General features: G+C 48.0%; 179 protein-coding genes and 5 pseudogenes (1 of these 184 cut by a window edge). 72 read left to right on the top strand and 112 right to left on the bottom strand.

All coding sequences use genetic code 11. The features are described from left to right. The 3 genes from UF06_RS21320 to UF06_RS21310 form a co-directional block, all read right to left on the bottom strand. Positions 1–922: the 5' portion of an SgrR family transcriptional regulator gene (locus UF06_RS21320; RefSeq protein WP_045572234.1), read on the bottom strand. The gene continues 782 nt to the left of window position 1, outside the view; the window shows 922 of its 1,704 coding nt (coding positions 1–922); the start codon lies at positions 920–922; the stop codon falls past the left edge of the window. A 76-nt stretch (positions 923–998) separates the two neighbouring features. After that, entirely contained in the window at positions 999–1,232 is a 234-nt protein-coding gene (locus UF06_RS21315; RefSeq protein ID WP_045572233.1) for a DUF3389 domain-containing protein, read from the bottom strand. A 2-nt stretch (positions 1,233–1,234) separates the two neighbouring features. Beyond that, the gene (locus tag UF06_RS21310) at positions 1,235–1,669 is read right to left on the bottom strand and encodes a hotdog fold thioesterase (protein WP_045572232.1); all 435 of its coding nucleotides are present in this window, start codon (positions 1,667–1,669) and stop codon (positions 1,235–1,237) included. Between the two features lie 56 nt (positions 1,670–1,725). Between UF06_RS21310 and UF06_RS21305 the strand changes: the two genes are divergently transcribed. Beyond that, positions 1,726–2,529 (top strand): M48 family metallopeptidase, encoded by an 804-nt coding sequence (locus UF06_RS21305; protein ID WP_045572231.1) that lies wholly within the window; start codon positions 1,726–1,728, stop codon positions 2,527–2,529. Positions 2,530–2,626: 97 nt separating this feature from the next. Here the strand turns inward: UF06_RS21305 and UF06_RS21300 are convergent, their stop codons facing one another. Next, positions 2,627–3,709 carry a site-2 protease family protein gene (locus tag UF06_RS21300; protein WP_045572299.1) on the bottom strand — a complete coding sequence of 361 codons (1,083 nt, stop codon included), beginning with the start codon at positions 3,707–3,709 and terminating at the stop codon, positions 2,627–2,629. A 367-nt stretch (positions 3,710–4,076) separates the two neighbouring features. Here UF06_RS21300 and UF06_RS21295 point away from each other — a divergent pair, with 367 nt between their 5' ends. From UF06_RS21295 to UF06_RS21285, 3 genes are all read left to right on the top strand, one after another. After that, positions 4,077–5,324: a porin gene (locus UF06_RS21295; RefSeq protein ID WP_045572230.1), complete on the top strand. Its 1,248-nt coding sequence runs from the start codon at positions 4,077–4,079 to the stop codon at positions 5,322–5,324. Between the two features lie 22 nt (positions 5,325–5,346). Next, positions 5,347–7,821, top strand: a complete 2,475-nt coding sequence (locus UF06_RS21290; RefSeq protein WP_045572229.1) for a VolA/Pla-1 family phospholipase — start codon at positions 5,347–5,349, stop codon at positions 7,819–7,821. 215 nt (positions 7,822–8,036) lie between these two features. Further along, a complete protein-coding gene (locus UF06_RS21285) occupies positions 8,037–8,594 on the top strand; it encodes an alkylphosphonate utilization protein (protein ID WP_045572228.1) in 558 nt (185 codons plus the stop codon). A gap of 99 nt (positions 8,595–8,693) precedes the next feature. Here UF06_RS21285 and UF06_RS21280 read toward each other — a convergent pair whose 3' ends face one another. From UF06_RS21280 to UF06_RS21260, 4 genes are all read right to left on the bottom strand, one after another. Beyond that, on the bottom strand, positions 8,694–9,596 hold the full coding sequence (locus UF06_RS21280; protein WP_045572227.1) for a DMT family transporter: 903 nt from the start codon (positions 9,594–9,596) through the stop codon (positions 8,694–8,696). A gap of 132 nt (positions 9,597–9,728) precedes the next feature. Next, positions 9,729–9,920 (bottom strand): hypothetical protein, encoded by a 192-nt coding sequence (locus UF06_RS21275; protein WP_045572226.1) that lies wholly within the window; start codon positions 9,918–9,920, stop codon positions 9,729–9,731. 277 nt (positions 9,921–10,197) lie between these two features. Beyond that, positions 10,198–11,235, bottom strand: a complete 1,038-nt coding sequence (locus tag UF06_RS21270) for a TerC/Alx family metal homeostasis membrane protein (RefSeq protein WP_045572225.1) — start codon at positions 11,233–11,235, stop codon at positions 10,198–10,200. Positions 11,236–11,699: 464 nt separating this feature from the next. Continuing rightward, positions 11,700–13,460 (bottom strand): bifunctional UDP-sugar hydrolase/5'-nucleotidase, encoded by a 1,761-nt coding sequence (locus tag UF06_RS21260; RefSeq protein ID WP_045572224.1) that lies wholly within the window; start codon positions 13,458–13,460, stop codon positions 11,700–11,702. A 246-nt stretch (positions 13,461–13,706) separates the two neighbouring features. Here UF06_RS21260 and UF06_RS21255 point away from each other — a divergent pair, with 246 nt between their 5' ends. Next, positions 13,707–15,341 carry an ATP-dependent endonuclease gene (locus UF06_RS21255; RefSeq protein ID WP_045572223.1) on the top strand — a complete coding sequence of 545 codons (1,635 nt, stop codon included), beginning with the start codon at positions 13,707–13,709 and terminating at the stop codon, positions 15,339–15,341. 210 nt (positions 15,342–15,551) lie between these two features. Here UF06_RS21255 and UF06_RS21250 read toward each other — a convergent pair whose 3' ends face one another. Further along, complete coding sequence (locus tag UF06_RS21250) at positions 15,552–16,025, bottom strand: DUF1097 domain-containing protein (protein ID WP_039427557.1); 474 nt, start codon at positions 16,023–16,025, stop codon at positions 15,552–15,554. A 213-nt stretch (positions 16,026–16,238) separates the two neighbouring features. Then, positions 16,239–17,144: a LysR substrate-binding domain-containing protein gene (locus UF06_RS21245; RefSeq protein WP_045572297.1), complete on the bottom strand. Its 906-nt coding sequence runs from the start codon at positions 17,142–17,144 to the stop codon at positions 16,239–16,241. A gap of 261 nt (positions 17,145–17,405) precedes the next feature. Here UF06_RS21245 and focA point away from each other — a divergent pair, with 261 nt between their 5' ends. Further along, on the top strand, positions 17,406–18,857 hold the full coding sequence (gene focA, locus UF06_RS21240; RefSeq protein ID WP_045572222.1) for a formate transporter FocA: 1,452 nt from the start codon (positions 17,406–17,408) through the stop codon (positions 18,855–18,857). Between the two features lie 61 nt (positions 18,858–18,918). Here the strand turns inward: focA and UF06_RS21235 are convergent, their stop codons facing one another. Both UF06_RS21235 and UF06_RS21230 read right to left on the bottom strand, forming a co-directional pair. Next, positions 18,919–19,488: a YceI family protein gene (locus tag UF06_RS21235; protein ID WP_045572221.1), complete on the bottom strand. Its 570-nt coding sequence runs from the start codon at positions 19,486–19,488 to the stop codon at positions 18,919–18,921. Further along, positions 19,485–20,027, bottom strand: coding sequence for a cytochrome b (locus UF06_RS21230; protein ID WP_045572296.1), 543 nt, complete (start codon positions 20,025–20,027; stop codon positions 19,485–19,487). The genes UF06_RS21235 and UF06_RS21230 overlap by 4 nt, the downstream gene beginning before the upstream one ends. A gap of 412 nt (positions 20,028–20,439) precedes the next feature. Between UF06_RS21230 and UF06_RS21225 the strand changes: the two genes are divergently transcribed. Further along, on the top strand, positions 20,440–21,075 hold the full coding sequence (locus tag UF06_RS21225) for a hypothetical protein (protein WP_045572220.1): 636 nt from the start codon (positions 20,440–20,442) through the stop codon (positions 21,073–21,075). Between the two features lie 262 nt (positions 21,076–21,337). Next, a complete protein-coding gene (locus tag UF06_RS21220; RefSeq protein ID WP_045572219.1) occupies positions 21,338–22,141 on the top strand; it encodes an EAL domain-containing protein in 804 nt (267 codons plus the stop codon). Here the strand turns inward: UF06_RS21220 and UF06_RS21215 are convergent, their stop codons facing one another. Together UF06_RS21215 and UF06_RS21210 are read right to left on the bottom strand one after the other, a co-directional pair. Beyond that, complete coding sequence (locus UF06_RS21215; protein WP_045572218.1) at positions 22,142–23,404, bottom strand: DEAD/DEAH box helicase; 1,263 nt, start codon at positions 23,402–23,404, stop codon at positions 22,142–22,144. Positions 23,405–23,450: 46 nt separating this feature from the next. Continuing rightward, on the bottom strand, positions 23,451–24,053 hold the full coding sequence (locus tag UF06_RS21210; RefSeq protein ID WP_045572217.1) for an ACP phosphodiesterase: 603 nt from the start codon (positions 24,051–24,053) through the stop codon (positions 23,451–23,453). Between the two features lie 513 nt (positions 24,054–24,566). Between UF06_RS21210 and UF06_RS21205 the strand changes: the two genes are divergently transcribed. Continuing rightward, entirely contained in the window at positions 24,567–26,000 is a 1,434-nt protein-coding gene (locus UF06_RS21205; RefSeq protein WP_045572216.1) for a methyl-accepting chemotaxis protein, read from the top strand. 410 nt (positions 26,001–26,410) lie between these two features. Here UF06_RS21205 and UF06_RS21200 read toward each other — a convergent pair whose 3' ends face one another. Continuing rightward, positions 26,411–27,097 (bottom strand): HAD-IA family hydrolase, encoded by a 687-nt coding sequence (locus UF06_RS21200; protein WP_045572215.1) that lies wholly within the window; start codon positions 27,095–27,097, stop codon positions 26,411–26,413. A gap of 305 nt (positions 27,098–27,402) precedes the next feature. After that, positions 27,403–27,906, bottom strand: coding sequence for a hypothetical protein (locus UF06_RS21195; RefSeq protein WP_045572214.1), 504 nt, complete (start codon positions 27,904–27,906; stop codon positions 27,403–27,405). Positions 27,907–28,215: 309 nt separating this feature from the next. Here UF06_RS21195 and UF06_RS21190 point away from each other — a divergent pair, with 309 nt between their 5' ends. The 3 genes from UF06_RS21190 to UF06_RS21180 all read left to right on the top strand — a co-directional run bounded on the left by UF06_RS21190 (position 28,216) and on the right by UF06_RS21180 (position 32,046). Beyond that, positions 28,216–28,698, top strand: a complete 483-nt coding sequence (locus tag UF06_RS21190; protein WP_045572213.1) for a CreA family protein — start codon at positions 28,216–28,218, stop codon at positions 28,696–28,698. 116 nt (positions 28,699–28,814) lie between these two features. Next, positions 28,815–30,119 (top strand): inosine/guanosine kinase, encoded by a 1,305-nt coding sequence (locus tag UF06_RS21185; protein ID WP_045572212.1) that lies wholly within the window; start codon positions 28,815–28,817, stop codon positions 30,117–30,119. A 178-nt stretch (positions 30,120–30,297) separates the two neighbouring features. Then, the gene (locus UF06_RS21180) at positions 30,298–32,046 is read left to right on the top strand and encodes a formate--tetrahydrofolate ligase (protein ID WP_045572211.1); all 1,749 of its coding nucleotides are present in this window, start codon (positions 30,298–30,300) and stop codon (positions 32,044–32,046) included. Positions 32,047–32,151: 105 nt separating this feature from the next. Here UF06_RS21180 and UF06_RS21175 read toward each other — a convergent pair whose 3' ends face one another. Then, a complete protein-coding gene (locus UF06_RS21175) occupies positions 32,152–32,559 on the bottom strand; it encodes an ATP-binding cassette domain-containing protein (RefSeq protein WP_045572210.1) in 408 nt (135 codons plus the stop codon). A 100-nt stretch (positions 32,560–32,659) separates the two neighbouring features. Here UF06_RS21175 and glgC point away from each other — a divergent pair, with 100 nt between their 5' ends. After that, positions 32,660–33,874, top strand: a complete 1,215-nt coding sequence (glgC, locus tag UF06_RS21170; RefSeq protein WP_045572209.1) for a glucose-1-phosphate adenylyltransferase — start codon at positions 32,660–32,662, stop codon at positions 33,872–33,874. 77 nt (positions 33,875–33,951) lie between these two features. Here glgC and UF06_RS21165 read toward each other — a convergent pair whose 3' ends face one another. Next, positions 33,952–37,104, bottom strand: a complete 3,153-nt coding sequence (locus tag UF06_RS21165; RefSeq protein WP_045572208.1) for a glycosyl hydrolase family 18 protein — start codon at positions 37,102–37,104, stop codon at positions 33,952–33,954. Between the two features lie 363 nt (positions 37,105–37,467). Beyond that, positions 37,468–38,355 (bottom strand): AraC family transcriptional regulator N-terminal domain-containing protein, encoded by an 888-nt coding sequence (locus UF06_RS21160; protein WP_045572207.1) that lies wholly within the window; start codon positions 38,353–38,355, stop codon positions 37,468–37,470. A 128-nt stretch (positions 38,356–38,483) separates the two neighbouring features. On the opposite strand from UF06_RS21160, the gene UF06_RS21155 reads away from it, so the two are divergent. Beyond that, entirely contained in the window at positions 38,484–39,632 is a 1,149-nt protein-coding gene (locus UF06_RS21155) for an iron-containing alcohol dehydrogenase (RefSeq protein WP_045572206.1), read from the top strand. 117 nt (positions 39,633–39,749) lie between these two features. Here the strand turns inward: UF06_RS21155 and UF06_RS21150 are convergent, their stop codons facing one another. From UF06_RS21150 to UF06_RS21140, 3 genes are read right to left on the bottom strand one after another with little or no spacing between them, the layout of a single operon-like run. Then, positions 39,750–41,021 carry a sigma-54 dependent transcriptional regulator gene (locus UF06_RS21150; protein WP_045572205.1) on the bottom strand — a complete coding sequence of 424 codons (1,272 nt, stop codon included), beginning with the start codon at positions 41,019–41,021 and terminating at the stop codon, positions 39,750–39,752. Continuing rightward, positions 41,011–43,362, bottom strand: a complete 2,352-nt coding sequence (locus tag UF06_RS21145) for an ATP-binding protein (RefSeq protein ID WP_171816771.1) — start codon at positions 43,360–43,362, stop codon at positions 41,011–41,013. The genes UF06_RS21150 and UF06_RS21145 overlap by 11 nt, the downstream gene beginning before the upstream one ends. Before the next feature lie 10 nt (positions 43,363–43,372). After that, complete coding sequence (locus tag UF06_RS21140) at positions 43,373–44,671, bottom strand: ABC transporter substrate-binding protein (protein ID WP_139046429.1); 1,299 nt, start codon at positions 44,669–44,671, stop codon at positions 43,373–43,375. A gap of 279 nt (positions 44,672–44,950) precedes the next feature. Between UF06_RS21140 and UF06_RS21135 the strand changes: the two genes are divergently transcribed. Then, positions 44,951–46,330, top strand: coding sequence for an MFS transporter (locus UF06_RS21135; RefSeq protein WP_045572202.1), 1,380 nt, complete (start codon positions 44,951–44,953; stop codon positions 46,328–46,330). Between the two features lie 81 nt (positions 46,331–46,411). Continuing rightward, positions 46,412–47,881, top strand: coding sequence for a pyruvate kinase (gene pyk / locus UF06_RS21130; RefSeq protein WP_045572201.1), 1,470 nt, complete (start codon positions 46,412–46,414; stop codon positions 47,879–47,881). Positions 47,882–48,009: 128 nt separating this feature from the next. Here the strand turns inward: pyk and UF06_RS21125 are convergent, their stop codons facing one another. Genes UF06_RS21125 through UF06_RS21115 form a run of 3 tightly spaced genes read right to left on the bottom strand, consistent with a single transcriptional unit; the run spans position 48,010 to position 52,847 of the window. Then, positions 48,010–48,555 carry a GNAT family N-acetyltransferase gene (locus UF06_RS21125; RefSeq protein WP_045572200.1) on the bottom strand — a complete coding sequence of 182 codons (546 nt, stop codon included), beginning with the start codon at positions 48,553–48,555 and terminating at the stop codon, positions 48,010–48,012. Further along, a complete protein-coding gene (locus UF06_RS21120; protein WP_045572199.1) occupies positions 48,545–51,646 on the bottom strand; it encodes an efflux RND transporter permease subunit in 3,102 nt (1,033 codons plus the stop codon). The genes UF06_RS21125 and UF06_RS21120 overlap by 11 nt, the downstream gene beginning before the upstream one ends. 22 nt (positions 51,647–51,668) lie before the next feature. Next, positions 51,669–52,847, bottom strand: a complete 1,179-nt coding sequence (locus UF06_RS21115; protein WP_242402044.1) for an efflux RND transporter periplasmic adaptor subunit — start codon at positions 52,845–52,847, stop codon at positions 51,669–51,671. Positions 52,848–52,949: 102 nt separating this feature from the next. Here UF06_RS21115 and UF06_RS21110 point away from each other — a divergent pair, with 102 nt between their 5' ends. Then, complete coding sequence (locus UF06_RS21110) at positions 52,950–53,726, top strand: response regulator (protein WP_045572198.1); 777 nt, start codon at positions 52,950–52,952, stop codon at positions 53,724–53,726. Continuing rightward, on the top strand, positions 53,723–54,793 hold the full coding sequence (locus UF06_RS21105; RefSeq protein ID WP_045572197.1) for an ATP-binding protein: 1,071 nt from the start codon (positions 53,723–53,725) through the stop codon (positions 54,791–54,793). The genes UF06_RS21110 and UF06_RS21105 overlap by 4 nt, the downstream gene beginning before the upstream one ends. Positions 54,794–55,089: 296 nt before the next feature. On the opposite strand, the gene UF06_RS21100 is transcribed toward UF06_RS21105, so the two are convergent. Next, on the bottom strand, positions 55,090–56,013 hold the full coding sequence (locus UF06_RS21100) for a DMT family transporter (RefSeq protein WP_045572196.1): 924 nt from the start codon (positions 56,011–56,013) through the stop codon (positions 55,090–55,092). Between the two features lie 91 nt (positions 56,014–56,104). On the opposite strand from UF06_RS21100, the gene UF06_RS21095 reads away from it, so the two are divergent. Continuing rightward, entirely contained in the window at positions 56,105–57,025 is a 921-nt protein-coding gene (locus UF06_RS21095) for a LysR substrate-binding domain-containing protein (protein WP_045572195.1), read from the top strand. A gap of 166 nt (positions 57,026–57,191) precedes the next feature. Here the strand turns inward: UF06_RS21095 and UF06_RS21090 are convergent, their stop codons facing one another. Further along, complete coding sequence (locus UF06_RS21090) at positions 57,192–57,719, bottom strand: RNA-binding S4 domain-containing protein (protein WP_045572194.1); 528 nt, start codon at positions 57,717–57,719, stop codon at positions 57,192–57,194. Positions 57,720–57,897: 178 nt separating this feature from the next. On the opposite strand from UF06_RS21090, the gene UF06_RS21085 reads away from it, so the two are divergent. From UF06_RS21085 to UF06_RS21075, 3 genes are all read left to right on the top strand, one after another. Next, a complete protein-coding gene (locus tag UF06_RS21085; protein ID WP_045572193.1) occupies positions 57,898–58,704 on the top strand; it encodes an ABC transporter substrate-binding protein in 807 nt (268 codons plus the stop codon). A gap of 20 nt (positions 58,705–58,724) precedes the next feature. Further along, positions 58,725–59,657, top strand: coding sequence for an endonuclease/exonuclease/phosphatase family protein (locus tag UF06_RS21080; protein WP_226972730.1), 933 nt, complete (start codon positions 58,725–58,727; stop codon positions 59,655–59,657). Between the two features lie 377 nt (positions 59,658–60,034). Further along, a complete protein-coding gene (locus tag UF06_RS21075) occupies positions 60,035–62,221 on the top strand; it encodes a chitinase (protein WP_226972728.1) in 2,187 nt (728 codons plus the stop codon). A gap of 178 nt (positions 62,222–62,399) precedes the next feature. On the opposite strand, the pseudogene UF06_RS26520 reads toward UF06_RS21075, so the two are convergent. From UF06_RS26520 to cra, 3 genes and pseudogenes are all read right to left on the bottom strand, one after another. Continuing rightward, positions 62,400–62,566, bottom strand: a pseudogene (locus UF06_RS26520) (IS3 family transposase); the annotation flags it as partial. A gap of 4 nt (positions 62,567–62,570) precedes the next feature. Then, positions 62,571–62,687 (bottom strand): annotated as a pseudogene (locus tag UF06_RS25140) (transposase); the annotation flags it as partial. A 22-nt stretch (positions 62,688–62,709) separates the two neighbouring features. Next, positions 62,710–63,690, bottom strand: a complete 981-nt coding sequence (cra, locus tag UF06_RS21070) for a catabolite repressor/activator (RefSeq protein ID WP_045572191.1) — start codon at positions 63,688–63,690, stop codon at positions 62,710–62,712. Positions 63,691–63,983: 293 nt separating this feature from the next. Between cra and fruB the strand changes: the two genes are divergently transcribed. The 4 genes from fruB to UF06_RS21050 all read left to right on the top strand — a co-directional run bounded on the left by fruB (position 63,984) and on the right by UF06_RS21050 (position 68,708). Then, positions 63,984–65,111: a fused PTS fructose transporter subunit IIA/HPr protein gene (fruB, locus tag UF06_RS21065; protein WP_045572190.1), complete on the top strand. Its 1,128-nt coding sequence runs from the start codon at positions 63,984–63,986 to the stop codon at positions 65,109–65,111. A gap of 12 nt (positions 65,112–65,123) precedes the next feature. Beyond that, positions 65,124–66,083: a 1-phosphofructokinase gene (pfkB, locus tag UF06_RS21060; protein ID WP_045572189.1), complete on the top strand. Its 960-nt coding sequence runs from the start codon at positions 65,124–65,126 to the stop codon at positions 66,081–66,083. Between the two features lie 36 nt (positions 66,084–66,119). Next, positions 66,120–67,865 (top strand): PTS fructose transporter subunit IIBC, encoded by a 1,746-nt coding sequence (gene fruA, locus UF06_RS21055; protein WP_045572188.1) that lies wholly within the window; start codon positions 66,120–66,122, stop codon positions 67,863–67,865. Between the two features lie 270 nt (positions 67,866–68,135). Continuing rightward, positions 68,136–68,708: a porin family protein gene (locus UF06_RS21050; RefSeq protein WP_045572187.1), complete on the top strand. Its 573-nt coding sequence runs from the start codon at positions 68,136–68,138 to the stop codon at positions 68,706–68,708. Positions 68,709–68,781: 73 nt separating this feature from the next. Here UF06_RS21050 and UF06_RS21045 read toward each other — a convergent pair whose 3' ends face one another. The 9 genes from UF06_RS21045 to UF06_RS21005 form a co-directional block, all read right to left on the bottom strand. Continuing rightward, positions 68,782–69,594: a hypothetical protein gene (locus UF06_RS21045; protein ID WP_045572186.1), complete on the bottom strand. Its 813-nt coding sequence runs from the start codon at positions 69,592–69,594 to the stop codon at positions 68,782–68,784. Positions 69,595–69,623: 29 nt separating this feature from the next. Then, complete coding sequence (locus tag UF06_RS21040; protein WP_045572185.1) at positions 69,624–70,787, bottom strand: MFS transporter; 1,164 nt, start codon at positions 70,785–70,787, stop codon at positions 69,624–69,626. Beyond that, positions 70,781–71,617: a hypothetical protein gene (locus tag UF06_RS21035; RefSeq protein WP_045572184.1), complete on the bottom strand. Its 837-nt coding sequence runs from the start codon at positions 71,615–71,617 to the stop codon at positions 70,781–70,783. The genes UF06_RS21040 and UF06_RS21035 overlap by 7 nt, the downstream gene beginning before the upstream one ends. Further along, positions 71,617–73,065, bottom strand: coding sequence for a radical SAM protein (locus UF06_RS21030; protein ID WP_045572183.1), 1,449 nt, complete (start codon positions 73,063–73,065; stop codon positions 71,617–71,619). Before UF06_RS21030 ends, UF06_RS21035 begins: the two co-directional genes overlap by 1 nt. Further along, positions 73,065–74,339, bottom strand: a complete 1,275-nt coding sequence (locus UF06_RS21025) for a glycosyltransferase family 2 protein (RefSeq protein WP_045572182.1) — start codon at positions 74,337–74,339, stop codon at positions 73,065–73,067. The genes UF06_RS21030 and UF06_RS21025 overlap by 1 nt, the downstream gene beginning before the upstream one ends. Positions 74,340–74,391: 52 nt before the next feature. Then, positions 74,392–75,762: a glycosyltransferase gene (locus UF06_RS21020; RefSeq protein WP_045572181.1), complete on the bottom strand. Its 1,371-nt coding sequence runs from the start codon at positions 75,760–75,762 to the stop codon at positions 74,392–74,394. A 295-nt stretch (positions 75,763–76,057) separates the two neighbouring features. Then, positions 76,058–79,117: an efflux RND transporter permease subunit gene (locus UF06_RS21015; RefSeq protein WP_045572180.1), complete on the bottom strand. Its 3,060-nt coding sequence runs from the start codon at positions 79,115–79,117 to the stop codon at positions 76,058–76,060. After that, positions 79,117–80,178, bottom strand: a complete 1,062-nt coding sequence (locus tag UF06_RS21010; protein ID WP_045572179.1) for an efflux RND transporter periplasmic adaptor subunit — start codon at positions 80,176–80,178, stop codon at positions 79,117–79,119. The genes UF06_RS21015 and UF06_RS21010 overlap by 1 nt, the downstream gene beginning before the upstream one ends. Continuing rightward, the gene (locus tag UF06_RS21005; protein WP_045572293.1) at positions 80,178–81,251 is read right to left on the bottom strand and encodes an efflux RND transporter periplasmic adaptor subunit; all 1,074 of its coding nucleotides are present in this window, start codon (positions 81,249–81,251) and stop codon (positions 80,178–80,180) included. The genes UF06_RS21010 and UF06_RS21005 overlap by 1 nt, the downstream gene beginning before the upstream one ends. Positions 81,252–81,411: 160 nt before the next feature. Between UF06_RS21005 and UF06_RS21000 the strand changes: the two genes are divergently transcribed. After that, positions 81,412–82,125, top strand: coding sequence for a TetR/AcrR family transcriptional regulator (locus UF06_RS21000; RefSeq protein WP_045572178.1), 714 nt, complete (start codon positions 81,412–81,414; stop codon positions 82,123–82,125). Here UF06_RS21000 and UF06_RS20995 read toward each other — a convergent pair. The 3 genes from UF06_RS20995 to UF06_RS20985 all read right to left on the bottom strand — a co-directional run bounded on the left by UF06_RS20995 (position 82,071) and on the right by UF06_RS20985 (position 85,349). Beyond that, complete coding sequence (locus UF06_RS20995) at positions 82,071–83,219, bottom strand: trypsin-like serine protease (protein WP_082069799.1); 1,149 nt, start codon at positions 83,217–83,219, stop codon at positions 82,071–82,073. The genes UF06_RS21000 and UF06_RS20995 overlap by 55 nt on opposite strands. Positions 83,220–83,300: 81 nt before the next feature. Next, the gene (gcvT, locus tag UF06_RS20990; protein ID WP_045572177.1) at positions 83,301–84,434 is read right to left on the bottom strand and encodes a glycine cleavage system aminomethyltransferase GcvT; all 1,134 of its coding nucleotides are present in this window, start codon (positions 84,432–84,434) and stop codon (positions 83,301–83,303) included. Positions 84,435–84,725: 291 nt separating this feature from the next. Next, entirely contained in the window at positions 84,726–85,349 is a 624-nt protein-coding gene (locus tag UF06_RS20985) for an XRE family transcriptional regulator (RefSeq protein ID WP_045572176.1), read from the bottom strand. Positions 85,350–85,724: 375 nt separating this feature from the next. On the opposite strand from UF06_RS20985, the gene UF06_RS20980 reads away from it, so the two are divergent. From UF06_RS20980 to gcvP, 3 genes are all read left to right on the top strand, one after another. Next, entirely contained in the window at positions 85,725–87,020 is a 1,296-nt protein-coding gene (locus UF06_RS20980; protein ID WP_045572175.1) for a serine hydroxymethyltransferase, read from the top strand. A gap of 40 nt (positions 87,021–87,060) precedes the next feature. Continuing rightward, on the top strand, positions 87,061–87,441 hold the full coding sequence (gcvH, locus tag UF06_RS20975) for a glycine cleavage system protein GcvH (protein ID WP_045572174.1): 381 nt from the start codon (positions 87,061–87,063) through the stop codon (positions 87,439–87,441). A 119-nt stretch (positions 87,442–87,560) separates the two neighbouring features. Further along, complete coding sequence (gcvP, locus tag UF06_RS20970) at positions 87,561–90,425, top strand: aminomethyl-transferring glycine dehydrogenase (RefSeq protein ID WP_045572173.1); 2,865 nt, start codon at positions 87,561–87,563, stop codon at positions 90,423–90,425. A 166-nt stretch (positions 90,426–90,591) separates the two neighbouring features. On the opposite strand, the gene UF06_RS20965 is transcribed toward gcvP, so the two are convergent. The 3 genes from UF06_RS20965 to UF06_RS20955 all read right to left on the bottom strand — a co-directional run bounded on the left by UF06_RS20965 (position 90,592) and on the right by UF06_RS20955 (position 94,170). After that, positions 90,592–91,560 (bottom strand): carbohydrate porin, encoded by a 969-nt coding sequence (locus UF06_RS20965; RefSeq protein WP_045572172.1) that lies wholly within the window; start codon positions 91,558–91,560, stop codon positions 90,592–90,594. A gap of 504 nt (positions 91,561–92,064) precedes the next feature. Then, positions 92,065–92,415 (bottom strand): DMT family protein, encoded by a 351-nt coding sequence (locus UF06_RS20960; protein WP_045572171.1) that lies wholly within the window; start codon positions 92,413–92,415, stop codon positions 92,065–92,067. 219 nt (positions 92,416–92,634) lie between these two features. After that, on the bottom strand, positions 92,635–94,170 hold the full coding sequence (locus tag UF06_RS20955) for a methyl-accepting chemotaxis protein (RefSeq protein ID WP_045572170.1): 1,536 nt from the start codon (positions 94,168–94,170) through the stop codon (positions 92,635–92,637). Between the two features lie 459 nt (positions 94,171–94,629). Here UF06_RS20955 and UF06_RS20950 point away from each other — a divergent pair, with 459 nt between their 5' ends. Continuing rightward, complete coding sequence (locus tag UF06_RS20950) at positions 94,630–95,631, top strand: substrate-binding domain-containing protein (protein ID WP_045572169.1); 1,002 nt, start codon at positions 94,630–94,632, stop codon at positions 95,629–95,631. 43 nt (positions 95,632–95,674) lie between these two features. On the opposite strand, the gene galM is transcribed toward UF06_RS20950, so the two are convergent. The 6 genes from galM to UF06_RS20920 form a co-directional block, all read right to left on the bottom strand. Further along, positions 95,675–96,733, bottom strand: coding sequence for a galactose-1-epimerase (galM, locus tag UF06_RS20945; RefSeq protein WP_045572168.1), 1,059 nt, complete (start codon positions 96,731–96,733; stop codon positions 95,675–95,677). Positions 96,734–96,750: 17 nt separating this feature from the next. Continuing rightward, on the bottom strand, positions 96,751–97,911 hold the full coding sequence (galK, locus tag UF06_RS20940; RefSeq protein WP_045572167.1) for a galactokinase: 1,161 nt from the start codon (positions 97,909–97,911) through the stop codon (positions 96,751–96,753). A gap of 104 nt (positions 97,912–98,015) precedes the next feature. Continuing rightward, positions 98,016–99,068: a UDP-glucose--hexose-1-phosphate uridylyltransferase gene (locus tag UF06_RS20935; RefSeq protein WP_045572166.1), complete on the bottom strand. Its 1,053-nt coding sequence runs from the start codon at positions 99,066–99,068 to the stop codon at positions 98,016–98,018. A gap of 49 nt (positions 99,069–99,117) precedes the next feature. Further along, entirely contained in the window at positions 99,118–100,128 is a 1,011-nt protein-coding gene (gene galE / locus UF06_RS20930; RefSeq protein WP_045572165.1) for a UDP-glucose 4-epimerase GalE, read from the bottom strand. A 253-nt stretch (positions 100,129–100,381) separates the two neighbouring features. Continuing rightward, positions 100,382–101,755 carry a melibiose:sodium transporter MelB gene (gene melB, locus UF06_RS20925; protein ID WP_045572164.1) on the bottom strand — a complete coding sequence of 458 codons (1,374 nt, stop codon included), beginning with the start codon at positions 101,753–101,755 and terminating at the stop codon, positions 100,382–100,384. Positions 101,756–102,088: 333 nt separating this feature from the next. Next, positions 102,089–104,209, bottom strand: a complete 2,121-nt coding sequence (locus UF06_RS20920) for an alpha-galactosidase (protein ID WP_045572163.1) — start codon at positions 104,207–104,209, stop codon at positions 102,089–102,091. Positions 104,210–104,660: 451 nt separating this feature from the next. Here UF06_RS20920 and UF06_RS20915 point away from each other — a divergent pair, with 451 nt between their 5' ends. The 4 genes from UF06_RS20915 to mglC all read left to right on the top strand — a co-directional run bounded on the left by UF06_RS20915 (position 104,661) and on the right by mglC (position 111,663). After that, entirely contained in the window at positions 104,661–107,756 is a 3,096-nt protein-coding gene (locus UF06_RS20915; RefSeq protein ID WP_045572162.1) for a beta-galactosidase, read from the top strand. Positions 107,757–108,061: 305 nt separating this feature from the next. Further along, on the top strand, positions 108,062–109,036 hold the full coding sequence (gene mglB / locus UF06_RS20910) for a galactose/glucose ABC transporter substrate-binding protein MglB (RefSeq protein ID WP_045572161.1): 975 nt from the start codon (positions 108,062–108,064) through the stop codon (positions 109,034–109,036). A gap of 100 nt (positions 109,037–109,136) precedes the next feature. Next, positions 109,137–110,645: a galactose/methyl galactoside ABC transporter ATP-binding protein MglA gene (gene mglA / locus UF06_RS20905; RefSeq protein ID WP_045572160.1), complete on the top strand. Its 1,509-nt coding sequence runs from the start codon at positions 109,137–109,139 to the stop codon at positions 110,643–110,645. Positions 110,646–110,655: 10 nt separating this feature from the next. After that, entirely contained in the window at positions 110,656–111,663 is a 1,008-nt protein-coding gene (gene mglC / locus UF06_RS20900) for a galactose/methyl galactoside ABC transporter permease MglC (RefSeq protein WP_045572159.1), read from the top strand. Positions 111,664–111,786: 123 nt separating this feature from the next. Here mglC and UF06_RS20895 read toward each other — a convergent pair whose 3' ends face one another. The 4 genes from UF06_RS20895 to UF06_RS20880 form a co-directional block, all read right to left on the bottom strand. After that, the gene (locus UF06_RS20895) at positions 111,787–114,834 is read right to left on the bottom strand and encodes an SMC family ATPase (protein WP_045572158.1); all 3,048 of its coding nucleotides are present in this window, start codon (positions 114,832–114,834) and stop codon (positions 111,787–111,789) included. Between the two features lie 12 nt (positions 114,835–114,846). After that, positions 114,847–115,980, bottom strand: a complete 1,134-nt coding sequence (locus UF06_RS20890) for an exonuclease SbcCD subunit D (protein ID WP_045572157.1) — start codon at positions 115,978–115,980, stop codon at positions 114,847–114,849. Between the two features lie 185 nt (positions 115,981–116,165). Further along, a complete protein-coding gene (locus tag UF06_RS20885; protein ID WP_045572156.1) occupies positions 116,166–119,045 on the bottom strand; it encodes a ligand-binding sensor domain-containing diguanylate cyclase in 2,880 nt (959 codons plus the stop codon). A gap of 259 nt (positions 119,046–119,304) precedes the next feature. Then, positions 119,305–120,261, bottom strand: coding sequence for an AEC family transporter (locus UF06_RS20880; RefSeq protein ID WP_045572155.1), 957 nt, complete (start codon positions 120,259–120,261; stop codon positions 119,305–119,307). 334 nt (positions 120,262–120,595) lie between these two features. Between UF06_RS20880 and ylqF the strand changes: the two genes are divergently transcribed. Both ylqF and cqsA read left to right on the top strand, forming a co-directional pair. After that, entirely contained in the window at positions 120,596–121,540 is a 945-nt protein-coding gene (ylqF, locus tag UF06_RS20875) for a ribosome biogenesis GTPase YlqF (RefSeq protein ID WP_045572154.1), read from the top strand. A 273-nt stretch (positions 121,541–121,813) separates the two neighbouring features. Then, positions 121,814–122,992: an alpha-hydroxyketone-type quorum-sensing autoinducer synthase gene (gene cqsA / locus UF06_RS20870; protein ID WP_045572153.1), complete on the top strand. Its 1,179-nt coding sequence runs from the start codon at positions 121,814–121,816 to the stop codon at positions 122,990–122,992. Positions 122,993–123,030: 38 nt separating this feature from the next. On the opposite strand, the gene UF06_RS20865 is transcribed toward cqsA, so the two are convergent. Together UF06_RS20865 and UF06_RS20860 are read right to left on the bottom strand one after the other, a co-directional pair. Then, complete coding sequence (locus tag UF06_RS20865) at positions 123,031–125,076, bottom strand: hybrid sensor histidine kinase/response regulator (RefSeq protein WP_045572152.1); 2,046 nt, start codon at positions 125,074–125,076, stop codon at positions 123,031–123,033. A 276-nt stretch (positions 125,077–125,352) separates the two neighbouring features. Next, the gene (locus UF06_RS20860; protein WP_045572151.1) at positions 125,353–125,901 is read right to left on the bottom strand and encodes a GNAT family N-acetyltransferase; all 549 of its coding nucleotides are present in this window, start codon (positions 125,899–125,901) and stop codon (positions 125,353–125,355) included. A 166-nt stretch (positions 125,902–126,067) separates the two neighbouring features. Here UF06_RS20860 and UF06_RS20855 point away from each other — a divergent pair, with 166 nt between their 5' ends. Next, on the top strand, positions 126,068–127,192 hold the full coding sequence (locus tag UF06_RS20855) for a fatty acid desaturase (protein ID WP_193187271.1): 1,125 nt from the start codon (positions 126,068–126,070) through the stop codon (positions 127,190–127,192). 60 nt (positions 127,193–127,252) lie between these two features. Here UF06_RS20855 and UF06_RS20850 read toward each other — a convergent pair whose 3' ends face one another. The 7 genes from UF06_RS20850 to rbsD all read right to left on the bottom strand — a co-directional run bounded on the left by UF06_RS20850 (position 127,253) and on the right by rbsD (position 135,039). Then, the gene (locus UF06_RS20850; RefSeq protein WP_045572291.1) at positions 127,253–128,230 is read right to left on the bottom strand and encodes a chemotaxis protein; all 978 of its coding nucleotides are present in this window, start codon (positions 128,228–128,230) and stop codon (positions 127,253–127,255) included. Between the two features lie 838 nt (positions 128,231–129,068). Continuing rightward, complete coding sequence (locus UF06_RS20840) at positions 129,069–130,079, bottom strand: substrate-binding domain-containing protein (protein WP_045572148.1); 1,011 nt, start codon at positions 130,077–130,079, stop codon at positions 129,069–129,071. A 21-nt stretch (positions 130,080–130,100) separates the two neighbouring features. Next, positions 130,101–131,021, bottom strand: coding sequence for a ribokinase (gene rbsK, locus UF06_RS20835; RefSeq protein WP_045572147.1), 921 nt, complete (start codon positions 131,019–131,021; stop codon positions 130,101–130,103). A 155-nt stretch (positions 131,022–131,176) separates the two neighbouring features. After that, a complete protein-coding gene (rbsB, locus tag UF06_RS20830) occupies positions 131,177–132,055 on the bottom strand; it encodes a ribose ABC transporter substrate-binding protein RbsB (RefSeq protein WP_045572146.1) in 879 nt (292 codons plus the stop codon). A 54-nt stretch (positions 132,056–132,109) separates the two neighbouring features. Next, positions 132,110–133,093: a ribose ABC transporter permease gene (rbsC, locus tag UF06_RS20825; protein WP_045572145.1), complete on the bottom strand. Its 984-nt coding sequence runs from the start codon at positions 133,091–133,093 to the stop codon at positions 132,110–132,112. Further along, the gene (gene rbsA / locus UF06_RS20820; RefSeq protein WP_045572144.1) at positions 133,090–134,595 is read right to left on the bottom strand and encodes a ribose ABC transporter ATP-binding protein RbsA; all 1,506 of its coding nucleotides are present in this window, start codon (positions 134,593–134,595) and stop codon (positions 133,090–133,092) included. Before rbsA ends, rbsC begins: the two co-directional genes overlap by 4 nt. 24 nt (positions 134,596–134,619) lie before the next feature. Beyond that, positions 134,620–135,039: a D-ribose pyranase gene (rbsD, locus tag UF06_RS20815; RefSeq protein ID WP_045572143.1), complete on the bottom strand. Its 420-nt coding sequence runs from the start codon at positions 135,037–135,039 to the stop codon at positions 134,620–134,622. 278 nt (positions 135,040–135,317) lie between these two features. On the opposite strand from rbsD, the gene UF06_RS20810 reads away from it, so the two are divergent. Then, the gene (locus UF06_RS20810; protein WP_045572142.1) at positions 135,318–135,938 is read left to right on the top strand and encodes a LysE family translocator; all 621 of its coding nucleotides are present in this window, start codon (positions 135,318–135,320) and stop codon (positions 135,936–135,938) included. 7 nt (positions 135,939–135,945) lie between these two features. Here the strand turns inward: UF06_RS20810 and UF06_RS20805 are convergent, their stop codons facing one another. The 4 genes from UF06_RS20805 to UF06_RS20790 form a co-directional block, all read right to left on the bottom strand. Continuing rightward, complete coding sequence (locus UF06_RS20805; RefSeq protein ID WP_045572141.1) at positions 135,946–136,380, bottom strand: Mpo1-like protein; 435 nt, start codon at positions 136,378–136,380, stop codon at positions 135,946–135,948. A 20-nt stretch (positions 136,381–136,400) separates the two neighbouring features. Further along, positions 136,401–136,745 (bottom strand): MmcQ/YjbR family DNA-binding protein, encoded by a 345-nt coding sequence (locus tag UF06_RS20800; RefSeq protein ID WP_045572140.1) that lies wholly within the window; start codon positions 136,743–136,745, stop codon positions 136,401–136,403. A 132-nt stretch (positions 136,746–136,877) separates the two neighbouring features. Continuing rightward, on the bottom strand, positions 136,878–138,323 hold the full coding sequence (gene viaA, locus UF06_RS20795; RefSeq protein WP_045572139.1) for an ATPase RavA stimulator ViaA: 1,446 nt from the start codon (positions 138,321–138,323) through the stop codon (positions 136,878–136,880). Positions 138,324–138,332: 9 nt separating this feature from the next. Further along, on the bottom strand, positions 138,333–140,000 hold the full coding sequence (locus UF06_RS20790) for an ATPase RavA domain-containing protein (RefSeq protein ID WP_045572138.1): 1,668 nt from the start codon (positions 139,998–140,000) through the stop codon (positions 138,333–138,335). Positions 140,001–140,277: 277 nt separating this feature from the next. Here UF06_RS20790 and UF06_RS20785 point away from each other — a divergent pair, with 277 nt between their 5' ends. The 9 genes from UF06_RS20785 (at position 140,278) to UF06_RS20745 (ending at position 147,203) form a co-directional block, all read left to right on the top strand. Then, positions 140,278–140,793, top strand: a complete 516-nt coding sequence (locus UF06_RS20785; RefSeq protein ID WP_045572137.1) for an NUDIX hydrolase — start codon at positions 140,278–140,280, stop codon at positions 140,791–140,793. Between the two features lie 42 nt (positions 140,794–140,835). After that, positions 140,836–141,855, top strand: coding sequence for a low-specificity L-threonine aldolase (gene ltaE / locus UF06_RS20780; RefSeq protein WP_226972474.1), 1,020 nt, complete (start codon positions 140,836–140,838; stop codon positions 141,853–141,855). Between the two features lie 109 nt (positions 141,856–141,964). Further along, positions 141,965–142,960 (top strand): succinylglutamate desuccinylase/aspartoacylase family protein, encoded by a 996-nt coding sequence (locus UF06_RS20775; protein ID WP_045572136.1) that lies wholly within the window; start codon positions 141,965–141,967, stop codon positions 142,958–142,960. 104 nt (positions 142,961–143,064) lie between these two features. Next, a complete protein-coding gene (locus UF06_RS20770) occupies positions 143,065–143,781 on the top strand; it encodes an amino acid ABC transporter ATP-binding protein (RefSeq protein WP_277914548.1) in 717 nt (238 codons plus the stop codon). Positions 143,782–143,801: 20 nt separating this feature from the next. After that, the gene (locus tag UF06_RS20765; RefSeq protein ID WP_045572289.1) at positions 143,802–144,593 is read left to right on the top strand and encodes an amino acid ABC transporter permease; all 792 of its coding nucleotides are present in this window, start codon (positions 143,802–143,804) and stop codon (positions 144,591–144,593) included. Between the two features lie 20 nt (positions 144,594–144,613). Continuing rightward, positions 144,614–145,456, top strand: a complete 843-nt coding sequence (locus tag UF06_RS20760; protein ID WP_045572134.1) for a transporter substrate-binding domain-containing protein — start codon at positions 144,614–144,616, stop codon at positions 145,454–145,456. Between the two features lie 3 nt (positions 145,457–145,459). Beyond that, on the top strand, positions 145,460–146,353 hold the full coding sequence (locus tag UF06_RS20755) for an amino acid ABC transporter permease (RefSeq protein ID WP_045572133.1): 894 nt from the start codon (positions 145,460–145,462) through the stop codon (positions 146,351–146,353). 63 nt (positions 146,354–146,416) lie between these two features. Continuing rightward, complete coding sequence (locus UF06_RS20750) at positions 146,417–146,746, top strand: hypothetical protein (RefSeq protein WP_139046427.1); 330 nt, start codon at positions 146,417–146,419, stop codon at positions 146,744–146,746. Positions 146,747–146,807: 61 nt separating this feature from the next. Further along, on the top strand, positions 146,808–147,203 hold the full coding sequence (locus UF06_RS20745; RefSeq protein WP_045572288.1) for a DUF296 domain-containing protein: 396 nt from the start codon (positions 146,808–146,810) through the stop codon (positions 147,201–147,203). A 66-nt stretch (positions 147,204–147,269) separates the two neighbouring features. On the opposite strand, the gene UF06_RS20740 is transcribed toward UF06_RS20745, so the two are convergent. From UF06_RS20740 to UF06_RS25135, 4 genes and pseudogenes are all read right to left on the bottom strand, one after another. Continuing rightward, positions 147,270–148,175 (bottom strand): dienelactone hydrolase family protein, encoded by a 906-nt coding sequence (locus UF06_RS20740; protein WP_045572131.1) that lies wholly within the window; start codon positions 148,173–148,175, stop codon positions 147,270–147,272. Positions 148,176–148,288: 113 nt separating this feature from the next. After that, positions 148,289–148,744, bottom strand: a complete 456-nt coding sequence (locus UF06_RS20735) for an N-acetyltransferase (RefSeq protein ID WP_045572130.1) — start codon at positions 148,742–148,744, stop codon at positions 148,289–148,291. Positions 148,745–148,874: 130 nt separating this feature from the next. Further along, positions 148,875–150,764 (bottom strand): methyl-accepting chemotaxis protein, encoded by a 1,890-nt coding sequence (locus tag UF06_RS20730; protein WP_045572129.1) that lies wholly within the window; start codon positions 150,762–150,764, stop codon positions 148,875–148,877. A gap of 185 nt (positions 150,765–150,949) precedes the next feature. After that, positions 150,950–151,243 (bottom strand): annotated as a pseudogene (locus UF06_RS25135) (methyl-accepting chemotaxis protein); the annotation flags it as partial. A gap of 573 nt (positions 151,244–151,816) precedes the next feature. Here UF06_RS25135 and UF06_RS20720 point away from each other — a divergent pair. From UF06_RS20720 to UF06_RS20685, 8 genes are all read left to right on the top strand, one after another. Further along, the gene (locus UF06_RS20720) at positions 151,817–152,323 is read left to right on the top strand and encodes a cytolysin secretion protein (RefSeq protein ID WP_045572127.1); all 507 of its coding nucleotides are present in this window, start codon (positions 151,817–151,819) and stop codon (positions 152,321–152,323) included. A gap of 1 nt (position 152,324) precedes the next feature. Further along, positions 152,325–153,740, top strand: a complete 1,416-nt coding sequence (locus UF06_RS20715) for a leukocidin family pore-forming toxin (protein WP_045572126.1) — start codon at positions 152,325–152,327, stop codon at positions 153,738–153,740. Between the two features lie 348 nt (positions 153,741–154,088). After that, entirely contained in the window at positions 154,089–155,453 is a 1,365-nt protein-coding gene (gene glpT, locus UF06_RS20710) for a glycerol-3-phosphate transporter (protein WP_045572125.1), read from the top strand. A gap of 139 nt (positions 155,454–155,592) precedes the next feature. Next, positions 155,593–156,651: a glycerophosphodiester phosphodiesterase gene (gene glpQ, locus UF06_RS20705; RefSeq protein WP_045572124.1), complete on the top strand. Its 1,059-nt coding sequence runs from the start codon at positions 155,593–155,595 to the stop codon at positions 156,649–156,651. A 264-nt stretch (positions 156,652–156,915) separates the two neighbouring features. Further along, complete coding sequence (locus UF06_RS20700) at positions 156,916–158,301, top strand: TldD/PmbA family protein (protein ID WP_045572123.1); 1,386 nt, start codon at positions 156,916–156,918, stop codon at positions 158,299–158,301. Beyond that, a complete protein-coding gene (locus UF06_RS20695) occupies positions 158,301–159,644 on the top strand; it encodes a TldD/PmbA family protein (protein ID WP_045572122.1) in 1,344 nt (447 codons plus the stop codon). Before UF06_RS20700 ends, UF06_RS20695 begins: the two co-directional genes overlap by 1 nt. A 256-nt stretch (positions 159,645–159,900) precedes the next feature. Beyond that, complete coding sequence (locus tag UF06_RS20690) at positions 159,901–162,111, top strand: EAL domain-containing protein (protein WP_045572121.1); 2,211 nt, start codon at positions 159,901–159,903, stop codon at positions 162,109–162,111. A 275-nt stretch (positions 162,112–162,386) separates the two neighbouring features. Next, positions 162,387–163,640, top strand: a complete 1,254-nt coding sequence (locus UF06_RS20685) for an aromatic amino acid transport family protein (protein ID WP_045572120.1) — start codon at positions 162,387–162,389, stop codon at positions 163,638–163,640. A gap of 14 nt (positions 163,641–163,654) precedes the next feature. On the opposite strand, the gene UF06_RS20680 is transcribed toward UF06_RS20685, so the two are convergent. The 15 genes from UF06_RS20680 to UF06_RS28480 all read right to left on the bottom strand — a co-directional run bounded on the left by UF06_RS20680 (position 163,655) and on the right by UF06_RS28480 (position 179,327). After that, positions 163,655–164,839 (bottom strand): sel1 repeat family protein, encoded by a 1,185-nt coding sequence (locus UF06_RS20680; RefSeq protein ID WP_197541325.1) that lies wholly within the window; start codon positions 164,837–164,839, stop codon positions 163,655–163,657. Beyond that, the gene (locus UF06_RS20675) at positions 164,808–165,710 is read right to left on the bottom strand and encodes a hypothetical protein (protein ID WP_045572119.1); all 903 of its coding nucleotides are present in this window, start codon (positions 165,708–165,710) and stop codon (positions 164,808–164,810) included. The genes UF06_RS20680 and UF06_RS20675 overlap by 32 nt, the downstream gene beginning before the upstream one ends. A 26-nt stretch (positions 165,711–165,736) precedes the next feature. Continuing rightward, entirely contained in the window at positions 165,737–166,306 is a 570-nt protein-coding gene (locus UF06_RS20670) for an HD domain-containing protein (RefSeq protein WP_045572118.1), read from the bottom strand. 53 nt (positions 166,307–166,359) lie between these two features. Then, the gene (locus tag UF06_RS20665; RefSeq protein WP_193157871.1) at positions 166,360–166,959 is read right to left on the bottom strand and encodes a hypothetical protein; all 600 of its coding nucleotides are present in this window, start codon (positions 166,957–166,959) and stop codon (positions 166,360–166,362) included. Positions 166,960–167,018: 59 nt separating this feature from the next. After that, the gene (locus UF06_RS28070; RefSeq protein ID WP_052702608.1) at positions 167,019–169,247 is read right to left on the bottom strand and encodes a DUF1566 domain-containing protein; all 2,229 of its coding nucleotides are present in this window, start codon (positions 169,245–169,247) and stop codon (positions 167,019–167,021) included. A gap of 16 nt (positions 169,248–169,263) precedes the next feature. Next, positions 169,264–169,794, bottom strand: coding sequence for a tetratricopeptide repeat protein (locus UF06_RS20645; protein ID WP_045572117.1), 531 nt, complete (start codon positions 169,792–169,794; stop codon positions 169,264–169,266). Between the two features lie 112 nt (positions 169,795–169,906). Further along, positions 169,907–170,869: an ATP-binding protein gene (locus UF06_RS20640; RefSeq protein ID WP_045572116.1), complete on the bottom strand. Its 963-nt coding sequence runs from the start codon at positions 170,867–170,869 to the stop codon at positions 169,907–169,909. Continuing rightward, positions 170,862–171,935 (bottom strand): hypothetical protein, encoded by a 1,074-nt coding sequence (locus UF06_RS20635; protein WP_045572115.1) that lies wholly within the window; start codon positions 171,933–171,935, stop codon positions 170,862–170,864. The genes UF06_RS20640 and UF06_RS20635 overlap by 8 nt, the downstream gene beginning before the upstream one ends. Continuing rightward, positions 171,935–172,345: a hypothetical protein gene (locus UF06_RS20630; RefSeq protein WP_045572114.1), complete on the bottom strand. Its 411-nt coding sequence runs from the start codon at positions 172,343–172,345 to the stop codon at positions 171,935–171,937. The genes UF06_RS20635 and UF06_RS20630 overlap by 1 nt, the downstream gene beginning before the upstream one ends. Then, complete coding sequence (locus UF06_RS20625; protein WP_226972461.1) at positions 172,342–173,388, bottom strand: hypothetical protein; 1,047 nt, start codon at positions 173,386–173,388, stop codon at positions 172,342–172,344. Before UF06_RS20625 ends, UF06_RS20630 begins: the two co-directional genes overlap by 4 nt. Before the next feature lie 324 nt (positions 173,389–173,712). Then, entirely contained in the window at positions 173,713–173,853 is a 141-nt protein-coding gene (locus tag UF06_RS27005; protein WP_171816770.1) for a hypothetical protein, read from the bottom strand. Between the two features lie 188 nt (positions 173,854–174,041). After that, positions 174,042–176,645 (bottom strand): hypothetical protein, encoded by a 2,604-nt coding sequence (locus tag UF06_RS20620; protein ID WP_139046425.1) that lies wholly within the window; start codon positions 176,643–176,645, stop codon positions 174,042–174,044. Between the two features lie 10 nt (positions 176,646–176,655). Further along, positions 176,656–177,102, bottom strand: coding sequence for a hypothetical protein (locus tag UF06_RS20615; RefSeq protein WP_045572111.1), 447 nt, complete (start codon positions 177,100–177,102; stop codon positions 176,656–176,658). A gap of 165 nt (positions 177,103–177,267) precedes the next feature. Next, positions 177,268–177,804 carry a DUF1566 domain-containing protein gene (locus UF06_RS20610; RefSeq protein WP_045572110.1) on the bottom strand — a complete coding sequence of 179 codons (537 nt, stop codon included), beginning with the start codon at positions 177,802–177,804 and terminating at the stop codon, positions 177,268–177,270. Positions 177,805–177,938: 134 nt separating this feature from the next. Next, positions 177,939–179,327 carry a DUF1566 domain-containing protein gene (locus tag UF06_RS28480; protein WP_052702607.1) on the bottom strand — a complete coding sequence of 463 codons (1,389 nt, stop codon included), beginning with the start codon at positions 179,325–179,327 and terminating at the stop codon, positions 177,939–177,941. 369 nt (positions 179,328–179,696) lie between these two features. Between UF06_RS28480 and UF06_RS20600 the strand changes: the two genes are divergently transcribed. Then, complete coding sequence (locus UF06_RS20600) at positions 179,697–181,172, top strand: histidine kinase N-terminal 7TM domain-containing protein (protein WP_045572109.1); 1,476 nt, start codon at positions 179,697–179,699, stop codon at positions 181,170–181,172. Positions 181,173–181,238: 66 nt separating this feature from the next. On the opposite strand, the gene UF06_RS20595 is transcribed toward UF06_RS20600, so the two are convergent. The 6 genes from UF06_RS20595 to UF06_RS20570 all read right to left on the bottom strand — a co-directional run bounded on the left by UF06_RS20595 (position 181,239) and on the right by UF06_RS20570 (position 190,974). After that, positions 181,239–184,895, bottom strand: a complete 3,657-nt coding sequence (locus UF06_RS20595) for a leucine-rich repeat domain-containing protein (protein ID WP_045572108.1) — start codon at positions 184,893–184,895, stop codon at positions 181,239–181,241. Between the two features lie 37 nt (positions 184,896–184,932). Then, the gene (locus UF06_RS20590) at positions 184,933–185,913 is read right to left on the bottom strand and encodes a hypothetical protein (protein ID WP_052702606.1); all 981 of its coding nucleotides are present in this window, start codon (positions 185,911–185,913) and stop codon (positions 184,933–184,935) included. A 194-nt stretch (positions 185,914–186,107) separates the two neighbouring features. Continuing rightward, the gene (locus UF06_RS20585; RefSeq protein WP_045572107.1) at positions 186,108–186,905 is read right to left on the bottom strand and encodes a helix-turn-helix transcriptional regulator; all 798 of its coding nucleotides are present in this window, start codon (positions 186,903–186,905) and stop codon (positions 186,108–186,110) included. Between the two features lie 262 nt (positions 186,906–187,167). Then, entirely contained in the window at positions 187,168–189,207 is a 2,040-nt protein-coding gene (locus UF06_RS20580) for a TonB-dependent receptor (protein WP_045572106.1), read from the bottom strand. 55 nt (positions 189,208–189,262) lie between these two features. Then, complete coding sequence (locus tag UF06_RS20575) at positions 189,263–189,868, bottom strand: NBR1-Ig-like domain-containing protein (RefSeq protein WP_082069794.1); 606 nt, start codon at positions 189,866–189,868, stop codon at positions 189,263–189,265. Positions 189,869–190,629: 761 nt separating this feature from the next. Next, positions 190,630–190,974: a HopJ type III effector protein gene (locus UF06_RS20570; RefSeq protein ID WP_045572104.1), complete on the bottom strand. Its 345-nt coding sequence runs from the start codon at positions 190,972–190,974 to the stop codon at positions 190,630–190,632. Positions 190,975–191,083: 109 nt separating this feature from the next. On the opposite strand from UF06_RS20570, the gene UF06_RS20565 reads away from it, so the two are divergent. Further along, entirely contained in the window at positions 191,084–192,853 is a 1,770-nt protein-coding gene (locus tag UF06_RS20565) for a choice-of-anchor I family protein (RefSeq protein ID WP_045572103.1), read from the top strand. Positions 192,854–193,057: 204 nt separating this feature from the next. On the opposite strand, the gene UF06_RS20560 is transcribed toward UF06_RS20565, so the two are convergent. Next, on the bottom strand, positions 193,058–193,390 hold the full coding sequence (locus UF06_RS20560) for a 4a-hydroxytetrahydrobiopterin dehydratase (protein ID WP_045572102.1): 333 nt from the start codon (positions 193,388–193,390) through the stop codon (positions 193,058–193,060). Then, positions 193,383–194,174 (bottom strand): phenylalanine 4-monooxygenase, encoded by a 792-nt coding sequence (phhA, locus tag UF06_RS20555; RefSeq protein WP_045572101.1) that lies wholly within the window; start codon positions 194,172–194,174, stop codon positions 193,383–193,385. Before phhA ends, UF06_RS20560 begins: the two co-directional genes overlap by 8 nt. Before the next feature lie 227 nt (positions 194,175–194,401). Between phhA and UF06_RS20550 the strand changes: the two genes are divergently transcribed. Then, positions 194,402–196,384: an acetoacetate--CoA ligase gene (locus UF06_RS20550; protein ID WP_045572100.1), complete on the top strand. Its 1,983-nt coding sequence runs from the start codon at positions 194,402–194,404 to the stop codon at positions 196,382–196,384. Positions 196,385–196,464: 80 nt separating this feature from the next. On the opposite strand, the gene UF06_RS20545 is transcribed toward UF06_RS20550, so the two are convergent. Then, on the bottom strand, positions 196,465–197,073 hold the full coding sequence (locus UF06_RS20545) for a class I SAM-dependent methyltransferase (protein WP_045572099.1): 609 nt from the start codon (positions 197,071–197,073) through the stop codon (positions 196,465–196,467). Positions 197,074–197,227: 154 nt separating this feature from the next. Between UF06_RS20545 and UF06_RS20540 the strand changes: the two genes are divergently transcribed. Further along, a complete protein-coding gene (locus UF06_RS20540) occupies positions 197,228–198,106 on the top strand; it encodes a LysR family transcriptional regulator (protein ID WP_045572098.1) in 879 nt (292 codons plus the stop codon). A gap of 185 nt (positions 198,107–198,291) precedes the next feature. Next, positions 198,292–199,185: a cation diffusion facilitator family transporter gene (locus UF06_RS20535; RefSeq protein ID WP_045572097.1), complete on the top strand. Its 894-nt coding sequence runs from the start codon at positions 198,292–198,294 to the stop codon at positions 199,183–199,185. 36 nt (positions 199,186–199,221) lie between these two features. Here UF06_RS20535 and yddG read toward each other — a convergent pair whose 3' ends face one another. Continuing rightward, positions 199,222–200,109, bottom strand: coding sequence for an aromatic amino acid DMT transporter YddG (yddG, locus tag UF06_RS20530; protein WP_045572096.1), 888 nt, complete (start codon positions 200,107–200,109; stop codon positions 199,222–199,224). 136 nt (positions 200,110–200,245) lie between these two features. On the opposite strand from yddG, the gene UF06_RS27000 reads away from it, so the two are divergent. The 4 genes from UF06_RS27000 to UF06_RS20515 all read left to right on the top strand — a co-directional run bounded on the left by UF06_RS27000 (position 200,246) and on the right by UF06_RS20515 (position 204,177). After that, positions 200,246–200,395 (top strand): hypothetical protein, encoded by a 150-nt coding sequence (locus UF06_RS27000; RefSeq protein ID WP_171816769.1) that lies wholly within the window; start codon positions 200,246–200,248, stop codon positions 200,393–200,395. 86 nt (positions 200,396–200,481) lie between these two features. Continuing rightward, positions 200,482–201,132, top strand: coding sequence for an isoprenoid biosynthesis glyoxalase ElbB (gene elbB / locus UF06_RS20525; protein ID WP_045572095.1), 651 nt, complete (start codon positions 200,482–200,484; stop codon positions 201,130–201,132). Positions 201,133–201,453: 321 nt separating this feature from the next. Beyond that, the gene (gene yiaY, locus UF06_RS20520) at positions 201,454–202,602 is read left to right on the top strand and encodes an L-threonine dehydrogenase (protein ID WP_045572094.1); all 1,149 of its coding nucleotides are present in this window, start codon (positions 201,454–201,456) and stop codon (positions 202,600–202,602) included. A 486-nt stretch (positions 202,603–203,088) separates the two neighbouring features. Continuing rightward, positions 203,089–204,177, top strand: a complete 1,089-nt coding sequence (locus UF06_RS20515) for a PQQ-dependent sugar dehydrogenase (RefSeq protein WP_045572093.1) — start codon at positions 203,089–203,091, stop codon at positions 204,175–204,177. On the opposite strand, the pseudogene UF06_RS20510 reads toward UF06_RS20515, so the two are convergent. Both UF06_RS20510 and UF06_RS20505 read right to left on the bottom strand, forming a co-directional pair. Then, positions 204,174–204,428 (bottom strand): annotated as a pseudogene (locus tag UF06_RS20510) (LD-carboxypeptidase); the annotation flags it as partial. The gene UF06_RS20515 and the pseudogene UF06_RS20510 sit on opposite strands and share 4 nt — an antisense overlap. Positions 204,429–204,532: 104 nt before the next feature. Beyond that, positions 204,533–205,603 carry a beta-eliminating lyase-related protein gene (locus tag UF06_RS20505; RefSeq protein WP_045572091.1) on the bottom strand — a complete coding sequence of 357 codons (1,071 nt, stop codon included), beginning with the start codon at positions 205,601–205,603 and terminating at the stop codon, positions 204,533–204,535. Between the two features lie 105 nt (positions 205,604–205,708). Here UF06_RS20505 and UF06_RS20500 point away from each other — a divergent pair, with 105 nt between their 5' ends. Then, a complete protein-coding gene (locus UF06_RS20500) occupies positions 205,709–206,332 on the top strand; it encodes an HAD-IA family hydrolase (RefSeq protein ID WP_045572090.1) in 624 nt (207 codons plus the stop codon). Here UF06_RS20500 and glpC read toward each other — a convergent pair. The 5 genes from glpC to UF06_RS20475 form a co-directional block, all read right to left on the bottom strand. Then, positions 206,329–207,552 carry an anaerobic glycerol-3-phosphate dehydrogenase subunit GlpC gene (gene glpC / locus UF06_RS20495; protein WP_045572089.1) on the bottom strand — a complete coding sequence of 408 codons (1,224 nt, stop codon included), beginning with the start codon at positions 207,550–207,552 and terminating at the stop codon, positions 206,329–206,331. The genes UF06_RS20500 and glpC overlap by 4 nt on opposite strands. Continuing rightward, complete coding sequence (glpB, locus tag UF06_RS20490) at positions 207,549–208,862, bottom strand: glycerol-3-phosphate dehydrogenase subunit GlpB (protein ID WP_045572088.1); 1,314 nt, start codon at positions 208,860–208,862, stop codon at positions 207,549–207,551. The genes glpC and glpB overlap by 4 nt, the downstream gene beginning before the upstream one ends. Continuing rightward, entirely contained in the window at positions 208,856–210,523 is a 1,668-nt protein-coding gene (gene glpA / locus UF06_RS20485; RefSeq protein ID WP_045572087.1) for an anaerobic glycerol-3-phosphate dehydrogenase subunit A, read from the bottom strand. Before glpA ends, glpB begins: the two co-directional genes overlap by 7 nt. A gap of 167 nt (positions 210,524–210,690) precedes the next feature. After that, complete coding sequence (locus UF06_RS20480) at positions 210,691–211,590, bottom strand: sterol desaturase family protein (RefSeq protein ID WP_082069793.1); 900 nt, start codon at positions 211,588–211,590, stop codon at positions 210,691–210,693. 23 nt (positions 211,591–211,613) lie between these two features. Beyond that, positions 211,614–212,627, bottom strand: coding sequence for a DUF2804 domain-containing protein (locus UF06_RS20475; RefSeq protein WP_045572086.1), 1,014 nt, complete (start codon positions 212,625–212,627; stop codon positions 211,614–211,616). 155 nt (positions 212,628–212,782) lie between these two features. Between UF06_RS20475 and UF06_RS20470 the strand changes: the two genes are divergently transcribed. Both UF06_RS20470 and UF06_RS20465 read left to right on the top strand, forming a co-directional pair. Continuing rightward, positions 212,783–213,820: an AraC family transcriptional regulator gene (locus tag UF06_RS20470; protein WP_052702605.1), complete on the top strand. Its 1,038-nt coding sequence runs from the start codon at positions 212,783–212,785 to the stop codon at positions 213,818–213,820. Positions 213,821–214,034: 214 nt separating this feature from the next. Then, positions 214,035–215,612, top strand: a complete 1,578-nt coding sequence (locus UF06_RS20465; RefSeq protein WP_226972459.1) for an EAL domain-containing protein — start codon at positions 214,035–214,037, stop codon at positions 215,610–215,612. A 53-nt stretch (positions 215,613–215,665) separates the two neighbouring features. Here UF06_RS20465 and UF06_RS20460 read toward each other — a convergent pair whose 3' ends face one another. Next, on the bottom strand, positions 215,666–216,502 hold the full coding sequence (locus UF06_RS20460) for a pyruvate, water dikinase regulatory protein (RefSeq protein WP_039444940.1): 837 nt from the start codon (positions 216,500–216,502) through the stop codon (positions 215,666–215,668). A 155-nt stretch (positions 216,503–216,657) separates the two neighbouring features. Here UF06_RS20460 and ppsA point away from each other — a divergent pair, with 155 nt between their 5' ends. Continuing rightward, a complete protein-coding gene (ppsA, locus tag UF06_RS20455; RefSeq protein WP_082069792.1) occupies positions 216,658–219,045 on the top strand; it encodes a phosphoenolpyruvate synthase in 2,388 nt (795 codons plus the stop codon). 313 nt (positions 219,046–219,358) lie between these two features. On the opposite strand, the gene choV is transcribed toward ppsA, so the two are convergent. The 6 genes from choV to betI form a co-directional block, all read right to left on the bottom strand. Continuing rightward, positions 219,359–220,537 (bottom strand): choline ABC transporter ATP-binding protein, encoded by a 1,179-nt coding sequence (gene choV / locus UF06_RS20445; protein ID WP_045572083.1) that lies wholly within the window; start codon positions 220,535–220,537, stop codon positions 219,359–219,361. 2 nt (positions 220,538–220,539) lie between these two features. Further along, positions 220,540–221,382 (bottom strand): choline ABC transporter permease subunit, encoded by an 843-nt coding sequence (choW, locus tag UF06_RS20440; protein WP_039435335.1) that lies wholly within the window; start codon positions 221,380–221,382, stop codon positions 220,540–220,542. 44 nt (positions 221,383–221,426) lie between these two features. Beyond that, the gene (locus tag UF06_RS20435; RefSeq protein ID WP_045572082.1) at positions 221,427–222,365 is read right to left on the bottom strand and encodes a choline ABC transporter substrate-binding protein; all 939 of its coding nucleotides are present in this window, start codon (positions 222,363–222,365) and stop codon (positions 221,427–221,429) included. Between the two features lie 70 nt (positions 222,366–222,435). Beyond that, positions 222,436–224,136 (bottom strand): choline dehydrogenase, encoded by a 1,701-nt coding sequence (betA, locus tag UF06_RS20430; RefSeq protein WP_045572081.1) that lies wholly within the window; start codon positions 224,134–224,136, stop codon positions 222,436–222,438. Positions 224,137–224,158: 22 nt separating this feature from the next. Next, positions 224,159–225,619, bottom strand: coding sequence for a betaine-aldehyde dehydrogenase (gene betB, locus UF06_RS20425; RefSeq protein ID WP_045572277.1), 1,461 nt, complete (start codon positions 225,617–225,619; stop codon positions 224,159–224,161). Then, positions 225,612–226,235: a transcriptional regulator BetI gene (betI, locus tag UF06_RS20420; RefSeq protein ID WP_045572080.1), complete on the bottom strand. Its 624-nt coding sequence runs from the start codon at positions 226,233–226,235 to the stop codon at positions 225,612–225,614. Before betI ends, betB begins: the two co-directional genes overlap by 8 nt. Before the next feature lie 377 nt (positions 226,236–226,612). Between betI and proV the strand changes: the two genes are divergently transcribed. The 3 genes from proV to proX are packed head-to-tail and all read left to right on the top strand — an operon-like array spanning position 226,613 to position 229,894. After that, positions 226,613–227,800 carry a glycine betaine/L-proline ABC transporter ATP-binding protein ProV gene (proV, locus tag UF06_RS20415; protein WP_045572079.1) on the top strand — a complete coding sequence of 396 codons (1,188 nt, stop codon included), beginning with the start codon at positions 226,613–226,615 and terminating at the stop codon, positions 227,798–227,800. A 5-nt stretch (positions 227,801–227,805) separates the two neighbouring features. Further along, positions 227,806–228,885 carry a glycine betaine/L-proline ABC transporter permease ProW gene (proW, locus tag UF06_RS20410; protein ID WP_045572078.1) on the top strand — a complete coding sequence of 360 codons (1,080 nt, stop codon included), beginning with the start codon at positions 227,806–227,808 and terminating at the stop codon, positions 228,883–228,885. 1 nt (position 228,886) lies between these two features. Continuing rightward, a complete protein-coding gene (gene proX / locus UF06_RS20405) occupies positions 228,887–229,894 on the top strand; it encodes a glycine betaine/L-proline ABC transporter substrate-binding protein ProX (protein WP_045572077.1) in 1,008 nt (335 codons plus the stop codon). A 609-nt stretch (positions 229,895–230,503) separates the two neighbouring features. Here the strand turns inward: proX and UF06_RS27250 are convergent. Then, positions 230,504–230,686, bottom strand: a pseudogene (locus UF06_RS27250) (ISAs1 family transposase); the annotation flags it as partial.

Raw genomic sequence — 230,686 nt, 5'->3', positions numbered from 1 at the left:
ACGATTCATCGATCACCCACACCTCAACTTGGTCGAGCAGTGGACGAAATCCGAAGTAGCCATCGAACGCTCTTAAAATCAGTCGCTTATCGTCATTCGATTGCACCATGTATGGGCCCGTACCCACTGGGCGAATATGATAGTCTTCACTGCGCAGTCGCAGGGGCAAGAGAATTTTCGCCTGCGATTCACTTAGGGCCAGCGGCAAGTAGAGATCGTCTTTAAACAGCCGAATATCCACTACCCAAGGACTGGGCGAGCTCACCGATTGCACATGGGCAAAAAGGTTGAGGTGATGTAACTCTCGCAGGCTTTCAATCACCATTTCGGTGGTCAACAGCTCACCATTGTGAAAGCGCACTCCCGGACGAAGATAGAATCGCCAATGCGCTTTTGAGAGCATTTCCCACGTATGGGCCAGATCTGGCTGCAGCATATCGTTGTCGTCTAGCTTGGTTAAACCACTAAAAATTTGCCGAGCGATATGAATTTCGGTGCGGCGCATTTGCAGATGCGGGTTGAGCATCGACAGCGGACGATAATAAGGCAGACGCACCACCTGCTCGCCTTCGCGATGTGAGACACCAAGATAGCCTTGGATCACTTGCGTCAGCTTCGCCGCGTCACTGTCGAGCACTTCGAGCGCCTGACCAATTTTCCCTTCTTCGAGATACCGTCTGGCGAGATTTTCACTGACGTCGGCTTTGCTGCGCTTAAAGATCAGCGTCGAGAGCTTACCCCGCCCTGCCGCCGGATGCCATTCGATCCAACCTTCTTCTTCCAGCTTGTTAAGGACAATGCGGGCATTTCGGCGGGTACAGAAGAGAATGTCGGTGATCTCTTCCAGTTGCACTCCGCTGTTTTTGCCATCGAAGTGCTGAAAAAGGGTTTCGAATTGAACTCTAAGACGCGGGCTACTCATAAAAAGGGAAATCAAGTCATCAATTTTCGTGACTACCAGTTTCCCTATTTTTCAAAGTGAGTGCAAACGATTTTCTCTATTCGATAGCGATGCCAATTTGCGCTGAAATTTCAGCGAGTTGGCTTTCATCATCCAGTTTTACCGACCATTTACATTCCGCACCATTGGCAACGATAACATTCGCACCACGGCCAATTAACTGCAACGCGTCTACCTGAGCTTGTAGAGTGATACCGGAGTGGCAAGCCAATTTGATCACCACTTCGTGCAGCGTTGCAATAATCTTCCCTTGGCTAAATTCGACCACCATCGCTATACGCCCCGCTCTTTATGCTGTTTGACCGCAATCGTTAAACGGCTGGTGCACACCAATCTTTCCCGTTCATCGCTGATGTTAATTTGCCAAACTTGAGTCGAAACGCCTAAGTGCAACGGTGAAGCGGTACCGATCACCAAACCACTGCGCATCGGCCTTATGTGGTTGGCGTTAATATCTAGGCCGACACAGTAGTGCCCCGGACCAACACTGAAATTGGCCGCCAGTGATCCTAAGGTTTCGGCCAACACCACCGACGCACCGCCATGCAGCATGCCAAGTGGCTGATGAGTGAAACTGCATACGGGCATCGTCGCCGTGAGTGTTTGATCGGAAAAATCGGTATATCGAATTTGCAAGTGCTCGATCAAGGTGTTCTTAGAGGTCGCGTTTAAGGTTTCAAGATCAATCGGTTTTTTCCAGATACTCATCGTTTTACCTGATTTTGGTTATAATCGGCGCTAGTATATACCCAAAGTTCGATGATATGGAGATGGTGATGTCGACACGATTAAAAGCTGCCGCCCTGCTTGCTGTCGCTGGCCTTACAGCTTGCAGCTCTTCCCCGACCGGCCGTAATCAACTACTGATGTTTTCTGATGCGGAAATGTCTAACCTCGGGGCAAACTCTTTTGAGCAGATGAAAAAAGAGACGCCGATTAGCCAAGACAAAGCCCTCAACCAATATGTCCAGTGCGTGGCAAAAGCGATCACCAATACGATTCCGCCTCAGCCCAGTTTCAAAGAGTGGGAAGTGGTGGTGTTTGACAGTGAGCAAGTGAACGCGTTTGCTCTGCCCGGCGGGAAAATCGGTGTTTATACCGGGCTGCTCAATGTCGCGGTCAATCAAGATCAATTAGCCACTGTGATTGGTCATGAAGTCGCCCACGTGTTGGCAGAGCACAGTAATGAACGTCTCTCACAAAGCCAGATAGCGAATGCTGGCTTGCAACTGGCGAACGTTGCCATCGGCGCATCGGAATACAAAGAATATCAGAAGGTGACGATGGCCGCGCTCGGCGTAGGTGTGCAGTACGGCGTGATTCTGCCTTATGGCCGCACCCAAGAATCGGAAGCGGATTTGGTCGGTTTGGAGTACATGTCCAAAGCGGGATTTGATCCAAACCAGAGCATTGAACTTTGGAAAAACATGGCCAAAGCGTCTGGGGGTAAACAGCCACCAGAACTGCTTTCTACTCACCCTTCACACAACACGCGGATAAAAGATCTGCAAACCAAGATAAGCCAGCTCCCCAAAAGCAGCGTGGCTGCACCAAAATGCAAAGTGTAAGCTAATCGCAGCGCAGATAGACAAAGAGCTCCAAACTCGGAGCTCTTTGTTTTTGCATGCAATGTTTTTTGCAAGCCATGTTTTTTGCAGACATTGTTTAACTGCCGAGAATCAGCAGTGGCAGGCGCATCAACTCATCCCCAGTAGACGCAAAATGCCAAATGATGGCGACAAAACTCATTACCGACACAACATACCAAGTAAAAGCTATCGTCTGACCATAGCGCGTTAAGGGTAAAAGATGACTGTTATGCCGGCCTCGCCACTCAAGCACGATCTCCAACATCCCCATAACCAACAAAAAACCAAACAGGGTTAAGCCGAAAGTGTACGAAAGATAAACGCCAGCCGCCGCCGTCAGTACGCCCCCCGCCAAGCCGACCCAACTGTTCATCGAAAAAGTGATGCTCTTGAGCACATGTCCGCCATCCAAGGGTAAAATTGGCAGCAAGTTGAACAGGTTTAGCAAGGCGTTAAACATGGCTAAAGCGGCAAAAAACATCTCTCCGGTCAACCAATAGATCAACGTCAGCAGCACACTCAATATTAAGCCAAAGAACGGCCCCATGATGGAGATAACGACATCCTGCCAGCGAGTGTTAATTTTCTCATCACTGAGCGCCATGCCACCAAAAAATGGGATCAAATAAAACCCTTTGGTTTTCATGCCGAAATATTTCATCGCTCGCACGTGACCGTACTCATGGATCACCAAACAGGCAATCAATGCTAAGGCAAACTGAAAAGAGAACAGCCAAGAGTACGCCGCCAAACTCATCGACGCTAACGCCACTTTAATCAGCTTGGCACTCTTTAGCGCTTTCATTCCCAGCGAAACCAAGCCGATCAGGCTGAACTTACGCGGCTCTTGCCTTGGGGTAAGGGGCGTTTGCTGCTCGATGTCCTTTTCTGTCCGAATACCTTGAGCGCTTGTCTCGCCATTGACCAAGCAATGATAGTGAAACTCAAATGGCTGCCAATGTAACTCTCCCTTCACTTCACAACGCAGCTCCGCTTCACCCGCCATTAACACGAACTGGTGATGGAAAGCGGCATCTTGCCCTTGCGTCGCATCGATTTGAGACACTAATGCGTTATCCCAAAAAAGTTGCTGCCACCCAGCCATTGACCCTTCTAAACGTAAAGGACGGCCAAGAAATTCAATATGTAGTAGTTCCAAAATTAGACCTGAGATAAGCGAAGTCAATGGCTGGCATTATGCCTTTGTGCAGCAGAGGTGAAAAGAGATGAAATTGGCATAAACACCTCTCTGTCTGATGATTCTTATAAAAAAGCGCTAAACAATTCTGGTCGTACCATTCCTAGAAAAAAAATCTACATAATACAGCCCCTTATAAAATGTCATTTGACCTATGCATCAAATCTAATGCTTAAAAGAGCAGCAAACTTTGACAAGTTTATAAACATTCACTTAACATTACATTTACATTGCAGGTACATAGACGCACTCTTTGTATCTGCACTATACAACAAACAACAATTACAAGGACTTCGGTCCACGATTATGAACCCTAGGAGGGTCAAGGATGAACAAGAAGCACTGCTCTCTGCTTGCAATCTCCGTATTGTTTGCGTGTCATGCTAATTCCGCCGGCTTCCAAGTTGCGGAGCATTCAGCATCAGGCCTTGGCAGAGCATTTTCCGGTGAAGGCGCCGTTGCCGACAATGCCTCTGTACTCGCTCGCAACCCAGCAGCGATGACTCTTTTCGACGTAGCGCAGTTTTCTGGCGCTATCTCTATCGTTGACCCTGAAGTCAACGTCTATGACAAAACCAGCAAAGAGCAGTCTGACGACGTGGCTCCGCTACAGGTTGTACCAGCGGCGTACTACATCAGCCCAATAAACGAGAAATGGGCATGGGGTATTGGCCTGTTTACTAACTATGGCGTGGCAACCGACTACCCAGACGATATTTCAGCAGGAGATATGGCGGGTGACACGGCACTGGTTTCTGTTGGTCTCAATCCCAATATCGCCTATCGCGTCAACGAAGCATTGAGCGTCGGTGCTGGTGTTAACTTCGTTTATGCCCACGCGGAGCTGACACGCCATAAAGGTTCACTTGCTCCTCTATTTGGTTCTAATGATAAATCTGAAAACTTGATTGGTATGACTGGCACAACTTTTGGCTATGGCTGGAACGTTGGCGCGCTGTATGAACTCGGCGAAAGTACTCGTTTTGGTTTCGGTTACCGTTCTAAAGTCGATCTTGATTTCGATGATGGTGAATTTAGCAGCTACGATTCTGGCATTGCCACTTCCGCTAAAGTCGATGGGCGTTTGCAAATCAGTCTGCCAGCGATTATGGAACTCTCCGCTTATCATCAGCTAAACGATCAGTGGGCGATGCATTTAGGCTGGCAGCAAACCGATTGGAGCACGTTTACCGAGCTCAAAGCGACCTCACCAGACTGTAATGATGGTACACCTGGTCAATGCTTCTACAAGCCGGAAAAATACGAAGATAACAACCGTTACTCTATCGGCACTACCTATGTGATGAATGAAACTTGGACCTTCCGAGTGGGTTTTGCCTTTGACGAACAAGCGGGTAAAGCCACCTTGAGTATTCCTGATAGTGACCGTACATGGTACAGCGCAGGCCTGACTTACAACATGAGCAAAAACATGACGCTGGATGCGGGTTTTGCGTTAGTGAAAAGTAAATCAGGCCCATTTGAAGAGACCAACGCGGCGGATAGAAAATTTGAGTTCGACGCAGAAGGCACCGCGTACATCAGCGCGATTCAAATGAACTACACCTTTAACTAATCAGGATTGACGGAGTAACACAATGAAACACACATTTAAGCTATCACTGCTATGTTCGGCAATCCTGCTCGCTGGTTGTGGTGATAACACTGAAAGCTCAGGAACTACAGGAAAGGTTACTTTTGAACCAAACGTACAAACACTTCTGGGGCGTGACGCTTCAGTCAAATTCGTTCTAAAGGGTTCTTCAGCAGATGTGCCTTTGCCTTCCTTTTTACTTTTTGACACTAATGATCACACTTTGAACATACCTATAAGTGCTGGCAAATCTAGCAGCTTAGATAACCCCGAAGTCGCGATGGGTGAATCGGATGGTTGGAGTACCATCATGCCATTCAGCATCAACTTCAACTTCGCTGATGGTGTGACGTTACTGAACGATACCGTTGTGATCAATGGCTCGCCATTTAGCCAAAATCTCAATGCGGGAATTCGAGTTGCAAAGGTTGATGTTGACCTAGCGACTGGAGCAATGACTAACTTTACTGCACTAACTCCTGGTGTTGATTTTCTTGCCGTCACTACCGATTTGAAGAGCATTAAAGTCCTTCCTCTCAAAGGTCTAGATCCTGCATCAAACTACATCTATGCACTTACAGATTCGATCAAAGATAGCAACAACAACCCGTTGGGTACATCCAGTTCATATGCAAGCTTGAAAACTTCAACAGCTCAATCTGGATTATTGGCGGCACCACAAAAAATTATCTGGAACATTGAAAAAACCTTCGAAGATAACGATCAAGTCACCAGCAAAGATGAAATTGTTTACTCTTCTTGGTTTACGACTGCATCAGCAGGCAATGTAATGCAAGGAACAAAAGCAGCGATTGCCGCCTCAGTGAATCCTGCTGTTAAGCCTTCTGGTGTTTGGAAAGGAAGCGCGAACCCAAACAACCTCTCAGTTGACGAGCTCAACTCGCTTTACAGCATTGACGCAGACGATGCTGGTGCCGATTTCGGCGCAGCAGTCACCAATGATCCACTTTTCAAAGCGGCATTTGGTGATGACAAGGCCAACGCACTAAAAAACAGTTACGATGCGTTAGCAGCTGCCGCACCGACACTAGATTCCATTCAAGTTTTTCGTGGTACGGTCAAACTGCCCTACTTCTTGAGTGATCAAGTCAATGGTAAAGAGTGGAAAACACAACCTTGGCGCAGTGGTATGCCAAGTGTGTTTAAGATCCTAAAGACCTTGAGTTCAGGCTCTAACGCTGATAAAGCAGCGATTAGCCAGCAGTTAATCGATTTAGGTTTTACGGATCTGCCAGCTCAGCTCTACTCTGTTCAGCATCAAGCACTTCTTGTTGGTGCGAAACTGACATTGGCCGATGGCACTCAACTGGATACTGATCGAATTATGACCAGATACAGCGCAGTTCCACAAATTCGTGCAGTGAAAGAGGTTCCTTTCATCATGTTTGTTCCCAAGGGAACGGGTGCAGATAACGTACCACTACTGCAATATCAGCACGGAATCACCAACCTAAAGGAAAGCGCTTATGCATTAGCACTGAGCCACATCAGTACCGCTATTCAAACGGGCAAAACACCTTATGCGTTAATTGCTATTGATCAACCATTGCATGGACAACGTGCCTTGTCTGATGGCACCGTAACAACGCCAAGTACGCCTACAGTCTTTATGAATCTTGAATACTTGCCAGTGGCAAGAGACAACATTCGCCAAGGTGCTATTGACGGATTAGGGCTACGTTACGCATTAAACTACGTAGATCCAACGGAATTGGCTTTCCAAACGGTAAACCAAGCCAATGTTTCTCTTATTGGCCACTCTATCGGCGGCATTACTGGTATCAGTAGCTATGCTGTTGCTAATACATCAGTTAATCCAGCGATTGATTCAATGTTTAGTTACCAGACAGCAACATTAGCCAATCCGGGTGGCGGTATTGCACCGTTCTTGCTTGAATCAGGGTCATTCTCGCCAATCATCAAGCACAGTATCACGGCTACGGCAGTACCAAGTTACTTAAATTACTACGCGAATACATGTCCGACCAAAGATGACCCAGGCGCTTGTTTCAACAGCTTCTATAGCGATGCGGATGCCGAAACGAAAAGTGACATCGATAGTATATTGACCTCATTTACTTACGCGGCACAGACCGTGTTAGACAACGTTGACCCATTCAATATCGCTTCTCAAGTGAGCGGGTCCCTGTTGGGTATTCAATCCAATGGTGATGCGACTATTCCCAATAAGGTGTCGAACATTCCTACAGCGGGTACAGAGCCACTCTTTAAGAAACTAGGATTAGTGAATACGGCTACTGATGCCACTGGTACACGTGTCGCTTCGTACTTTGATGAGTCATCCAATGCAACCCACTCTACGGTAGTTGCTCCAGGATCGGGGGAAGAACTCGCTCATGGTGAAATGAGCTCTCAGATTGTTCAGTTCACACGCACCGAAGGAAACGGTGACGGTTCGTTAACTGTTAACGCAGGTTTGCTAGACGCGAGCAAGTAATCCAAAGATTACCGTGTTGAGTCAATGCCCAGTGTTCTCTATGACACTGGGCATTTTATTGGAGGATATATAAGTTGAGCATTTGTTACTTAACCCAATCCTCTTTTTAGATTGGAAAATCTGTAAAATACTCACTTTAATTTTCTAAACCCTTTTAATTCTCAGGATAAAGTGGATAATACCGCCTCAAATTAATACTACTAAGGTGAGTTCTCATGTCTATCGAAGCAACTCTGCTGGATCGTTGCCAGTCTAAATGTGAATTGTGTTGTTCTGATTCTTCGCTATCGGCCTACCCTGTACCACCGCACACTCACGTGACTGTGGATACTGCGATTATGGTCTGTGACAAGTGTTTGAGCGAAATCGATGAGCCAAAAGACATTAACCACTGGCGTTGCCTAAGCGACAGCATGTGGAGCCAAGTGCCAGCCGTTCAAGTGACAGCATGGCGCCAACTGACTCGCCTCAACACCGAAACTTGGGCTCAAGATGCACTCGACATGATGTACATGGAAGAAGAGCAAAAAACTTGGGCGATGAAAGGAATGTCTGCAGACGACAAAACCGTTGACTGTAATGGCGCTGAACTGAAAAAAGGCGACGATGTTACGGTTATCAAAGATCTGCCAATCAAAGGCACTAACCAAGTTATCAAACAAGGTACCGTTATCCGCGGCATTAGCCTAAGTGACGATCCTAAATTGGTTTCTGGTAAAGTGAATGGCGGTCAGTCAATGTACGTGATCGCAGAATACTGCCGTAAGAAATAAGCCTTGCTCGTTTCGAAAATCAGGCGTCTCAATGAGGCGCCTTTTTTTGTTTTTCGTTAGATGGCATAGCCCCAAATCGCCTCTTCGAGCAAGATCAGGTTACCGAGCACGTTGCCAAAAACCGCTCAATTTAGGCCCAAAAACATTAATTAGCGCACCGAACACAATCAATGCCCCGCCAAGAAAAGTCCAAAAAGAAGGGATTTCGTTAAATAGCCATACCCCCAGCAACGCAGAAAAGACAATTTGCACATAAGAGTAGGCAGACGCTTTCCCAGCGGTTTGCGTTTGCATTGCCTTAGTTAAACCAAACTGGCCAATTTGAGTAAAAATACCGACCAAAACCAGGGCAAAAACTAACCAGAGATCCGGAAGAACAAAGTCATCACCAATTAAAAGCGACGCTGTCGGCAAGGCGACCAGAGGAAAGTAAAAGATGATCACCGAACTGTCTTCGGTGCGGCTTAACTTTCTCACTATCACATACGCGATTGAACTACCGAACGCACCAAGCAAAGCGATAGCAACACTGAACATCGGTAACTCGCTTACCGCATGCTGACCAAGTGTTGGGTAGACCATGCAAAAAAGGCCGAGTAAGCACAGTCCAATGCAGGCAAGAGTGGATATCTGAACCCGCTCTTGTAAAAAGAGGACCGCCAAAAGCGCAGTAAACACCGGATGAACGTATTGCAAAATGGTGGCTTCAGCCAAGGGCAAGGTGGTCACTGAGTAGTAAACGCACATCAGTGCGACGGTACCGACCGTGCCACGGGCGAATAGCAGTCCTTTATTGTTGCCCCAAATCGAGATCCGTTTTCTTTTGACATCCGCGTAACTGAGGATAAGAGATACCAACGCACGTGCGGCGACAATCTCAAACAACGGAATACCATGCACACTGACGTATTTCACGCTGGCTGACATAAGCGCAAAGCCCAACGCAGACAAAAGCATATAACGCACGCCAATGGGCAGCCAAGATTCGAGTTTTGTAGACATAGGAGGAAGGAGTAAGAATAATTTGCATTACTGTATCACAGCGGGTTAGCCGCAAACTACGTCTTTACCACATCGGGAGCAGAAAAAATAAAAGCCGACATTGGCGTCGGCTTTTGTTTTCTTTGCGCGAGATTAGCGGTACATACCGATATCTCGTTGCAGATGTACTGGCAACTCTTCTGTGTAATAACTGCGCTGAGCACTGTTATCGACGAAAAGAATATCCAATAGGTGAGCAATCAATCCTTTGAAGTTAACCGAATAGGTTCTCTTATCCATAGAGGTTGGTAAAGCTACATTGTTGATGTGCATCGCTTGTGCCATGATTGCCTCTCTTAAAATCTTTCAACGTTCTCGTTTCGTTGGCTGAATAATAGGGCTTTTTTCCATGGTCAAAAAATGACTATTTTTAACAATTCGGATTATTTTTTCTAATAAAACAAACCATTAACACACCCTAAGACTAACCAATACTCTTTTATGCATTAAAATTCACAAATAAGCCAAAATAGCTGCATAAACTCAAAATCAGCACCTAGCCAAACGGACTAATTTCACATATTTTTCACATTAAATATTTTTAACTTCACTTTCAACGCCATCACTTCTCACTATTTTGATTAGTTATATTAAGGCTAATAAGCGCTTGCTTAGCCCTCTTTTGATTTACCTTGAGAGAAGCCACAATGGCTGATGTCATGACAAACAACAGAAAACTCAGCGACCACAATGTTGGGATCTCATACGCAGAACCGACAAGCAGCATTTTCACACCTATAAACACCATGATGATCGACAAAGCGGGTTTTAGGTAAACGAACTTATCCATCATGGCTTGCAGTACAAAATAGAGTGAGCGTAGCCCCAGCAGAGCAAACACATTCGCCGCAAGGACAAGAAACGGCTCTTGGGTGACAGCGAAAATAGCCGGAATAGAGTCCAAAGCGAACATCACATCCATCACGGCAATCACAGCGATGACAATCAGCATCGGCGTGGCAAACCACTGCCCTGCGCGTTTCACGATCAGCGATTGACCATGAAAGGTGTCAGTGACTTTGAAATAGCGTCGGAGCAAACGTTCTGGCAACGGGTTGAGCGACGTTTGTTCATCTTTCTCCCGAGCAAGTTGAATGCCCGTCCAAATCAAAAATGCCGCAAACAGATACAAAATCCAATGGTACTGTGCAAGAAGCTGCGCGCCGACGGCAATCATAATGGCTCGCAGTATTAAGGCTCCAATCACACCCCAGAGCAAAGCACGTGGACGCAGCGACTCCGGCACTTGGTACTGTGTAAAAATAATCGCAAAAACAAACAGATTATCGACACTTAACGATTTTTCCAGTAGGTAACCCGTTAAGAAAGCCATCGTCGCTTCTTGGTGACTGTACGGGCTGTTGGGAACGTAACTGTCCCAGCAAAGAAAAATGGTCGTGGCAAAGACAAACGCCAAGAGAAACCACATTAAGCTCCAGCCCAGTGCGCGGCGCATCGAAATAGAACCGCCGCGAGTTTGCCAAATATCAAGAGAGACTAAAACAAGGGTGAGCAATGCGAAGCTGCCATACATAGCAGCACTGCTGGTAAAAAACGGCGTAGATTCAGCCAATAGCGAAGTAGATACAATCGGGGACATGGTTTCCTCCAAAGCAGAAGGAACCTCATAGTTCGGGACCTTCCGCAAACAACAAATCTCGCCAAAGCCTTGGGCTTTGACACTCTGTGCATGCGTTGGTCTCGTTAAAGTGACTATCACAGCCGCAAGCCGATTGGCTCAACTGGATAAACACCTTTAATTGCCGGAAAGGCCTTAGCCTAACGGGATGACGACAAATAAACTTACGCTAACTACTCCCCAAACTAAGCTATTTTATTCCACTCTTGTTATTGGATCCAGAATGAATCTCTAAATAGTCTTCTTGGCCTAAAACAAAAGAGAGCCGAAGCTCTCTTGATCTGTTTGGGCTACATGCCGCCTAGCGGAACTAGATACACCAGCGTTGACCATATTGCGACCCAACCGACAACGACGGCAGTGTCCACCCAATCTTTATTCCACATATCCGTTTCCCCCATTTTCCGCAGGAAACACAGCAAACTCTATACCAGTTTTAACCTGTTGGACGAAACACTCACGGACTCATTTAGCACATTCGGTACATCTTGTAGGTATTCAATAAAACAGTCCGCCATCGATAGCGTACTGACAAAACCATCGCCTTTCATCTTACCCAACGCTTCGTAGCCCTCTTTGCCTTTCATGGTGTAGGCTGACGATGTGCCACGATACCACACATCCGCCTCGACATTCTGCCAATGACCCGAGTTCAAGATTTGTAGATTTTCAATCCGTTGTCCCATCGGGTTATGCGGCTGATAATCAAAGCGCAAGCCGTAAGTGTATGGATAGCTTCCAGACCCCGTACCTTCAACACCATTATTGATGGCGTTATTAATCGCGCCCTCAATAGCCGCGGCAATCGTCTTCCCCTGTACATCATAAAAACCGACAGGAACGGCAAAAGGCAGCAGTTTTCCGGCCACATCGGCCACCGAGACTTCTCCGGGATTTAGCGAGTTTCTTACGCCACCGGCGTTATGTAGCGCAAACTGAACGTTATGACGTCGCTTATTCAGTGCATGGACAAAAGACGCGGCCACGAGTGGCGCTAAGGAGCTCGGACCTTCGTCATCAGGAATTCGTACGTGACGTAACTTTTGCTCTGCGTTGGCGATGATCGACTGCTGCAGCTTTCTCACTCGAGGAATGTATTTGTTGTGCATAATATCTTGGATTTGTTCATCCTTTTTGCACACCACCACATTGAGCTGCCCATCAATAAAATCAGCCGCTTGATTATACCAATCGCAAGTCCCTTGTTGGTTAAGGCCAGGATCGAGGAACATACGCCGACCAATCAGCAGCTCATTGCGCCCCTGGAAGTTACTCACTCGACCATCGGCTTCAAACTGGATTTCACAGTGGCCCATGGTCATCGAGTGGTAACCTGCTTGCACAATGAATGTCTCGTTAATTTTCAAACCATAGTCGTCATCTTTTCCGAGTCCGACTGCGCTAAAGTCACCCTGTAACCTGTGGCTGTGTCCACCGATAATAAGCGCGATGCCATCCACCTGACGTGCCAGTTCAATATCGCCTTCATAGCCAAGGTGACTAAGCAAGATGATTTTATTGATGCCACGATGCTGCAACAGTTCAACCGTATTTCGCGCAGTATCTATTGAATTTTCAAACGGAGTATCCGGGTCGGGGTTGGCAATGTCGGCCATTTTATCCAGCGACAGGCCAAAAATGGCTACGGGTTCACCGTCGATCTCTTTGATGATGTAGTCTGCGGTGTGCGTTTCGCTTTGAAAACTCTTCACGTTGTCCGCATCACGTAGTGTTAATGCTTTGTCTTGCCGTTCATGACTCAAATTCCAGTTACCAGCGAGCAGAGGAAACCGAACCCGACGGACAAACTCCGCGACCGGCTCATTGCCCATATCCAGCTCGTGATTTCCCAACGCCATCGCATCAATGGCCAAGGTATTGAGCAGATCCGCATTGGCTTTGCCTTTAAATAGGGAAAAATAGAGCGTGCCTTGGAAACAATCTCCAGCGTGCAAGAAAAGAAACCCTTTTTTCTGTCTCTCCGCTTCTTGTTTGATCTGTTGGGCGCGAGTCGCGATACGAGCAAAGCCGCCTGCACTTACGTAAGGTTCAATGAGGTTCTCGCCGATTTGAATCGCGAGCTGTAATGACGTTGGCTCAAAATAGGAATGAGTGTCATTGATGTGTGCCAGTTTCAGCGTGACTGGCTTATGCGTTTTTATCATAGTCACTTTCTCTCTCTTCATTCCTTTATACTTAGAACAGAATGATGACAGAATCGTGAATTTTATGAAACTCCAATGCAAAAAGAAAAAGTGACTGAGTCGGTTGTCACAGCCTGTTGGTCATGAATGTTTAATAAATCGCCAAGCGCACGCAATTTGTGACTCCATAACAAACAAGCGCTTAGAAATTGACATATGCTTACTATCAGCACCTTTCACTTTACATTCAAATAATTAGTGGTGCAGCGATGTCTCAGGAGGATGCCTATGTTGTTAGAACGGATCGAAGTTGCTGGCTTTCGTGGTATCAAACGGTTATCCCTTGCGTTTGATGAATTAACCACTTTGATTGGCGAAAATACCTGGGGTAAATCGTCTCTGTTGGATGCCTTGTCGGTGGTCCTGCCTCCTAATGGCGTGCCATACCAATTTCAGATGTCCGATTTTCATGTCGACTACTCCATTTCTCATCCACAAACGCAGCATCTACAAATTGTGCTCTGTTTTCATTCTACCGACAGACACGAAAACAAAGCGGGCCGTTACCGACGATTGAAACCGGTTTGGTGCAGAGATGACAACGGCGATCACCGTATTTTTTACCGTATCAGCGCGTCGCGTAACGGCTACGACATTTCGACCAGTTACGCCTTTTTGAATCTTGATGGTTCGACCAGAAGCCTTCACCATTCGGAAAAAATTGCCCAAGAGCTAATGTCATTGCACCCGGTGATTCGCCTGCGTGACTCTCGCCAGTTTCCTGAACTACCAGGCTCAACAGCCAACGGTAAAAATGCACGGATTGAAAAACGTATCGACAATACCTGCCGCAGGCTGATGGCCATTCCTGGCCATGTGAACAAGGGGGAAATGCGCAGCAGTTTAAAATCGATGCATTCTCTGATTGAACATTACTTCTCTTTTAAAAGTGTCAGTAAAAATGACCCGCGCAAACCACGCGATGGCCTGTTCTACAATTCAACCTCTTCTGAAAAAAACCTTAGCCAATTTATTGAAGAGACGAACAACAAACAGACCAGACTCCTTTTGATGGGCTTGCTAAACGCCTATCTACAAGCTAAAGGACCGGGCGATTTACGCCGTTGTGCAAGGCCGATTTTGATCATTGAAGATCCTGAAGGTCGTCTGCATCCCACACATCTCGCTCGCGCTTGGAGCTTGCTGCAAATGTTGCCCATGCAGAAGATTCTCACCACCAACAGTGGCGCGCTGCTGGGTTCTGTGCCACTGGCCTCGCTTCGCCGCTTAATTCGTCAATCGGATCGCACCATCGCTAAATCGATTCAGTCGCACCGCTTTAGCGTCGATGAGTTGCGCAAGATTGGTTTTCACATTCGCTTTCACCGCTCTGGAGCGCTGTTTGCCCGTTGCTGGTTGTTGGTAGAAGGAGAAACCGAGGTATGGCTGTTTAACGAGCTGGCCAATCAATGCGGCTATAATCTGGCCGCGGAGGGAGTACAGATCATCGAGTTCGCACAGTCTGGCTTACGTTCTTTGATCAAAGTGGCTAAAGCATTTGGCATCGATTGGCATGTTGTCACCGATGGCGACGCCGCAGGGAAAAAATACGCAACAACCGTGCGTTCGATGCTCGGCCACGACCAAGCACGCCATCGCTTAACCGAATTACCCGATCACGACATTGAGCATTTTCTATATAATCATGGCTTTGATAAGTTCTTTAGGGACCTTATCAAAATTCCTTATGAACATCCGATCCCGGCGAAAAAAGTCGTCACGCGTGTATTGAAGAAACACGCTAAGCCCGATTTGGCGCTGGCGATTGTTTCTCACTGTGAGCTCAATGGCGTGGAATGTATCCCGGTGTTGCTGCGTTGGACACTGAAACGCGTGGTAACGATGGCCAATGGCAACACCTAGTTGCATGAAGAGATACCAATACATTTCAAATAAACATCAATGCGAATGATGACACATATCAACTTGGCTGCATCTCCCATCCAAAACACCGAAGAGAAAAAAAGCGCATCTGAAAAGATGCGCTTGTATCAAGTATCATATTGACTGATAGAAAGTATAAAGCGGGATTAAACTCTACACAGGGATACAAATAGATCGGGGGGGTCTACCTCACGCTTGCCTTGCAAGTGATGTAGTGACTGATTTCTGGTGAAGCCACAGGCCAGATGTTTTCATCAGGTAACCAAAGACGCCGCCCAACAACAGTGAAGGGACAACCAACTGCCAGTTACCATCCGCAGCAAATGTTGCACACGAACCGATGAACGTTCCGGGAATGTAAGCCAACCAAGTTTGTTTCGCTTGAATACACATAAGAAACGCCACTACAGCGGTTATCACATAGCCAAGAATCTCAAGGCCAGCGAATGTCGAACCGTAGATGATCACCATCGCCCAAAACACACCTGTCATATTGGTGAGCAAGCTTTCAATCAAGCCCTTAACACCAGCGTTAGGCGAGGCAAAATAGCTGGTGCATCCTAAGAAGCCAGCCCAAGATAAAAGCCCAAACGAGATGGCAATCCATCCCCAAATGCCAGACAGAATGCCTGTTGTCAGCGAAATAGCGACTAATGTACTCATAGTATTCTCGACCCAAACCGGTGAGTAACTGCATCTGCATACTCACAACTCAATCAGGAAACAATACTAAGTGAAACGCCTTCACCCCCTAGTGATAATGATCACAATAGGAAATAATAATTTTCACTTATTGCATTGATAATTTGACGCAACCGATAAATCAACAGATTTAGGTATGATTGTTTTGAGTCTAAAAACTGAACTGTACTCTGTTTACAACACCGTTGGACGCCCTTTCATCATACGTAGCCCCTCCCTCTTGATGCACTCAAGCAAAGGATTTTCTGCCATATCAGCGCGCCAGATGAAGGACAAGGTCCGTTCCATACTGAGCTCAGGCACATTCAGCGCAACCAGACGCCCCGCTTCGATGTGACGCTCAACGTCTAAATACGGCAAGCACGTCAGATATGAGCCATTTTCCACCAAACTTCTCAGCACTGGGACGTGTTCATACTCACGCCACACATCCAAGTCTTCCACCAAATGATGAATGGAACTATCAAAAACTTTGCGAGTGCCCGAACCATGCTCACGCAATACCCAGCGGGCCTGTTCAAGCTGCGCTAAACTGACCGTGTCACGTTTGGCAAAAGGATGGTTGGCCGAAGCAACCACCGTTAGGTGATCGCGGCACCAGATTTCCTGATTGAGCCGATTGTCATCACAGCGCCCTTCAATGATGCCGAGGTCATAGCGGTAATCCAGCACGCCCTCAATTACCCCTTTGGTACTTTTGACCCCAAGAGAAATGCGCATCTCTGGAAAGTCGTTATCAATAATACTGATGAGATCGGGAACCAAGTGTTCCGCTGGGGTCTGACTCGCGCCAAGTCGGATTTCACCACTGAGCAAATGCTGCTCATAAAACCCCATTTCGATTTGCTGCGCGTCTTGCAACAATCGTTTCGCTTTCGGCCGAAGCCACATTCCCCAATGTGTCAAAGCCATCTGCTTACCTTGGCGCTCAAACAGCGGGCGCCCAAGCATTTTCTCCAGTTGAGCTAACGACATACTCGTTGCCGATTGGGTGAGTGCCAATTTGTCCGCCGCCTGACTGACACTGCCAGAATCGGCAACGGCATCAAATACTGCCAACTGTTTTAACGAATAGCGCAAAATTTCCTCCCTAAATTCAAGCGTCTCATCAAATTGATGAGCAATGGGTTTCATTTTACGCTTCTCTTTTTACATATCAAAGAATTTGATGAGCTTTCTAAAAATTATCAATTTTACCTCTAGATAACCGCCCCTTAATCTGATTGTGCGGTTCGGGAACACCGCACTCACTAACAACGTCAGGGCTTATAACTTAAGGCTTGGACTAACAAATATAAATGAGCTAAGGAGCAACAATGAATTCAGAAAAAAGGAGTCGATATGTCAGTGGCTACCTCTGAAAACACACAATACTTTTCACCAAAAGAGATGATGGCAGAAGCAGAGAAATTCGCACTCAGCAAGGCGAATAAAACCAGCGCCATGACACTTGGGCTCGCCATTATGGCTGGTGCATTTATCGGCTTGGCGTTTCTTTTCTATATCACAGTAACAACGGGGAGCAGCAGTGCGGGCTGGGGATTAAGCCGCCTGGCTGGCGGGCTCGCATTCAGCATGGGGCTTATTCTGATTGTCATCTGCGGCGGGGAGCTATTCACCAGTTCGGTTCTATCAAGCATCTCTTGGGCAAATCGACAGATCAGCTTTGGCAAAATGCTCACTATTTGGGGAAAAGTGTATGTCGGCAACTTTATCGGCGCGATGTTCTTGCTGCTGCTGGTGACCTCTGCCGGGCTGTATCAAATGGATGGTGGTCAATGGGGATTGAATGCACTCAATATTGCCCAGCACAAACTGCACCACACCACGGTTGAAGCATTTTCGTTAGGTATCTTATGTAACCTGTTGGTCTGCTTGGCAATTTGGCTGACATTTAGCTCCGCTAACGCGATGACAAAAGCCACAATGACCATGTTACCCGTGGCCATGTTTGTCAGCAGCGGCTTTGAGCACTGTGTGGCGAACATGTTTATGGTACCGCTTGGAATAGTCATCGCCAACTTTGCACCGGACGCGTTTTGGTCGCAAATCGGTGTATCGGCAAGCCACTATACCGATCTCAACATTGGCCACTTTATCACGGCGAATCTCATCCCGGTAACGCTTGGCAACATCGTCGGTGGCGCGGTACTGGTCGGGTTAGCAAACTGGTGCCTCTATCGCCGCCCATCACTGAAGGCGGCCAACATCAGCACAATTACACAAACAAAAAATATTACGTCAGTTAAGGAATTTACTATGAAAAACGCTTATATCGTCAAGGACATCATGAATAACGCGCCCGTGGTACTAGGGGTTGAAATGCCGATTGCCACTGCACTCGACACCTTGTTAGACAATCAACTGGTCAGTGCTCCAGTGGTCGATATCGAAGGCCGTTTGGTCGGTTTCCTCTCCGCTCACGATGTGATGGTCGACCTATGGTGTCAAGATTATATTCCCAATGCCGAGCAGAAGGTGGTGGATCTGATGAGCCGTGATGTGATTGCAATTGATATCAATGACCGCTTAGTCGACGTGGTGGAGTTTTTTTGTATTGATAAGGAGCAGCTTTATCCGACCAGCAGTATGGGCATCGCCACCCGCATGACGTCTCTCTCTTTGGAAGAGCGCGCGAAAAGTATGAAAGTGAGTAAGCCACATGTCTTGCCCGTGCTGGAAAATGGCAAACTCGCTGGCGTGGTCTCGCGCAAAGAAGTACTTGCGGCGCTACGACCAATCTACGGCGAGCGACTAAACCTGGTGATGTCTCGCGAATTAGAAAGAGCTTAATACGCTCTCTAATACAGCAAAGCCTCCGAGATGGAGGCTTTGCTTTTTGTTGAATCAAACCTTACTTTTTGATCCCTTCAACATGCAATTCCATGTCCACGTAGCTAGACGCGCCCATGACCGCGATATTGAAATCGGCCAGCTCTAGGCGAGTTTGGCCAGTGAAACCAACACGCTCACCGCCCCATGGATCTTTACCTGCACCCACAAACTCTGCGGCAATCGTGATAGGTTTAGTGACACCGTGTAGCGTCAAGTCACCCATAACATCCAGTTTACCATTGCCTTTGTCCACCACTTTGGTACTGGTGAACGTTGCTGAATCAAATTTACCCGCATCGATGAAATCGCTGCTGCGGATATGCTTGTCACGCTCTGCATGATTAGAATCTAGGCTGCGAGTGTCAACGACAACCTGCACTTTAGAAGCGGCGATATTGTTTTGATCGTAGCTCAACTCACCAGAAAACTTATTGAAACGCCCTTTGATAAAACTATAACCCAAATGGCTAACTTTGAAGTTAACTGACGCGTGTGCCCCTTTTGTATCAATCACATAATCCGCCGCGTTGGCAGTAAATGGCAGTGCCATCGCAAACGCAAGCCCTGTAGCAAGCAGTGATTTTTTCATTTTGAAGCTCCTATCATTTTTCTTAACGTATTGTCCTTGTTGACAAAGTGATGTTTTAAGGCAGCAAGCGCGTGAAGTGCCGCTAAACCGATCAGCAGCCAAGCTGCGTAGAAATGGACCGTACCGGCGATGTCTGACTGGTTTGCAAACAACTCACCCAAACTCGGCACAGTAAACCAACCGAACACTTCAATCCCACGGCCATCAGAGGTGGAGATGAGATAACCTGATATGAAAATCACCATCATCAGAAGATAAATCGAATGATGGGCCGCTTTAGCTGCCGCAATTTCCAGCTTAGAACCTTCTATTTTTGGAGAAGCGGTAAGTGCTTTCCATAGCAGTCTAAACACAGTGACGAGCAACAGAAGAATGCCAACTGAACGATGCCAGTCTGGTGCAGTTTTGTACCATTCACTGTAGTAAGAAAGATCGACCATCCATAAACCGACAGCAAACATGGCGACAATCACCACCGCCGAAAGCCAGTGTAAGATCCGAGCCACCGCATTGTATTGTGTTACCTGAGTTTCCTTCATGTGTAGATCACCACCCATTGCGAAATAGTTAATAAGCATAAGTCTCGGACTTAATATAACTTTTTAAACAAACTAAACGAAATTATTTACCAACTTTTACCCATCAGCGACCTAGCCAGATGAATCAACTTGTTCGAAAATTTCGAAGGAACTTCAAACACCTGAGAATAGGTCATTTTTATACAAGTACATTGTGAGATACATAGCTCTTTCCATTTGATTTATCGATAGTTTTTTTCAATAGGGGCCAGATAACACAGTTGCATAGGATGACAGGTAAGAGGAGTTAACACTATGTTAAAAGGCGCAAAAATATGATGTTTTGATCAAGAACTTGTAAGCAAATGTTAGTTGGAGAAAATCAAACATGCTAACCTCACCCGCCGTGAAACGTATTTGATAGGGAAATGACTTGCTACTCGATTTGGTTATAAAAAGCGTCAATAACTTTCAGGATGATTGTTTGAAGCTTTGCGAGAAACACTATCCAGCAGTGCATAATCACGGGATGAATGAGCATCATCTCGCTTTGGCGTTTGCGCGTCGCATGCAAAACACCCTCAGACTGTTTAACCATGAGAGTGTGATTGAAGCGTTGGAAACCGTTGAGCAGCCCGATCTCCCCCATCAGTACCGAATCTCGTCGGATATCGGCACAGTGTGGGTGCTGTCGCATCACATGATCAGCGCGGGAAAAACATGTCGCGACAATCTATTGGCGTCCATCACCGAGTGGCAAAGTGAATATGGTTATGCTATCCAACCAAACGATCTGCTGTTTTTGGTAGGCGATCATTGGATAAGCCGCAGTAAAACCAGCCGTGAACTGCTCTATTGGTGGATGGGTTCATTGCCAGATCAAGTCACTGAGTACAGTGAACAAGGCATCTCTCTCTACACCTGTGATTCCCAGTTCACCCAAAGTCTAGAAGGGCGTTTTAACATTTCGCCCTGTTACCTTAAGTTTGGCCACCCGTTACGCCGTACAAAGAACCAACAAATGGTACGCAAATATATTCAGTTTTATGCGGTTTTACAGTGGCATTAAACCATATAAAACTGAGAGCACATCCGTTACACAACCGAGGTAAAATAAAGAAACTGCACGAATATCAAGGACGACAACAAAGTTTGACCTGCTTCGATAATCCTTGAGTAAAACCACAAGGGGGCTTGCTAAGTCTAAAACCTGTGGGGTAGAAAGAACGAGGGCGCAAAACCCGCTAGCATATTTTACGTTGTATTTTTGACAACTTTATTAATTTTGGGTGAGCCAGTTTCACCATATTGAATTTTGAGCCTTAATTAGAATGAATACGCTAACAGCAGAAAGACTGGATGAATACATTTACACCGCGTGTGATGGACAGTTCGTTGCTCACTACAAAGAGATGACTTTGCGCAGTGTTTTTCAGCCGATCTACAAGAAAGACATGACTTTGGTCGGTTTGGAAGCCTTAGTACGAATAGACTGCGCTGACGGTAGTACAATCAGGCCGGATCTCTTCTTTCATTGCGATGATGTGTCGCCAACTGACAGGCTCAATGTCGAAAGACTGAGCCGCATTATTCATATCCGCAACTTTGCCCTTTCCCGCTACAGAGATAAACATCTGTTTTTGAACGTGCTGCCGCATGCCATTGAACGACTGGCCAATGAAGAGCTCAGTTACAACTTTCTACTAAGGACAATCCAAGAGGCAAACTTACGACCCAGTCAAATTGTCATGGAGCTGATTGAAGTGCACGTTAACTGTGAGCAAGAGCTGCAATTTGCCACTCGGTCGCTCAGTCGTAATGGTTTTATGTGGGCAATTGATGACTTTGGCGTAGAAGCGTCGACGCATGAGCGAACTAGGAACATTCTGCCCAACATCATCAAACTCGATCGCTCTTTACTACAAAGATACGAGCAAGGTGAGACGGCATTGCTTCTGGCAGCGCTTGAATTTGCTGATGAAATGAATTCGATGACAGTGATCGAAGGGATTGAAACTGAACATCAGCTCGCTTTGATGAAGTTGCTCAATTTGGACATGTACCAGGGTTACCTGCTTGCCATGCCCAAATCGTTATCGGAAGAGCATCTGTTCAGCGCGGTTTGTTACGCTTAATCAGTTTTTCTTTCCGCGCCCTTGGTGAATTTTCAGCTTTGCCTTCAGTTTACGCTTGTCGGCCGAACGGCTTTTACGTTGGCCTGTTGCATTGTTATCAATAAAAGTGCTGGCAGGACTTGGCTCAAAGCCGGCTAACCACTCTTGCGGCAGACGTTGATCAAGTAAATTCTCAATCGCTGTCAGCAAATACTCTTCGTCGTGGGACATAAAAGAGACAGCTAAGCCACTTTGCCCTGCGCGTCCGGTACGGCCAATGCGGTGCACATAATCTTCCGCTTTGTATGGCAGGTCATAGTTAATAACTTGCTCAAGCTGAGCGATATCCAGCCCACGCGCGGCAACATCTGTAGCAATCAAGGCTCTCACTTTACCGCTTTTAAAATCATCCAACGCTTTCTGACGTGCGCCTTGCGCTTTATCCCCGTTTATCGAAGCTGCTTTAATGCCATCAAGTTTCAGTTCATTGACCAATTGATCACTGCCCTGCTTAGTTTTGGTAAACACCAATACCTGCTGCCAGTTGCGTGAACCGATCAAATACGCCAACAGTTCACTTTTGCGCTTTTTATCCACCGGATAAACCATCTGCCGCACTTTCTCAGCAGTGCTGTTTGCCGCCGCGACTTGGATCTCTACCGGCTCTTTCATCAAGCGATAGGCCAAGGCTTTAATTCGAGTGTCAAATGTTGCGGAAAACAGCAGGGTTTGTCTTGCTTCTGGCATACGCTTTAAAATTCGCTGAATATCCGGCAAGAAGCCCATGTCCAACATGCGATCGGCTTCATCGAGCACCAACAAGTGCGCGTTAACTAAAGTGGTTTTTCTGGTAAACAGGTGATCAAGCAGACGTCCTGGGGTCGCGATCAAGATGTCTACGCCATTGGCTAAGTTCTTCACTTGAACATTGATGCTGGTGCCACCGTAAACAGTAACGATTTTTAACGAGGTGTGCTTGGCGTATTGACTCAAATTGTCGAATACCTGCTGCGCCAATTCACGGGTAGGCACAACCACCAGCGCTCTTGGCGTTGCTCTTTCTTCTTTAGTATCCACATGATTGGCTAACAACATTTGGATAAGCGGTAAACCATACGCGGCGGTTTTACCTGTCCCAGTTTGTGCCCCAGCCAACACATCTCTGCCAGCAAGGACAGGCGGAATCGCTTGCTGCTGCACGGGTGTCGGTGTTGAAAAACCAAGTTCAGATAAAGTGTCGCTCAACGCTGGTTCTAAACCGAGTTCAATAAATTTCGCTGTCATGGGGCCCCCGTAAAAATGAGCGAGGATTTTATCAGAGCTAAGATGATTAGACTATCGATGAGACCAATTCTTTCTGCTGATTGAGCGCATACGTCATCACTTCAGGATACAAATACGCAAACTGCTCGGCGAAAAATGGATAGTGGCGAGCAAGCGTCGTACCACACTCACTTAATGGCGCCATACGTAGACTGCGCTGTGACATTCTTGACAAAGCAAATTCGATATTTTGCATCGACTGGTAGGACTGTAGCCAGCGTCCTGACCAAATTTTACCGTTAACCAAGACAAAACGATGCGGCAAGACCACTTGCGGAGCGTTATTGACCGCCCTTTGTGCTAGCTCGACAAAATCCTCCAGTGTTTGTGGGTGATAGTTCGACCAATGACGCGCTAGACAGTGATCCCAAAACACATCTAACGCGATAGGGGCAAAGCGCCTTAGTTCAACTGGAAAGTGCATTTTGCATTCTCTGAGTAAATCATGCTGATCAGTGAAGCTATCGATCAATCGATGTAAACGGATGCCGTCTGCAATGGCTTTCGGGTAGTGTGCATAGGGATCGCCTTTGACAAAATCGCCCAGCAAATTGCCTAACAGATTACTGCCAGCAAACTGGGCGAGATGCAGATGAGCAAGAAAATTCATTTCTAGATGGGCAATCAATGCAATGCGGGAGGCAAGTGTCGGCGTTTAAACACGAGATTATGCCTCGGATTCCGCCCCAGATTCTTGCTCTTGATAATCAGATAGGTCAAAGCCGATTTCCAGCGCATCCAACCATTCCAGAGATTCTTCATTCTTGAGATATTGGTCTGACATAAGACCTCCTTGTGTGTTGAGCAAATACACTCTGCTCTTTTATCTTTATCACGACAGCTGTTATAGGCCACATTAGTAACACAAGAAAGACGCAACTTCTATCTCCGAGACACAGCTCATAAGTAACCGTTTGCTTTAATTTAACTGCGCGACGTTGTACAAAAGCTTAACGGCAAGTGAGCAGCTCATTTGTCATGGAAATGACATAACAATGAGCTATTGTTCACAATTTTAAGAATGGGATGAATTGTTATTACATGATTTTCTAATCTATATCTCATAATCTCAGCCAATATATCGATAACTTTAGCCATGAATCGATCTCTAAACGGAGTTTATATGAGAGAAGTTGAATTCAGAACCATTGATCGCTTGTTTATCAAGATGTCCATCAATGACAAAATCTGGGTAATTTTCGCGCTGTTTATTGTTGCATTATCCGCCGTTGCGGGTAACCACTATTTAACCAGCTTAGAGCACATAGAAAGCAAAGCAAAATTGGCGGCTGAATCCCAACTTAAAGGGATACTCGCCACCAATGATACCAACGTGACCCTCGCGCAAAATGGGGTATCGCGAGTTAGTAGCGCCCAAGCGGCTGTTTACCAAGACGGCGTAACACGTGTCGTGCAGCAAGGTCGCGATGGGCAATACTATCAACTGACGATCAATAGCAAAAACGCAGACAATACTCAGCGCTCTTCTGCTCTCACGACATTTTTGCTGAGCTACCTGTGGGCGATTCCATTTGCCATTTTCTGCTATTGGGTAGCAACCTTCTTGGGCGGGGCTTTGTGGGTGCTCTACACCACCACACAAAAAATTGCTGAAGGTGACCTCACCTCTCGTTTGGGCTTTCACCCCGGTCGAGATGAGTTCGGCACTATAGGTTGTGCTCTCGATAAAGCGATGGATACCCTGACTCAGCTGGTAAAAAGTGTCAAGCAAAACGCCACCACTCTTAGTGAAACCAGTGCCTCGTTTGAAAGTGAGATGAAGCAAAGTGGCGTACAAATTAATAACCAGTACTCCTCTCTCGATTCCGTTGCCACCGCCATGGAGGAGATGACCGCTTCAGCGAAAGAAGTGTCAAACATTTCCCAGCAAGCCACGCACCAAACTGAGTTGGATGCCCAACACATCGAAGGTAGCCATAAACGCGTTCAATCTGCAATTGCTGAAATCGAAAGGTTGTCTGGCTATATTGAAAAAGCGTCGACATCGGTCTCCACGCTCAACGAGAACACCACGCAGATTAACGAGGTGATCACCACCATCAACGCCATTTCAGAACAGACCAACTTGCTGGCACTGAACGCTGCGATTGAGGCGGCCCGCGCGGGTGAACAAGGTCGAGGTTTTGCGGTCGTAGCAGACGAAGTTCGCACTCTCGCCAGTCGCACTCAAGCAGCCACGGTTGAGATTCAAGCGATGATTGAAAAACTGCAGACAGAGAGCCAGAACATTGCTTCGATCACCGCGCAGACAGTAAACCAAGCGAAAACCAGTAGTGGCTTGATTGCCGATATTGGCTCAGATGTGCAAGCCATCGCCAGTTCTGCACGTTCTTTGATGGACATGAGTATTCAAATCTCGACCTCAGCGGAAGAGCAAAGTGCGGTTGCTAACGACATCGCCGCTGAACTCAGTGATATCCGTACGCAGTCAAACGCGATTCGTCGGTTTGCTGAACAGTCTTCTCTGGGGGTTGCTAATCTGACCAAAGCCTCACTTTCATTATCACAAATATTGAAACAGTATCGTACCCAATAAGCCGGTTCAGTATAAATGGCACGAAAAAAGCTCCCTAGGGAGCTTTTTATTTATTGGGGAGATTTCACTGAAAAGACGTTCAAATACTCACTAAGTTGTATAATTAGCATGAAGCTCGTCTCAAGTTTTTGTTAATTCGCATGAAAAAGTGTCGTGAAGTTAAACATTTGACCTATCCTATCGATGCCAATTTTTTTGCTGCTGGTGACTAAAAATGACAACTTACAAATATATAAACACAACCGATGAGATCCTCTGCCCTCTCTGCCAGAACGATGAATACATGCTGTCATCGGACGGAGAGAAATTTACCTGTGCCGCCTGCGGGTTTCACACTAAAAACTTCAGCGCCGTTCAATCGGCACAAGGAATACCTGCTTATCATCGTAAACCCGTGCACATACACAACATCAGTACTGCTTGTCACTGATCTTGTTCGTATCTGCGACTAACGCTATCAACTCCTCCAGATGCTCAATTTTCGTTACCCGAGCATCTTGGATTTGATTTGGTTGAAAACCATTGGCCAAATAATATGTCCGAATCCCCGCACTTAAACCGGCTTTCACTCCTTTCGCCGTATCATCAACATAAATACATTCTTCGGGTAAAAAGCCCATATTGAAAGCGCTGTACATCACCAGATCCGGATCTGGCTTCCAGCTATTGGCATCAAATGCCGAGAAAATGCGCCCATGAAAACGTTCTAGTAAGCCTGTGAGCTGCAAAGAATACTCAATCTTGTCTTTAGGGCCATTCGAGATCACGCAGTACTCAATCCCCATTCCCGTAAGAAAATCAAGCAGCGCAACCGCCCCCGACATGGCCTTTAGATGGCGATAAAACAATTTATTGACTTCACTACGATAGAGCGGTTCTAGGACATCTAACGACACATTTAAGCCAAACAAGGATCTGGCGTCGTCGAGAATGTCCGCCAGTTTGCCCCCTTTAAATTGTGCGATCACTTTCTCAAGCGGTACATCAACATTAAAACGAGCAAAGACACGTACGAGCGCCTGGCAACAGAGTGTTTCACTGTCAACCAAGGTGCCATCACAATCAAAAATTACGCACCGGATTGGACTCATCGCCATCGTGCCCTCTCTTATCCCAGCCAAATTTGAATATTTTTGTCGCCATGATGGCAACTTAGGTATTCACTATAAGACGCGGTAATGAAGAGAAAAGGACACGCTCAGCAAAAGACGACAATGACTCGATTTAATTTGCCAATATTTAGGAGAGATCACCTATTTATTGGCACAAGCCAAGAATTTGCATGCTCTGCTTCCTGATGCAGATAGCGAGTTGTTGTTAAGAAAAGAGATCGAAAACTATTTGTTAATCAGTCACAAAGTTCACATTACCCCTTACTGATCGCTAGGAGCCAGAAACGCGATCAAACCTCGAGCAAAATTGGCGTTGGAACAGGGCTTTCCTTCTGCACGGTCACGATAAGATCTGCGACATATTTTTCTATCTCTTCCAACCTTGTTTTGTCTCGATAAATGACATCGGAGACCAGAAGCTGGTCGTCGCCATATGTCAACATGGCCGCCCCTACTGGCTCGCCAGCTGAAAAACTGACATAAAGCGCATGCTCTGGAGCAAGAATAATCTGGGTGAGAAACTCCACAATCAATGCTTGTTCCGCTTCACTTGTCCAACGCTTTGATTGCATTATGGAAAACAGAATGGTTAAACGGTGGAAATCGACCAGAAAATGTTCCAGTTCGTCACTGCTTCTGCCTGCTGAGCAGCTTAGCGGTAACAAAGTGCGCTCACTTAATGAGCGCTGATAAAGCGCCAGCCCTTCCAGGCTTTCTTTGGTTGGAAATTCACAGTCCACCTGGTTGTGGAGCCATTGATTCTTTATCTCAACCAGCGGCGATTCAATATGCATTAATTAATCCCAAATATCGCAAATTTTCGGAGTACAGATAGTAGACTTCGGCGAAGCAGTACAGCCAGCCAGCAACCCCAGCGTGATCACAACGACAATTAGTTTAGCTTTCATAACTGGTTCCCTTGGTGTTTTATGTTTCCCAGCAAGCTTTATACCATACCACGCACTATAGCCGCTGTTCTAACAAAAAATGGTCACTCCACAGCGTGAAAGACACCGCTGCACTTTTGCTGGCAACTTGGGAATAAACGCAAAAGCTGCTAAGGTAGCTAGGTTTACATTGGCTCGGTCAATAGGAAAAAGTATATGAAAACAAAGATGTTAGCCCTGCTGCTTTGTGCAACGCCACTGCTTTACGGTTGCGGTAGCGACGAAGTCGGTGATGTCTCTTTAGGCTTGTTTACCATGAAAGACATCAAACTTAATACGCTGGTGGATCCTTTGGTTCCCGGCGTAACCTGCCATATTGCGAGTATTGAGGCGGATTTTAGCTTGGCTGATCCCAGTGATAGCTCGATCGCATGCCGCCAAACTGGGGAAATCACCCCTGAGATGATCGCCGCCATCGACATATCCGATTCGGGCGAGGTGGTGTTTAAGAAATCAAAAAGTGTCTTTTTTAAGTCGATGAAGATTCGCCGCATCTTTGATGCAAAAAATCAGACATTAATGTACGTCTCCTATTCCACCAAAGAGACTTCCGGCAGCTTCAAGCACAGCTTATCAACGGTCCCACTTTGGGGAACAAAAGCTTATCAAGAGCCTGCAACTTCGACAAACAACCAATAACCCGAACTTCTGCTGTTCATTTCTTCATCGGCTAGGGTGAGTTGTAACAAAAAGGCGCTTGATTACAAAAAAATGTGATATCATGCGCCTCCTTTTTTTCTCAGTCATTAACTAGCATGAAGTTTCCTGGTCAGCGTAAATCTAAACATTACTTCCCCACGAACGATCGAGATCCTCTGGTCAACGAACTAAAGACCGCACCCAAAATGTTTCGCCCAACTGTGGTTGGCGTTGGACAAACTATCGTCGATATCGAAGCGCGTGTGGACGACGATTTCTTAGCCAAATACGAACTGAGCAAAGGACACTCGCTGGTTCTTGAAGAGAGCAAAGCGGATGCGCTGTACGATGAGTTGGTTGAATGCGGTTTAATCACCCATCAGTACCCAGGCGACACCATTGGTAACACGCTGCACAATTACTCCGTGCTGGCTGACAGCAAATCGGTGCTGTTGGGCGTGATGTCCAAGAACATTCAAGTCGGTTCTTACGCCTATCGCTATTTGTGCCGTACGTCGTCACGAATGAACCTCAATCATCTACAAACCGTCGATGGGCCAATTGGCCGCTGCTATACCCTTATTTCTCAAGATGGCGAACGCACTTTTGCTATCAACGAAGGCCACATGAACCAGTTGGCGCCAGAGAGCATTCCTGAAGAAGTATTTGAAAAAGCGTCAGCACTGGTCGTCTCCTCTTATTTGATGCGCGGCAAGCCCGAAGATCCGATGCCACAAGCGGTACAAAGAGCAATCGAATATGCGAAAAAGCACCAAGTGCCCGTGGTATTAACACTCGGTACCAAATACGTGATTGAAGGCAATCCACAGTGGTGGCAAGAGTACCTACGTGACAACATTACTGTCGTGGCAATGAATGAGGAAGAAGGCTTTGCGCTGACGGGGGAACGTGACCCGCTACAAGCGGCGGATAAAGCACTGCAGTGGGTCGACTTGGTTCTTTGTACTGCCGGCCCCGATGGTCTCTACATGGCGGGTTACACCGATGAAGATGCCAAACGCGAAACCACGCATGATATTTACCCTGGTAGCATTGAAGGCTTTAATCAATTCGAGTTTAGCCGTGCGATGCGACGCAGTGATTGTAAAGCGCCAATACGTGTTTACTCGCACATTGGTCCTTACCTCGGCGGGCCAGCGGAGATCAAAAATACCAATGGTGCTGGAGATGGCGCGCTCTCTGCTTTACTGCATGATATGGCAGCCAACGCCTTTCACCAAAGAAACGTGCCAAACTCGGTGAAACATCAGCATATTTGCCTGACGTATTCTTCCTTGTCACAAATTTGTAAATACGCCAATCGCGTGAGCTATGAAGTGCTTACCCAGCACTCTCCTCGCCTCTCACGTGCCCTTCCTGAGCGGGAAGACAGCTTGGAAGAAGCCTACTGGGATCGCTAGTAGGGACATTGAGCTAGATGGCTGCCAACGGGCAGCCTTTTATTTTTGATCTCAACCAATATTTACCGAAATAATCTAGTTTGCTCCCAATCAGGTTAGATATACTGCTTTACTACCATATTTAGATCCGTATTATTCGAACGCAAACGTTTGCTTTGGCGAAATCAAAAGGTTCAGCATGCTTTCAGATATCGATATTTGTCGCTCCACACCACTCCTTTCCATTGACAAGATTGCTCAGCAGGCCGGTCTGCTGCCAGATGAATTTGAGACTCACGGTAAATACAAAGCGAAAGTATCTGCAAAGTGTGTCTCTCGCTTAGCGGACAAACCCGACGGCAAGCTGATTTTAGTCACGGCTATCACACCAACACCTCTAGGCGAAGGGAAAACGGTCACGACCATTGGTCTTGCGCAGGGTTTACGCGCACTTGAACAGTCTGTCATGGCGTGTATTCGCCAACCTTCCATGGGGCCAGTCTTTGGTGTTAAGGGCGGCGCTGCTGGCGGCGGTTATTCGCAAGTCGCACCGATGGACGAACTCAACTTGCATCTGACCGGGGATATTCATGCGGTCACTGCAGCGCACAATTTAGCCGCCGCCGCCATCGATGCCCGAATCTATCATGAACAACGCGAAGGCTATGCGGCGTTTGAAGCTCGTACGGGCTTAACGGCACTGCGCATTGACCCGCATCGGGTGGTGTGGAAGCGCGTGATGGATCACAACGATCGTGCGCTGCGCAAAGTTCTTGTCGGTTTGAATGACCAGGGCAAAATCATTAATGGGTTTGAACGAGAAGAAGGCTTTGATATTTCTGCGGCGTCAGAGTTGATGGCCATCCTCGCTTTATCCAAGAATTTGCAAGATATGCGTACGCGGATCGGCAAAGTGGTTTTGGCGTACGATCTCGATGGCGCACCAGTGAGTGCCGAGCAGCTGCAAGTGGCCGGAGCGATGACGGTCACCTTAAAAGAGGCGATCAAGCCAACGTTAATGCAGACTCTTGAGGGAGTGCCTACACTGATCCATTCAGGCCCGTTTGCTAATATCGCACATGGTAACTCCTCGATAATTGCTGATGAGATCGCGTTAAAACTCTCCAGTTACGTTGTCACCGAGGCAGGATTCGGTTCTGACATGGGGCTTGAGAAAGCGTGCAATATCAAGTCGTCCACTTCTCACAAAGCGCCAGACTGTGTGGTGATTGTCGCCACGTTAAGAGGTTTGAAAGCCAACTCAGGATTATACGATTTGCGGCCGGGCATGCCTTTACCAGATTCCCTCTTTTCCTGTGACGCCAAAGCGCTCGAATCCGGTTTCAGCAACCTTAAATGGCACATAGACAATGTGCAAAAATATGGCTTACCTGTGGTGGTCGCGATTAACCGCTTTCCACAAGACAGTGACGAAGAGCTTTCACAGCTTGTCGAATGGGTACAGAAATTATCTCTGAATTTACGAGTAGCGGTGAGTGATGGTTTTGCCAACGGTGGCAAAGGAATGGAAGCCGTCGCACGTGAAGTCATTGAAGCGTGTGCAGAACAGGCTGATTTTCGCTCGCTTTATCAGCCTCAGCAAAGTTTGCAAGAGAAAATCACGACCGTATGTCGCAAAGGGTATGGCTGCGGCGAGGTGGAGTTCACTCCCTTGGCGCAGCAGCAACTGTCTCTGTACCAAGAACTTGGCTTTGGCGAGCTCGCGGTTTGTATGGCGAAGACGCCGCTCTCCATATCTTCCGACTCATCATTGAAAGGCGCACCCAGTGGCTTTCCCATCACCATCCGTGAAGTGAAGCTCTGCGCTGGTGCGGGTTTCGTCTATGCGCTGACTGGCAATGTAATGACCATGCCAGGGTTGCCAGACAAACCTGCGTTTATGCAGTTGGATATCAATGAGAATGGGGAGATTGTCGGCTTAAGTTAAGCTCACCGGACAAATACCTAAACTAACGCATTTACAGTGTAAATAGGCACCAAGTTGGCTTGGCGCCTATTTAACATTTGCCAGTTTAATTTAAATATCAGTAAGTTACTCGGCGTTTGTATTAGTTTGAAACGCTTGAACATCCACGTTTCTATCTGGCCAATCATCAACAAACTCGCGCTCGTGAGAAACCACAATCACCGCTCCTGAGTATTCGATCAACGCCTGCTTTAGTGCCGATTTAACATTGATATCCAAATGAGTGGTGGGTTCATCCAACACCAATAAATGCGTCGGTTGTAGTGCGAGGCAACACAGTTTCACTTGGGTTTGCTCGCCGCCACTTAGCGACTGCACCGCTTGTAATGCTAATTTACCGCTAAGGCCAAATCGAATCGATACGTCAATCAAACCGGCTATTTTATTGCCTTTCCACTGGTCAACAAAAACGACCCGATGCCCATTTATCGTGCAAAAACACTCAATGAATGCATGTTTTTTGTGCAGAATCATAGATTATCTAACAAAAAAATGAGCTTTTTAGGGCGATTAAATTGTGGCGTAATTCTTGTACTAATCTGATTAGGGATGCACTAATTCAGGGAGAAAATATATGCAAGATATCCTCGCTGTGATACTTGCCGGCGGTGTGGGATCGCGTTTGAGTCCGTTAACCGACAACCGAGCCAAACCAGCCGTACCATTTGGTGGAAAATATCGCATCATTGATTTTACGTTGACCAACTGCCTTCATTCCGGTCTGCGTAAGATTCTGGTGCTGACGCAGTACAAGTCTCACTCGTTACATAAACATTTGCGCGACGGCTGGTCGATTTTTAATCCCGAACTCGGGGAATACATCACGGCCGTACCACCACAAATGCGCAAAGGCGGCAAATGGTATGAAGGCACTGCCGATGCGATTTATCACAACCTTTGGTTGCTAAACCGTAATGACGCAAAGCATGTTGTTGTGCTTTCAGGCGATCACATCTACCGAATGGACTATGCCGCGATGGTTGAAGAACATTTGGCCAATCAAGCCAAGTTAACCGTTGCCTGTATGGATGTTGCCTGTAACGAAGCGTCCGCGTTTGGTGTTATGGGGGTTGATGATCAAAACCGTGTTCACTCATTTATTGAAAAGCCAGAAAATCCACCACATATACCGGGCAATGAAAGTCGCAGCCTAGTGTCAATGGGCATCTACGTATTTGAAATGGAAACGCTAAAAAGTGTTCTGTTGCAGGATGCTGAGAATGAACAATCCTCGCATGACTTTGGTAAGGACATCATTCCTAAACTGATTGAAACCGAAGGGGTTTATGCGTATCAGTTTTGCGGAGCAAAAGGACGTGTGGATCGTGACTGCTACTGGCGAGATGTCGGGACCATTGACTCTTTCTATCAAGCGAATATGGACTTGTTAGAGCCTATCCCGCCAATGAATCTTTATCAGAAAAACTGGGCGATAAGAACCTACGAACCGCAGTTCCCCCCTGCACGTACGGTCTCTTCGGGCACAGGCAATGAAGGGATATTTATCAACTCGATCATTGCCAACGGCGTGATTAACTCAGGTGGCTCAGTTCAGCACTCGATAGTCTCTTCCAACGTGCGCATCAACGACGGTGCCACTGTGGTTGACAGCATTATTTTTGATGCGGTCGAAGTTGGCGAAGGATGCCAACTGGTCAACTGCATTATCGACAAACATGTGAAAATTCCCCCCTACACTCAGATAGGTATCAACCGCTTCGAAGACGCCAAACGATTTAAAATTTCAGAAAGTGGTGTCGTCGTGGTTCCAGAGAGCTATCAATTTTAACCTCCCTCCTACTGGTATTAAAAACCCCCGTCTGACATTCAGACGGGGGTTTGCCTTTTGGGGCTATTGATAACTGGTTATGGACACGTTACTTCATCCCAGAACCAGTTCGATTGTGTTGGTGACTCCCACACGCCCGGGTTGTTTTTCGCCACGAAGCACTTCCCGTTATAGATGACGGTATCGCCGCTTTTCGCTTGCGTTACCCCCGGTTGCCATTGAATGACCTCACCCGATCCTGTGTTTCCACCAGTATCGCCGCCCGTGTCACCGCCTGTGTTGCCACTGCTAAGATCCGCGACAGGTAAATCTGGCTGCTCAAATTTGAACGCGTAGTCGACACCGTTGATGCTCACACTGTAATTCGCCGGTCCAGAAATCGGCAGATAGTAGACCATGTCCAGTTCATAGGTTCCGCCCGCTGGCAACTCTTTCCAAGCCGGAAGAGAGAACGCCACACGGTGCATCACACCATCCAGACCGCCGATATTGTTTGCGCGAGTATGACCAGAGGCAATCACTTTCAAACCGCCACCAGACTGATCTTTTGCGTTATCCGGCGCGGAAACAGGAATGTCAAATTGGAACTCCGTTCCACCGGGTATCGCGGTGCCAGTGTTGTTGGTAAAGGTCACTTTCGGGTTAATTGGGTAGTTTTGATCGCCGACTTTAAAGCCACCCACAGAAACCGCGATATCCACTGTTTGCGCGGGAACTGCACTGGTTGCGACCGCATTGCCGTAAAGCGTTGCTGACTTAAACTTATCGTAAATCGCTTTGGTCATGGTATTACCCATGTGGTATTCACCGTTGCCTGAGGCACAAGCTTGTTCCGTCTCGTCGATCGTGGTGCGCTTACCGTTTTCATCAAGCACATAACAGCTGTAGTCGCCCGCCAGTTCCCAGAACATAATGCCGCCAATCTCTTTGTCGATCACGTAATCCGCTTTGACATTAATCGAGGCTTTATCTTCCGTAGAGAGGAAGACCGATTTTTCCGCGTTCCACAACCATGGCGCGACTGCGACACTGTCATAGTGGCGGACATAGTTGCCGATCAGCTTGTCTTGTGGATCAGTGATAGGGTCAAGCTGATAGGCAGACGCGTACGAGCCGAAAATGCCATTCTCTAGGTTTTTCGCGTGCCACATTGGGTTGGAACCTGCCCCCATCTCATCACCAGCGGCGTTGACATCATGCCACATGTTATCGATACCGGTTGCACCATAGCCACAGTTGTTCTTCTCACCTTCGCCTGTTCCCGGCGCACATTCAGACTGATTTGGCAACGCTGCACGCCCCCACAGACCGTTGGTTCCGCCCTTCACACCTTGCCAGCCGCGCGTGTAGTACGGCACACCAATGTTAATGCGTCCTGCTGGCATGGAGCCGCGGAAGTAGTGGTAAGCCCAGTCAGTGTTGAGGTACCCAATACCGCCGTACTGCGCCGTGCCATACACATTCCACTGCGCCAACTCAGAGTCTTCGCCTGTGTCGAACAGCGCCGCGTTGTGACCAACGTGATCGTTCCACGCACCATGCAAGTCGTAAGACATGATGTTGACGTAATCGAGATACTTGGTGACATCGAACGTTTCCATACCGCGCAGCAGATAACCCGATGAAGGTGCCGCGATGGTCAACATGTAGTGGTGACCATCTTGCGCCGAGGCTTGATCGAGTTTTTCACGTAGAACACGCATCAACTCTTGGTAAGAGGCCCAGAGATACTTACGACGGGGTTCCATAAAGGCTTTATCGTCTGGGTTCCCCGCGCCAGCCATAGAGGTTGGGTATTCGTAATCGATGTCCACACCATCAAATTTGTACTTGCGGATCATGTCGACGGCGGACGCAGCGAATTTCTCGATGCCTGCGTGGTTAATCGAACCATCCGCATTCGTCGTCATGCTGTAGAAACCGCCATCGGCCACACGGCTGCCATCTTCAGCAAAGTGACCGCCTGTCTCGGCCCAACCACCAATCGAAATCAGCGTCTTAACACCATATTTCTGTTTGTAGGTAGCCAACGCACCAAAATGGCCTTTAAAGCCCAAGGTTGGATCAATTTCGACGCCCGGCCACTCTTTGCCCACCGCCGCATTATTGGGATCATTGACGTTACCAACGTTGACTTTGCCATCAGAGCCAATGCTGACAAACGCATAGTTGATGTGTGTCAGTTGTTCCCACGGAATGTCTTTGACCAGATAAGCGGCTTGCGGATCGTCGCCACTACGCCAACTGGTGAAGTAACCAATCACACGGCGAGGATGATCAGCGCCCATTTTTTCGCGGCCTTCCTCGTCATACACAGTACAGTAAGGCACGTTAACGCCCTCGGTCTGGTACAAACCATCCGGACGACAAGATGCCACGGTCGCCGCACCGTTTACTTTGAGCGTTTGCGCCACAGAGTCAGTCGTTGCGCCAAGATTATCGGTCGCACGAGCGAACACAGACAGGGATCCCGCTTGAGTAGTGGTGTAGTCGAGAGAATAAGGAGCGGTCGCCGCCGTACCGACCAGCACGCCGCCAACAAAAAAGTCAACTTTCTCAACCGTACCATCGCTGTCTGCGGCATTTGACGTTAAGGTCACCACAGCACCTTGCTCAACTGTCGTTGCAGACAGAGCCAGATCGACCGTTGGCGCATTGTTGCCCGGTTGCGCCGATTCGACCGTCAACGTAACTTTGCTTGGCTGGCTAGCGGCGCCTTTATCGTCATAAGCGACTGAGCTGAACGTGTGTGAGCCAGCTGTCGCCGTCCAGGTTGCAGAGAAAGGTGCTGAGCTGTCTTGACCAACAACCACTCCGTCGACGAAAAATGCCACTTTTGCCACCAAGCCATCTTGATCTGCTGCGTTGGCTGACAATACAACCACATCACCCTCTTTCACCACATCAGTAGAGAGTGGTGAGGTCAATGAGGTCGTTGGAGCTTGATTTACGGGATCCACCGGGCCACCATCACATGCGCCCAGCGCTTTCCATTGCGCCCAATCACCCGAAAATTCGGCAGGATTATTATTTTGTGTCCAGTAACGGGCCTCGTAAGCTTGCCCTTGGTGCTGTACTTTATCGCCTCCGGTATAAACCGTTGCAGAGTTCCATTCTTGCAATGGCGAGCAGTCAATGGCGGCGTAACTGTTGAAGGCCATCAAACATGACGCCGTGAGGGTACTGAGTGTAAAGACACTCTTGGCGGCTTTTCCATTCTTTAAGCGCATACTTGCTTTTCCTTAAGTGATTGTTTCAACGTGAATCTGTCAGCGAATTTTCGTTTCGGCGACTTATGTTTCATCGTGAAATAACTTAAGTACAAGATGGAATTTTCACACCTACCAATTGCGATATTTATAAATTCACTCGCAAGAAAGGAGTGCAAACGTGCAACGGGATCGATCTTATTTTGCACCGACAACTAATTTCTGATTAATTTCGCATACTTAAATAATCTGGAAAAATCGTTCCAAAAACGCGCTTTTGAGTATATCTCTCTGTGATAAAGCTCATTGCTAAAAGATTATTGCGCAATCTGTTTTATAATCGCTGTACAATAGATAAAACGTGGTCATAGGGATGACATATTTCTATGCAGTTGCACTGCCACTCGGCGTTTCATTGAAGTGTCTTTTGTATTCGCGGCTAAATTGAGAAGTGCTGGTGTAGCCGACCATTCTCGCCGCATCGTTGACCCGACGCCCTTCAAGTTTGATCAGTTCACGCGCCTTATTGAGCCGCACCTTTTTGATGTACTGGATCGGCGACTCCAAAGTAACGGAGCGAAAGGCGTTATGGAAGGCAGAAACGCTCATGTTGGCTTCGGCCGCCAAACCTTGCACCGTCATCGCGTTGGGATAATCCTGATGTACTTTTTCCAGCACACGGGCAATTTTTGAGTAGAAGCCCTCTTTTTGAGCCAGTTCAAACAACACGTACCCTTCTTGGCTAAGCAATGCGCGGAACACGATTTCTTCGAGCAAAGATTCACCGAGCATTTCACTTTCAACATCATCACACAGTGCGCGCATCAAACGTTTGCAGGCATCCAGCATCAAGTCATCCATCTTAACTGACTTTAAACCGCAAGCTTCTTGATTCACAGGTACGCCAGTACGGTAGTTGAGGCTTTCCAATTTATGCACCATTTTTTGCAGCAAGGGCAAAGGAATATCGACCGATATGCCCAGCAGTGGTTGATGCTCGGAAGCAAACGCCTCACACTCCAAAGGCATCGGCACGCCCACCACTAGATAGTCATTCGGGCCGTAGCAAACTGGCGTATCACTAATGTGGATATTTTTACATCCCTGACCAAGCACTATGATTCCTGACTGATAAACAAATGGCTGGCGCGAATTTCCTCGGCTACTGCGATAAAACCACACGCCGGGGATTGGCGTCTGTGTGATCCCTTCCAAGGCGCTTAATCCACGGCAATCTACATAGCGCTGCATTATCTCTGCCAGAGTTTCCATTTATCCCCCACACAATTTTTGTAGTAATAGGCAAAATAATTCGAGTTTTAGGCCTGCAAACATCCAACATTCTGGACTATTATGCAACAACAAAAGCAAGACAAGTCAAACCAAGCAAGAGGTGAAGCATGAAGTTTTCTTACTCCAACCCAACTCAGATCTTTTTTGGTCAGGGGCAAATTAGCGCCATTACTCGCGCCTTGGATCCGCAAGCGAAAGTTCTGGTTATCTACGGTGGCGGTTCCATTAAGAAAAACGGCGTTTATGACCAAGTGGCCAGTGCTCTAGAAGGATTTGACTGGGTGGAATTCTCTGGTGTTGAGCCCAATCCGACCAAGGAAACCTTGGACAAAGCGGTCCACATCGTGAAACAGCAGCAGATCAACTTTATTCTGGCCGTGGGCGGTGGTTCGGTGATTGACGGTTCGAAATACGTGGCAGCGGCGGCGAAATACGATGGCGATGGCTGGGACATCTTGACGGGCAAGCACCATGTCACCAGTGCAACACCACTGGGCGCGGTACTGACGTTGCCTGCAACGGGCTCTGAGTCCAACTCCGGCGCGGTGATCACCAAAGCAGAAACACAAGACAAGCTGGCTTTCCTTAGCCCCTACGTGCAGCCTAAGTTTGCGGTAATGGACCCGGATGTGATGAAAACGCTGCCTGAAAAGCAGCTCCTGAACGGCATTGTCGATGCGTGGGTACACGTGTGTGAGCAGTACATCACTCGTCCAACCGGAGCAATGGTGCAAGACGCTTACGCTGAAGCGCTTCTCAAAACATTGAAAAAGCTTGGCGAGCGTTTTGCTGATCGCGACAGTGACGAATGGCGCGCCAACCTGATGTGGGCCGCCAACCAAGCTCTGAACGGTTTGATTGGCAGTGGTGTGCCACAGGATTGGGCAACGCACATGATTGGCCATGAACTAACAGCGCTGTGGCATGTTGACCACGCTCGTTCTCTGGCCATCGTTCAGCCTTCTCTGCTACGTAACCAGATCGAGTTCAAACGCGCGAAACTGGAACAGATGGGTCGTGAAGTGTTTGCCTTGCAAGGTAATGAACAGTTGGCAGAGCGTACCATCGATGCCATTGAAGCCTTCTACCACAGCATGGGCGTTGCCACTCAACTTACCGAACATGGCGACGACAAAGAAGCTGCGATTGATGCGGTGATCAGCCAACTGAACAACCACGGCATGGTGGCGTTAACTGAGAACCAATCAGTGACGCCAACCGAAGTAAAACAGATCCTATCGACGGCGATTGCTTAACATCTAGATAAGCAGGTTATTCGCGGGTTTAGTCGCCATTAAGACATCTAAGCGGTACCGATAAAGGTGCCGCTTTGCAGCGTAGTTTATTTGTGTAATGTGAAAGTGCAAAATCTTCTAGCGAGACTTGTAGTTCTCTTTATCGATGTCGTGTTTTTTCATCCGCAGATAGAGTTTCTTACGCGGGATCTGCAAATAGCTAGCCGCATCGGCCACTTTTCCGGCATGCAGAAAAAGTGCATCTTCGATAATCTGCTTTTCAAAATCATCCACCAGTGTATCAAGTGGTGATTGCAGCTCATTTTGACTAACCAACCGTTCCTTTCCTGTCAGTTTAACAATACCAATCGCGTATAATTCCGCGACATTGCGCAGCTCACGCACATTGCCCGGCCACAGATGTGAACGGAGTAAAGCGAGATAACTGGAATCCACTGCAGGCAATGCTTTGCCTAGTTTCTGGCAACTCTGTTTAAGGAAATGGTGAAACAGTGCCGCAATATCGTCCGGTCGTTGCCTTAAACTGGGTAGCTGAATCATGCCTTGATTAAGCACATAGTAGAGCTCTGGCAACAGTTGGCCCGAGGACATTAAAAGGTCTGGGCTTTCGTCAAACACGCTGATCACCCGGACCTTCTTCCCCTGGTTTCGCTCCTGCTCTAACAATAATTGCACCCATTCGCGTTGGGTGGATTCGCTGAGCGCCGATACGTTTTCGACAACCAAAGTCCTGAGCATCGTACTTTTTAGATGCTCCACAAGGCTATCACCGCTTGTTTGCTGAGTGACATACCACGCTTCAATTGATGCTCTATCATCGCTTTTTCCGCCCATTTCATGCACTAGATGGGCGATATTATGCCGACCTGATCCCGATTCTCCACAAATCACCAAATTGATATTAAGCAGAGCAAAACGCGCAACATACTGACGAATTTGCTCTATCTGTGCTGATTTTCCAATGAGTGCTTTGCCTATCGATTGCTTCACTCGCTTGTTTTGTTCACAATAAACGTGACGCTGCTGCACATACTCTCGGACTTTGGCCAACAGTTGCGGTGGCGAAATGGGTTTTTCAAAAAACTCACAGGCACCTTTTTTCAATGCATCAACCGCTAAAGGAATGTCCCCATGTCCGGTGATGACGATAACTGGGATTTGTTCGTCAAAGCTTTTGATTTTACTAAGTAACTCCATACCATGCATTTGTGGCATGTACATATCAAGCAAAACAACTCCCGGCCAGTCTAATTGCAATAACTCACACACCCGTGTTGGATCGCTTACCAACTTAGCGGTGAGTCCAGAAATCGACATGAGATGGGCGTAAGACTCAAGAACGTCTTGATCATCATCCACCAGCAGTACATCACAATGATTAATGCTCATAGGGCAGATCCAATACCACCATTGCACCGCCACTCAGCGCTGACGCTAAGTAAATGTCACCTTTATGTTTTTTTACAATCGATTGGCAGATATTCATCCCTAACCCCAAACCTATCTCTTTCGTGGTAGTAAATGGTGTAAATAGTTTGTCAACAATACCGATGTCAAATCCCGCCCCATTATCGGCCACGGCAATCATGTGTCTTGTCCGCGTAGTATGCAAATGCAACAAAGTCACGCAGCGTTGTCTCTGTTGCTCACTCAATGCATCGCAGCTATTGACGAGTAAATTGATAAACACTTGTTCAAGTTCAACGCTGTTTCCCCACACGCACAACTCATTGGGGATGCCATTCGAAATTGAAACCTGTTGCCGTTTCGCTTTCGAGCTAATCAAAAGAATCGCATGTTCAATCACATCGTGCAGATTATTCAATGTCTCAGGCTGTGCAGTGTCCGTTTTGCGGGCGAAATGACGTAAACCATTGATTATTTTGCTCATTCTTTCTTTTAAACTCTCAATATAATGGAGAGAATCCGCGACCTGCTGTGGCTGCGACTGCTGATTGAACATCGAAGCACTGTAGAGATAGGTAGACATCGCATTCAATGGCTGATTTAACTCGTGGGCTAAACTGGTCATCGCCTGCCCGACTACGGCCATTTTGGCCGCTTGAATTAACTCCGATTGTGTTTTTTGCAAATGCCGCTCTGCCCGTTGCCGCTCCTCAACTTGCAGTTTTAGTTCCGCATTTCGCTCGATCAGATCGCGTGTTTTCTCGGCAACTCTTTGCTCTAATGTGCGGTTAGCAAGCATCTGTTCAGTCACATCGTTAATGGTGACGATCACTTTTTCACTATGCCCATGGGTGAAAAGGCTGAACTCACAATGTAGATACTGAGTTTGGTGGTTGAGGTCAAACAGTACCGTCAGTTCAATGTGGCAATGGCTCATTAACTCCGATTCCCGGAAAAAAAGCGCTTGCAGCGCCTCCGTACAGCCGCTTGGAAACACCGCCCAAAGGGGTTGCGCCGTAATGGTATCATCTAGTTGCAACAGACGACGTGCGCTGACATTCGCCGACTCCACTGCGCCATAGAGATCGGTGGTGATCAAACTGGCGCTGGTGTTATTGATTAAGCTGAGTGCGTTGGTACGCTGCATCTCTTTCACCTTGTCACCATATTCGATCAGCTTAGCACTCAGGCGGCCGATTTCATCCCTTCCATCCACCACAATCGGATGGTGCAAATCGTCATTGATAATAGCATCGATACTGCTGCTTAAACTCAGCAATCGCACCACAATCCGTCGATGAATAAAATAATATGCAAGCAAAAGACTAGTCAGGATCGAGATAGTGAAACAGGCAATCAACACCTGATTACCGTATTTCACTACTTTAGTGGTTTCTGATTTGACCGTATGAAAAGCCGCATCCGCCTCCGCGACCATCGCACCGATCTGCTTGTGAATATCCGCAATCACTTGCTCTATCTCTCTCTGCTGCTCCGTAATTTGGCCGTTTAACGCCACATTATCTAGTAGCTGTAAATGAAGTGACCCTCGATGCCGTAAAAGTGTGTTGAGTTCATTGAGAAGTTGCTGAAATGCAATAGAAGAAGACCAATCCAGAAGCGGTTGACTGATCTGAAACAGCTCTTCGCTGCGATATTGGATCACCTTCATTCCATTATTTACATGACCAAGTTGAGACGCACCAGTCACATCCAGCACTAAGTCATAAACGTTCGTTTCAAGGTCCATCACTTGCTGAATGCTATTGAGTTGAGTTAGGAGATCTCGTACTTGCTCTTGTTTTGTATTGCGCGAGATCTGCCAGTCTACTTCTTGGCGTAGTGGCATTAATTCCGTGCGAATATCTATGTGAATCCAGTCGAGCTGTTCTTGCAATAAGTCAATTTGCCTTTGCGAGTCAATGCGTAATGAGATCAAAGCAGCATATTTTTGTGTCGCTGCCGTTAGCTGCTGGTAAGAGTCTTCCAAGCGATCCAATTGCGTATTTTGAAGCGGTTGTTGTGTTTGTAACTGGCCTACAATGCTTTGTGTTTGCGCCAGTTGTGATATCAACGCCTGAAGCTGGTTGTCTAAATCGACCTTGCTGTTCACGCGACGAATCTGTTCAATTCGCCGCCGAGCTTCACTGCTACGGCTCTCTAACAGGTAGCTGGCGTTGTAACGCGGAACATTCTCATGCAAAAGGCGGCTAACCCTAGAGTCGAGCCCACTCCAAGTTGTCCAAGCGATCAGGCAGACTACGGTCAATAAAAGCGTGCTGCTAGCAAATGCCATGACGAGTTTGATGCCAATGGTGTTCATTTTGCGCAACTTATTTCGACCCTTCGCGTTTCAGTACTTTTAGCTGCTCATCAGCTTCTGCTAATTTCTGTGCCAAGCGACGGCTCGCCTCATGGCTAAACTCGGCCAAAAAAGCCTGTACATGCGCATCACCTTCTTCATTGCGCTGAGTTTCCTCTCGCAGTTTTCGGCTGATGTCCAACACTTCCGATTCCGCAATACCAATGTCAAACGCCTTGATACGAATCACCTCAATTCTATCCAACATATCGGCATGGCCAGCAAAACGCTGTTGAAGCTGAATAATGCTCAACCACGTATCTTTTAATTGCGGCAAGCGTTTCGTAATGGCGAGATCAAACAACTTATTGGTGAGTGTTTCGCGAAGCACCACTTGATCAACCCTCAAATGCGGCAACTGACCATCACTAAGCGATGTGTCGTGCAAGGAGAACTTGGCAAAACTGTTTTGCCCAAGAGTTTGCTGCATCTTGTCCGACAGCAGCATCGTCATGAATTCGTTGACCAATGGATCGTCTTGGGGCCTTTGTAGCTTAGCGATATAAGTAGGCATCAGGGTAAAATCCGCTTCGTAACTGAACCCCACATGTTCGAACTTTCTCTGCGTGAGCAAGGCATAACTGTCAATGGTTGGTCCAATGCCAAACTGCCCTTTCGCAATGTAATCACTAACACCGAAACTTCGCGAGGAAATAGTGGCAAGATTAGCACCAATGTTGAGTAAAATTCGCCAACCCTCCTGCCAACCGTATCGACTGAGAATACTTTCCACCATCATCTGCGTGGTTCCGGATCGACTCGGGCTGCTCATAGTCAGATGGCCGAAATATTGAGGTTGCACAAGATCAGTAAACGCCTTAGGTACCTGTAAATGGTGGGTTTGCAGATAATCTCGGTTCCAAATCAGCCCTGCGCCAGAGTAGCCGATAGTCATGACTCGCGCCTGTGGGGATAACACATAAGGCTCGAACCAATTCGGCAGTTTTTCCTGATATAGCACTGGCGCTAAACGCTGACTTTGCAATAAATGTTGCATCAAAAAAGGTGAAGAGCTGAGCACTAGATCGATATCTTTCATATGGCTTTTATTTAGCAGTTGAATACTCGATTGGCTCCTGCGGTGGATGAAACGCACAACGGCTTCTGGGTGCAACAATGCAAACTCTTCTGTAAGCGCTGTCAGCGGCTCTTTGGAAAAGGTGGTTAAAACGACAATTTCCTTGTCTGCCGCCAGCCCTGAGACAGAAAGCAGACAAGCCCCCACGATCCCCATTAACGAAAGTCCTCGTTTTATCCTGTTATCCATCATCCGCTATATCCCCAAATTTTGTGCGCTCACTCATAACTCTGAACATCGATGAAAAAAGACATTTTTCATCGTGAGTCAGAAGTGACGCACTTTGACTTACTGATATTAATTTTATCAGCAAATATTGACTCGACGTTATCTAGAAAAGCCCTATTTTGACTCACTAAAGAAAACAATTTGAGTCACATTTGCCCCAAAATCCTCCTTTTGAGCCAAATATGCAAAACACTCATTCTGCTCTCGCCAACATATTTCTGTTGATCTACATGGAGAGCAAATATGCTTAATTTCTTTAAAACCCGCCCAGACCTACCTTTAATGGGTAGTTCAAAAGCGGAAATGTTAAAACGCTACAAAAGTTATCAGTGGCAAGTCTTTATTGGCCTGATTTTCGGTTACGCCATGTTCTACGTGGTACGTATGGCGCTCGGCGTAGTGAAAAAACCGATGCTGGATGCGGGTATCGTCACCCTCGAAGAACTCGGTATCATGGGTTCGGCATTCTTCTTTACTTACGCATTTGGTAAGTTCCTGAACGGCTTCCTGTCTGACTATGCCAACATTGGCCGCTTTATGTCGTTCTCACTGCTGCTGTCGGGTATCGCCTCTATCTTCATGGGGATGAACACCGTCGCTTTCTTTTTCGTTCTGCTATGGGGCTTGAACGGTTGGTTCCAGTCGGTCGGTTCTGCGCCATCTTGCGTATCTATCTACCAATGGTTCTCGCCAAAGCAACGTGGTAGCCGTTACTCAATCTGGGGTGGATCACGTAACATCGGTGAAGGTATCACTTGGATCCTAACCGCAAGCTTGGTGAGCTACTTCGGCTGGCGTGCAGGTTTCATCGGTGCGGGTATCGCAGGTATCGTGGCTTCTCTCATCATGTTTAAACTTTTGAAAGACCGTCCACAAACTTACGGTATGCCAGATCCAGGCACAGCGTTTGACGAAGGTACTGAAATCAAAAAATCGAACGACCCAAAAGAAACTCGTCGTGCGCAAATGTTCATCCTGAAGCAACCAGTTGTATGGTTAATCGCTCTAGCTTGTGCGGCGATGTACATCTCTCGCTACGCGATGTCTTCTTGGGCCGTCCTGTTCTTACAAGAACAAAAAGGCTACTCACTGATTGACGCCGGTTTTGCCATGTCCATGTATCCAACAGCGGGGCTGGCCGGTGCAATTCTGTCCGGTGTGCTCTCTGACAAAGTGTTCAAAGGTAACCGTAACATCCCTAACCTGCTGTACGGATTGACCAACATCGCTGGTATGTGTCTGATGTTCTTCGGCCCAGATAACCGTATCGTTGATGCGGTCGCACTGAGCATGATCGGCTTCTCAATCGGTGGTCTAGTGGTGTTCCTTGCAGGTCTTATCGCTTGTGACCTGATGCCGAAAAACGCAGTAGGTGCAGTTAAAGGTCTGATCGGTCTATGTTCTTACATCGCCGCTTCTGCTCAAGAACTGATCTCTGCATCACTCATCACAGTAACGGAAGTCGAAGGCGTAAAACATTACGACTTCGGTAACGCTCAGTACTTCTGGCTGGCAGCAGGTGTGGTTTCAGTACTGCTCGCACTGACCGTGTGGAATGCCAAGAAAGTCGTCGATATCGACGAAGCTGAAGGCAAGCCTCTGAAAACTCAAGAAGCCTCTTAATCTACGCCAAGCAGGAGCCTAGCTCCTGCTTACTTTCTCCTTTTTTATTTTCTTGTTGAGCGTCGTTATAGGAATTGCAATATGTGTAAAACCAAAATTGTGGCCACTTTAGGCCCTGCTAGCCAAACTCGTGAAACCCTGACTCAACTCATCCAAGCTGGCGTGAACGTGGTTCGCCTTAACTTTTCTCACGGCAGCGCTGAAGAACACATTGCTCGCGCCGAAATGGTGCGTGAAATCGCTCAAGAGCTGAATGTGAGCGTTGGTGTACTGGTTGACCTGCAAGGCCCTAAAATTCGTATCGCTTGCTTTGCAGAAGGCGCGATTCAACTCGCCGCAGGCGACACCTTTATTCTTGATGGCAATTTAGATCGTCAAGCCGGCACGCAAGAGCGCGTGGGTTTAGATTACCCAGAGCTGCTCGATGACCTGACAGTGGGCAATATCCTGCTACTGGATGATGGTCGCATTCAACTGGAAGTGACAGCGGTCGATACGCAAACTCGCCTTGTTCACACCATCGCACTTAATAGCGGCAAGCTTTCCAACCGTAAAGGCATTAACTTGCTCGGTGGCGGCCTTTCGGCTCCTGCTCTGACGGAAAAAGACAAGCTCGATATCATTACCGCTGCGGAGCTGCAAGCCGACTTCCTAGCCGTGTCTTTCCCACGTAATGCCGAAGACATTGAATACGCACGCCAACTCGCCGTACAAGCAGGTTGTCATGCACACATTGTCGCGAAAGTTGAACGTGCCGAAGTGGTAGCCAGTGAAGAAGCGATGGATAGCGTGATCCGCGCGTCAGATGTAATCATGGTAGCTCGTGGTGACTTAGGGGTTGAGATTGGCGATGCTCGTTTGCCAAGCGTACAAAAGGCGTTGATCGCTCGTTCCAAACACTTAGGTAAACCTGTGATCACCGCGACACAAATGATGGAATCCATGATCGAAAACCCATTGCCAACACGTGCAGAAGTGTTAGACGTGGCGAATGCGGTGATTGATGGTACTGACGCGATCATGCTTTCTGCGGAATCGGCCGCGGGACGTTACCCCGTTGAAGCGGTGCAAGCCATGGTGCGCATCGCCCAAGGGGTTGAGCACGAAACTCACTGCGCGCAAAATTGTTGGGATGCGCTACAACATCTGTGCAGCGATGCGGGCAAAAGCTTTGCTCTGTCATCGATGATTTCAGCATCCAAAGTGAATAAAGATCTCGGTGTAGCGATTGTGACGGAGCAAGGTGAAACGCCGCTTTTGATGTCACGCTGTCAAAGCCAAGCCACCATTTGGGCGGTGTCTGACAAACTGGCACTATTGCGTAAGCTAGCAATTCTTCGTGGCGTGACCCCAGTTTATCTACCCACGCTAGACAAACGTGGCGATATTGCCCATCAACTTGTCAGCCAACTTGAGGCCGATGCAAAGCAAAGACATATCACATCCATCATGATGACCCAGCTAGAATCGGTTGAAGGTGTAGGTGATATAAACATTTGCCGCCTGATTACCCTAAAAGAACCATCCGTGGCCACTGCTGTTGCGGCATAACTTATTCCCTCCACCTGCTACACAGGAATTTTGGCCTACTTTTTTGGGTAGGCTCTTTTTTAAACAAAAGCACTCATCGGTCCAGGTTTCTGACTAAATCACGAAGTACAATTTATAAACGGAAAGACTTATTTCATTCTCTTCTCAAACCTGAAAAAGTCTTCTTCATACAAGCCGTTGTTATCGACATCCATGTCGATATCGCGAACCTGAGAATCATCTTCTAGATGGTATTTGTTGAAGAATTCTACAATATGAAAACCACACTTATTGATATAGAAGTTGATGTTCCTTTTTTCAAAATAAGGTGTAACGGTTGTCCAAACCTTAGTTTCTGGATACGCCACTTCAATGGCTCTCCATGATTTCTGCCCTAAACCTTTATTATGACTTTCGGGATAAATAAAAAACAGGTCGAGACTGTTATATTGGGTATCCGTATTAATATTCAGCACCACACCACCCACTCTTTCCTCGCCGAGTACGATATGATTTATTACGGCACCCTTGGCGTTAAAAGAACCAAATATATCTTCATCGGAAGGTATCGGCTCACTGTAAGATGGGCCAAACTGTTCGATTAACGCATTGGTAAAAGTCTGCTGTAACTTAGTTTTAAATTCGGGCAGCTCGTCACTTTTCACCTTAGTGAGTTTTATAATTTCATTTTTCATTTTTAAAATAACGCTCTTTAATACTCATCACGAACACGAAGAAAGCTGGAACAAAGTAAATGGCAAGTAATGTAGCGCTGACCATTCCACCGAACACACCGGTTCCGATAGCTCGTTGAGTTTCGGCACTAGCACCTGAGGCTAGCATCAGTGGTACAACACCAAGACCAAATGCCAGAGAGGTCATCAAGATAGGTCTTAATCTCAACTTCGCCGCTTGAACGGCTGACTGTACCAACCCGTTGCCTTGCTCTCTCAACTGTTTGGCAAACTCAACAATTAGAATCGCGTTTTTCGCCGAAAGACCAATGACGGTGATCATCCCGACTTTGAAGAAAACGTCGTTTGGCATGTCACGAGCCACAATAGCGAGTACCGCACCTAACAATCCCAAGGGCACGACCAACATCACCGATAAAGGAATAGCCCAACTCTCATAAAGTGCCGCAAGCACTAAGAAAACGACTAGCATCGATAGCGCCATTAGCATCGGTGCTTGTTTTGCTGAGTGAAGCTCTTGTAATGCCTGTCCTGTCCATGCAATGGTAAAGCCTGACGGAAGTTGCTTCGCCATTTGTTCTATTTCAGCCATCACATCTCCGCTGGCAACGCCCGCAGCTGCACTACCAGAAATTCGAACCGCAGGATAACCTTGGAAGCGAATAAACTGCGGAGCTGACTCAGACCAAATAGGCGTCACAATTTCTGATAGCGGAACCATTCCACCATTAATATTTCGCACATGGAGCTTGAGCACATCCTCAATCTGCATCCTTGAGTAAGCATCTGCTTGCATAATGACTTGCTGCATTCTGCCTTCATTAGGAAAGTCGTTGATGTATAGCGATCCAATCGCAGTTGATAGCGTCTCACTAATACTCGTGAATGAAACACCTAACGCCTCAGCTTTCTGGCGATCAATATCTAGATGAATACTTGTTCCCGCAGGAAGCCCATCAGAATAGACATCGCTAAGTGATTTGCTATTTTTCGCCAACGCTAACATCTTCGTCTCAACGGCTTTTAATGCCTCGTATCCCTGATTTCCGCGATCTTGCAAGAAAAACGTAATATCAGAGCTCGTTCCTAGCTCTTCAATAGAAGGAGGTAGCATGTGCATAACCGTGCCTTCTTTTACGTCAGCCATCGCCTCCTCAGCAAGTCTTAACTCATCCAGTGTTGTGGTATCGTCGCGTGATTCCCAATCTTTCAACGTGGTAAAACTCTGCGCGGTGTTAGTACCTGAACCGGAAAATCCAAAACCAATCACTGTCATTGTTGACTCAATTGCTGGGCGGCTTAACGCATGCTGTTCAAATTTTTTCACAACATCCAACGTACGCACTGTGGTTGCGTCTGCTGGAAGCTGAATATTGGTAATAAAATATCCTTGGTCTTCTTCTGGTAAAAACGATGACGGCAGTTGCCTATACACTAGAACCAAAATTGCGCACAGAAACACAAAGCCAAGCATCATTCGTCCTTTGCGATTTACTAACACGTTGACCTGAGATTCATACCGATTGTTCATTCGGTTAAAGCCACGATTAAACCATTTCGCGAATCTGGTTTGCTCGTGATGATTAGTATTCACCGGTTTTAGCAACGTGGTACAAAGCGCCGGCGTTAGTGTTAGTGCCAAAAATGCAGAGAACAGAATGGATACCGCCATCGATAAGGTAAACTGCTTATAAATGGCGCCAACCGAATCACTGGAAAATGCCAGGGGGATAAAAACCGCCGTTAGCACAAGTGTGATGCCTATAATGGCGCCAGTAATCTCTTTCATCGCCTTAGATGTCGCTTCTTTCGGAGACAAGCCTTTTTCCGCCATCAAGCGTTCCACGTTTTCGACAACAACAATCGCATCATCGACGATAATACCGATCGCCAGAACCATACCAAACATCGTTAACACGTTGATTGAAAAGCCAGTTAACAACATGACGGTGAACGTCCCCAACAAGGCTATCGGTGCAACAATAGCGGGGATCAAGGTGTAACGAATATTCTGTAAAAACAGAAACATAACAAAAAACACCAGCACCATAGCTTCAACTAAGGTATGAATAACCTTATTGATCGAAACTTTAACGAAAGGTGCTGTATTAAATGGAATTGAATAGGTCATCCCAGAAGGTAGACTTTGACTCAACTCCGCCAAACGCTTTTGTACCGCATCTGCAGTTTTAACGGCATTCGCTCCCGGAGTAAGCTGAATAGCCGCAGCCGTCGCTGTTTTACCATTTTCACGATTCAAATAACCATAGGATTGAGAACCGATCTCTACACGCGCAACGTCACTTAAGACGACTTTAGAGCCGTTGTTATTTGCGCGAAGAATAATATTGGAAAATTCTTTAACGCTGGTTAACTGGCCTTGAACGGTTAATGGAACCGTTACTCGTTGCCCTAAACCCGTCGGTGCAGCACCGATACTTCCGGGTGCGATTTGTGTATTTTGCGAAGTGATAGCCTGACTAACATCATTCATTGTTAAACCCAATGAATTGAGCTTACTCGGGTCAACCCAGATCCTCATTGCCTTCTCTGCACCAAATGACTGAACACGCCCTACACCTTCAATACGGCGCAGTTCATCTACGATGTTGCGAGCCAAATAGTCGTTCAATGCTATTTCATCAAAGCGGTTATCATCAGATTTCAACCCGACAATCATCAAAAAGTTGGATGTAGCAGATTCTACGGACAAGCCGCTTTGACGCACCACCTGCGGTAAACGAGATTCAACCGCTTTCAGTTGGTTTTGAACGTCAACTTGCGCCATATCAACATCGGTTCCCGGTTTAAATGTAGCCGTAATAGACGCAGAACCGGAGTTGTCAGCAGACGACTCGAAATACATTAAGTTCTTAACGTTCGACAGCTCACCCTCAATAAGACTAAGTACACCATCATTCATTTCCTTCGGGCTGGCTCCCGGATACGTCGCCATAATACTAACCGTTGGAGGCGCAACAGACGGGTAACGAGAAATAGGTAACTTCGGAATCGAAATGCATCCAAACAAAATAATGAAAAGAGCAATAACCCAAGCAAATACCGGGCGATGAATAAAAAACTGAGACATAAAAAAGCCACTCTAACCTTAATCAGTTTGCCGCAGATGTTAAAAGAATCTCAGATTCTTCCCATTTGCGTTGGTCGACAAGAATACCGTCCTCAAGCCTTTCCTTGCCTTCTACTACGATATTTTCTCCTTTGCTAACACCCGATTTCACGCGGTACTGACCATTGATCAATTCTCCGAGTTTTACAGGTTTTAAATGTGCATGTCCTTCCTGATCAATACTCCAGAGGTGAGGAGCACCGGCAAGATGCATAACCGCCTGTTGCGGAACCATTAACGCGTTGTCATAACTCGAATAAAGTACCTTTGCCTTCACAAACATACCCGGTAATAGCAAACGTTGGGAGTTGTCCACGAGTACACGTAACAACACATCGCCAGTGCTTACGTCAATATTGATACCAGAAAACAGGATTTGGCCTTTGACTGGATAAGGGGTGCCGTTACTGCGTAAAATTTTAATTTTTGTTCTAGCAACGCTAGGTTGTCCGTCAGAACTGGCCGCTAAAGCCTCACGAATCGCTTCTAGTGAAGACGCAGGTCGACGAATATCAACAAAAACTTGATCGATCTGTTGGATACGCGTCATCGGTGTTGCGTCTGTACTGCTGACCAGAGCACCCTCAGTCACCAAGGTTTGCTCTATCAGTCCAGATATCGGTGCGGTCACATTTGCAAACTTCAGATCAAGCATACGACGAGTGAGCGTCGCTTTAGCGACCGCAACTTCTGCGGCGGCTTGGTCACGTTGTAATACAACATCGTCATACTCTTGACGACTGATAGAATCTTTTTTAACCAAAGGCTTTAATCGTAACTCTTTTTCCAGAGCACGTTGATAAGTCACCTGCGCTCTCTGTAAGTTTGCTTTGGCAGTGTCAACTTCCGCTGCAAATGGCGCAGGATCAATCTGGAATAGCGGTTGGCCTGCTTTCACTTCAGCGCCTTGTTTGAACAAGCGATGTTGTACAATCCCAACCACTTGTGGACGAATCTCCGCAACGCGCACGGCCTTCACTCTTCCAGGAAGCTCTTCATACACATCTAATTGTTGTGGTTGCGTCGTTATCGTTGAAACTAAAGGCAAAGACTCTTTTAGTCCGACTTCACTTTCGTCTTTATTGGATTGATTACAGCCAACTAAAAAGAAAAGTACCAATATATGTAAGCTACTAGATACACATATATTTATCTTTTTCACTGAGGTATCCTCTGAACAAATCAAAGCGGACTATCCGCTGTCGATAGTTGTTGAGTCTAATACCTGTGTGTGGAGGTCCCGCTGAGTGAATGTGGAGATTTGATGGAGATGAACAATTTGTACGTTGAAGGGCAGAAATTTGCTACAGATTCAGGCCCAGATTCAGGAACCGGGTCTTATCGTCAGGCGTTAATTCTGATCGCTGAGGATGAATTTGAAATTGTCGATATACTCTCCGCTTATCTAACGCGCAGCAATATGCGTACGATTCACGCTGCAGATGGTCAAAGAACACTAGAACTTCATTCATCCATGAAGCCAGATCTTATACTGCTTGATATCCAGATGCCTAAAATGGATGGATGGAAAGTGTTGTCGGAACTTCGTCAGAAAAGTAACACCCCTGTCATCATGCTTACCGCAATGGACCAAGATTTAGATAAATTGATGGCACTCAGAATCGGAGCTGATGATTACGTCGTTAAGCCGTTTAATCCGGCAGAAGTCGTCGCGAGAGTCCAAGCCGTTCTAAGACGCACCTTAGAAGTGAATCAACTTCACAACAAAAATATACTGCGAGCCGAACCGTTTGAAGTCGATTTAGAGAGTCACGAAATCGCTGTTCATGTGGATGGAGAACGTCATACTCTACTGCTAACCTTAACTGAGTTTAAGTTGTTGACTCACTTCATTCGTTCACCCAAGCGAGTGTTTAGCCGAACAGAACTATTAAGTACGTGCCTACCTGAGGGTGACACGCTGGAACGAACGATCGACAGCCACATCAGCAAAATCCGCAAAAAACTTGAAGCCTACGGAATTCAAGGGATTCCGGCTGGTGTTCGTGGTGTCGGTTACCGTTTTAAGGGCGACCAATGAAACTAAGTGGTTTGAGCCGTCAGATTGCGTTCTCAATGATAAAAATCGCAATCGGATCAGCATTGCTTGCAACGATAGGCTCGTTTATTTTTTATTATCTTTGGGATAAATATTGGCCCAATTATATACCGAGTGAGGACGCTCTCACTCCTTCTTGGCCAGAATGGATTTGGCTCGCACTAACCTGCGTTATTGTCATTCTGCTAGCCGTCAATCTTGCTACGAAGTTATCCCAACGCATTTTGGAACCGCTAAGTGCTGTTGCTGAGGGAATGCGGAAACTCGCTGAAGGCGACCTACATTTTCGCGCTAATGTTGGTGACCGTTCATTAGGTGAAGCCGCTTTATTGGTAGACGATTTCAACCTATTGGCGGATAAACTTCAACGAATGACAGAAGAGCACGCCTTTTGGAATGCGGCGATCGCCCATGAACTCAGAACCCCTGTGACGATTTTACGGGGCCGATTACAAGGGTTAGCTGAAGGTGTCTTTACGCCAGATAAAAACCAGTTCACTAAACTATTAGTACAAATTGAAGGGTTATCTCGATTAATAGAAGATCTGCGTGTTATTAGCTTAATGAACAGTGATGAATTAAGAATAAATAGAAAAGAAACCAACTTAGCGACAGAAATAAAATTACTTACTGATTTGTCGGTCAATATGCTTAATGAAGCAAATCAACATGTAGAACTTAATGTAACAACACAACCTGTCTTTTGTGACCCCACCAGAATAAGACAAGCTTTATTGGCTATATTGGAAAATGCAAGTAAATATGCTCTTCCGGGTGTAATAACCATCTCGACCCAGCTTAAAGATGGTTTTTGCTATTTAAGTGTGGGAGATTCTGGTCCGGGAATATCACCTGAGTTAATTCCGCATATTTTCACTGCATTTCGCATTGCTGAAGATAATCCCAAAAGCGGTAGCGGATTAGGCTTAGCGGTTGTTGCTGCGATTGCAACAGCGCACGAAGGAAGCGTTAGTTGTCGTATAAGCAATAAAGGCGGAACAATAATAGAACTCTGTTGGCCAACAAATGCGACTCAAATAGAAGTATAAAATCTTAAAGCAGTCATAGAAAAAGCAAGTTAATGAATTATTTTCGGATATTAACTCACTTGCTTTTTTATTTGGACAGACGAATAAATATATTTGAAAGTGAAAGATAAGAATAAGAAGGCTGGTTAGCTTAACAAGGTCGGAGATAAGCAACCTTGAAACTTTTCTTGGGCGGACGAATTAATCGCTAACCAGCCATAATCTTAAAATAACATCTAAACCTGTCGTTAAGCTGATAAAAACAAAAGACGTTACTTCAATGAAATAACGCCTCTTTAAGCTTCCTTTTGAATCTTCTACACAAGATGAGCTTTGATATGAGAGAAGTACTTAAACAGTTTGGCTGCAAAGGTATTCATCAATGCTGCGAATATTACGAGCGTAATCCCGACTATCTGATGTTTAGAAAAACTTTCATCAAAAAACAGGACCTGCCAGATCATCGTAAACAATAAATTAGTGAAAATAAGCGGCGCAAGCTGAGAGCTACTCTCCACCAGCTTGTAAGCTTTCGAACGTAAGATTTGATTACCCACTACGGTTACTGAAAGGCCCAATAAACATACCCATACAAATGCATTGTTTTGAGGTTCCAGCAGTATCTGAGTATCAAGATCAGATAACCCAAAGACAAACGCTAAAGGAAGCACGCTTACCGCTGCGATGAGAAATGTCCAGCTATTGAGCACTGATGCTTTAACCTGACCTTTACTGGCACGAAACAAACTCACTTGCGATCCTGCGTTAAACAAGCCTGCACCCAAGCCAATGAGCAACTCTGGTCGAAACTGAAATCCAGACACATCCCCAGCCAACATTAAAACACCGGCGAAAGTGGCAACTAGGCCAAACTTCGTTTCAACTTTAATCTTTACCTTAAAAACCAGTTTCTCGATAACGGCAATAAAGATAGGGCCTGTTGCAAACAGTACGGTTGTTTCTACAAGAGACAAGGTGTTCAGTGAAGCGATAAAGCAAAGTTGACATGCCGTAATACACAATCCACGAATGATCAAAGCTTTTATGACTGATCGAGGTGGCAAAGGTAGTTTGGAAACTCCCACTATGGCAAAAAGCAGTAATGCAGGCATAAAGAATCGTAAAAATGTAAGGAGCTCAATGCCCATCATTTCGGTAAGTTTTTTTAATACAAGCCCAGTTAACGACATACTGAATGTTGAAATGAGCATATAAGGTACAGCGCGATTTTTTAACAACATAATCTCCCCCTATTGACGCGCTCATAGTAGAGCAATGACAACAGAGAAAAAAACGAATATATTTAAACAAACCTGTTAGATAAACTTACATATGAATAGACGACCACCACTCAAATCTCTTTACGCATTTGTCGCTGTCGCAGAGGCAGGCAGTATGACTGAAGCTGCAGGCTTACTTAGCGTAAGCCACTCTGCAATCAGCCAAGCTGTTAAAAGTCTTGAATCGTTAATTGGTCAACCACTGTTTCATCGGGTTGGCAGGCAGGTTCAGCTCAATGCCATAGGTCAGAGGTACTACAACGATATAGCTCCTGCATTAAAGGCAATTATCACAGCGACGGAATCGGTCACTCAACAACCTCAGTCAAACCGAATTACGGTAAATATGGTCAACTCACTGGCTATGCACTGGTGGGTTCCACGAGTCGATAACTTCCAACAATATGCACCCAACGTCGATATTCGACTTTCCAACTTAATTGGTTCATTTGACTTAAACCAAGAAGGTGTCGATGTCGCGATCCTGCATGGCAAAACCGACGAGTGGCAAGATTATTATTGTGAAAAGCTCGGTGACGATGAACTCCTATTGGTATGCAGCCCTGAACTACTGGAGTCATTCGAAACGTTTCCGTCTGCAGCTGATCTCCTAACACGTTATCCAGCCATTTATGCAGAGAACCTGCGTAGGAAGCATGACTGGAGTGTTTGGTGCGAAGGAAATTCACTTCACGTACCTAAGCAAAACAAGAACCTTAACTTCATCGCTTCCATTCATGCGGTGCAAGCTGCGATTCGTAAGCTGGGCGTGTTGGTCACTCATCGCTTGTTTGTTCGTGATGATATTAAACACGGAATGTTGGTCGAAATCGGCACACCAGTGAATAACCCGCATCAGGAATTTTTCTTCGTATGCAAGCCAGAAAAGCTGCTCAACGAACATGTAGCCACACTGAAATCTTGGTTACATAAGGAGTTCACTGAAAGCAAAAATGAAGAAACGGCTGGTTGAAGTATTGAGTAATCTCAACGCTCTACGCTCATTATCTACAGATAGGGAAGCGTCGGATCGTGCCAAGCCCAGACTCTATCATTGTGCCCAGATTCTATCATTGTACAGTGTGGGATCAATTAGGCACTAAAAAGCCCGGCAAGCGGGCTTTGACAGTAGCAATAGATTAGAAGAAGTCAATGGAGTTGCGACCACTGCTTGGATCGCGCGTCGCTTGTGGCTTTTCTTGTTTCTTCCCTTTACCCGCAGCCTGAGAAAGCGCGTTCTTCTGTGCTTTTCGCTCTTTGTGCGCCGCTTTGCGGCCTGTGGATTTGGGCCCCGTCCCTTTGGGTTTAGTCGCGTTATTTTGACGAGACTTCTCTTTACGTGCGGTGGCTAGCGGCTTTTCAGCTTCTTGCTCCACCGCTTCTGGCTCAATCACGGGCGCATCGCACACCACCATGTAGTATTCCTGATTGAACTCAAAAAAATCCCCATCGTACATTTTGCGGCGTTTACGCGTTTCCAATTCGCCGTTCACCGCCACATAGCCTTCGGCGATGACATGTTTCGCTTCACCGCCACCGCTCACCAAGTTGGCAATTTTGAACACTTTATACAGTTCAATCGGTTGACTGGAGACTTCAATACCGATCGCTTCTATTTCTATCTCTTCAGCGCAATCGGCATCGTCATAAGGGTAGTCTTGAGTCATGTGTTTATCTCGTTACAGAATTTGCCGCAGTTTAAACTGATAGCCTGCCAACCTCAAACGAAATAGCTGAAACCCACTCGCGGCCCTGCTCATCTTCGCTCTTCCAGAGATGAAATTCCCATGGTAGGAGACGTAATGAGCTAAAGTTAAATAAAACTCGGGCAGATGAAGAGGGATTATGCGGAAATCCAATAAGATAGGTTGGCAACTGTTGATCGGACTGAGCATACTGGCAACGACCTCGCACGCGCGTTCAACCCAAGTCATCATCTACAGTGACGACGCCTACCCGCCCTACAGTTACCAAATTCAGGGTAAAGCAACGGGCATCTATCCCGATATTTTGCGCCAAGTCTTTGAAAAAATGCCGGAGTTTACCGTCATCATTAAACCCGTGCCATTCAAACGCGGTTTACGCTTGCTGGAAACCGGCAAAGGTTTTGCTTTGTTTCCTCCCTACAAGTATCCGAATCATCGCCCCTACGTTAACCCTTACTCCGTACCAATATTGCAAGAAGAGGTGGTGGTGTACTGTCACAACGACGTTTCACTTCCCAACGGGCCAAGATTGACGCGTTGGCCAGAAGACTTTTACGGCAAGACTATCGGAATCAATGCCGCTTTCTCCATCGGCGGAGAGGCTTTTTGGAACGCAGCTCGCGATGGCCAACTGCGAGTCGAAGAAGCCAAGGACAATCAAGAAAACATTCTGAAAATGCGGGCAAAACGCATCGACTGCTACATCAATGACAAGCTTTCTATCGCTTGGGAAATCAAACGATTAAAGCTTTCTGGCCGTATTGATAAAAGCGAGTTTTTTCAACTTGCCGCACTGGTGAGCACAGAATATGGCTATCTCGGCTACACCGCCTATGGCGAAGATTTTCCCTACAAGGAAAAGTTTGTGGCACAATTTGACCGGATATTACTCGACCTACAACAAGCTGGCGTGGTCGAGCAGGTGATTCGCACCTATACCGATTAACGCCTATCTTGAGGAGTGGTTTGTCCTTGATCACACTGGCAACTTGTAACCTTTTGAATTATTTGGCTCCCCCTGGGGCTTTTTACGATTTCAGTAATATTCTGACTTTAGAAGAGTGGCAAAAAAAGCAGACTTGGTTAAAGCAAAAGCTGCTGGAGATAAATGCCGATGTGCTCGCGTTTCAGGAAGTCTTCAGCCCAGACGAGTTACAGCAGTTGTGCCAGACACTTGGCTACGGCCATTTTGCTGTGGTTGATCAGCCCGATGTGAGTGACGAATTTATTTATACTTCCCCTGTGTTAGCGCTGGCTTCACGCTATCCGCTGCTTTCGGTTGAGCCTGTGGTGCCCGAAAGCCAGCAGTTGACACTGTTGGGTGCAAATGGTGAGTTTACTTTTAGCCGCACACCACTGCATGCAGTGGTTGATTTTCCCCATCTTGGGCCATGCCACCTTATCGTGGTGCATTTTAAATCTCAACGCCCTACCATGCTCCAAAATGGGGCGGATGACGCTCAGATGCGAGTTGCTGGAAGCTGGTTGTCCACCATACAAAGAGGTTGGGAAGCACTACTGCTACGTCAATATCTGGTGGAGATTTACCTGAATTCTGAACAGCCCATGGTGGTACTGGGCGATTTTAACACGCACTTAAACAGCATGGATCTGCGCCCTTTGCTCGACACAAGCCAGACGCCGCTCATGCAAGATATTCGTCAACTTGTCTCTTCTGCCGACACGCAAACTTGGCCGCCAACCCATTATCATGGTGAACTTGGACTGACGATTGACTACATTTTGCTTTCTGAAGAATTTTTCCCCAGCAATGCCGAGAAAGTGGCTGAAATAAGCCGAATTGCTGTTTGGGATCAACACTTAGTCAGCCCCAATTTTGCCGATGATCAGTTCGCCAGCGACCACGCGTTTGTCTCGGTCACTTTGTTATTAACCTAAGTTCTGGATAAGAAACTGAGCTAACAGAGAAAATGCTTGCTCGTTCCCCGCTCTGATCATTCGACCAAGAGTGAACAGATACCTCCAAGTAACGAGCATGGACAAATTAATTGAAACCTTCTGTGGTGTCGATAACTTCTGTCAGTTGTTTACAAAGAGGGGGAATCCCCCTATATCCGATTTGTCATATCGGACTTCATTGAGCATCATGCAGACCTTCGCGGATCAACGGATTCGTAACTGACAATATCGTTATGACATCTATGTAAGCATCATAATTACTTATTTTACTTGTTAATTCTTCGATGATTGTCTTTCCTAAACATCACAATTTATTAAGTGATTAATGAAAAATCCATTTAATTGAGGATTAGATTTTGCTGAAATCAAATAGAACAAAAGTCGCACTGAGTTTGAGAACAATATTAAAACATGGTGCCATTGCTACGCCTGTATTCTTTGCCTTGTCGACCTCGGCTTTTGCCGCCGATGGATTAACCCAGTTGCCTTTGAGTAAAGTTCTGGCTGATGAACAAGAGGTTATCGCCCAGCAGCCAGAATCGTATCAATTGGTCATGGAATCTATTCAAACGCGTGATAACGATACCGTAGAAGCAATTTCACCCAACAGTGTGAATAACCCAGAAAATGTTAAACGCATAGAAGCAATATTATCCGAAGAAGATTGGAACTATCTTTTTGCCGAGCGAGATCCTGCCTATACCTATTTGAACTTTCTGAAAGCCGCCGGTAAATATCCAGCATTGTGTGGCAGTTACAGCGACGGCCGCGATTCTGAAGCGATCTGCCGCAAAACCTTAGCCACCATGTTTGCTCATTTCACTCAGGAAACGGGGGGACATAACGCTTACAGCGAGATCCCACAATGGCGACAGGGTTTGGTTTACCTAAGAGAGATTGGCTGGACAGAAGAGGCTTCGGGTGGGTACGGTGTGTGTGATACCAATACTTGGCAGGGTGAAGCGTACCCTTGCGGAAGCAATCCCGACGGCACGAATAAAAGCTATTTTGGCCGTGGGTCTAAGCAGCTCAGTTACAACTATAACTATGGTCCGTTTTCGCAGTCGATTTATGGCAATGTAGAAAAACTGCTAAACGAACCAGAATTGGTGGCCGATACTTGGCTCAATCTAGCCAGTGCGGTGTTTTTTTATCTGTATCCTCAACCACCGAAGCCAAGCATGTTGCACGTGATCGATGGCACATGGCAGCCGAATGAACATGACCGAGCAAGTGGCTTGGTGCCCGGTTTTGGTGTGACGACACAAATTATCAATGGTGGTGTAGAGTGCGGTGGTAGCAGCGAACACGCACAGTCGCAAAATCGTATTGATTATTATCGCGAGTTTGCCAACTATCTAGATGTGCCTATTGCCCCTGATGAAGTGCTGGGTTGTAAAGGCATGAAACAGTTTGACGAGGCGGGCGCTGGTGCGCTCAACATCTTCTGGGAGGAAGACTGGAACTGGGATGCCTCCACGCCAGATGGCCGTACTTATAAATGTCAGCTTGTCGCGTATCAAGGACCGTACTCTTCATTTATCGAAGGGGATTACACCAAGTGTGTAGAAGATAAGTTTGGTGTTGATGTCTACGACGATCTAGGGGGTAATGTACCACCAACGGCTAACGCGGGCGCAGACCAAACCATTGATGCCACTAATCCACTGACTATTCACTTATCAGCAGATGGCTCTTCTGATGACCACGAAATCGTCAGCTACCAATGGCGCCAAATTGACAGCACGGGCATCAACTTGAACATCACCTCACCAAATACATCTAATACGGATGTGGCTGTTCCAGCTATCTCTCAGGATAGAATATTTACCCTTGAGTTAACCGTAACTGATGCGCAAGGAGCGAGCGCGAAGGACAGTGTGAACATCGTCGCTAAGGTTCAAACAGAGAATCAACCGCCAGTGGTCACTTTAATGGCACCACAACAGGTTGACGAAGGTGACACTAATGTCATCGTAAGTGCCAATATCAACGATGCAGATGATGATGTGTTTGATCTCCAATGGCGTGTATCAAATGAGGTGGAGTTTACCACTGCAGCAGATGGCCGTTCTATTCAATTAAATGCTCCACAAGTTGATTATGACACGAGTGTTACAGCGACATTGCAGGTTATCGACAGCGCACAAAATGAAGTGACGGCGTCAACAACCCTGCTGATACTTGATGTTAGTGGCGGTGGCACAGGCGAAGGGGAATGTGCAATGACGGATCCTAATGCTTCACAATATCCAGCTTATAACCCAACAACTGTGTACACAGAAACGAGTGACCCAGTTTCACACCAAGGGTTGGTTTACCAAGCGAAATGGTGGGTTCAGGGCAGCGAACCATCACCGTCGAATGAAGCTTGGGCTTTATTGAGCGATGCTGAATTACCTTGGGATGTTGACATTGCTTATAACGGTGGTGAACAAGTTAACTATGGTGATTCTCGTTGGGAAGCGCAATGGTGGACTCAAGGTGAGCAACCTGGCTATGCGACTGTATGGCAGAATATCGGCCCCGCAACCTGTCAGTAGCCTTTTGCTTCCATCTCCCAAACGAGAGGGTATATAAACCTGGTTCTGTCGCAGTTTTGGATTTAAACGCGGCAGAGCCAATCTCCATGTTGCCAACACCGACTCCATATTTACCGGGGTGATTCAGGGGGTCCCGTCGCAAAGTGAGTGGCCTGCACCTGCAATACTGGACACTGAATTAAGCGACATTTTGATTTTCAAAATTAACGTGGCTTAGATACCCAAAAGAGCGCTGTGTCTTCTTGTCCGATTATAATCAACTTCTATGTACTCAAACACTGTATGGCGCATCGCCTCTCTCGTCATCATCGGTTCATATTGGATCGCTTCAACTTTCTTGGAGTGGAGGGTTGATGAACAGATGAAGTTTGAAGCCAAAGGACCAGCCCATAGTCCCCTTTCTGCGACAGGCGACACCTTCAAACACTTTGTTTCTTTTGACCCAGATGATGTGGCAAACCTCAATCTTGGGCTTTATTTTACCAACACTACATCCTGCGTACGATTTTACGTGGGATCAGCTCAACCCCTGGTTTGTAGCGTTTGGCTGAGGCGTTGAGTGCCAATTCCAGCGCGCTGTCGGCAATCAGCTCAAACTGTTGTGGTAATGAGTTCACTTTAAACGGCAGAAAATCCAACAAGCGATTATCACCAAACGTGGCCAGTTTTAGCGCGTCAATCAACTCCGGCTCTTCGAGAAGCACATCCAGCACACCTTCTAAAAGTGTGTAAGACGTCGTGATGATGGCGTCGGGAACGCGGTTTTGCGCTATCCATAAGCGCATAATTCGATAGCCCTCATCGCGATGAAAATGCTCGCCATAGGCAGATTGCGCCGTTTTTCCCCACTTGCGCAGCGCCGACTCATACCCTTGGTGACGCTCACGTGAGATGGTCAACTCTGGCAAAGCGCCAAGCAAACCGATGGTGTGTATCTCATCACTCACTAATGAACTGGTGAGCTCGAATGCCGCGCCAAAATCTTCACTGACAACGCAACTAAAGTGCTCATCATCTAAAGGACGGTCAAGGGCGATCACTGGCGTGCCCGCTTGCTGCATCTTGAAGTAGTAGTCATTGGCATCCGGCATACTGGTCGCGACAAACAGCGCATCAATGCGTCGACTCACCAGCGCTTCCGCCACTTTTTGTTCGGTATCAGGGTCATCGTCAGAACAGCCAATCAAAATTTGGTAGCCCGCTTTGCGCGAGTTTTGCTCAAGCAGTTTTGCCAGCCGCGCATAACTGGTGTTTTCGAGATCGGGAATAATCAAACCAAAGGATCGCGAGTTCCCTGCTCTTAGGGACGATGCCGCATGATCGGGGCGAAAATTGTACTCTTCCACCACAGCCATCACTTTCATTTGCGTCTTTTCGCTGATCCGATATTTCTGCGCTTTGCCATTAATGACATAGCTGGCTGTGGTCTTAGATACACCAGCCAACTTGGCGATTTCATCTAGGGTCATTGTTCTCACCTTAATCTGTGCGCCGGATCATAGAATCCGCTTCTTGATCTTAAACTCGGTTGAATTATACGCTGAATCGATTCAGTATAAAAGCTGAAAGGATTCAGCAAATTTTGAAAGTTGCCCCAACTCAAGCTTAACGGGACAACAGAGCGCACAGCATAGGTATTCATAGAGAAAGTACCGTTTGCTGAATTTTTTTAAATGACTTGCTGAATCGGTTCAGCTGAAAATACAGCACTAGACTAAGAACCGAACCATGAACGAGTGCCACACAAAGGCTAAGAGGCAACATGCTTAAACTCAATGAATCAGATATCACTCTACAACAGAGTGCCGAGAACAAACTGGACGCCATCCGCCACATTGCAGCGGCTTTAACTAGCAAAGGCCTCGTTGCCGAAGGTTATGTACAAGGCATGCTCAACCGTGAAGGACAAAACTCAACATTTCTCGGTAACGGCATCGCCATTCCACATGGCACCACCGATACACGTGATTTGGTCAAACAGACCGGAGTGGCGGTTTACCACTTCCCACAAGGAGTCGATTGGGGTGATGGCAACACCGCTTATCTGGCGATCGGGATTGCGGCCAAATCCGACGAACACTTAGGCATTTTGAAGCAACTCACCAAAGTACTCAGCGCAGATGGCGTTGAAGCGCGTTTAAAGCAAGCCTCCACAGCCAAAGAGATCATCGCGCTATTAAATGGTGAAGTGCAACTTGAAGCGGAATTTGACGCCGCATCTATCCAGTTGCAATTCCCTGCCAGCGATATGGTGCAGATGAGTGCAGTGGCTGGCGGTTTGCTGAAAAACAGTGGTTGCAGTGATGCCAGTTTTGTTGCGGATTTAGTCACCAAAGCACCAACCCATCTTGGTGGCGGTTTATGGTTGGTTGGCAGCCATGTAGGTGTCTCTCGCACAGCGGTTTCTTTTGTAACCACAGCCAATCACTGTGAATACAACAACCTGCCAGTTAAAGGTCTGCTGGCGTTTTCTGCCTGTAACGATGCGCACCAGCCCATTCTGGCCAACCTTACCCAACTCGTATTCGACAAACAGCAATCGACTCTGCTAAGCGCCAGCGCAGAACAAGTCATCGCGCTGTTGAAAGGTGAAGAAAGCAACCCATCCAGCGCTGGCAATGTCGCGGTATTTAAGATCAAAAATGCCCACGGTCTGCATGCCAGACCTGGTGCGATGTTGGTGGCTGAAGCGAAGAAGTTTGAATCGACGATCAAAGTATCGAACCTCAACGGTGACGGCTCTACCGTCAACGCCAAGAGCTTAATGAAAGTGATTGCGCTGGGTGTCAAACATGGCCACCAGTTGCAGTTCACAGCAGAAGGCCCAGACGCCCCCCAAGCGCTAGAAGCGATTGGTGCCGCTATCTCATCAGGCTTGGGTGAAGGCTAAAAGGTGGCGAGCATGAGTAACAAGACCAATAACGTTGTCACCATTACCCTCAATCCAGCGCTTGATCTCACTGGCAGCCTAGCAGCATTGAATATCGGTTCGGTGAGCTTGGTTAACCAGAGCAGCCTGCACGCTGCCGGCAAAGGGGTCAATGTGGCGAAAGTGCTGAGTGATCTTGGCGCGAAAGTTACGGTAACCGGGTTTCTTGGCAAAGATAACCCAGAAATGTTTCATCAGTTGTTCAGTGACATTGGCGCGCAAGATGAGTTTGTCTATGTCAACGGCGCGACACGTATCAATGTCAAGTTGGTGGAAGCGGATGGCCGAGTCAATGACATCAACTTCCCGGGCGTCACCGTCAGCAGCGCAGACATTTCGGCGTTCGAACAGACATTGCAACGCTTGATGACCGACCATCAGTACTTTGTCTTTGCTGGAAGCTTGCCACAAGGCGTCAGCCCAGAGCAGTGCGCTAAGTGGATTGAACTGCTACAAAGCGAAGGCAAAAACGTCCTGTTTGACAGCAGCCGCGCGGCCTTAAAAGCCGGCCTAGAAGCAACACCTTGGCTGATCAAACCCAACGATGAAGAGCTCAGCGAGTTTGTCGGTCAACCATTAACTAGCCGAGAAGCCTGCCAAAACGCGGCGCAAAGCTTGGCGGAAAAAGGCATCGCCAACGTGGTGGTATCGATGGGTGCTGAAGGTGTGATGTGGCTGAATGACCAGCAATGGTTGTGCGCAAAGCCACCAAAAATGGCTGTGGTCAGCACCGTTGGTGCGGGCGATACCCTCGTTGCGGGGCTCTGCTGGGGCCACATGCAACAGATGCCAAAAGCCGAATTATTGAAGTTTGCCACCGCGTTGTCCGCTATGGCGGTCACGCAGGTTGGCGTGGGATTAACCAGCCAGCAAGAGTTGGAAAATATACAACAAAGAACGCAAGTTCAACTGCTCTGTACTGAAGCGAACTAACGCCAGTGCAAGCTACGAGACAAGAAGGTTAACAGTATGAAAATTGCAATTATCACTGCCTGCCCTAGTGGCGTCGCAAACAGCATCATCGCTGCCGGGTTGCTAGAAAAAGCGGCTAAAGCCCTGAACTGGGATGCCAGCATTGAATGTCAATCAACGGTAATGGACTCCGCTACACTGACCGAGCAGCAAATCGCCGCCGCCGAAGTGGTGGTTATCGCCGCCAATACGGAGGTGGATGACCGCCGCTTCGTCGGTAAAAAAGTCTATCGCGCTTCGATAGATCAAGTTACCAGCGATGCTGGTGCCTTTCTACAAACCGCCGCCAGTCAAGCGCAGTTGCTTGAGAAAGCGTCGGTGACCACCAGCCAAACGGCACCCGCGGCAGCAACTAAGAAAATTGTCGCTATCACCGCTTGCCCAACTGGCGTCGCTCATACATTTATGGCGGCAGAAGCGTTAGAAGAAGAAGGCAAACGTCGTGGACACCAAATCAAAGTGGAAACTCGCGGCTCTGTCGGCGCGAAAAACCAACTTACCACACAAGAGATTGCAGAAGCGGATCTGGTGATCATCGCCGCCGATATCGAAGTGCCATTAGAGCGTTTCAACGGCAAAAAAATGTACCGCACAAAAACGGGCCCAGCGCTGAAGAAAACTGGCGAAGAGATGGACAAAGCGTTTGCTCAAGCCACTGTTTATCAGCATTCTGGCTCCGCCAACGCCTCTTCTGAGACAGAAGAGAAAAAAGGCGTGTACAAACACCTGATGACTGGCGTGTCGCACATGCTACCTGTGGTTGTCGCGGGTGGTTTGATCATCGCCCTCTCTTTCGTCTTTGGTATCGAAGCATTTAAAGAAGAAGGGACCTTAGCCGCAGCCCTGATGACAATTGGTGGTGGCTCCGCTTTCGCTCTGATGATCCCAGTTTTGGCGGGCTTTGTCGCTTTCTCTATCGCCGACCGCCCAGGGCTTGCACCAGGTCTTATCGGTGGCATGCTGGCAAGTTCGACAGGCGCTGGCTTCCTTGGTGGTATTGCAGCCGGCTTTATTGCAGGTTACTCGGCGAAATTCATTGCCGACAAAGTTCAGTTGCCACAGTCGATGGAAGCGCTGAAACCCATTTTAATCATCCCGTTTATCGCCAGCTTAATCACCGGCCTCACCATGATCTACATCGTCGGCGGCCCTGTCTCTGGCATCATGAGCGCCATGACTGAGTTCTTAAATAACATGGGTTCAGCCAACGCAGTGCTGCTGGGTGTGATCCTTGGCGCGATGATGTGTTTCGACCTAGGTGGTCCGGTGAATAAAGCGGCATACACTTTTGGTGTCGGTCTACTGGCTTCACAAACTTACGCGCCAATGGCGGCCATTATGGCGGCGGGCATGGTGCCAGCGCTGGGTATGGGCTTGGCGACCTTCCTCGCTCGTGACAAATTTGAGCCAAGCGAGCGTGAAGCGGGTAAAGCCTCCTTTGTACTTGGCCTGTGCTTTATCTCTGAAGGTGCGATTCCATTTGCAGCGAAAGATCCAATGCGTGTCATCCCCGCTTGTATGGCTGGCGGCGCATTGACTGGAGCTCTTTCTATGCTGTTTGGCGCGAAGCTGATGGCACCTCACGGCGGCTTGTTTGTTCTACTGATCCCTAACGCGATCACACCGGTACTGATGTACTTAGTCGCGATTGCTGCGGGTACCGCGCTGACTGGCTTTGGCTACGCGTTTCTCAAAAACCGCACTGAGCAAAAAGAAGCAGCAACCGCACCATCCAACGCTTGAACCTTGATGCGCTAAATCCCCCCGATTTGGCCTTTCACACCTCCCCATGCGGGAGGTGTTTTTTTATCCGTTACACCTTCAGCCCTCAGTGTCCATAACCCTAACTTATGGGCAAATAACCTACTATTTGGCTATCAACCTAGCCAACGCTTAAATGTGACTCAATTTTGAGACATTACATTTCTCTGACAAATCAATACTTGCACTACTCCTCACTTTCCATAAAATGCACAGCGTTTTATTACAAATAACAAAACGGATAACAATATAATGAAAAAACGACTTCTTGCGCTTGCTGTCATTTCTGCTTTCGCGCAAGCGAACGACCAAAGCACAACAACAACTAACGATGTTTCTGGTTTTTACCTAGGTGGAGGCTTGGGTACGACAACGGTTGAAACCGACGCTAACTGGTATAATGACCCTCGATTGGATTCGAGCGATAACTCTTACAAGTTGATCGCAGGTTATCAGATCAACCGTATTGTCGGCATCGAGACACAATACACCCGTTATGGTGACATCTACTCTAAGAACTTAGAGACACGCCAGTACATTAAACCAGAAAATTTTGCGGTGATGGCCAACCTTGGTTACACCTTCGACAACGGCTGGCGCCCTTTTGGCACCATTGGCCTAGGCAAAACTGAGCTCAGTGCGTTCGGCGATTCACTCAAAGAGACATCAGTCCACGTTGGTGTCGGCGGTGAATACTCGCCAAAAGAGCTGAAAAACCTTAACTTCCGTCTTGCTTACGAAGTCGACTCAGCCAAGTTTGACAAACTGGATGATACGACCGTTACTCTCGGTACATTTTACCTAGGCGCTAGCTACAAATTCTAATCTGTGGACCAACTCCTAGAACAAAAGGTTGCCTAGGCAACCTTTTTTCTGCCTATCAATCAACAAAATACAACTACAACTGGCTTTCCTGCACACTCTGATTGCCTGCAATCGCGACATAATCCGTATATATTTGCGGCGCGCCAGAAAAAGAAGCCAATGTTCTCCATTCAGCATACATCTGTTCAGTATCCGGATGCTCCGCGACAAACTGCATAGCCTTGTCAGTCGAAACATCCATATCGGGATGAAATGCGTTAAGCGAATCTAGGCTTTCAATAATCAACATAACCGCATACTGATCTAAGCGATTGCCTCCCTGACCTTTGAGCAGATGAAATTTCCATCCGGGATAGTCTTCAATGCGACCAATATTGTTGGTGATAAATTCTTCAAACTGCACTGGAGTCACGCTGGGCTTTAACGCCAGATTATGAATACCAACCACACGCTCAATTTTCTCCTCGCCGAGCACATTGCGGTAATTCGGGCCTTTTGGCAGTGAACTGTTGTTATTTTCAGCGACTAAGCTGTAGTAAGTATAAAGTGTTGGCAGCTCTGTAAACGATGCAAAACTCTTCCACTCTTCAATCAGAACAAGGGCTTGCGGATGTTGCTGCCAAAACTCATGCGCCTTAACCGTCAACTCGCCATTGCTATCTACGTATCGAGCGTAGGTTGCCGCATCTTTTGCTTGATAAAGCATCAAGTATTGATGTTCCCGCTCTCCTCTCAGGCCACGAAGCAATGTCCACTGCCAGTCAGGATAGGCTTGGATATGCACTCCTTTGCATTTGGCAAAATCCTCAAACTGCTGAGAAGCAATCTCTCTTTTCAGGTTGATACCCACATAATGTATCGAGAATACGGGTGTTGAACTTTTCATAGCACTTTCCTTCTTAGGCGTCGATTGCGTTATCGAGTTATCTTTCTAGCCTTCAGCGTAACCAGCAACAGACAGAAAATGGTGCTACCCAATGCGACTGTGAGGTTAACAGAGTGAGCGATAAAACCAACAAGGGCAGGCCCAACGAGCAGGCCAACGTAGCCGATGAGTGTGACTGCGGGAAAAGCCAGATTGGCTGGTACCTGCGTTTGATTGCCAGCCGCATTAAATAAAATAGGAACGATGTTTGCTATCCCGAGACCAACCAAGATAAGCCCAATGAAGGTAAGCCATGTGAGATGGGTTGCGATCATCAGCACTAAGCCTGAAATGGCCAGTAGGCTACCAAAAAGCAGTATGCGGTAGCATCCCATCGCATTGATAAGACGATCGCCATACAGACGAGCAATGGTCACCGCGACCGCGTACAGGGTAAAACCTAGACCCGCTTGAGACTTAGCGACACCGAGTTCTGTATGAAGAAAGAGTGCCGACCAATCCAACATTGCCCCTTCCGTTAAGAAAACGAAGAAACAAAGCAAGGCAATAAAGGCGACTTTAGAATGGGCAAGTGCACTCAACACGCCTCGTTTATGTTCGTTACTCACTTCCACCGCGGGTAATAGATCCCGAGCAGCGATCAACAGAAGCAACATCAAGATGCAGGCAATCAAGCTTGTGGCAAGTTGCGGTGGCATCCCACTCCACAGCAGCGCACTGACGCAACCCGCACCGGCAATACTGCCAAGGCTGTAGAAACCATGAAATCCAGACATTTTCGCCTGACCACTTTCGCGCTCAACAACGATTGCCTGTGAGTTCATTGCCACATCCATAATTCCATTAACAGCACCAAACAGCAGTAAAGCGGCACTCATCAATACCAGTTCATCTATTAACGTCAGCAAGGGCAAATCAAGACACAATAAAATGCCCGCGCTTACCAGTATTTTCCGACAGCCAAACTTAGTAAGAAGTTGACTCGTAATCGGCATGATCAGCATCGAGCCTGCACCAATACAAAACAGCATTAAGCCAAGTAGGCCGTCGTCAATCTCTAAACGCAACTTGGCGAATGGAATCAAAGGAGCCCAAGCCGACATGCCAACTCCCGCGAGAAAAAAGATGATTCGAGTTGCGATTTGCTGGCGAAAATTACTCGTTGCACTGGTTTTTACCAGGAGCTCTAGCATAACGGCGATGTCTCCGAGTCTGTGGAACTCTGCGCAACGCAAAGATAATCGGTATAAATCTGCGGTGATCCAGAAAATGACGCGAACTGTTTCCACTCCTCATACATTTGTTTGGTATCACGGTGTGCTTTGGCAAAGCTCACTGCCGCGTCAGTTGCGATATCGGGCTCTGGATAGAAAACATCCAATGCCGCGAGGCTGGCTATTTCCATCATCACAACGTATTGGTCAAGGCGATTGCCGCGCTCCCCTTTGAGTAAACGAAACTTCCAATCTGGGTAGTCTTCTATCCGCTGATGATTGTCTGCAATGAAGCGTTCAAACTGCTGCGCGGTCACTCCTTCACGCAACGCCACGTTGTGAATGCCGATAACGCGGGCGATGGTATCTTCATTTGGGCTCTGAGCAGCCTGATATCTTGGGCCTTGTGTCACGTTGCTTTTGACATTCTCAGCCACAAGGCGATAGTCGGTAAAAAGCGTCGGGAGTTGGCTAAATGTCGCCAATTTGCGCCATTGGTGCAAAATCGCCAGGGAATCCGCATGTTGTTGCCAAAAAGCATGAGCGAATACGGTTCTTTCTCCTGTGCGGTTTACGTATCGATCGCGCTGCTTTGTACTTTCAATTTCATAGAGCATGAGGTACTGCCCTACTCGTTCACCGCGCAGACCACGCAGCAGCGTCCAATTCCAGCCCGGATAGTTCGGGAGATGGACACCTTGTTCCCGAACAAAAGATTCAAACTGCGCCTGAGTAACACCCGCTTCGGTATCAATACCGATGTAGTAAAAGCTAAAAACTGGTTTTGTGGATAAAGTTTGCACCTTCATTAACCGTCTCCCTCACCGATTGTCATCGAAAACTGGGTGTTAATAATCGCTTCCACCAAGGTGACACCAATTGGCGTGAGGGTGATCTTATTGCCACTGATGGTGACCAGTGCTTTGCGCTCCAAACGTTTTAGCGTGTGATAGATGGTTGGATTGTCAAATAAGCTTTTCCCATCAAACCGCATTTGGAACACGCTATCGTCGACAGGTACTAACGTCGAAAGCGCCATTTTCACTGCATTCACTTCACGTTGGTTTGCCGAAAAGCCTCGGCTTTCTTCGATGGGCATACGATCTTGATCCAGCGCTTCTTTATACCGCTTATAACTGGTGATATTGATGGCCTCAGAAAGACGAGACTTGGAACTGCCACCCAGCCCTATCGCGACTTCTGGGTATTGTTGATCGAGATCGGTGATCAGCCCTTTCCACTTCTCAGCAGGTTGGTCATTGCGGTGAAAGTACATGGTGGGATGCTCGGTGTAGCGCTTGGCCAATGAGTTTTCGATAAGCTCGCGCATTTGGTACTGTTTACCGAGCCCAGGAAAAGTCATGTTGTTAATACTAATCAGCCCTTTCTTTTGCCAAAGGCTTTCACGCTCACCTGATACGCCAGTGCGGTGTTTAATGAACTCATCTAAATGCAGTTTTGTACACACCACATGAGAGAGATCGAGTTCCAGCGTCTTTTGCATGTCGAACTTAACGTCATCGACACTTTGCCCAAGCATGCCGTAGATAAGGTCCACGCTCACCCAATCAATACCGATTTCTCGTGCTTGATGGATCGTCTCTTCACACTCGTCTGCCGTGTGCATACGCCCACAAGCGGAGATGATTTCATCTTTAAACGATTGTGTACCAAAACTTATTTTACTGAAGCCGAGCTCTTTCAATAACTCAAGATAATCTCTTTTCAGCGTCCCAGGTTCTCCTTCAAAGCGCATCGTGGCATGCGAGAAGTTAAAGTGACTTTTGTAAAACGCCATCATGCGACGCAACTCTGGCCCAGGTAACAGTGATGGCGTGCCGCCAAAAATATTAAACTCAGCCACTTCAACGTTTGCCAAACTAGGCACTCGCTTTAGCCACATTTGTGCTTCCTTGATGTTGAAATTCACCACATCATTAAACACTTGCTGCGACGAGGGCGCTTTGGGATTGAGGATCACCGTCGGGTACTGACAGAAGTGACAACGATAGCGACAAGTTGGAATGTAAGCCCATAAATGAATTTTGCCCGCCTTTTTAATGTCACTTTCCATGTCGGAAAAAAAGTTACCTAAAGGATAATCGACAATGTCTCCTGGAAAGACGTGACAACCGAACGGATCTTTATAAACGTATTCAAGAAAAGCGTGATTTTCCGGTTGAGCCAAAAATGAGCCGACTAACGGAACTGGGTAGTTTTCATCGATATCCAGAAGAGATTGCAATGCATCACTCATTAGAAGACCCCTCCATTGCCGAAATAGTTATGCGCCTCTCCCGATTCCCTGTCTTCACAGAAATAATGAACAAAGCGTTTAAAATCCTCCTCTTGCACGGATTCAAAACACGTTGGCAAGGGCGGTGGAAAACCAATTTCATCGCCAACAGCGCGGCGCATTGCCGAAAAAAGTGCGTCGCGATATTCAAAATACAGGCGGTATGCAGGTGTTTTGTAAGCGTGTATTGCTTTGAAATCCACAATACGCATTTCATGTTTTATTTCATGAATACGTCGATATAACTCATCAGCAAGAGATTGTGAAAAGAAGTCTCGTACCGCTGGATTCTCTAACAACATATAAGGATTAAGCAGGACTGGTAGAATAATATTCTTGGGTGTGTAGTCTTTAACAGAATAGAACCAAGCCTGCTGAGATTGCTCCACGTTGGTATCGGATAGCCTCGTATTCTGCTTTTCGCTCTCCGGTCTAACATCCTTCATAATAATGATGCCATCTTTGCCATAGGCGATACCACTAATGACCTCGTCAAGAATAGTATCTACTCGCCTACTATTAATTTCCACATAAGCGTGTTTGGCATAAACAGGTTTACCACCATATGCGATGATCTTAATGCCGAAATCCCAGTCATCAGACAAATGTTCGACAAATCGTCCTTTGTTCAATTGGTAAAGTATTTCGATGCCACCTATCGCGTCATAAAGGCGACGCTCTACACCAAAACCTTTACCATCGGGAAATCCGCCAAATAATGAGAAAGAGAAATCACGCAGACGCAACGTTTTTTGTATTTCGTTAAACAGATTTGGACGAGTTTTGAAGTCTTCTGCATTGTAGTAGTTGCAAGTGCCCAAATCCCCATTTTGGGTGACCATGGTATTGACCAGCTCATACAACCAGTAGTCATTGACTGTACAATCTGCGTCTGCAGAAACAATATAATGTTTTCTGCTTTTGCCTAATCGGCTATCACGCGCCTTAGAGCGTAAAGAGGCGTAATCCATGCCTCGTTTTCTTGCAGAAGAAACGCCTTGAACCTTCTCATCGATAACGTAAATATCCAGTTCTGGATTGCACCTAGAAAACGCGTTAATCTTTGCTACTGAATCATCAGTTGAATTGTTATCAACAATAATCAATTCATAAGTATCATGAGTAACTAACTCATTTTTAGTTTTTTGATTAAATAATGACTGCAATACGGCATCAATACGAACACTTTCATTATAGACAGGTAGCACTACAGATATTAATATCGAATCTCTCATAATCCCTCCAGAATAGCGATGATTTAAAACACGAATAAATATATTTTTAACGTTATTTAATATTAAAGAATTCTGTCACGTTACTAGAGAGAACCCGGCGACCTAAGTGGAAGTTTTCTTCTGCTACACGTTTCATTTCTTTGCTATTATTAAGAAATTTATATAATTCAAAGATAAATTCATTTGTTGGTAATCCATCTTGCTCAGCAGATATTTCCATAATTGGTGCTTTGAAACCGTATTGACCATAGACCTCATGATAATATTCATAACTCGTTGCTATATAGCAACGTTGTTGGCTTACGGCTTCACCAATTGGGTTGCCATAACTGTCGTAATCATAGGACGTTAGAAAGGAGACTAAATCGCAAGAAAAATATAGGTCTTCAATACAAATTGGATCGAATTCTGTTTTAATATCTTCGTGCGGTAATGCGCCTAAGAATTTAACATATCTACTCACCTTTATTTCTTCAGCAAAAGATATTAATTTTTGATAACATTGATTGTCTTCATTTATATCACCAGCAATAACTAAAAACACTCTTCTTTTACTATTTGACTCTTCGAACATTTCATTCAACTTACTGACTAAGATTATATCTCTATCTAATCTTTTCTGGAAAATGACTCTCGTCGTTCGAGCAATTAAAATATCATTACTGTTTATGTTGAGTTGACACCTGATGTTAGTTCTTTTGCCTACAGTAGAGAAATTGTAAGTATTCTTCTTAACTTTGACTTCCACATTATGGTTGCACCACTCTTCTAAGTTTTTTTTCAAGTCATTATTGAGTGTTACGTAGGTAATATACCTAGATTTCACAGGTTTAACCGCATAAGTGTAAGGAGGAAGACCATACTTCATTATTGCCTTTTCACTGTTCCACATTAAGTCATGATCTCGCCATATGACAAAGTTATCCAAATTATTTTGATAACCATATTTATCAATTGCAATATATAACGCTTTCGTGTAGATAATATTTTCTGGTAGCGTTCCGTTTTCTACAACAACATGGCCTATATCAAGTTTCTGCCAGCAAGCAACGATAAGATCTGAAATTTCTTCTGCTGTCTTCTCTATTTTCATCAGAAGAGAACTGACTTCCTCATCCGAAATATACAGACTTTTATTGATGAGTGTATTGTGAACATACTCGATAAATGCTGTGTTGTAGTTTGCTATAGAGGTAATAGCTTCAATTCTGATTAACTTGAACACATCTCGATAGATATCTTTTTCAATGCCATAAGGTTTGTTAAACTTCCCTTTATCAACTTTAATGTCATACCCCAAATCCAAGTACGATTGAATCCCTTTCATTTTGAGTGATTTGGCAATCTTAGCGGCTTCAACAGTAATACCTGATACTGCAACCGCATCGAATGAGATAAATATTGCACTTTTTTTATATGTCATGTGCTTACCTCTACATCCCTGCTGGCAAAAAACATATATATCAACAGATTAAATATCACCTAGATACATTCACTAAATTAAGTCTAGCGTTTAACTTTTCTTAAAATCCAGAGTGATATTCGGAACAAACCGTTCCAAAGGAGCACGGCGATGATTTCTAGCCAAATATTCGTTGAAATGTAGATTACAGAGCTTTGAAAACAAAAATGAAATGCTGTGGCGCTGCCCACTGAATACAAAAAAGCCCCATTAGTGTTTCAATGGGGCTTTTTATTAACACATTAATTAGCTTTGTTTAGCATGTCGCATTGGGCTTTATGTGAAACAAAATGGCAAACATCACGGGGACGACAATCAATGTCAGAACCGTAGCAAAGCCTAGGCCTGCCATAATTGTGATCGCCATTGAGCCGAAAAAGGCATCAAACATCAGTGGGATCATACCCAAAATCGTTGTCAACGCGGCCATGCTGACCGGACGCACCCGGCTCACCGCACTGTCGATAATCGCCTGATAAGGTTCTTTACCCGAAGCAAGTTCAATATTGATTTGATCCAGCAGCACAATGCCATTTTTCAAAATCATGCCACTTAAGCTCAATAGCCCCAAAAACGCGGTGAAGCTAAACGGCATGTTGGTGGTCAACAAGCCAAACGAGACACCAATGATCGAAAGTGGCACAGTAAACCAAATCACCAGTGGTTTTTTCAGCGAGTTAAACAGCAATATGGTGATGACAAACATCAGCAAGTAACCCATAGGAAGCGAGCCGAACAGCGCTTGCTGGGCATCTTTCGACGACTCATACTCACCACCCCAAGTGATGCTGTAGCCATCGGGCAGAGGCAGTGCCATCACTTTCGGCTGGATACGCGCGAAAAGACTGGCTGGCGTATCGTCACTCAAAATGTCGTGGTCAGCCAGCACCGTTAGGGTGCGCTTACGGTCACGACGCTGAATCAAAGGCTCTGTCCAATCAAGCGTCACACCATCGATGACCTGATCTACCGGAACGTAAGTCTGTAGCGACGGGCTCCAGATCTTCACATTCTGCATCGATGCAAAATCGACCCGCTCGGATTCGGGTAAACGACCGACGATCGGCAAAATGTGCGTCCCATCTCTCAGTAGCCCCATGGTATTGCCGCCAAACGCCATTTGCAGGGTGTTTGACAGTTCCTCTTTGGAGATCCCCAAACGACGCGCTTTCGACTCGTTAAATTGCGGTACTAGTTCTTTGGTGCGTTCACGCCAGTCGTGACGAATGTTTCTCGCTCCCGGATCAGTGTGCAGCACATCTTCAACTTGCTTTGCTATATCTCGCAATACTTGTGGATCAGGACCTGAAATACGCGCTTCTATCTTAGATGCAGGCGATGGGCCAAATTCCATCAATTTAAACTGGAACGTCGGTTTGTCAAACTGGCTCGGCAGCGCTTGCGTCAGTTCATCCAGCAGTGCAAACATGCTTTCTCTGTCGAGGGCACGCACCTGCAATTGCGCATACGCTTCATAGCTTTTTTCCGGTTGGTAGGTCAAAGCAAAACGCTGCATCCCTTGACCAATGGACGTCGACACAAACTCCACTTGCTCATGCTGGCGAATAAAACGCTCTACCTTTTCGGTCTGCAACGTCGTTTGGCGGATATCGGTTCCTTGCGGCATCCATATATCGACGTAAAACATCGGCGTATTCGACGGCGGGAAGAATGACTGTTTCACCATGCCAAAAGCGAATACCGCCGCCACTAATAGCCCCACCATGGCGGTGACGGTCAACCAACGAAAACGCAGGGCAAATTTTAGCATCGCAGAGAAAATCACAAATAACGCGCCTTTGTAAGGATCTTCCTCTGTGTCACTGCCTTTTTCTTCCTCTTTGAGCAGCAAATCGGCTAGAAATGGCGTAATGGTTAACGCGGTCACCCAACTGAGGAAAAGGGAGTAGCACAGCACCCAAAACAGCGATCCCATAAACTCCCCAGTCGCATCCTGCGACAAGCCAATCGGAGCAAAAGCGGTAATCGCGATCACCGTTGCACCAAGCAGTGGCCATTGTGTTTGCTTGACGATATCAACCGCTGCCTGCACTTTACTGCGCCCTTTCTTCAGACCAACCAGTATGCCTTCCACCACCACAATGGCGTTATCCACCAGCATGCCCAGTGCGATGATCAACGCGCCAAGCGAGATACGGTGAAGTTCTATCTTGTTGTAATCCATCAAGATAAAGGTACCAAACACGGTAAGAAGCAGTACGAGGCCAATGATGATGCCACTGCGCATGCCCATGGCAAACAGCAAAACGATGATCACAATGGCAACGGCTTGCGCGAGGCTGACGATAAAATCTTGCACCGAGGTATCGACTTCGGCGGCTTGATTATAGAAATAGTTCAGCTCAACGCCCGCAGGTTTTATCGATTCGAGCAAAGCCAACTCTTGGCTGACTTTCTGCCCGACTTCCACCACGTTGACACCTGAGGCAAAGGAGATCCCTAAACTGATTGCTGGCTTGCCGTTGAAGGTGACGATGTTGGTCGGCTTCTCTTGGATATCTCGGCGGATGGTAGCCACATCTTTGAGACGGATCAGGTTGCCCGTGTCACGGCCGTGAATGATCAGATTTTCCAGCGCTTGAACAGACGTAAATGTGCCGCTCGGGCGAATGGTCAGGCTTTCACCGTTCACCATCACTTCACCAGAGGCCACCACATTATTCTGTTGGTTGAGCAGCCCAGCAACGGTATTCATGTCGAGGTTTAACGCAGCCAGACGATCAAGCGAGATCTCGACAAACAACATCTCTTGCTGATCGCCAGCAATCGCCACCTTGCCCACACCGTTAATCAACTCCAGTTCACGGGTCAAATGGTCGGCGTAACGTTTGAGCTCCACATAATCGTAGCCATCACCACTGAGCATGATCATCACGCCGTAAACATCACCGAAATCATCAATGATCTGCAAAGACTGGACACCCGAAGGCAATGTGGGCTTGAGATCATTAATCTTGCGCCGCATTTCATCCCAAATCTGTGGCAGCTCATCGGGACCATAATCCATCTTCATGCTCACCATGATTTGCGACATACCATTCGATGACGTCGAAGTAATATGGTCTATATACGGAAGCTGACGGATCTCTTTCTCCAGCGGATAGGTCAGCTCCTCTTCCACCTCTTTAGAGGTCGCGCCGGGATAAGTTGCAATAATCATCGCATCTTTAATGGTAAAAGCGGGATCTTCCAAGCGGCCGAGATTAAGGAAAGAAGTCACGCCACCAATGGCTAGAATAATAATAAACAGCCAGCTAATGACGCGGTTCTTGATGGAATATTCTGCGATATTCATTATTGATTGCTCTCCACCATTTTGACGGTTTTTCCTTCACGCAGTTTGCGCAGATTGGAATTCACTACCACATCCCCTGACGTAATACCTGAAGAGATAATGGCACCTTGACCATTGATTTGACTGACCTTAACTGCCACTCGCGTCACCTGCCCTTGATTGAGCTTCCAGACAAAGAATTCGCCAGACTCACGTCCGGCATCCAAGCTGGTCATTGGTAATTGATAGCCGTCCACCGAGGTGATGCCCGCCGCCTGCATATCCACTTCAACACTGGCGCTGGTACCGGGCAAAATCGGCGGTGAGATCTGCTCCATCGCTAACCACATGGCATAACTGCGAGACTGCGGATCGGGTTCACTGGTGTACTCCAAGTAGTGCACCGGAAACTCGCCCTCGACGCCAGAGAAACGCGCTTTCGGCTGATATGTCGCTGATTGACGATCGGGATCCACTTTGGCGAGCACGTTATCGGATAGCTCAATTTGCACGTAGACCTTATCATCCTGATAGAGATTAAGAATTGGTTCACCAATTTCTGGGCGTTCATAACGCTCTTTGAACACATCGGTGACGGTCCCCGAAAATGGCGCCACCAAGCGGGTGTATTCCAGCTGATTTTTGGCCATCTGATACTGTGCATTGGCGAGCTGGCGATTGGCCGTGAGTTCATCAAGCTCCGCTTGAGAGATCATCGCTCGCTCAAACAGCTCCTTACCGCGTTCATGCTGCTTAAGCGCCAACGCATGTTTCGCTTTGGCATCTTCCAGTGCCTGCTTTTGTTTGCTGTCGTCGAGTTTGGCCAGCAGTTGGCCTTGTTTTACGCGATCGCCCGCACGCACCAACACTTGCAAAATTTCGCCAGTGGTACGAAAGGCAATCGGCGTCTGCTCCGCGGCCACCACTTGCCCTTTAAACACGCGATATTGCGTTGTCACTGGCGCCCCGACTTGGTAAGTCGAAACGGTCAGTACATCACTTTGATGGTCTGGAACGTGCTCTTGGCAGCCGGCTAAACCCAATAAAGAAAGTAGGGTCAGCGTGATTAACGATTTGTTCATTAGATCCCTTCCTCACGTTGCCACGCTTTGACTACCTGCCCTTCGGTAAGATTTTCCACTCCGGCAATCACCACTCGATCTTGACGATTCAAACCTGAAATCACATCCCCGTTCGCATTGAGTGACAATGTCACCTTCTTCAATTGTTGATTCTCTTCATCCAACAGCCAAACGTCACCTTGCGAGCCTTTCTTTGACACCCAAGCCGCTTCTGGCAAGGTTAAAAACGGGGTTATATTCGCTTTACCAATCGAAACTTGTCCTGTCATCCCACTGAGTAAGTTCCTGTCTTGCGGACGTGTGATGGTCACAATCGCCGTGTAGCTGTTGGTATCAGCATCACGGCGCGTGGTGATCTCTTTGAACTGAGCCGGGATAGGCTTATCGGGTTCGCTGTCCATCGTTACCCACATAGGAAGATTCTTCAGCTTGTCTAAGCCATTCGCCTCAACATAAGAAATAGGAACGGTAAACGAAACGTCTAACGAACTGTTGTCGATCAAGTTAAGGATTTGCTGTTTGGCGGCAACCACCTGATTGGGTTTGACGTAGGTATAGGAAACCACGCCACTAAACGGCGCTTTCAACATCGCATAACTTAAATCCGTTTTTGCCTGTTCATAGGTCGCTCTCGCCGCGGTAAATGCGGTTTCTGCTTGATCATAAACATCGGTACTAATGAGCTTCTTGTGATACAAGCTTTGTGCTCTTTGCCACTGAGTTTGCGCCAGCGCGTATTGCGCACTCGCCGCATCTAACTGCAACTGCAGATCGGCTTGATCTAATCTGGCTAACAGCTCTCCTTGTTGTACTTCATCGCCCATGCGCACAGTCAATGCATCAATTTGACCCGCCACTTGAAAAGAAAGTTGCGCTCGTTTGGTAGCATCAATTTGCGCAAGGAAACTGTCCGCCGAACTCGCCATCAAATCGTTCACCGACAAAAGCTTTACAGGTTTCACCGTCAACACCGTCGTTTCAGAAACAGCCTGATTACACCCAACAAGCAAGCCAATCGTAGCTAAAAGCACACTGCTATTGAGCAAAGTGCGTTTTATCAAAGGTTTTCGCACAGTCGCTTCTCCAATCATCCATTTATTACACAGATGTGCAGTATATTAAGATTCAAGAAACGATCAATATATTTTCCAACTGTACAGCAAAAAAATTAGTCAATTGACGCCCTTGTGGTTACACTAGGTCGTTTTTGCAAAAGGGGAAAAATGCTCGGTTATGTCAGAAAGAAAGCAAGGTCGTCGTAGCGCTGAAGCGGCAGAGCAAACCAAATGCGAGATCCTCAAAATCGCGGCAGATATGTTTGCTACCCTCGGCTTTGAGCGGGTTTCGTTACGTAATATCAGCGAGCGAGCGGGTGTCTCGCACAGCCTGATCCGCCATCATTTCGGTAGCAAAGAGAAGATTTGGCAAGAGATCAGTGACGCTTTGGATGACTATCTGCAAACCTACATTACCGAATTGATTCGTGAGATTTCGCAGCAAAATAGCGATTGTGCTCAGCAAATTTACGAATTTTTAGTGCGCATGTGCGCGTTTACGTTGGTGCACAAACAGCCGATCCAATTGATTGCCGATGCGGTTCGCCAAGACGACAATGCGCTACTGGAATATTTCCTGCGTTCCAAAGACGAATTCGCTGCCGCGTTTGAGCCGCTTTACACCCAATACAACTTACGCCACCCTGAAAAACCGATCTGCATGTGGGAAATGAAATGGCAAATGCTACTGCATGCCCATGGCGCATGCAGTTTAACGCCATTTCTTGGCGAAACCTGGCCGGGCATCAGCGATGCCGATACACTTCTACTTAAGCATTGGGAATTGTTTAACCAGCAGATTGCTAGACAACTCAATATCCATCAGGACAAGATGATTCATCCCAGCAAACTGGACGATATTGTTATTGAAGTGGCCTGCCGTACCCAGTAATCCCTCACAATGAAAAATTGCACGAAACGCCGTTGCCAAGCAAGGGCGTTTCTGCACCAGCAAAGCAGTAAGCACATCATTAAGCCAACCCCGAACGCTCCACCTTCTCTCTTCAAGGCCAGCGCGGCTTCCAGCCCAGCCGTTGTATTTGCCGCCTCAGGTACATAATCGCCGTTGAGATAATCGACACGCATCTGTTCTGTGATCACTATTTTGGCCGTTTCTTTGCCGCTAAGCACACGGTTGATCCAAGTCGAGTAGTCTTGAATTTCAGTAAATACCGACGTAACGGGCCACTGCGGATCACCACACGTCTGCGGGCCAAAACTGGTCAAGCCCACTTGGACAAGCGTGCCGTTGTTGTTCCAGTAGACAGGGCCACCAGAATCGCCATGACAAGTGCTGTTTTTCAGCTGCGATGCACTGCTATAGTTGCCATCGAAACAGATCTGCTTTGAGGTAAGGTAACGACCCGCGGAAAATGTCGCAGCGCAAATATCGTTTGCAACATAGTTAAGCGAAGCGGCTAGTAGGCGCGTGTCACTGTCATCATTGGTTTGGGTATTACCATGCCCGACAGTGAAAAATGGCTGCCCGGCACTTCGATACGATTCATCGCTTGGTCGCACTATCACATCATTAATCGCATCGATATTCATCGCTGTGGCCAGTTTCAACACCGCGATATCATCGGGAAACAACACTTGCGCGCTGTCGATAAAGCTGTCCGGGTAGTAGATCTCGCTCACCCGTAGCCTTTGAATATTGCCAAAGGGATACTGCTTTTCATCTTGCAGTTGTGGCACCACCACCATAAATAAAGGCAGTGAAGCGGAACCCGTCACGCAGTGCGCTGCGGTTAATACATGCAGAGGGTCGAGAATACTCGCACCACAATAGGGGCCTGAATAATAGATACCGTTGTATTCGAGCGAGTCATAGTAAAGGCTGGCAATTGAGGAATAATCGGAAACACTGACCACATCGCCATTGACCACACGAGTTTGTGGCAAAGATTGCGCGCATAGCACAGCTGATGCCAGCATGGTGGCGGCAACCAGCGAACAACGGGATAAAGAAGTGATAGAAAACATAACACCGCGCCCCCAGATAGAAGCGCGGTGTTGATTGGAGAAAGCAAGCTCACTTGCTTAGGGATTCAGCACAACGCTTCGTTAACCACGGTAGTAGCGTTGCGGTACAAAAGGCATTTTCTCTACCGCCATCGGTAGCAGCTTGCCACGAACTTCGGCAAACACTTCGGTGCCAATCTCAGTAAGGTCCGCTCGTAAGTACGCCATAGAAACTGGTTTACCTGCATTCGGACCTGCGGTACCACTGGTTACTACACCCACTTTATTACCATCTGCGTCGAAAAGTTCAGCCCCTTCACGAACGGGAGCTTTAGTTAAACCCACCAAACCAACACGTTTGCGGGATACATCTTTGCTTTCAATTTGTTTTAGGATGATGTCTGCGCCGGGAAAGCCACCCTCACGCTCACCGCCTGTGCGACGCACTTTCTGAATTCCCCAAAGCAGGCTCGCTTCCACTGGCGTGGTGGTTTGATCGAGATCGTGACCATAGAGACACAAACCACACTCCAAACGGAGAGAATCACGCGCGCCCAGACCAATCCATTCCACTTCTTGCTCCGCAGTCAGTGCACGAGCCAGCGCTTCTGCTTTGTCGGCGGGAACCGAGATTTCGTAGCCGTCTTCTCCAGTATAGCCGCTGCGAGAGATGATGCATTCTTCGCCCAGCAATTCGAGTTTCTGCACATCCATAAACAGCATCTCAGCCACTGCTGGTTGGAAACGCGCGAGAACTTCAGCGGCTTTCGGACCTTGAATCGCCAACAGAGCGCGATCATCAATCACTTCCAGCTCAACATCCGAAGGAATGTGTGCTTGCAAATGGTTAATGTCCTGCTCTTTACAAGCCGCGTTCACCACAACGAACAAATGGTCGCCAAGGTTTGCCACCATCAGATCATCCATGATGCCGCCCTGCTCATTGGTAAAGAAGGCATAACGCTGCTTACCTTGCGCAAGATCGATAATGTCAACGGGAACCAGAGACTCAAGAAACGCCGCTGCACCTTCACCGTGTAATCTGAGCTGTCCCATATGAGAAACATCAAACAAACCTGCTGCGTCACGCGTGTGCAGGTGCTCTTTCTTCACACCTAGCGGATATTGAACTGGCATATCGTAACCAGCAAACGGCACCATTTTGGCGCCCACTTCAATGTGTAGCGCGTGAAGCGGTGTTGTCAGTAATTCTTGGTCAGAGTGTTCTTGAGTCATTTTCGTCTCCATTAGCTAGACCCAGCACAGCGATCTATCAGCAATTAAGTTGAGCAGTTTTCCACCAAGGGAAAATTCTGTTTCCTATAATAAACACGAGCTAACGAGTTTTGCACGATCAACTCGTTTAGAACCGTTCAAAATGTGACATTTAACAATTTAGTCACAACCGAAAGAGGTAACAACAACGCCGAAATGCGGGTTTTATCAGCAAATCGGCGCTATTGTAATTAAGATTTCCGTAAAAGCAAACGTTTGCCTTCACTATAGGAAATTTACATCTTGTTAGCACTATTTGGCGGTCACCCACAAAATGTGTGCATCTTCGTCACTGACCGACACCAACATGTGCCCCATATTGGCATCGTAGTAGACACTGTCACCTTCGCTAAGCACCACAGGTTCGTAGAATTCTGAGAAGAATTGTACCGCCCCAGAGAGAATCAACAGGAACTCTTCCCCGTCATGGCGAACCCAATCCCCGTACTCATCAAAACTACGCGCATGAACCACGCTTTTGAATGGCATCATTTTCTTATTGGAAAGTTGTGTTGCTAGTAACTCATGCTCGTAGGTTTGGGTTGGGTGTGACTTACCCAGCCCTTTCTTGGTGATATCCCGACGGCCAGTGGCCACTTTTTTTCTTGGTGGCTCAAAGAGTTGTGGCATATCAATCTTCAGACCGTGCGCCAATTTCTGCATCGCTTGAAAGGTTGGCGAGATCTGTTCGTTCTCAATTTTACTTAAGGTTGAACGTGCCAAGCCCGTGCGTTGACTCGCCTCTTCGAGGGTGATTCCCAACTTGGCGCGCACCTCTTTAATTCGCTGACCGAGCTTAAGCGGCTCGATATTTTGCTCTTGCGACTCTTTCGCCAGTGTCAGAGATGGGTACTCATCATAGAAATCTTCCGACATATTTCCCTCGTATTTATTCTTCGCTTCCTGTTCAAAAATCATTGTGCATGAAGCCTAAAGTGGAGAAAAGTGCAGCAGGGTAAATAAAGCGTGCTCTTGTTAACAAAAAACGCAACCATGTTTCCTATAGGAAATTTTCGGTTGATTGTTCAGTTAACAACGGGTATGTTACCAACTTGTTAGTTGAAGAGATGCTTTTTCCGCACGCATTGACCGAAGGAAGTAACGTCGATCTGCGGCCTTTTGTACCCATTTGGGATGGATTTCGCTCTGAACAGGACGGCTAATTTATAGCCGGTTCAGCTAATACAAAGGACTGTCGAATCAGAGAACGACGGTACACAGATTCGACAGATGATTGAAAGGTTATCTACCATGAACAGCACTTACCAAAACCACAGCTTGGAAAATTTTTTCTCCACTAACTTGTCAGCAACCGACGATGCGGTGTTTGCTGGTATCCAAGCTGAATTCACCCGCCAAAACGAACAGATTGAGCTCATCGCTTCTGAGAACATTGTCTCGAAAGCGGTGATGCAAGCCCAAGGCACCTGCCTGACCAACAAATACGCTGAAGGTTATCCCGGTCGCCGCTATTACGGTGGTTGTGAACACGTTGATACCATCGAAGCGATTGCTATCGAGCGCGCGAAAAAACTTTTTAGTTGTGAGTACGCAAACGTTCAACCCCACTCTGGCGCGCAAGCCAACGGGGCCGTTAAGCTCGCTCTCCTTCAACCGGGCGACACCATTTTAGGTATGTCGCTTGATGCTGGTGGCCATCTTACTCACGGCGCTCGCCCTGCGCTTTCAGGCAAATGGTTCAACGCGGTGCAATACGGGGTGGATAGCCAAACACTCGAGATTAATTACGATGACGTTCGCGCCTTAGCGCTTGAGCATCAACCGAAGATGATCATCGCAGGCGGCAGTGCCATTCCACGCACCCTCGATTTTGCCAAGTTCCGGACGATTGCCGATGAAGTTGGCGCGCTGCTGATGGTCGATATGGCGCACATTGCAGGCTTAGTCGCAACCGGCGCTCACCCTAGCCCACTGCCACATGCTCATGTAGTCACGACGACAACGCACAAAACTCTGCGCGGCCCTCGCGGCGGTATGATCTTGACCAATCACGAAGAGATCAGCAAAAAAATCAATTCTGCGGTTTTCCCCGGTTTGCAAGGCGGACCATTAATGCACGTTATCGCGGCTAAAGCGGTGGCGTTTGGTGAGGCGCTTGGCCCTGAGTTCAACACTTATATCGATTCGGTGATCAATAACGCAAAAGTTCTGGCTGAAGTGTTGCAAACTCGCGGCTGTGACATTGTGACTGGCGGAACGGATACGCACTTGATGCTGGTTGACCTGCGTCCGAAAGGACTAAAAGGCAACAAAGCAGAAGAAGCATTGGAGCGTGCAGGGATCACATGTAACAAAAATGGCATCCCATTCGACACGGAAAAACCTATGATTACATCGGGTATCCGTTTGGGTACACCAGCAGGCACCAGCCGAGGCTTTGGCGCACAAGAATTCAAACTCATTGGTCATTGGATTGGCGATGTACTGGATGGATTGGTAGACAACCCTGAAGGTAACGCTGAAGTAGAGCAACGCGTGCGCAAAGAAGTGAAAGCACTGTGCGGCCGCTTCCCTCTTTACCAATAAACCGATTTTAAATCCTAGTAAGATATTTGGAGATTAAGCAATGGACAAAACACTGAAGTTTACAGATAGCCACGAGTGGGTACGTGACAACGGTGATGGTACTGTAACTATCGGTATCTCTGAGCACGCACAGGAATTGCTGGGCGATGTGGTATTCGTCGACTTGCCAGAACTGCAAGCAGAATTCGAGGCAGGCGATAGCTTCTCATTGGTCGAATCCGTGAAAGCGGCTTCTGACATTTATGCGCCTGTCACTGGTGAGATTGTTGAAGTCAACGAAGAGCTTTCTGACAGTCCAGAACTAATCAACGAAGAACCTTATGAGGGCGGTTGGATTGCGAAGATCAAGATGGCTGACCCATCTGAACTGGATAATCTCAAAGATGCAGAAGAGTATCTAAGCTCTATCGAAGAAGATTAATTAAGACATTTCGACATAAAGCTGCCGGCACCGTGGGCAGCTTTTTTTCAAGGCTGAACGACCCAAAGCGCATGCTAAGAAACGCAGAGGACACACAGCTTATTTGAAGGTAAAGGACCATGACTGAATTACTTCAAAGCCTCAACACACAACATGAGTTCGTTGCTCGCCACAACGGACCGAATCAATCTGACCAGCAAAAAATGCTGCAAGCGATCAACGTCGCAAGCCTTGACGCCTTGATCGAGCAAACCGTTCCTGCGCAAATTCGCTTGGAAAAGCCGATGCAGCTTGCGCAAGCGAAAAGCGAAGCAGACATGCTACTAGCGATGAAACAGTTCGCCAATCTAAACCAAGTGAAACGTACTTTCATCGGCCAAGGTTACTACAACACGCTGACACCGAATGTCATTTTGCGTAACGTGCTGGAAAACCCGGGTTGGTACACCGCCTACACGCCATACCAACCAGAAATTTCTCAAGGTCGATTGGAATCGCTGTTGAACTATCAACAGATGGTGATGGACCTAACCGGCATGGACATTGCGAACGCGTCGCTGCTTGATGAAGCCACTGCAGCGGCCGAAGCGATGACCCTTTGTCAACGTGCTGGTAAGAGTAAGAGCCAAGTGTTCTTCGTCGCCGACGACGTTCACCCACAAACCATCGAAGTGGTTAAAACGCGGGCCAAATACTTTGGTTTTGATGTGGTCATCGGCGCGCTAGATGCTCTGCCTCAAACTGAAGCGTTCGGCGCACTACTGCAATACCCGGGCACAACCGGTGAAGTCCGCGATCTCACCGAGATCATTGCTAAAGCGCAAGCGAACAAAACATTGGTTTCTGTCGCCACTGATTTGCTCGCGTCTACCCTACTCAAGCCAGCAGGCGAAATGGGCGCTGACGTGGTTATTGGCAGCGCGCAGCGTTTCGGCGTTCCAATGGGCTACGGTGGTCCGCACGCAGCGTTTATGGCCACGCGCGAGCAACACAAACGTACTATGCCGGGCCGCGTGATTGGCGTTTCTATTGATGCCAAAGGCAACCAAGCATTGCGTATGGCGATGCAAACTCGTGAGCAACACATTCGCCGCGAGAAAGCGACGTCAAACATCTGTACGGCTCAGGCGCTGCTTGCCAATATGGCCTCTTTCTATGCCGTTTATCACGGCGCGCAAGGCCTTCGCACCATCGCTCGTCGCACGCACCACATGACCGCGATTTTGGCAGCTGGCCTGACCAAAGCGGGTTTTGAACTGGCCCACAACGCTTTCTTTGACACCATCACCATCAACACCGGTGACCAGACTCAAGCGCTTTACGCTAAAGCGCAAGCCGCCGACCTCAACCTACGTTTGCTTGAGGGTCAGATCGGCATCAGCTTTGACGAAACCACCACGGTTACTGACGTCGAAGCACTCTTTGCTATCTTCGGCGTGAATGAAACCGTCAACGCTCTTTCAAGTGACATTGCAAGCAACGAATTTGCCGCGATTCCAGAAAACTGTCGTCGCACGAGTGAGTATTTGACCCACCCAGTATTCAATACCTACCACAGTGAAACGCAAATGATGCGTTACCTGAAAAAGCTTGAAAACAAAGACTTCTCGCTGACACACGGCATGATTCCACTCGGCAGTTGCACGATGAAGCTCAACGCAGCGGCAGAGATGATTCCGGTCACTTGGCCAGAATTTGGTGCTCTGCACCCATTTGCGCCGATTGAACAAGCCGCGGGTTACACTGCGCTTGCGGAAGATCTTAAAGCTAAGCTGTGTGAGATCACGGGTTATGACGCGTTCTCGCTGCAACCCAACTCGGGCGCATCTGGCGAATACGCTGGCCTAGTGGCGATTCAACGCTACCATGAAAGCCGTGGTGAAGGTCATCGTAACGTCTGCTTGATCCCAAGCTCAGCCCACGGCACGAACCCAGCCACGGCCTCTATGGTGTCGATGAAAGTCGTGGTGGTGAAATGCGATGAAAACGGCAACGTTGATCTGGTTGATTTGGCAGACAAAATCGAGAAGCACAAAGAAAATCTCTCTAGCATCATGATCACTTACCCTTCAACGCACGGCGTGTATGAAGAGCAAGTGAAAGAAGTATGTGAAATGGTTCACGCTGCTGGCGGTCAGGTTTACCTTGATGGTGCCAACATGAACGCGCAGGTTGGCTTAACCTCTCCGGGCTTTATTGGTTCAGACGTGTCGCACCTTAACCTGCACAAAACCTTCTGTATTCCGCACGGCGGTGGCGGCCCGGGTATGGGCCCTATCGGTGTGAAATCGCATCTTGCGCCTTTCCTTCCGGGCCATATCGAAAACGGCGTGCAAGGCAAAGAGTTCGCGGTTTCGGCTGCCGATCTCGGCAGTGCGTCTATCCTGCCAATTTCTTGGGCCTATATCGCCATGATGGGTGCCGACGGCTTAGCAGAAGCGACGAAAGTAGCTATCCTCAACGCGAACTACGTGATGGAGCGTCTACGCCCGCACTACCCTGTGCTTTACCGCGGTAAGAACGGCCGTGTCGCGCACGAGTGTATTATCGACATCCGTCCGCTCAAAGAAGAGACAGGCATCAGCGAGGAAGATATCGCTAAGCGTTTGATGGACTACGGTTTCCATGCGCCAACCATGTCTTTCCCAGTGGCAGGCACCTTGATGGTTGAGCCAACTGAATCGGAAGACCTGGCGGAGCTTGATCGCTTCTGTGACGCGATGATCGCGATTCGTCAAGAAATCACTGCAGTCAAAGAAGGGGCATGGCCACTTGAAGACAACCCGCTGGTTAATGCGCCGCATACTCAAGTGGATCTGATGGCAGAAGAGTGGACACACCCTTACCCACGTGAGTTGGCGTGTTTCCCTTCAGTTGCAACCAAGAAATCCAAATACTGGCCGACGGTTAACCGCGTGGATAACGTCTACGGAGACCGTAATTTGATTTGCTCTTGCCCGAGCATTGATAATTATGCCGATTAGTTCCGTATAAATACACATCAAGGCGGGCCAATTGTTGGCTCGCCTTTTTTCTATTACTTGGTTTATCGCTTAGGAAAAGACTAAAAAACGTTCTGTCCGAGTTGCACATAAAAAAAGGCCCACCAGCAAGTGGTGGGCAAAAAAGCAGTTGATCGTGATAGTTTAATTAGAAGAAGTATTTGAAGCGAATACGAGCGCCTAGATCTTTATTGTCGCTGTCGCTTTGTTTTGAGTAGTAAGTACCCAAGTAGATGTTTAGTGCATCAACATCCCATACATTGGCGATTTCGTAAGATGCGTAAGTGGTGTTTAGCTTCGTTTTTGTCGCATTGGTTTCGTCTTGTGAATAAACGTGACCTAAACCAAAACCGCTCACCAACAGGTTGGCGCCAATGGTTGATTGCTCTTTAGTTTGGCTATCAAAATCGCGGAACGCGTAGTTCAGGTTTACACTAACTGCGTCTGCAGAGTAGTTTGCTGTTACGCCGTAGCCCATGAAATCGTTGTCGGCATCTTTCTTATCAGCCGTCACGTTGGCTTCCAGACCACCCGCTACGCGGAAAGAATCTGTCGCTTGGAACGAAACAACTGGACGCAGGAACACAGCGTTGTTGTCAGCATTTGACTCGTCTTTGAACAGAGAAGCCACTTCGAAGTACACGCTATCGAACGTTTTAGAGAAAGCAACTTGACCGTTGTCACCACGACCACGCGCAGCATTAGCACGGTATGGTTCATCACCCGCATACGCCAGCATAGTGTCTTGGCCTACAGGGAACAGATCGTATGCTTCAAAACGACCCACTTTTAGTTCCCAATCGGCTTTTTTACCCATCGCAAACCAAGCGTCATCTAGATTTACGTTACCTGAAGTATCCAGTAGAGGCTGCGCTTGCATCTTGATGTAGCGATCGCCAGAAACCGTGTGCTCAGCGGCAACTTGTACCAAAATACGGCCATTTTGATTCAGTTCTTGTTTATTTGTTGCATTTTTATCGGTGTAATCAAGGTTAAATTCCACATCACCACCGATAGAGAATGCACCCATATCGTTTTCAATAGAAACGCCCGCTTGAGCGTTAATGGCAGCAGATACAAGTACAGAGGCAAGCGAAAGTTTTACAAGAGTGTTCATTATTGGTTTTCTCCAATGATTTATATCATTTGTAATTATCAAATCATATTTAGGGCGATGTTGCTGCCCTTAATCCCTGCACATCAAAGTGGGTTTTCTCCGATGTGACTCCCGAACGATCACTGCATTGTAAGATTTACACGACCGGAAGCGCTTGCATCATACATTCACCATTCATATTTATTAAGTGATCATGGTCACGAGTGGGAACGTTCCATAGCGATGTGTTTGATAATAATCTATAGGCATCACGAATTTGGAAAATAGTTCGAGCAGTAAAATAAATGTTGGCATGATTTTTATGTTAATTTATTTCACGAATTAAAATAAATCCGTGTGAGACGGATTGTTTCTCAACCTTAAATCAACATTTGTTTTATTTAGAAAAAGCTAATAAATAGAAACCTATTAGCTTAAATGAAGGCATTTCCACTTTAGCAGAAATTAAAATGTGATACAGATAACACTATTAATATAGATGTAACTAAATTAGAAATAACGTTTTTAAGAAAATTTACTGCGGAAAACAAAATACACAGCGCCAAGCAGACATAATCCAGCCCACAAATAGTCCAACTTCAACGGTTCGCGCAAATAAAAGAGAGAGAATGGAACAAAAACGGTCAGAGTAATCACTTCTTGAATAATTTTTAACTGACCGACATTCAACTCCGTGTAACCAATACGGTTCGCAGGAACCTGTAACAAGTATTCAAACAGTGCGATACCCCAGCTGATCAGCGCAGCAACAATCCATGGCTTATTGTTCAGTTCTTTAAGATGAGCGTACCAAGCGAAAGTCATAAAGACATTACTGCATACCAACAGCCCAATGCTGACGACGATAGGATTCATGACCGACTAGACTACAGAGAACCGCAATATTACGGCGGCGATAGCATAGCGTAAATCCATAAGCTGGCAATGGTATCAAGTGTCTATTTTTTCAAGCGCTCAACTGTCGATAACGTCACTCAAACAATCTACTGAACGTGAGGAGTTGCGGTACCGCAAAATAAAACCGCTGACCATAGAAATCGCAATGGTTCAGCGGCTGTTTTGGCTAACGCCAGATTATACACGAAATGAAAGACCCAAGGCGGCCATCTTATCGGCCATTCCGCGTACATCCTGCGCTTGACCCGCCAACTCATCCACATCTCGCGCATTCGAGTTTGATGCAGTTTTTATGTTAATCAAACTCTGGCTGATCTCTTTAGCCACCACGCTTTGCTGCTCAGCGGCGGTCGAAATATGGATGGCGGAATCATCAATCGCTTCTACCGCTTGATTCAGCGATTCGATCTCAGCACGCGCTTCCCGAGTCGATTCAATACAAGATTGCGCTACGTCAGTGCCACTTTGCATGGTTGATTTCAAAAGATGCAGCGCATCAAAGATCTCTTGCATGGAACTTTGTATTCCTTCGACTGCTTTTTGCGTTCTTTGACTGAGTACCCGAACTTCGTCCGCCACTACCGCAAAGCCCCTTCCCTGTTCGCCCGCACGTGCCGCTTCAATTGCGGCATTCAGCGCCAACAAGTTGGTCTGCTCCGCAACCCCCTGGATTTCAGACATCACGTTATCAATGGCGGAGATTTTGTTCGCCATCAGTTCGGTGTTTTGCGCCGAGGCATTCACTTCTTTGGCCAACATCGAAACCTGCTGTTCTGCCGCAATCACTTTCTCATTAGATCGCTGACAGAGTTGAGCAGCAAGATGCACTTGTTCCGATGAAAGTGCGCTGTTTCTGGCCACTTCAGAAATGGTCGCGACCATCTCTTCAACCGCAGTCGCGATGGAGTCGAGATCCTCGTTCTGAATGCGAATGCTGTTGCTTGTTCTGCCGGAGATTTGTTCCAGTGTTTTGACTCGGGTGAGTAAATCCCGACTGGCGTCCAAGACTCGCCCGAGAATAGTCTGATTGCGCCCTTCATCCATCAACAAATGAAACTCGGCTTGATTGGACGGATTGGTGCAGAAAATCCAACGAGACACACTGTCGTATTGACGCTGAAGTTGTTGGTTAAAGTTCGGATAAACCACCAACTCGTTGTAAAACAGAGTGAAGAAAAGCACAGGAAACAAAAGACTGAGGTAAGCACTATGCAGAATGCTTCCCGCCGTGATCGCCACAGAACAGAGGGCTACAAGCACGAGCTTGAGCTGATTACTGATCACCAAACGGGATTTGACGGGTTTGCTTTGCCGCAGTGCTTGATACGCCATTTCGGCCCTCGCACGTACTTTCGGATCGAGCTGACGCCTTACCGACTGGTATCCAACCAGCTGATTGTGTTCATAAATCGGGGTAACAAAGGCATCCACCCAATAGTAGCGGCCGTCTTTACAGCGATTTTTTACTGCCCCACGCCATGCCGTGCGCTGCTTCAGGTGTTCCCAAAGATCTTTAAACGCCTCTTTAGGCATATCCGGGTGTCGAACCATGTTGTGGTTCTTGCCGATCATCTCTTCACGCTCATACCCCGCGACCTGACAAAACGCGTCATTGGCATAAGTGATCACCCCTCTTGTGTCTGTCGTCGAGACTAACTCCATCTCCTTTCCAAACTTAACCTCTTCGTCAACAATGTGATTATGCTTTTTCATGCTGCCCCCAACTGAGCTCTTTTTTTACAGTATAGGTGCAAATAAGCATATCAATTGATTTTAAAGCTCTGTTTGTTCAATACTCTGATTTATATAGTGATTTCTATCAACACAATTTGTAACAGAATTTAACTTCTTTTAATTCAGCACGATATAAAAATAGTTCGTTAGATAGCGGCACTGAACTACTCAGGGAAAAGTACTAATCCAACCGGTTTACAGGCTTGTTAATTGACTAAGAACGTTCTGAGCGGGTTGCTGCTCTCTTAATCCTGATCACGCTCCTCAATCGGCATTGACCATGGGTCTTCATCGGCATCATGTGAAAACGTTAGCAAGATCTCTAATGAATTGTTTTAGATGGTAAAATTAATACCTATTTTCTTAAACTGCGATGCCAGCAATTGCTTTGTTTTCATTGAGACGGTTTAATAGCGGCAAGCAAAAATGAGGTAGACCATGATCACCATTAAAGAGGTTGCGAAAGAGGCTGGCGTATCCATCGCAACGGTTTCTCGGGTTATTAATAAATCCCCAAAAGCAAGCAAAGCATCGGTAGAAGCCGTTACCCAAGCAATGACTAAGTTGGGCTACCGCCCCAACGCCGCCGCTAAAGCGCTAGTCAGCCAGAGTACCAATACCATTGGCGTATTGGTTGGCGATGTGTCCGACCCGTTTTTCGGAACCTTGGTCAAAGCGGTGGACCAAGTTGCTCGAGAAAACGGCAAACATTTGTTGATTGGCAACGGTTATCACAACGCCGACGAAGAACGTCAGGCGATTGAGTTGCTGATTAATAACCGTTGTGACTCTTTAGTGATTCATTCCAAAGGATTGACCGATCAAGAGTTAGTTCACTTTGCCAACGAAGTCCCCAGTTTGGTCATCATTAACCGCCACATCCCGGAAATCGCTGAGCGCTGCATCTCGTTGGACAATTTCAAAGGGGCCTATTTGGCGACGCGTTTTCTGATCCAAAATGGCCATGAGCAAATCGCCTGTATCGCCTCTAGTCACACGATTGAAGATGCGGATCAGCGCGTGCAAGGCTATCTCGCAGCCCTGCAAGAACACAACATCCAGCTTTCCAACCTGTACATTGAATACGCAGAACCAAATAGCGATGGGGGTGAAAAAGCGATGACCAACTTGCTGAGTAAATCACTGCCTCTAACTGGCATTGTCGCTTACAACGATTACATGGCTGCAGGTGCGCTATCCGTGCTGGATGAAAATGGGCAGAAGGTTCCAGAGCAGGTCTCCATCGTCGGTTTCGATGACGGCTTAATCGCGCGTTATGTTCATCCGCGGCTGACAACGGTACGCTACCCTATCCAAATGATGGCGGAAAGAGCGGCGCAACTTTCTATCGAATTGTCAAAGCAGCAGCCCATTAACGACCAAAGCACGATTCTTTTTTCGCCCACGTTGGTACGACGAGACTCAGTCAAACGTCTGTAGCGCATGAGTTAACCCCTGAAAACGCAGGGCTTAACTCACACTTTCAAAAGGCAAACTGATAACGGGTGGTGAAGTCGTAGTTCTCCTCTGGCCTGAGAATACAACTTGCTTGCGGCCACTCTAAGTGATTTGGCGAATCGGGTAAAAACTGCGTTTCCAGCGCAAGCCCTTGATAATCATGATACTTTTCACCCAATCGATTTGGCGTACCCGCCAGCCAGTTTCCGGTATAGAGCTGCATCGCGGGTTTGTCTGTGACCAGTGTCATTTGCACTTGGCCATCGCTCGACATGACGCGCGCAACAGGCTGCGAAATATCGCGATCTCGCCTAAACAAATAGCTGTGGTCATAACCTTTGGCCAGCTCTTGCTGTGGATCTTGCAAAAGGCGATGAGCAATACGTTTAGGCTGAGAAAAATCAAAACTGGTCTGTTGCACCGGCTGACACTTACCGAGCGGGATACCTGCCGCATCAATCGGCAAAAATAGATCCGCCTCAATCTGCAATTGATGCTCAAGACAAGTGGCACCCTTGTCTGCGCCATCTAAGTTAAAGTACGCGTGATTGGTTAAATTAAGCGGCGTCGCTTTGTCTGTGGTCGCCAAAAAGCGAATGACCATCTGATTGTCTTCACTTAATGTGTAGCAAACTTGCGCATCGACATTGCCAGGGAAACCTTGATCACCATCGCTTGAGTGTAAAGAAAAAGTGACGCTATTGGCTGATTGCGCGGCCACGTTCCAGCGACGTTTGTTAAAACCCTCTTTGCCGCCATGTAAACAGTTACCCGCTTGGTTGGTCGAAACCTGATACTCAATGCCGTCGATTTTAAAGTAGCCATTGGCGATGCGATTTGCATAGCGTCCCACCGTTACCCCCATGTAACTTGCTTGACGCTGGAAATCTTGCATGTTCCCCACTCCGAGCAGGACTTCCCTTCGCTCACCACTCGCCAACGGCAAACGGCAGCTCAACCATGTCGCACCAATATCCATTAGTGTGACCGACATCCCTGAGCAATTGACCAGTTCAATGACACGGACAGGCAACCCATCTTCCGCAGCCTGCTTTGTCATCGACTCTTTGAGTTTCATCATCATAGCGTTCACTTCTTTCTCTACAGCACGGCCATTAAACCTGCGCCCGCTTTCGCTTGGCAGACATAGATAGATGCGTTTAGACCTGTTGCCTGCGGGTATTTCTCTTCGACCACCGCTTTGACAGGTTCGACGAGCGCAGGTGGAACCAGCGCCACCACGCAGCCTCCGAAACCGCCCCCCGTCATGCGCACACCGCCTTGTTCGCCAATCACGCCTTTGACGATCTCAACCAAGGTGTCTATCTCTGTGACGGTAATTTCGAAGTCATCGCGCATTGAGGCGTGTGACTGCGCCATCAGTTCGCCCAATCGTTTCATGTCTTGGGCGCGTAGGGCTTGAGCCGCTTCAACGGTGCGCTCGTTTTCGCTGATCACGTGGCGAGCACGTTTTGCCACCGTTTCATCCAACTGAGCAACTTTTGCCTTGAACTGCTCCATCGTCACATCACGCAGCGCTTTAACGCCGAAACTGCGTGCGGCGTCTTCACATTGCAGACGACGGGTGTTGTATTCACTATCGACCAAGCCGCGTTTTTTGTTTGAGTTGATGATCACCACCGCCATCTCTTCCGGCATGGATACCGCCTCGGTTTCTAAGCTGCGGCAATCTAACAGCATTGCGTGGTTGTCTTTTCCTTGAGCGGAAATCATTTGATCCATGATGCCGCAGTTACAGCCGACAAACTCATTTTCAGCTTGCTGGCCGTTTAGCGCGATCTCCGCTTGGCTGATGTCTAGATGATACAGCTCTTTGAACGTTTGCCCGATAACCACCTCTAAGGCCGCCGATGAACTCAAGCCCGCGCCTTGTGGCACATCACCGCTGACGGAAATATCAGCGCCGCCAAACGGATAACCGCGTGCGAGGAGGCACTTCACCACGCCGCGAATGTAGTTTGCCCACATCTTGTCTGGCTGGAAGAGAATCTCTTGCGTGATGTCGAACTCATCAAGCGCATTGCCGTAATCGACCGAGACCACGCGCACCAGGTTGTCCTCCCGCTTTGCTGCCGCCACAACGGTTTGGTAGTTAATCGCACAGGGCAAGACAAAACCGTCATTGTAATCAGTGTGCTCACCAATCAGGTTCACCCGCCCCGGCGCTTGAATAAGGTGGGTAGGCGTATAGCCAAGCACCGTTTGAAAGGCGCTTTTTACTTTTTGGATCAATTCAGACATTGGACTTCTCACTTCATCTAATTTCAATTTGGGGGAGAATGTCTCACCCAAACATCGCCACGGCGACTGATGTCATGCGCATTGTTGTTGACGATACGCGCTATTTATTGCTCTTTGTAGTGGACATCACTGAGATCGCGTAGACGCTGCGCGGCTTGCTCAGCCGTTAAATCGCGTTGGTTTTCGGCAAGCATTTCATAACCGACCATAAATTTACGCACGGATGCGCTACGCAGCAGTGGCGGGTAGAACAACGCATGCAGTTGCCAGTGGTCAATATCAGTGCCTTCTGCAAAAAATGGTGCGTAGTGCCATCCCATCGAATACGGGAACGAGCATTGGAACAAGTTGTCGTAGCGGCTGGTGAGCTTCTTGATTGCAAGGGCGAGATCATCTCGCTGCGCGTGATTCAACTCACTCATGCGGCGAATATGCGTTTTGGGCAGCAGCATGGTTTCAAACGGCCACGCCGCCCAGTAAGGGACGAGCGCCACCCAGTGCTCAGTTTCGACCACGATGCGCGAGCCGTCTTGCAACTCCGCTTGCACATACTCAAGCAGTAAATTGCGTCCATGCTGTTGATAATACGCTTTCAAGTTCTGCTCTTTGCGTTCAATTTCATTAGGGAGAAAGCTGTTTGCCCATATTTGACCATGCGGGTGCGGCTGAGAACAGCCCATGGTTTCACCCTTGTTTTCAAACGCTTGTACCCAAACATAAGCTTTGCCAAGCTCTTCGATTTGCTCATTCCAGGTGTCAATCACCCCACGAATTTTCTCCACTGGCAGTTCTGGCAAAGTTTTGCTGTGATCTGGGGAGAAACAGATCACTCGGCTAAGGCCGCGCGCCCCTTGGGTTTTAAATAGTGGGTTGTCTGACTCTGGCGCTTCCGGTGAATCTTCTATCAAGGCGGCGAAGTCATTGTTAAACACATAAGTGCCTTGGTAATCTGGATTGACATCGCCAGAGATGCGTTCGTTGGTCGGGCAAAGGAAACACTTTTCATCGTAGCTGGGCAGTGTCGTTACTGCTGGTTTCTCATCAGCACCGCTCCAAGGACGCTTTGCACGATGGGGAGAAACCAGTATCCATTGCCCAGTTAATGGGTTGTAACGACGATGAGGATGGTCCACTGGATTAAATTCAATATTCGGCATCTTACTTACTCAATGTTATGTAAAACCGTCGCCTTGCGACGGAGAAATATCAGTACCCTTGCGGATTGTTCGATTGCCACTTCCAAGTGTCTGCGGCCATTTCCGCTAAGGTGCGAGTCGCCTTCCAACCCAACTCACGCTCAGCTTTCTCGGTGCTGGCCCAACACTGCGCGATGTCGCCCGGACGGCGCGGGCAAAGCTCATAGGGCACAGCTTTACCACTCGCTTTAGAAAAAGCATCAACCATTTCTAAGACACTGGAGCCCTGACCCGTACCGAGGTTGTAAATGTGTAGGCCCACTTTTCCACCCACCTTTTGCAAGGCCGCGATATGTCCATCAGCCACATCCATCACGTGAATGTAGTCACGCACGCCAGTGCCATCGACTGTTGAGTAATCGTTTCCATAGATCGACAGTTTCTCGCGTCGGCCAACCGCCACTTGCGCAATAAACGGCATCAAATTATTCGGAATTCCTTGTGGATCTTCTCCCATCAAGCCAGATGGATGCGCCCCTACTGGGTTGAAGTAACGCAATAAGGTGATGCTCCAATCTTTCTCGGCGTAGTAGAAGTCGCTTAAACACTGCTCTACCATATGTTTGCTACGACCATAGGGATTAGTGGTTGCCCCAGTAGGAGAAGATTCGGTAACCGGGACTTGTGCAGGATCGCCATACACCGTCGCCGAAGAGCTAAATATCAGGCTCTTTACACGCGCTTTACGCATGCAACGAGCTAACACCAAAGATCCATTGACGTTGTTGTCGTAATAGTCTAGTGGTTTACTCACCGATTCTCCGACCGCTTTTAAACCAGCAAAGTGAATCACTGCCTGAATATCATGCTGACGAAAAAGAGAATCGAGAAACGCTTCGTCACGAATATCGCCTTGATAAAAAGTCGCAGGTTCACCGCTTAAGGTTTCAATACGCTCTAACACCGCAATGTTTGCGTTGCACAGATTATCGATGATGATCGGTTTTATACCCGCTTCAATCATCTGCACACATGTGTGGCTACCGATATAGCCGATCCCACCCGTTACCAGTACGTTCACTTGTTATCTCCACCTTGTGCTTATCTCATCTCGGCAATGCTACTTCAGCCAGCCAAATGCTTTGTTACTGACAGTTTAACAATGAAGTGATTGGTGGGTCCGTGATCAAAGCCGCAAAGTGTAAACGTTTCCATCTGCATTTAAATCTTGTGGAGGTGCGGCTCAATATTGATTCATCGTGAAGCGAGAGCGAGCAAAAAAAAAAGCCAGCGGGTCACGCCGCTGGCTCAATCATGGACAAAAGGTTGAAAGCTTACTGCGCTGAAACGGGCTCAACGGCGACGTGATCTTGCTGCATGAGCTCCGGCGTAAAACCTTCATGCAAACGGTAAAAACGCCAATAAACGATGCCACTGAGCACCATCATGATGGCGGGAAAGCCGATCATCATAAACTCTAGTCCTGCGATCGTGGCCGCCGATTGCGCCACATTCGGTTGATAACCCACCACGGAAAGGCCAATACCAACAATGAAACCGCCAGCTGCACCCGCGAATTTAACCAGCATGGTCTGCACCGAGAAGATAACACTCTCACTGCGACGGCCCGTTTTATGTTCACCATAGTCAACCACATCTGCCAGCATCACGGTTTGCAAGGCGTTGGCGATACCGACACCAAATTTAATCGCCGCGCCAGCCATCCCTATCATCAATGCGTTGGCTGGTGCAATAAAGCCCATCAGCAGTAAGAGCACGCAAGAAAGCACCGGGAAGCCGCAAGCAATCAGCCAGAGATTTTTCCGTGGTAAGGCTGCGGCGATACGTGGGAACAAAAATACCCCAGCCACTTCAGCCACGCCCGCCACCATCATATACACGGGGAATAGATCCGCATCGCCAAGGGCATAGGAGAAGTAGTAAATCGCGAAACCGCCCACCAATAGGTTAGCAATTTGGAATGAGAGCACAGTACCAATCAAGGCTTTCAACTGATCGTTTTTACCAATAATGGTCAGCACATCTTTAAAGTTAAATTTTTCTGCCGAAGGCGTTTTGACTGGCACCGCTTGCTCTTTCACGTTTCGTGCAATCAAGAAAGCACTCATCACAAACAGCACTGCAATCAGCATCGCCACGTTAAAGAAACCATCGCCTTGATTGCCATTGCCCAACTCACCAACAATATGCAGACCATACGTTCCGGTAATAAACCAAGCTAGGCTCGCAAACAGTCGTGGCCACACCACCAGTTTTTCGCGCTCTTGACGTGAACTCGACAGCGCTGGGATCATCGACCAGTAAGGGATATCCATAATGGTATAGGTCAGCCCCCAGAGGATGTAAGCGGCAGCGGCATAGATGTACAGCGCTGTGCCTTCAAACATATGTGTACTAAAAAGGCCAACCAACACAATCGCGTTTAGCAGTGTGCCGATCACAATCCATGGACGGAATTTACCGAATTTGGAACGGGTGTTATCGACAATCACCCCCATCATCGGATCGGTGACCGCATCGATAATCCGTGCGGCTAAAAAGATCGTACCGACGAAAGCGGCCGATAAACCAGCCACATCGGTGAAGTAGAACATTAAAAAGATGTAGATGGGCGCGCAGGCAAAATCTTTGCCGAGCGCACCCAAGCCGTAGGAGAGTTTGGTTTGTAGAGTAATTTTATCAGACATAATCAATCCTTAATGCCATTTAACTAACCCCATCTCCGAGGTTACGTTGGCGGTTTGTATTTATCGTTCGTATGGAATTTAGCGACTAAGCGGATGGGTTACTGTGATCGGCCATGACTTATTGGAAACGTTTACAATAAATATATCAAAATGAGATCCAACGCAGGATTAGGTACTTGAACAAGCCGCAAAATCCGCAGGGTAAGCGCATAGATAACGCATAAGTGCTAGTGTGATCGATTACATTATTCGCCGAGAAAAGCACAACGCCAAACGGCAGGTTGCTCATTTGGCGTTGTGTTACCTCTCAGATCGAGAACATGGATAGGAAACTCAGGATGGCACTCGCTCGAATCGGACCAACATCGCGCTTTCGGCATCCAAAATCGGCATGGTTAACCCGACCGTCTCACACCACGCCCCAGACAGCTCACAGCCTGATTCTGTCCAGGGCGGCTGATAGTTCACTATCTCTTGATAGTTGCTCGGCTTATCCAACACCGTCACCCGGTAGATCGCTTCTGCGGCTAATCCCGGCAGGCGAAAATGACCGCTCAGCGAACTGGTTGGCATCGCCAGTTGAGCGATCAAAACCACCGCTTCGGATTGGTCATTGGCAACCACGGCATGAATTTGATGAGCGTCATCGTCACTGGGCACCCGCCACGTTTTGCCACTGTGCAGTAGCGGACGCAACATTTTGTGCAGCTCAATATAGCGCTCAAAACCCTGCTTTTCAGCTTGCTCTTCTTTGACAGGATCAAGCTCAATCCCCATGTGGCCAAAGAGTGCCGTCAGTCCACGAAATTCGATACTGTGACGGCGACGCGTGCTATGACAATGGCTGGCACCAATATGGCTACCCATCACCTCAGGAGGGAAGAAATAGCTCATGCCTCGCTGAATGGTTTGCCGTTCCAGCGCATCGTTGTTGTCTGAAGGCCAAAAACGGTGAGTGCGTTTTAACACCTCAAAATCAATCCGACCTCCACCCGCCGCGCAAGATTCAATCTCCACCTGAGGATGTTTGGCACGCACTTTATCCACCAATTGGTAGTAACGCACAGTTTGCTGATGCGCTGCCGCTCGGCCGAAATGCGCAGGCTGAACCACTTCACGGTTCATGTCCCATTTGATATAGGCAATGTGGTAAGTCAACAAGAAATGATCCAAGCGCTCAAATACGTAGTGGAACGCCTCATCATTTTGCAGATCGATCACATACTGATGACGACCGGTTGGCTGCTCATACCCCTCGATGGCCAGCAACCAGTCTGGATGTGTGCGGAACAAGTCCGAATCTTTGTTGATCATCTCAGGTTCAAACCACAGACCAAACTCCATGCCGAGTTGGTTGACCCGCTCGATGATCGGCTGCAAACCATTTGGGTATTTCGCCTCACATAAGAACCAATCGCCAAGCCCAGCTTTGTCACCATTACGTCCTTTAAACCAACCATCATCAATGATAAAACGCTCAACACCCATCTGCGCCGCTTGTTCCGCCATGGAAAGGATGTAGTGCGGATCATGGTCGAAATAGATGCCTTCCCACGTGTTCAGATGGATCGGGCGCGGCTTGTTTTTAAAATCGTTTGGCAAGATAACGTGACGAACGTGCGCGTGAAAATGGTGGCTCATGCCATTAAGGCCCATATCGCTGTAGCTAGCGTACAGCCAAGGAGTGGTCACGCTCTCCCCTTCGTTAAGCGCCACTTCACCAGGCAGATAAATCACTTCTGCCTGTATAGCGCGTCGACCATCCGCTTTGACATCGACGCGTAACCTGTGGTTTCCACTCCAAGCAAAGTGAAAGCCCCACACATCGCCACTCATTTCATCAAAATGGCGAGTGCCGACCACCAGAGCCGGATAGTGCTCATGGGAAGTGCGCCCGCGGCGGTTCTCCTGTTGATAACCGCCTTGCAGCAAAGGCTGGCGAACGGTTTGAAACTCATGCACCCAGCGCCCGTAATAAGTCATCAGTTCCTTGGCTCGTGCAGGCAAAGGCAGCGTATTGGCCAAACGGTTGACTTGATACACCCCAGTTTTGATGTTGGTTAAAGTGTGGCGCGTTTGCAGCACGTCATGCTCATCGAGTAGAAGCTCCGTAGTTAGCCGCAAGCCAGCAACACAATCGTCACTTTCAATCAGCACTCCGTTTCGGCCTTGTTCAACTTGGTGAATAACGAATACCGGAGCCCAATCTTGGCCATCACGATGCCCTTCTACGCCTGGGCTGCTGAAAATGCCTCGCCCAAGTTCGGGGCTGAGCGTCATTGCGACATCATTATCCAAACGTCCATAAGGGACAGGCCGCGATAAAGAGAGCGTTTGTTCCGCCAACTCGCCGCCGATTTTCTTCCCCCAGTGCAAAATTTCTGCGTATTCTCCCAACTCCAAAACGATCTGCGTCTGCTGGCCACAAAGCGTAATGATTTTTTTGTCTACCATATTGATTAACCCATGATTGGTGATGCGAGCATGATAACCAACGCAGAGATTCTTTCTGTGAGCCAGTGCAAATCAGTGGAAACGATTACAAACAAGGGTCGTGAATGATGAAATAACCAACAACCATGCACCAACCAAAGTAGAGATACTGAATTCCGCCTGATTACCCGACTTCATACTCCTCAACACGCTTGGTGCTCACACTGGTCAACTCTTATTCTCACGGAACTGAGCCATTTATGGCAGTATAATTTGATCTGCATCACACGGTTTTTGCTGAAATGGTCATGCTAACAAAAATGCCACACACATCATGAAAACGTTTCCAAACTATCTTTACAATCTTATACTGGTTAGCACACCGCCAATACGCTTTACTTGTGCCAATCGACGCAGACGATTTGCTCTGAGTAAGTAGAGCCATTTGAATTCCAAGATACGTAGGCAAACTATGACTGCATTTTCATCTATTCTCCAACGACGCGACTGGGAGAACCCGCAATCCGTCAATATTCACTGCCTTAAAGCGCACAGCCCACTTTCTAGTTTCCGTGACACCATGCACGCTCGGGATGGCATACATGCTCAGCGTCGTTCGCTTAATGGTCGGTGGAAGTTCAAGCTGTTTGATGCACCAGAGCAAGTCGATGCTCAGTTCATGCAATCTGATTTTAATGACACCGATTGGGAGGAGATAGTGGTTCCTTCTAACTGGCAGTTACAAGGCTATGACAAACCCATTTACGCCAACGTCAAGTACCCGTTTGAAGTGAATCCTCCGTATGTTCCGAGTGACAACCCAACCGGATGTTACCGCGTCACTGTGGCACTTTCACCTGCCGATCTGGCACACACGCAACGCATCATCTTCGATGGGGTGAATTCAGCGTTTCATCTCTGGTGCAACGGTCGTTGGGTTGGCTACAGCCAAGATAGCCGCTTGCCCGCAGAGTTTGACCTCACTCCGTACCTGATGGCTGGCGAAAATACCTTGGCCGTGATGGTGATCCGTTGGAGCGATGGCAGCTACCTTGAAGATCAAGATATGTGGTGGCTGAGCGGCATTTTCCGCGATGTCACCTTGCTGTCCAAACCGCAACACTGCATTGAAGATGTGTTTATCACTCCAGATTTGGACGCTTGCTATCGTGACGGTTGGCTATCGATTGTCACCACCCTTTCCGCGCCAGACACTTACCAAGTGCAAGTGCAGCTGTTTGAGGGTGAAACGGCCGTGACGGCGGCGAGCATTGACCGCCCACACAACCGCCGTATTGATGAGCGAGGCACCTATAACGATGTGGTTTTCCAAACACTGCACTTGCGCGAGCCAAAGAAATGGAGTGCAGAAACGCCCCATCTGTATCGTTTGGTGGTCTCTCTTTTGGATGAAAGCGGCGAACACATAGAGAGTGAGGCTTATCACGTCGGTTTTCGTAAAGTGGAGATCAGCGCTGGTCAGTTGAAGCTCAACGGAAAACCTTTACTGATCCGCGGCGTCAATCGCCACGAGCATCACCCAGAGCTGGGCCATGTGATGACGGAAGAGGATATGGTCCGCGACATCTGCCTGATGAAGCAATACAACTTCAACGCCGTACGCACCGCGCACTACCCGAACCACCCGCGTTGGTATGAGTTGTGCGACCAGTATGGCTTGTATGTGTGCGATGAAGCCAACATTGAAACCCACGGCATGCAGCCGATGAATCGCTTGTCGAGCGATCCGCAATGGGCGCATGCGTACATGAGCCGATACACACAAATGGTGCTGCGCGATAAAAACCACCCGTCAATCATCATCTGGTCTTTAGGTAACGAATCGGGCCACGGTAGCAACCACAATGCGATGTATGCGTGGTCGAAAAACTTCGATCCTTCTCGCCCTGTGCAATACGAAGGTGGCGGTGCCAACACCAGCGCCACCGACATCATTGTACCGATGTACGCCCGGGTTAATACCACGATTGAAGACGATGCGGTGCCCAAATGGCCGATCAAACAGTGGATTTCACTGCCCAATGAAACCCGTCCGTTGATATTGTGCGAATACGCCCATGCGATGGGCAACAGCTTAGGAAACTTCAACCAGTATTGGGAGGCGTTTCGCCAATACCCTCGCCTGCAAGGTGGTTTTATTTGGGATTGGGTAGACCAAGGCCTTAGCCAATGGGATGAAAACGGCCAACATTTTTGGGCTTATGGCGGCGACTTTGGCGATGAAATCAACGATCGCCAGTTCTGCATTAACGGTTTGGTCTTCCCTGATCGCACTGTGCATCCTACCTTGGAAGAGGCCAAATATTGTCAGCGCATGATCACTGTGTCACTGCAAGAGCAAACCCACGGATTGTACAGAATGCGGGTAACGAACGAACATCTTTTCCGCGCAACCGACAACGAGCAGTTGAACTGGTCACTGTTGGAAAATGGTCAAGCAATTCAATCTGGTTCACTCGCTCTCGATCTGCCAGCCGACAGCCAAGCAAGCTTTGATATCGCGCTCAACTTTAGCGCAAAATCAGGCGCCAGATATCACCTCAACACCGACATCATGCTGATAGAAGCAACACCTTGGGCAGCCGCAGGTCATGTCATTGCTAGCGAACAGTTTGCGTTGCGCAATCACGCCTCACTCACATTACCAACGCTGGAAAACCAACCTGCGCCATTGCTCACCCTGCAAGGCGATACGATGATTGTCACCAGCCGAGATGAAAAACATCAGTGGCACTGGGATAAGCAAACGGGTTTGATGACAAAATGGACGGTAGACGGCATCGCACAACTGCTTGCCGCGCCAGAAGAGAACTTCTTCCGCGCCCCGCTGGATAACGACATCGGCGTGAGTGAAGTGGACAATATCGACCCGAATGCATGGGTATGCCGTTGGCAGATGGCTGGCATTGGTCAATGGCAGCGCGAATGCATCGCTTGTCACAGTGAAATGCGTGCACAAGCGGTCATGGTGAGCTCGGTTTTCACCTACCACTTCAACGGTAATATTCAGGCCATCACGACTTGGACCTACACACTCAGCAATGATGGTGAGATGCAACTCAGCGTCGAAGTGAAACTGGCTGATAGCCTTCCGCCGATGCCACGTATCGGTTTAGAGCTGCAACTGCCGCTCAATGAGCCAAACACGCTGATCACTTGGCAAGGTTTAGGCCCATTTGAGAACTACCCTGACCGTTTGGCCGCCGCCCGTTTTGCACTGCACAGTCAAACACTTGAGCAGATGCACACGCCTTACATCTTCCCGACCGACAATGGCTTACGCTGTGGCACACAGTGGTTAAAAGTTAACCAACTGGTCATTTGTGGCGAGTTCCAGTTCAGCGTCAGTCAATACGCGCAGCAGCAATTGGCACAAGCCAAACATACTCATGATTTGCAAGCAGAAGAGAAGATTTACCTGCGTCTTGACCACCAACACATGGGCGTGGGTGGCGATGACTCTTGGAGCCCGAGCGTGCATCCAGAGTTTCAACTGACAGACAAACGCTATTGCTATCGCCTGAGCTTACAACCGTGTGAAGGGTAAGTTCTCAATTCAAGTAAACCCAGCGCTTCTCGATTAGAACAGCGCTGGCATCCTCTCGCCTCAGCACACCAATGTAAACGTTGTTTTTGCAACGTTTACATTTGTATAAAAACCACACTCAAATCACAAAAGTCTTACAAAAACTCACATTTATTTACCAGTTTTATGGAAATTTTAGCTACCTCACATTAATTGACTCGATTGTCACTATACTCAATCAGGTAAACGTTTTCATACCCCAATCAAGTTAATCTTGTCGAAAACGGATTACCCTACATAAATCAATAACAATTCGGGATTTTTCTATGAGAAAGGCTACTCTACTTGCTCTGCTGACTGCTGGTTTAGGCTTTGGAACACAAGCATTCGCAGATACGACTCTTGGATTCACTATCTACAAATACGACGACAACTTCATGTCGGTTGTCCGTCAGGCGATCGAAAAAGAAGCGGCGGGCGACAAAAAAACCCGTGTGCTGATGAACGATTCGCAAAACAGTCAATCAATGCAAAACGACCAAGTCGACGTCATGCTAGCGCGTGGTGTTCAAGGATTGGCGATCAACTTGGTTGACCCTGCCGCTGCGGAAACCATCATCAAGAAAGCCAAAATGGACGATGTTCCCGTGGTGTTCTACAACAAAGAACCGAGCCCAGAAGCGTTGGCGAGTTACGATAAAGCCTACTATGTCGGCACCGACTCCAAAGAATCTGGCATCATTCAGGGTGATTTGATCGCCCAGCAGTGGAAAGCGAACCCAGCGTGGGATAAAAACGGCGATGGCGTACTGCAGTACGTGATGCTTAAAGGAGAACCTGGCCACCCAGACGCAGAAGCTCGCACCAGTTACTCGGTACAAACGATTAACGAAAACGGCATCAAAACCGAAGAGCTGCACATGGATACAGGCATGTGGGACACCGCCATGGCGAAAGACAAGATGGACGCTTGGCTCTCTGGTCCAAATGGCAGCAAAATTGAAGTGGTGATTGCCAACAACGATGGCATGGCGATGGGCGCTATCGAAGCCCTGCGCGGCGCTGGCGTTAAACTCCCTGTTTACGGCGTTGATGCACTGGCCGAAGCGCTGGCACTGGTTAAATCCGGTGATATGGCGGGCACCGTGCTCAACGATGCCGAATCTCAAGCGAAAGCGACGTTTGAGCTTTCACGCAACTTAGCTGAGGGCAAAGCACCGACCGAAGGCACACGCTGGCAGCTGAATAATAAAGTCGTCCGTGTCCCTTATGTCGGCGTCGACAAAAACACACTTAACTAAACGTTGTACTGGGGAAGCCTCTCTTCCCCAGTTTTTCTTTCTCGCTATGTCGTTAGAACACATTTCTGTTGTCCGTTCATTAAAGAAATAAAGAGAAGCTATGGTAAGTCAAACGCATGAATTCCTGTTAGAAATGACGGGGGTAAGTAAAGAATTTCCTGGCGTAAAGGCATTAGATAACGTTAATTTAAAAGTCCGCCCCCATTCTATTCATGCCTTAATGGGTGAAAACGGCGCAGGAAAATCCACGTTACTAAAATGCCTTTTTGGCATTTATGAAAAAGATGCCGGAAATGTTCTTTTCTTGGGAAAAGAAATTAATTTTTCTTCTTCTAAAGAAGCATTAGAGTCGGGTGTTTCCATGGTTCACCAAGAGCTAAACCAAGTTAAGCAGTGCTCGGTGATGGATAATATCTGGCTAGGTCGCTATCCGAAAAAAGGATTTTTTGTTGATCACGACAAAATGTATCGTGATACCAAAAAGATCTTTGCCGAACTCGATATTAATATTGATCCCAAGGTGAAAGTCGCCACCCTTTCTGTTTCACAAATGCAAATGGTTGAAATCGCCAAAGCGTTTTCCTATGACGCCAAAATTGTGATCATGGATGAACCGACATCATCGCTGACCGAGAAAGAGGTCAGTCACCTGTTTACCATCATCAATAAGCTTAAAGAGAAAGGGTGTGGCGTGGTGTATATCTCGCACAAAATGGAAGAGATCTTCGCCATTTGTGACGAAATTACTATTTTACGCGATGGGCAATGGGTCGATACAAGGCCACTGAAAGGGCTCGACATGGACCAAATCATCGCCATGATGGTTGGTCGCGAACTCACTCACCGCTTCCCAGAAAAAACCAACACACCCAAAGAGGTAATTCTCGAAGTCGAAAACCTGACTGCACTAAACCAGCCCTCGATCCAACAGGTATCCTTTGAGCTTAAAGCGGGGGAAATCCTTGGCGTAGCAGGGTTGGTTGGTTCTCGTCGTACCGACATTGTCGAAACCATTTTTGGCGTGCGTGAGCGCAGTGATGGCCACATTCGTTTGCATGGGCGAGAGATGAAAAACCGCGACGCCCACGAAGCGATTCAAAACGGCTTTGCTTTGGTTACCGAAGAACGTCGTTCCACCGGTATCTATGGCAACCTTGACATCACGTTCAACTCACTGGTGGCCAATGTCGACGAGTACAAAACCAAAACTGGGCTACTTAGCGACAAAAAAATGAAGAGTGACACGCAATGGGTGATTGACTCAATGCGGGTAAAAACCCCCTCTCATCAGACGCACATCAGTTCTCTTTCTGGCGGCAACCAGCAAAAAGTTATTATTGGTCGCTGGCTATTGACTCAGCCTGAAATATTGATGCTAGATGAGCCAACGCGCGGTATTGACGTTGGGGCTAAATTCGAAATCTATCAACTTATTCTTGAACTGGCGAATAAGAATAAAGGCATTATTATCATCTCCTCAGAAATGCCTGAACTTATTGGTATCACAGATAGAATATTGGTGATGAGCAATGGCCGCGCCGCTGGCATTGTTAATACGAAAGAAACTTCACAGAATGAAATATTAGAACTGGCTTCTCGCTACCTCTAGGAAATAAATTATGGACGCGATTAAATCTTTTGCTTTGAAGCATTTAAAAGAAAGCGCAATTTATGCTGTGCTACTTATTCTACTGGCGGTGATTGTCATTCAAGAACCCTCGTTTTTGAGCTTACGAAATTTAAGTAATATTCTTACTCAGTCTTCTGTTCGAGTGATTATTGCGCTTGGTGTTGCCGGACTGATTGTGACCCAAGGCACCGACCTTTCCGCAGGTCGCCAGGTGGGTTTAGCGGCGGTAATTTTTTCCACCCCACTGCAATCAATTGATAATGTTAACAAAGTCTTCCCTGGAATTGGCGAAGTACCGATTGTGGCGGTCATTCTGTGTGTCTGTCTGATCGGGGCGATTATCGGATTAGTCAACGGTGTGATCGTCGCGTATCTTAAAGTCACGCCGTTTATTGCCACGTTAGGCACCATGATCATCGTCTACGGCATCAACTCGCTCTACTATGACGCAGTTGGCGCTTCACCGATTGCTGGTTTTGACGAACGCTTCACTGCTTTTACCCAAGGCTTTATTCAACTCGGCGGTTTCCGTTTCTCATATATCACCTTCTACGCCATTATCGCCATCATCTTTATGTGGGTGCTGTGGAACAAAACCGTTTTTGGCAAGAACATCTTCGCCGTTGGCGGCAACCCAGAAGCGGCCAGAGTATCCGGTGTTAATGTGCCGCTCACGCTACTCAAAGTCTACGCGCTCTCCGGTGTGTTGTACGCTTTTGGCGGCATGTTAGAAGCGGGACGTATCGGCAGTGCCACCAACAACCTTGGCTTCCTTTACGAGTTGGATGCGATTGCGGCGTGTGTCGTCGGTGGAGTCTCTTTTGCTGGCGGTGTGGGCAGTATCGCCGGGGTTGTCACCGGGGTGCTGATTTTCACCGTGATCAACTACGGCATGACTTACATTGGCGTCAGCCCATACTGGCAATACATCATCAAAGGCTCGATCATCGTCTTCGCAGTGGCACTCGATTCGATGAAATACGCCAATAAAAAGTAAGCTTGTCGGCATCGCTCAGAGTCTCTGGCGATGCCGTTTTTACTTCGCCCTGCGTGGCTTTATCTGTGCGAATTCTTTATCTGCACGAATTTGGAGCCCATCTTTTCGCGACTCTCAGTCGCCTCAGTGCAGTGCCCCGTTAACAGAAATCGCAGAACCGCTTCGCGACGGCACTACATCAATACGCTGCGCCATTTGCTCTTTCATTTCCGCGACATGGGAAATCACCCCGATCATCCGCCCACTCTGCTGTAAATCCACCAGCGTTTGCACTGCCAGATCGAGCGATTCCGGATCCAAGCTGCCGAATCCTTCATCGATAAACAGCGTCTCGAGGCGAATACCACCACTGTAAGATTGCACCACATCCGACAAACCGAGCGCTAAAGAGAGCGCCGCCATGAAGGATTCTCCGCCAGATAAGGTAGCGACGTCGCGCGATTTGCCGGTGTAACTGTCTTCCACCACTAGATCTAAGCCTCGCCCCGCCACGCCTTTAAAGCCGTCGGTTTTGCGGCTGAGGATGTATCGACCACGACTCATTAAGCTCAAACGTTGCGACGCTTGGATCAACACATCATCCAGCAGCACGCCAAGCACAAAGCGATGTAAACTGATTCGGCTGCCCGTTTTACCACTGGCGACATCGTAAAGCGTACCGTAAACCTTGTATTCCTCTTCAAGGCGATGATTGTGTTGGTGTAACTCGGCGATCTTGCGCTGCACACTTTCCAGTTTGGTGACCAGAGAGCGTACACTATCTTGCTCATTTTTGACTTGCAGATAGCGCTGCTCACACTCTGTCACCGCCAGCTCTTGCTGCGCCAGCTCAGGCGGCTGCTTATCTTGCAATCGCTGCTGAAAATCCTGATAAGTCTGCTGCAAACGGGTGGTTTGCAGTTGGAACTGCTCCAACTCTTGCTTCCATTGCTCCAACTGGCTGGGCTCTGCCCGCTGCGCCAAATAGTGCTGCTCGTCGCTAAAAGCTGACGCGTCGAGAGCCTCACGCCAAGCCAATTGATGTTGTTCACTCCGATGCTGCATTTGCGACAACATGTCGCTGTGCGCTTTTAGTTCACTACGCAGTGCCGATAGCGTTTGTTTTATCTCATCAAGGCGTTTTTGACTGCGATCTTTAGCTTGTTGCCATGTATCAATCTGTTGGCTGAGTATGGCAATTTTCTGCTCAACCAAAGTCACGTCGCGCCATTCGCTGGCGATCTGCTGACTAAATTTGCTTAGCTGTTCACGCTTTTCTTTTAACGTCGCAGAGGCAGAAATGAGTTGTTGGGTGAGCTCTTTCTCCATGGCATCACCTTTGCCACAGCGCTCGATCAGTTGCTGGACATTACTCTCCAACTGAGCGAGGTTGATCGCTTGCATTTTTTTGAGCTCGGCTTGCAGCTCCAGTAACTGGGCTTGCAGCGCCTCAATTGAGGTATCCAATAAGGCGCCCAGCTGTGCTGCGCTTTGTGCCACCGCTTCTTGCTGTTGAGTGATTTTAGACAGGTGTAACGCCAGCGCATTCTCGCTCTGGTTAAAAACGGCGAGCACGTTTTTCTCCCGCTCGCGTGCCTGCTCCACTTGCACTTTACTAACTGGCTCTCCGACAAAGGTCGCTTTAGCCGGATGCTCTCGGCTGCCACAGACCGGGCAAGAGTCGCCTTGGCTAAGACGTTCAGCAATGATCGCCGCTTGTTCATTGTGCCAGCTCAGCTCAATCCGATCGGCACTTTGCTGAGCGTTTAACCAGTGCTGCTTTGCCTGTTGTTGCACCTGCTGCTTGGCTTGCGTCTGCGAGTGCAAATCGTGCAAACCTTGCTGAAGTTTCAGGTGGTGCGTGTAGTCGTTGATCTGGCGTTTCAGCTCCCCTTCACGCGCTTCAAGCCGTGGTTGCTCCGCCAATGCCTGCTTGCCTTGGTCAAAAGCGCTGGTGGCCGATTGCAGCTCTTGCTGCATCACCGCTTTGTGCGCTTGTACGCGTTGCAATTGATGCTCAAGCTTTTCTACTTCTGCGCCCAAATGGGCAATCTCTTGTTCAAATTGCGCTTTTTGCGTCAGCTTGGCCTTGGCGGTTTCTAAGGCAAACTTTTCTTGCTGTAGATCAGGAATACGTTCGACTTGTTGCTGGGCCTGAGTTAATTGCTGCTCTAACTCATTCGCTTGCTGTGTTGCACTGCTTAGTGAAGCATTAAGCTCATCAATCTTGCTTTGCTGTTGAACAATATCGTTAAGGATACTCTTCCACTGATGATAAGGCCCATCGAGTTGCTGCGCTTGGCGGGCATGCTCAAGCTGCAGCGCTAAAGCTTGCATCGACGTCTTTTTGGCCAGATGAGTATCGAGCGCACTTTTCGCTGCCGCCTGTTTATTGAACTCTTCCAGCAAGGATTTGGCCGCAATCAGGGCTTGCTTGGCGTCGTTGTAGCGGCCTAAATGTTGTTGTTCTTGCAAGTTCAACTCAGTGAGCGCACTTTGCTGCTCTTTCAATGTCTCTGTCAGAGACGATTCATCGCTGACCTCAGCCACATCCAGCGCACCACGGATCTGCTCATCGAACTTCTCTTTGGCGCTGCTGATCGCCTGCGCTTTCTCTTTCAGGGCAAATTCAATGCGTTTGTATATTTCCGTTTGGAACAACTGACCAAATATCTCTTCACGCTCTTTGGAACTCGCAAGCAACAGTTCGCGAAATTTCCCTTGGGGTAGCACCATCACTTGGCGAAACTGAGTCTCGCTCAGACCAATCAACTCAGTTACTTTGCCTTTCACTTCGTTGGTTTTGGCGGTGATCAGTTTCTCTTCGTCATCGAGTAAATAGAGCGACGCGGTGTGTTTTTTCACCGTCGTCCCTTCGCCACGCGCTTTGGCCGCTTCTTGCTCTGGCGAACGTTGAACGCGGTAACGTCTGCCGTGCAAGGCAAATTCGAGAGTCACTTCGGTCGGTGTTTTCACATCGGCGAGGTCACAGCGCATCTGCGCGCCCTGCCGTTCGTTGCCCGTGGTTTCGCCATACAAGGCGTAGCAGATGGCGTCCAATATCGAGGTTTTCCCTGACCCCGTTGGCCCGTTGATCAAAAACAGTGGGTTAGATCCAAGTAACGTAAAATCGATCTCTTCACGGCCAGCAAAAGGGCCGAATGCTTGCATGGTGAGTTTGATGGGTTTCATGCTGTTTCACCCTTACTGTTTCAACAAATCTTTGACAATGGCACTGAGCGCCTGATCTTGCGCGCTGCTCAATTCGCTCTCTTGCGCTTCGCGGAAAAAATCACGGAACATATCCGCTTCGCTACGCGCCAGTTTTGCTTGCGCCATTTGTTGTTCAACGCCAATCAACATGCCCGGTTTCTCTAAATGCAAAACGTTCGGATAGACCGCACGAAGCTTGTCCATCGGATTAAGGATCGCGTGCTTATCCAGCAAGCGCACCAATAGGTAATCGTCCGCGTTAGGATCTGTTTTGCCACGTGCAATGATGTCATCCAGTTCCCCCTCTAGCACGCGCATTTCTCGCGGTGCTTTGAACGCGACATGTTCAGCGTTGGCAAATCCGTTTTCATCGAGCGTTACCAGCGTAAATCCTTTCTTTTGGTGCTGCTCGGAAAAGCTGTATTTCATCAGCGAGCCACTGTATCGAATGTGGGCTTCACTGCGCTGCTGCGGCTGATGCAGATGGCCAAGCGCAACGTAATCAAAGCAGCGAAAATAGTCCGCACTAACTCGATCCGAACCACCGATGGAGAGCGGCCGCTCCGAATCACTGCTCTCTCCACCATCCACAAAACAGTGGCTCAGCAGCACATTTTTCTGCGCGTGTTGGAAACGGCCCTTAATCTCTTCAACCAATACTTGGTGCGCTTGGTCGTAGTCTTTCACATCAGCGCCAAAGGCAAAACGCACCTGCTCTGGATCGCTATAGGGCATGCCGTAAAAAGCCACCAGACCCGCTTGCTCACTTTCCAGCACGACGGGTTCCAGCATTTGGCAGAAGTTACTGATGATGTGCAGCCCGGCTTGTTTCATTTGCGAGGCACCAAAACCGAGTCGCTGCGCGCCATCATGATTGCCAGGAATGATGATCATCGGCGTGTTCAGATCGCCGCAAATGCGCGTTACTGTCTGGTCGAGCAACTCCACCGCCGCAGTTGGTGGCACCGAGCGATCAAAAATATCCCCCGCCACGACAACGGCGTCGACCGGATGCTGCGCAATGTATTCAATCAATTGTTCAAGAACGACACTTTGGTCTTCTAGCAGAGAGACGTTGTGAAACTGACGGCCAAGATGCCAGTCTGAGGTATGGATGAATTTCATATATGACCACTTATACCAACGAACGTATAACGAATTGCTCCGTCTTTAGTAGCCGCTAGCATAGCCTGATACAGGCACTATTTCATCGCGCAATATACTTTAATCTCGAGACGAAGCGATTGAAAGCACACTAAATAGACGAAAACGCCCATAGGTTCACGCTTCGGGAGGTAGAGTCATAAAATTTAACACTCCGTGCGGTTACGCCCATTACGTTTGGCTTTGAGCAGTGCGTGATCGGCGCGTTTAAGCACTTCTTCATAACTCTGCGCATTGTCGCTATCGGCAAAACCAATGCTGGCGGTGATAGTGAGATCCGGATCGATATCATCAAAACGGCTCTGCTCGATACGCTCTCTCAGCTGATCAAAATAGGCGTACGGCTGGTCGCCTTGGTACAACAGGGTGAATTCTTCCCCGCCCCACCTTGCCGTTTTTTCAGGTGATTGCGCATAATCTCGCAAAATGTGAGCGATAGCGATGATCGCTTTATCACCTGCCAGATGGGAATATTTATCATTGATTCGCTTAAAGAAATCGATATCCAAGATCGCGACAAAGAAACGCTGCTGATTTTCCTTAGCGTGATTGAAAGTCGCTTTGATCTCATTATCAAAGGCGCGGCGATTCGCCAAGCCAGTTAAGACATCTTCTTTTGACAGTCTTTCATACTTCTCCGCTTGCGCTCGGATCTCTTGCGTTTGCAGTGCCACTTGTTTTTTCAACTGAAGCTCATTGCGTTTAAGCGCGCTTAGCCGCCAGCGAATCGCAGCCACTAGCAGAATCAGTGCTGCCAGCGCAACAGCAATGCGAACTTCCGTGCGCTGCCAAAAAGAGGGGTAGACGGTAAATTGGTACACATGCTGCGCATCATGCCACTCACCGTACGGCGAGCGCGCGCTGATGCACAAACGGTATTCCCCTGGCGGCAGATAGGTGTACTCGACCGTGGTCGCATTGCCTCGATAGGACCAATCGTTGTCAAACCCTTCCAATTTGGTACGGTATTGCAAACGTTCAGACATAACATAGCCAAGCCCGACGTAAGAAAAGGAGACGCGCGTCGTGCCTGCAGGAACGTGACCGCGTGAGTCAACATCGACATTAGTAGAATCAAACTTCACCGATTCGAGCACCACCGGCAGTTGATGTTTGACGTCGTGCGCCAAGCTGTCAGGATGGATCGATGCCGCGCCTTTTGCAGTAGCAAAATAGAGATGGCCCGCCTTAGTGATTATTGCGGCCGGGTTCGAGCCACCGTTTGCCTGACTGCTCGCCATGCCATCATTTTCATCATAGTGCTCAAACTCTAAGCTAGCATACATGCCGTCTGCGACGCGATGTGCCTGCTCGTAGCCAATGCGCCAAATACCTCGGTTACTTGACAACCAGAAATGACCTTGGCCATCGTTGACCACTTGGAAAAATTTGTCGATGGGCAACCCTTGCGGACGCCCAACAAGCGCGGTGGTTTTATCCCGTTGCCGATAGCGCACCACACCGCGATCTGTGGCGATCCACACATAGCCCGGTTCGGTGTAAAAGCCGAAAGCGTATTGGGCGGCTTCCAGCTTGTCTAAATTGAGGCTGGTAAAATGCTCCTCGGCAAGATAACTGACGCCAAGCCCTGTCCCCACCCAAATTTTACCGAACTCATCTTCCGCCAGCGCCATCACATAGTTATCAACCAGCTCGCCATTTTCTTTGCTAAAATAGCGCAAAGCACCGTCTGGTGAACGTTTGATTAAACCCGCGGGCGTTCCAATCCATAAATTATTCTGACTGTCTTGAAGCAGGGCTCGTATTTCATTAGTCGGTAAACCACTATTTTCACTAAGAAATAAACTTAGCTGTCCAGATTGGAACACCATGAGGCCATGTTGGTAGGTGCCAACCCAAGCGCTGTCTGCGCTTCGCTTTGCCAAACTCAACACGGAGAGATTCTCACCGTGACTCGGTACCGCTCGCGCCCCTGCTCTATCCAGCACACTCAAGCCATTACTGCTGCCGATTAGCAGATGATCGTCAGCGACCTCCAGCAGAGTGCGTACATAGTTGCCTACTAAACCTTGTTCTTGAGTCACAGAAACAAAGGGAGCTTCTCGCAAACGGATAATTCCGCCATTGGTGCCGATCCAGATGTTACCTTGCTGATCTTCAAGCCAAGAGAGCACGCGGTTATTCGGCAGCCCTTGACGAACGTCTAGCCATTCCAGCCCATGTGCACTCAAGCGTGCCACACCTCGATTGATAGTGCCAAACCAAATACTGCCCGCGCTGTCTTGCTCAACCACCGTGACCACGGTACTCGCCAGAGCATTCTCTAAAGGGCTCAAGATTTGCCCGTCCCAGCGCCAAGCGCCACGGTTTGTACCCAGTAGAATATCGCCGCTCGGCGCTGATGAGACATAAGAGACGCGCTCAAATTGCGTTGAAGAGAGTTTTTGTGCTGCACTATCGGTTAGGCGATAGAGACCGGCATCCGTTGCCGCAATAATCGCACCAGTCGCATCCTGAGCAAGACGATAAGCGCTCGTATTGGTTAACCGCCATTGGTCCTCGCCATAACGGCCATCCTTGAGATGAGGGCGAAACACCACCCCTTGTCCTTCAATGGCAAACCATAAATTTTGCTGCAAATCGACCAAAATGAAATTAATCAAACCTGGTAACGGGGTTTGCGCATGCCAAGTATAACCTTGCCGAAGTGCTAAACTACCCCGGGCACCGCCTACCCACAAACGATTGGCGCTGTCTGCAGCCAGCGAGCGTGTGCCGGAATCCAGCATATGCGTCTGCGGATTTCGATCAAAACGTTTGAAATTGAGACCATTGTAACGGGCAACCCCTTCCCAAGTGGCAAACCATAAGTAGCCATCTTGCGTTTGAGCAATGGCGTTGATGCTATTGTGGGGTAGCCCCTGATTTGAACTCCAGGTTTCAGAGAAATAATCGGATAGACGTAGTGGCTGAGCAAAAAGAGACGTCGAGAACAAAGCGATCAGCAGCAAAATCGCCAATCGCCTGAACTGCATGCAAGGGTTTGCCCAATTTACTTTACTCATTACGTCTTTTTCCTTCACTGCGGTTTTAAACCAAACGGCAACCAACGAAACCGCCGCAAAACATTATTTATGATAGAAATATAAATTAACTACTAAGCCACAACAATGAAGTGGTGATTTATACGGGCGGTATGGCGTATGGAATTCGCCACCTTGTGACAAAACTCTCATGCTCAGAACAAAACCAGACTCAAGCAAAGTAATAAGGCCAATACATCATTCGACGTTTCGCCAAATACTTCTCTTCGCTCTAAGCTCGTTACACCAATTGGTGGGTTTTTAAAAACACCAACCCAATCGTACAGGTGATGGTCGAAAGTACCGTGGTCAAGGCAATAATGTTTGCCGCTAATGTGGCATTGCCTCCCATTGAGCGCGCCATCACATAACTTGCCGCTGCAACAGGCGAAGCATTCATAAAAAAGAGAATGCCCAGTTCTATCCCGCGAAATCCGAGCAGATATGCGGCGCTGGTCACAAGCACTGGCGCCAAAACCAATTTGTAGCTGCTGGCAAACCAAGTGGGGCGACTTTCATTTTTGAGCAAACTAAAGTTGAGTGAGCCACCCGTACACAACAGCGCCAATGGTAGCGTCATCTTAGACAGGTAGTTACCAGCATCTATCGCCACTTGCGGAACAGGAATAGACAACAAGTAAAATGCGACGCCTGAGAGGATAGCGATGATCAGCGGATTTTTGGTCAGGGTTTTAAACACCACTTTGAGCGCTTTGTCACCGCTATTTTTCCCTTTCGGCGACAAGCAGATCACGGCTTGAACGTTGTAGATAAAAGTGGTCACCGCAACATAGATCGCAGCCAGCGCGACACCCTGAGAGCCATAGGCATTGGCCACATAGGCGATACCAATAATGCCCGTATTGGCGCGAAAACCACCTTGAATCACCACGCCTTGATCGGGGGATGATGTAAACAACAGCTTGACGGATATGAAAGTAAAAATGAAAAAAGCGATATTGGCAACAATGCCAAAATTGACAAAATGACTGGCGGCGGAAAAGTCGTGTTCAGCGCTGACCAGACTGAGAAACAGCATGGTGGGCAAAGTAACTTGGAACACCAGTTTGGAACCGACTTCGATAAACGACTCGTTAATCAATCCGATACGTTTAAAAAACACCCCCAGCAGCAACATCAGACAGATAGGTCCTGTGACCGACAAGGAAAACTGCAACTGAGTTAAAAGTGATTCCATCAAACATCCCGCTGGCAAGTAAATTTGAAGTGACTGATTGTTGTCTCAGCGCAACCTTTCGTCCAGTTATTTTGCAGTTTTTGCAATAATTGCCATACATTCTAAGCGTTAAGGTTCAAACCATTCACCGGCCGTGCCTTTCTAGCAACCCCTGCTTTCCCGCAGACTTTTGCAATAGAAGCTTAAGCAAAATGAGCAATAAACCTAAGCAAAATGGATACCGCAGCCAATCTCAAGTACAATGCTCCACATCCAATTTGCGCAAAGCATTTCTTTTTATGTGAACCGCAAGGTTTCACTTAAAAATCGATAAAGTTAAGGATTTAAATTCCCAATGGTGAACAACTCAATTCAATGGTTTCCTGGGCACATGCACAAAGCCCGCAAAGAGATCGAAGAAGCCATTCCACAAGTCGACGTGATTATTGAAGTGCTTGATGCACGTATCCCTTTTAGCAGTGAAAATCCGCTTATTTCTAAGATTCGCGGTGATAAACCTGTGGTTAAGGTCCTGAACAAACGCGATTTGGCCGACCCAGAACTGACCCAGTTGTGGATCGAGCATCTTGAAAAAGAGCAAAACGTGAAAGCGATGGCGATCACCACCTCTCAAACGCAGGAAGTGCACAAGATCATGGAGCTGTGCCGTAAGCTGGCCCCGCATCGAGAAGAGATCGGCAAAAACATTCGTACCATGATTATGGGCATCCCGAACGTTGGCAAATCAACCATCATCAACACGCTTGCTGGACGAGCCATCGCTCAAACAGGTAACCAACCTGCCGTGACTCGCCGCCAGCAACGTATCAATCTGCAAAACGGGATTGTGCTCTCTGATACTCCTGGGATCTTATGGCCTAAAGTTGAAAACCCGCACAGCGGCTTTCGCCTTGCAGCCACCGGAGCCGTCAAAGATACCGCCATGGAATACGATGAAGTGGCTTTTTACACCGTCGAGTATCTTGCCAAACACTATCCACAAAAACTCAAAGATCGCTATCAGATAGAGCAACTTCCAGAATCCGATGTCGAGCTGATGGAAGAGATTGGCCGCAATCGCGGAGCATTGCGCTCTGGTGGCCGAGTGGACCTACATAAAGCCAGTGAGATCCTACTGCATGAGCTGCGTAGCGGCACTTTAGGGCAGATAACGCTTGAGAGACCCGAGATGATCACTCAAGAGCTTATCGAAGTTGAAATCGAAGCCGCCCGCCGCGCAGAAGAAAAAGCCAAGCAAAAAGAGGATCGTAGAAAACGCTACCTCAAGAACAAGCGCTGAGGCAGAAAAGTCTGTTCTAATGGTTATCACTTATTTTCTCAGGGACGTATTTAACGTCCCTTTTTTATTGCTTTTTATAACCAATCTCTAAGAATTCTATTTAGGTTATACTCCCTAATGGTAGATAAAGATTAAAAGTATCAAATAGGTAACAACTATATTTGCTACTTCTCACAAAAATATAATTATTCTCCAATGACATTCGTTGAATACTGATCGATAAATTACTCGTCAGCTGGCGCTTGTCTGTGTATTTTTATAGAGAATAGAATTATGAATAACATGTTTCCCAAACAGTTACCTGAATTTATAACAAATCGCTTATTATTTCAGGTAGAAGACCTGATTCATAGTAATAAGAGCAAAACACATTTAGTCATGGGCAAAAGCCCAGAAAGTGACTCGATCATCATGCAGAGCAATGATTATTTATCAATTGCTAATCATCCAGAAATCAAACAGGTTCATACTGATGCAATAAATAAGTGCGATGCCAGTGTTGTCATGTCGGCTATTTTTTTGCAAAGTGAAAAGAGCAAACCCAATTTTGAAAAGCAACTCGCCGACTACACTGGAATGTCATCTTGTTTGCTGTCTCAATCAGGCTGGGCAGCCAATGTTGGTCTTTTGCAAACTATCTGTGCCCCGACAACCCCTGTCTACATTGACTTCTTTACCCATATGTCACTTTGGGAAGGAGCACGTATCGCCGATGCGGCCATCCATCCTTTTATGCATAACAACCTCAATCACCTGATTAAGCAGGTTGAACGCTATGGTGCTGGGATCATCATTGTGGACTCTGTCTACAGCACGATTGGCACCGTCGCACCACTAAAAGAGCTATGTGACATCGCCGAACGATATGGGTGCGCCATTATTGTCGATGAGTCTCATTCGTTGGGAACACACGGCCCACAAGGCGCGGGATTGGTCAAAGAGTTAGAGTTGACTGATAAAGTTGACTTTATTACTGTCAGCCTAGCCAAGTCGTTTGCTTATCGGGCCGGAGCCATTCTTGGCCACGATCTCATTTCACAAACTCTGCCGTTTGTTGCCTACCCGGCGATATTCAGTTCTGCTTTGCTGCCATTCGAAATCGACAGATTAGAGAAAACACTGGAGATTGTTCGAGGAAGTGATGAAAAAAGAGCACAAGTCGTGCACTTGGCAAAACAGCTGCGTCTAGGGCTCAAGCAAATCGGTTTTCAGGTTCGCAGCCAATCTCAAATTGTCGCCATTGAAACGGCCGATGAGCGTAATACCGAGCATGTGCGAGACTATTTAGAGGATAATGGTATTTTTGGCTCGGTATTTTGTCGTCCAGCAACGGGGAAAAATAAGAATATCATCCGGTTTTCTATTAACGCATCGCTTAGCGAGCAAGATATAGAAAAAACAATAGCAGTATGCCGCTCGGCTTATCAATCTGGACAATTTATTTTTGTTTAGAAAGCACTCTCAATAAAGAAGAGCTCTGTGGGCTCTTCTTATATCCAATGCGAAATTTTATCTAGTAACTTATTTTTATCGGCTGGTTTTACTAAATAATCAGACATACCTGACTGATTAATTCTCTCCAGTGTCACAGGAGTGCTGTCACCAGTATGAGCAATAATTGGAACATGGGCATATTTTTGATTTGACTGACGGATCTGAATTGACGCTTCTATACCGTCTAATATCGGCATTTCAATATCCATCAAAATGAGATCAACATGATGTTTATCCAGCGCCTGAATCGCTTCCTGACCATCTTCTCTTTGAATCACTTCAAAACCCTGTTTCTCCAACAACAAGGAGGTGAATTTGCGCAGCGAATCATTATCATCAACCACCATAATCACCCGTTTGCCATCGTCGGATTTTCTAACCGGAGCGGGCATGTACGCATCAAAGTTCGCGTCAAACATCAGTCTATCGATAATCTGCGCTGTATTGAGTAACCAAGATTGCGTTTCCACACACAATACTGGCAACGTACTTTGGTTGCGGCGATTCACTATCGCATCTTGATACAAGTAAACAATGCGCGCTTCGGTAAAATGCAATAAAGATTCTAGCTTGTCTAGCTGGCTGTTCTTTAAATCGACCGAGCTCAAATCAAGAAAAATGAGATCATATTCAAACTCATGCTCGGCCATTAAACATGCTTGCTCGGCTGTTTTTACCGTGAGAGCGAAACCACTTGAGCGGGCTGATTCCACCATTTTTTTACACAGGATCTCTTGCTCACTGATAAAAAAGACCGACTTGAGTTTCATCAGCTCATACTTGATTTCACCAACTACTTTAGCTTTCACCAGCGGAAAGGTCAGCGTAAACTCCGTCCATTGACCTTGCTCCGATTGACAAGCGATAGTACCGCCAAAGGATCGCATCACCTTTTTACAAAAAGGCAATCCTAAACCATAGTTGCCACTTTTCCCTGTGGTATAGAAGTCCTTGAAAATATGTTCCATCGAGGCTGGCGCAATTCCCTGCCCGTTGTCTCGCACGATAATCATGTTCTCTGCTTCATCGCGGCTTATCGTAATATCTATGCTGAATACCTCGGGATTGCGATAGTTAAACGCATTTTTAACGAGGTTATAGATGACGTACTTAAGTAGCGTGTGGCTACCAAAAAATTCAAACTGACCTTCTTCGTGGTAACGAATGCACTGCCTGTCTGCCGCTTTTTTATAACTAAAGCTCTCAATGGCATTTTTTACTACCTCATTGGCCGAATGCCGCTTAAAGGTTGAACGAGAGACACGATTTTCATCAATCGAAGTCAAAAGCAGATCAATCGTCTCATTGCCCGAATGAATAATCTTCATCGCTTCTTCACTCACTTCGCGTAACAAAGCGACATCTTTGGCACTTAACGCGTAGCTACTGCGTTTCTCAACTTTATCGTCGGGAATCACCGATTGGATCACATCGATAGAAGCAACCAAGCCACTCAGCGGGTTACGCATTTCATGGGCGATTCCTGCACCAAACGCTTTGGCGATCGAGATCCGTGATTCATGCTCAACTTGATTGCGAAAATAGAATAGGTTGCCAAACAGATAGATAAAGAGAAATATCGGCACATGACGCCAGTCGACGGAAATCACCAGATGGTAGTCATTGCACACATACGCGGCAAGTACTGCCATGCCAACACCGATAAATGTTTGACTAAACATCACCTTAGTCATATGCACTAACAAGATGTGTAAGAAAATCGCTGCCATAAAGGACATGACCCAAACGTTCGACCATTCATTCATCAACAGCATAAAAAAGAAGAAAAACGGCAAACAGGTCGTTATCACTACTAAATAGACGAAAGGCATACGCGTGCGGATCGGCATGGGTAGCCGCTCTCGCAAAACCAGCAGCAAGAACAAACCTGAACAGAGTAGCCTAAGCGGCAGATTCTCGTAAGACTGAGGAAAAAGATGCGTCCAAACCCAGTAGTAGGTCGGAAAGCCGAGAAAACCCATCCAGCCGACAAGCGTCAAGTTAGGGTTAGCGTATTGATAAACCTTGCGAATCGATTCCATGTCACTACTAGCCAATAGTGGTTAATGTCATAGATTGCGTTAGCGCAATCTTGCATAAGCCTTGTTATTTTAGGTATTTTTCAGGTAGTCACCCCGATTAGTGGTTAGTATATATCCTTATGAGATATGGTAAACAAAGAAAAGCTGCAAAACGCCGCTAAGTGCAAGATTTTTCTGGTTATACAAAATGGCATATTGAACTGACGACATATTGAACTAAAAAGAAGGCCGCGTTTGTTGCGGCCTGTTTACTTATCATTTACTAGAGTTTGTCGCTCAACTAAAAATCACTGCGGCTAATAACCCAGCGGAGAGCTTTTCTAGCGACGGCCAAATGATGACCTGCTCAATCATCTCGGTACCATCGGAGGCATGTCGCTTTCTACACTCAGTGAGTGTGCCACCAATGCTTTGATAAAACTCGATCGCATCTCGATTGCTGATATTCACTTCCAGATACAGTCCGCGATCTGAAAAATAGTGCTGCTGCCAGTTGGAAACTTCTTGCAGTAATTTCTTACCGATCCCGCGTCGCTGAAAATCACCATCTACATGCAGAGAATCGATAAAGGTCCCGAGTTCGAAGTCATGGTTGCCAAAAACACAAGCAAAACCCAACAAAAGCCCCCCCTCTTCGGCCAGAATGACGTGCTGACCAAAAGGCGGATTGGTCAAACGAGTTTGCCACAGGGCGAGTTTTTCCGTTTGCACATCGTTTTGCAGGTAACGTCTGCTGAGAATCTTGCTGTAATGCCGCTTTAAGCTATCCGCATGCAGATAAGCGACTCTCTCATAATCCACATATTCTGCCGTTTTAAATTCCATTTAACAGTCCGTCCGTCTATTAGAAATCCTTTTATAGAGCATTAATACTACATCCTCTCACCAACAAAGCAAAACATGTTGTTCACATTATTTATCAATTAATTTGACTTACACGTGTACGCTGATAATCTAGCGAACAATTGTTAGCTCAAAAATGAGGTGTCCTTTGGAGACGCAAAAACCACCACTCATCTGGTTGAATATATTTATTTTCAGCTTTTCACTCTTGTTAGCGTTGGTAGTCACTCCTTGGTACGCATTAGCGCGTGGACTGACCGTCTGGCATGTACTTTGGTTTTTTGTTGCTTTTAGCTTCACCAACCTTTCGATTACTGCAGGCTATCACCGACTATGGAGTCATAAGACTTATGAAGCACATTCGCTGCTTCGAGTGCTTTTCGCCATAGGCGGTGCCTTTTCGCTGCAAAATAGCATTTTGCATTGGTCATCCGATCACCGACGCCATCATCGTCATGTCGATGATTTCGATAAAGATCCCTACTCAGCGTCGCGCGGATTTTGGTTCTCGCATATCGGCTGGATGCTACGTCACTATAATCAAGAGAATTATTCTGACTACTCAAACTGCCGCGATTTACAAAAAGATCCCATCGTGATGTGGCAGCACCGCTACTACGTGCCTTTGGCGATAGCCACTAACCTAGGTATTCCTTTATTGCTTGGTGCGTTTTATCAAGATTATATCGGTATGTTGCTCGTGGTTGGCGCACTGCGTTTGGTCGTGAGTCATCACAGTACTTTTTTCATTAACTCACTCGCCCACATTTGGGGCTCTCAGCCGTTTACCGATAAGAACAGCGCTCGGGATAATGGGATATTAGCCATCTTCACCTTCGGCGAGGGCTATCACAACTTCCACCATATTTTTGAGAACGATTATCGGAATGGCATCTATTGGTGGCAGTACGATCCGACGAAATGGCTGATCAAAAGCTGTTCTTGGATTGGGTTGACGAAAAAACTGCGCGTAACCCCGCAACTGAAAATCGATACCGCAAAAGCGGCGCAAATGTTTAAAAAGGCCAAAGTGAAATTGGAACAACAAGCAGAAGCGGCTTCACTGCATGAGCAATTACAAAGGGAATTTGATAGTTTAACCGCGCTCATGAAGGAGTATTACGAAGCGAAGAAACAATTACTTGAAAGTAAGCGCCAAAATGCGACGCAGAAGTATGAAAACGCACTGCTCACCATTCGTTACAAGCAGCTTAAAGCCGACCTCGCGGAACGTTACCGCTTATGGAATCAATTCGTCGAAGCGTACGCATAACCTGTAGTATATAAAGAATCGGGGCTCCGTTTGGAGCCCCGATTCTGTCGACAAACCGCATTAAATCTTCAGGACGTATTTGTCCATCATGGCCACCATCCGGCCAATCTCTGGTTTCGTGATAGTGTCATTGGCACCTAAAGCCAACGCTTTCGCGCGGTTGTCTTCACTCATCAACGAAGAGAACATGACGATCGGCATCGAATTGTACTCTGCCGTCTCCCGCAGACGCTTCACCAAGTGCATGCCATCCATACGAGGCATTTCGACGTCGGTTACCACTGCATCAATCAACTCACTGACAGGTAATCCTTCCTCTTTCGCCACTTGGATTAGGCTCATTAACTTCTCAAACGCTTCGCCTCCATCTTTACAAGCAATGATGTTGTAGCCTGCAGAGCTGAGCGTATCTTGGATCAGTGAACGAATAAACGCTGAGTCATCAACCACCATGACCGTTTTCGCATTGCGCTTAGAGACCATACGCTGGTTAAGATCGACCGAGCGATCCACCTTAACATCGTATTTTTCCATGCTCAGTTCAGGGTTGATATCGGCGATGATCTTTTCGAAATCTAAGATCATGATCAGGTTGCCATCTTTACGCACGACAGCGACCACGCAATCTTGCTCACCGGCTTCCAAAAACTGGCTAGGTGATTCGACATCATTCCATGAAATACGGTGTATGCGGCTGATACTATCGATCAGAAAGCCGTTAGTCATCTTGTTAAAATCGGTCACGATCACAAACTTGCGCGCCAAATCTTGGCGGGTTGGCACGCCCAACCATCCGGCGAGATCCACCAGAGGAGTTAATACATCTCGCGAGGAGAAAACGCCAATCATGTGAGGCTGGGCATTCGGATAGTCTGTGGTTTCCGGCACCTGAATCACTTCACGCACCTTAGCGACGTTAATCCCGTAGTAGCAGGTTTTCGTTCTGCCGTCAGGTAACGTTTTCTCTAAGTGAAATTCAATGATCTCAAGTTCATTGGTCCCACTTTCTGTCAAAATTGTACTACTTGGATGGCTCATGTCTTTACATACTTCAGGTAGTGAAAGCGCCGCAAACATTGCGTCGTCTTTATTATTTATTAGTTTATTTTTAACTGCTTAGACCCTATTTGTAAATCGGCAAACTTCCTAGCAGTTCAAATAATTCGCTAAAAGTGCCGTAAGTGAGTGCTTTCTAGGGCAGACACCACTCTACCATCAATAATAGTCACTGTTTGCCGAGTTTGTAGAAGTTTTGCAATTAAACCACACAAAAAGCAATAGATTGCACTGCGTGTTGATGAACAACAATCCTGACGAGTAGCAAAATAAAGGGGGAATACAATGACAAAGTCCGGTTTAAGCAAACGCTCAAACCGGACCATCGTTCTTTTAAGCTTGACCTTAGCGTACTATTCGATGTGCACGTACTTGCGCTTAAACTCAGAGGCCGACGCAAAAACGATAATCGACAATAAGGTAACCAAAGCTCCAACACTGTAAATTAACTGTTCATGGACTAGCAATTGGTAGCCGCTTACCAAGGATATTAACAACACTACCAACAAGTTCAGTCGATGCAACCAAGGATGCTTGACTGAAAAAACCGCGTATTTTGCACCAATCATCTCTTCTCATTCTTTATTAGATTAATAATTTACAGCTCAATAAAACCACACTATTTGTAAAGATACAATTAATTACTGAGCTTTCTGGGCAAAAAAATCACACACTTCACCCTCGCATAAAACATCTTTTATATCATAAATATAAGGATAATTTATAGACCGATTAGTAATAGCAAACGCACAGAAATGAGCCAATTTAAAAACAAATTATTGAATAGCTTTAAATTCAATGTGTTCCGCTTTCCAACAGCTCATTCAGAGTGAGATCGCACACTGTTTCTCTCAACCAGTGTAGGTTCCAATTGGACAACTTGCACTTCCTGAGTCTGCTTATTGATCTTCTTCAGTAGCGTTTCTACTGCCGCTTTGCCTAAACGGTATTTGGGTTGATGGATGGTAGTCAGTGATGGGGTCATAAATTTGGCGATATGGATGTCGTCATAGCCGACAATGGAAAGCGACTTAGGAATCGCGATCCCCGACTCATTGGCCGCATTGATCACACCCATTGCCATCATGTCATTACAGACGAAAATGGCACTGGGTAGTGAACCCGACGCGTGCATTTTCTTAAACGCTTGATAGCCACCTTCGCACTCAAAATCCGCTTCCACAATCCAGTTGGCATTGAAGCATAAGCCCGCTTCATTGAGAGCGCGCTTATAGCCTTCATAACGCATCTGTGCTTGATGCTTAATCAGTGGTCCGGTAATGCAGCCTATTTGTGTGTGTCCAGAATCGATAAGATGCTTGGCAGCTAAATAGCCGCCACGTAAAGAGTTGTCTTGGATTTTGTCACTTTGGAACAGCATGGGGCCCCAATCCATCACCACGATAGGGATGTCAGGATACTGTTCAAACACATCTAGCCTTTCTCCTTCGAGAGAGGAACACATCAAGATCAATCCATCGACTCGCTTTTGCAATAGCGTATTAATCGAAGACTTCATGCGCTCGTTATCGCCTTCGGTGTTACAAAGAATCAAGTTGTAACCTTGCAGGAAACAACTGCGCTCTACTCCCTTAACCACCTCACCAAAAAAGGGATTGGTTGAAGTAGTCACAAGCATGCCAAGCGTGTTGGTACGATTGACTTTTAGGCTACGAGCGAGTGCTGAGGGCGCGAAATAGTTGAGCTCTTTGGCGGCCTTATTGACTCGCTCAGCAATCTCTTCGCTGACAAATCGGGTTTTGTTGATAACATGGCTAACCGTTGAGGTAGAAACCCCGGCAAGTCGGGCGATATCTTTCATGGTTGCCATGTCGTTCTCCTTGATATACGGCTAGAGGTGCTCAGCGAGAAAGGCGTCAACTTCTTTACGGGTTGGGATAGAAGTTTGTGCCCCAAAGCGGGTCACGGAAATGGCCGCCGCGGCATGAGCAAATTTGATGGCTGATTCTAAAGGCATCTCTTCTAATAAGCCAGTGACCAAGGCCCCATTAAAGGTATCTCCTGCGGCGGTTGTGTCAACTGCGTCCACTTTGAATCCCCCAATCAGTTGGCCTCGCCCATTTTCGCTCAGCCAAACGCCTTTTGCTCCGAGAGTAATCAACACCATTTCTACGCCTTTGGCGTGTAACTTGTTGGCCGCTTGCTGCGCGCTCTCATCGTCCGTGACCGTGACACCAGTCAGCAACTCAGCTTCGGTTTCATTCGGGGTAATCATCGCCACGCATGCTAGCAGTTCATCCGACAACATTCTGGCGGGCGCTGGATTTAAAATCACATTGGTTTTCGCTGCTTTTGCCACACTTGCGGCGCGTTCAATGCCACAAATGGGTGTTTCCAGTTGCATCAACAAAAAGCGCGCAGCGCGGATCCTATCCAAGTCCGATTCTATGGCTTGTGCGCTTAACTTCGCGTTTGCTTCTGCGGAGATACAGATGCTGTTTTCGCCACTGTCTGCCACTTGGATCATGGCAATGCCCGTTGGGCAATTCGGCTGCATTTTAACGCCGACAGTGTTGATGCCATCCATTTTGAAACTTTCGCGGATATTGATACCAAAAGCATCATCCCCAACACAGGCAATAAACCCCGTGTCCGCGCCCAAGCGAGCCGCGGCGACGGCCTGATTGGCTCCTTTTCCACCTGGGATCACTTGATAATTACGCCCATGTAAGGTTTCACCAGGACGTGGAAAAGAAGGCACTTGAAGGACATGGTCAGCGTTAACACTGCCTAATACCACTAACTTATTCATAGGGAATCCTCAGCTCAGACGAGCTTACTTGCTTTGAATGTAACCGATGGGTTTGCGCTCTTGAGAAAAACGCACAGCCATCGGCTGGCAAATGCCTGAAAAATTTGGCTCCCAGCCTGGGCCATCATCAAATGCCGGGAGCCAGAGGTTTACACTTACTTAGTCACGACTTTGAGTGGTACAGGAATGTACTGTTCGACTTCACCACCTTTAAGTACTTTGTCGGCCGTTTCGATGCCCAATGCACCAATCAGATCAGGTTGCTGGGCGATGGTTGCTGCCAACTTGCCACGATTCACCGCCGCAATCCCGTCTTCTGTGCCATCAAAGCCGACGATCACAACCTGTTTTCCAGACGCTTGTACTGCGCGCAGTGCGCCTAGCGCCATCTCATCGTTTTGCGCGAAAACCGCTTGCACATCCGGATTCGCCGCCAGCAGGTTCTCCATGACGTTCAACCCCTTGGTGCGGTCAAAATCAGCGGGCTGGCTGGCGAGCACTTGCATGCCACTCTCTTTCACCGCGTTCATAAAACCTTCGCCACGCTCACGAGCAGCGGAAGTGCCTGCGATGCCTTCAAGCTGAATGACTTTGGCTTTTTCACCCACTTTTTCAATGATGTAGTTACCTGCCATTTCACCACCAATCACGTTATCAGAGGCGATATGACTGACGACTTCACCACGGCTCGCGCCGCGATCGAGTGTCAACACAGGGATCTTCGCCTGATTGGCCATGCGAATAGCATTGGAGACGGCATCCGAATCGGTTGGGTTGATCAAAATGGCTTTTACACCGCGAATGGTTAGATCTTCCACATTAGAAAGCTCTTTGCTTGGGTCGTTTTGCGAATCGAGTACGATCAAATCGTAACCCAATTCTTTCGCTTTGCTTTCTGCGCCATCTTTCATGGTGACAAAGAACGGATTGTTTAGCGTTGAGAGTACGATTGCCATCGTATCTTGTGCCTGTGCAGCAACAGAAACAGTGGAGCTCAGCAGCGCAGCAGAAATTAAAGTGGCCAGTTTGTTCATGTTATCGTCCTTATTGTTGTGTAGGGGGAGCAGAATGGTCCTTCCGCTCATTGGTTACTTATTCTTGTTGTCCACCATGACGGCCAGCAGGATCACCGCTGCTTTTGCAATCATCTGGTAGTAAGAGGAAACATCCAATAGATTCAGTGCGTTATTTAAGAAGCCGATGATCAGTGCGCCAATCAAGGTGCCCATAATGCGCCCTTTGCCGCCCATTAAGCTGGTTCCACCGAGTACCACGGCCGCAATCGCGTCCAACTCGTACCCCATACCCGCGGTAGGCTGTGCGGACGAGAGACGCGACGTGACGATGATGCCAGCCAGCGCGGCCAACAGACCACAGATGGCGTACACACCAATCTTGACGCGATCAACATTGATACCCGAGAGGCGAGTTGCCGATTCATTGCCCCCCAAGGCGTAGACATAGCGACCAAAACGGGTGTGATTAAGCAAATACCAAGCCGCGGCAAACACCACCACCATTAACCAGACTGGCACCGGAATGCCTAACGCATAGCCTGTACCGAACCAAGCAAACGCATCAGAAGCATCACTAAAGCCGGTTGAAATAGGACGGCCGTCGGTATAAACCATGGTCACACCACGCAGCAGCGTCATGGTCACCAGCGTGGCGATAAATGCCTGTACTTTGCCTTTGGCGATAATGATGCCGCTGATCGCGCCCAACGCAGCGCCAGCAACCAAAGCAGTGGGAACGGCAATAAGCACCGACACTTCCATTGCGACCAAGCTGGCCGCAAAAGCGCCGCACAACGCCAACACCGAGCCGACACTCAAATCGATCCCCGCGGTGAGAATCACCAGCGTCATGCCCACCGCAATAATCGCGTTAACGGATGTCTGGCGCAGAATGTTCAAAATGTTGTCGAGGGTGAAAAAGTTTGGATTCAAAAAAGAGACAACAACGATCAAAAACAGCAACGCAATCAGCGATTTCTGTTCAATCAACCACTCTTTACTCAGCAGTTTTTTGCCGCCTGTGTTGCTCGGCTTACTCATGGTTTTACTGTTCATGCTGCTTCCTCAGATAGCGTTTTACCGACTGCACACGCCATCAGTTTTTCCTGATTCGCGTCTTTTGCATCAAACTCACCGGTGATGCGTCCTTCGTGCATAACTAAGATGCGATCACTCATGCCAAGCACCTCAGGCATTTCCGACGACACCAAAATGATGCTCATCCCCTCGGCCTTAAACTTATTGATTAATTGATAAATTTCTTTTTTTGCCCCGACATCCACACCACGTGTCGGCTCATCGAGGATCAGTACTTTAGGCCGCGTCATCAACCCTTTGGCAATCGCCACTTTTTGCTGATTCCCACCCGATAGGTTGCCAATAATCTGTTCGCGGCTTGGCGTTTTGATATTGAATAGCTGGATAAAGTCATCCACCGCCGTCACTTCATCGCCATGCTGGATTTGCATCCCTTTGCTCAGTTTATCCAGCGCGCAGAGTGTCATATTCTCTTTCACCGACAGCCCCAACACCAAGCCATCGCCTTTGCGATCCTCGGAAATGTAGGCGATGCCGTTAGCTAAGCCATCTTGCGGGCTCACCGGATTAATGGTTTTCTGGTCAAGGTTTATCACCCCGCGCTCACTCGGCAGCGCACCGTAAATCACCTTCATCAGTTCGGTGCGCCCTGCGCCCATCAAACCGGAAATGCCGAGGATCTCTCCACGTTTTAGGCTAAAGCTGACATCATGCACACCAGAGCCTGTGAGCCCCGCTACTTGCAAACAGGTCTCGCCATGTTTGACTTCAATGCGTGGGTACTGCTCTTCTAGCTTACGGCCAACCATCATCTCGATCAGCCCCTCTTCATCTGTCTCCGCCACAGCACATTGAGCAATGAATTTTCCGTCGCGCAGCACGGTAATGTCGTCGCAGATCTCGAAGATCTCTTTGAGACGGTGAGAGATATAGACGATGCCGCAGCCTTGATCGCGCAGTTCGTTGATCACACTAAACAAGGCTTGCGTTTCCGTGTCCGTCAAAGCGTCGGTTGGCTCATCCATGATGATGACGCGCGACTCAAACGAGAGCGCCTTGGCGATTTCCACCATCTGCTGCTCGCCCAAACTCAGTTCACCGAGTAGCGTTTTCGCGCTGTGCTTCACTTTCAAGCGGGCCAGCAGTTTATCTGCCATCTGGTACATTTTGGCCCAGTCAATGCGGCCAAATTTGGTGGTTATTTCACGGCCAAGAAAGATGTTTTCCGCGATAGTCAATTGCGGGATCAGATTCAATTCTTGGTGAATAATGCTGATACCGGCTTGCTGGGAATCTCGCGGACCTTTAAATGTGGTTTCACGACCTTGATAGAGGATGCTGCCAGCGTCTTTGTGGTAAATCCCCGTCAGCACTTTCATTAAGGTGGACTTGCCCGCACCATTTTCCCCCATCAGCGCCATCACTCTGCCGGGATAGACATTGAGTGACGCTTTATCCAGCGCTTTAACGCCCGGAAATGCTTTCTCAATGTTGTTCAGTTGCAGTATCGCCTCGCTCATACTTTGCCCTCACGTTCTCGCCGCTTAAAAAACCACGCCGGCCTGAAAAATGACGTTTGCATAAGGCGTACATTCGCCCGTTCTCACCACCGCTTTGCTTTGCTGAGTACGTTGCTTAAACTCTTGATGAGACACATAGGAAATGGCGATGCTCTTGCCAGTGCGTTCTTGCTCTTGCTGCAATTGAACAAGCAGCGCCTGATGAAGCTCTGGGCTAACTTGAGCAAACTCCTCCGCCATTACCACCCCTTCAATCTGTGATTCTGACAAGAAAACGCCAACCGTTTCAATAAAACTGGGGACGCCATGGGTCAGCGCCAAATCAATGCGCGTCACTTGATCGGGAATGGGTAAACCCGCATCACAAATGGTGATCTCATCGGTGTGTCCCAAAGTGGCCACTAGGTAAGAAAGGTCAGAGTTTATCAGGGTACTTTTTTTCATTGTGCGTCTCTCGGTACGTTGGAAAAATCCGAGTCATCCTCGTCGGAAAATCATCATCGAAACGTTTCGATGAGATAGTATATCGCGCGGTATAATTTGCTATTGCTCCCCACTCAATCTGTGATAGCGATCTTGCAAAGTTTGGCTCGTGGTAAAAAAACAGCGCAATCGATCACAAATAGATTTCGACAAAATTCACGAAACCAGTATTCTATGTCGAGCAAATTGTTAACAAATGATCTTTCTCGTCACGTTTTGTTTCAGGAAACCTTAGCCCTATGAACCTTGCATTGCTCTCTGCTTTTGTTCCAACCTTCTTCTTTGTCTCGATTACGCCCGGCATGTGCATGACGCTGGCGCTGAGCTTGGGCATGAGTATTGGCTACAAACGCACATTATGGATGATGATCGGTGAACTCGCCGGAGTGGCGTTGGTCTCGGTGTCGGCGGTGATTGGTATTGCGGCTATCATGCTCAACTACCCGATGCTGTTTGTCAGTTTCAAAGTGCTAGGCGCGCTCTATTTGATCTACCTTGGCGTACAGATGTGGCGCTCGAAAGGCAAGCTAGCATTATCAGGCGATGGTAGCCCCGTCACGGTCGGTGGTAACTGGAATTTGGTGATGCAAGGCTTTATCACCGCCATTGCGAACCCCAAAGGTTGGGCGTTTATGATTTCGCTGTTACCGCCTTTTATCGATCAATCGGCGCCACTTACCCCACAACTAATGCTGTTAGTCGGCATTATTCTTATCTCGGAGTTTGTCTGCATGACGCTCTACGCCACCGGCGGTAAGGGGCTAAAACGCATTCTTGGCAAGTCACAAAATGTGCGGACGCTCAACCGAATTGCAGGCAGCTTGATGGTCGGCGTCGGCATCTGGTTGTTCTTTAGCTAAGGAGCCATTAGCGCTTTCTGAACACCCAGATCGGCCCGATGAGGAGAAACTGCACGTCTTCAAAAAAGGACGGCTTTTTACCTTCAATTTTATGGCCGATGAACTGCAACAGCCACAAGCAGACAAACAGCGCCAGGGCGATAGTAAAAACGGGCAGTTGCAAAAGCGCTAAGCTCCAAGCCAGCGCGATGCAAGACAAGGTATAACCGAGCATCAGCAAGAAGACGCTCAGTGAAAGGCGAAAATAAAACACCCACACGGGTAAGGCAGCGAGCCAGACCCAATTGAGTGTCATGCCAGACAAAGTAATGGGGGGAATGGACCAGATCAGCGCCACCACAGAGAAAAAAATCCCCGGCACTGCGATGGTGTGGATACGCTGATTGATCGGGTGTTGATGGCTTTGCCCGTAAGCGTCAAGCCACTGAGTCAAGGTACGCATCGTTTCCCTTCCTAATTGCGCTAAAGTGGCCGCTGTGATTTGGGCAGTTTGGCCACCACTAAGTCATAAGAGCGCTGACACAAATCTTCGATCAAGCCATCCTCGACATCGCCAGCAAAATAGACTGTAATCCAGTGGCGCTTGTTGGTGTGATAGCCTGGCGTGATGGCGCTAAATTGTGCACAGAGCACTTCGCCATCTTCAGGTTTCGCTTTGAGCGTGACGTACTCTTTTCCTTCACGCGTGGCCAAAATAGCAAACATTTTCTCTTTAACCTTATAAACCAGAGCGTCCGGGCCAAAAGGAAAATCACTTTGCGCGCAGTTGAAGGTGTCTAGGTATTGCTGTAACTCGTTGATCGTCATCGCTCTCACCAACTATGGAATCCGGTGCATCATAAGATGCCACTGATTAATGATAAGTTAAGCATTAGAAATGCCTTGTTGTGAAGCGACACATAAAAAAAGAGAGCTCACGGCTCTCTTTCGTTTTTCTCGTTACCATTTTTTCATTAAGCGACCGACCAAGCTCGGGTGGTAAGTCCAACAGTGATCAAACATCGACATCAACTCAGGGTTGCCATATTTGGACAGACTTACCGCGTGAAAACGGTTTTGTTGCAACTTAAGCTGCTCGACCTTCGCCAACATCTCTTCCGACTGTCTCGGCGCGATAAAATCAGACAACACCACCAGATCCGCGTTGCGATACTTCTCACCACTCATCAGCTCAATCGATTTAAGCAACACGGGCTCAAACGCGGTGCCGCCATGAAAGGTATAAGTAAGGAAGTCCGCCGCTTCACGCAAGCCATCTTGGCGAGTCAGCTCATAGGTGATCTGCTCGGTGGAGAATAAGATCACATAACAGTCTCGCTCTTCTGCTAACGCAATCTGCATCAGCGCATACGCCATCGCTTTAGCGCTTTGCTCTGGAAAACCACTCATCGAGCCCGATGCGTCAACACAAATAACAAACGGCCCTTTTTCGATTTCAACTTGCTGGTTATCTGGTTTATGCGCTTTTACTTTACGCAGGGTGCGCGATTTGCCTTTGACTCGATAGTTCATTAAACGTTTATCGGCCAAATGCTTGTAAAACACCACTTCCAGCTCCGGATAGGCGAGAAACATGGTTTCATTCGGCAGCAGTTTATTAAGATCATCACTCTCGTGAATGCCGACAATGTCATCGGTGGCTTCATCGCTTTTCTCTTCCACCATCTGCAGCTCTTCCGCTGGTGTACGGTAGAGATCCGGATCATCCACCTCATTCGCCATGCGGCCAAGCTGCTCGGCTATCTCTTGCAAGCCTTTGTTCTTTTTTAGAAACTCGGCGTAGCGTTTCATTACGGAAACGTCCGTTTTGCTCAGCTTAGCCGCCGCCATATCCCACAGACGACCAACGCTGCCTTCATCTCCACCGTCGGTCACTTTGTCCATGCTTTTCATGGTTTCCATGCGCTGATACATGTCGGCGAGCATTTTCTCTTTGTTCGCTTCCAGCTCAGTCACCTGCGCTTGTTTGACCGCGTCGCTTAAACTCTGATACCACTGATCGCAGAAGTAGTGTGGAAACATGGGGTTAAACACCCCTTTGTTTTTCTCCAGCAACCTACGCGCCTGCATGTAAAACGCGGAATGCCACTCCAGTTTTTTCACTACCTCATCGATCTGCTCGAAAAACTCGCGCTCGCTAAGGTGAATGACGCTTTGATAGAGCGAAAACTCTTGCTGGAAGCGCTCGGTTTCACACACTTTGGTAATACGCCGTTTAACGCTACCGCGCCATTTAAGCAGATGGTTTTTTACCGAAGATTTTACACCTTGGTTTTCCGCCATCACCATGAGTTGCGAACGGGCCATTAAATCATTCACCGCAGACTCAACAATGCCTGAGTCTGCAATCATTAACGCGAGGTTAAGGCTATCGGCTCCCAGCATGGCGGCTCCTTACGAAAAGTACTCGTTGAGATGCTTAATGCGGAACATGGTTTTCTCACTCTCGCTTTTGGTGGTTTCCAGCGTGTGATTGACCTGTTGCAGCGTTGCTTCCATTAAACGAGGCAGTTCCGGATCAATGAAGTTGTGCGGCAAGGCACCATGAAAATCGCTGCGCGCTTTACGTAAGTGGTGTTCAGCCTCCGTGAGTTTGCTAAAAGCGCTGTCACATTTTTCTACCCACTTTTGGTAGTGTTCTTGATTAAGCCCCTCTTTCGTCACCAAACTGACCAGCACCGCGCGGTTGGCAATATCACGAACGACTAGGTTGTTCGAGGCATCAAGGTCGAACTTAAGGCGGCACAAATTGGTATTTTGATTAACAAAACCATAGAGGTCGCCATGACCTTCTTTGATCAAGCGATCCAACTCATCTTTTTGCACATACACCCATCGGCTATCGCCTCGTTCAGATTCAGAGACTGACATGTTGCTTTGCAGTAGCACCAGTTTGACCAAATTGCGCGTTGGCCCAACGCTGTAAATGCGCGCTTCTGAAGTATCAAAATGGTGTACTTCTTTCCCTTTACGCAAAAGACCCGCCGAGGATTCCATCGACAACACTATGCCGTACTGCTCTTCCAGCTCCTGCTGAATGTCCGCCAGCTCTTCGCGACAATGGTCGATTTGGTGCTGTACGTTCTTTTGATCAAACGCGTGGTTAAGGGCAAATTCTTGGATGACAGAAGTGACCACGTCACGAGAGTCAGGACTATTCCACAAGCAGTCTTGCAGTAACAGCAGATCCAGTGGATTGATCTCATCACGACCATTGAAAAAGGCACTCGCTTTGAGAAGGCGCACCGCCTTTTTCCAGCGACGGTCAGAGACATAGAGATCCATGTCAGCCGCATCGTAGCCTTGGGCTTCCACTTTCTCTTCCAGCATCGATTTGAGCTGATAGAGCTTTTCAAACACTTTATCGTTGAGTTTGAGTGACTCGAGCGCCTGCTGCCACTGATGATACTCTCCATCGGTGATCGCCAAACCTTCAGGAACGCGCGCTTCTTCTGGCGTACCGACCGTCAGCATCGATTTGAAATTTTGCTTGTTCTGAATTCGGTTGACGAAGACACGTACCAACATTCGATCGTACAAGGCTTCGAGGCCACTGTCTTCATCCGGTAATTCGTTAGACGCAGAAATCAGCAGACGCATCGGCACACGCTCGATATCGCTGCCATTTTTAAAGGTCTTTTCGTTCACCACGGTAAGGAGCGTGTTTAGGATCGCTGGTCCTGCTTTCCAAATTTCGTCTAGAAAAACTACTTGCGCCGTCGGTAGATAGCCTTGGGTTAAGCGCACATAACGGCCATTGTCTTTCAGCTCTTGAATGCTGAGCGGACCAAACACTTCTTCTGGCGTGGAAAAACGCGTCATCAGGTATTCAAAATAGCTGCTGTTGTCAAATGCTTGGATAAGGCGCTTTGCAATCAAGCTCTTAGCAATACCTGGAGGGCCAAGAAGAAACACGCTTTCGCCAGCCAAAGCGGCCAACAGACAAAGTTTGATGGTGTATTCACGTTCATAGACGCCATCAGCCAGCGCTAAGGAAAGTTTGTTAATTCTTTCGGAAAGTAACGCTTTGTCTGCGTTTGACGCAAAAGAGGGGCGAATCATTACGTTACTCCTGATTCAGATCGATATGGTTACACGTACTTTTATACATTTGTTATCACTTTGTTACAAGTGTATTTTGTGCGGAGAAGCCCTTATAGCAGAAGTCGCTTTCGCTTGACAACGGGTAAACAAAGATTGCATTTATGGGGCGCAAATCACTGATTGCGCAATCGATAAAGCAGCGTTTGCACAATTATTGCTTTTTTTTGGCTTGGTTAGTGCGTATCTTGTCTGCTGAGTTTTTTACAAATCTGTTAACTAGGAAAGTCGTTTTGACATGAGAAAAATCATACATAAATGGAAAAACATCGCCCTGGTTGAAGAAAATGTTGCCCTACCTAACGGCAAATCTGTCTGCCATACCACCATCCAACATCCCGGTGCAGCGGTCATTTTACCCGTCACAGCATCAGGCGAAATTGTGCTGATCAATCAGTATCGCCCTTCGTTAAAAAAATGGCTGTTGGAACTTCCGGCGGGCACCAAAGAGGCCAATGAAGATCCACTCACCTGTGCTCAACGAGAGTTAGAGGAAGAAACAGGTTACAGTGCAGAGTGCTTTTACTCACTGGGTCAAGTCACGCCGCTGGCTGGATTTTGCGATGAGATCCAATATCTGTTCGTGGCAAAGCAGCTGCGCCTAACCAATCGCTATCAATGTGATGACGATGAAGTGATTCAAGTCGTCACTATGCCAGTCTCGCAATTAGAAGAGAAAATTATTGACGGCAGCATCAGCGATGGCAAAACCATTGCTTGTTTGAGTAAAGCCAAACTGTGCGGTTATCTCTAAAGAGAAAAAGTCACCAATAAAACAGTAAAGTCAGGAGAAATGATGGCTAGTAATAAAATTGATTTTCGCTCCGATACCGTCACTCAGCCTACCCCGGCGATGCGTGAGGCCATGGCCAACGCCATGGTTGGCGATGATGTCTACGGCGATGATCCAACCGTCAATGAGTTAGAAGCGTTTGCAGCGAGCGAAACGGGTTTTGAAGCGGCGCTTTTCACCACTTCGGGCACTCAGGCAAACTTACTCGGCTTGATGTCTCACTGTGAACGTGGTGACGAATACTTGTGTGGCCAACAAGCGCACAACTATCGTTACGAAGCGGGCGGCGCGGCGGTGTTAGGCTCAATTCAGCCGCAGCCGATTGAGAACAATCCAGATGGCACATTGCCTTTTGATAAACTCGCCGCTGCGATTAAGCCCGATGACAGCCATTTCGCCCGTACCAAGCTGCTTAGCTTAGAAAACACCATCAACGGTAAAGTGTTACCACTAAGCTATCTTCAACAAGCGCGCGCTTTTACCAACAAACATGGGCTGAAAATGCATCTTGATGGTGCGCGTGTCTACAATGCCGCCGTAGCGCTGGATGTTCCAGTGCGTGAAATCGCTCAATATTTCGATTCAATGACCATCTGCCTGTCTAAAGGGCTCGCTGCGCCTGTCGGTTCTTTGCTTTTGGGAAGCAAAGAGTACATCACTAAGGCGCGTCGTTTGCGCAAAATGGTTGGCGGCGGTATGCGCCAAGCGGGCATTTTAGCCGCCGCAGGTAAATTGGCACTGACCGAGCAAGTGAGCCAACTCAAAACAGACCACGACAACGCGAAAGCGCTGGCACAAGGGCTTGCGACACTGCCCGGGTTTGATGTGAATCCGCAATGGGTGCAAACCAATATTGTGTTTGCCAAACTCGATGATAGCGTCGATATCGCAACCATAGCGCAAAAGCTAAAGCAAGAGCAGATCATCGTGTCTCCGGGAAATCCAATCCGCTTTGTCACTCATAAGGACATCCGTCGCGAAGACATCGATCGGTTGCTCAGCGTATTACGCTCCTATTTATGATTTTCATGGCAGAGCATTGTGATTTTTATGGCAGAGCGCGTCACTGACGATGCTCTGCCCATTTTACTCAGAGCATTTTGTTTAACCGTCATTTGGAGTCTCCACTGCAATGGCCACACAATTCTTAGCTGATTCTCTCCAAGGTCTACGTGTGATTGACGCTTTGGATGTCGATGATTTACCCAGCGGCGAGCACAAATTCTGGTTTCGCGTTGCCAGCAACGCTTTATCTCAGTGGCAACATCTGCCTGTGCTGGTCTTTAAAGGTGAGAAACCGGGCAAAAAATTGCTCATCACTGCTGGCGTTCATGGCGATGAATATAACGGCGTACTCAGCGCACAAAAAGTGGCGCGTGATCTGGTCGGGCAGAGCTTAGCTGGCGTCGTGACTATCGTCCCCACCATCAACTTAAGTGGTTTGCTCAATCACAGTCGCGATTTTCATTCCGCCGATCCAGACACGTCGGCCGTCAATCTCAACCGTCACTTCCCCGGCAATGCCAAAGGGAATGAAGCCAACCGCTACCTCGATACCTTGTGGCAAAAACTGTTAAAGCCCAACGCACAATTGGCCATCGATCTGCACACACAAACCAGCGGCGCAGCGTATCCTCTTTATGTTTTTGCCGATTTTCGCCTGCAAGCTTCGCTTGATATGGCTCGCTGGTTAAACCCAGATGCCATTCTCGATGACCCGGGAGATGCGGGCGTGTTAGAAACGGTCTGGAATCAACACGGTGTCCCCTGCATTACGGTTGAAGTGGGCATGGGGCGATACACGCAATTTGACCTTGTTGAACGTACAGCCACTGGAATCAATAACATTCTGACGCACTTGCAGATCAAAGACGGCGTCCCCTCAACGCCGCTTTCTTGCGTGCAAGGCAAAGAGATTATCTCACTGCGCGCCGAGATGGGCGGCTTTGTCATTCCGCAGGTTGAGCTACTGCAAGATGTTTCCCCGGGCCAATTGCTGGCTCTTCAGTACGACAGCTTTGGTGAAGAAATGGCTCACTACACCGCGCCTGTCGCCGCGACGGTTCTAAGCCACAACCTTGAACCCCTGCGCGCGCCGGGCGCTTTAGTGGTGCGTTTGATTCGCTAAGCCCACTCGCCTCTCAAAACGTTGAGAGGCGAAACGACTGATGAAATAGCTTATTGATTTTGCTAAGGTATGGTCAAAACAATAATCAAGAATAGCCAATGAGCGTGATAGAGTTCTGCCAAGTCAGCAAGTGGTACGGTCAATTCCAAGCGTTAAAATCAATCTCACTGTCCGTGCGCAAAGGGGAAATTCTCGTGATTTGCGGCCCATCCGGTTCGGGGAAATCGACGCTGATCCGCACAGTCAATGGCTTAGAATCGATCGACGCAGGAGAAATCCGTATTCTGCCCGATTTGCAGGAAAATCCTCAAAACCGTGGCAAAATCGGCATGGTTTTTCAACACTTCAATCTCTTTCCTCACCTGACAGTGAGACAGAACTTAACCCTGTCGCCGATGAGAACCTTGAAATTAAGTCGCCATGAAGCCAATCAAAGAGCAGAACAGTTGCTTGAACGAGTAAAAATCGCCGATCAAGCCGACAAATACCCAATCCAACTTTCTGGCGGGCAACAGCAGCGTGTGGCGATTGCACGCTCTCTGTGCATGCAACCCGAGATTTTATTGTTTGACGAGCCAACATCGGCACTTGACCCAGAAACCATCAACGAAGTGCTGGATGTGATGGTTGACCTGGCCAATGATGGCATCACCATGATGTGTGTCACGCATGAAATGGGCTTTGCACGCAAAGTCGCCCATCGCGTGGCGTTCATGGACGAAGGAGAAATAGTAGAAATCGCACCGCCAGAGCAACTTTTCTCGGCAGCGCAGCACCCGCGTACGCAACAATTTCTCCAACAAATTTTAGGTTCGAGGTAGCGATGGTTAGCAATAAAGCCATGCGCTTAATTAAACCTATTCTGCTGGCAATGGTTCAAGCGCTGCTGATGTTTGCCGCACTGGTCTGGTTGCTCGATTCAGGAGCCAAAGCAATGGGCTATCAGTGGCAGTGGCATCGAGTTCCTGACTACATTCTCTTTTTTGAAGATGGCGAATGGTGGGCCGCTGAACTACTGCAAGGTCTTATGGTCACGTTGCAGCTCACTGCCATCAGCCTTCTTTTCACCTTGTTACTGGGGCTGACCACCGCCCTACTACGTCAGTCACGTTCGATTGTCGGCCGAGCCCTTGGCACTGGTTATGTCGCAGTGGTCAGAAACACACCGCTGCTGGTGCAAATTTACCTGCTCTATTTTGTTTTTGGCCCAGTCATTGGGCTGGATCGCTTTTCAACCGCCGTGCTCGCGCTCGCGCTGTTTCAAGGCGCTTATACTGCTGAGGTTTTGCGTGGCGGGCTCAACGGCATTGCGCAAGGGCAATACGAAGCAGCAAAATCACTTGGCTTGTCGACGTTCTTTACTTTCTACGATGTGATCTTGCCGCAACTTTTGCAACGAACTCTCCCACCGTTGACCAATGAAATGGTGTCTCTGATCAAAAACTCGTCTATCGTCAGTGTGATGGCCATTTTCGATCTCACCACCCAAGGCAGGAATATCGTCTCTGAAACGGCAATGCCCTTTGAGATCTGGTTTAGTGTCGCTGCCATCTATCTGTTACTCACGTTAAGTCTGTCAGCACTTTCTGCTTGGCTGGAACATCGCCTCGGTGCTCGCTGGCGTTCACATTAAACACATTTAAGGGAAGAAGCATGAAACTGTTTAAACACCGAATCGCTCGCTTAAGTATTGCTGCGTTTCTCACTGGCCTACTCGGGATCAGCCTGAGCACACCATCACTGGCTAACGAAAGCGCAACTGCCAATCTCGATAGTATCAATCAACGCGGTACACTGCGTGTTGGCATGTCCACCTTCGTTCCATGGGCGATGCGTAACAAACAAGGAGAACTGATTGGCTTTGAAATTGATGTCGCTAAGCGCTTAGCGGCTGATTCCGGCTGGAAAGTCGAATTTGTTCCAACCGCTTGGGATGGCATCATTCCCGCTCTCTTAGCAAAGAAATTTGACGTCATCATCGGCGGTATGTCCGTCACCCCAGAGCGTTCAAAAAGCGTGCTGTTTACTGCGCCCTATTCTCACTCCGGCGTGCAAATTGCAGCCAGTAAAACGCTAGCAGCCGATTTCACCTCGATGGAAAAATTCAATTCGCGCCGGGTGAACATCGCCGCTAGACGAGGCGCATTTACCGTGCAAGTGGCCCGCGAAACCTTCCCGAAAGCAACCATTCTACAGTTTGATGACGATGCTCAAGCGTTCCAAGAAGTGATCAACGGTAATGCTCACGCCGTAATTGCCTCCAGCCCAAAACCTGAACACGAAACCATTAAACATAGCGATAAACTGTTCCTGCCGTTTAGCGAGCGCCTTGCCAAAGGCAATGAAGCGTTTGCGGTGCGCCTTGGGGAAGAAGACAAAAAAGCCTTTTTCGACACTTGGATCCAAGCGCGCATGGCCGATGGCTGGTTGCAACAACGTTACGAGTACTGGTTCTCGACGTTAGATTGGCAAGATCAGATTGCATCGGGCCAATAACCTATGACGGTTAAATCGCATCCACCTTTTCGCTATAAACTCAGCCCGCTGGATGTCGGGCTGAGCCTCTTAATTATTGGCCTGCTGGCTTGGCTCTACCACCGTTCTTCAGTTGGCATTCATTATCAGTGGCATTGGCAAGAGGCGCTTGAACTCATTTTCACTCCGCGCGCCGATGGCAGTTTGCCATACTTTTTTCAAGGAGTGCTTGCCACGTTGAGGCTAAGTTGTTGGTCGATGCTACTGGCTTTGATGCTGGGCACCTTGATTGGCATTGCCAGAACAAGCGAACGTTCGATGCTGCGCGTTCCTGCCAATGCGTTTGTGCAGTTAATCCGTAATATTCCACCATTGGTGTTTGTCTTTATTTTCTACTTCTTTATTTCTAACCAACTTATTCCGTTACTTGGTTTGGAAACACTTTTGCGCAATTACCCAGCAACGCCACCAGCGGCGATAACTTGGCTGTTTGGCCCCGCCAATTTGTGGGAAAACTTGCTCTCCGGTGTGATGTGTCTCGGTTTGCTCTCTTCGGCTTACATTGCCGAAATCGTTCGCGCAGGACTGCGTAGCATTGCCAAAGGTCAGTGGGAAGCTGCGGATTCACTTGGCCTCTCCGCTTGGGTCAAGTATCGTTTTGTGATTGGTCCACAAGTATTGGCATCCATTACGCCAGCGTTAGCAGGGCAAACTATCTCGCTGGTGAAAGAAACCTCTATCGTCTCTTTGATTTCCATTCAAGAGCTAACCTTTGTGGGCAGTGAGGTCGCCAACTCTTCCGGTTTTATTTTCGAAATTTGGCTGATTGTCGGTTTTTGCTATCTGCTGCTTTGTTTCTCTTTGTCTACCGTGTTCAAGCGTATTGAACTGCGCAGCTTAAAGTATTTACGCCGTTAGAGCGTCTTATAGCAAACAGGGTTTAAGAAAAACTCCTCTCGTCCGTTAATGAGTGCTTACCTCGTGGCGAGAGAAAATGGTGAAGAATTGGACTATCCGCAGGATGCCGCTCGTGTGCTGTACAAAAATGATTTTGATGGTTTGTATCTTCGCCTTGAAAAAGCCTCCACAACCAATAATCTTGATCGCTTAGTCGTAGAAATTGACAAGCTGGCGTCTGAGTTACCCGCTAACTTCAATGATATCGCTGAGCTGCGCTTTCAAACTGCCAACAAGTATTTGCAGTTTTCAGATATCCTGCTTAAAAAGCGCCAAGCCAATAATGCGCGCAGTGCGATGAAAAAAGCCAATGAACTGCTTCAGCAAATCGAGCGTGGTAACCTAAAAAGCTAACTTTGCAAAACGCCATAAAACGAATGTCTTTATGGCGTTTCTGAAAATTAACAGGACAATCATGGCAATCAATATTCTGGTCACTCGCCTTACGCGCGGTGACGATTTGAAAAAAGCGCTGGCTGACATAGTCACCAAGCACTCTATTCGTGCGGGCAGTATCACCTCGTGTGTGGGCTCACTCTCTGCGCTGAACATCCGCCTTGCGGGCGCTGAGCAAACGTTGTCACTTGAGGCACCTTTTGAGCTGGTTTCGTTGATGGGGACACTAACGGCCAATCACCAGCATGTGCATATTGCGGTGTCTGACACACAGGGCCGCGTTTGGGGCGGACATCTTCTTGAGGGCTGTTTGATTGACACCACCGCTGAGCTCATCATTCATCACTATCCCGACTTAGTCTTTCAGCGAGCATTTGACGAGCAGACTGGATTTAGCGAATTGGTTGCCGATTAGAACTCTCGCCACCCACCCCACTTTGCACTTTAAAACGCAAAGGCGGGGGGATGTTCGTCTGCTTGGCTAGCGTAGCTGCTGGTTAAAGAAGCCAAGCGTACGCTGCCAAGCCAACTCTGCCTCTTCTTTCGCGTAGCGTGCGGTCGAATCGTTGTGGAAACCATGATTAACATTGGCGTAGATAAACGCTTGATAGTTGGCATTGATCGCTTTGAGGTCCGCCTCGTAATCTGGCCAAGTATCATTGACTCGTTTATCCAGCTCGGCAAAGTGCAGCATCAGCGGCGCTTTGATGCTCCGGCGCAGAGACTTAGCCGCGGGTGTACCATAAAATGGAACGCCTGCATTCAATTCTTCACCCAGCACCGCTGCCAACAGATTGACCACGTAACCGCCGAAGCAAAAACCAACGGCACCCAGCTTACCGCTACTATTTGGATGTGACTTGAGATATTGAGCGGCAGCAATAAAATCTTGCTCCACTTTCTCTCTGTCGAGGCTTTTTTGCATCTCTCGCCCCTGATCATCATTGCCGGGGTAGCCACCCAGCGGCGCTAATGCATCCGGAGCAAAAGCAATAAAACCCACTTTGGCCAAACGCCGAGCGACATCTTCAATGTAAGGATTCAGTCCCCGATTTTCATGCACCACCAAAACCGTGGGAGTCGGCTGAAGGATCTTTGCTGGCGTGACCATATAGCCTCGTCCTTCCCCATACCCCAGCGGCGATGAAAAGGAAACATAGTTCGCTTTGATATCGGGATCGTTAAACGACACTTGCTCAGCTCTGGCATAGTCGGGTAGAAGCGCCGCCGTGATAGAGCTGACACTAAAACCAAGGACTGCCAAACCGGCTAATTTGCCTAAAAACTCACGGCGATCAATTCGGCCGTGGGCATAGTCGTCATACCAATCGAACGCTTCTTGCGGAATCGCTTGGTCTACTTCCTGTTGCAGCGTATTTTTGTCCATTTGCTTGCTCTCTTTTCACTAGGTTCATTAACCATAGTTAACTCGGCGAAAATCACCAAGTGGCATATCACTTGCAAAATAACGTACCCAAACAGTAGTAAACTAACGCTTTCTTAAGCTGTTGACTCGCGTTGATAGCACATCACCAATCGTTCTTCACCATCTCCAAAGTAATTACTTTCTCTATCAATGAGTTGAAAGCCTTCCGATTGATAAAGGCGCAGTGCGGGCTCGTTTTCTGGTGCCACCGTCAGCTTGATTTTTTGATATTGCCCAGTGTGAGCGAGTGCGTGACGCACCAGTTTGCGCGCAATTCCCTGCCCTTGATGGGACGATGAAACGGCGAGTGAAAGCATCCACGCTTCATCTGCAGAGTGATCGGTCGGAGCAATCAAAACATAACCAGCAAGCTGTCTGTCAACCTGCGCAACATACACGCCACCAGGCCAACAATCGAGCGCTTGGCGGATGAAAAAGATCGGGTAACCGTGTTCGGCGAAAAGTTGCTGTTCGAGCTGTGCGATGGCGTGAATGTCTTCTCTATTTGCATTGCGGATGTGTAGATTCATGTCGGTATTTCATGGAGAAAAATCAAGAGGCATAAGATAGCGCAATTATCGTGTTGTGCCAAAGTACGCCTGATTTCAGGTGATGATTTGCCCAAAAGCAACTCGGCACCCTAAGGTGCCGAGTTAGTCTTTACAATCTGAAACGCGATATCTCCTTGTCAAGATCGCCAGCCAAAGCGTGTAGACGTTTTGCTTGCTCAACCGCATCCAGCGCGTCGACAGCCAAACGATCACTCACCTCTCGAACTGATTCAGTATTGCCGTTGATGTCGGCCGTTACTAATGACTGTTCTTCTGCGGCCGAAGCGATCTGCGTTGCCATATCACTGATGGTTTGAATCGCATCACCAATCGCCGTCAAGCTTTCACCGGTGAGGTTAACGTCTTCAACACTGGTCGCCGCAAGCTCATGGCTTTGCTTCATCACCGCAACAGCACTGCTGGTTGCGCGCTGCAAGCCTTGAATTTTTTCTTGGATTTCTTCGGTCGAGGCGTGGGTACGCTGCGACAACACGCGGACCTCATCAGCAACCACCGCAAAACCACGCCCTTGCTCTCCGGCACGAGCCGCCTCAATCGCCGCGTTGAGTGCCAACAAATTCGTTTGCTCTGCGATGGCTCTAATTGTGGCTAAAATGGTCGAAATTTGCTGTCCGTGCGCTTCCAGTTCACCAATGATATCAACGGCATTGGTAAGTTCTTGCGCAAGAGAATTGATCGAGCGCTGGCTCTTTCTCATCTGCTCAAAGCCATGCTGGCTCAACTCAACCGATTGGTTGGCATTTTTCGCCGTGTTATCGGCATTACCTGCAATTTCGGCTGTTGCGGAGGCCATTTCCGTCACGGCGGTAGCCACCATGGTGATCTCATCCTGCTGATGACGAATGCTCTCGCTGCGTTGACTGGCTGAGCGCGCCGCTTCATTCGCTCCAAGGTTGAGCGCGCCAGAAACATCGCGCACGTTCTTCACCATCACATGCAATCGGTCGACAAACTTATTGAATTTCTCGGCCAACTGACCAACTTCGTCTTGGCTAGTCACTTGCAAACGAACAGTCAAATCACCGTCGCCTTCGGCGATATCAGCCAAGGCTTCACTGACGCGACCCAGTTCGACCAGCTGTTTCGCCACGAACCAAGACGTGGCCAGTGCCATCACTACGAGCACCAGCATACCGATTAACGTCTGATTAAGCAGCATGTCAGATAACGGCTCTTCCAACGTTGCCTTATCCATCTCCATCACGAGTAACCAGTCGGTGTATTCGATCGGTTGCGCCATAATCACTTTGGCAGCCCCTGCAACATCAACGTATAACGCACTATTGCTATCAGCGGCGCGAATCAGATCCGAAATGCTCAGTTCTGGCGCTATTTCGGCTACTGGTTTAAGCAGTACTTCTTTATTCGGATGAGCAACTACATTGCCTTTACGATTAACAAGAATCGCGCGGCCATTGCCCGGTACCTGAATGGCTAAAACGTCTTTGATCAGTTTGTTGAGCGCCAAATTTGAAGCGGCAACGCCGATCAATTTGCCATTGTGTCGAACAGGTTCGGTTAACGTCACCACTAGAGTTTGCATGGTAACACTGACGTAAGGCGCAGTGGTGATAGCACTATTAGCGGCTTTGGCCTCTTTATACCAACCACGTTCTCTGGGATCGTAGCCCGCCTTGTTCAGTGAAGGATCATGACGAAACATCTCTCCTTGTTCATTCCCGTAATAACTTAGGCCAAATCCCCCCGCGACAAGCGCTTGACGTAAATGCGGCACAATATCGAGCTGCGGGTTGCGCTCGATTTCCTCTTTCAAACCTTTAACGGCGAGCTGTTTGTCATGAAACCAGTCCGCAATCCCCTTGGCATGAGCACTGAGTGTGTTGCGGCTTTCACTTTCAATCGCTTTCCAGCTGTGAGTTTTAAAGGTTTGATACCCAACAAAAAGAAGTGTCGCGGCGGTAATCGCAATCGCTAAAACGACGGAGGAAACCATTTTCCTCTTTAAACTGAATTGCATAGATGGCTCTCATTGCTTATTAGAAATTCTATAAAGCGTAGATTATCAATCTAATTTGTGAAATTCTGGCTATGCGTCTAACTTTATATCCAAGCTGTTTGTCTTTGCAGTAAGGTTGTGATCTTGCTTCAAAACAAACGGCGCCCAATAGCGCCGTTCAGAGGTGGATCGCGACATCATCGCTTTCAGGATAATTTAAAGGTCGCCACTTTGGCACTAAGTTCAGAGGCTTGTTGCTTCAATTGGTTGGACTCGCTTGAGCTGTCTTGCGAACTGACCACCAGTTGATCGGCAACATCTTTGATTTAGGTGATGTTCTGGGTGATTGCGCTGGTAACGTGCGTCTGCTCTTCCGCCGCCGTCGCAATTTGCGTCGCCATATCACTAATTAAATTCACCACCGCAAAACCTCGGCCTTGCTCACCAGCACGCGCGGCTTCAATTGCCGCGTTGAGCGCGAGCAAGACGTTGCTTCGTTTGTGCGCACTGAACACAAAAACGTTTTTGCTTTTGACCGAGTTTATTTTCAATCATGGCCATTTTATTTTATATAAAAGAGCATTTTTAATAATATCTAATTTAGCAAAACGAAATTTAGCCAATGTTGCAAATCAAAACTGGAACTCAAAATAAAATTACCAAAAAATAATCATTTTAAATCTAGAGAATGAAATAAATTAGCATTAGATTATCTATGCAAAGCTAATAAAACACCACCTCATTAAGCAATCTCTTATTTTGAAATGTAAAGAACAAATAAAAAACAACAACTTATCATTACACTTATAATAATTAAAAAGATATCAAAGGTCATTATTACATCAATCAATATTTGTCAACAATAAATGGTTACATTATTTATTTTTGTGAAAATAAGCCAGAATAAGAATTTATTGCCTTCCCATTAACATTCATGGCGGTTTAAAAATAACCACTTTATGAAATAAAAAAGTTTCAACATTCAAGGATGAGGACCAATACCCTTACGATTATTAACATTATTTCGTGATCGGTAGTTTAATATAATAAAACCAACTCGTAATGAGGAAACTATGCGAAAAAACAACAATAAAATAGCAGGAAGAATACTCCTTCTTTCAAGCTTGTTTGCTGCACAGGCTTTCGCGGATGTCCAAATTTTGGGCAGTGAAAGTGAAATCTCTCAGGCCATCGCACAAAGCTATCGCCAACCTGTGACGCTCTACAGTGGCCATTTATCTCAGCAAGATTTGCTTTATGTCAACGCAGGCAGCGCTTCTGAAGATGAACTCAACCTCGCTCAACAGCACATCGCTAATGGTGATACGGTTGTGCTCGATCTCACGACAATTGCTGGCGAAGAAGCGCAATTCTCACTGAGCCAAAAGCTCACCGGACTGGGCATTTCAGCCCCAGTGGTCGTGACTGGCACCTATCAAGGGGATTCCTTAGTCAATGCGATTGTCAGCGATGTGACCGATGAGAACGGTAACTCGCTCAATAACCGCGCCGCAGAGCTGGAGAGTATCACGCAGTCTCTGCAACACGCACTTGATCGTTTTGGCTTCGGAGGTAACTAAGATGAAAACACCCGTTATATTTACGTTTTCGTTACTCGCCGCGGCGATGAACGCCAGCGCACAAGAATATGTGCCGATTGTCGAAAAGCCGATTTACATCACCAGCTCAAAAATTAAATGTAACCTGCATACGTCTGGCGATTTTGATAATACCCGCGATTGGTGTAATGCTGGTGCGTCAATTGATGTTCGCGTTAACGTCGCACAAATGCGCTCGGTGCAATCCGCTACCGCCGCAGGCTTTACCCCGGATGCAAAAATTGTCCGCTTTACTGTTGATGCAGACAAACCCGGTACAGGCATCCACCTTGTGAACGAGCTGCAGCAAGAGCATAGCTGGTTCCAAAGCTGGGCGAACCGTCGCACCTATATTGGTCCGTTTGCCAGCAGCTACGATTTGTGGGTTAAGCCGATTTCTGGCTACACACCGAAAAAGGCACGTGATTTCCCACAGAATGAGAACAAAAACTACCAGCACCGCGACACGCATGGATACTCGATTGGCGTGAATGGTAAAGTGGGGGCTGAGGTCAATAAAGACGGCCCTAAAGTGGGTGGTGAAGTCAGTGGTTCGTTCACTTATAACTATTCGAAAACCTTAGTGTTCGATACAAAAGACTACCGCATCAACAACCGTTCTTCGCTAAGCGATTTCGATATCTCCTTTGAACGCGAGTTCGGTGAGTGTGATGAACTGCGCCGCCAGGAGTTGGGTTGCTATTTTACCGCAGCTCACTGGGGTAGCGGATGGGTGTTTGACAAAACCAAGTTCAATCCGATCTCCTACGCTAACTTTAAACCCAGCTATGACGTACTTTACGAAACGCCTGTCAGTGAAAGTGGCACCACAGACTTTGAGATTGGGGTAAAGCTTAACTACCGTGCTCGTTTTGGTACTGTGGTACCTTCGGCGCTGTTCTCTGTCTATGGCCCTGCGGGGTACTCTTCAAACAGTACAACCGTTAAACAACGAGTGCGTGTAGACTGGAATCATCCGTTGTTCGAAGCCGAAGCGCACGTTACCTTGCAATCTTTGAGCAATAACGATTTGTGTCTCGATGTGTATGGTAAAGATGGCGATCAAAAAGCCATCGGTGGCGAGGTCAACGGCTGGAGTTGTCATGGCAACTGGAATCAAGTTTGGGGTCTTGACAAAGAAGAGCGCTACCGCAGCCGTGTTGCGCCAGATCGCTGCCTGACCGTCGGCAATGACCACCGTCTCACCGTTGAGCGATGTGGAGCAAACCTTGCTCAGAAATGGTTCTGGGAAGGCGACAAGCTGATCAGCCGTTATGTCGATGGCAGCAACACTCGCTACGTGCTAGATATCATCAGCGGCCAAACTGTCGGCGTCAGCCCTGAATCCTCAGCAACGCATGCACGCTGGAAACCCACGCTGCAACAGATCAAACTTTAACCAGCCTAGCGCTCTCGCATTCAGCGGGAGCGCTTTAGTTCTAACCAGCGAACGTTCGTTTGCTCAAAAACCAATCACAAAAGTTCCAAAACGCCATTTTGTAACACGTTGAAAATGAGAGATATCATCCATATTCGCAACTTAATATCCTGTTTTATTAATATTATTAATTGAAATGTAACATTTCTCACAGAAAACTTTGTCAATCAATACGAAAATCCGACCGATTTCGAACGAAAAGTTTTTGCTCGTTCGCACTTTAGAAGAAACCACCCGCTCTCTACTCAACATTCTTTTGTTCGGGGCCGTTTCTATACCATCGCAAAACACAAAGTAAAGAGGCTTACCATGTTTGGTATATTCACACCCAAAGCGCATATCAATCGCCTACCTGGCGAGAAAATCGATAGTGCTTACTCCCGCCTGCGCTGGCAATTGTTTATCGGCATTTTTGTTGGTTATGCTGGCTACTATCTGGTACGTAAAAACTTCAGTCTGGCGATGCCATATCTGATTGAACAAGGCTTTAGCCGCGGCGACCTCGGTGTCGCTCTGGCTGCGGTATCCATCGCTTACGGTTTATCTAAATTCTTAATGGGTAGTGTTTCCGACCGTTCTGATCCGCGCTACTTCCTCAGCGCAGGCTTGGTGATGTCTGCCTTAGTCATGTTCTGCTTTGGCTTTATGCCTTGGGCAACCGGCAGCATTACCGCCATGTTTATCTTGCTGTTTTTGAACGGCTGGTTCCAAGGTATGGGGTGGCCTGCCTGTGGCCGAACCATGGTGCACTGGTGGTCTCGCAAAGAGCGCGGTGAAATTGTCTCAGTGTGGAACGTGGCGCACAACGTAGGTGGTGGTTTGATAGGCCCACTCTTCCTCTTCGGTTTGTGGATGTTCAATGACGACTGGCGCACCGCTTTCTACGTACCTGCCTTCTTCGCTCTACTGGTAGCGGTATTTATTTGGATTACCATGCGTGATACGCCTCAATCTTGTGGCCTGCCACCGATTGAAGAGTACAAAAACGACTACCCAGACGATTACGACACCTCGCACGAAAAAGAGATGACGGCCAAAGAGATCTTCTTTAAGTACGTGTTTAACAACAAACTGCTTTGGTCTATCGCAATTGCGAACGCCTTCGTTTACTTGATCCGCTACGGCGTACTCGATTGGGCTCCGGTATACCTGAGAGAAGCCAAAGAGTTCACGGTTGACAAATCTTCTTGGGCTTACTTCCTCTACGAGTGGGCGGGCATTCCGGGTACCCTGCTGTGTGGTTGGATCTCAGACAAACTGTTCAAAGGCCGTCGTGCGCCAGCGGGCATTCTGTTTATGGTGTTGGTAACGCTTGCGGTACTAGTTTACTGGTTTAACCCAGCAGGTAACCCTGGCGTGGACATGGCAGCGCTGGTGGCTATCGGCTTCCTCATCTATGGCCCTGTGATGCTTATTGGTCTATACGCACTCGAACTTGCACCGAAAAAAGCCGCTGGTACTGCTGCAGGTCTAACGGGTCTGTTTGGCTACTTGGGCGGCGCAGTGGCGGCAAACGCGGTACTGGGTTACACCGTTGACCACTTTGGCTGGGATGGTGGTTTTATCATCTTGATCGGCTCTTGTATCACCTCCATTGTTTGTTTGACTTACGCACTGCTGGGCGAACGCGCTCATCACGAAGCGAAGAACAAACAGAAAGAAGCCGTTGCTTAATTAAACTTCCTCAAGCCCGTTTTTTTACTGCCGTAAGCTAACGGGCTATTTTCTGCGCGAAAGTGTCATCATAGTTACATTTTCGAACGTCAGGATACTCCTTCGAAAATTTAGTGAAAACAAACACAAGGAAAATTCCATGAAGCTCTCTCCTCTCTATTTCGCTCTCGCTGCTTTGGCAGCTGGCAGCGTGACCGCAAAACCCTTGGTGATTGCTCATCGCGGCGCTTCTGGCTATTTGCCAGAGCACACGCTGGAAGCCAAAGCGCTGGCTTACGCCATGAAACCAGACTATATCGAGCAAGATGTGGTAATGACCAAAGATGATCAGTTGGTTGTGCTGCATGACCATTATCTTGACCGCGTGACGGACGTCGCGGATAAGTTCCCAGATCGTGCCCGTGCGGATAAACGCTACTACGCCATCGACTTTACTTTAGCTGAGATCAAATCACTGCGAGTCACCGAAGGTTTCAATATCGATGACAAAGGCAACAAAGTGGCGGGCTTCCCCAACCGTTTCCCGATGTGGAAAGGCGATTTCACCGTCCCTACCCTGCAAGAAGAGATTGAACTGATCCAAGGGCTTAACAAAACGTTAGGTTACAATATCGGCATCTACCCAGAGATCAAAGCACCTTGGTTCCATCGCCATGAAGGCAAAGATATAAGTACTGCGGTATTGAAAGTGTTAAAGCAATACGGCTACACCAACCAAGAGAGCAAAGTCTACCTGCAATGTTTCGACCCGATTGAGCTTAAACGCATTAATGATGAATTGATGCCTGCGATGGGAATGGATCTGAAACTGGTGCAGCTTCTTGCCTACACCGATTGGAACGAAACTATGGTGTACCAAGGTAACACTGCAACACCCTACGATTACGACTGGTTCTTTAAACCCGGTGCGATGAAAGAAGTGGCAACCTACGCAGAAGGGATTGGCCCTTGGAAACCGATGCTCGTGGATGACAAATCAACCAAAGACAATCTGATTGTTCTACCGCTCATGCAAGAGGCCAAACAAGCCGGCCTTGCTGTGCACCCTTACACGTTCCGCGCAGACCCTGGCCGTATTGCGCCATACGCAGAAAATTTTGCTGGCATGCTGGACGTTTTCTATAACAAAGTCAAAGTAGACGGTCTGTTTACCGACTTCCCGGACAAAGCGGTGCACTTTTTGTCCGAGCAAAAATAGACTCAATCCAGTTTCAATCATGCCCATTTTTGGAGGCCGATTTACGGCCTCTTCTTTTATTAGCTTTTACTAAAAACCGATGATATTCCTTACTTTTCGCTGCATTACCGCGTAAGATCGCCCACTTTCAAGTTCCAATCCTCCAGCTTTAGAATAAAAAATCTTTAATAAAATGTTAACATAACGCCTAGCTTCAAAAAGGCTGCGCGCTATTTTTGAAGGCATTAGGGCCTCGCGCCTAGGACAATTTCTCAAGGAGATTTCATGCTTAACGCTGTCACCGCCAAAGCGGTCATTGATCATGCTCTGTTTCTTGGAGCCGACTTCGCTGAGCTGTTTGTAGAACATCATCAAACCAGTTCTGTTTCGCTAACTTCCAAAGAAGTGGACAAAATCAACTCAGGTATCGATTTTGGTATCGGTATCCGCCTATTCTTTGGCCACAAAGTGCTTTACGGCTACACCAACAGCACGGATGAAACAGAGCTAAAACGCGTGACCAGCTTGCTCGCAGCCAAAGATAAACGTGAGCAAATCGCCCATGCTGGCGCACTCAACCTTATTCGCTACCCTGTGCAGCACGGCTGCACTATGCCGCTCAAGCACGATCCGAACTTAGAGTCCAAAATCGCCTTTTTGCGCCAAGTGGATCTCGCTGCGCGTGCCCAGAGCGAAAAAATTGTTCAGTTTATCGGTAGCGTGCTGCAACGGGAACAGCAGGTTGAAATCTTCAACTCTGAAGGGCTGCACATTGCCGACACTCGCCACTATGTTCGCGTAGCAGGTAATGCGGTTGCCCAAGATGGCAGTGAGCAAAGTACAGGGATGGACGGCCCCGGCGCGCTGGCAGGCTGGGAATACAGCCAGCAACTGGACGCCAAAGCGATCGGTTGCGACATCGCCGCCCAAGCACTGGTGAAACTCAACGCCGATGCCTGCCCTTCTGGTGAGATGCCTGTGGTCATTGGCAACGGTTTTGGTGGCGTTATTTTCCACGAAGCGTGTGGTCACTTGCTTGAGACCACTTCCGTGGCAAAAAAAGCCTCGGTATTTCACGACAAAATGGGCGAGATGATCGCGCATCCTGTGGTTAACGCGGTAGACGATGGCACCATGACAAACGAATGGGGCTCTATTCACATCGACGATGAGGGTATGGAAACACAGCGTACTCAATTGATCAAAGATGGCCAACTGACCAGCTTTATGGTTGATAAGATGGGCGGAATGAAAACGGGTTACGCGCGCACTGGTTCAGGACGTCGACAAAACTATAAGTTCGCACCAACCTCTCGCATGCGAAACACCTTTATTGAAGCAGGTAACAGCTCACTTGAGGAGATGATTTCCAGCATCGAAAAAGGCATCTACGCCAAAAAAATGGGCGGCGGCTCCGTTCAGCCTGGCACGGGCGAATTTAACTTTGCCGTTCGTGAAGCCTACCTGATTGAAAACGGCAAGATCACTAAGCCACTGAAAACCGCAACGCTGATCAGCACCGGGCCAAAAGTGCTGAAAGAGATCAGCATGGTTGGCAAAGATATGGCGCTGGCGCCGGGGATGTGCGGCTCTGTCAGTGGTTCTGTGCCAACGACTGTGGGGCAACCGTCATTGAAAGTAGACAATATTCTGGTTGGAGGGGGCAACTAATGGACCAAAAACAACACCTGCTCACGGCGATTGATCATCTGCTCACCCAAGCCAAAGCAAAGGGTGCGCAAGCCGACATCGTGGCGCAGACCAGTGATAACTTCTCACTCAAAGCGAGCAAAGGCCAGTTGGATGAGTACAAAGTCAGCACTTCTCAGGTGATTGGTGTTCGCGTCGTGAAAGACGATCGCGTCGCCACCAGCTACTCTGAATCGCTGGCCACAGAGAGCTTAGATCTCATGCTTAATAACGCGTTAGAAAGCGCCAAGTACGCGAAAGTTGACCCTAAGCAAAAGATCAGTGTCATCGATAGCCAACTGACTGCCGACTACCCAGAACTCAATCAAGCTTGTGATGCCACTGTCGATGACAAAATTGCCCTAAGTCTGAGATTGGAACAAGGCGTGGTCAGCCGCCCGCATGCCAGCAACTCACCCTACAACGGCTACAGTGATGTAACCAGCCAAGTATTGATTGCCAATACCCAAGGCAGTTTATGTCAGCAAACGGAACGTTACCATTCCGCTTACGCCTATACCCTGTTTGAAAAAGACGGCAAACAGTCGATGGCTGGCGCTATGAGCTTAGGCCGACGTTACATCGATCTCGATCCTGAGTATTGCATTGATGCAGGCTATGAGCAGGCGCGTGATCTGCTCGACGGTGCGCCAGTCAAAACGGGCAACTACTCTGTGCTGTTCACCATTGACACCTTAAGTGAGCTGTTTGGTGCCTTTTCTGCCTGTTTCTCAGCGTCCAGTGCCATGAAAGGGTTCAATCCACTGCGCGATAAAATCGGCGCGGCCATTGCCAACCCTCTGTTAACGGTTTCCAGCCAAGCTTACGTTGAAGGGGGTTTTCGTATCCGCCGTTTTGATAGTGAAGGCACAGCGGCGCAAGATCTGGTCATTGTTGGCGCAGGCGAACTCCATTCTTTGCTGCACAATAGCTACACCGCCGCCTACTTTGGCGTCGCCAATACAGGCCATGCCTCTCGTGGACCGAAAGACAGCTTAGAAGTTTCGGCCCATCACACCGTCATTGGCTCGGGCAACAGCAGCTTTGCAGAAGTGACTGCAGGCGAATACTTAGAACTGGTCGACTTACAAGGCGCTCATTCTGGCGCAGATTTTATCAGTGGCGACTTTTCCTTTGGCGCGAGCGGATTTCTGTGTCGCGATGGCAAACGAGTCCAACCAGTACGCGGCATTACTGTGGCGGGGAACTTCTATCAAATGTTGAAAGAGATCGAGGCTGTTGGCTCCTTGGTCGAAGCCAACGATTCATACAGCTTTTACTCGCCGAAGATTCGCTTTGCTCGTTTGAGCATTGGCGGGAAATAAAATCATTGCTTGGAGGGCAAATGCCCTCCTTTTTCCCGTCGCACACCGCTCTCCCTTGTGCGCCTAGCCAAACCAGCCCTTCTCTTTGACAACTTTCGTGACAGTGTTGTTGAAATCATCAACATTGCTTTGGTCATTTTCACAACTTTTTGTACAATGCGCCGCAAACAGTGTGCCATTCGCCACTACAATAAAACGAGTTATAAGCAAGGTTCGGTGTCATCGCCCACCGCTGCGCACACTTTCAGGAACTTACATGTTGTCGTCACTGAGATCGTTTTTCGCCAAAGATATTACGCAGAACCGGCGTTTTCTGCTTTGCCAAATCTTGGTGTTTGTGGCTATCCAGTGCAGTTTCTCCTTATCCAATTTCTATGTGGTGCAAGCCGATCGGGTGCACGTGCTCTCCTTCACCGCCGCCTTCATCATGGCGATTTTCCTCAAATACTCATGGCGCGTGATTCCTGGCGTAGTCTCCGGATTGCTGTTTTACTACAGCTATTTTTCTCATCGAGCGTTAGTGATTGCATTACTTTTCTCAACTGCTTTGCCTGCAATCCCGCTGCTTTTTTCTACCATTTATCAGCGTATTACGCAGACCTTTGATGCACATAATTTTCCTTTGCGGCTAGTCTATTACATTCTTGTGTTGGGGCTCGTTTATCCCATCGCCAATAGCCTGCTTTTGATCAGCATCAGTGACTATTTTGGCACTGCAGCACCGTTTGATATTCAGTTTCTATTTTATTCCGTGCTCAGCGGCGCATTGACACAGTTGGTATTAACGCCCTTGTTTACGCTGGTGATCCACTATCTCGCCGAGGGAAGTAACGCGCCTTATATCCAGCTCGACAAAGCGATGCATGAAGACAGCCTCACCAGCTATCACTACCGCTTGTGGTTCACCATCTGCGTTCTAGTTTGTGTCTTCACCCTGTTTGGTGAAAGCTCGCTCTATCGCGACACCATGTCGCTGCTGCTGATCTGTCTGGTGGGCGTCGGCATTGGCAAATATGGCCTTGTTCGGCCAGTGCTGTTTGCAACTTTTGTCTTGCTACTGACGATCGAAGACGGCGTGAGTCGCCTCAATCAAGGCATCCTCTCTGAGCGCCACTTTTACGGTATTTTGCTGGTTCTGTTTGTCATGACCGCTTTGATGTTTATGCTTGGCGCGCACTCGATCAAAAACTACCTCACCACCCGCGAGGCGATCGTGCGCGAGCGGATAGACCCTTATACCGGGCTGTTTAATCTCGCGCAGATGCGTGAAGATATCGAACAAAGTGGTCACGTAGTACTCATTTTCATCAATCTGACCCCGACCGTTTCCAAGCTGAGCAGTTTGGGGCATCGAGGCCGTGCGCAACTGATTAAACAACTGAGCCACTACCTCAACGAGAAAACTCAGTACATTAAACGCTGCTACCTGCCACCTTTTTCTGAAGGCTTGGTTTGCTACGTGCCACGTCTACCGTATCTCAATTCCGAGCTAAAGAGCCTGATCCGTCTACTTGATCAGTTCCATTTTTACTTTCAAGACACCTCGATTAGCCTAGTCAAACGGACGATTCATTGCACTGACCTAAAGTACGATCAGGATCTGGAAAGCTTGGTCTCATCACTGTGTGAACAGTACAGTGATGCGCAAACGGACATCAAATGGCTCAACCAGCACACCACGCCATATTCCGAATTGGAAAAGCTCAACTTCATTCAAAATTGTTTTAAAAACAATCAGTTTGAACTTTATTGCCAACCCTATCGCAACCTACACGGACGCTTAAAAGAAGAGTACTTCGAGGTACTACTACGGCTTAAAGTTGACGGTCAGGCGATGATGTCGCCAGCGGAGTTTTTCCCGCTCATCAACGAGTTTGGTTTGGAAGTGGAACTCGACAAATGGGTTGTCAGCCACACTTTTATTTGCCTGAGTCGATTTGTCGACGACTGGCAGAGTATCGGCCGCTGCTCAATTAATCTCACCGCCAAAGCGCTCAGTGATGATAGTTTGGTCAAAGGCGTGGTTTCCTTAGCCCAACAATACGGTGTGCCGCTGGGCAAAATCTGCTTTGAGATCACCGAATCGGATGCACTACGCGATGAGGAACAAGCGATTATTGCCATTGAGCAGTTGCGTAAAATCGGTTGCACTATTGCGCTGGACGACTTTGGCACCGGTTACGCCAGCTTTGATTATTTGCGCCGTTTGCCTTTGGACATCATCAAAATTGACGGTTCGTTTGTACAAGAAATTACCCACAGTGATAGGGACAAAACCATCGTCCAAGCGATCAGTCAGGTCGCCAAAACCATGAACTTGACCACGGTTGCCGAGTTTGTCGAATCTGAGCAACACGCTGACATTTTGTGTGATTTAGGTATCGACTACGCGCAAGGTTTTGGCATTGCCAAACCGCTGCCACTGCTTAGCCATTTAAAACGTTGTCAAAAAGACAGATTTATCTAAAGCAACCCATTTTCCCCACCAATCGCTCAAATGTGTTGGCTTTTTCGCCACTTTGAATACAACACCAACATCCAAAAAATAACAAATATTTGCAATATTAAACCAGTAAATATCACACATTAAGTTCTTTTATCTATTTTGTCGAAAAAATAGCAAACAGATAATTTACATAATCTGCCGATCTGCAGCAGATATCGCTAGCTTGGCCATGTGATATATCAAACTAAAATGTATAACATTCGCGAAATTATTATTTTCACAAAGGCAGTATCAAAGTGAAAGAATCTCGAGAAACGTTAAATTTTAGTGATCAGGCACAAACTGGCACTTGGTCCAAACACGATACCCATTGGGTACTGAGCCTCTTCGGCACCGCGGTAGGAGCGGGCATTTTGTTTCTGCCAATCAACTTAGGTATTGGCGGTTTCTGGCCACTGATGCTGATGGCACTGGTCGCATTTCCTATGACCTTTCTTGGCCACCGAGGATTAGCACGCTTTGTCCTTTCTTCTCAACAGCGCAACGCGGACTTCACCGACGTGGTGGAAGAACACTTTGGCAGCCAAGCCGGCCGTTTGATTTCACTGCTCTACTTTTTGTCTATTTTCCCTATCCTGCTCATCTATGGCGTTGGCATTACCAACACAGTCGATAGTTTTATGGTCAACCAAGCGGGCATGGCTTCATTGCCACGCGTGCTACTCTCCGGCGTATTGGTAGCGAGCTTAATCGCCATCATGCTCGGCGGAGAAAAGCTGATGCTCAAAGCCTTTGCGGTAATGGTTTATCCGCTGGCCGCCATTCTGGCATTTTTGTCTTTCTACTTGATCCCAGATTGGCAGTTGCCATCATTGACGATACCGAGTGGCGTTGATTTCATGCAAACGGTATGGCTTGCCGTACCCGTTGTGGTGTTCTCTTTTAGCCACGCTGCGGCGATTTCCAGCTTCGCTAATGTGCAGCGTCGCCATTACGCAGAGCACGCTGAGAAAAAATCGGAACAGATCCTAAAGCGCACCAGCGTTATGCTGATTGCTTTTGTCCTGCTGTTTGTCTTCTCTTGTGTGCTGGCACTTTCTCCAGAACAGCTCGCCGAAGCGAAAGCACAAAATGTCTCGGTACTTTCTTACCTAGCCAACGCCACCAACAACCCATTTATCGCCACGTTTGGCCCTCTAGTCGCCTTCATCGCCATTACGTCTTCGTTTTTAGGGCATTTCTTAGGCGCGCGGGAAAGTCTCAATGGCCTTATCACCAAACATGCGCGCATCAGTAACAACAGCGCTGACAAAATCACCATCGTGCTGCTATTTGTTTCCATTTGGATTGCGGCAGTCATCAATCCAAGCATCCTCGGCATGATGGAAACCCTATCAGGACCAGTGATCGCCATGATCCTCTTTATCATGCCTGTGTACGCGATTTACAAAATCGACGCCTTGCGTCAATACCGCCATAAACTGAGTACTTGGTTTACTCTGCTTAGTGGTCTGCTGGCCGTATCCGCACTTTTGTTCTCGATGGTGTAGTCGCGCGGATAACTTCAACGCGGCCTGTGAACAACCTCACACTGCCAACGGCCATGTTGCTCGCTCACTTGATACCTCATTTCACGGTATTGCCAAGAAATGGGCAAAATGGCTTGCGGTTGGTTGAGCTTTACGTTGAGTTTTAAATAAGTTTCTGCGTTTGCGCCTGAGAAGGTATCGACCCAAATCAGCCGATTCAGCCAACCACACGCTTTTTCCAGCTGAGCTGGAGAGGTTGTCGTTGCGGTGATGCTCTGCCATTGGCCGCCTTCATCCCAGCGGGTAGTGAGCACAATTTCCGCGGTTTGATCGTCAAAATAGGCTGGCTCTGGCAACAGGTGTTGCGCTCTGGCCTGCAAAAGATGACGCTGCTCAACTGCGCTGCCTTGGCGCAACGCTTGCCAATGTGCTTGTTCCGCACTGCGGCCAATCAGCAAGGGATGCGATAACACGCTGGCACACTCGGCATCTTGCCAACTGCACTGGCTAAAGTAGTAGCGGGCTTTATCTAGGTCGCGCTCAGTATTGAGGTAGTACACCCCCAAGTTGTACTGAATATCGCTGTCGAAGGGTTCAAGTTTTGCCGAGCGTTGCCAGTACTCCCCGCCTAATCGTTGATCCTGCTTCACGAGTCCGTTGTAATAAAGCGTACCGAGATTGAGGTAAAGCAAGGCACTCTCGTTATCGGGTAAACAACTTAAGTAGAGTTGTTCCGCTTGTTGAAACTGCTTTTTCGTTTCGAACATGACCCCTAAGTTAACACATGCATCGGCACTGCCTTTGGCTATCGCACGGCGATACCAAGTTTCACTCTCGGCCAGCTGACCAAGCTGCGCATAGCTGTACCCTAACTGATAGAGCACACTCTGCTGAGTGAACTCGTTCAGTTTCTCTACATCCGCATAGGCGCGTTTCAACCATTCAATCGCCAGCAGAGAGTCATACGCTTGAGCACTGTAACTGCCAAGCAAATAGGCTTGGTATTCGGCTGGGTGCTTTTCAAATAGCTCTACATCCAGCGATGCGCCATGTTGCTGCAATAGCGTGTAGGCCTTTTGAAAAGTGGCGGAATTGTTATCCCACTGTTTGAGGTTGTTTTGTACGGCATAAGCCGAGCTGCTGATTGCTAGCAATAAGAGTAGGTTGGCGCTATGCAGCGGAACTCTTTTAGTGACCATTGGTGTCGCTGTCGTTGCCATTGGGGGCTTCACTCTCTGTTATGCCAAGCAGGCGCGCCATTGCTTCATCACCGAGCTGCACATGCAGCAACTGATAGAGATTGGTGAATGATTGATACGCCTCTCGCCAATACGCCGCCAGCGGTTGGCTGCGTCTGACACCTTGCCAATGATGTTGATAGCTTTCATGGAAATGGCGTTGAGTCCGCTGGGTCAGGTTATCTGCCAACCGTTGCCATAATGGTTCACTTTGCACCAGCCACAGCAGATTAATCCAGTCGCTGGCCTCAGCTTCACGCAGTAACGCTTGTAACTGTGCATCGCTTAAATGGGCGAACAAAAAAGCGGCGCGCCACGGGGTTTGCTCGCCGGGCGCGTGGTTCTCTAACTCTTGTTGTAGCTGAGCGTCCGTGAATGGCTGCCAAACTAATGGTGCAAGCGGATACTCTCTTTCGCGCGCCTGCTCTGCCTCTTCCAAAGCCGCTTGCCATTCAAAACCGAGTGACGCGAGCATGATGTCGCGCAGATAATCACGTGGCCTGCCCTCGCTCAGTGCCAGCATACCATCGCTAAACAACAGCAGCGCCAGTTGTTCAAACGCCGAAAAAGGCTGATTCAACAACCCTCTCTGGCATACTTGCGCCACTGCGCTGGCATCATGCCCCCACAGCAAAAGTTCGATCACTTTGTCACAATAACTTTGTGCAGCTTGGCTCAAAACCGGTTCGACAAAGGGTTGATGCGCCACTTCCAGCACCAACCAACCTTGGCGAGCCACTAAATCGCGATAGTGCAGTACCTGCTGCACTATAGGCAGCAGCGAAGCCCTTTGCGCTTGGTTTAACGCCTGAATATTTCTGTGTGTCGCTTCACTTAGCGAGAGTTGGCTCATGCGCTTTTCACTCCATTCATTTACTGCTACTCAGCTTGCGGTGAACAAAACGCCGCGTAATCGGCAATGCGTGCGCTTAATCGCTGCGCAGCGCCTGCATCGGCACGGCCCAAGGCATCCAAAATGCGCTGCGCTTCATCGCGATAGGCAGCAATTTTTTCACGGCTCCAGTGGTGTGGCGGTGGCGATAAGTTGGTGATGCGATCGCACAGCTTCACCAGCCATATTTCATCTGGCTGCTGTTGTATCCTCGCCAGTGAATCGGCCATTTGCGCTGCCTTATCGCCTACCTGCTTATTTTTGCTCAGTGCCAACACGCCTTGCGCCACTTGCTCCCCAAACGCTTCTTCCACTTGCTGATAACGGGTTGAAGTATCTTCAATCACATCATGCAGCAGCGCCACTTGCAGTGCTAAACGGCCATCAAGATCGGGGCGCGATTTAAGTGCATGCATCACCTCCATTGCCACTGCGCCTAAATGCACACAATAAGGCAAGTGCTCATCATGCCGTCGGCCTTTGAAGGTTTGCCCAGCATGGGCGCGCGCTGCAAAGTACCACGCGGCTAAGTAATCATCGGGGTTCCAGTTCATCATCTGTCCTACTTGCTTACACTTACCTCAGCATGCCACCTTTAACCTTGCCTTTATCACCACACTTTCGGTACAAACTGGCAGCGCAGTTGACCGCGCAGCCAGTTATCTTGCTGGATGGTTTGGCGCAAACCTCGGTGGTAGTCGTTAAAGGTGCCGAGCATCAGCGCGCACTCTTGGCGGCGGCTGTTTTCATGGCGGCACAGGCTGAGGGTTTGGCCATCAAACTGTGCGTAGAGGGTGAAACTATAACGGCCATCTGCGGTGCTTTGTTTCACCGCTTGCGCCGGTTGCTTCGCCAAGAGATCGAGCGCCAAGGGCTCGCTCGTGCGCCATTTTTTATTAAAGTACAGCTCACTGTTTTGCAGCACGCATTGCACCCGCTCGCCATACTTGGCGTTTTCACGCGCCAACTCCAGCTGCGCTTGCTGCTCTTTCAGCGCTTGTTCGCGTGCTTGTTGCTCGGCCAAACGGCGCGCTTCACGTTGCCTATCCAACTCGGCTTGTTTTAGCTGCGCGTCATATTGCTGCTCGGGGGTTAATGCCAGCCATTGGGCTTCACTCATTCCTAATGGGTAACTGGCGCACGCCGTCAGCAGCAAAGCGCACACCACACAGCTCAAATAGGGTTTGAGTGGGTTTAAGCGAGGTTTCATTTTGCTTCTCTATAGTGATGCAATTCAATGCGCAGTTAGACACCGCTACATTAGGTATCTTAACGTCCATCGCGAACGAAACGAACACGGCTTTCAGCCCCTCCTATCAATTCGTCCACTACTGCACCATCTCCAAAATAAACTCCCCATCCTCCTATCGCTGTATCTCGATAAATAAATGGTGATGAAGACCAATACGATTGATTGCCTGTATTAGGAAAGGCAATTAAATTAATGGTTGGTTTCTGATAACTCTCACCACGGCATTGACCAGCTAACTTATTTGAAAACATAGAATAATAAAAATAAGTATCAAACAATTGATTAATAAAATTACTCGAAAAATGACGACCTTCAGAGCATAAAACTAACGACTCTAGCTCATCAATTGTGGGTAAGCGCCAAGCCGTTGAGCCTGCAAAATTGTGCTTTAGCTTTATTGCGTCACGCCATTTATATTCTTTCGCCTCACCGTTGCAAGTTTTGCCATCCCAGCTTTGACCTAGGCCACAGCGCATCCAAGTAAGGTTGGTTTCTTTGTCATATACCGTTCCATTCGGATTAACCACATATTGGTTCACGGTTGCAGGCGGCTCTTTTTGTTCAGAAGAAGGGAGCACTGGTTTAGGTGTACTTGGATTAGCTTCGGCTCGCACCAAACGGACGTGGTAGTCGTTGAGCTTATTGTCGTTGTCGACGTCACCACCGTAGAAGTTGACGCTCCACGCGCGGTTACTATTGCTGGCATCGGGCGAAGACGACCAATAATAACTAAAACTATCTGACATGTTGGGAAAAGCCCTGATGTTGATGGTCGGTTTTTGGTAGTTGTTACCAAGACATAAGCCATTGGTATCATTTACATACTTACCATTGGGACGCACTGAAGGCTTACGCCCGTTCGAGCAGTAAACCAATGAATCCAGCTCATCAATTGTGGGTAAGCGCCAAGCGGTTGAGCCCGCAAACTGGTGTGTTAGTTTGGTTGCGTCATTCCATGTATATTTTTTCGCTTCACCAGTGCAGGTTTTGCCATCCCAGCTTTGACCTAGGCTGCAGCGCATCCAAGTAAGGTTGGTTTCTTTGTCATATACCGTTCCATTCGGATTAACCACATATTGGTTCACGGTTGCAGGCGGCTCTTTTTGTTCAGAAGAAGAGAACGCTGGTTTAAGTGTACTTGGATTTGATTCGGCTCGCACCAAACGGACGCGGTGGTTGTAGCTCTTATGGTTGTTGTCGACGCGACCAGTCTCGAAGTCGACGAGCCACGCGTAGTAACTTTTATTGTAGAAATAGGGCGAAGACGACCAATAAGCATAATCCAGCGTGTTAGGAAAAGCCCTGATGTTGATGGTCGGCTCTTGGTAGTTACCAAGGCAAAAGCCATTGGTATCCCCCACATACTCACCATTGGGGCGCTCTGAAGGCTTGCGCCCTTTTGAGCAGTAGACTAAGGAATCCAGCTCTTCAATTGTGGGTAGGCGCCAAGCGGTTGAGCCCGCAAAATTGTGCGTTAGCTTGGTTGCGTCATGCCATGTATATTTTTTCGCCTCACCGTTGCAGGTTTTGCCATCCCAGCTTTGACCTAGGCTACAGCGCATCCAAACCAGCTGAGTTTGTTTATCAAACACGGTGCCATCAAGGTTGTCGTAATAACGGTTAGCGATAAGCGGAAAGGTCTCTATACGTGCGTTAACCTGCTGAACATATTTCCCTTGTGGGAAACGCTTTAAATACTCTCGTGCAGTTTCTATTGTGGTGGATTTTTCAAAATACAACGTTTCAATCTTTTGCCTAACTTCAATCGAATACTTGCCATTGGGATATAGCTTGAGATATTCATTCACACCCGACAAGTCGGTTGCGTTTTTGTAAATCGTATATTCTAAATTTTCACTCACTTGTTGAGCATATTTCCCTTGTGGGAAACGCTTTAAATACTCTTGCGCATCTGCAATTTTGGTGATTTTTTTGTAGTAATAGTTTTCGCCGTAGATCTGTTGTAGATCAAACTTAACCCGCTTATTGACGTTTTCAGCCAACATCAGGCTTTGGCTGCCTTCAAGGTAACTGGCATCGGCAAAGATTTTGTTCACCGAAATGTCGGTTTGCCCAGCGTGGGTCATAATATCCAACGGGCAATCTCCGATGGGCTTGCCGTTTAAGGTGATGGCGACACCTTGATCATTAAACTCACCGCAATCAATACGCAGTGCCACATTGGGTTCAGGCTGACAGGCGGTGATGGTTAGCGCCGCTATGGGAAGGAATATTTTTTTCATCATGATGATCAACTCTTTTTTATAAATTGGCACAAACGGCTTGGTAGTAAGCGGTATAAGAACGGTAGTAACGCGGTGCATCACTACCATACCAACCCACAGCGGAGTCAAACATTGCAAAGAGACTATTTTTCTTTCTCTCTTGGCCATTTCCATTGACACAAATAACGTCACAGTTAATCGAATTATCACTATAGCTATTACAGTATTGTGTCTCTCTTAACTGCCAGTTGCGTGAGTTTTGCGCATACATTTGCTGCTTTTGTTGCTGAGCTTGATTGGCGCGCTCTTGAGCGGCTTGCGCCTCTTTTTTAGCTTGGGCGGCTTGTGCTAACGCTTGCTCCGCTTGTTGCTTGGCTTTAAGTGCTGCTTGCTTTTCTGCCTCGGCACGCTCTTCCGCTTCCAACGCATCAAAATAGGCACTGGCCTGCTGTAAGCGGTTAACTTTCGGTTTGCTGAACTCTTGATAGGCAAAGTAACCCGCAATGCCGACCACCAACAACGCGATGATCCAGTTTTGCGGAACTTGCCAAAAGGGCTTTTTACTCATGGAATGTTCTCTATTAGCTTTAAATGTGAATAACATACTCTCTATTGATAATTTTAATCAATGTGTTACATCATCAAATGGCATGGCTTCTCTCTGCTTAATGTGATCCTGTTTAAAAAAATCCCATGCGGCGTTTTTTGCCGGTGGGGTGTTGCTCTAGATAACGGGCTAGTTCATCAAATACGCCGCTGTGATTGGCGTATTCCACGACCTGCTTGGCCGATTCAAACCACTCTAGAGTGCTTGGCTGACGCTGGCGAATGTGCTCGCTGAGATCGGCCATGGTGATGGTGCTGTCTTGTCCGGTGCGCAGAATTTGCTCTATCACTTGCTCACTCACGGCATCGACCCAGCCTTTAAGATCCGCACCGGAATGCCCCTCACTAAGCTCAGCAAGCTGGCGGTAGTCGAGCGGTTCAATCGGTAAATCAGCGAGTAAACGTTGCAAAATATCTTGCCGCGCTTTGGCATCTGGCGGGCTTACAAATAAGGTGAGATCAAAACGCCCCGGGCGACGAAAGGCGGAATCCACATCCCACGGTGCGTTGGTTGCGCCAATCACCAATAGGTTTTCATTGTCGCTTTCTACGCCATCCAACTCTGCCAGAAAGTGGTTGATGGTGGTGGTCAGTGAGGTGTGGCGCAGCAGCTCGCGCTTGCGGCCGAGGGCATCAATTTCATCAATAAAAATCACTGCCGGTTTGTGGGCTCGCGCCGTCGCAAACAGGGCTTGGATATTTTTCTCACTGTTACCAAGGTACATATCCAAAATATCGTCGATGCTGACGTTGAAAAACGCGGCGTGACACTCACCCGCGATGGCGCGAGCAAAGTAGGTTTTTCCGCAGCCCGGCGGCCCGTAAAGCAGCAAACCTCCGCCTGCGGATTTGTTAAAACGTTTAAACAGCGCAGGGTTTTTAAAGGGCTCGATAATTTTCATTCTTGCTTGCTGTTTTAGCTCATCCAAACCGCCAACGTGTGAAAAATCAACGAAATATTTGCTACTCAGCGGGCTAAAGTGGCGCGCTGTCGGGGGCGAGTTGTCCGCGGGTAGCGGCTCGGCTTGTTCATTCATCGGGGGTTTCCTTGGTATTCGTCAATCCGCGCCAACCTTTGGCTTTCCACACTTTCCAACTGGCTCTGCAAACCTGCCAACATTGGCTTGGTGAGTGGGCGGTGAGTTTATGTTGCAGCCAAGCCAGTAAGCGACTTAGCCAATAAGCGTTCAGCGTTAATACTGCGGCAATCCCGCCACTGATTAAGAAAGTGATGAGATCCCACTCTTGCGGCGGAAAAACCTGCGTTAACATCAGCAGCATAAGGCCAAGCGCGGGGATCCTCTCATCCCAGCTAAATACCCAAACGGTAAGGGCAAAACTGACCAACAGTAACCCTACCCTGATCCCACCCAAGAGATCTTCGCTGGCTAAATACGGCCATAGGTGGGTCGTGATGCCGAGCAGCGCCAACACGGCATACGCGAGCCCCGCTTGGATCTGGCGACGCACCTGTTGATTGAGTTGCTGTGCCACTTCGTGGTTGAGGGGATCAAAGCGTAAAATTTGCTGCAACAGGCGCTGCTTTTGCCAAGGGGAGGTACTGTATTGCGCCAACAACTCCAGCGCGAAGGCATCTTGTGGCTGGTGCTGTAGATGCTCACGCAAGAGGGTTTTGGCTAAATCAGGGCGCAAACAGAGCGAGCCATACAACTGCGCAAGATGCAGCCGCGCTTCGCGATGCCAAGGGTCGAGCGACAGCGCTTCAAGCAAATGGAACTGCGCTTTGCCAATCTGCTGCTGATGGAGCATCACCTGCGCAAGATTATCGTGGTTGTCGGCATCATGATACGCCAACGATAACGCGCGTTGAGCACACTGCTCTGCTTGTGTTAGCCGATTGAGACGCAGCGCGATTTGGGTTTTAATGAGCCAGAAAAAACTGTGTGAATGGCATTGGCTTTGCAGCCGCTGCGCCGCTTGATCCACCTCATCAAAGGCTTGTTGGCTATAGAGTGCTAACAAATGGTAAAGCGCTGCCGCCACATCGGTATGATCACTGGCGAGTTGGCGCTGCGTTTCATCAAGCAGTTGTTGGTAGCGGTTAAGTTGATACAAGAGCTCCAAGCGGTCAATATGCTCCATCACCCATTCCCTCGGCTTGGATTCACCAGCTCAATGCAGCCTTGGCAGCGATAGTGCATGCAGGCAAGGCTCAGCAGGTACGGCACAATAAAATAGTCAGGATTGATTGGAATGGTCGCCACCATCATGGCGATCCCCACCCCTTGCACTGCCCACAACTTGCGCGGCGGGTAGTAGTGCTTCCACATCGCCCATGCCCCATTTAACCCAAATAGCAGTATTAGCAACACCAACCAATACAGGGGCAAGGTAAACTGTTTGAGCCAGATGGTCATAAAAGTGAGGTGGCAAAGTACCAGCAACAAATGCCACAGCAGCGTGCGTAAGGTTAAGCTCATCACTAATCGAAGTTGCGCCAACGAATCGGACTGCGTGCGTAACAGGGTAAAGAGTGTGCGAGGTAACATCATGGCTGCCATTCCTGCTGTGAGTACAACTGCCACACGGTTAGGCAAGGTGCTTTACCTTGATAACAGCGCAAACGATGTTGATTTTTGCCTGAAATGGCACTCAACTGAGGCTCTAGCGCAGCCTGTTGCCGCAAATACTGTACGCTGCGCTGCATGATGGCTTTATCGTCAGGGTAATAATCAATATCGTCGATTTGTTGCAACTTCGCTTCGGCGTACGCTATGGCCTCGGTTTTATCTAAACCAAACAGTGTGATAAAGCCCAAATACTCATCGATATGCGCGATGATGTTGTCTTGCCATATGCGGGCATCGAGCAGTTCAAATCGGATCACCTGCGGCCACACCTTGGCGGCACTTTGCACATCACCACGCGCAAGGTATTGATCGATTTGGTGCTCTAACAGCAGAGCAAAAAAGTCATCAATAACAATGCCTTTGCCGCTGCCATTGTCGGTAAGGTAGATCGGCACAGCCGTGAGGGAGCCATCATTCTTGACCCGCTTCGCCCATTGCAAGCAGTGCTGTTCACTTGGCCAATCTGCCCACGGCCACCAAGGCTGGCTCACTTTTAGCTGATGATCCAATTGCTGAAACTGTTCAAGCTGTTTTGCCATACGTTTTTTCAGCCAAGCACTAAAGGTGATGCTTTGCTCTGCAGTGCTGCGTTGCAAGAGCGTTTGCAACTCGCCACGTAAAAATGGCCGCTCCTGCTTAAAACGAAAGCGTTCGTTCAGCAGTGCAAGGCGGCTTTGCAGATAAGCCTGCTGGGAAAACTCATTCTGCTTTTGCAGCACTTCTTGCAATAGCTGGTTATCGTAAGCGAGATAAGGCAAGGGCCAATCGTCTTCACCTTGGCACAGTGCCAGCGCATACTGTTTCTGCGCCCGAGGGATGAGGCGGGCATACTCGCCCTGTTCAAGGTTTAAATAATAAGGCACAGGCATAGGAGATAAAGGGTCGCTGTCCGTAGCCATTGCCACATCACGCTCTGGCATGCTCAGCGCATAAACCACAGCGCTGAGTAACCCTATACCCTGCATAACGAACCCAAGCCTTTTTGTTTGCTTCCATTGCGGCATCCGTGCCTACTCTTATTTTTATACCCTAAAGTGCGCCACAAAGGCGCACTGCCAAAAAACCAATCACTGTCCGGCTCGCACCAAGCGCCATTTATAAATCACGTTCAATAATCACTAACATACTTGCTATTGATAAAGTTAATCACTGCGTTGCATCATCAAATTGCATTATTGTTTACTGCCTTCGTCAATGTTCTTGATAGTCTTTCTCTAACGGCAACTTTTCTAACAACTGATGTTGTTGCAACGTCATTCGTGCCAGTTCGCGCCAGCGTAGGCATAGTTCTATCGGCAGTTTGTCGGCCAAATCTTTGGCAGTTCACACACTTGTTGCAGCACCTGTTGGTTTTGCGCGGGCGTAAAGCCTTGCTGGGGCAGTGAAAGTAGGATTTGCAGCAACAATTCTTCGCTGGTTTGTTGCGCCACGGGGTAGCGTGCTTCTTAAACGCCCCGCTATCTGGGTTTGGCCAAAACCCAGATAGCGCGGGGCGGTAGTAGGTTGTGTGAGTAGATCTGCTAAAGTATGGTGTCTACTGCAATCCTTTCTTATAAGTGTGCGCAATTAACCAGAGATTAGGTTGTAAGGTATTTGCGTTTTCATCACAGGTCGAACGCTATAGTTTTGTACAAACATACTTTTCAATCTCACTTTGAGACAAGTTATTTAATCCCATACGACCCAGAAAACCATGGTTCCACTCACCATCCCAGAAGTAGATGATATGGTCAGAACCTTGGGTACATTCCACACGATACGAAGCGGCCCCCATTACTTTGCCATTCGAAACAACGCGCTTTACTCCTCGTTGATTTGAAGCAACTGTATTTGATTTAGCCACGGCGCCTGCTGCAGCCGTAGTAGCAACAGCCGTTGTCGCAGTATCTACTGCATCTGTACTCGCATAACGCCGCGATTCCATACGCTTGGTATCTTCACCAATGAACTGATTGTAGAGCTCGCCTGTTTTGGTGACTACAGAGTACATTGATGCTGATTGCCTTGGCGCCGATGGTAGTTGTGCAAACGCGCTGAAAGCTAGCTTTTGGGTACCTTTGGCTTTCGGTTCTTTTGCGGCAACAAGTGACACTGATTTAATTTCTGCTGATATTTTCGCTACACCATCGGGATACACCGCTGTGTATCCACCTAGCGTCCCGCGATCAAAATACGCAGTCTGAAATGCGCCAAACCTTACAGCATTCCGAGCCGTTGCATTGTCTGAACTCAATCTCGAACTCACGACCTGTTCCAAACTAATGTGTGGTTTGGTAGTGGACGTTCCGAAAAGCTTTGCTTTTACTTCCTTTTCCAGTGGTAGATTGAATGAAAACTCAATCACCACATTAAAATCATGATACTCGGGGATAAAAGTCGCATTGCTCCCTAACCTCAATTGGTAACCAACGCTGGCGGTCGCGTTAACTTCGTAAGAATACTCAGAAGCCAAACCCCAACGCGATATTTTTCGGCCATCAACGGAAGAATCTAAGTCTGTCAACTCGAGCCTAAACAGCCCATCTTTGTTTTTGATTGATTCAAAGGCAAAAGCCTCCAAAGTCTTATGGTGTTCAGTTGTTTTGGCCAACTGCTGTGACTTTTGACCATCACTTGGTAACAACGTTAATTGATACGCTCGGAATTGTGCTAAAAATTGCCCCTTGTCTCTTAACAAAGCAACATAGGTCTCTTTGGTCTGTTGGTATACGTCTTGATATTTCGTCTTAGCAAAATCCTTTAGATATTTTTCATAGTCGTTTTCTGAAGTCAGTATCTTTGAAATGCTGGCGAGGTCCTGTTTTTCGCCGGACAAATCGTATGCTTTCTTCAAAGATGCGTACGTATTCTGCGTTCTGTACAGCGACAGTAATTTCACCTTGGCCAAGGCTGAAATTTCCGAATTTTTAGTATTACGTTTATAGAAAGCAATCAACTGCTCTTCTGAGGTCAATAGGGCCAGTTCAGATTTCAAATCGCCATTTTCCTTTGACCAAAGGTACGCATTTTGGAAACCCGACACCGTTTGTTTCGAACGATATAAACCGATCAGTTCACTCTTTGCCGAATACACAACAGGTAACGCGACCGCAGGCGAGTAGAGCTTTACAAATTCTAAAAGTGCGTCTTCACCTTTGATCAACGCGTACTCGGAAGATAAATCGTTCGAATCACCAGACCATTTAAACGCATTGCGATAACCTTGCACACTTTTCTGTTCTCTATAAAGACCAACTAGTCGATTCTTCACGTCTGATGCAGAGCTGTGCGCTTTGTATTGCCCTAAGTAACTGACTAATACTGCCGTATCTTTAGAATGCATCGCGTCTTTATATAAGATCGTGCGAATCGCCTCTTTACTGGATGCAGTAATTGATTGATATCGTATCTGTTGCTCTTTGCTGGTCGCCAACGTTACATCTTTACTCATTACCCAACCATGCTGTTGGTTCTCTAACGTTACCCATAATGCATCGGAGTTACTCTCGATCACCATCAATTGCATCACTGGGGTAAGACGAGCCTTAACATTTGTAAACTGCGGAGAGTCGTATAAGTTTGTTTCCCGAACCAATTTAGGTTCAGAGATCAAAGTATTTACTTTTTTATCGTTATATTTATGAATAAAATGTCTAAGTTGAGAGATATTTTGAGTATCCAATTTTTCATATTCAATCTCCAACACTGAAAACAGTGCTTGCCGAGAGAAGTAGCTCCCTTTCGTTACTTCGGAAAACTCTTCTAATCCCTCTACATCTTTTGACTTGGTCAGCCTAGCCAGCTCATTTATTAATAACTTTGAATATTCATCTGGGTCTTGCTGTGAAAGATATTGATGGTAGATGGATGCATCGTTCTTTGCTTTTGATAATTGATAATATGCCTCTCGCTCTTTTGCTTTATGACGAGACTTAATTGAAACGTCCAAACTAAGCCGGTTATTCACTTCAAACTCTGAGGCATTACGAAAATATTCTATTGCTGATTGAGGTTGATCTTTGGCTAATTCAAGTTCACCTAGTGCAGTCAGTGCATAAAACTGGCCGATACTCACACCCGATGCTTCATATCCTTTTAATGATTGCTCAAAGTGGCTTTGAGCACTATCTAGTTTATTTTCAGACAAGGATTGATAGCCATGCTGCAAGTGCTCTGTATTGGACAGCTGTCCAGCACAACCCAATAGCAAAAATAACAGTAAATAGCTGATTCTCTTAGCCACGGAAATCACCTCAAAACTTAAAAGTAACGGTATAAACAAACTCATTATTCTCAGGGATGTAACTTAAGCCCTGAGAAATGTTGCTCGCTTCAGAACGTAGGCTGGAGGCTTGATTGTCAAAGTACTGCCCCGCGAAATAACCAACAGCAAAGACTGCAAGCCCAGCATACAGAGCTATCTGACCATTTTCACTAAACTCATAATCACCACCTCTTGTTTCTTCTAATGTAGCTAGGGCATATATAAAACTGCCACCCCCTACAACATAGGAACTCCAACGTGAGGTATCTGCATAGATGTCATTTCTATCTGCTGCCGAAAGTAAATCTTGGTAACGCTCCTCTTTTTGCTCTAATTTTTCGAGTTCAAGAGCAGGGGGAGCGGTATTTGCCATGGTGTTAGCTAAACTACTGTTGACAGACAAAACCAAAGATAAAAAAGTAATAATTTTTTTCATTTCAACTCCATAAAAATAAGATTAAAAGCAATCTCTACTACATAAAAATTGGAATATAACCAATTATATGAGCAGTTATTTTCGGTTTTAAAAACCATAAAGATTTTCAGTCACATTGATATGACGAGTCCCACGCTCTACCTAAGCAAAAGCACCAAAAGCCAATCACTGCTCGGCTCGCACCAAACGGACGACGTTGCTTGTTGCTTTACCCCTGGAGAAGACGTCACCAGAGACAAAGTTGACGAACCACGCGTAACCACTGTTATCGGCATCGGGCGAAGACGACCAATACCAACCTGACGTATTGGGAAACTGTTGGTTATTAATTGCAGGACCAAAGCAGCGGTATTCAACAATTGAAGCCAGCTCGTTTTTGTTCGGCAAGCGCCAATCGCTGAATCCTGCCAAGGTATGTTGCGCGCCGGTAGCTAAAGCCTCCGCCCATGTAAAGCGAGTGGCATTACCGGTGCAATCGGTGCCATCCCAGCTTTGCCCAAGACTGCAGCGCTGCCAGATAAGCCCGGTGGTATGGTGGGTAACAGTGCCATCACCGTTATCGCTAAAATCCGTGTTTGGCGTGATGGCGGTGATAGCCCCATTTTCTCTACCTGCACATAAGCTGCTGGCATAGGCATTCACGCCCAGCAGTAACGGCAATAACACCAAAACCCGTGGCCAGTGATGATTGATTGTCCGCATAATATCTATCCTTTATCGCAAAACGTGTCACTGCGGCGGGCAACCAACCGCCGCACAATGGAAGAGGATGCGCAGCGCCCGTTAGGCAACTGAGCACGTTTTCGCATCATCTCTCCTTATTTTCCAAAAATCTATTATTGTCCGGCTCGCACCAAACGGACGAGGGCGCTGTGTTCCTTACTGCCGCTAAAGACCTTACCAAGGCCGAAGGTTACGACCCACGCCTCGCCACTGGCGTTGGCATAGGGCGAAGACGACCAATACGCACCAAGCGGACTGTAATGCGTCGGTGTATGTGGGAAATAGCTTTGCTCTATCGCGGGTAGAGTTCGCCCACTATGAACAATGCTGAGTAACTCATTTACTGAGGGCAGTCGCCAATCGCTGGCACCACAGAACCCTTGGTTATTAACCGCATTAACAAAGGCTTGAGTATTGCATTTACTGCTTCCGCAGTTGCTACGGCTTTGCTTGCCGGCATTACCGCCATTGGTGCTGTTATCGGGGTTGTACCAAGTGTAGCTATACGTAGCATCGCGCAGTCCATTCCAGCCAGCGGGTTGTTTGACTTCCCAAATCAGGCCAGTGACGTTATCGCGCACGCAGCTCCAATTTCTGGCACTGGCGGCTAATTCATCGCCGTTGGCATCCAGCTTGGTAAAGTCAAAACCGCCATCACCATCACCGACTTTGGGCAATTTAGCAGCTAATGCTTGGGCATCACGACCAAAGTGGCCATCTTGACCATCGGGAAGCGCAATGCCTTGTGGGTCTTGCGCGACACTGCAATCTAAATCGTTACTGGGTATGCCACCTTCGGGCACAGGGCCTTCACTGGTGGTATAAACAGCATTAGAGCACCAATCGATGCCGGTGTCGTTGAGTGGTTGGGTGGCGGCAAACGCGTTGATTTCGCCACTGGGGGCACTTTCTCCCTCAGGATGCACCGCGGTAACCACAACATGCCATACGTGTGGGGTTAAGTTACTGATGCGAATCGGTGGCTGCACATTTTGCAACCAAGTGCCATCGGCTTTGCTGGCGTAACTGTCGGGCTCGATGCCCGGTTCACGCGCATAATACACATGGTAACTGGTAGCGCCTTCCACCGCTGGCCAATCGAGTAACAAGCTGCTGGGGCCTTTACTGAGTCGAACATCGGTCACGGCAGGCAACTGGCTAAAGGTAACATTGACAGTACAGGCCTGAGTAACATTTAAAATGGTGATGCTGTACCCTTCGATTGCGCTATCACACCCCACTACCGTATCGACTTTAAAGCCAGCATCAGGTAGAACGGTAAAGACAGTCTTTTTACCCAACTCAACAGAGGCACTTTCAGGTATCACCGCGCCTCCAACTGATGTTTCCGTGCGGACTACAACACGCTGCTCCACTTGCGGTTCACCGCTATTTTGTCCACTGTCATCCCCACCACTTTCACCGCCGCCGCAACCGATGAGTGCGGTAACTAACAAGGTGCTAATAAGCACTTTCGCATGATTTGTTTTCAGTTGAATCACGACTATTTCCCTATTTTTGCTTTTGCTCGCAGCAAAAAGGCGTATTAGATGCCCACCAAATGGATTGATCTGACGGACGACGCGAATTTCTATAGAGCAAATCAGTTAAATACGCTAACCACTGAAAAATAAAGAGTTTATAAATCCTCATCAAGGTCGTTGGCGTGTTTGTGCTAGTGGTTGGCGCGTTTATCCAGATCTTTCTGCACAAACTCACGAGTGTTCAGGAAAAGGGAAGATATTGAGTTGGCTGCTACGCAGTATGATCGCTTTGGCAATTTAGGCGCTCTCATCAGCTCGCATGCTTTGCACTGCCGATTAAGCTAGGTAAAATCGCTCGATATTCAGGATGATGATCAGGATGAACACTTGACGATTTACAGTTGGCTACTGATTTTAATTGCTTTCGGCTGCGGTGGATTGGCCGTTTACTCGCTGCGGTATCGCTATCAGGCAGTCAGTATTTGGTTTGCGGCAGTACTGATGGGCTACGCGATTCAAGCACTGGGCTACGCGCTTGAGTTGGCCAGTGGTCATGTCGAGTGGGCGCGATTTTGGCTCGACTTTATCTTTATTGGTGGGGCGTTTATTCCTAGTTGTGTGTTGTTAATGGCACTCAGCTATCAAAATCCTAATCCGCCCCCTGCTTGGCTGCGTAATAGTGTCTTAGCCATCAGCAGTTTGATTCTGTTAGTCCAATGGACAACACAAATTCATCAGTTAGGTATTAATTATCTCTCCGTACGAATGGTCAACTCACTGACTATTGGCGATTTGCAATTTGGGTTGGTCTACCAGCTCTATATCGTTTATACCCATCTTTGCGCCTTGTTGGCTACCTTGATTCTGCTGACTCGAATGTGGCAGGCCCCACGCTTTTTCCAAGCGCAGAATTTGAGCTTGTTAATCGGCATGATTCTCAGTTGGATAAGCTACAGCTTGTTTGTTCTAGGCTGGGCACCTAACGGTTTAGATCTTACGGTATTTAGCGGCGGGATTATTGGTCTGTTCTTTGCCTACGGCATATTTGGTCATCAATTCTTGTTGCTCGCCCCCGTAGCTCGTCATCGATTGTTTGATGCTCTCCCTGATGCGGTCCTCGTGTTAGACGAGCAAGATCAATTGATCGATTTCAATCCACAAGCAATCCTTCTGTTTTCTGAATTAAACCCGAAGCGTCTCGGTTTACCGCCCCCTGACGTCATAAGCGATTGGATGGAACAGCAAACCAAAGCTCAAGCGCCAATTGCACTTCGGATCGGCGAGTCGACTTACCAGGTCATCGTGACACCGCTGCAAATTCATGCCAATACGCCTGCACAAGGATTGATTCTCGTACTGCGAGATGTGAGCGAGCAACAAGCAATGATCACCCAGTTACAGCATCACGCTGAGCGCGATAGTCTAACTGGATGTCTCAATTATGCTGCTTGGCAGCAACGTTTGTCCGCTGCAATCGACCAAAACGAGTCTTTTTCTGTGGTGATTTGGGATTTAGTTCGGTTTCGCGATGTGAGCGATGGCCGAGGCGAGTTGATTGGCAATCATCTTTTGCAAAACTTTGCCCGTCATCTTGAACATTTCAAGCCACCACACAGCGAATTAGCGCGTTTATATGGCGATCGGTTTGTATGGCTGGTAAAAGAGGCTGACCCAACTCAGTTGGTAGAAAATTGCCAAACCATTAAAGCCAAAATGGAGTATTCATTGGTCAACGATATTACTTTCGCACAGGTGGAGTACCAACCACCGGAAAGCCATCGTTATGTAATGATGCGCCTGTTTGATCGCTTACGTGAAGAGAAAACCAACAAACAGACGCAGAGCAAAACCAGCCGAGTTTAAATATAAACTGACTGAACGCCTTCCCAGCCGCCAAACAGCGGATGGGAAGGTAGTGAGCCGACAAATTTAGAAGTATAGATTGCTATAGCCTTGGTTTTGTAAGTCTCTAAGGTAAGCTTCAAACTCTAACTCAAAGGGATTATCGGTTAAGTCAATAAATGCGTTTACGTTTAACTCTTCTATACCGGAAATGGTGGTGAGCTGGTTAGAGGAAGCATTTACGTTTAGTAGTTTTGTTTTATTGATAAGATCCAAATTCGTGAGTTGATTACCCTGTACTTGTAGGAACTCAAGATCACGCAGGTGATCAACGTTGAACTCTGTTAATTGGTTAAAAGCAACAGACAACCAATACAGCATTGGGTTTTGACTAATATCTAAATGGGTAAGTTGATTACCCATTACGTCAAGTGATGATAGTTCTGACAAGTGACTGATATTCAATGAGGTAAGTTTGTTTTCGTTCGCATTTAGGTGACGAACTTTAGGATTATTACTAAGGTCCAAACCGGTGAGTTGATTGAGACCTACTTGGAGCCATTGAAGTTCTGGCAAGAGTTTGACATCCAATGAAGTAAATTGATTATCGGAAACAGACAAAAAGTACAGTTTTGGATTGTTACTCAGATCTAAGCTTGCTAGCTGATTGCCGTCGACATTCAGTGAACGAAGCTCTGGTAAACTACTGATATCTAGTGATGTCAATTGATTATTAAGAGCAGAGAAATATTCCAGTTTATGGTTGCTACTGAGATCGAAACTAGATAGTTTATTCTCAAATACATAGAGTTCTATTAGTGCTGAGTTATTGCTTACATTCAAGCTAGTTAACCGGTTCCCACCAACATTAAGGTATTCCAGCTTGTTTAGCTTGCTCACGTCAACATCGGCTAAATTATTATTAGCAACGTTTAGGCTTTTAAGAAAAACATTGTTGGCCACATCGATTTGAGATAACTTATTTCCACCCAGTATTAAATATTCCAATTGTTCCAAATGGCGAGTATCAATAGAAACCAAGTTGTTTTCCCATGCATGAACTTCTTTTAGGTTCAGGTTATGAGTCAAATCCAATTCGGAAAGCTGATTGCTACCAATTCTAACATCGATTACGTGGTTTAAATTTCTAATATCGAGTGACATTAGTTGATTGGACTCAGCATATAACCAAAGTAAGTTTACATTATTACTCACGTCCAAACTGGTCAACTGATTTTTATCAACATTAAAGTATTCCAGCTGCGCTAGGTTGCTAATGTCAATGGCAGAAATATTATTATCAAACACATTTATACTTTTTAACAAGACGTTATTTGTCACATCTATCTGTGATATCTGATTCCCACCTATTATCAAATGTTCCAATTGTTCCAAATGGCGAACATCAATAGAAATCAAGTTATTTTCCCATGCATAGACTTCTTTTAGGTTCAGATTATGGGCTAAATCCAATGCTGTTAACTGATTATTGCTAACAAAAAGATGAGTCAATTGGTTTAAGCCTTTGAGATCAATTTCAGTCAATTGATTGCCATTAAGATCCAATCGTTCTAGGTTGGTTAAAGCACTCAGAGCACTCTGCGAAAGTAAATTGGGATTATCTGGTAGGTATAATTCCGTCAATTGTGTTAGCGATGCAAAGTCAATAGCGTCAATCACTGTGTTCCTAATATTCAATACACGTAATTGCTCTAAACTATGAAGATCAACGCTATATAACTTTGAGTTATGAATCGTTAGCTCTCTGATCGATGATGGAAAATCGCTTGATGAAAGACTTGTAGGTTGTAAATAACCTAAGTGCAATTTTTCAAGTCCGGTTAAATTACTTAATCCTTGTAAGCTGCTGATCGATTGCAGATCTGAATCAGCACAATATAAATCTTTTATCGAAGACAGATTGCTAAAACCACTCTCATCTAAACATTGCGCTAAAGTTGGATCTTGGATCTCCGCTTGCTGCGACAAAGGGCGGGTATCGGGCTGAGATGGCGACTCCATTAATTTAGTAAAGGTGCCGTAAATGACTTTTAAGTTTGAGCCATCGTCATAACGATCGATCGCGAAAAATCGATAAGTTGGGAAACTCTCACTGCTTTGTTCGCCAACTTCACCCAAGAGTGTTGTAAACCAAATCTCAGTTGTTGCTGGCTGGCCATTCTCGTTATACGGCATTAACAGGCGATTATTCGCCAATTGCCAACTCCCGTTTGACTGTTCTGCATAATCGTAGCTGCTGCCGTGTTCATTAAGACGTACATTGAACGTTTCGCCTTGATAGATATCTTCACTAATCTGCCAGTCACCGAGTAGGGTCTGATAAGGAACCAATAAAGTATTCCGGTTATTTATCACGATGGCATCGTCCACTAACGTTAGCTCATCTTCAAGCGAAGCATTATGGATACGATCAAACACACGGGTGATGTTCGCCATTGCCCGTCCGTTACTTTGGTTGATCACCTGTAATTCAATTTTTTTCAGTCGCTTCAGCCATCCGTCTTCATCTCGGTATGTTTCAACCGGGTTGGCGACCGTAATGGTGTGAATGCGGTTTGCATAACTCCAAGTGATATTGCTGCTGGTGTAGGCATGAATTTGACCTGTGCCATCGGCATTAAGATGCAAAGCAAAAGCTTCATGGTCTAATTGCACAATATACTCAGCAGCAGCCAGCTTGGCATTGTCACTGACTAGTTGTTTATCTTCTAAAATCTGTTTCTGTGTATCATCAAAATCCGTATTTCCGTTAGCTGTAGCTTGCTCTTCAATTTGCTGTTTCGCTTGGCTATCTTGCAAAAACGCGACTGTATCATTCACCCCTTCAGGTAACGGATACTCAGCGGGTTTATCCACCAAAAGCTTAATCAAAGTCGCACGTCGTAATACTTCAGCAGTGTCAATAGAAAGCAGTGATTGATTGAGCGACTGGTCGCTCTCCAATGTGGTTTGAGGTAGTAAGGAGCTGACCGCACTGGTCACGTTGGTAATGTTAACGCCAAAATCGACAGAGGTATCAATTGTCACTTCATCGGAATCCGTTTGACCACTGTCAGCGATCAAACTGGTGAGCGATGGGATCAGCGAACGAAACTGAACGAAACCTTGTCCTTGGCTCTCATCACCATTGGCTCTTAATTCAACTGGCTGAGTAACTGCGGTACTGTCGCCTAGCGTAAGGGCAAGCGTATATTGCCCATTTTCATCCGCATCACTTTCGCCTAATTTCTCATTGCCTAACCAAGCGGAAACCTTAGCCTTGGCGATCACGGTATCCGTCACCATGCCCGTTATTGTCACCGTTGATACGCGACGCAATACGCGGATTTGATGCACATGACGCGCGAGATTATCCTTGCTGTCTTTGATCTCAACAGCAATTTGGTAATTCGTATCTTGCGTCACTTTAGGCGCTTTTATCGAGATTTTCCCTTCACTGTCGTCATCGCTAGGCAGTCGAGTAAAATCTTCCGGCAGCGTCCAAGCAATTTGCAACGCACCTTGCTCTTGACTAAAAGCGTTAAGAGAAATCGCTAGCGTACCTTCGCTATTGATTCGCTCAGGCGCTTCAAATTGCAGACTAATTGCCGCGTTTTGTACGGGTTTTAGCACCACAGCAGGCGGCGTTGGCTGACTTTCACCGCCTCCGCCACAAGCCGAAAGCCAAAGAGCGGCAAACAAAAGCCATATGCTGCGCCAAAGTAACTGAGAGTTCATTTTCATCTTCTATCCTTAGCAACTGAAGTTGTTGTGATTTAATCTAGTAGCGCCATTGCAAACCAATAGTGAACGCAAGGTTGGAGTAAGTGACTTCCGGTACGCGAATACGCCGCCCACTCGACAAGTGGCTGATAATTTCATCACGTTGTTTTACATAACCATCAACACTCGCCAGCACGGCAATATGCTCAAGCAGGTTGTATCGCACGCCAAGTTTTCCACTCAGCCCATAACCATTGAAGTAGTCTTTAAGAGTCAGCGTTTCAAACTGGGTATTTTGCGTTTGTGAATAGGCATCGACACTTAATTCCGCCTCAGAAAACCAGCTCCATGAACTGTTCTTTTCAGCACCAAACTGAGTGTCATAGCGTATACCTGCCAATAAAATCACCCCCATATGATCTTCTGACACGGAGATGACTGGCACTAAATAGTCAGGATTATTGGATTGTGGTGTGTCAGCGTCAGTGACATTTTGCCCAGGCAAGTTGAAACGCGGTACATCATCACCTTCGTTCCGAGGCAGATCGATCAACGCTTGATCAAAACGGCTCGCACCGGGATCAACAAAGGCGAAGTTGGAACGCGTAAAACTGTTGGTGTAAAAGCGTCCTCCCATCAGCCACTGCAACTGCGATGTTTGGTGATAGGCCAACTTAAAACCCAGTTCATTGGCTTTGGTTTTAAACGCGTTCTGCTGCACACGTCCAAACTCACCAATTTCCCAATATTCAGTTTCAATGTCGGTGGCCAACGTACTGGCGCTCTGAATATAGATGCCCCACTGTTGATTTATTCCAGTGTAAGAGAGTTGGCGGATGGCGGGGTTAATCACGGCGATGGATTGAGTCAACTTGCCCATACCGGCTACATCACCTAATTCCTCACTGTAACTAATACGCTCAAAACCCACGCTTACTTCGCTAAAAGAACCATGATCGTCTGGCTGCGCACTAGAGAAACCACTAAACGTTATGGCAGCAACCGTACCAACGGTCACGAGTGAATGATTTAACTGCATGTTTATCCCTAAGTTCGACTTGAAAATAAATCTTTGGTAAAACGCAAATGCGAATCGCAAACCACGAAGATTTGAGAGTGCTTTGAATAGCAAGTTAGCGCTTCAAATAGCTTGAATGAAGACAGCTGTCGCGTTTGTGCTAGTGTTTGGCGTGTTAGTGCTAATGCTTTTGGCATCAATAGCAGCTGATGCTATTAAGTTTGCTGCGCGCGAAACTGTGAAGGAGTGAAGCCAAAGTGACGCTTAAACTGACGGCTAAAGTGGTTTGGACAAAGGAAACCTGCATTTATGGCGGCCTGTTTGACACTTGCACCTTGTTCAAGCTGTTTTTGTGCGATCATGAATTGGATGCTTTTGATGTACTCGCTACAGCTTACACCATAATATTTCTGAGTTTTTCTCTGTAAACTGCGCACGCTCATGACCATATTTTGGGCCAAATTTTCAACCGTCAACTGATGCTGGGACAGTAATTCTTCTGTTTGTTGTTGTAGTTGTTGCTGGAAGCGCTCTGTTTCATCTTGCCATGCTTCATCAGTGCTGCTCAGCGGAACATCATTAAGATGTGGCTCCACGGCCAACTCTTGAGCACACACAACGAAAAACTCGGCCGACTGCTGTTTTATTGCTAACTCAGCCTGTGTGCTGGTACGAGAGACAATCAAACGAAAGTCACTGGATAAGGTCTCGGTTAATTGTGCCAACTTATCGGGGCAAGGCTCTAGCACAACGACCAATGGTCGACTGTCGGTTTCGAGATCAGGTAGTAGCGTTTCGCCAGATAAGGAAGGATCCGCTAAGGAGAATGATGGGATGGGATGATATTTCCCAGCACTCATCTGACTATAAAGGCCCTGACGAATGAAGGGGGATCGAAGTTTAAGTTGGGATGACGTTTGAACAACGAGTTTTCGCTCTAAGTTCGGAATGGATAGAGCTAACGCCACTCCTAATACCGTCCAGACTATGGCCCATAACCATGCACTGATCATAACCATTCCTTTTCTACACTAGCCAAATTTAAGCGTGTCTGTTTAGGGCCGAAATGCTGCGGCAACAGAGTCGCAGAGGTACAATGCCTCTGCTTTTTTCTCTGACACTTACTGACGCTGTTAATAATGAATGAAAGACTTTCCGTGATGGTGCTTCCATGTTTCCAGCGTTTAAACTAACAAAGCCAATGTCCAATGTGTTGGACACTTTCCCCTAGCTGATCACACTTTAACGATAAATAATGATTTGGGTATCATCGAATTACCACTGATACTGCCCTATCAGCCGACATTGACGCGGCTCACCAAAACGAACAAAGTCTTGCCCTGCTATGTAAGAAACGTACTTTTCATCGGTGAGGTTTTGCATCGTAAATCGCAATTGAGTATTGGCAAATATCTGCCACTCTATCTGTAGGTCCCAACGTGTGAAACCATCTACTTTGAAGCTGTTGGACGCATCACCATATCGTTCGGGTTGGTGATTTACCCCCAATAGGAATCGCCACTGATCGTTGGGTAAATAGGTCAGTAGTGCTGCATGTTGTCGCTCAGGAATTCCTGGCATCTCTTTGCCTTGGTATCGGTCACTGTTCGTTATTTGGTTATCTAGCCAACTGCTCATTAGGTAGAGCTCCCATTTGGGTGCGAATGCGACTAAAGCCGTTATCTCGGCACCTTTGGCTTGCTTCTCTCCCGCTAGTAAGTAATAGCTCGGATCAGTCGGATCACGCACTAATAAGTGCGATTGAGTAATGTCGAAGAGCGCGATATCTAGCCAATGGTTCTGAGCTCGCCATTTCCAACCGAGCTCCCACTGCTCACCACGACTTGGTTGGTAAAACGAGCCTTGCCTATCCTGACCGCTATTCGGCAACCAAGATTGCGTATAGCTGAGTCGAGCCGCATGTTGTGTAGATAAAGCCCATTCGAAGCCAGTGGCATAACTTAGATGCTTGTTTTCACTTGCACCCAATGTAATACCGTTGCGTTGATTAGTGAGTTGATAATCACTCCAACGCCCACCCAATGCCCAGAAAAGGTCATTGGTTAATTCAATACGTTGTTGAATAGAAATTGCGGACTCTTGCCAATCTAACTGTGTTTCTCGGTTGGTGGTTTGAGTAGGAAGTGGAAAGTTAAAATCAGGTTGATAAATATCAAGGGAAAATTGGCCTATCGCTCGTTGATTGCTCCCTTTGCTCTCGGTTTGATGGTGACTGATACCGAGTACCCATTCTTGGTTATAGCCAAACCACTTCTTTTGCGTTGTCAGACTAATTTGGCCCGTCAACTGACTAAATGTTTCGTCCACTTTTTGATAAAAACCAACTAAGGGCTTATCGTCACTAACAAGGTAGTAAAAGCCAACTTGTCGCTCTTTGCGCGTTCCGTGAATTGAGCGAACTATTGCGTCTAACTGCCAATCCTCCGATAGCTCGCTTGACGCTTGCAGCTCCCAGCGCTGGTAGCGATGCTGGGCGTTTGTTGCAGGATGAACGTATGAAACATCGTAAACCGGAGCACCATTGGCATACACATTATCGAAGTCATAAGGGTAGTCATGATCACTAAACTCCCATATTGCCGTCAGTAAATGATGTTCATTTTGCCAACTTAAACCTGTAAGTAGGGTCAGCGGACTCTGCGACACGTTTTGCTTCCAACTTTCACGATGGCTAGCGGCTACGACGGCACGATAGGCGAACTGCCCACTAAATGGACCAGTACTATCCAGTATCATACGGCGATAATCGCTGTTTCCTGCCGCTAACGTCAACTCACTATGCGGCGTGAAACTTGGCTTCTTACCAATGAAGTTGATAGTCCCACCCGGAGAGCCTGCTCCATAGAGAACACTATTCTGGCCTTTTATTACCTCAACTGACTCATAGGTTGCACTGTCTCTTATGTAGTAGCTTTGATTATCCAGAACACCGTCAAGCATTAAGCGACCGGCGGAGTTAAATCCTCGAATACGATAATCTTCCCCAGTGCCCGCACCCAGTCTATCGGGTTGAACATTAGGGGTGTAAACGCTGAGTGCTTGAAAGCTCTCTTCAGCAAAGTTCGGAGCGACATCACTAGACCAAATCTGCTTTGTTTGCACATATTCGTTGCTACTCGACTCAATGCTTGAACTTTCCCTATCAGCATACACAACCAAAGTTTCTTGTGGATACGGTACCGACGTCTGTGCAGAAAACGCGGCTCCTGATATAACTGCCAGCACAATAGCGGCGGGCATACATATCACAGGGCGTGTGATCTCATATTGAATATAAGCAGTTTGGCTGGCCATATACTTCCTTGCTATTGCCATAATCAAAACGTAGTTGGAGTGAGTCAAATGACGGCTAAAATGTACAGACTTTCACCAAACAATATAAAGGGCTTTTGTTGGGGAAAACTAAGTTTCCATGAGCATCGATTGTTTTCCACTCCGACATCACAGTGCAGGGCAGCGATGGTGCAATGAGTTCAACAGCTATCTCAACTCGCTGATTGGCTGGTGTATAAGGGATGGGCACGATACTCTCGACGGGTTGAAGACCGACGGTATGATCACCTTGAACCATGGGTTCATCTTGACAGCTGAGATAGAGATCTTGCCAAGCTGTTGCTCCTGAATTGAACACAGACCAAATCTTAGTGAATCTTTGATTGGGCATCACGATCGAGTAGTCTGGATAGGTAACGTCCTCAACAAACTCGGTTCCCAGTTCTCGGTTACCAGGACTTTTAGCTAAACGCAGATAAGGCTGAATCACTTCCAGTGGGTGAACGCGCAGCGCTGCTGAGATAGCAACTAAAGTGGAGAGTTTACACTCTCCCACATCACCACTTATAAAATTGTAGAGACTGGAGCGAGAAATACCCGCTCTATTTGCCAGTTCGGTTTTGCTAAGCCCAGACTCATCAATGAGCATACACAAAAATGCGTTAAAATGACTTTGTTCCATTCTTACTAACAACCGTGTAATTTATCTGGATAATAATATTCATATAATTTATTAACAAGACAAAAAACACACGAATTCATTATGTCATTAATATGAAACGAGATGAGCTACGATATTGAAATTCAAAGATATAACAGCATTTTGAACTAATTTCCCACATAAATATAACGTAACGTTTTCAAACTACCTCTTTCACCACTAGCCCAATCAAACAACAGCCCGCTCTAATCGCTGTTTAAAAAAGAGCATTCAACGAAAAGAGCGCTACCAGGGTAGCGCTCTTTTAGTATCTATTTTACTTTATTAGAGTAAAGGACAGCTTTCGCCGACTTAAATCAGGCTCATGACGCTGACAACAATAATCAGAGACAAGAGACAAGTACGACCGATTACGCCAAAGTGTGTAGGTTGAATCATTTCATGATGCATATCCAATCTCCTCTTTATTATTGTTTTCGACATCATGTTGACAATATGATTAATTCCTCACCAATTCTCAATCCATAACAAGATTAAATTTTTATGACAAAGAGTCATATTTGCGACAGAATTCTCAGAATTTTTTATATCTAACTGATTTATAATATAAATAAAATCAGAATCTCTCTACATTGAAGAGAAGAACCAGCCCACCTGAGGAATATTTTGAGTTTTTATTCAAAACCCAAGATCAAAAAAAGCCTCCCTGAGACAAAAAGGTAGCTTTAATTTTAAGACAGTGTGATCAAAAAAATGGCTCGGTTAAACCCGCAATGAAAACGCTATTTTGCGCTTATTGCTTGGCTTTCAAACATCACTTCCTTCCAACCAAAACGCATAAAATTGCGGATATTCTGATGATCGAGATTATCCGGATATTGCAGCACATCGTCACGATAGAAACGGCCAAAACAGGCTAAGGTTTGTGGCACACTGAGACCATGTAACTGAGCAAATGAGAAGATCTTACAAGAACCATTGTTCTGACCTGCTTGGTTCTCGCACTCACCGTTACGAAATGCGCTTGGAGTGAAATGGTAGTTGGCGTCGATTACCTCGATCACGTGATCAAACTCAACGCTATTCGGGGCCGATTGCAGTTTTTCGAGCAGTGCATTTAGTGTCATCTGATTTCCTTTTACTGAAACAATAGTTTCATCTATCTCCTGTTTAACTGTCACAGAAACTAAATAGATTCTTGCGGTTAATCAAGTCATTTATCAAAAGGAGTTTTCTATGACACGTGTTTCGCCCTTGGCCGCCCTAACGGCGCTTATTCTGCTCTCTGGCTGTGCTCAACAGCAGCAAACGGCCGCATCGAGTGAGTTGGCTTCTGCTTGCCAAGTCACGACCAGTATTCCAAGTACTGAGATGTCATTGAGCGGTTTAACCTACCTGGGACGTTACATCGCAGAGGCTCCTTTTGCCTCAAGCGCGGCAGAGATAGTCAGTTACGACACTTGTACCGACAAACTGTACGTGGTCAACGCCAAAGCCGGTTTAGTCGATGTGTTGCGCCTTGATGAGCATAACCAGCCTTTCTTACTTGGTCACATTGAGTTGGCCAGCGCTGGGAAATCCGCTGGCATTGAGATTGGCGCAGCCAATAGTGTTGCCACCCACAACGGTTTAGTAGCGGTCGCGGTAGAAAATGCCAATAAGCAGGCTAACGGAATTATCGCTCTGTACCGCTCGTCCGATTTGACACTCATCACCACTTACCCCGCTGGCTCGCTGCCCGATATGGTGAGCTTTTCCAAAGATGGCCGCTACATTGCCAGTGCTAACGAAGGCGAACCCAGCGGTGACTACCAAGTCGACCCAGAGGGCAGCATCACCTTGATCGACCTTGCTAACGGGCCAATGCAAGCCAAAGTGCAGCAAATTGATTTCAAAGCATTTAATGAAAAGCGGCGTGATGAGATTGAGAACGTGCGAATCTCTGGCCGCAACGCGACCCCAGCACAAGACATCGAACCGGAATATTTAACGTTCGCCGATAACGGCAAACTGTACGTCTCCCTGCAAGAAAATAACGCTCTAGCGATCATTGATGTTGCTTCCGCGCGTATCGAGAAAATTGCCCCTTTGGGAGAAAAATCTTGGTCCAATGCGCAGCTAGATGCGTCAAACAAAGATAAAAAGATCGGCAATTTCCGTGCTTATCCTCAGTTAAGCGGCTTGTATATGCCAGACAGCATCACCAGCTATCAAGCCGAAGGCAAAACTTACATTCTTTCCGCTAACGAAGGCGATGGCCGCGAATACGGTATCGAGACAACACAAAGCCGCTGCGATGAACTGGGTTTCGCGTGGCAAGAAGAGGACTATCGCTCCACCGATGCCTACAGCAACAAACTGGGCTTTTGTATTAGCCACATCGATGAAGTGCGTGGCAAGAAACTGAAAGTCGATGACAAACACCCGCTGGCGGCTGCACTGAAAGACAACAAACAATTGGCACGCTTGAAATTCATCAAACCCAATGCAAAAGTCGCCGCCAACGATACACTACTCACTTATGGCGCACGCTCATTTTCCATTTGGGATGAACACGGCGAGTTAGTCTTTGACAGTGGTGACCAGTTCGGTCAAATCGCCTCGATGATGGAAGGGGAAAACTTCAACAGCAGTAACGACAGCAATCGTAGTGCCGATGATCGCAGTGATGACAAAGGCATTGAGCCTGAGGCGGTCGAAGTAGCCAAAATCAATGGCCGTACCTACGCGTTCATCGGTTTAGAGCGCCAAGGGGGTATCATGGTTTATGATGTCAGCCAGCCACGCGATGCAATGTTTATCACTTACATCAACCATCGTGATTACTCTCAGCCCGTGTGTAGCCAAACCAACAAAGACGGTGAATGCACCAGCGACCAGTACAACCCGTTGGCAGGTGATCTCGGGCCAGAATCCATTCGTTACTTCCAACGTCAGGGGCAACATCTTCTGGCGGTTGGCAATGAAGTCAGCGGCACGACCTCTGTGTATCGCCTAGATTTTTAAACGTGGAATCGAAAACATTTTTATAGCTCTTTATAGCAAAGCTGGCTCTCACCGCGAGAGTCAGCATCTTTCAAACTCGCTATTGAACAGCGTAAGAAAAGAAGGCTCGACAGAACAGGCATGAGTTTTCACTCTTTCGGAGAAGGGTTGCTCTGCCAAGCCGGGCGAAGATCGATACTGCGATGTCGCCCTAAATCGTGAGAATTATTTGATGATCTGATCGCACTTCGCTGCGCAGATAAAGTCGTTTTTGTGCAGCCCTTTAATCGAATGGCTCCACCAAGTCACAGTCACTTTGCCCCACTCCAACAAAATCGATGGATGGTGGAACTCTTGTTCCGCGAGCTCTGCAATTTGATTGCTAAACTGCCAAGCCTGCATAAAGTTCTTAAACTTATACACCTTTTCAAGCTGCGCAATACCATCACGATGCAACAATTGCCAACCTTCCAACTCAGTGATCAGAGTTTGTTGTTCCATATCGCTCAAAGGCATAGCATCAATATGGCAAGCTTCGCATTTCAATTCATCAAGCATGTTCAGTTTCCTTTGGTTGAAAAAGTGGAGGGAGCAGACCCGCTTCCATCGCGAGATCCGCTTCACTGAGTAAATCGAGTCGACTTAGGTCAAACAGACAAGAAATGTCATCCAGCACGTAGTATGCGGGCTGCATAATATCAATTCGGTAAGGGGTGCGAAGTACCGTTTGGACATCAAAAGGTCGACGCTGCGCCCGGCTATCATCCAAAGCATATAAAGTCTCGCCGGGCGATGAGAGAATGCCGCCGCCATAGATTTTCAGCTCTCCCTGCTCTTTAACCAAGCCGAACTCAACCGTAAACCAGTACAAACGAGCCAGAAATGCACGCTGTTTGGGCGTGGCGGCAAAACCGAGTTTTCCATAGGTTTCGGTAAACTTGGCAAAGTTCGCATTCGTCAGCATGGCGCAATGACCAAAGATTTCATGAAAGAAATCGGGTTCCTGCAAGTAATCGAACTCTTCACGACGGCGCAAAAAGGTCGCTACCGGGAATTTTTTGTTAGCCAGCAAATTGAAAAAACGGTCGAAGTTTATCAAAGCAGGCACGGGTTCAACGCACCACCCCGTGGTGTCGCGCAGCACTTGGTTAATCTCTGGCAATTGCGGCACACGCTGCGAAGAAAGGTTGAGCAGACGCAATCCGTCCAGATACGGCGTACACGCCCTGCCAGGGATCACTTCCATTTGCCGACTAAATAGATCGCGCCAGATCGCGTCTTCTTCTGGGCTCCAGTCGACAAACCCTTGTTCATCAACGGCTTTAGAATGATAGGCGTCCATTACGCATCTCCGGTTAACATTTCCTTTACATAAAGCCTATCTTCTCAACTCAACGCTTCCAATCCTCGTGCGGGTTTTGCCGTCAATTTTCCGTGTAACATTTTTTTTACATAAGCAGATCAAGCCCTTTCAATTCAATAAGCTGGATTGAGTCTGAACGTTTGACTTTCCCCATTATTGGGTTAAAAATTAGTCATGTTAATAAATGATTAACAATGAGAAGAACAATGACAACGTCAAGCCCAATCTGGACACCTTCTAAAGAGCGAGTGGCCAACAGCAATCTGAAGAAATTTATTGAGCACATCAATATGCAAGGCGAAGCGATCGACAGCTTTGCCGACCTCTATCAATGGTCTATCGTCGAGAACAAAAAGTTTTGGATGGAAGTCTGGGATTATTGCGATGTGATCGGTTTTCAGGGCGATTGCATCATCGGAGAAGGGAAGCCCAAGTGGCAAGCGTATACGAGTAATCGAGACAACCTTTGGTTTCCGCAAGCGGAACTTAATTATGCTGAAAACCTCCTCTCCTCGGCCTACCAAAAACCCGCCGAACCTGCGCTTATTTTTCGTAACGAACGTGGCGAGGAAGACAGCCTCACTTGGCAAGCGCTGTGCGATCAAGTGTCGGTTATTCAGCAATGGCTTATCCGCAATGGCGTAGGACGTGGTGATGTGGTGGCTGGCTATCTACCTTATCTGCCAGAAACCGTGGTCGCGATGCTGGCAACAACCAGCTTAGGCGCGATTTGGACATCGACTTCACCCGATTTTGGCGTAGACAGTGTTCTTGAGCGATTTGGCCAAGTTAAACCCAAAGTCCTGTTCTGCTGTGACGGTTACTCGTTTAGTGGAAAAACCTTCGATATGTCGGAAAAAAACCGCGAAATTGAAGACAACTTAACAGACTTAGTAAACATCTGTGAGATCGAGTATCTACAAGCACCCGATGCGGTTCACAACAGTAACTACTCCACTTGGTCGGCTATTTTAGAAAACTATGAGCCCAAAGGGATTGAGTTTGAACGCATTGGCTTTAACGATCCTTTGTTCATCCTCTACTCTTCCGGTACGACGGGCAAACCGAAATGTATTATTCATTCTGTCGGCGGCACCATTCTCAACCATCTCAAAGAGCATCAACTGCATTGTGACATTCAACCCGACGATAGAGTGTTTTACTACACCACTTGTGGCTGGATGATGTGGAACTGGCATGTCTCTGCCCTCGCCAGCGGTGCAACCTTAGTTATTTTCGATGGTAGCCCTGTGTATCCAACTCATTCCGTACTGTGGGATATGGTCGACGATCACAACGTGACGCTATTTGGCACGTCGGCTAAATACTTAGAAGCATTGCAGCAAGCCTTTTACGAGCCCGCCCTGTTCCATCAGCTCACTTCGCTAAAAACACTCTGTTCGACTGGCTCGGTACTTTATCCAGAGCAGTTCGATTTTGTCTACGGTAGCATTAAACAGGATGTGCACTTGGCATCAATTTCCGGCGGCACGGACATTTGCGGCTGCTTTGTGCTGGGTAACCCTATCTCGCCAGTCTATCGGGGCGAAGTACAAAGCGCAGGCCTTGGCGTTGCCGTCGCCGTGTTTGACGATAAGCAAACGCCACTGATTGGCGAGCGCGGCGAGTTGGTTTGCAGCAACTCTCTGCCCAACTATCCGATTGGTTTTTGGCACGATGATGGCGAGCGATATCATCACGCCTACTGGGCAAAATACCCTAACGTTTGGCACCATGGCGATGATGTGATGATGACGCAAACAGGCGGCGTGGTGTTCTATGGCCGCAGTGATACCACTCTGAATCCCGGCGGGGTGCGTATCGGCACTGCCGAGATCTACCAGCAAGTCAATGCGCTGAGTGGCATCGAAGACTCCATCGCGGTCGGGCGAATCCATGAGCGCAATGAAGAGATTTGGTTGTTCGTTAAAATGGCGCAGGGTTTTGAGTTTACGGAGAGTGTTGCGCAGCAAATTCGCGCCACGCTCAAGTCACACTGTTCGCCACGTCATGTACCGAAACAAATTTTCCCCGTCAGCGATATTCCTCGCACCCGTTCTGGCAAACTGGTTGAACTGGCGGTGAAACAGGTCGTGAACGGGCAAGAAGTGAAAAACCTCGGTGCCGTTGCCAACCCAGAAGTGCTGGATGAGATCGCTCAGTTCGCTACAGTAAACGCTGACGGCTAGAAAAAATAACGAAAGGAACAGAGAAACGTGAGGCGAGCATTGTGCTCGCCTCACGTTTATTTGATGATTTTGCTTAACGGTTAGCTAAGCCGTTTACCCATTCCCACTAAAACGGGATAGGTTTTACCGTCCATCGTTAACGAAAATGCAGGGCCTACTTCAACATCGGCAAAGCCCGCATTAGTGAGCGCTTGACGGACTCGCTCCTCCGTGAGGCCATCAACCTCTAAACCTTGCTCCGCGGCATCCGCAGCCCAATCCCAATGAATAAAACAGCCACCTGGGTTGAGCAAACTGTGAGCGATATCCAAAACGCCTGCCAAGTCATCGACAAACGCGCAAACCGATGAGGCAACCACCAGATCAAATTGACCACGAAATGCAGGGTGCTGCGCCACTAAACCACGCGTTAAACTGTCGACTACAGGCTCAACATTAGGCAACTGCTTCTTATCGAGCTCTTCAATCATTTCTTCGCTTGCATCAAGCGCAACAATGTCTTTCACCAATGGCGACATTTTTTGCGTCAATAAGCCAGTACCACAACCAAAGTCCAACACTCTTGCGCCCTGTAGATCAACCCGATCTAACAGCTGATTAAACACAGATTTGGCAAATTCTTCCGTCGCAGGATTGCTCTCCCACTCCTTAGCGACCTCATCCCAATTGTGTGCCATCATGGCCTCCATAATTACTTCTTGTAACGGGAACTGCGTATAGATTAACTCAAATTTCTCGCCACGTCATAGAGTTATTAACGCCAATCTGTGTGCAAAAGAGCCACTTAACAACCGGGGCAAAAGTTAGTTATGCTATAGCTTCAAAAATGGTTATGGGTAACACATGAATCTGTCTCAAATTGAAGCGTTTTGTAGCGTCGCAGAGTTAGGCTCTGTCTCTGAAGCGGCGCGCCATCTAGATTGCAACCGCACCAAGCTCAGTATGTCGATAAAATCGCTGGAAAAAGAGTTAGATATTGAGCTTTTTACCCGTTCAGGCAATCAACTCACTCTTTCTGAAGCGGGTAAAGCCATCTTTAAAGACTGCGAGAATTTATTGGTTACGTCGCAGCGAATTAAGCAAACCTGCGAGCAAGTCTCTGGTGTCTTTAACGCCGAGATGTGGATCGCACGAGACGATTCACTACCCGATGAAGTTTGGCAAGAATACTCGCATGAACTGAGCAAACGCTACCCATCCACCTCATTCAACATCGTCCTTGCTTCCAGTGGTGACTTGGAAAATTTAGTCGAAACACGTCAGGTTGATTTCGCTTTTGGTGTTGATTATGAACGTATCGATAGCCCAAAAATCACCTACAACCCTCTGGGCAAAATCCGCATGATGTCGGTGTGTCGCGCCGATCATCCACTGACTCGTATGCGGCGAGTTTCGGACGAGGATTTGCGCTCTCAGATGCAAGCCTTGATGGTCTATCTCAACGAGAAAGATAACCCCGAGCTACGCCCTTTTTCGCTGCGTCATATCGGTTTTTCCTGTTTCGACTATATGATGAACATGATTTTACAAGAAAACGCATGGGGCGTATTACCCGAACCCTTGATTCGCCAATACCTGCGCGAGCAGAAATTAGCGGTCATCAAACACACCTACGGTTTGACGCAAGAGGACTACTGTATGTTCACCCCAAGTGGCATGGCAGAGCACCCGGCGATGAGCTGGTTGGCGGACAGCATCAACGATTATTTATTCGATTTCTAGCCAACACAGACTTTCGCCTCAGTGAGCGTCAAATTTACTGACAGTAAGTTTTAATCACAACTTATTGTAAAATAGGAAATTATCTAAAAACCACCTTTCGGTCATATTTCTTTCATCCACTTTTCATTTGTAAAAAAGTCCAGCCCGCTAAACAATGTCAGAGTGTTTAGCCATTGGACTATTTTATGTGTGACAGGACAACAAAGAACGAAAATCGAATCCTGACTTTCTCAGCCCTTGCGGCATCGGGGTTCGCCATCAGCGGACTGGTACTTGGCTTGTTCGCAGGTTCTTTGGTCATCATGTTCGATGGGATCTATTCGCTGGTCAGCTTACTGTTAACATTATTGTCGCTGGCCGCTTCCTACTACATCAGCAAGCCTTCCAAAACCCTTTTCCCATTTGGTAAAGCGGTGCTAGAGCCAATTGTGATTGCGATTAAAGCAATCGTGATTTTGCTTGTGGTGGCTTATTCACTCTACTCAGCAGTAACCGATTTGTTTAATGGTGGACGCGAAGTTGATGCGTCAGTGGCGATCTTCTTCGAAACCTCTTGTGTAATAGGTTGCGCGTATGTGTGGTGGTTTATCGTTAAAAAGAGCCGCCAGTTCTCGTCTGGCCTGATTGAAGCGGAAGTGAAACAATGGCAGATGGATGCGCTGCTCAGTGCAGTGGTCTCGATTGGTTTTGTGATGTCTTGGGCGGTAACGTACACCCCATACGAAGAGTTCGCTGTGTATGCTGACCCAGTGATGATGTTGGCAATGTCGTTTTACTTTATCAAAGTGCCGCTTGGCATGCTGAAAGATGCACTGCGAGAGCTGTTGATGATGTCGCCAGACGAAGAGCTGTGCAAACGCGTGGGTAGCGATATCCAGTTTATTGAACAACAAACTTCACAGCATCTTAAGCTGGCAGGGGTAACAAAAGTAGGCCAAGAGCTGCGCGTCGACGTTGACCTGCATGTCAAAAATCAAACGTTAGCCTTGGCAGAGCTAGAAAATACCCGTAACAAGTTGCGCGACCAGCTTTCCAAACATCCGTTTAAGTTGCAACTCAATCTCAACATTGCTCATTAAAAACACTGCTCATTAAATTGGCCAAACGCCGCGTCATCATGCGGCGTTTTTCTTGCGCGTTACCCACCAGCAGCCGAGTGATCCCAGTGTTACCATAAATACGCCCTGCCAAAATGCCCCAGGTAGGCTGACCCCAAGAATGAACGACGAAAGAAATGAAGAAAGTACGGGGGTGAAATACGACATGGTGGCCAAAAACACCATATTGCCACCAACGATCGCCACATTCCACAACGCATAGCCTCCCGCCATCAGCCCCGCAGCCAATATCAGATTGACACTGCTGCCTAAGGTAAAATTCAACGGTTCGGCGTCAGTGAGAAAATACTTCACCCACAGAGCCGCTGCAGTGGCGATGAAAAAAAGCGTAATCGCACTGTGTTTGGATTGCTGTCGCTGGGTGATATTGCAATAAACGGCCCAAATGATTGCGCCAACAAACGCCATGGCAAACACCAAAGGATTAGCCATGACGTTTTGCGCAATCATGCTTGGTGACAAGCCCTGCTCGCCGCCCACCGTCCAAGCCACCCCCATAAACGCAAGCAAAACAGCAGGATACAATAGCAAGTTGGGCTTTTTCTCACTCCCCCAGACAGCAAAGAGCACAGTCAACGCAGGCCACAAATAATTGACGATAGAAACTTGGATCGATTGCATGCGGCTGTCGGCAAAACCCAATGACAAAGCGAGTAAAATTTCGTAGCTGACAAACAGAGCGCCGCCAATCAGCAAATAACGCCAAGAAAAATTGCGCAGCTTGGGCACGCCTAAAACCAGCACCAATAGTAGCGAGCTCACGCTGTAGAGCAATGCGGCGCCGCCGACCGGACCAAATGATTCCGCCACCATACGTGTCATGGCGAGCAAACAGCTCCAAAACAAAATCGCCAGCAAGCCAAACAAGGTGTATTTATTGGTCATCGTTCTTTTTCCAGTGTGATCTTAAACGCAGCATAAATCAGCAAAGCAGACAGCTTACTGCAAAAATGACCTACTTCAATACCATCTCGACGTTATGTGGCTATAAAGCAGCAAGGAATGATCAGTCGGAGACGTTATGAAGCGATTTATGCCATCCAGTGTCATGCTCACACCTTTTGTGGTGCGCGTTTACCCAGAAAATGAACAAGAGGAAGAAGGCGAAGAAACATCCCCATCAAACTCGCACCAAGAAGCCGACTCTGCGCCTCAACCCTGCGTGGAGTAAGTGCACAAAATTCGCCAAACTTTGCTTCATCGCCAACAGAATTGGCTAGAGTAAAGGGAACAACGATCAACCACAGGACAGAAAAAATGAAAAAAGTTGCGGTGATTCTCAGTGGCGCAGGCGTTTTTGATGGCAGCGAGTTGCATGAAGCGGTTCTTGCGTTGCACGCGATAGAAAAGGCAGGGGCGAGCTGGCATTGCTTTGCCCCAAATATTGAACAGTTGCACGTACTTAACCACAAAACAGGCGAAGAGATGGATGAGACGCGCAATGTGTTGGTCGAAGCAGCACGTATTGCGCGCGGTCAGATTGAAGATGTGGCGAAACTGCACGCAGAGGAGTTTGATGCTTTGTTACTGCCAGGCGGCTTTGGCGCAGCGAAAAACCTCACTAATTTTGCGGTCAAGGGAGCTGAATGCAGCATCAATGCCGATGTTGCCCATGCTTGTCGCACATTCGCGCAACTAGGCAAACCCGCCGGTTACTTGTGCATTGCGCCAATCATTATCCCTATGATCTACCCGAATGGGGTAGAAGGCACGATAGGCAACGACGAAGCCACTGCCGCCGCGTTCAACCAGTTAGGTGGCGTACACGTTAATTGCACGGTGAATCAAGTGCACTTTGATGCCAAACATAAGGTGCTATCAACGCCCGCTTATATGCTGGCAAATTCGATTTCCGAAGCAGCCAGTGGGATAGAAAAACTGGTGGAACAACTGGTCGAAATCGCATAATTCGCTCAGTTTTATCATTAGCCGAAATCCATAAAATACCTCTCATTTTTGGGAGGTATTTTTTACCGTAGAGCATAACCATATAAATCATAAGTATTTTATCAGTTATTATTGCGAAAACGATTGCCTTCAAACATGAGAAAATCTAATTAAAATACCAATAGTGTCACCTTTTTTATGTGCAACAGGATCTCGTTCACACTTCCCTATCATCACGGGGGATTTCCCTCCCCCAACTTGTCTGAGATCAAATTTTTTTTGCCTTAGCCTGTGACAGAGTAGCGGCGTAAACCGATAACAACTAATTACGGAGCAATTCCAATGACGAGTGCATTTTTTATCCCTACGATCAACCTTATGGGCGCGGGCTGCTTAAAAGACGCCGCTGACAACATTCAAGCGCAAGGTTTCACTAAGGGTTTAATCGTCACTGACAAAATACTCAATCAAATTGGCGTGGTTAAGCAGGTACAAGATCTGCTGACGGCGCGTTCTGTCGAAACCGTGGTTTTTGATGGCACTCAGCCAAACCCAACCATCAGCAACGTCAACCAAGGCTTGGCGCTACTTAGAGAGAACCAATGTGATTTCGTCATCTCTTTAGGCGGTGGTTCACCACACGACTGCGCGAAAGGCATCGCTTTGGTTGCAGCCAACGGCGGTGTAATTGGCGATTACGAGGGAGTTGATAAATCAGCCAAACCGATGCTGCCTCTGATTGCGATCAACACCACCGCAGGTACTGCCTCCGAGATGACCCGTTTTTGCATCATCACTGATGAAGAGCGTCACATTAAGATGGCGATTGTCGATAAGCACACCACGCCACTGATTTCCGTGAACGACCCTGAGTTGATGCTGGCGAAACCCGCATCGCTGACAGCGGCCACAGGTATGGACGCGCTAACCCACGCGATCGAAGCTTATGTCTCGATCGCAGCCACACCAATCACCGACGCTGTCGCTATCAAAGCGATCGAGCTGATCCAAGCCTACCTGCGCAAAGCCGTTGCTCACGGCGACGACATTGAAGCACGTGAACAAATGGCCTACGCACAATTTATGGCGGGCATGGCATTTAACAACGCATCATTAGGTTATGTGCATGCAATGGCGCACCAACTTGGTGGTTTCTACGACCTACCACACGGCGTTTGTAATGCCATTTTACTTCCGCACGTTCAGCGCTATAACGCGCAGATTTGCCCAGAACGTCTTCGAGACGTAGCAAAAGCGATGGGAGTGAATGTGGAAGGCATGAGCGCAGAGCAAGGCGCTAATGCAGCGATTGAGGCGATTGTCGCTCTGGCCAAAGATGTTGGCATTCCTGCGGGTATCCGTGAGCTGGGCGCGAAACTGGAAGACATTCCCACTTTAGCGGATAACGCGCTGAAAGACGCTTGCGGCTTTACCAACCCGAAACAAGCCACGCACGCGGAAATCTCGGCCATTTTCGAAGCCGCGATGTAATCCCGCGGGCTATCATTAACGCGTTATTAGCAAAGCCAAAGGCCGAAGGTGTCACTTTCGGCCTTTTTGTTCTGTCCGGTAACTAGGGTCTGTTGACCTTTTGCGGTTAAATTTTGTTCGAGATAAAAGCCTTTTAATCGCGACGAGAGGTTTGTAGCCTAGTCATTCTAAGCAAAACACCTCTCAACAAAGAGTAAAACGCTTTTAGCTGAACCCTTCGGGCAGCGTTTGTGGCTCCTTTTTGCTGCGTTATCGGCTTATCATGTAGGCTCCTACAATTCAAAGCCTCTGCCTTGCACAAAGAACCCACAAACTGCTGCAAAAATCATCTCAAAAGGTCAACAGACCCTAAGCACGATTAAAGACACATTTGTTCACCTTTCGCCAATGTGACATTTTTGCTTCCTGGCATACACTTGATTCATTACTTCCTCATCACGCCGGATGGCGTGACGTAAACGCCTATGCCAACAACAAGGAAAGTCGATGAACAAAAGTCATGCGCTCGGCTGGCTCGCCAGCTTAATCATTTGGGTCTGCTCTCCCACCCTTTATGCCGCCAACCTCAAAGCGACCAAAATTGCCAGCGGCTACCACATTCCTTGGGGCATCACTTTTGTCGACAGCGCTTATGCGGTGATTAACGAGAAAAATGGCCACATCTCGCTGCTGGATGTGACTAAGGGCAAGAAAACGCCCCTCTATACGCTTTCCAACGTCAATGATGCAGGGCAAGGCGGTTTGATGGACGTCGCGCTCTCCCCTGTCTCGCGTCAAATGCTCTACTTCACTTTCAGCAAAGAGGTCGACAACGGCACCACTGTCGTGCTGGCCAGCGCGAAGCTGAGCCACAAAACTCTCTCTGACTGGCAAGAACTGTTTGTCGCCGATGCCTCCTCTACCACAGGCAGGCACTTTGGCAGTCGCATCACCTTTGATCAGCAAAATCGACTTTACTTTTCGATTGGCGATCGCGGCGAAAGAGATAATGGACAAAACCCCGCCAACCATGCCGCAGCGATTTTACGGCTCAATCTGGATGGCAGCGTGCCAAACGACAACCCTTTCTTGCTGGATGATACGGTAAGAAACGAGATTTGGAGTTACGGCCATCGTAATCCGCAAGGGCTTTTTTTTGACTCACAGACAGCGCAACTGTGGTCGGTAGAGCACGGGCCGCGTGGCGGTGACGAAATCAATCTGATTCAACCCGGGAAAAACTATGGCTGGGCAAAAACCTCGCACGGCAAAGAGTATTGGGGGCCGATGCGTGTCGGCGAAGCGGAAACCTTACCCAATATCGAAGCGCCTAAACTGGTTTACGTCCCTTCCATCGCCCCAAGCAGTTTGCTGCTCTATCGCGGAGAACGCTATCCAAGCTTAAATGGCAAACTGCTTATCGGCGCGTTAAAGCTGACCCACCTTAACGTGGTCAGCATAAAAAACGGTCAGCTTGCAGAAACTGACCGTTTATTTACCCATCTCAACGAGCGTATCCGAGCTATCAGCGTGAGCCCGGACGACTTTCTCTATTTCACCACCGATAATGGCAACGTATATCGAATCGAGCCTTAAGCCAGCGACACACTCACCTTGTGCTTATCGAAGTCAATCGTCATGGTGCTGCCTAGTGGCACTGTCAGCATAGGGTGAGTATGACAACTGTCAAAGTCATACAGAATGGGGACTTTCTGCCCATTGAGCACCTCTTTTAGCACATCAATCGACGCTCGCCCGGTGCCTTTATCATTAAACAGTTCATGCTTGCCTAAGACCACAGCCGCCACTTTATCAAATACACCTTGGATCTTGAGATGAGCGAACGAGCAAAACGATCTGGAGCAAACACCGTCGCAGGAGACGACGGAGAAAAGAAGCCAATGGTATCGCCCACTTTGAGCGAAGCTGGAATGATCATCGAATCCTCTCTTTACTGACTGAGTAGCCAATCAAATATGGCACGTAACTGTTCGTCTGCAACGCTTTGCAAGCGATCGCCAACGTACCACTCAATAACTGACTGGTTGGGATGCTGCGCAATTTGCGGATGCCCCAACCAGATGCCTTGTTCTTCTGCCAACTTGTCGCGCAGTTCCAGCGCTTTCTCATAGCCAAACGGCAAAATGAGATGCAGCATGTTGCTTTGCGGCTTTGATGGGTTGACAGCTAATTGCGGGTAGGTGTTGATTAGCTGATAAATTTGCTCTGTACGAGCAAACAAGGCGGGCATGTTAGCCAGACGCTGCTCAAACTGCATCGCAGCCGACACCACATAAGGGGTGCGATGGTAAACATTGCCACCTTGACGTTTCATCCACATCGACGCCAGTCCGATAAAACGGCGATCACCTAACAGCAGAGAACCACCCAGACCATTCACCCCTTTGTAAAGGGAAACGTAAGCCGTTTTAAACCCTTGGGCGATTTCCTGATAGCTCTTCTGATAATACGCTGCGCACTCCCACAGGCGCGCACCATCCATGTGCAGGTGAATATCGCGATGTTCGCATTCGGCTTTGACTTCATTTAGCTCATCCCAGCTCAAAAGCTGGCCGCCAAGCTCCCGCATTGGCAACTCGTACAACGCCGCTGAAATTTCATCTGGCCACGCATCCAGATCGGCCGCTTTCCAAGGACGAAACATGTCGCCGAGCGGCAGGATGTGAAAACGGTTTTGCAACTGATAGCCCTGACGTTCAAAGCGGTAAATATGACTCGATTCATGCATCGCCACGGTTTTGTTGCGTTTTTGCTGACAGACCAGATCCAGCACAGTTGCTTGCGTCATGGTCCCGCTGATAACAAATAAGCCAGCCTCAAAGCCCAGTAAATCCGCCACTTGCTGCTGAAATGCTTCAATCAGTTCACCGTCACCATAGTGATCGTGTTTTACATTGTGCTCTTCACACCATTGTGCCATGGCGGCAAACTGCTCCGCCGGCGTGGCTTCATGATTGCCAGATAAAATGGTGTGGCAAAGTTCACGTAAATCCTTTTTCATCAAAGTGTTCCTTGTGATTTTCGAGACGGGACCAACTTATCTGCGCACAAAGCGCATGTAAAGAGATAAACTAGATTGAAAACACAAAAGTGATAACGAGAGCAAATGGAACCAATTACATTAGAAATCAATAAAATACGAGCGGTTGTTTTTGATTTGGATGACACCTTAGTCACCTCGTCACTGGATTTTGTCTCCATGCGCCAAGCACTTGGTTGCCCAGAACAGGAAGATTTGCTCAGTTTTGTCGATAAGCTACCCGATGCAACGCAGCGGGCACATGCGCAGCACATCATCTTGCAGCATGAGATGGCCGATGCGCAAAGCTCAACCCCATTGCCGGGCTGTCACGCTTTACTGGCTTTTATCAAACAAAGAGCGTGGCGCTGCGCGATTGTCACCCGTAACTGTCTGGCAGCCAGTGAACTCAAACTGGCGCACAATGACATCAAGGTAGAAAAGCTGATCACCCGTGAACATTGCGCGCCTAAACCCGATCCCGAAGCGCTGCTGCAATTGGCCGACGAATGGCAGTTGCAGCACCATCAGGTGCTGTATGTCGGTGATTATCTGTATGATTTACAAGCAGCAAAGAATGCCAATATGCCATCTTGTCTGGTGAGTAATACGCTGGAAAAACCGTACGCCAACCAGGCCTCCATCACTGTGGCCCGGTTGGATGATTTGCTCAGCTATTTGCAAACGGCGCTAACAGCCAGCGCAGGTTAGGCAAGCGCCATCGCCAGTAGGCTAATAGGGTGAATGGTCTCAAGCTGGGTATTCTCTTCAATTTGCCATTTACAGGTTTCGCAATCGGTAATGGCAAAATCCGCCGCCGATTGTTTGATGGTCTCGAATAGGTGCGCGCCGATTTTCATCGACGTCTGATAGTTCTCCTCTTTAAAGCCATAAGTGCCTGCCAAACCACAACATTCGCTATCTAGCACCACCAGCTCTAATCCGGGGATCATGCGCAACAGTTCAAGGGTAAACATCACATTCCCGCTGCGCTCTAGGTGGCATGGGGTGTGGTAAACCACTTTCTTGTTGATTGGCTTCATCGCGGGCGCGTAGCCGCTCATAAATGCTTTGAGCAGAAAACGGGTAATGTACTCGATGCGTTGTACCACGTGCTCATTATTAACGCCCAACACATGCGGGTACTCTTGTTGCAACGTAAATGAGCAGGTCGAAGAGGTGGAAACCACCGTGTGATCTTGCGAAACGGCTTGCTCGATCATCTCGATATTGAGCGTGGCGTTTTTACGCGCTTTTTCATGAAAACCATTGGCAATCAAAGGCACACCGCAGCATTTTTCCTTTTTCAGCAGTTGCACGCCATAGCCCATGGCATTGAGCACTTTGACTAAGTCTTTGCCCAGTTGCGGATGGTTATAGTTGACATAACAGCCGTGGAAATAGCTCACTTGGCGCGCAAACTGCGCTTGCGTTTTTGCCTGCTTCTTGTACCACTGACGAAACGTGCCGTGAGAGTATTTCGGCAGCTGCTTGTGCTTATCGACGCCAATGGTTTTGTGCATCAAGCTTTTTATCGGTTTCAGTTCGGTGATCTTGTTGACAATCGGCGCGACCGGCGTTGCCAGCGAACCAAACAGATCGGTATGGCTTAAGACAAAATCGCGCATCAGCTTAGGGCTGACACTTTTCTTAGCAAACTTCCCCCTCGCCACAGCGATAATATCACCAATTTTCACCCCCGACGGGCAGGCCGTTTCACAGCGTTTGCAGTTGGTACACAGTTTCAGCAACTCATCGTAATAGTGCGGATTTTTCAAGCGCAGACGTTCACCGTCTGGCCCGGATTGTTTTGGCCCCGGATATTCCGGATTCGCTTTCGCCACCGGACAATACACAGTACACACGGTGCATTTAATGCACTGGTCAAAGCTGGTGTTCACAGGGGCATGTTTGGCAAAAGTATTCATCATAATACGCACTCCTCCTGCGTTTGAACCTCGCAATGCAAAACAGCATGCTGCGCGGCGGCCAGCGCGGTCGAGATAGCGACGCCGCCTCCCGAGCCCTCAAACACCGGATCGTACCCCGCCAAGACAGAGCCGCAGCAGTAGAGATTCTGACAAAGCGCACCGTGCAAATAAGGGCGGAATGCACCATCGGTTTTAACGCCAAACGCCATAAATGGATGACCGATGGGGCTAAAGAATTTCTCTGCGCGCCAAGTGCTACGCGCCGAGTTTGACACCATCTCCAAACCAAAAATCGGTTCCACGATCTCGCTGAGATTGGCTTTAAGCCCTTGGCTAAAGTAGCTGCCAGAAGCCAAAATAAACGCCTTGGCATGCAGCGCCATATCACCCAAATTGCGTGTGTAAATTGCTTTTAACTGCTGTTCTGAATGCCATTCGCCACGAGTCACTTGATCGCCCTTAAGTAGCGTCCCGCCCGCTTGGACAAAACGTTTGTGCAGCGCTTCTTCGATACGAATGCCAAGCAGCGATGGAGGCATGGTCGGCACTTCATGAAAGTGCAAACGGGTTTCGCGGCGCAATTTCTCCAACAACACCAAACCGTCACCGTTACCCATAATGGCTGGCATGATCAACAGATCGTCTGGTGTCGCCCCTTTCATCAGTTGGTGACACAAACTGTTAAACGCCTGCGGCTGCTTGAGTAAACGGGCTATGTCTATTGAGCGCAGTTCATTGGGATTGCGCCGCAGTTGCTCACATCCGGGGATGGTGACGCTGATTTCCTCCACCGCGCACTGAGCGAAATCGCGCTGTTTGCGCAGGTTGTCTTTGGCAAGCAACGGCTGGAAGTCACGATAACCATCAACGGACACCAGCAGCAGCCGTTTAAATGGCAGCCTCTGACGGTGACGATAGACAAACGGCTGTGAAAGCCAAGTCGCTTTTAATGTGCCCAGTGGCGTAATGCGAAAGTGGTTATGTTCATCTTCTTCGCTCTGCAGTGGGATCCCTTGCTGTGCTAAAGCGGTTTGAAACCAACGTAGTGCGCGGCGCACACTTTGCGCGCTCAGTTTTGCGTAAGGGTGAGCAGGAAAACGCTCAGCAAATTGCTCGATAGCGTGAAAAGGCGCACTCACATCCTCACCCGCAGGCGTTTTGCCGAGCACATCAATCGAACCCGAGGAAAAATGCAGCGCACTCTGTCCTTGGCTGATTAACACCACTTTTTTACCTTGTTCTAACGCATGCAATGCGGCGCTGTAACCCGCGATACCACCACCGATAACCGCAATATCGTAATTTAACATGAGTGGTTCTCCTCATTTTGCTGCTGTGCGGTGTCGCCGTTTTCCACATTTGGTAGTTCACTGGCACCAAACAGGCCTTCGTAAATCCAGTAGCTGAACTCCGCCTCTCGCAGCGCATCGCCCCAGAAAATTGGCTTAATGCCTTTCCAGCGCTCTTCAAGAAACTCTGCCAGTAGATGAGCACTGGCGGTGCCATCGACGTTGCCATACTGGCTAAATAAACTCGCTGCACGGTAGCTGCACAGCTCACCCTGACAGGGGCCCATGCCAAGACGCGTGCGCCGACGCAAGTCGACTAAATTGCTCACATCGAGCTGCTTGATCGCGTACTCAATCTCGCCTTGAGTGACCATTTCGCATTCGCAGATCACCGTTTGGCTGGCACTGTCTTGCTGCAAGAATTGCTCAGCCCGTTCGCCATGGCGATAAATTGCTGATTCATAAACGGGTTTGACGATACTGGCGGTTTTCTTGGCGGGTTTGGGCGCGTCGTTGGACCCCGGCAATGGGCGCAGGTGGGTTTCACACGCGCGATCTACGCCGAGTTTTTTCGCCAGCAAATCGGTTGCCCACTCCGCCATCAGACGGTAAGTCATCAGCTTGCCGCCAGTGATGGTGGTTAAGCCTTTTAGACCATCTCGCTGCTGGTGATCCAGCAAAACAATGCCGCGACTGATGTTGCGACCAGTGCCGTCATCATCGACAGAAACCAGTGGCCGCACTCCGGCATAGGCACGCAATACCCGCGTGTTGGCCATGATCGGCGCCAGCTTAGCCCCTTCACGCAAAAGCACGTCGACTTCCTGCTCGGTCACGTGCAAGTCATCAATTTGTGCATAGTCGATGTGTTGTGAGGTGGTGCCGATCAGCGAAATGGTGTCACCGGGCACTAAGATGTCGGCATCCGACGGCTTACGGCAACGGTTGATCACCAAGTTGTTGATGCGGTAATCCAGAATGAGCAATGAGCCTTTGGCCGGAAACATCTTGATGTTGAGATCCGCGTATTCGCAGATATTTTGTCCCCAGATCCCCGCCGCATTGATCACTTCTCGCGCATAAATATCAAATGCTTGGCCAGTTTGCGTATGCAGGCAGTGCACCCCTCGCACTTGATCGCCCTCACGGATGAGGCCAACGACCAGCGTGTGATTAAAAATGCGTCCGCCATGCTCTTTGGCGTCTAACACATTGGAGGCACAAAGACGAAACGGATCGAGCGTGCCGTCCGGAACGTGCACTGCCCCAAGTAACTGCGGGTTGACATTAGGCTCTAGCGCCAGCGCCTCTTTGGGCGTGAGGATCGCGGTTTCAATTCCGGCTTTTTGACACTGAGCGACAAAGGTATCCTGAAATGAGAGATCGTCTTCGGGCAAAGTGATAAACAGCCCACTGGTGTTTTCCACGCAATGGCGGGCCACCCTTTTGAGGATTTTGTTCTCTTGAATACACTCTCGGGCCGACTCCTCATCCGTGACCGCGTAACGCGCACCAGAATGAAGCAAGCCATGATTACGCCCAGAGGTGCCGGAGGCGATATCATCTTTTTCCAATAAGATGCAGGCGATTCCCCGTAGCGCGCAATCGCGCATAATCCCCGTCCCCGTGGCACCACCGCCAATGATCACTACGTCCGTTTCAAAATGAGCGGAAGCTTTCATCGCTTTCTTCCTATTCATTAATAAGCATACGTTTAGTGTGTCATTTTTTTTCCTTTAGGTTCGATACATCACTCACAAAATGCGCGTTCGAGCATTTATTGGTAAATCGAATATTCATTTCGCTCATTAAACAGACAAAATGAATCACCCATTTACAGCGGATGCCGTTATTCGGACTCAATCTTCTGCTCAGCCGACAAACGCTCATGACGCAGTTCAGCCTGCCCAGAGGCGTCTGAAGGCGGCGACAACAGGATCTTCAACCGTTGGGGAAGCGTTAAACCGGACTGGGTCGCGTCTTGCCACAGATCGCGCCACTCGGCAAACGTAACCACCAGTGGATTAAAGCTGTTCACCGGTTTGCTGATGCCAAAGCGCACAGTTTCGCTCTCTGGCTCAAAGGTGCCAAACAGCTTGTCCCAGATGATCAACACGCCCGCATAGTTTTTGTCGATATAGCGCGCGTTGACGCCGTGATGAACCCGGTGATGTGACGGGGTATTAAACACGTATTCCAAAGGCCCTAAGCTTTTTACCCATTGGGTGTGGACAAAAAACTGCAAACCAAGATTAAGCAGCACCACCAAGGTGATCCACTGTGGCTCAAAGCCAATAATCACCAAAGGCAACCAAAACAGCCACATGCCTGCGACCGGATACATCAAGCTCTGGCGAAACGCCGTGCTGAAGTTCATTCGCTCAGAGCTGTGGTGGACAACGTGCGCAGCCCACATCCAACGCACGCGATGGCTAGCGCGATGAAACCAGTAGTAGCAAAAATCCTGCAACACCATCAGCGCAATAAAACTCATCGCGCCCATGTCAATCTCCAATAAACGCCAGCCAAACAGCCACAAATAGAGATGTGCGAGCAACAAACCCGCCAGCAAATCCGTACCTTGATGCATCAAGGCTAAGGTAAAATTGCACAGCACCTCTTTAAACTCGTAACGAGAGTTGGCCGGCAGTTTGCCTTTTCTCTCGCCCAGCCAATATTCCGCTAACATCAAGGCCACAAACAGCGGCGCCATCAACAGCAAAAGCCATTCTGGATGTTCAACCAACATAGTTACACTCCTTTGTATTCAGGTTACCAGCGGGCGAAGTGATCTTCCGTAACGCCCAACGTGGCGTTAATCTTGTGGACCACGCCATGATTGTCGGTGATCGCGCCGCTAAAATGGCCGATAAATTGGCGAAAATTACTTTTCAGCCAGTAAAGGTTCAGTTTCTCACGGCGGCAGTTTTCGGCCGTAAACGTCAAATCCACTTGTCCATTTTGTGCGTAGATGTGCCAAGGTTTGGCGCTATCGGCGCGGCTAAAAGAGAAATATACCGGTGGCAGGCTGTGTTTTTGTCCATTGATCCACAGCACGTTCTCACAACTACCGGTTTCGTTGACTCCGGCGGCGAGATTAAGCCCAAGAGTGCCAAATTGATCGCGGCAATTGATGCTGGCCCAGCGCCAACTGGTTTCACGGCGCATATAACCCGCAGAGAAATCATAGCCAGCACAGGCACCGCTCAGATCAAGCGTTTTCCCTGCCACCGAGAACCTCCCCGTTACACGCAGGGCATTGTGTTTTTGCGTATAAGTCCAGCCTTGATAACCGGTAGGTGTGCACATCGCAAGCGCTTGGCTGCCGGGCTCAGGCATCAGGGTCAGATCCGCGCTCAGTTGACGAGTCGCCAATTGCACCCGCCATACACCATCGACAATGTGAAACTGGATCTGTTTACGGGCGATGTGCATGCTGCTGTTGTAAGGAGAAGGCGCCGAATGGCTGTCCCAAGCCAATGGACGCAACCAGTTCTCTTCCACCAGCTGCTTTTTCCGTCTGTCATAGAGATAGCAAAACGCCGACGTGAGATAGCGGATATCAGCAATCGCCACGCCAATCAGATAGTCTTGCGTGACGATGCTGACAAACTGGAACTGTTTGTAGTCGAAATAACGCGCGAATTTGCTCGCTTGCGCGTCCATCACAGTGCGATAGTCAAAGTCTTCCAGTGCCAAATCGCGCGGAATCTCATCAAACTGACCATAGTGTGGCGCACCAGAAGAGGCGATCAAACGTTTAGGCGCGGAGTCCAATTTGAGCATGACAGCGTCCTTGCTTCACAATAATTTAACATACACTCACAGTGTGACGCGCCAACAGCGTATAAAACAGGTTAGAATCGGACATCAAGCTGGTTTAGATCACGTTTTATACGACCGATAAACGACCTTAAGCAAGTAGGCAAGAAGGCAGAAAGATGACGATGCAACTGATCACCGAATATCGACCAGTCAAACACTGGCAAGCGTTGGGCGGTTACGATATCGCGTTGCTGCTGAGCGTTTTGCAAGACTATGGCGTCGAGAGCGAAAGGTTCCTTGGCGAAGCTGGTATCTCAGCCACGCCAGAAGACCAAGAGGCAGGTCACTATCGTTTTGCCGATAAATTGGCACTTTTTCAGCTCGCCGCGGAGCGTATCCCCGACCAACCTCTCGGGCTGATTTGCGGCCAGCGAGCCAGTTTCAGCGATTTTGGCCTGCTCGGCTTTGCCATCGCCAGCAGCAAAACTGTGCTTGAAGCGCTGCAAGTGGGGTTTAAATACCTGCAGCTCAACGGGCCGATTTTCCACATCCAAGTGCTGCGCGACACACATCAAGCCTGTATCCGAATCGAAAACAATTTAGAGATTGGCAAGTTGCTGCCTTTTTGCAGCGAGTATTTCTTTAGCGCGATTGCGCAGCTGTGCGCAGAGTTGACCGGAGAAAAGCTGCCGAGCGTACAGATGCTGCTCCCCTACCCGCCACCGCCACACGCGCTCGCTTATCAACACCATTTTCAGTGCCCCATTGAGTTTAACGCGCAAGAGTTTGCTTGGTATTTTGACGTTGAGGTGTTGCAGCGTCCACTGCTGCGCCATTTAGAGAGTAAATGGCAAAAATGTTTAAGCGGCTGCGAATCTTTATTGCACCATCTGCAAGCATCGCATCGGCTTGATCGGCAAATCACTCAACACCTCTACACTTGTCTGGGCTCGGAACCCAGTGCTGAAGAAATCGCCGCTTGGTATGGTCTCTCCGCGCGCACTTTGCACCGACAACTGCAAGCGCTGGGCACCAGCTACCAAAAACTAAAAAATCAGGTACGGCGCGATCTCGCACTGGAGCTGTTACTCAATACGGCGTTGAGTGTCGAGGAGATAGCCTATCGTTTAGGTTACAGCGACAGTGCTAATTTTCGCCACAGCTTCAAGCGCTTAACCGGCAAAGCGCCACGGCAGTTTCGTCAAGATAAGTAACGTTTTGTCAACACCATGGGCAATCTGAGACAAAAACAGCGCAATAGCGCCCATATGCACAATATTTTGTCTGCCTCGCAATATTAGCGCTGGTAAAAAAGTATTTCCTCGATAGGATATTTGAGGCTTATGATCACAGTTTGAACAGAAGCCGTTATTCGCCGGCCACAATGGCCGATATAGTTTGGCAAAAAATAGACGATTACGACGTACCTTGAATTCTCAGCAGACTTTTTTTCGCAGGCATAACTGGCAACGGACCATCAAGGTAGCCGTGATTTTGCTGGTCTCTTTCGCCATCACCATGTGTGCCTTGGTGCCATTTGCCAATCAATATCAGCGCACTTTGACCCACAAAGCCATCAACCACATTGAGCGAGAGCTCTTAGAGACACGCATCCAGCTCAACTATCTTTTTAGCCCAGCGATTTTCTCTCAGCCATGTCGCACCCTTACTTACGAACTGCGCAAGAGCATTCTCAATCTTGGTATGACCAAAGAGATCGGCACCTTTGACGATACTGGCCGAGTGTTCTGCACCAGCAATGAAGTCAACGTTTCATTTTCTCTCTACAAATCAATACTGCAACGTTTGGATGAAAGTCCTGAACGTGAGACGCTTTCTTTTACTAAAACAGCGCTCACGGGCGAAATGGCGCTTATCTACATTTTTGGCGACGAAACACTACGCGGACTAAGCGTGCTGTTCCCCACCAACTATTTACAACAGATCACTCGCGGGATCCTCTCCTTTGGCGATTTAGACTACGAGATCTTCGTGGCTGACAGGGCAGTGAAAAGCCTCACCTTGGCCGAGCCGCTCAACCAACTGCAAGTCACGTCAAAACGTTTCCCGGTCGTCATCCGCTCTGCTGTTGGACGCGGTTTTTATCTCGAATATTTACTGAAAAACGCGTGGATTGGCTTGTTGGTCGCCACCTTCGTGCTGCTGATTTCTGCTCAATTGCGCCAAAGGCACATCACGCATAACAGCATCGAATACGCTCTGACCAATGCGATTAAGAAACAAAATTTATCGGTGCATTTTCAACCGATTGTCGATCTTAAAAGCAATAAAGTGGTGGGGTGTGAGTCGCTGCTACGCTGGAACGATCCGGTACAAGGTTTTGTCTCTCCGGGTATTTTTATTCCACTCGCCGAAAAAGTCGGCCTTATCGAACCGATAACACGTTTTGTTCTCGCCAAAGCTAGCCAACTGCTGCAAACCACCAGCGAACTCTACCCTCAAGGCTATGTGAGCATCAATATCAGCCGTCAGGTGGTGCTAAACCAAGATTTTATTTTTAAGGTCACCGAACAACTCAAAGATAAACCGGAGATTAGCCACCGCCTGGTGTTTGAGATCACCGAAGAGAGCGTGTTTAGCCCAGACGATCTTACCACGCTGCGCAGGCACCTCACCTACCTAGGAAATTTGGGCATTCGCATCGCGGTAGATGATTTTGGCACCGGCTACTCTGGGCTGAACTTTATTCGCCAGTACCCGTTTGACATCATGAAAATTGATCGCGTGTTTGTTAACAATCTGACCAGTGACTCCAATACTCAACCGCTGTTGATGTCGATGCTAGCGCTGTCTGACACGCTGCATATGGATGTGGTCGTAGAAGGGGTCGAAGAAAAATCACAGCTCGATATTTTAGCCAAACTCGGTGTGCGCAATATTCAAGGCTTTTACTACTCAACCGCCCTTCCCGAGCAGCAATTTCGCCAATACTTGCTAGAAAACCGCACCTCGCCCACCGAGCTTCTCGCGGTACTAGATTCCTAAATCCTTGATTGATCTCTTCAATTTTTGCCGAAGCTGGCTAGCAACCTCGGCTTTTATCCGAACAAACGACGCTTCAGGCCTGTTTTCTCCAGCACGCGGGTCGAAATCTCTTCCACCGACAAAGAGGTGGTGTTGATGTAAGGGATTGCTTCGCGGCGAAACAGCGCTTCCACGTTAGCCAGTTCATGTTGGCACTGTGCGGTACTGGCGTACTCACTGCCCGCCAAACGATTTTGCCGGATCTCGGTCAAACGCTCTGGCGCAATCGTCAAGCCGAATAACTTGTGCCGGTGGATCTCAAACTCCGGCAGCAATTTAAGCCCACGAATATCGTCGTCAATGTACGGATAGTTAACCACGCGCAAACCAAATTGCATTGCCATGTACAAGCTGGTTGGGGTTTTACCACTGCGTGAGACGCCAAGCAAAATGATGTCTGCCTGCTCCAAACCTTTAAGAGAAATGCCATCATCATGTGCCAAGGTGTACTCAATGGCCGCAATACGATCAAAATAGGTGTCGGTGTCTTTGCTGACGCTGCGCGAACGTTGCAGCTTAGGCACGGGTTCCATGTGAATGTCATCTTTCACCCGCTGGACAATACTTTCCAGCACATCATAACAATGGGCATTCGCCTGCAACAATTTCTCGCGAAACTCGGCAATCACTAACGAAAAAAACACCAACGGTTTTATGCCCGTTGTTTGAAAGGATATTTCAATATGCTTGAGCAACTCAGTTAATTTCTCTTCACTTTCAATAAAAGGGAAGGTTTTTTCGTTGGCGTAAAAGGGGAATTGCCCGAGAACAACGTGACCGACGGTTTCACAGGTAATCGCTGTTCCGTCGGAAACGTAGAATACATCACGACTTTGCTTTTCAGTTTGCATTTTTGTTTAAATTTTAAAAATATTTTGATTAGGATGTTAACCATAATACAAACAATAAACCCAGGCGTTCAATTACCACCCCCACAGCTTTGAAAATTTGCTCACAATTTTTTTCAGCTGCTGCGTAATCGTTTGCCTACTCCCTACAAGCTGCAATGTTTCTGGAGAAAGACATGCAAAAGAACACCCTCTGGTTCAATAGCCTATCCATGGAAGATGTCGATAAAGTCGGCGGTAAAAATGCTTCTCTTGGTGAAATGGTGTCTAACCTTGCCAATGCTGGCGTTTCTGTGCCCAACGGTTTTGCGACCACCTCTTACGCGTTTAACCAGTTCCTTGATTACGAAGGGCTGGATGAGCGAATTCACCAACTGCTTGACGAACTGGATGTAGACGACGTCGATGCGCTGCGTAAAACCGGTGCCATGATTCGTCAGTGGGTTTTAGAAGCGCCATTCCCAGCGGATCTCGAACAAGATATCCGCAGCAACTACGCGGAGCTCACCGCGGGTAACGACGAACTTTCTGTTGCTGTGCGCTCTTCCGCGACCGCAGAAGATTTGCCGGACGCTTCCTTTGCCGGCCAGCAAGAGACGTTTCTTAACGTCAAAGGCATTGATGCTGTGCTGGAAGCGACCAAACACGTCTATGCATCACTGTTTAACGACCGCGCTATCTCTTACCGTGTGCACCAAGGTTTCGACCACCGAGGCATTTCGCTCTCAGCGGGCATTCAGCGCATGGTGCGTTCAGACAAAGCCGCGTCCGGCGTCATGTTCACCCTTGATACCGAATCCGGTTTTGACAAAGTGGTGTTCATCACTTCCGCTTGGGGCCTTGGCGAAATGGTAGTGCAAGGCGCGGTTAACCCAGATGAGTTCTACGTGCACAAGCCGCTGCTTGAAGCGGGTCAAACGCCCATCGTCAAGAAAACTTTTGGCTCGAAACTGAGCAAAATGATCTACGCCAATAGCCAAGTGATTGGCAAGCAGGTGGAAATTGTCGATACCACCGAGCAAGAGCGCAGCGAATTTTCCCTCACCAATGAGGAGATCATTGAGCTGGCCAAACAGGCGATGATCATCGAAAAACACTATCAGCGTCCGATGGATATTGAGTGGGCCAAAGATGGTATCGACGGCAAGCTCTACATCGTGCAGGCTCGCCCTGAAACTGTCTGCTCGCAAAGCGAACAGAATGTGATCGAGCGCTACGAACTGAGCCACAAAGCCGAAGTGCTGGTGGAAGGTCGTGCAATTGGCCAGCGTATCGGCTCTGGTGTGGTTCGTTTGGTCGATTCACTCGATCAAATGTCACTGGTGCAAGAAGGCGACGTACTGGTCACCGACATGACCGACCCAGATTGGGAACCGGTGATGAAAAAAGCGTCGGCGATTGTCACCAACCGTGGTGGACGGACTTGCCACGCAGCCATCATCGCTCGTGAGCTTGGTATTCCAGCGATTGTCGGCTGTGGACACGCAACCAGCCAGCTGAAAGATGGCCAGCTCGTCACCGTATCTTGTGCTGAAGGCGAAACTGGCTATGTCTATCAAGGGCAGATCGAGTTCGCTGTGCGCCGTTCAACCGTTGATGAGCTACCTATGCTGCCCACCAAAGTGATGATGAACGTTGGCAACCCAGACCGAGCGTTCGATTTCGCTCAGATCCCTAACGAAGGGGTGGGTTTGGCACGTTTGGAGTTCATCATCAATAAGATGATTGGCATCCACCCGAAAGCGCTGCTCAATTTTGATCAGCAAAGCGACAGTCTCAAAGGCGAGATCAGCCAGCGCATTCGCGGTTACCAAGATCCTATCGATTTCTACGTGAGCAAACTGACTGAAGGGATCGCCACCATCGCCGCGGCGTTCTGGCCAAAGCGCGTTATCGTGCGCATGTCCGATTTTAAATCGAACGAATACAGCAACCTTGTCGGCGGCAAAGGCTACGAACCGCACGAAGAGAACCCGATGCTGGGCTTTCGTGGGGCATCGCGTTACATCTCGCCACAGTTTGAAGACTGTTTCGAGCTGGAAACGCAAGCGATCAAACGCGTACGTGATGAAATGGGGCTGAAAAACGTCGAAATCATGATCCCATTTGTGCGCACGCCAAGCGAAGCAGCTCAGGTCATTGACCTGCTTGCTAAGTTTGATCTGCGCCGTGGCGATCAAGGCCTGAAAGTGATCATGATGTGTGAGTTACCATCAAACGCGGTGCTGGCGGATGAATTCCTCAAGTACTTTGACGGTTTCTCGATTGGCTCAAACGACATGACTCAGCTCACGCTCGGCCTCGACCGCGATTCAGGCGATGTCGCTCACCTGTTCGACGAGCGTAACCCTGCGGTGAAAGCGATGTTGAAAATGGCCATCGACGCAGCAACCAAAGCAGGCAAATACGTCGGCATTTGTGGCCAAGGCCCTTCGGATCACGAAGACTTTGCACAGTGGTTAATGGAACAAGGCATCAGCTCAGTGTCGCTCAACCCAGACACTGTGATTGATACTTGGCTTCAGCTTGGCAAAGCGAGCCAGTAATCCCTCTGCGATGGAAACAAAAAAAGCGCTGTTCTTGGCGCTTTTTATTTTCAGTCTGCAATGCATTTTTTTATCAGACTTCTTGTACCTTTAAGGCAACTGCGTTTCTAAAAACTCAGCAAACGCGCCACCCACGTCACTTCACCATGAGCAATCAAGTCAAAAATAGTAAAGAACACGGCGCAAATCACCGCCAGTTTAAGCAACTTAATTCCAATCAGCATGGCTTTCCCCTTTATTGGCTAACGGCCAAGTGTAGCGCAAAAGAATCAGCAAGCCATCCGTTCTGCTCAATACTGGCGCATTGTTTGGCTTAGGCTGAGGCGGCGAAGTTGCCAAGGAGCGCACCATACAACTGCCTGTCACTTAGCACGCCGACCAGACGTTGCTGCTCCACCAGCAGAATAGGTTGTTTAGTACGCTGCTTAAGTTCAATCACTTCACGCATGCCGATATCAGGCTCGACTGCAACGACAGTATGATCATTGATATCGCCAAGGCCAACGCCCTCTTGATGCCAGTCCAGCAATTGGTGCGCCGAATCCACCAGCGTTATCCCCTGCTTTTGCTGCTCCACCCACAGCGCTTGCTCATTACACACTTGCCAGCGCTGCGCTTGCTGTGTGAGCTCTTCCACTGGACGCATTAGAGAGCGTCCTTTCAGCACATTAAGCGGATTGGTGTGAGCAACAAAATCGCGCACATATTGGTTTTCGGGTTGCAGCACTATCTGCTCAGGCTTCCCGTGTTGAATCAATTGTCCAGACTCCATGATGGCAATGCGATTGCCAATTTTCAGCGCTTCATCCAGATCGTGGCTAACAAATAAAATGGTTTTATTCAACTGCTTTTGCAACTGCAACAGCTCATCTTGCAGTTGGGCACGAATCAGCGGATCGAGCGCCGAAAATGGCTCATCCATCAATAGAATGTCGCCGTCCATGGCAAATGCGCGCGCCAAGCCGACACGCTGCTGCATTCCGCCGGAAAGTTCATGGGGAAATTTGTCTTCCCATTCCGCCAGCCCAACCATAGCCAGTTGTTCACGCGCTTTTGCGCGGCGCACTTTCTTGCTGATGCCTTGCATCTCCAAACCAAACGCCACGTTATCCAATACGTTCAGCCACGGCATAAGGGCAAAAGTTTGAAACACCATAGAAACGCGATGAGTGCGCAGATGACGCAGCGTTTCTTGGTCGCACGTGGCTAAGTCCACCTGCTGCTCACCGTCTTTCACCAGCAAGGCACCACGTGACACCGGATTTAGTCCATTCACAGCGCGCAGCAAACTTGACTTGCCCGAGCCCGAAAGCCCCATCAACACGCAGATTTCGCCCTCTTTGACGCTCATGCTGACGTTATTGACGCCCACTACTTGGCAGACTTCATCAATGATCTCTTGGCGTGATTTGCCTTGATCGAGCCTTTCAAACGCCAGTGCGGGGTCCGAACCAAAAACCACATCCAGATTTTTAATCGTAATAGCATCCATGGTTATGCCTCCTTTTGGTTGGGGGTTTTGCATAAGCGATCAAGGATGATCGCCACCAGTACAATCGCGAGGCCCGCTTCAAAGCCTTGTGAAATGTTCACCGTGTTCAGCGCGCGCACCACCGGCTTGCCGAGGCCATCAGCACCGACCAATGCAGCAATCACCACCATAGAGAGCGACAACATGATGCACTGCGTGATGCCCGCCATGATGTTGGGCAGCGCCGCTGGCAGTTCGACTTTCAGCAGCAGTTTCATACGGCTGGCCCCAAACGCTTTGCCCGCTTCAATCAGCTCTTGCGGCACTTTAGTGATGCCTAAATAGGTCAAACGGATCGGCGCGGCGATGGCAAAAATGATGGTGGAGATCAAGCCCGGTACGATACCAAGACCAAACAGCACTAAGGTCGGGATCAGATAGACAAACGTTGGCACGGTTTGCATCAGGTCAAGGATTGGCCGCAGCAAGGTGTAAAGCCAAGGACGATGCGCCGCCATGATGCCAAGGGGTACGCCAATTAATACGGAAATCGTTGTCGCGGCAAAGACCAAGACAAAGGTTTCCAGCATTTCTTGCCAATAACCAAGGTTAAGGATCAGCAGCAAAGCAGCAACCACAAACAGCACCAAAGGCAGGCTGCGATGCAGCAGCCACGCCAATAAGGCGGTGATGACTATCGGTAGCGCCGGTGGCATCCACTTAAAAATATCCACCACAAACAGGATAACCGTTTCTAGAAAGTAGGAGATGGCGTCAAAAACGCCGGCGGCGTTTAAGGTCAACCAGTCAACCCCCGTCTCCATCCATTGACCCAGAGGGATTTTGTTGTCAGTAATAAAATTCACAATTAAGCCTTTGTTATTTAATCGAAACAGGACAAGCAACGCGCTTACGCGTTGCTATCGAGGTAGTGCATAACCGCTTGCACGGCGTCTTCGCCTTGCAGGGTTTTCACCCCTTTTAACCAGCGCTGCAGCTCGTTTGGATTGGCTTTTAGCCATTGCTGCGCCGCCACCGCCGGTTTCTGCTTCTTGTTGAGGATCGCTTCCATCAACTGGTTTTCCATCTCCAGACTAAATTGCAAGTTTTGCAGCAGTTGACCAACGTTTGGGCACTGCGCTAGGTAGTTTGCACGCACATTGGTGTAAACATTGGCACCGCCGTAATTCGGCCCGAAATAGTCATCGCCACCGGCCAGATATTCCATCTCAACATTGCTGTTCATCGGGTGAGGTGCCCAGCCTAAATAGACAATCCACTGCTGACGACGTGCGGCGCGAGAGACTTGTGATACCATGCCCGCTTCGCTCGATTCCACTAGACGAAACGTTTTTAAATCAAAGGCATTGGCATCAATCATCGATTGGATCAGGCGGTTGCCATCGTTACCCGGTTCTATGCCGTAGATACGAGATTTGAACTTGTCGGCGTGCTTGGCGAGATCGGCGAAGTTTGTCACGCCCGCATCATAAACGTACTTCGGCACGGCTAAGGTGTATTTGGCCCCTTGCAGATTGGCGCGTATCGTTTCGACCGTGCCCGCTTGGCGGTATTTGGCGATGTCGCCTTCCATCGTCGGCATCCAGTTACCGAGAAACACGTCGATGTCGCCGTTGGCCATTGAAGAGTAAGTGACCGGAACCGATAGAAGATCGGTTTTCGTCTCATAGCCGAGACCTTTGAGCAGCTCTGAGGTAACAGCGGTAGTGGCGGTAATATCGGTCCAACCCACATCAGCAAAGCGCACCTTCTGACAACTGTTGGCGTAGCTGTTGGCGGCAAAAAGCGTGAGGGCGGTGGTGGTGAGCAGTTTTGTCGTCATAGACATCATCGATTCCTTATCGTTTTTCTGACTTTTCATTATTAAATGTGTTATTTGCTGATGACTTAGCGCATCGCTATAGCGCATGTTGTAACGCTCTTTTCGGTGGATGCATTCGTTGGCTCTCTTGCCAATTCGGCGCGAGCCATACCGGGACATTTCCTGCTTCGAGTAGGGCTTTATCTAAAATCATGTCCGCAGCCCGCTCAGCGACCATAATGGTTGGCGCATTGAGGTTGCCATTGGGAATAGTGGGAAAGACCGACGAGTCGACCACGCGCAATGCACTCAGGCCACGTACTCGACACTGTTCATCCAGCACCGCCATTGGGTCATCGTCCGCGCCCATTTTGCAACTGCAAGACGGGTGATAGGCGCTTTCCACATTTTCGCGCACCCAGTGATCGATCGCGTCATCGCTGACCACGTCCGCGCCCGGCTGAATCTCTTCACCGCGATAGGCATCGAGCGCTGGCTGCACAAGAATTTCGCGTGTTAAGCGAATGCAGTCTCGCCAATCTTGGCGATCTTGCTCGGTCGAAATGTAGTTAAACTCAATCTTGGGTTTGTTGTTTGGATCTGCCGAGATGATTTCGACACTGCCACGGCTTTGCGGTTTGTTCGGGCCAACATGCACCTGAAAGCCATGACCAGCAAAGGCTGCACGTCCATCGTAGCGCATCGCCGCAGGCAAAAAGTGATACTGAATGTTTGGCCACTTCAGCCCTTTGCGTGAGCGAATAAAGGCGCAAGATTCAAAATGGTTGGTCGCACCCAACCCTTTGCGGGTCAGAATCCATTGCGCGCCAATAAGCCCTTTGCTAACTAAGCCAAGTTTGCTATTGAGGGTAATGGGCTCCTTGCAGTGATATTGAAAGTACACTTCCAGATGATCCTGCAAATTGCACCCCACACCGGGCAAATCATGCACCAAGGGCACCTTGGCACGCTCAAGTACCGCTTTCGGGCCGATGCCAGAAAGTTGCAGCAATTGCACCGAGCCAATGGGGCCTGCGCTCAAAATCACTTCATTGCGCGCAAGGCACTGTGAGGTTTTGCCCGATTTCTCAAACACAACACCGACAGCCCGTTTGTTCTCCAGCAGCACTTTTTGCGCTTTAACGCCTTTGATCAGAGTGAAATTGGCTCGCTTTTTCGCTCGGCTTAAGTACGCGTTAGAGGTGGAAGCACGAACGCCATTTTTCACCGTCATGTGCATCGGGCCAAAGCCTTCTTGCTGGTAGCCGTTGTAATCCGATGTTTGCGGATAGCCAGCCTCGGCTCCTGCATCGATAAAGGCTTGATAGAGCGGGTTGAGCGTCATCTCGTTGCCTGCGCAGGTGCCAAGTGGCCCTTCCCCGCCGCGATACTGATCCGCGCCGCCAATCCAAGCTTCGGCGCGGCGAAAATAAGGCAAGCAGGCTTGATAGTTCCAACCGGCCGCGCCCTGCGCTTCCCACTCATCAAAATCGCAAGCATGGCCACGTACATACACCATGCCGTTGATGGAAGAACTGCCGCCCAGCACTTTGCCTCGCGGGCAATGCAGCTGTCGCCCAGACAGGCCAGACTCCGCGACCGTTTCATATTGCCAAGCGTACTTCTCGCTGTTCATCGGGTAAGAGAGCGCGGTGGGCATTTGGATGAAAATGCTGTTATCAGAGCCGCCCGCTTCCAAAAGCAGCACTTGATGTTCACCACTTTCAGACAGCCTATCGGCCAAAACGCAGCCAGCCGATCCCGCACCGACGATGATGTAATCGTAGTGTTGTTGCATGGTTTTCTCTCTTATTTGCTGATTATTGGTACGGGCCGACGAAATCGCCCATCTCGACTAATACGCTTTTGGTTTGCGTGTAGTGACGCAGCGTTTCCGGGCCGTTTTCACGCCCAATCCCAGAGTGTTTGTAGCCGCCAACTGGCATTTCAGCGGGCGAGTCTCCCCAGGTGTTGATCCAGCAGATCCCGGCTTGCAGCTGATGGATCACTCGATGTGCTCGGCCAAGATTCTGGGTAAATACCCCTGCCGCCAAGCCATAATCGCTGTGATTGGCGCGGGCAATGACCTCTTCTTCCGTGCGAAACTTCAAAACCGACATCACCGGGCCAAATATCTCCTGCTGCACGTGCACCATCTCGTCTTGGCAGTCGATAAACACGGTTGGCGCAACAAAATTGCCTTTATCTAAACCATTTGCCATCAGCCGTTCGCCGCCTGTGAGTAAGGTCGCGCCGCTCTGTTTCGCACTTTCAATCGCCGCCATCACTTTATTCAGATGCTCGCCGGAGATCAGCGCGCCAATTTGCGTCTCCATATTCATCGGATCGCCGACACGCAAACGCTCGGTGCGCGTTTTCAACTGAGCAACAAAATCATCATAGAGCGACTCATGAACAAACACGCGTGTGCCGTGGGTACACACTTCCCCTTGGGTGTAGAAGTTGGCCACCATCGCCGCTGAGACAGCCTGTTCGAGCTTAGCGTCCTCAAAAATGATCAGGGGTGATTTGCCGCCGAGCTCCATCGTCACCGATTTCAGTGTCTTGGCGCTATCGGCCATCACGGCTCTGCCGGTAGTTGATTCACCCGTAAAGGAGACTTTGGCGATATCAGGATGGGCAGTGAGCATTTGCCCGACACGATAGTCGCCTTGAATTACGTTAAACACGCCATCTGGCAGGCCTGCTTGGGTAAATATTTCCGCCAGTTTCAGTGCCGAAAGTGGCGTTTCTTCGGAGGGTTTGAAAATCATCACGTTGCCTGCGGCAAGCGCTGGGGCCGATTTCCACATCGCAATCTGGATTGGGTAGTTCCAGGCACCAATGCCAGCGCAAATGCCGAGCGGCTCACGGCGAGTGTAGTAAAACTGATTGGCACTGAGTGACTGCTGCTCACCTTGCAGTGACACGGCCAGCCCCGCGTAGTATTCAATCACGTCGGCGCCGGTAGCAATGTCCACGGCAATCGCTTCTTGCAGCGGCTTACCGCTATCCAGTACCTCCAGTTTCGCCAGTGCGTCGTTGTGCTCACGCAGCAGTGCCACCGCTCGGTGCAAAATTCGGCAACGCTCTTGCACCGACATCGCCGACCAAATGGCAAAACCGCTTTTGGCGGCGGCGATCGCTTGCTCAAGATCGTCAGAAGTAGCCTGAGCGACGCGTGCCAGCGGTTCGCCCGTGGCCGGGTTGTAGGTGGTAAAATACTCGCTGGCTTCACGAGTTACGGCTTTACCGCCAATGTAATGTGATTTGTTATCCATCATGAAGGTCTGACTCGTCGTTATTGTTTGTATAAAAAGTGAGTTGCTTGTCCAAATAATCGTTAATGATCACTTTGGCGGTTTCGCCACTGATCCCATCGGGGTTGAGCGCCCCGCGTAACCAAATACCATCAATCAATGCCGCAATGCCGTGGGCGACCAGTTCCGCTTGATCGCGATTGAGCAGCGCTTTCAGTTCATGTTTGAGATGAGAGATCAAGCGCTTCTCATTGACTCGTTGCAGCCGCTTTAGCTGCTCGTCGTGCATGGAATAAGACCAAAACGCCAACCACGTTTTGGCCACTTTGTTTTCCACTTGGTAGCCGGAAAAGTTTCCGTCGATGATGGCGTTGATCCTTTGGTGGTAGGCCTGTTTGGGTAGTGCGGCTAAACGCTCCACCACAGTGCGCGATAACTGACGGAGGATCTCCCGCATGGTCTCTTCCAACAAACCGTGCTTGCCACCGAAGTAGTGATTAATGATGCCTGTCGATACGCCCGCCTCGTTGCTAATCAGGGCAATACTGGCGGCGTGCAGACCCACGCGATCAATCACCGTCATGGTCGCATTCACCAATTGCGGCTTACGTATTTGCGGCATCCCAACCTTCGGCATTTTGGCTCCTGATGTTTTTAATTGAACGTGCAGTTAAATTAAAATGCCACATTATTTATTCGTGTACAAATGTTTATTTCACAAATAACCAACATAACCCTTCGCAAAGAGAAGCGATAAAACCTTCGGTGATGGCCGAAACCTCATTTTCACTGCTCAACAAAGCATCACACAAGCCACCATGAAACACACCGATTGATGAAAATAGAAACAATAAACTGATATTTAACCAGTAATTACAGGCTGGCTTTGCCAGAAGAGCGTGGCGCAATCTTAGATTAAACCAAACACACTCAGTTTGAAGATTGAAAAAATCTCAATAATTATTTAGAGTACTAAATGTTATATCTCTAAATAACAACACAAGGAAAAAAAATATGAACCCCATACTGGAAACCCGAGGCCTGTTTAAGGTATTCGGGGAGCAACCAGAGCAGGCCTTTACCCTGCTGGAAAAGGGTGTCGACAAGGACGGCATTTTGCAAAAGACAGGATTAACCATCGGCGTCAATGATGTGTCACTGTCGATTCAAGCCGGAGAAATTTTTGTCATTATGGGACTGTCTGGTTCTGGCAAGTCCACTCTCGTTCGCTTACTCAATCGCTTGATTGAACCCACCAAGGGCAGCGTATTGCTTAAGGGCAAAGATATCGCCCACATTTCTGAGCAAGAACTGCGCGAGGTGCGCCGCAAACACATCTCCATGGTGTTTCAAAACTTCGCTTTAATGCCGCATATGACGGTGCTGGAAAACGCTGCCTTCGGTTTAGAGCTGGCAGGCATGGCCGTCGATGAGCGAGAAAGCACGGCGCTTGCCGCGCTCAACCGCGTCGGACTGGACGCCTACGCACAGGCGTTTCCCGATGAGCTTTCCGGTGGAATGAAACAGCGCGTCGGTCTGGCACGTGCACTGGCGTGTGACCCCGATATCTTATTGATGGATGAAGCATTTTCAGCGCTTGATCCTTTGATCCGCGCCGAAATGCAAGACGAACTTTTGCGCCTGCAAAACGACGATAAACGCACCATCGTATTTATCTCTCACGATCTGGATGAAGCGATGCGCATCGGTGATCGCATCGCCATCATGCAGCATGGGGATGTGGTGCAAGTCGGCACTCCCGATGAGATCCTCAACCGTCCTGCCAACGACTACGTGGCTGCCTTCTTTCGTGGCGTCAATGTGGCGAGCGTATTAACCGCCAAAGACATTGCGCGGAAAAAACCGGTGGCGGTGTTTAAGAAAAGTGAGCACGACGGCCCAAGATCCGCCATGCAGATATTGCTCGAGCAGGACAGCGATTACGGCATCGTGATTGATAAATCCAACCGCTATTCCGGTGTGGTTTCGCTCGACTCGCTGCGCCTTGCGCACAAAGAACAGCGCTCTTTGAGTAGCGCGCAGCTGCCAGATGCCATCACACTCATGCCCGAACAGTCAGTCAACGACATTTTGGGCCATGTGGCCGGAGTGCCTTACGCCGTTCCCGTTGTCGATGAGCAAGGGCAGTATTTTGGTGTGGTCACCAAATCACGGCTGCTGCAAACCCTAGACAAGGAGTAGTAACTATGTCTAACGAATCAGAAACGAGTGACCCGTGGTCACAAACCAGCGCTGCGCCCAACGATCCTTGGGGGCAAGCAACGCCTGCGACAGAAAATGCCGATTGGCTCAACAGTGATGCACCTCAGCTCCCATCGTTTGATCCACTTCATCCCTTCGACCAAGCCATCCTGCCCTTCGATCACTGGGTAGAAACGGGGTTAAACTGGCTGGTGGATCATGGTCGCCCGCTGTTTCAGGCAGTGCGCGTGCCGATTGATTTCATTCTCTCCTCTTTTGAGACCGCACTGGTTTCCACACCAGCGCCCATCATGCTGCTGATCCTGTTTTTGCTCGCTTGGCAATGCTCAAATGTTCGCTTAGGCAGTGCCACACTCGCGTCACTGATCTTCATCGGTTTGATTGGCGCTTGGTCGCAAGCCATGACCACCTTGGCACTGGTCATGACATCAGTATTTTTCTGCTTGTTGATTGGCTTACCGCTGGGGATCTGGCTCGCACGCAGCCAAATCGCCGCCAAAATTATTCGCCCACTGCTGGATGCCATGCAGACCACGCCTGCTTTTGTCTATCTGGTGCCGATCGTCATGCTGTTTGGCATTGGTAACGTGCCCGGCGTGGTGGTCACCATCATTTTTGCCCTGCCACCTGTGGTGCGTTTGACGATTTTGGGTATTCAACAAGTGCCCGAAGAGCTGACTGAAGCGGGCCACGCCTTTGGCGCCAGCAAACGGCAAATGCTCTATCGCATTCAACTGCCTCTGGCGCTGCCCACCATTATGGCTGGGGTCAATCAAACTCTAATGTTGTCACTTTCCATGGTGGTAATTGCCTCCATGATCGCCGTTGGCGGCTTAGGCCAGATGGTGCTGCGTGGCATTGGCCGTTTGGATATGGGCCTAGCCGCAGTCGGCGGGGTCGGCATCGTCATTCTGGCGATTTTACTCGATCGCATCACACAAACCTTGGGGGACAACGCGGGTAATAGCAAACTGCGCTGGTACCACACCGGGCCCGCCGCTCTGTTAACGCGACTCTTCAATTCCCGCAAGCCCTCACCTGAATTAAGCAAAATGGAGAAATAATATGTATTGCTCATGGAAGAAAACCTTCACCGCTACTGCCCTCACTTCACTGGCTTTGGCCAGCAGCGCGTGGGCAGAAAAACTGCCCGGTGCGGGGGTAACCGTACAGCCAGTTCAATCCACCGTTGCGGAAGAGACCTTTCAAACCTTGATCGTCAACCGTGCCCTTGAAGCGCTCGGTTACGATGTGTTACCAACCAAAGAAGTCGATTACAACGTCGCCTACACCTCGATCGCCAAAGGCGACGCCACCTTCCTCGCGGTTGGCTGGTTTCCGCTGCACAGTGACAAATACGCCATGGCCGGAGGAGACAAGGTATTCTATCGCCAAGGCCAATACATCAGCGGCGCGGCGCAAGGTTATTTGATTGATAAAGCCACAGCGGATAAATACAACATCAGCAACATTAGCCAATTGAAAGATCCAAAAATCGCTCGCCTATTTGATGCGAACGATGATGGTAAGGCCGATCTGACCGGGTGTAATCCGGGCTGGGGCTGTGAAGGGGTCATAGAGGCGCAGCTCAGCGCTTACGGTCTGCGCCATACCGTCTCGCACAATCAAGGCAACTACGCCGCTATCATCGCCGATACCATTTCACGCTATAAGCAAGGCTCGCCCATTCTTTACTATACTTGGACACCGTATTGGGTGAGCGGCGTTTTGGTTCCCGGTAAAGACGTCGTCTGGCTTGAAGTGCCTTTCTCGGCGCTGCCGGGTGAGCGAAAAGATGTCGATACCACGTTGCCAAATGGCAAAAACTACGGCTTTGAGATGAACAGCATGCGCATCGTCGCCAACAAAGCGTTTGCCGAGCAAAACCCAGCAGCGGCGAAGTTGTTTGCCATCATGCAAGTGAACATCAACGATGTGAGCGCGCAAAATATGATGATGAGCCAAGGCAAAAATCGTTCAGCCGACATTGAAGCGCATGTCGATGGCTGGATAAAAGCGCACCAAAAGCAATTTGATGCTTGGGTTGAAGCGGCGAAAAAAGCGGCGATGTAGCTGACGTTCAACATTGCTCTCTAGAGCTATTTGATACGCGTGCATCTGAAAATGCCGATGAAATCTCGGCATTTTCATTTAAGCCAATGAGCTATGGGGTTTTCATAGACAGGAACTTAAGGGCTAACCTATTATTTTTGCGAAAATTTAGTTAGAAAAAGGCTTCATTGATGATCAGATAATCGTCGCCAAACAAACCACCTATACCAACCGTTTGCTCGCTAGCAGAGTGCCACACTACCAGATAAACTCGCCACCTTTGATGATGTGCTGCTTCAAGATGATAGTGCGTCAGAAAGAGATTTTTACCTGAGCCCAAAGCAGTTCAAAACTAAAAGCAATGCAGGACTAAAAGCAATACAGAACAACTTGCTGCTAGCGGACCCAGGTTATAGGCAGGTGGAGTTGCTTCCTAAGGAGTTAAAATCTCACACAAACTGGCAACGAGATTTGTCACGGCACAAAGCATAGTCAGAAATAGGCAATAAACTTGAGTGGGCCTCTCGTTATATACCCAATAATGCACATTTCCCCAAGAGTAAATCAAAGAAAACATCACGTTAGACGGTGTTTATACTGGTCTCAAGGCCAGGGCGTCCGCATGAATGGTTAGAATTTAGTCATTGACTTAAATCCAGCAACTAAGACTTGCTCCAAGAAGCCGGGGTTCATCATGCAACGTTTCTGCTTCATTGGCACACTAATTTTGCTTGGCTCAGCTCTTAGCATGTTAAGTGCCATGTGTCTTAAACCTGCCAAATTTTCAGCCGCGTTTTGTCGGTAAATCTGACA

The sequence above is a fragment of the Vibrio sp. S234-5 genome (genome assembly GCF_000960595.1).
GTDB lineage: Bacteria > Pseudomonadota > Gammaproteobacteria > Enterobacterales > Vibrionaceae > Vibrio.
Note: the sequence above shows the minus strand (reverse complement) of the source record. Positions and strands in the feature narration are given on the sequence as shown.

Excerpts from the sequence above, each read along its gene's own strand:
- UF06_RS20550 (WP_045572100.1), top strand. The coding sequence starts at position 194,402 with ATGACAACGTCAAGCCCAATCTGGACACCTTCTAAAGAGCGAGTGGCC.
- rbsC (WP_045572145.1), bottom strand. The coding sequence starts at position 133,093 with ATGAACAGTAAAACCATGAGTAAGCCGAGCAACACAGGCGGCAAAAAA.
- UF06_RS21180 (WP_045572211.1), top strand. The coding sequence starts at position 30,298 with ATGCTTTCAGATATCGATATTTGTCGCTCCACACCACTCCTTTCCATT.
- UF06_RS20760 (WP_045572134.1), top strand. The coding sequence starts at position 144,614 with ATGAAACTGTTTAAACACCGAATCGCTCGCTTAAGTATTGCTGCGTTT.
- galM (WP_045572168.1), bottom strand. The coding sequence starts at position 96,733 with ATGATGATGAAACTCAAAGAGTCGATGACAAAGCAGGCTGCGGAAGAT.
- proW (WP_045572078.1), top strand. The coding sequence starts at position 227,806 with ATGTCTAACGAATCAGAAACGAGTGACCCGTGGTCACAAACCAGCGCT.
- UF06_RS20785 (WP_045572137.1), top strand. The coding sequence starts at position 140,278 with ATGAGAAAAATCATACATAAATGGAAAAACATCGCCCTGGTTGAAGAA.
- UF06_RS21275 (WP_045572226.1), bottom strand. The coding sequence starts at position 9,920 with ATGGCACAAGCGATGCACATCAACAATGTAGCTTTACCAACCTCTATG.
- UF06_RS21235 (WP_045572221.1), bottom strand. The coding sequence starts at position 19,488 with ATGAAAAAATCACTGCTTGCTACAGGGCTTGCGTTTGCGATGGCACTG.
- glpB (WP_045572088.1), bottom strand. The coding sequence starts at position 208,862 with ATGTTAAATTACGATATTGCGGTTATCGGTGGTGGTATCGCGGGTTAC.
- UF06_RS20645 (WP_045572117.1), bottom strand. The coding sequence starts at position 169,794 with ATGAGTAAAAAGCCCTTTTGGCAAGTTCCGCAAAACTGGATCATCGCG.
- elbB (WP_045572095.1), top strand. The coding sequence starts at position 200,482 with ATGAAAAAAGTTGCGGTGATTCTCAGTGGCGCAGGCGTTTTTGATGGC.
- glpT (WP_045572125.1), top strand. The coding sequence starts at position 154,089 with ATGTTTGGTATATTCACACCCAAAGCGCATATCAATCGCCTACCTGGC.
- gcvH (WP_045572174.1), top strand. The coding sequence starts at position 87,061 with ATGGACAAAACACTGAAGTTTACAGATAGCCACGAGTGGGTACGTGAC.
- UF06_RS20460 (WP_039444940.1), bottom strand. The coding sequence starts at position 216,502 with ATGCAAACTGAAAAGCAAAGTCGTGATGTATTCTACGTTTCCGACGGA.
- UF06_RS20950 (WP_045572169.1), top strand. The coding sequence starts at position 94,630 with ATGATCACCATTAAAGAGGTTGCGAAAGAGGCTGGCGTATCCATCGCA.
- UF06_RS20560 (WP_045572102.1), bottom strand. The coding sequence starts at position 193,390 with ATGCTTGATGAATTGAAATGCGAAGCTTGCCATATTGATGCTATGCCT.
- UF06_RS20670 (WP_045572118.1), bottom strand. The coding sequence starts at position 166,306 with ATGATGAACTGGAACCCCGATGATTACTTAGCCGCGTGGTACTTTGCA.
- UF06_RS21195 (WP_045572214.1), bottom strand. The coding sequence starts at position 27,906 with ATGCATATTGAATCGCCGCTGGTTGAGATAAAGAATCAATGGCTCCAC.
- mglC (WP_045572159.1), top strand. The coding sequence starts at position 110,656 with ATGGACGCGATTAAATCTTTTGCTTTGAAGCATTTAAAAGAAAGCGCA.
- rbsK (WP_045572147.1), bottom strand. The coding sequence starts at position 131,021 with ATGAATAAGTTAGTGGTATTAGGCAGTGTTAACGCTGACCATGTCCTT.
- cra (WP_045572191.1), bottom strand. The coding sequence starts at position 63,690 with ATGACCCTAGATGAAATCGCCAAGTTGGCTGGTGTATCTAAGACCACA.
- UF06_RS20540 (WP_045572098.1), top strand. The coding sequence starts at position 197,228 with ATGAATCTGTCTCAAATTGAAGCGTTTTGTAGCGTCGCAGAGTTAGGC.
- UF06_RS20960 (WP_045572171.1), bottom strand. The coding sequence starts at position 92,415 with ATGAATCCTATCGTCGTCAGCATTGGGCTGTTGGTATGCAGTAATGTC.
- UF06_RS20890 (WP_045572157.1), bottom strand. The coding sequence starts at position 115,980 with ATGAAATTCATCCATACCTCAGACTGGCATCTTGGCCGTCAGTTTCAC.
- UF06_RS21305 (WP_045572231.1), top strand. The coding sequence starts at position 1,726 with ATGGAGATGGTGATGTCGACACGATTAAAAGCTGCCGCCCTGCTTGCT.
- UF06_RS21025 (WP_045572182.1), bottom strand. The coding sequence starts at position 74,339 with ATGAGAGATTCGATATTAATATCTGTAGTGCTACCTGTCTATAATGAA.
- UF06_RS20800 (WP_045572140.1), bottom strand. The coding sequence starts at position 136,745 with ATGACGATCAACGAGTTACAGCAATACCTAGACACCTTCAACTGCGCG.
- UF06_RS20720 (WP_045572127.1), top strand. The coding sequence starts at position 151,817 with ATGCGAAAAAACAACAATAAAATAGCAGGAAGAATACTCCTTCTTTCA.
- rbsD (WP_045572143.1), bottom strand. The coding sequence starts at position 135,039 with ATGAAAAAAAGTACCCTGATAAACTCTGACCTTTCTTACCTAGTGGCC.
- UF06_RS20610 (WP_045572110.1), bottom strand. The coding sequence starts at position 177,804 with ATGCGGACAATCAATCATCACTGGCCACGGGTTTTGGTGTTATTGCCG.
- UF06_RS20865 (WP_045572152.1), bottom strand. The coding sequence starts at position 125,076 with ATGGAATCGATTCGCAAGGTTTATCAATACGCTAACCCTAACTTGACG.
- UF06_RS20860 (WP_045572151.1), bottom strand. The coding sequence starts at position 125,901 with ATGGAATTTAAAACGGCAGAATATGTGGATTATGAGAGAGTCGCTTAT.
- focA (WP_045572222.1), top strand. The coding sequence starts at position 17,406 with ATGTCAGTGGCTACCTCTGAAAACACACAATACTTTTCACCAAAAGAG.
- UF06_RS21140 (WP_139046429.1), bottom strand. The coding sequence starts at position 44,671 with ATGATGGATAACAGGATAAAACGAGGACTTTCGTTAATGGGGATCGTG.
- UF06_RS20790 (WP_045572138.1), bottom strand. The coding sequence starts at position 140,000 with ATGATTCGCCCCTCTTTTGCGTCAAACGCAGACAAAGCGTTACTTTCC.
- gcvT (WP_045572177.1), bottom strand. The coding sequence starts at position 84,434 with ATGACTCAAGAACACTCTGACCAAGAATTACTGACAACACCGCTTCAC.
- UF06_RS20665 (WP_193157871.1), bottom strand. The coding sequence starts at position 166,959 with ATGAAACCTCGCTTAAACCCACTCAAACCCTATTTGAGCTGTGTGGTG.
- UF06_RS21045 (WP_045572186.1), bottom strand. The coding sequence starts at position 69,594 with ATGAAAAGTTCAACACCCGTATTCTCGATACATTATGTGGGTATCAAC.
- UF06_RS21315 (WP_045572233.1), bottom strand. The coding sequence starts at position 1,232 with ATGGTGGTCGAATTTAGCCAAGGGAAGATTATTGCAACGCTGCACGAA.
- UF06_RS20840 (WP_045572148.1), bottom strand. The coding sequence starts at position 130,079 with ATGGCAACCATGAAAGATATCGCCCGACTTGCCGGGGTTTCTACCTCA.
- gcvP (WP_045572173.1), top strand. The coding sequence starts at position 87,561 with ATGACTGAATTACTTCAAAGCCTCAACACACAACATGAGTTCGTTGCT.
- UF06_RS21255 (WP_045572223.1), top strand. The coding sequence starts at position 13,707 with ATGTTGTTAGAACGGATCGAAGTTGCTGGCTTTCGTGGTATCAAACGG.
- UF06_RS20545 (WP_045572099.1), bottom strand. The coding sequence starts at position 197,073 with ATGGAGGCCATGATGGCACACAATTGGGATGAGGTCGCTAAGGAGTGG.
- UF06_RS20565 (WP_045572103.1), top strand. The coding sequence starts at position 191,084 with ATGACACGTGTTTCGCCCTTGGCCGCCCTAACGGCGCTTATTCTGCTC.
- UF06_RS20880 (WP_045572155.1), bottom strand. The coding sequence starts at position 120,261 with ATGGAATCACTTTTAACTCAGTTGCAGTTTTCCTTGTCGGTCACAGGA.
- UF06_RS20535 (WP_045572097.1), top strand. The coding sequence starts at position 198,292 with ATGTGTGACAGGACAACAAAGAACGAAAATCGAATCCTGACTTTCTCA.
- UF06_RS20985 (WP_045572176.1), bottom strand. The coding sequence starts at position 85,349 with ATGTCGGAAGATTTCTATGATGAGTACCCATCTCTGACACTGGCGAAA.
- UF06_RS20480 (WP_082069793.1), bottom strand. The coding sequence starts at position 211,590 with ATGTTGGTTGAACATCCAGAATGGCTTTTGCTGTTGATGGCGCCGCTG.
- UF06_RS20515 (WP_045572093.1), top strand. The coding sequence starts at position 203,089 with ATGAACAAAAGTCATGCGCTCGGCTGGCTCGCCAGCTTAATCATTTGG.
- UF06_RS20505 (WP_045572091.1), bottom strand. The coding sequence starts at position 205,603 with ATGAAAAAGGATTTACGTGAACTTTGCCACACCATTTTATCTGGCAAT.
- UF06_RS20585 (WP_045572107.1), bottom strand. The coding sequence starts at position 186,905 with ATGATCAGTGCATGGTTATGGGCCATAGTCTGGACGGTATTAGGAGTG.
- betA (WP_045572081.1), bottom strand. The coding sequence starts at position 224,136 with ATGCAACAACACTACGATTACATCATCGTCGGTGCGGGATCGGCTGGC.
- UF06_RS20740 (WP_045572131.1), bottom strand. The coding sequence starts at position 148,175 with ATGGACAAAAATACGCTGCAACAGGAAGTAGACCAAGCGATTCCGCAA.
- phhA (WP_045572101.1), bottom strand. The coding sequence starts at position 194,174 with ATGGACGCCTATCATTCTAAAGCCGTTGATGAACAAGGGTTTGTCGAC.
- UF06_RS20895 (WP_045572158.1), bottom strand. The coding sequence starts at position 114,834 with ATGAAACCCATCAAACTCACCATGCAAGCATTCGGCCCTTTTGCTGGC.
- UF06_RS21210 (WP_045572217.1), bottom strand. The coding sequence starts at position 24,053 with ATGAATTTTCTTGCTCATCTGCATCTCGCCCAGTTTGCTGGCAGTAAT.
- UF06_RS21215 (WP_045572218.1), bottom strand. The coding sequence starts at position 23,404 with ATGACAGCGAAATTTATTGAACTCGGTTTAGAACCAGCGTTGAGCGAC.
- UF06_RS20635 (WP_045572115.1), bottom strand. The coding sequence starts at position 171,935 with ATGGAGCATATTGACCGCTTGGAGCTCTTGTATCAACTTAACCGCTAC.
- UF06_RS20965 (WP_045572172.1), bottom strand. The coding sequence starts at position 91,560 with ATGAACACTCTTGTAAAACTTTCGCTTGCCTCTGTACTTGTATCTGCT.
- UF06_RS20615 (WP_045572111.1), bottom strand. The coding sequence starts at position 177,102 with ATGAAAAAAATTATTACTTTTTTATCTTTGGTTTTGTCTGTCAACAGT.
- UF06_RS20470 (WP_052702605.1), top strand. The coding sequence starts at position 212,783 with ATGACGATGCAACTGATCACCGAATATCGACCAGTCAAACACTGGCAA.
- UF06_RS21000 (WP_045572178.1), top strand. The coding sequence starts at position 81,412 with ATGTCAGAAAGAAAGCAAGGTCGTCGTAGCGCTGAAGCGGCAGAGCAA.
- UF06_RS20745 (WP_045572288.1), top strand. The coding sequence starts at position 146,808 with ATGGCAATCAATATTCTGGTCACTCGCCTTACGCGCGGTGACGATTTG.
- UF06_RS20625 (WP_226972461.1), bottom strand. The coding sequence starts at position 173,388 with ATGCAGGGTATAGGGTTACTCAGCGCTGTGGTTTATGCGCTGAGCATG.
- UF06_RS21125 (WP_045572200.1), bottom strand. The coding sequence starts at position 48,555 with ATGAAAAATGAAATTATAAAACTCACTAAGGTGAAAAGTGACGAGCTG.
- UF06_RS20475 (WP_045572086.1), bottom strand. The coding sequence starts at position 212,627 with ATGCTCAAATTGGACTCCGCGCCTAAACGTTTGATCGCCTCTTCTGGT.
- fruA (WP_045572188.1), top strand. The coding sequence starts at position 66,120 with ATGAAAATTGCAATTATCACTGCCTGCCCTAGTGGCGTCGCAAACAGC.
- UF06_RS20755 (WP_045572133.1), top strand. The coding sequence starts at position 145,460 with ATGACGGTTAAATCGCATCCACCTTTTCGCTATAAACTCAGCCCGCTG.
- betB (WP_045572277.1), bottom strand. The coding sequence starts at position 225,619 with ATGGATAACAAATCACATTACATTGGCGGTAAAGCCGTAACTCGTGAA.
- UF06_RS20955 (WP_045572170.1), bottom strand. The coding sequence starts at position 94,170 with ATGAAAAAGCATAATCACATTGTTGACGAAGAGGTTAAGTTTGGAAAG.
- ylqF (WP_045572154.1), top strand. The coding sequence starts at position 120,596 with ATGGTGAACAACTCAATTCAATGGTTTCCTGGGCACATGCACAAAGCC.
- UF06_RS21150 (WP_045572205.1), bottom strand. The coding sequence starts at position 41,021 with ATGAGCATTAATCATTGTGATGTACTGCTGGTGGATGATGATCAAGAC.
- UF06_RS21035 (WP_045572184.1), bottom strand. The coding sequence starts at position 71,617 with ATGAAGGTGCAAACTTTATCCACAAAACCAGTTTTTAGCTTTTACTAC.
- glpQ (WP_045572124.1), top strand. The coding sequence starts at position 155,593 with ATGAAGCTCTCTCCTCTCTATTTCGCTCTCGCTGCTTTGGCAGCTGGC.
- UF06_RS21020 (WP_045572181.1), bottom strand. The coding sequence starts at position 75,762 with ATGACATATAAAAAAAGTGCAATATTTATCTCATTCGATGCGGTTGCA.
- UF06_RS20640 (WP_045572116.1), bottom strand. The coding sequence starts at position 170,869 with ATGAATGAACAAGCCGAGCCGCTACCCGCGGACAACTCGCCCCCGACA.
- UF06_RS21105 (WP_045572197.1), top strand. The coding sequence starts at position 53,723 with ATGAAACTAAGTGGTTTGAGCCGTCAGATTGCGTTCTCAATGATAAAA.
- UF06_RS21230 (WP_045572296.1), bottom strand. The coding sequence starts at position 20,027 with ATGAAGGAAACTCAGGTAACACAATACAATGCGGTGGCTCGGATCTTA.
- glpC (WP_045572089.1), bottom strand. The coding sequence starts at position 207,552 with ATGATGAATACTTTTGCCAAACATGCCCCTGTGAACACCAGCTTTGAC.
- UF06_RS20590 (WP_052702606.1), bottom strand. The coding sequence starts at position 185,913 with ATGCAGTTAAATCATTCACTCGTGACCGTTGGTACGGTTGCTGCCATA.
- galK (WP_045572167.1), bottom strand. The coding sequence starts at position 97,911 with ATGTCTGAATTGATCCAAAAAGTAAAAAGCGCCTTTCAAACGGTGCTT.
- UF06_RS21205 (WP_045572216.1), top strand. The coding sequence starts at position 24,567 with ATGAGAGAAGTTGAATTCAGAACCATTGATCGCTTGTTTATCAAGATG.
- choV (WP_045572083.1), bottom strand. The coding sequence starts at position 220,537 with ATGGATGCTATTACGATTAAAAATCTGGATGTGGTTTTTGGTTCGGAC.
- UF06_RS21015 (WP_045572180.1), bottom strand. The coding sequence starts at position 79,117 with ATGAATATCGCAGAATATTCCATCAAGAACCGCGTCATTAGCTGGCTG.
- UF06_RS20695 (WP_045572122.1), top strand. The coding sequence starts at position 158,301 with ATGGACCAAAAACAACACCTGCTCACGGCGATTGATCATCTGCTCACC.
- UF06_RS21110 (WP_045572198.1), top strand. The coding sequence starts at position 52,950 with ATGGAGATGAACAATTTGTACGTTGAAGGGCAGAAATTTGCTACAGAT.
- UF06_RS21120 (WP_045572199.1), bottom strand. The coding sequence starts at position 51,646 with ATGTCTCAGTTTTTTATTCATCGCCCGGTATTTGCTTGGGTTATTGCT.
- proV (WP_045572079.1), top strand. The coding sequence starts at position 226,613 with ATGAACCCCATACTGGAAACCCGAGGCCTGTTTAAGGTATTCGGGGAG.
- UF06_RS21135 (WP_045572202.1), top strand. The coding sequence starts at position 44,951 with ATGCTTAATTTCTTTAAAACCCGCCCAGACCTACCTTTAATGGGTAGT.
- UF06_RS20675 (WP_045572119.1), bottom strand. The coding sequence starts at position 165,710 with ATGAGCCAACTCTCGCTAAGTGAAGCGACACACAGAAATATTCAGGCG.
- betI (WP_045572080.1), bottom strand. The coding sequence starts at position 226,235 with ATGCCGAAGGTTGGGATGCCGCAAATACGTAAGCCGCAATTGGTGAAT.
- UF06_RS21280 (WP_045572227.1), bottom strand. The coding sequence starts at position 9,596 with ATGTCTACAAAACTCGAATCTTGGCTGCCCATTGGCGTGCGTTATATG.
- rbsA (WP_045572144.1), bottom strand. The coding sequence starts at position 134,595 with ATGAGCGAGGCGATACTGCAACTGAACAACATTGAGAAAGCATTTCCG.
- UF06_RS20700 (WP_045572123.1), top strand. The coding sequence starts at position 156,916 with ATGCTTAACGCTGTCACCGCCAAAGCGGTCATTGATCATGCTCTGTTT.
- UF06_RS20690 (WP_045572121.1), top strand. The coding sequence starts at position 159,901 with ATGTTGTCGTCACTGAGATCGTTTTTCGCCAAAGATATTACGCAGAAC.
- UF06_RS21160 (WP_045572207.1), bottom strand. The coding sequence starts at position 38,355 with ATGGAAACTCTGGCAGAGATAATGCAGCGCTATGTAGATTGCCGTGGA.
- UF06_RS20595 (WP_045572108.1), bottom strand. The coding sequence starts at position 184,895 with ATGAAAATGAACTCTCAGTTACTTTGGCGCAGCATATGGCTTTTGTTT.
- UF06_RS20500 (WP_045572090.1), top strand. The coding sequence starts at position 205,709 with ATGGAACCAATTACATTAGAAATCAATAAAATACGAGCGGTTGTTTTT.
- UF06_RS21175 (WP_045572210.1), bottom strand. The coding sequence starts at position 32,559 with ATGATTCTGCACAAAAAACATGCATTCATTGAGTGTTTTTGCACGATA.
- UF06_RS21050 (WP_045572187.1), top strand. The coding sequence starts at position 68,136 with ATGAAAAAACGACTTCTTGCGCTTGCTGTCATTTCTGCTTTCGCGCAA.
- UF06_RS20810 (WP_045572142.1), top strand. The coding sequence starts at position 135,318 with ATGAACCTTGCATTGCTCTCTGCTTTTGTTCCAACCTTCTTCTTTGTC.
- cqsA (WP_045572153.1), top strand. The coding sequence starts at position 121,814 with ATGAATAACATGTTTCCCAAACAGTTACCTGAATTTATAACAAATCGC.
- UF06_RS21030 (WP_045572183.1), bottom strand. The coding sequence starts at position 73,065 with ATGAGTGATGCATTGCAATCTCTTCTGGATATCGATGAAAACTACCCA.
- UF06_RS21290 (WP_045572229.1), top strand. The coding sequence starts at position 5,347 with ATGAAACACACATTTAAGCTATCACTGCTATGTTCGGCAATCCTGCTC.
- UF06_RS21200 (WP_045572215.1), bottom strand. The coding sequence starts at position 27,097 with ATGGCGATGAGTCCAATCCGGTGCGTAATTTTTGATTGTGATGGCACC.
- UF06_RS20435 (WP_045572082.1), bottom strand. The coding sequence starts at position 222,365 with ATGTCTATGACGACAAAACTGCTCACCACCACCGCCCTCACGCTTTTT.
- UF06_RS20775 (WP_045572136.1), top strand. The coding sequence starts at position 141,965 with ATGGCCACACAATTCTTAGCTGATTCTCTCCAAGGTCTACGTGTGATT.
- pyk (WP_045572201.1), top strand. The coding sequence starts at position 46,412 with ATGTGTAAAACCAAAATTGTGGCCACTTTAGGCCCTGCTAGCCAAACT.
- UF06_RS20805 (WP_045572141.1), bottom strand. The coding sequence starts at position 136,380 with ATGCGTACCTTGACTCAGTGGCTTGACGCTTACGGGCAAAGCCATCAA.
- UF06_RS20980 (WP_045572175.1), top strand. The coding sequence starts at position 85,725 with ATGAACAGCACTTACCAAAACCACAGCTTGGAAAATTTTTTCTCCACT.
- UF06_RS21260 (WP_045572224.1), bottom strand. The coding sequence starts at position 13,460 with ATGAAGAGAGAGAAAGTGACTATGATAAAAACGCATAAGCCAGTCACG.
- fruB (WP_045572190.1), top strand. The coding sequence starts at position 63,984 with ATGCTTAAACTCAATGAATCAGATATCACTCTACAACAGAGTGCCGAG.
- UF06_RS21285 (WP_045572228.1), top strand. The coding sequence starts at position 8,037 with ATGTCTATCGAAGCAACTCTGCTGGATCGTTGCCAGTCTAAATGTGAA.
- UF06_RS21095 (WP_045572195.1), top strand. The coding sequence starts at position 56,105 with ATGAATAGACGACCACCACTCAAATCTCTTTACGCATTTGTCGCTGTC.
- UF06_RS20935 (WP_045572166.1), bottom strand. The coding sequence starts at position 99,068 with ATGCCGAATATTGAATTTAATCCAGTGGACCATCCTCATCGTCGTTAC.
- UF06_RS20995 (WP_082069799.1), bottom strand. The coding sequence starts at position 83,219 with ATGTTTTCTATCACTTCTTTATCCCGTTGTTCGCTGGTTGCCGCCACC.
- UF06_RS20680 (WP_197541325.1), bottom strand. The coding sequence starts at position 164,839 with ATGGCAACGACAGCGACACCAATGGTCACTAAAAGAGTTCCGCTGCAT.
- UF06_RS28070 (WP_052702608.1), bottom strand. The coding sequence starts at position 169,247 with ATGATGAAAAAAATATTCCTTCCCATAGCGGCGCTAACCATCACCGCC.
- UF06_RS21250 (WP_039427557.1), bottom strand. The coding sequence starts at position 16,025 with ATGAGTACATTAGTCGCTATTTCGCTGACAACAGGCATTCTGTCTGGC.
- glgC (WP_045572209.1), top strand. The coding sequence starts at position 32,660 with ATGCAAGATATCCTCGCTGTGATACTTGCCGGCGGTGTGGGATCGCGT.
- mglA (WP_045572160.1), top strand. The coding sequence starts at position 109,137 with ATGGTAAGTCAAACGCATGAATTCCTGTTAGAAATGACGGGGGTAAGT.
- UF06_RS21100 (WP_045572196.1), bottom strand. The coding sequence starts at position 56,013 with ATGTTGTTAAAAAATCGCGCTGTACCTTATATGCTCATTTCAACATTC.
- proX (WP_045572077.1), top strand. The coding sequence starts at position 228,887 with ATGTATTGCTCATGGAAGAAAACCTTCACCGCTACTGCCCTCACTTCA.
- UF06_RS21155 (WP_045572206.1), top strand. The coding sequence starts at position 38,484 with ATGAAGTTTTCTTACTCCAACCCAACTCAGATCTTTTTTGGTCAGGGG.
- rbsB (WP_045572146.1), bottom strand. The coding sequence starts at position 132,055 with ATGAACAAACTGGCCACTTTAATTTCTGCTGCGCTGCTGAGCTCCACT.
- ppsA (WP_082069792.1), top strand. The coding sequence starts at position 216,658 with ATGTTTCTGGAGAAAGACATGCAAAAGAACACCCTCTGGTTCAATAGC.
- UF06_RS20730 (WP_045572129.1), bottom strand. The coding sequence starts at position 150,764 with ATGCAATTCAGTTTAAAGAGGAAAATGGTTTCCTCCGTCGTTTTAGCG.
- UF06_RS21310 (WP_045572232.1), bottom strand. The coding sequence starts at position 1,669 with ATGAGTATCTGGAAAAAACCGATTGATCTTGAAACCTTAAACGCGACC.
- pfkB (WP_045572189.1), top strand. The coding sequence starts at position 65,124 with ATGAGTAACAAGACCAATAACGTTGTCACCATTACCCTCAATCCAGCG.
- UF06_RS21185 (WP_045572212.1), top strand. The coding sequence starts at position 28,815 with ATGAAGTTTCCTGGTCAGCGTAAATCTAAACATTACTTCCCCACGAAC.
- UF06_RS20765 (WP_045572289.1), top strand. The coding sequence starts at position 143,802 with ATGCGCTTAATTAAACCTATTCTGCTGGCAATGGTTCAAGCGCTGCTG.
- UF06_RS21270 (WP_045572225.1), bottom strand. The coding sequence starts at position 11,235 with ATGTCCCCGATTGTATCTACTTCGCTATTGGCTGAATCTACGCCGTTT.
- UF06_RS20715 (WP_045572126.1), top strand. The coding sequence starts at position 152,325 with ATGAAAACACCCGTTATATTTACGTTTTCGTTACTCGCCGCGGCGATG.
- viaA (WP_045572139.1), bottom strand. The coding sequence starts at position 138,323 with ATGCTGGGAGCCGATAGCCTTAACCTCGCGTTAATGATTGCAGACTCA.
- yiaY (WP_045572094.1), top strand. The coding sequence starts at position 201,454 with ATGACGAGTGCATTTTTTATCCCTACGATCAACCTTATGGGCGCGGGC.
- UF06_RS21010 (WP_045572179.1), bottom strand. The coding sequence starts at position 80,178 with ATGAACAAATCGTTAATCACGCTGACCCTACTTTCTTTATTGGGTTTA.
- UF06_RS21165 (WP_045572208.1), bottom strand. The coding sequence starts at position 37,104 with ATGCGCTTAAAGAATGGAAAAGCCGCCAAGAGTGTCTTTACACTCAGT.
- UF06_RS27000 (WP_171816769.1), top strand. The coding sequence starts at position 200,246 with ATGAAGCGATTTATGCCATCCAGTGTCATGCTCACACCTTTTGTGGTG.
- melB (WP_045572164.1), bottom strand. The coding sequence starts at position 101,755 with ATGTCTGATAAAATTACTCTACAAACCAAACTCTCCTACGGCTTGGGT.
- UF06_RS21040 (WP_045572185.1), bottom strand. The coding sequence starts at position 70,787 with ATGCTAGAGCTCCTGGTAAAAACCAGTGCAACGAGTAATTTTCGCCAG.
- UF06_RS20915 (WP_045572162.1), top strand. The coding sequence starts at position 104,661 with ATGACTGCATTTTCATCTATTCTCCAACGACGCGACTGGGAGAACCCG.
- UF06_RS21090 (WP_045572194.1), bottom strand. The coding sequence starts at position 57,719 with ATGACTCAAGACTACCCTTATGACGATGCCGATTGCGCTGAAGAGATA.
- UF06_RS21145 (WP_171816771.1), bottom strand. The coding sequence starts at position 43,362 with ATGAACACCATTGGCATCAAACTCGTCATGGCATTTGCTAGCAGCACG.
- yddG (WP_045572096.1), bottom strand. The coding sequence starts at position 200,109 with ATGACCAATAAATACACCTTGTTTGGCTTGCTGGCGATTTTGTTTTGG.
- UF06_RS20570 (WP_045572104.1), bottom strand. The coding sequence starts at position 190,974 with ATGACACTAAATGCACTGCTCGAAAAACTGCAATCGGCCCCGAATAGC.
- ltaE (WP_226972474.1), top strand. The coding sequence starts at position 140,836 with ATGGCTAGTAATAAAATTGATTTTCGCTCCGATACCGTCACTCAGCCT.
- UF06_RS21190 (WP_045572213.1), top strand. The coding sequence starts at position 28,216 with ATGAAAACAAAGATGTTAGCCCTGCTGCTTTGTGCAACGCCACTGCTT.
- UF06_RS21220 (WP_045572219.1), top strand. The coding sequence starts at position 21,338 with ATGAATACGCTAACAGCAGAAAGACTGGATGAATACATTTACACCGCG.
- UF06_RS20575 (WP_082069794.1), bottom strand. The coding sequence starts at position 189,868 with ATGGAACAAAGTCATTTTAACGCATTTTTGTGTATGCTCATTGATGAG.
- UF06_RS20735 (WP_045572130.1), bottom strand. The coding sequence starts at position 148,744 with ATGAATCTACACATCCGCAATGCAAATAGAGAAGACATTCACGCCATC.
- UF06_RS20850 (WP_045572291.1), bottom strand. The coding sequence starts at position 128,230 with ATGAGCCATCCAAGTAGTACAATTTTGACAGAAAGTGGGACCAATGAA.
- UF06_RS20885 (WP_045572156.1), bottom strand. The coding sequence starts at position 119,045 with ATGAGTAAAGTAAATTGGGCAAACCCTTGCATGCAGTTCAGGCGATTG.
- UF06_RS21295 (WP_045572230.1), top strand. The coding sequence starts at position 4,077 with ATGAACAAGAAGCACTGCTCTCTGCTTGCAATCTCCGTATTGTTTGCG.
- UF06_RS20630 (WP_045572114.1), bottom strand. The coding sequence starts at position 172,345 with ATGATGTTACCTCGCACACTCTTTACCCTGTTACGCACGCAGTCCGAT.
- UF06_RS20580 (WP_045572106.1), bottom strand. The coding sequence starts at position 189,207 with ATGGCCAGCCAAACTGCTTATATTCAATATGAGATCACACGCCCTGTG.
- glpA (WP_045572087.1), bottom strand. The coding sequence starts at position 210,523 with ATGAAAGCTTCCGCTCATTTTGAAACGGACGTAGTGATCATTGGCGGT.
- mglB (WP_045572161.1), top strand. The coding sequence starts at position 108,062 with ATGAGAAAGGCTACTCTACTTGCTCTGCTGACTGCTGGTTTAGGCTTT.
- UF06_RS20920 (WP_045572163.1), bottom strand. The coding sequence starts at position 104,209 with ATGGTAGACAAAAAAATCATTACGCTTTGTGGCCAGCAGACGCAGATC.
- UF06_RS21085 (WP_045572193.1), top strand. The coding sequence starts at position 57,898 with ATGCGGAAATCCAATAAGATAGGTTGGCAACTGTTGATCGGACTGAGC.